General features: G+C 73.0%; 150 protein-coding genes, 1 tRNA gene and 2 pseudogenes (2 of these 153 cut by a window edge). 91 read left to right on the top strand and 62 right to left on the bottom strand.

Annotated elements, in window-relative coordinates:
- The 3 genes from P696_RS45740 to P696_RS45735 all read right to left on the bottom strand — a co-directional run.
- Positions 1–563 carry the 5' portion of a LysR family transcriptional regulator gene (locus P696_RS45740; protein ID WP_084337564.1) on the bottom strand. The gene continues 298 nt to the left of window position 1, outside the view, so the window shows 563 of its 861 coding nt (coding positions 1–563); its start codon is at positions 561–563; its stop codon lies off the left edge, out of view.
- A 66-nt stretch (positions 564–629) separates the two neighbouring features.
- On the bottom strand, positions 630–1,802 hold the full coding sequence (locus tag P696_RS0115525) for a hypothetical protein (RefSeq protein ID WP_026413063.1): 1,173 nt from the start codon (positions 1,800–1,802) through the stop codon (positions 630–632).
- A gap of 116 nt (positions 1,803–1,918) precedes the next feature.
- Positions 1,919–2,419 (bottom strand): Crp/Fnr family transcriptional regulator, encoded by a 501-nt coding sequence (locus tag P696_RS45735; protein WP_064744035.1) that lies wholly within the window; start codon positions 2,417–2,419, stop codon positions 1,919–1,921.
- Positions 2,420–2,671: 252 nt separating this feature from the next.
- Between P696_RS45735 and P696_RS0115515 the strand changes: the two genes are divergently transcribed.
- On the top strand, positions 2,672–3,355 hold the full coding sequence (locus tag P696_RS0115515; RefSeq protein ID WP_026413062.1) for a response regulator: 684 nt from the start codon (positions 2,672–2,674) through the stop codon (positions 3,353–3,355).
- Between the two features lie 91 nt (positions 3,356–3,446).
- On the opposite strand, the gene P696_RS0115510 is transcribed toward P696_RS0115515, so the two are convergent.
- Complete coding sequence (locus tag P696_RS0115510) at positions 3,447–4,016, bottom strand: DoxX family membrane protein (protein ID WP_051467663.1); 570 nt, start codon at positions 4,014–4,016, stop codon at positions 3,447–3,449.
- 218 nt (positions 4,017–4,234) lie between these two features.
- Here P696_RS0115510 and P696_RS56940 point away from each other — a divergent pair, with 218 nt between their 5' ends.
- Positions 4,235–4,822 (top strand): Rv1733c family protein, encoded by a 588-nt coding sequence (locus P696_RS56940; RefSeq protein WP_026413060.1) that lies wholly within the window; start codon positions 4,235–4,237, stop codon positions 4,820–4,822.
- Between the two features lie 74 nt (positions 4,823–4,896).
- Positions 4,897–5,358 (top strand): pyridoxamine 5'-phosphate oxidase family protein, encoded by a 462-nt coding sequence (locus P696_RS56935; protein WP_170026466.1) that lies wholly within the window; start codon positions 4,897–4,899, stop codon positions 5,356–5,358.
- A gap of 64 nt (positions 5,359–5,422) precedes the next feature.
- Here the strand turns inward: P696_RS56935 and P696_RS59055 are convergent.
- Positions 5,423–5,590 (bottom strand): annotated as a pseudogene (locus P696_RS59055) (hypothetical protein); the annotation flags it as partial.
- 125 nt (positions 5,591–5,715) lie between these two features.
- Between P696_RS59055 and P696_RS0115495 the strand changes: the two are divergent.
- From P696_RS0115495 to P696_RS0115475, 5 genes are all read left to right on the top strand, one after another.
- Positions 5,716–6,582: a universal stress protein gene (locus P696_RS0115495; protein ID WP_026413059.1), complete on the top strand. Its 867-nt coding sequence runs from the start codon at positions 5,716–5,718 to the stop codon at positions 6,580–6,582.
- 112 nt (positions 6,583–6,694) lie between these two features.
- Positions 6,695–8,413, top strand: a complete 1,719-nt coding sequence (locus tag P696_RS0115490; protein WP_026413058.1) for a GAF domain-containing sensor histidine kinase — start codon at positions 6,695–6,697, stop codon at positions 8,411–8,413.
- 116 nt (positions 8,414–8,529) lie between these two features.
- Positions 8,530–11,187, top strand: coding sequence for a bifunctional acetate--CoA ligase family protein/GNAT family N-acetyltransferase (locus tag P696_RS0115485; RefSeq protein WP_026413057.1), 2,658 nt, complete (start codon positions 8,530–8,532; stop codon positions 11,185–11,187).
- Positions 11,188–11,318: 131 nt separating this feature from the next.
- Positions 11,319–12,038, top strand: a complete 720-nt coding sequence (locus tag P696_RS0115480) for an alpha/beta fold hydrolase (protein WP_026413056.1) — start codon at positions 11,319–11,321, stop codon at positions 12,036–12,038.
- Positions 12,039–12,051: 13 nt separating this feature from the next.
- Positions 12,052–12,984, top strand: coding sequence for an LLM class flavin-dependent oxidoreductase (locus P696_RS0115475; RefSeq protein WP_026413055.1), 933 nt, complete (start codon positions 12,052–12,054; stop codon positions 12,982–12,984).
- A gap of 50 nt (positions 12,985–13,034) precedes the next feature.
- Here the strand turns inward: P696_RS0115475 and P696_RS0115470 are convergent, their stop codons facing one another.
- Positions 13,035–14,099 (bottom strand): polyprenyl synthetase family protein, encoded by a 1,065-nt coding sequence (locus P696_RS0115470; RefSeq protein WP_026413054.1) that lies wholly within the window; start codon positions 14,097–14,099, stop codon positions 13,035–13,037.
- Positions 14,100–14,284: 185 nt separating this feature from the next.
- Between P696_RS0115470 and P696_RS45725 the strand changes: the two genes are divergently transcribed.
- Entirely contained in the window at positions 14,285–15,583 is a 1,299-nt protein-coding gene (locus P696_RS45725; RefSeq protein ID WP_245627672.1) for a MalY/PatB family protein, read from the top strand.
- A 99-nt stretch (positions 15,584–15,682) separates the two neighbouring features.
- Positions 15,683–17,098 (top strand): glutamate decarboxylase, encoded by a 1,416-nt coding sequence (gene gad, locus P696_RS0115460; protein WP_026413053.1) that lies wholly within the window; start codon positions 15,683–15,685, stop codon positions 17,096–17,098.
- A gap of 68 nt (positions 17,099–17,166) precedes the next feature.
- On the opposite strand, the gene P696_RS0115455 is transcribed toward gad, so the two are convergent.
- The 4 genes from P696_RS0115455 to P696_RS45720 form a co-directional block, all read right to left on the bottom strand.
- Positions 17,167–18,288, bottom strand: coding sequence for a glycoside hydrolase family 5 protein (locus P696_RS0115455; RefSeq protein ID WP_084337558.1), 1,122 nt, complete (start codon positions 18,286–18,288; stop codon positions 17,167–17,169).
- A 119-nt stretch (positions 18,289–18,407) separates the two neighbouring features.
- On the bottom strand, positions 18,408–19,661 hold the full coding sequence (locus tag P696_RS0115450) for a glycosyltransferase (protein ID WP_026413051.1): 1,254 nt from the start codon (positions 19,659–19,661) through the stop codon (positions 18,408–18,410).
- Between the two features lie 137 nt (positions 19,662–19,798).
- A complete protein-coding gene (locus P696_RS0115445; RefSeq protein ID WP_026413050.1) occupies positions 19,799–20,653 on the bottom strand; it encodes a hypothetical protein in 855 nt (284 codons plus the stop codon).
- A gap of 73 nt (positions 20,654–20,726) precedes the next feature.
- Entirely contained in the window at positions 20,727–21,560 is an 834-nt protein-coding gene (locus P696_RS45720) for an MBL fold metallo-hydrolase (protein ID WP_064744034.1), read from the bottom strand.
- Between the two features lie 220 nt (positions 21,561–21,780).
- On the opposite strand from P696_RS45720, the gene P696_RS0115435 reads away from it, so the two are divergent.
- Positions 21,781–22,641 carry a LysR family transcriptional regulator gene (locus tag P696_RS0115435; protein ID WP_026413049.1) on the top strand — a complete coding sequence of 287 codons (861 nt, stop codon included), beginning with the start codon at positions 21,781–21,783 and terminating at the stop codon, positions 22,639–22,641.
- Here the strand turns inward: P696_RS0115435 and P696_RS0115430 are convergent.
- The 9 genes from P696_RS0115430 to P696_RS45715 all read right to left on the bottom strand — a co-directional run bounded on the left by P696_RS0115430 (position 22,624) and on the right by P696_RS45715 (position 33,700).
- Positions 22,624–23,859, bottom strand: a complete 1,236-nt coding sequence (locus P696_RS0115430; RefSeq protein ID WP_026413048.1) for an MFS transporter — start codon at positions 23,857–23,859, stop codon at positions 22,624–22,626. The two genes, P696_RS0115435 and P696_RS0115430, sit on opposite strands and share 18 nt — an antisense overlap.
- 336 nt (positions 23,860–24,195) lie before the next feature.
- On the bottom strand, positions 24,196–24,906 hold the full coding sequence (locus P696_RS0115425; RefSeq protein ID WP_026413047.1) for an alpha/beta fold hydrolase: 711 nt from the start codon (positions 24,904–24,906) through the stop codon (positions 24,196–24,198).
- Complete coding sequence (locus P696_RS0115420) at positions 24,903–25,640, bottom strand: alpha/beta fold hydrolase (RefSeq protein WP_026413046.1); 738 nt, start codon at positions 25,638–25,640, stop codon at positions 24,903–24,905. Before P696_RS0115420 ends, P696_RS0115425 begins: the two co-directional genes overlap by 4 nt.
- A 25-nt stretch (positions 25,641–25,665) precedes the next feature.
- Entirely contained in the window at positions 25,666–26,622 is a 957-nt protein-coding gene (locus P696_RS0115415) for an alpha/beta hydrolase (protein WP_026413045.1), read from the bottom strand.
- 111 nt (positions 26,623–26,733) lie between these two features.
- Positions 26,734–27,708 carry an alpha/beta hydrolase gene (locus P696_RS0115410; RefSeq protein WP_026413044.1) on the bottom strand — a complete coding sequence of 325 codons (975 nt, stop codon included), beginning with the start codon at positions 27,706–27,708 and terminating at the stop codon, positions 26,734–26,736.
- 77 nt (positions 27,709–27,785) lie between these two features.
- A complete protein-coding gene (locus P696_RS0115405; RefSeq protein WP_051467656.1) occupies positions 27,786–30,524 on the bottom strand; it encodes a helix-turn-helix transcriptional regulator in 2,739 nt (912 codons plus the stop codon).
- Positions 30,525–30,719: 195 nt separating this feature from the next.
- Complete coding sequence (locus tag P696_RS0115400) at positions 30,720–31,718, bottom strand: GlxA family transcriptional regulator (RefSeq protein ID WP_026413042.1); 999 nt, start codon at positions 31,716–31,718, stop codon at positions 30,720–30,722.
- A gap of 72 nt (positions 31,719–31,790) precedes the next feature.
- Positions 31,791–31,884: transfer RNA gene (locus P696_RS0115395), tRNA-Sec, on the bottom strand.
- A gap of 19 nt (positions 31,885–31,903) precedes the next feature.
- The gene (locus tag P696_RS45715; protein WP_051467654.1) at positions 31,904–33,700 is read right to left on the bottom strand and encodes an AMP-dependent synthetase/ligase; all 1,797 of its coding nucleotides are present in this window, start codon (positions 33,698–33,700) and stop codon (positions 31,904–31,906) included.
- Positions 33,701–33,912: 212 nt separating this feature from the next.
- Here P696_RS45715 and P696_RS0115385 point away from each other — a divergent pair, with 212 nt between their 5' ends.
- Together P696_RS0115385 and P696_RS0115380 are read left to right on the top strand one after the other, a co-directional pair.
- Positions 33,913–35,415 (top strand): peptide MFS transporter, encoded by a 1,503-nt coding sequence (locus P696_RS0115385; RefSeq protein WP_084337554.1) that lies wholly within the window; start codon positions 33,913–33,915, stop codon positions 35,413–35,415.
- 149 nt (positions 35,416–35,564) lie between these two features.
- Complete coding sequence (locus P696_RS0115380; protein WP_026413040.1) at positions 35,565–35,837, top strand: GlsB/YeaQ/YmgE family stress response membrane protein; 273 nt, start codon at positions 35,565–35,567, stop codon at positions 35,835–35,837.
- A 75-nt stretch (positions 35,838–35,912) separates the two neighbouring features.
- Here the strand turns inward: P696_RS0115380 and P696_RS45710 are convergent, their stop codons facing one another.
- The gene (locus tag P696_RS45710; protein ID WP_051467652.1) at positions 35,913–37,823 is read right to left on the bottom strand and encodes a propionyl-CoA synthetase; all 1,911 of its coding nucleotides are present in this window, start codon (positions 37,821–37,823) and stop codon (positions 35,913–35,915) included.
- Positions 37,824–38,052: 229 nt separating this feature from the next.
- Positions 38,053–39,534, bottom strand: coding sequence for an MFS transporter (locus P696_RS45705; RefSeq protein ID WP_051467649.1), 1,482 nt, complete (start codon positions 39,532–39,534; stop codon positions 38,053–38,055).
- A 140-nt stretch (positions 39,535–39,674) separates the two neighbouring features.
- Here P696_RS45705 and P696_RS45700 point away from each other — a divergent pair, with 140 nt between their 5' ends.
- From P696_RS45700 to P696_RS0115345, 5 genes are all read left to right on the top strand, one after another.
- Positions 39,675–40,268, top strand: coding sequence for a MarR family winged helix-turn-helix transcriptional regulator (locus P696_RS45700; protein WP_084337552.1), 594 nt, complete (start codon positions 39,675–39,677; stop codon positions 40,266–40,268).
- An 87-nt stretch (positions 40,269–40,355) separates the two neighbouring features.
- Positions 40,356–41,795: an L-seryl-tRNA(Sec) selenium transferase gene (gene selA, locus P696_RS45695; RefSeq protein WP_064744032.1), complete on the top strand. Its 1,440-nt coding sequence runs from the start codon at positions 40,356–40,358 to the stop codon at positions 41,793–41,795.
- Positions 41,795–43,564 carry a selenocysteine-specific translation elongation factor gene (gene selB, locus P696_RS0115355; RefSeq protein WP_026413039.1) on the top strand — a complete coding sequence of 590 codons (1,770 nt, stop codon included), beginning with the start codon at positions 41,795–41,797 and terminating at the stop codon, positions 43,562–43,564. The genes selA and selB overlap by 1 nt, the downstream gene beginning before the upstream one ends.
- A 103-nt stretch (positions 43,565–43,667) precedes the next feature.
- Positions 43,668–43,955, top strand: a complete 288-nt coding sequence (locus tag P696_RS0115350; RefSeq protein WP_026413038.1) for an ArsR/SmtB family transcription factor — start codon at positions 43,668–43,670, stop codon at positions 43,953–43,955.
- Complete coding sequence (locus P696_RS0115345; protein WP_026413037.1) at positions 43,952–44,338, top strand: VOC family protein; 387 nt, start codon at positions 43,952–43,954, stop codon at positions 44,336–44,338. The genes P696_RS0115350 and P696_RS0115345 overlap by 4 nt, the downstream gene beginning before the upstream one ends.
- Here P696_RS0115345 and P696_RS45690 read toward each other — a convergent pair.
- The gene (locus P696_RS45690) at positions 44,335–45,447 is read right to left on the bottom strand and encodes an LAGLIDADG family homing endonuclease (RefSeq protein WP_211245758.1); all 1,113 of its coding nucleotides are present in this window, start codon (positions 45,445–45,447) and stop codon (positions 44,335–44,337) included. The genes P696_RS0115345 and P696_RS45690 overlap by 4 nt on opposite strands.
- 192 nt (positions 45,448–45,639) lie before the next feature.
- Between P696_RS45690 and P696_RS0115335 the strand changes: the two genes are divergently transcribed.
- Both P696_RS0115335 and P696_RS45685 read left to right on the top strand, forming a co-directional pair.
- A complete protein-coding gene (locus tag P696_RS0115335) occupies positions 45,640–46,833 on the top strand; it encodes an RtcB family protein (RefSeq protein WP_026413036.1) in 1,194 nt (397 codons plus the stop codon).
- Positions 46,834–46,840: 7 nt separating this feature from the next.
- Positions 46,841–47,644 carry a hypothetical protein gene (locus P696_RS45685; RefSeq protein WP_157429721.1) on the top strand — a complete coding sequence of 268 codons (804 nt, stop codon included), beginning with the start codon at positions 46,841–46,843 and terminating at the stop codon, positions 47,642–47,644.
- Positions 47,645–47,677: 33 nt separating this feature from the next.
- Here the strand turns inward: P696_RS45685 and P696_RS0115325 are convergent, their stop codons facing one another.
- Complete coding sequence (locus P696_RS0115325) at positions 47,678–48,490, bottom strand: MerR family transcriptional regulator (protein WP_026413035.1); 813 nt, start codon at positions 48,488–48,490, stop codon at positions 47,678–47,680.
- A 75-nt stretch (positions 48,491–48,565) separates the two neighbouring features.
- The gene (locus P696_RS0115320; RefSeq protein WP_026413034.1) at positions 48,566–49,387 is read right to left on the bottom strand and encodes an alpha/beta hydrolase; all 822 of its coding nucleotides are present in this window, start codon (positions 49,385–49,387) and stop codon (positions 48,566–48,568) included.
- A 145-nt stretch (positions 49,388–49,532) separates the two neighbouring features.
- Between P696_RS0115320 and moaA the strand changes: the two genes are divergently transcribed.
- The 3 genes from moaA to P696_RS59050 all read left to right on the top strand — a co-directional run bounded on the left by moaA (position 49,533) and on the right by P696_RS59050 (position 51,772).
- The gene (gene moaA / locus P696_RS0115315) at positions 49,533–50,522 is read left to right on the top strand and encodes a GTP 3',8-cyclase MoaA (protein WP_026413033.1); all 990 of its coding nucleotides are present in this window, start codon (positions 49,533–49,535) and stop codon (positions 50,520–50,522) included.
- Between the two features lie 82 nt (positions 50,523–50,604).
- Entirely contained in the window at positions 50,605–50,913 is a 309-nt protein-coding gene (locus P696_RS0115310) for a DUF3467 domain-containing protein (protein ID WP_026413032.1), read from the top strand.
- Positions 50,903–51,772 (top strand): NTP transferase domain-containing protein, encoded by an 870-nt coding sequence (locus P696_RS59050; protein ID WP_034485010.1) that lies wholly within the window; start codon positions 50,903–50,905, stop codon positions 51,770–51,772. Before P696_RS0115310 ends, P696_RS59050 begins: the two co-directional genes overlap by 11 nt.
- A gap of 96 nt (positions 51,773–51,868) precedes the next feature.
- Here P696_RS59050 and P696_RS0115300 read toward each other — a convergent pair whose 3' ends face one another.
- Positions 51,869–52,108, bottom strand: a complete 240-nt coding sequence (locus tag P696_RS0115300; protein WP_026413031.1) for a hypothetical protein — start codon at positions 52,106–52,108, stop codon at positions 51,869–51,871.
- Positions 52,109–52,252: 144 nt separating this feature from the next.
- Here P696_RS0115300 and P696_RS45675 point away from each other — a divergent pair, with 144 nt between their 5' ends.
- Positions 52,253–53,683 (top strand): MFS transporter, encoded by a 1,431-nt coding sequence (locus tag P696_RS45675; RefSeq protein WP_051467645.1) that lies wholly within the window; start codon positions 52,253–52,255, stop codon positions 53,681–53,683.
- A 98-nt stretch (positions 53,684–53,781) separates the two neighbouring features.
- Entirely contained in the window at positions 53,782–56,250 is a 2,469-nt protein-coding gene (locus P696_RS0115290; RefSeq protein ID WP_084337548.1) for an FdhF/YdeP family oxidoreductase, read from the top strand.
- 60 nt (positions 56,251–56,310) lie between these two features.
- Here P696_RS0115290 and P696_RS45670 read toward each other — a convergent pair whose 3' ends face one another.
- Positions 56,311–57,708, bottom strand: a complete 1,398-nt coding sequence (locus tag P696_RS45670) for an FAD-dependent oxidoreductase (RefSeq protein ID WP_051467643.1) — start codon at positions 57,706–57,708, stop codon at positions 56,311–56,313.
- Positions 57,698–58,504 (bottom strand): tryptophan 2,3-dioxygenase, encoded by an 807-nt coding sequence (locus P696_RS0115280; protein WP_026413029.1) that lies wholly within the window; start codon positions 58,502–58,504, stop codon positions 57,698–57,700. The genes P696_RS45670 and P696_RS0115280 overlap by 11 nt, the downstream gene beginning before the upstream one ends.
- A gap of 315 nt (positions 58,505–58,819) precedes the next feature.
- Here P696_RS0115280 and P696_RS0115275 point away from each other — a divergent pair, with 315 nt between their 5' ends.
- The 3 genes from P696_RS0115275 to P696_RS0115265 all read left to right on the top strand — a co-directional run bounded on the left by P696_RS0115275 (position 58,820) and on the right by P696_RS0115265 (position 61,340).
- The gene (locus P696_RS0115275) at positions 58,820–59,428 is read left to right on the top strand and encodes an RNA polymerase sigma factor (RefSeq protein WP_245627671.1); all 609 of its coding nucleotides are present in this window, start codon (positions 58,820–58,822) and stop codon (positions 59,426–59,428) included.
- Positions 59,421–60,398, top strand: a complete 978-nt coding sequence (locus P696_RS0115270; protein WP_026413027.1) for a CU044_5270 family protein — start codon at positions 59,421–59,423, stop codon at positions 60,396–60,398. The genes P696_RS0115275 and P696_RS0115270 overlap by 8 nt, the downstream gene beginning before the upstream one ends.
- Before the next feature lie 108 nt (positions 60,399–60,506).
- A complete protein-coding gene (locus P696_RS0115265; protein WP_026413026.1) occupies positions 60,507–61,340 on the top strand; it encodes a phosphoribosylaminoimidazolesuccinocarboxamide synthase in 834 nt (277 codons plus the stop codon).
- 42 nt (positions 61,341–61,382) lie between these two features.
- On the opposite strand, the gene P696_RS59305 is transcribed toward P696_RS0115265, so the two are convergent.
- Entirely contained in the window at positions 61,383–62,006 is a 624-nt protein-coding gene (locus tag P696_RS59305; protein ID WP_425394151.1) for a MarR family winged helix-turn-helix transcriptional regulator, read from the bottom strand.
- An 89-nt stretch (positions 62,007–62,095) separates the two neighbouring features.
- Between P696_RS59305 and icmF the strand changes: the two genes are divergently transcribed.
- Genes icmF through P696_RS0115245 form a run of 3 tightly spaced genes read left to right on the top strand, consistent with a single transcriptional unit; the run spans position 62,096 to position 68,378 of the window.
- Positions 62,096–65,308: a fused isobutyryl-CoA mutase/GTPase IcmF gene (gene icmF / locus P696_RS0115255; RefSeq protein ID WP_034485007.1), complete on the top strand. Its 3,213-nt coding sequence runs from the start codon at positions 62,096–62,098 to the stop codon at positions 65,306–65,308.
- Between the two features lie 13 nt (positions 65,309–65,321).
- Entirely contained in the window at positions 65,322–66,053 is a 732-nt protein-coding gene (locus tag P696_RS0115250) for a helical backbone metal receptor (protein ID WP_026413024.1), read from the top strand.
- 27 nt (positions 66,054–66,080) lie between these two features.
- The gene (locus P696_RS0115245; RefSeq protein WP_026413023.1) at positions 66,081–68,378 is read left to right on the top strand and encodes a TerD family protein; all 2,298 of its coding nucleotides are present in this window, start codon (positions 66,081–66,083) and stop codon (positions 68,376–68,378) included.
- A 148-nt stretch (positions 68,379–68,526) separates the two neighbouring features.
- On the opposite strand, the gene P696_RS0115240 is transcribed toward P696_RS0115245, so the two are convergent.
- Positions 68,527–69,678 carry an acyl-CoA dehydrogenase family protein gene (locus P696_RS0115240; RefSeq protein WP_026413022.1) on the bottom strand — a complete coding sequence of 384 codons (1,152 nt, stop codon included), beginning with the start codon at positions 69,676–69,678 and terminating at the stop codon, positions 68,527–68,529.
- A 222-nt stretch (positions 69,679–69,900) separates the two neighbouring features.
- On the opposite strand from P696_RS0115240, the gene P696_RS0115235 reads away from it, so the two are divergent.
- On the top strand, positions 69,901–71,004 hold the full coding sequence (locus tag P696_RS0115235) for a calcium:cation antiporter (protein ID WP_026413021.1): 1,104 nt from the start codon (positions 69,901–69,903) through the stop codon (positions 71,002–71,004).
- Positions 71,005–71,423: 419 nt separating this feature from the next.
- Here P696_RS0115235 and P696_RS0115230 read toward each other — a convergent pair whose 3' ends face one another.
- The 3 genes from P696_RS0115230 to P696_RS0115220 all read right to left on the bottom strand — a co-directional run bounded on the left by P696_RS0115230 (position 71,424) and on the right by P696_RS0115220 (position 74,872).
- Entirely contained in the window at positions 71,424–71,756 is a 333-nt protein-coding gene (locus tag P696_RS0115230) for a DUF3099 domain-containing protein (protein WP_026413020.1), read from the bottom strand.
- A gap of 237 nt (positions 71,757–71,993) precedes the next feature.
- Positions 71,994–73,376 carry a metallopeptidase TldD-related protein gene (locus tag P696_RS0115225; protein WP_026413019.1) on the bottom strand — a complete coding sequence of 461 codons (1,383 nt, stop codon included), beginning with the start codon at positions 73,374–73,376 and terminating at the stop codon, positions 71,994–71,996.
- Positions 73,373–74,872 carry a TldD/PmbA family protein gene (locus P696_RS0115220; protein ID WP_026413018.1) on the bottom strand — a complete coding sequence of 500 codons (1,500 nt, stop codon included), beginning with the start codon at positions 74,870–74,872 and terminating at the stop codon, positions 73,373–73,375. The genes P696_RS0115225 and P696_RS0115220 overlap by 4 nt, the downstream gene beginning before the upstream one ends.
- Positions 74,873–75,116: 244 nt before the next feature.
- On the opposite strand from P696_RS0115220, the gene fabG reads away from it, so the two are divergent.
- Positions 75,117–75,821: a 3-oxoacyl-[acyl-carrier-protein] reductase gene (gene fabG / locus P696_RS0115215; RefSeq protein ID WP_026413017.1), complete on the top strand. Its 705-nt coding sequence runs from the start codon at positions 75,117–75,119 to the stop codon at positions 75,819–75,821.
- Between the two features lie 5 nt (positions 75,822–75,826).
- Entirely contained in the window at positions 75,827–76,615 is a 789-nt protein-coding gene (fabI, locus tag P696_RS0115210; protein WP_026413016.1) for an enoyl-ACP reductase FabI, read from the top strand.
- 100 nt (positions 76,616–76,715) lie between these two features.
- Here fabI and P696_RS0115205 read toward each other — a convergent pair whose 3' ends face one another.
- The 3 genes from P696_RS0115205 to P696_RS0115195 all read right to left on the bottom strand — a co-directional run bounded on the left by P696_RS0115205 (position 76,716) and on the right by P696_RS0115195 (position 80,586).
- Positions 76,716–77,417 (bottom strand): hypothetical protein, encoded by a 702-nt coding sequence (locus tag P696_RS0115205; RefSeq protein ID WP_026413015.1) that lies wholly within the window; start codon positions 77,415–77,417, stop codon positions 76,716–76,718.
- 209 nt (positions 77,418–77,626) lie between these two features.
- Positions 77,627–79,423 carry a helix-hairpin-helix domain-containing protein gene (locus P696_RS45660; RefSeq protein ID WP_084337542.1) on the bottom strand — a complete coding sequence of 599 codons (1,797 nt, stop codon included), beginning with the start codon at positions 79,421–79,423 and terminating at the stop codon, positions 77,627–77,629.
- 212 nt (positions 79,424–79,635) lie between these two features.
- Positions 79,636–80,586: an aldo/keto reductase gene (locus P696_RS0115195; protein ID WP_026413014.1), complete on the bottom strand. Its 951-nt coding sequence runs from the start codon at positions 80,584–80,586 to the stop codon at positions 79,636–79,638.
- 244 nt (positions 80,587–80,830) lie between these two features.
- On the opposite strand from P696_RS0115195, the gene P696_RS0115190 reads away from it, so the two are divergent.
- Both P696_RS0115190 and P696_RS45655 read left to right on the top strand, forming a co-directional pair.
- Positions 80,831–81,649, top strand: a complete 819-nt coding sequence (locus P696_RS0115190; protein ID WP_026413013.1) for an undecaprenyl-diphosphate phosphatase — start codon at positions 80,831–80,833, stop codon at positions 81,647–81,649.
- A 159-nt stretch (positions 81,650–81,808) separates the two neighbouring features.
- Complete coding sequence (locus tag P696_RS45655) at positions 81,809–82,393, top strand: hypothetical protein (RefSeq protein ID WP_034485138.1); 585 nt, start codon at positions 81,809–81,811, stop codon at positions 82,391–82,393.
- 78 nt (positions 82,394–82,471) lie between these two features.
- Here P696_RS45655 and P696_RS55925 read toward each other — a convergent pair whose 3' ends face one another.
- From P696_RS55925 to corA, 4 genes are all read right to left on the bottom strand, one after another.
- Positions 82,472–82,837: a hypothetical protein gene (locus P696_RS55925; RefSeq protein ID WP_026413012.1), complete on the bottom strand. Its 366-nt coding sequence runs from the start codon at positions 82,835–82,837 to the stop codon at positions 82,472–82,474.
- Between the two features lie 680 nt (positions 82,838–83,517).
- Entirely contained in the window at positions 83,518–83,826 is a 309-nt protein-coding gene (locus P696_RS0115170; protein WP_157429720.1) for a hypothetical protein, read from the bottom strand.
- A 62-nt stretch (positions 83,827–83,888) separates the two neighbouring features.
- Positions 83,889–84,191 carry a hypothetical protein gene (locus P696_RS45650; RefSeq protein ID WP_034485005.1) on the bottom strand — a complete coding sequence of 101 codons (303 nt, stop codon included), beginning with the start codon at positions 84,189–84,191 and terminating at the stop codon, positions 83,889–83,891.
- Positions 84,192–84,315: 124 nt separating this feature from the next.
- Positions 84,316–85,287 carry a magnesium/cobalt transporter CorA gene (corA, locus tag P696_RS0115160; RefSeq protein ID WP_026413010.1) on the bottom strand — a complete coding sequence of 324 codons (972 nt, stop codon included), beginning with the start codon at positions 85,285–85,287 and terminating at the stop codon, positions 84,316–84,318.
- 75 nt (positions 85,288–85,362) lie between these two features.
- Here corA and P696_RS0115155 point away from each other — a divergent pair, with 75 nt between their 5' ends.
- The 9 genes from P696_RS0115155 (at position 85,363) to P696_RS0115115 (ending at position 94,632) form a co-directional block, all read left to right on the top strand.
- Entirely contained in the window at positions 85,363–86,058 is a 696-nt protein-coding gene (locus tag P696_RS0115155; RefSeq protein WP_026413009.1) for a histidine phosphatase family protein, read from the top strand.
- Positions 86,059–86,069: 11 nt separating this feature from the next.
- Positions 86,070–86,621, top strand: a complete 552-nt coding sequence (locus P696_RS0115150; protein ID WP_026413008.1) for a DUF3090 domain-containing protein — start codon at positions 86,070–86,072, stop codon at positions 86,619–86,621.
- Positions 86,622–86,688: 67 nt separating this feature from the next.
- Entirely contained in the window at positions 86,689–87,483 is a 795-nt protein-coding gene (locus P696_RS0115145) for an SCO1664 family protein (protein ID WP_026413007.1), read from the top strand.
- A gap of 33 nt (positions 87,484–87,516) precedes the next feature.
- The gene (locus P696_RS0115140) at positions 87,517–88,278 is read left to right on the top strand and encodes an NRDE family protein (RefSeq protein ID WP_026413006.1); all 762 of its coding nucleotides are present in this window, start codon (positions 87,517–87,519) and stop codon (positions 88,276–88,278) included.
- 217 nt (positions 88,279–88,495) lie between these two features.
- Positions 88,496–90,265, top strand: coding sequence for an ABC transporter substrate-binding protein (locus P696_RS0115135; protein WP_026413005.1), 1,770 nt, complete (start codon positions 88,496–88,498; stop codon positions 90,263–90,265).
- Between the two features lie 136 nt (positions 90,266–90,401).
- The gene (locus P696_RS45645) at positions 90,402–91,643 is read left to right on the top strand and encodes an ABC transporter ATP-binding protein (RefSeq protein WP_245627670.1); all 1,242 of its coding nucleotides are present in this window, start codon (positions 90,402–90,404) and stop codon (positions 91,641–91,643) included.
- Entirely contained in the window at positions 91,640–92,722 is a 1,083-nt protein-coding gene (locus P696_RS0115125; RefSeq protein WP_026413004.1) for an ABC transporter ATP-binding protein, read from the top strand. The genes P696_RS45645 and P696_RS0115125 overlap by 4 nt, the downstream gene beginning before the upstream one ends.
- The gene (locus tag P696_RS0115120) at positions 92,719–93,684 is read left to right on the top strand and encodes an ABC transporter permease (RefSeq protein WP_034485004.1); all 966 of its coding nucleotides are present in this window, start codon (positions 92,719–92,721) and stop codon (positions 93,682–93,684) included. Before P696_RS0115125 ends, P696_RS0115120 begins: the two co-directional genes overlap by 4 nt.
- A gap of 3 nt (positions 93,685–93,687) precedes the next feature.
- Positions 93,688–94,632: an ABC transporter permease gene (locus P696_RS0115115; protein WP_026413002.1), complete on the top strand. Its 945-nt coding sequence runs from the start codon at positions 93,688–93,690 to the stop codon at positions 94,630–94,632.
- Between the two features lie 37 nt (positions 94,633–94,669).
- Here the strand turns inward: P696_RS0115115 and P696_RS45640 are convergent, their stop codons facing one another.
- Entirely contained in the window at positions 94,670–95,617 is a 948-nt protein-coding gene (locus P696_RS45640) for an alpha/beta hydrolase (protein ID WP_157429719.1), read from the bottom strand.
- Positions 95,618–95,727: 110 nt separating this feature from the next.
- Here P696_RS45640 and mshC point away from each other — a divergent pair, with 110 nt between their 5' ends.
- A complete protein-coding gene (mshC, locus tag P696_RS0115105) occupies positions 95,728–96,969 on the top strand; it encodes a cysteine--1-D-myo-inosityl 2-amino-2-deoxy-alpha-D-glucopyranoside ligase (protein WP_026413001.1) in 1,242 nt (413 codons plus the stop codon).
- A 71-nt stretch (positions 96,970–97,040) separates the two neighbouring features.
- Here the strand turns inward: mshC and P696_RS45635 are convergent, their stop codons facing one another.
- From P696_RS45635 to P696_RS0115090, 3 genes are all read right to left on the bottom strand, one after another.
- Positions 97,041–97,874 (bottom strand): oxygenase MpaB family protein, encoded by an 834-nt coding sequence (locus P696_RS45635; RefSeq protein WP_064744030.1) that lies wholly within the window; start codon positions 97,872–97,874, stop codon positions 97,041–97,043.
- A 272-nt stretch (positions 97,875–98,146) separates the two neighbouring features.
- Positions 98,147–98,989: a PAC2 family protein gene (locus P696_RS0115095; protein ID WP_026413000.1), complete on the bottom strand. Its 843-nt coding sequence runs from the start codon at positions 98,987–98,989 to the stop codon at positions 98,147–98,149.
- Positions 98,990–99,170: 181 nt separating this feature from the next.
- Positions 99,171–99,629, bottom strand: a complete 459-nt coding sequence (locus tag P696_RS0115090) for a universal stress protein (protein WP_026412999.1) — start codon at positions 99,627–99,629, stop codon at positions 99,171–99,173.
- Positions 99,630–99,842: 213 nt separating this feature from the next.
- Here P696_RS0115090 and metH point away from each other — a divergent pair, with 213 nt between their 5' ends.
- The 8 genes from metH to P696_RS0115050 all read left to right on the top strand — a co-directional run bounded on the left by metH (position 99,843) and on the right by P696_RS0115050 (position 111,600).
- Positions 99,843–103,325, top strand: coding sequence for a methionine synthase (gene metH / locus P696_RS0115085; RefSeq protein WP_034485001.1), 3,483 nt, complete (start codon positions 99,843–99,845; stop codon positions 103,323–103,325).
- Between the two features lie 141 nt (positions 103,326–103,466).
- Complete coding sequence (locus P696_RS0115080) at positions 103,467–104,132, top strand: HAD family hydrolase (protein ID WP_026412997.1); 666 nt, start codon at positions 103,467–103,469, stop codon at positions 104,130–104,132.
- A gap of 295 nt (positions 104,133–104,427) precedes the next feature.
- Positions 104,428–104,859, top strand: a complete 432-nt coding sequence (locus P696_RS0115075) for a hypothetical protein (RefSeq protein ID WP_026412996.1) — start codon at positions 104,428–104,430, stop codon at positions 104,857–104,859.
- A gap of 506 nt (positions 104,860–105,365) precedes the next feature.
- On the top strand, positions 105,366–106,361 hold the full coding sequence (locus tag P696_RS0115070; RefSeq protein ID WP_026412995.1) for an ABC transporter permease: 996 nt from the start codon (positions 105,366–105,368) through the stop codon (positions 106,359–106,361).
- A gap of 39 nt (positions 106,362–106,400) precedes the next feature.
- Positions 106,401–108,170: an ABC transporter substrate-binding protein gene (locus P696_RS0115065; protein ID WP_026412994.1), complete on the top strand. Its 1,770-nt coding sequence runs from the start codon at positions 106,401–106,403 to the stop codon at positions 108,168–108,170.
- Positions 108,171–108,273: 103 nt separating this feature from the next.
- Positions 108,274–109,287, top strand: a complete 1,014-nt coding sequence (locus tag P696_RS0115060) for an ABC transporter permease (protein ID WP_026412993.1) — start codon at positions 108,274–108,276, stop codon at positions 109,285–109,287.
- Positions 109,287–110,378: an ABC transporter ATP-binding protein gene (locus tag P696_RS0115055; RefSeq protein ID WP_026412992.1), complete on the top strand. Its 1,092-nt coding sequence runs from the start codon at positions 109,287–109,289 to the stop codon at positions 110,376–110,378. Before P696_RS0115060 ends, P696_RS0115055 begins: the two co-directional genes overlap by 1 nt.
- Before the next feature lie 109 nt (positions 110,379–110,487).
- Complete coding sequence (locus tag P696_RS0115050; RefSeq protein WP_026412991.1) at positions 110,488–111,600, top strand: ABC transporter ATP-binding protein; 1,113 nt, start codon at positions 110,488–110,490, stop codon at positions 111,598–111,600.
- A gap of 156 nt (positions 111,601–111,756) precedes the next feature.
- Here the strand turns inward: P696_RS0115050 and P696_RS0115045 are convergent, their stop codons facing one another.
- From P696_RS0115045 to P696_RS45630, 5 genes are all read right to left on the bottom strand, one after another.
- The gene (locus P696_RS0115045; RefSeq protein WP_245627669.1) at positions 111,757–114,264 is read right to left on the bottom strand and encodes an ABC transporter permease; all 2,508 of its coding nucleotides are present in this window, start codon (positions 114,262–114,264) and stop codon (positions 111,757–111,759) included.
- Entirely contained in the window at positions 114,261–115,055 is a 795-nt protein-coding gene (locus P696_RS0115040; RefSeq protein ID WP_026412989.1) for an ABC transporter ATP-binding protein, read from the bottom strand. The genes P696_RS0115045 and P696_RS0115040 overlap by 4 nt, the downstream gene beginning before the upstream one ends.
- A 373-nt stretch (positions 115,056–115,428) precedes the next feature.
- Positions 115,429–116,109 (bottom strand): response regulator, encoded by a 681-nt coding sequence (locus tag P696_RS0115035; RefSeq protein ID WP_034484997.1) that lies wholly within the window; start codon positions 116,107–116,109, stop codon positions 115,429–115,431.
- 55 nt (positions 116,110–116,164) lie between these two features.
- A complete protein-coding gene (locus P696_RS0115030; protein ID WP_026412987.1) occupies positions 116,165–117,382 on the bottom strand; it encodes a sensor histidine kinase in 1,218 nt (405 codons plus the stop codon).
- A gap of 214 nt (positions 117,383–117,596) precedes the next feature.
- Positions 117,597–118,595 carry a RecB family exonuclease gene (locus P696_RS45630; RefSeq protein ID WP_084337587.1) on the bottom strand — a complete coding sequence of 333 codons (999 nt, stop codon included), beginning with the start codon at positions 118,593–118,595 and terminating at the stop codon, positions 117,597–117,599.
- Between the two features lie 88 nt (positions 118,596–118,683).
- Here P696_RS45630 and P696_RS0115020 point away from each other — a divergent pair, with 88 nt between their 5' ends.
- The 10 genes from P696_RS0115020 to P696_RS45615 all read left to right on the top strand — a co-directional run bounded on the left by P696_RS0115020 (position 118,684) and on the right by P696_RS45615 (position 131,175).
- Positions 118,684–120,078: a site-2 protease family protein gene (locus P696_RS0115020; RefSeq protein WP_342669017.1), complete on the top strand. Its 1,395-nt coding sequence runs from the start codon at positions 118,684–118,686 to the stop codon at positions 120,076–120,078.
- 88 nt (positions 120,079–120,166) lie between these two features.
- A complete protein-coding gene (locus tag P696_RS0115015) occupies positions 120,167–121,153 on the top strand; it encodes a tRNA (adenine-N1)-methyltransferase (protein WP_157429718.1) in 987 nt (328 codons plus the stop codon).
- Between the two features lie 282 nt (positions 121,154–121,435).
- A complete protein-coding gene (gene arc / locus P696_RS0115010) occupies positions 121,436–123,199 on the top strand; it encodes a proteasome ATPase (RefSeq protein ID WP_026412984.1) in 1,764 nt (587 codons plus the stop codon).
- A 199-nt stretch (positions 123,200–123,398) separates the two neighbouring features.
- The gene (gene dop, locus P696_RS0115005; RefSeq protein WP_084337538.1) at positions 123,399–124,916 is read left to right on the top strand and encodes a depupylase/deamidase Dop; all 1,518 of its coding nucleotides are present in this window, start codon (positions 123,399–123,401) and stop codon (positions 124,914–124,916) included.
- A 264-nt stretch (positions 124,917–125,180) separates the two neighbouring features.
- Entirely contained in the window at positions 125,181–125,390 is a 210-nt protein-coding gene (locus P696_RS0115000; protein WP_026412982.1) for a ubiquitin-like protein Pup, read from the top strand.
- A 133-nt stretch (positions 125,391–125,523) separates the two neighbouring features.
- Positions 125,524–126,696 carry an endonuclease VII domain-containing protein gene (locus P696_RS57435; RefSeq protein ID WP_211245757.1) on the top strand — a complete coding sequence of 391 codons (1,173 nt, stop codon included), beginning with the start codon at positions 125,524–125,526 and terminating at the stop codon, positions 126,694–126,696.
- Between the two features lie 231 nt (positions 126,697–126,927).
- Entirely contained in the window at positions 126,928–127,776 is an 849-nt protein-coding gene (prcB, locus tag P696_RS0114990) for a proteasome subunit beta (protein WP_026412981.1), read from the top strand.
- Positions 127,777–127,797: 21 nt separating this feature from the next.
- Positions 127,798–128,529 carry a proteasome subunit alpha gene (gene prcA / locus P696_RS0114985; RefSeq protein ID WP_026412980.1) on the top strand — a complete coding sequence of 244 codons (732 nt, stop codon included), beginning with the start codon at positions 127,798–127,800 and terminating at the stop codon, positions 128,527–128,529.
- Positions 128,530–128,714: 185 nt separating this feature from the next.
- Entirely contained in the window at positions 128,715–130,073 is a 1,359-nt protein-coding gene (gene pafA / locus P696_RS0114980) for a Pup--protein ligase (protein ID WP_026412979.1), read from the top strand.
- Between the two features lie 295 nt (positions 130,074–130,368).
- Complete coding sequence (locus tag P696_RS45615; protein WP_211245756.1) at positions 130,369–131,175, top strand: FKBP-type peptidyl-prolyl cis-trans isomerase; 807 nt, start codon at positions 130,369–130,371, stop codon at positions 131,173–131,175.
- A 36-nt stretch (positions 131,176–131,211) separates the two neighbouring features.
- Here the strand turns inward: P696_RS45615 and P696_RS0114970 are convergent, their stop codons facing one another.
- Positions 131,212–132,291 carry a DUF3866 family protein gene (locus tag P696_RS0114970; protein WP_026412978.1) on the bottom strand — a complete coding sequence of 360 codons (1,080 nt, stop codon included), beginning with the start codon at positions 132,289–132,291 and terminating at the stop codon, positions 131,212–131,214.
- Between the two features lie 149 nt (positions 132,292–132,440).
- On the opposite strand from P696_RS0114970, the gene P696_RS45610 reads away from it, so the two are divergent.
- The 6 genes from P696_RS45610 (at position 132,441) to P696_RS0114940 (ending at position 139,089) form a co-directional block, all read left to right on the top strand.
- Complete coding sequence (locus tag P696_RS45610) at positions 132,441–133,505, top strand: helix-turn-helix transcriptional regulator (protein WP_084337534.1); 1,065 nt, start codon at positions 132,441–132,443, stop codon at positions 133,503–133,505.
- Complete coding sequence (locus tag P696_RS0114960; RefSeq protein WP_084337532.1) at positions 133,502–134,584, top strand: helix-turn-helix transcriptional regulator; 1,083 nt, start codon at positions 133,502–133,504, stop codon at positions 134,582–134,584. The genes P696_RS45610 and P696_RS0114960 overlap by 4 nt, the downstream gene beginning before the upstream one ends.
- 22 nt (positions 134,585–134,606) lie before the next feature.
- Entirely contained in the window at positions 134,607–134,828 is a 222-nt protein-coding gene (locus P696_RS0114955; RefSeq protein WP_034484989.1) for a hypothetical protein, read from the top strand.
- 25 nt (positions 134,829–134,853) lie between these two features.
- Positions 134,854–135,216: a Sec-independent protein translocase subunit TatA gene (tatA, locus tag P696_RS0114950; protein WP_026412975.1), complete on the top strand. Its 363-nt coding sequence runs from the start codon at positions 134,854–134,856 to the stop codon at positions 135,214–135,216.
- A 68-nt stretch (positions 135,217–135,284) separates the two neighbouring features.
- Positions 135,285–136,160, top strand: coding sequence for a twin-arginine translocase subunit TatC (gene tatC, locus P696_RS0114945; protein WP_026412974.1), 876 nt, complete (start codon positions 135,285–135,287; stop codon positions 136,158–136,160).
- 163 nt (positions 136,161–136,323) lie between these two features.
- Entirely contained in the window at positions 136,324–139,089 is a 2,766-nt protein-coding gene (locus P696_RS0114940; protein ID WP_026412973.1) for a DEAD/DEAH box helicase, read from the top strand.
- A gap of 82 nt (positions 139,090–139,171) precedes the next feature.
- On the opposite strand, the gene P696_RS45605 is transcribed toward P696_RS0114940, so the two are convergent.
- Positions 139,172–139,888, bottom strand: coding sequence for a Crp/Fnr family transcriptional regulator (locus P696_RS45605; RefSeq protein ID WP_034484986.1), 717 nt, complete (start codon positions 139,886–139,888; stop codon positions 139,172–139,174).
- Positions 139,889–140,360: 472 nt separating this feature from the next.
- Here P696_RS45605 and P696_RS45600 point away from each other — a divergent pair, with 472 nt between their 5' ends.
- Positions 140,361–141,716 carry an aminotransferase-like domain-containing protein gene (locus P696_RS45600; protein ID WP_051467635.1) on the top strand — a complete coding sequence of 452 codons (1,356 nt, stop codon included), beginning with the start codon at positions 140,361–140,363 and terminating at the stop codon, positions 141,714–141,716.
- Here the strand turns inward: P696_RS45600 and P696_RS45595 are convergent.
- Both P696_RS45595 and P696_RS0114920 read right to left on the bottom strand, forming a co-directional pair.
- Positions 141,646–142,815, bottom strand: coding sequence for a sensor histidine kinase (locus P696_RS45595; RefSeq protein WP_051467633.1), 1,170 nt, complete (start codon positions 142,813–142,815; stop codon positions 141,646–141,648). The two genes, P696_RS45600 and P696_RS45595, sit on opposite strands and share 71 nt — an antisense overlap.
- 80 nt (positions 142,816–142,895) lie before the next feature.
- Complete coding sequence (locus tag P696_RS0114920) at positions 142,896–143,549, bottom strand: response regulator transcription factor (protein ID WP_026412972.1); 654 nt, start codon at positions 143,547–143,549, stop codon at positions 142,896–142,898.
- Between the two features lie 190 nt (positions 143,550–143,739).
- Between P696_RS0114920 and P696_RS0114915 the strand changes: the two genes are divergently transcribed.
- The 12 genes from P696_RS0114915 (at position 143,740) to P696_RS45570 (ending at position 208,992) form a co-directional block, all read left to right on the top strand.
- Positions 143,740–144,234, top strand: coding sequence for a hypothetical protein (locus P696_RS0114915; RefSeq protein WP_051467631.1), 495 nt, complete (start codon positions 143,740–143,742; stop codon positions 144,232–144,234).
- Positions 144,231–145,526, top strand: a complete 1,296-nt coding sequence (locus tag P696_RS0114910; protein WP_245627668.1) for a peptidoglycan-binding protein — start codon at positions 144,231–144,233, stop codon at positions 145,524–145,526. The genes P696_RS0114915 and P696_RS0114910 overlap by 4 nt, the downstream gene beginning before the upstream one ends.
- Positions 145,523–146,278: an ABC transporter ATP-binding protein gene (locus P696_RS45590; RefSeq protein ID WP_051467630.1), complete on the top strand. Its 756-nt coding sequence runs from the start codon at positions 145,523–145,525 to the stop codon at positions 146,276–146,278. Before P696_RS0114910 ends, P696_RS45590 begins: the two co-directional genes overlap by 4 nt.
- Before the next feature lie 68 nt (positions 146,279–146,346).
- A complete protein-coding gene (locus tag P696_RS0114900; protein ID WP_051467720.1) occupies positions 146,347–147,513 on the top strand; it encodes an ABC transporter permease in 1,167 nt (388 codons plus the stop codon).
- A gap of 361 nt (positions 147,514–147,874) precedes the next feature.
- Positions 147,875–149,101, top strand: a complete 1,227-nt coding sequence (locus P696_RS0114895; RefSeq protein ID WP_026412968.1) for a cytochrome P450 — start codon at positions 147,875–147,877, stop codon at positions 149,099–149,101.
- 246 nt (positions 149,102–149,347) lie between these two features.
- Positions 149,348–151,363 (top strand): ABC transporter ATP-binding protein, encoded by a 2,016-nt coding sequence (locus P696_RS0114890; RefSeq protein WP_034485106.1) that lies wholly within the window; start codon positions 149,348–149,350, stop codon positions 151,361–151,363.
- 63 nt (positions 151,364–151,426) lie between these two features.
- Complete coding sequence (locus P696_RS45585) at positions 151,427–168,523, top strand: non-ribosomal peptide synthetase (protein ID WP_084337528.1); 17,097 nt, start codon at positions 151,427–151,429, stop codon at positions 168,521–168,523.
- Between the two features lie 5 nt (positions 168,524–168,528).
- Positions 168,529–185,703 (top strand): non-ribosomal peptide synthetase, encoded by a 17,175-nt coding sequence (locus P696_RS45580; RefSeq protein WP_245627681.1) that lies wholly within the window; start codon positions 168,529–168,531, stop codon positions 185,701–185,703.
- Positions 185,694–196,793, top strand: a complete 11,100-nt coding sequence (locus tag P696_RS0114880) for a non-ribosomal peptide synthetase (RefSeq protein WP_034484982.1) — start codon at positions 185,694–185,696, stop codon at positions 196,791–196,793. Before P696_RS45580 ends, P696_RS0114880 begins: the two co-directional genes overlap by 10 nt.
- Positions 196,790–207,430 (top strand): non-ribosomal peptide synthetase, encoded by a 10,641-nt coding sequence (locus tag P696_RS45575; protein ID WP_034484980.1) that lies wholly within the window; start codon positions 196,790–196,792, stop codon positions 207,428–207,430. Before P696_RS0114880 ends, P696_RS45575 begins: the two co-directional genes overlap by 4 nt.
- A gap of 61 nt (positions 207,431–207,491) precedes the next feature.
- Complete coding sequence (locus P696_RS0114870) at positions 207,492–207,716, top strand: MbtH family protein (protein ID WP_026412965.1); 225 nt, start codon at positions 207,492–207,494, stop codon at positions 207,714–207,716.
- 304 nt (positions 207,717–208,020) lie between these two features.
- A complete protein-coding gene (locus P696_RS45570) occupies positions 208,021–208,992 on the top strand; it encodes a ParB/RepB/Spo0J family partition protein (RefSeq protein WP_034484979.1) in 972 nt (323 codons plus the stop codon).
- 116 nt (positions 208,993–209,108) lie between these two features.
- Here P696_RS45570 and P696_RS45565 read toward each other — a convergent pair whose 3' ends face one another.
- A complete protein-coding gene (locus tag P696_RS45565; RefSeq protein WP_245627667.1) occupies positions 209,109–210,431 on the bottom strand; it encodes a cation:proton antiporter in 1,323 nt (440 codons plus the stop codon).
- Positions 210,432–210,678: 247 nt separating this feature from the next.
- Positions 210,679–213,633 (bottom strand): helix-turn-helix transcriptional regulator, encoded by a 2,955-nt coding sequence (locus tag P696_RS0114855; RefSeq protein WP_026412964.1) that lies wholly within the window; start codon positions 213,631–213,633, stop codon positions 210,679–210,681.
- Positions 213,634–214,239: 606 nt separating this feature from the next.
- On the opposite strand from P696_RS0114855, the gene P696_RS0114850 reads away from it, so the two are divergent.
- The 4 genes from P696_RS0114850 to P696_RS0114835 all read left to right on the top strand — a co-directional run bounded on the left by P696_RS0114850 (position 214,240) and on the right by P696_RS0114835 (position 221,197).
- Complete coding sequence (locus tag P696_RS0114850) at positions 214,240–217,131, top strand: ATP-binding protein (RefSeq protein WP_026412963.1); 2,892 nt, start codon at positions 214,240–214,242, stop codon at positions 217,129–217,131.
- A 242-nt stretch (positions 217,132–217,373) separates the two neighbouring features.
- A complete protein-coding gene (locus P696_RS0114845; RefSeq protein ID WP_026412962.1) occupies positions 217,374–218,867 on the top strand; it encodes a tryptophan 7-halogenase in 1,494 nt (497 codons plus the stop codon).
- A 151-nt stretch (positions 218,868–219,018) separates the two neighbouring features.
- Complete coding sequence (hppD, locus tag P696_RS0114840) at positions 219,019–220,116, top strand: 4-hydroxyphenylpyruvate dioxygenase (protein ID WP_026412961.1); 1,098 nt, start codon at positions 219,019–219,021, stop codon at positions 220,114–220,116.
- The gene (locus tag P696_RS0114835; RefSeq protein ID WP_026412960.1) at positions 220,103–221,197 is read left to right on the top strand and encodes an alpha-hydroxy acid oxidase; all 1,095 of its coding nucleotides are present in this window, start codon (positions 220,103–220,105) and stop codon (positions 221,195–221,197) included. The genes hppD and P696_RS0114835 overlap by 14 nt, the downstream gene beginning before the upstream one ends.
- Positions 221,198–221,297: 100 nt before the next feature.
- On the opposite strand, the gene aroF is transcribed toward P696_RS0114835, so the two are convergent.
- The 6 genes and pseudogenes from aroF to P696_RS0114810 form a co-directional block, all read right to left on the bottom strand.
- Positions 221,298–222,338, bottom strand: a complete 1,041-nt coding sequence (gene aroF / locus P696_RS0114830; protein WP_026412959.1) for a 3-deoxy-7-phosphoheptulonate synthase — start codon at positions 222,336–222,338, stop codon at positions 221,298–221,300.
- The gene (locus P696_RS45560; protein ID WP_281174941.1) at positions 222,338–223,207 is read right to left on the bottom strand and encodes a prephenate dehydrogenase; all 870 of its coding nucleotides are present in this window, start codon (positions 223,205–223,207) and stop codon (positions 222,338–222,340) included. Before P696_RS45560 ends, aroF begins: the two co-directional genes overlap by 1 nt.
- 36 nt (positions 223,208–223,243) lie before the next feature.
- Positions 223,244–223,600 (bottom strand): annotated as a pseudogene (gene aroH / locus P696_RS58110) (chorismate mutase); the annotation flags it as partial.
- Positions 223,601–223,758: 158 nt separating this feature from the next.
- Positions 223,759–224,175, bottom strand: a complete 417-nt coding sequence (locus tag P696_RS0114820) for a hypothetical protein (RefSeq protein ID WP_051467621.1) — start codon at positions 224,173–224,175, stop codon at positions 223,759–223,761.
- A 98-nt stretch (positions 224,176–224,273) separates the two neighbouring features.
- Positions 224,274–224,687 (bottom strand): nuclear transport factor 2 family protein, encoded by a 414-nt coding sequence (locus P696_RS0114815; RefSeq protein ID WP_026412957.1) that lies wholly within the window; start codon positions 224,685–224,687, stop codon positions 224,274–224,276.
- A gap of 97 nt (positions 224,688–224,784) precedes the next feature.
- Positions 224,785–225,186 (bottom strand): VOC family protein, encoded by a 402-nt coding sequence (locus tag P696_RS0114810; protein ID WP_026412956.1) that lies wholly within the window; start codon positions 225,184–225,186, stop codon positions 224,785–224,787.
- Between the two features lie 58 nt (positions 225,187–225,244).
- Between P696_RS0114810 and P696_RS0114805 the strand changes: the two genes are divergently transcribed.
- Positions 225,245–225,718, top strand: coding sequence for a MarR family winged helix-turn-helix transcriptional regulator (locus P696_RS0114805; RefSeq protein WP_034484976.1), 474 nt, complete (start codon positions 225,245–225,247; stop codon positions 225,716–225,718).
- Between the two features lie 69 nt (positions 225,719–225,787).
- On the opposite strand, the gene P696_RS0114800 is transcribed toward P696_RS0114805, so the two are convergent.
- A complete protein-coding gene (locus P696_RS0114800) occupies positions 225,788–226,588 on the bottom strand; it encodes a class II aldolase/adducin family protein (RefSeq protein WP_084337516.1) in 801 nt (266 codons plus the stop codon).
- 114 nt (positions 226,589–226,702) lie between these two features.
- Here P696_RS0114800 and P696_RS0114795 point away from each other — a divergent pair, with 114 nt between their 5' ends.
- Positions 226,703–227,830 carry an RsbRD N-terminal domain-containing protein gene (locus tag P696_RS0114795; RefSeq protein WP_026412953.1) on the top strand — a complete coding sequence of 376 codons (1,128 nt, stop codon included), beginning with the start codon at positions 226,703–226,705 and terminating at the stop codon, positions 227,828–227,830.
- Between the two features lie 10 nt (positions 227,831–227,840).
- Here the strand turns inward: P696_RS0114795 and P696_RS0114790 are convergent, their stop codons facing one another.
- A complete protein-coding gene (locus P696_RS0114790) occupies positions 227,841–228,977 on the bottom strand; it encodes an endonuclease/exonuclease/phosphatase family protein (RefSeq protein ID WP_245627666.1) in 1,137 nt (378 codons plus the stop codon).
- A gap of 87 nt (positions 228,978–229,064) precedes the next feature.
- Here P696_RS0114790 and P696_RS0114785 point away from each other — a divergent pair, with 87 nt between their 5' ends.
- Together P696_RS0114785 and P696_RS0114780 are read left to right on the top strand one after the other, a co-directional pair.
- Entirely contained in the window at positions 229,065–230,306 is a 1,242-nt protein-coding gene (locus P696_RS0114785) for a sensor histidine kinase (RefSeq protein WP_281174938.1), read from the top strand.
- Positions 230,307–230,439: 133 nt separating this feature from the next.
- Positions 230,440–230,686: the beginning of an LLM class flavin-dependent oxidoreductase gene (locus P696_RS0114780; protein WP_026412950.1), read on the top strand. 626 nt of this gene lie beyond the right edge of the window; 247 of the gene's 873 nt are visible here — the first part of the coding sequence; it begins with the start codon at positions 230,440–230,442; its stop codon lies off the right edge, out of view.

The raw sequence follows: 230,686 nt of genomic DNA, 5'->3' as shown, positions 1-230,686 counted from the left end.
TGCTGGTCGTGCAACTCCTCCCAGTCGATCCGGTCGTTCGCGGCCAGCCCGTGGCCCTCGGCCATCAGCATGCCGAGCGGTTCGCGGTGGACGATCCGCGTCTCCAGCCCGGTGATCTGCTCGACGGGCATCGTCAGCACGCCGAGGTCCAGATCCCCGTGTCGCAGGCGCGGCAGTTGCCGGTCCGTGGCCACATCCTCGAAGGCCACCTCGGCGCCCAGCGCGCGGGCCGCCGCCCTCACCCGGACGGGCAGCGAGGCGGGAACTCCGGCCGGGAGCCCGACGGTGTGGACCCGCACGGCCGAGTCCGCCCGCTCCACCGCGCGCCGGGCGCGTTCCACGTCCGCCAACGCCGCCCGGGCCTCGGGCAGCAGCGCCTCCCCGGACGCGGTCAACGTCATGCCGGTCGCCGATCGCTCGAACAGCCGCGTCCCCAGGTCCTCCTCCAGCGCCCGGATCTGCTGGCTCAACGACGGGGACCGCAGGCCCAGCGCCTCGGCGGCGTGCGTGAGGTTGCCCTCCTCCGCCACCGCACAGAAATACCTGAGCTGCCGAAACTCCACACGGACAGGATAGGAAGGCCCGCCGTCCGTCGGGCCGTCTTGGTCGTGGTCGCGGGTTGGTCCGGGTCAGGGGCGGTGGCGGTTGCGGCGGGTGCCGACGATCTGGCGGAGCAGGGCGAAGAAGACGATCGCGCCGAGGACGACGATGCCCATCGTGATCGAGCGCTCCTGGAACGTCCTGGCCTTGATGATCACTGTGCCGGAGCCGATGAGGAAACCGAGCAGGGTGACGAACAGGCCGAGGACCTCGACCATCTTCAGCAGGCCCTCGGAGACCAGCTCCTGGGCGACCGCGACCCGCTGCGCGAGCTGCCGGGAGGCGTCCTCGACGCGCTCCTCCATGGCCGAGGTCGCCTCCCCGATCCGCTCGTCGACGCGCGCGGCCAGCTCCGTGCTCAGGACGTCCCGGACGCCCTCGGCCTGGCGGCGCATGTCGCGCGCGTCCACGATCGCGCGGCGTTCCTGCGCGTACTGCTCGTGCACCAGCATGTTGCCGACGCCGAACAGGTCGATCGCGAGGTCGATCTCGACGAGCGCCTCGTCGAAGCGTCCGAGCCGCCGCAGGGCGGACGCCCGCCGGTAGTGCACGTTCGGGTTGCCCTCCCCGCGCGCCATCATCGTCTCCGAGAGGCCGAGCAGCATCTCGGCGGAGCCGTCGAGATGGTCGGCGAACCAGATGGCCGTCAGGGCGAGGTTGCGGCTCTTGTCGTCGGCGTCCGGCGCCTCGACGGCCCGCCGGTAGAGGTCGAGCCCGTTCGGCGCCCGGGAGCCGAGCCCGGCGAAGGCGGCGAGGCCGAGGACGAGGGCGTCGTCGTGGAACTCGCCGAGCCACTGGTCGCAGCGCGTCCGCAGTTCCCCGAAGCGGTAGTCGAAGCGCAGCCGCTGCCCGTGGACGTAGGCCAGGACGAGCCTCCGCGTCCGCGTCCCGGCGAGGCCGCGGGCGATGCTCCACTCGCGGTCGTCCGGGTAGCGCTGCTCGGCGAGCCGGGCGAGCCAGGCCAGGTCGGTGGACGCCCGCCGGATCTGCGGCAGGTCGAAGCCCTCGTCCTCGGCGATCCGCGCGAGATCGGCGATCCAGGAGAGCGAGTCGCCGGACGTCCGCGGCTTCAGGTACTCGACCAGCGCCACGGCGCGTCCGGCGGGCGGGACGGCGGCCAGCAGCTCCCCGACCGGCGGCCCGGCGGGCGGAGCCTCCTCGGCCGGAGGGGGACCCGGCCTGGGCACCGGACTCTGCTCCATGCTTCTCCTCGCTCACCGGACGGACCGTCCGGGCAAGTCTCGACCGCCGGGGCGCCGGACGTCCAGAACTCGCGAGGATCAGTGATCTTGGGTCGCAGGTTCGGCCGCGTCGCGGGTCAGACGTCCGGCCACAGGGTCTCGCCGGGACGGACCTGCCCCGGGTGGGTGTACACGTCCAGGAGCCGCAGCCGGGTGGCCTGGAGCCGGTCGAGCATCACCTCGGCGAACCGGCGGGTCAGCTCGTGTCCCAGTTCGGGATCGGCCGCGCACAGCGTCCGGACGAGCCTGCCGTCGAACTCCACCGCGCGCACCGGCTCGAGGGCGCGGGCTCCGAACCGCCACTGGAAGGGCGGGAACAGCCAGGACCAGCCCAGCACCGTGTCGCGCCCGAACGTCTCGATGACGACCAGTCCGCGACCCGGGATGTGCACGTCCAGCCCGACCCGGCCGGTCTCGATCAGCCAGAACCGGTCGGCGTGCCCGCCCTCGTCGAAGAAGCGGTGCCGTTCGGGCAACTCCACCTCCTTGGCCGCCGTCGACAGCCGCTGGAGATGCGGTGTCCGCAGATCCCGCAGGAAGGAATGGCGTGCCAGCGAGGACGCCAGGACGGAGGTCATATAGCCCACTCCTCGATCAGTGTCCTTAGAACCATTCGCCATACACCGAGTCTCCGCCGGGGCGCGGCGGCTCCGGCAGGGCCGAGAGTCGGCGACCGATGGGACCTTCGGCCCGAACACGGCGCAAGCGCGACGCGCCAGGTTGGGCTGAGGCAGGGGCGGCGTGCTGGTGATCGGGCCCGCGCGCTCCTCCTCGCGGGGGGCTGCGGCTAACGTGGTTCATGTCGACCTGGTCGATCCCGAGGAGCGTCTATGGGCGGTGGGGAACAGGACCCGCGCACGATCCGGGTCTTCCTCGTGGACGATCACGAGGTGGTCCGCAGGGGAGTGGCAGCGCTGCTGTCGGCCGAGCCCGACCTGGAGATCGTCGGCGAGGCCGGTACCGCCGCCAGTGCCATCGCCCGCATCCCGGCCGTCCGGCCGGACGTGGCCGTCCTGGACATGAGGCTGCCGGACGGCGACGGCGTCACGGTCTGCCGCGAGGTCCGTTCCCGGCTGCCCGAGCTGGCCTGCCTGATGCTGACCTCCTTCAACGACGATCAGGCGCTCATGGACGCGGTGATGGCCGGGGCCGCCGGATACGTGCTCAAGCAGATCCACGGCTCGGACCTGGTCGGCGCCGTGCGCACGGTCGCCGCCGGGCAGTCGCTGCTCGACCCGCAGAGCACCGCGCGCATGCTCGCCCGCATCCGCGACCGCCAGGAGCGCCGCGACCCCCTGGAGGGCCTCACCGCGCAGGAGCGGCAGATCCTCGACCTGATCGGCGAGGGCCTGACCAACCGGGAGATCGGCGAGCGGATGCACCTGGCGGAGAAGACCGTCAAGAACTACGTCTCGAACCTGTTCGGCAAGCTCGGCATGAGCAGGCGCACCCAGGCCGCCGCCTACTCCGCCCGCCTCAAGGCGTCCGACACCGACCCCCGCGACGATCTCTGACGCTCCCGAGGCCAGTGGCCGATGGCCAGAACGGCGGGACGTTCCGTCTGGAACGTCCCGCCGTGAGGCTGATCTCGTCGTTCGTGGTGGGTCACTTGAGCACGGGCAGCTTCCGGACGAGGGCCGTGTTGCCCCACCAGCGGCCGAGGCCGACCGCGTCGCCCGCCGCCACGAGGGCCAGCCCGATCAGGACGAGCGCGTAGATCAGGTGGTCGTCCATGAACACGTTGTTGGCGGGCGGCAGGGTCACCGACCACATCATGACCAGCAGCAGGGTTCCGGCGGCCGCCGCGAGCCGCATGCAGACGCCCAGCATCAGCGCGGTCCCGATCCCGGCGAGCCCGAGCATGAACAGCCAGTCGGCCCAGGCCGCGCCGGCGATGTCGTGGTAGAAGCCCGCGAACGGGCCCTTGGCGCCGAACGCCAGGAACCCCTTGGTCGGGCTTCCGCCGTGGATCCAGGCCTGCGCGTTCTTGGTGTCGTGGCCGAGGCCGAACGTCTTGTCCAGGAACGCCCAGACGAACACCCAGCCCAGCGAGAGCCGGGCGAGCGCCCACACGTACCGGGCGGCGCTCGACTCGACCACCGGCCGGAGGGCCAGGTCGGGCATGTGGACGCGGTGGGGGGTGGTGGGGGTGTGGCGCTGTTCGGAGACCGTCATCGCGCTCTCGCTTCCTCGTGCCGTCGTTGTCCGTCGCCCTTATTCACTCCCGGGAGCCGTTCGCGCAGAAGGCGCTTTCGGTCCCTGATCCGGGGGACGTTCGGCCCCTGATCCGTGCCGCCCGGACGTGCCTAAGGTCCGTGCGCCGAGGGGCCCTTCGGCCCTGGGCCGGTCCCTTGCCCGCTGCCTAGCGTGGGTGCAGGACGACCGAGGAGCCGATGATGAACCGTTCGCACCACCCCGGGGCGCCGTCGCGACTCGACGGCCTCCGCCGCCGGTGGGGTTTCGACGCCAACCCGCTGCGTCGCGACGTGGACCGCCGCCAATGGCGCACCGGGTTCGCCCTCGTGGTCCTCTTCCTCCTCATCGCGCCGGTCGGCGCCCTTCGCGTCGGCGCGGCGTCCTACGACAGAGGCGTGCGGACCGAGCACGCCGAGGCGGCGACACGGCGTCCGGTGTCGGGGGTCGTGACGGGCGTGACCGAACACAAGCGCGGCTTCCGCGTGGACGTCACGGGCACCGGCCCCGGCGGACACCAGGTCACCGGCTCCTACACGACGGCCCGCGCCACCGCCGTCGGCGACCGGGTGAAGCTCTGGGCGACCCCGTCCCGGCTCACCGACGTCCCACCACGCCGCCACGCCAGGACGGTGAGCGACACCGTCGTCGCCGTGGGCACCGCCCCCGTCGCCGTGGCCGCGCCCCTGGTCCTGGTCTATTTCCTGGTGCGCCGCCGCTGCGATCGCGTGCGCTTCCGTCTCTGGGACGCCGCCTGGACCGGGCTCGACCGCCACCCCACCCGCTGAAACCCGCCGGAGCGGCGCGTTCGATGCGACGGCGTTCCGATTCCCCTTTCCCCCTCATGAGACAGGACCTTCTGATGACCGGACCGGACTCTCCCGACGTCCTCGACCGAACCGCCTGCCTGCGGCTGCTGGAGACCGTCGCGGTCGGACGCGTCGCCTGGGCCGGCGACGGCGGACGCACCGTCGTGCTGCCGGTGAACTTCGTCCTGGACGGCGACACCGTCGTGTTCCGCTCGTCCCCCGGCGACAAGCTGGAGGCGGCGAGAGCGGGCCGCGAACTCGCCTTCGAGGCCGACGACGCCGAACCCGCGCTGCGGACGGGCTGGAGCGTCCTGGTCCACGGGCCCGCCCAGGTCGTCGACGACCCCGCCGAAGCCGACCGGCTGGCACGGCGGTGCCCCACCGCGTGGTTCGACCTCCCGGGCGCGTCCTTCGTCCGGATCGTCCCGCGCGAGATCACCGGCCGCCGCCTTCCCCTCCACCTCGGCGAGGCCTCCGTCGTCCACCAGGGGCCCTGGAGCTCGCCGGACGCCTGATCGCACGAGGCCGGAGCCGGACCCTCGCGCGGGGGCCGCGTTCATCCGTCCTTCGGGATCGCCCTGCCACGCCGGAGGCGGCGGGCAGGCGCCTGTACCGGTACATCAGCAGCGCCTTCGCGATCTCGGGGAACCGCAGGTCGAGGAAGGGCAGGACGAACCGCTCGTCCCAGAAGACGTGGCCTCGGTAGGCCTCCCCGTGCAGGCCGCGGGCGGGCACGCCGACGTCCAAGATCCCTTGGTTCATGGGTTTTCCTCGCCTGGTCGTCCCACCTGGTCGTTCGTCGCCGCCTCTTCGAGGATTCCCCTTCGGCGCTGGGTATCTAGGGGGTGCAGTCTCGGGGGAGGGGGCCGGGGATGGGTGGACTGGACAGGGCTCAGCGGTCGCGCGTGCTGCTCGGCTACGACGCCTCGGAGGACAACGAGCCCGCCCTGCGGTGGGCGATCGAGGAGGCCCGCCTGCGCGGGCTGGAACTGGTCCTCTGCCACTGCTGGCACTGGCCCTACCCCGCCGGATACGTGGACGGCGGCGTCGAGACGATCATCAGGCACGCGGGCGAGATGCTCCTGGACCACGGCGCGGAGCAGGCGCGGCGGCTGGGGGCGTCGGGGACCGTCCTCCAACTGTTGAGGGCCGAACCCGTGGCGGACGCGCTGGTGGTGGAGTCCGACGAGGCGGAACTGGTCGTGATCGGCTCGCACGAGCGGCATCACCTGCCGGTCGGGTCCACCGCCGTGCAGTTGCCCGCCCGGGCGCGCCGTCCCGTGGTCGCCGTCCGCGGGGACGGCCCTCGCCACGGCCTGGTGGTCGCCGGGGTGGACGGGTCCGAGGGCGGCGACGCGGCGCTGGGCTTCGCGGTGGAGGAGGCGGTGCTGCGCGGGTGGAGCCTGCGGGTCGTGTACGGCGTCTGGGAACCGGGCGCGGTCGACGAGGCCGAGCTGCCGCTGTTCGGCGACAAGGACCGTCTCGTCCACGTCCGCATGGTGATGCTGGAACGGGCCGTGGCTCCGTGGCGTGAGCGCTACCCGCAGGTGGACGTGCGGCTCTCGGCGGTTCCGGACCGGCCCCGCGAGGCCCTGCTGGAGGCCTCGGGCGACGCCGATCTGCTGGTGGTCGGAGACCGGGGCAACGGGGGCCTGGACCCCCTGCTCCTGGGGGCGACGAGCTCGGCGATGCTCCAGCACGCGCCCTGCACGGTCGCGATCGTGCCGTCCCCCCGCTGAGCCCGGTCCGTGCGGCGGAGCCGCCGTTCCCATCGGCCGTTGACGTCCTGACCGGCGGATATCCGGCGGGCTCGCCCCTGGGGGCCGGTGCGCGGTCGGTGATACTGGAAGCGTGACCGACGAGCCCGGCCCGGGCGGGGACAAGGCACGGCTGATCCTTCCTCAGCTGCGGCTGGACGATCTCCTGGCCGAGGTCCAGACGCGCCTGGAGGCGGCGCGGGCCACCCGCGACCGGGTGCACGCGCTGCTGGAGGCCGTGGTCTCGATCGGCGGCGAGCTGGACCTGGAGACGGTGCTGAGGCGCATCACCGAGGCCGCCGCCGCGCTCGTCGACGCCCGCTACGGAGCGCTCGGCGTGATCGGCGACGAGGAGGACCGGCTCGTCCGGTTCGTCACCGTGGGCATCACCGAGGACGAGATCGCGCGGATCGGCCACTGGCCGCACGGGCACGGCATCCTGGGACTGCTCGTCAAGGATCCCCGGCCGCTGCGGCTGGCGGATCTGACCGAGCACGCCGAGTCGTTCGGCTTCCCGGCGGGGCATCCGCCGATGCGCACGTTCCTGGGCGTCCCGATCCGGGTGAGGGACGAGGTTTTCGGCAACCTTTACCTGACGGAGAAGGTCGGCGGCGGCGTCTTCGAGGAGGAGGACGAGGTCGTCCTCACCGCCCTGGCGACGGCGGCGGGCGTCGCGATCGAGAACGCCCGCCTGTACCAGGAGACCAGGCGGCGCGAACGGTGGCTGGAGGCGTCCGCGGAGATCTCCACGACCCTGCTCTCCGGGACCGATCCGCACCAGGTCACCTCGCTGGTGGCCGAACGGGCGCGGCAGGTCGCCGACGCCTCCCTCGCGATGGTGGCGCTGATCGACGAGGCGGGCCGGGAGTTCACGGTGGAGGCCGCCGACGGCGACGACGCGGACCGGGTCCGCGGGGCGCGGCTCCCCCGGGGGCGCTCGGTCGCCGGGAGGGTGTTCGAGGAGGGTGCGGCGTTGCGCCTGGCCGACGGGTCCGCGGTGGTCCGGGAGGTCGGAGCGCCGCTCGACCTGGAGGTCGGCCCGCTGCTGGTGGTCCCGCTCGGCGTCGGCTCCCACGCGCGCGGCGTCCTCACGGTCGTCGACGCGCCCGGCGAGCCGGCCTTCACCGACGGGACGCGGCGGCTGCTGGAGGCGTTCGCCGGGCAGGCCGCGGTCGCGCTGGAGCTGGCCGACCGCCGCCGCGACGCCGAGCGCCTGACCCTGCTGGAGGACCGCGACCGGATCGCCCGGGACCTGCACGACACCGTCATCCAGCGGCTGTTCGCCACGGCGATGTCGCTGATGGCCACGATCAAGATCGCCCAGCGGCGGGAGGTCGCCGTGCGGGTCCAGCGCGCCGTGGACGATCTGGACGACACGATCCGCCAGATCCGCTCGTCGATCTTCGCGCTGCAGGCGACCGGGGGCGAGGACTCCCTGCGTGGCCGGGTCCACGCCCTCGTCGACGACGCCGTCGAGCACCTGGGGTTCTCGCCCTCGGTCCGGCTCGACGGCCCCCTCGACACCGCCGTCGACGAGGAGACCGGTGGCCACCTGCTCGCGGTCGTGCGCGAGGCGCTGTCGAACGTGGCGCGGCACGCGCGGGCCGGTGAGGTGGCCCTCGCCGTCGACGTCGGCGACGACCTGACGCTCCGCGTCGAGGACGACGGCGTGGGCGTCCCCGAGGACGGCCGCCGCAGCGGCCTGCGCAACATGAGCGCACGCGCCGAGGCGTGCGGCGGCTCCCTCACCGTCCGGCCGCGGCCGGACGGCGGCACGGCCCTGATCTGGCGTGTTCCGCTCAAGGGCGGCTGAACGTCCTCCGCGGCGCGGCGGCGGGGTGCGGACGCCGCCACGAAGGGCCGAAGGTCCCCTGACGAAGTGACCTTCGGGGGCTGACCCGCGGACGCCCCGGGCCGGAGGCTGGACGTATGAGAGCGAAGACGTCCGGCGGCCGGGTGTACGCGTTGCTCACCGACGGTTCCCAGATCGAGATCAGGCGGCTCGGCGAGACCGACCGCGAGGCGGTCCGCGCGCTGCACCGCGGACTCGGCGACGAGAGCCTCTACCGGCGCTTCTTCGGGGTGAACCGGGCCATGGCGGGGGAGATCGGCGACCGGATCTGCCGTCCGGGCGGCTCCGGGCACGCGGCGCTCGGGGCGTTCCTGCGCGGCGAGCTCGTCGGCGTCGCGGAGTACGAGCCGTCCGACCTTCCCGACGAGGCGGAGATCGCGATGGCCGTCGCCGACCGGATGCACCACCGCGGCGTGGGCACCCTGCTGCTGGAGCACCTCGGTTCGCTGGCCCGGGAGAACGGGGTCGTGGCGTTCCGCGCCGACACCCTCGAGGAGAACGGCGCGATGCTGCGGGTCTTCGCCGACGCCGGGATGCCCGTCAGGCGCCGCGCCTCGGCGGGCGTCGTCGAGATCACGATGCCGCTGGTGCCCGACGAGCACTACCTGGACGTGGTGGCCGAGCGCGAACGCGGCGCGGACGTGGCCAGCCTGATGCCGCTGTTCAGGCCCCGGGCGGTCGCGGTCATCGGCGTGAGCCGGCGGCCCGGGACGGTCGGGGCGGCACTGCTGCGCGGCATCAGGGCCGGCGGCTTCACCGGACCGCTGCACGCGGTCAACCCGCACGCGGACGGGACGCACCTGTACGGGGTGCCGTGCGTGGGCGCCCTCTCCGACCTGCCCGAACCGGTCGACCTGGCCGTCGTGGCCGTCCCCGCGGACGCGGTGACCGGCGTGGCGGCCGAATGCGGGGCGGCCGGGGTCCGGGCCATCGTCGCGATCACCTCCGGACTGAGCGGACCGCAGGGGAGTGAACTGCTGGCGATCTGCCGCGAGCACGGTATGCGGCTGGTCGGCCCCAACTGCCTGGGCGTGGCCGACACGGGCGGCGCGCTGGACGCGACCTTCGCGGCCCGCCGTCCCGCCGGAGGGACGGCCGGGGTCGCGGTGCAGTCGGGCGGCGTCGGGATCGCCCTGATCGACCACCTCTCCCGCCTGCGCATCGGCGTGTCGTCCTTCGCGTCCCTGGGGGACAAGTACGACGTCAGCGCCAACGACATGCTCATGTGGTGGGAGTCGGACCAGACGACGCGCCTGGGCCTGCTGCACGTGGAGTCCTTCGGCAACCCCCGCAAGTTCGCCCGCACGGCGCGCCGGGTCGCCGCGCGGATGCCGTTGCTGACCGTCCTCGCGGGCCGGTCGGCGCCCGGGACCAGGGCTGCGGCGTCGCACACGGCCGCCGCCGCCACACCGGAGGCCACCCGCCGCGCGCTGTTCGAGCAGGCGGGCATCGTGGCGACCGACGACCTGGGCGAACTCGTGGACGCCGCCGCGATGCTGGCGACCCAGACGCCACCGGCCGGACCCCGCGTCGCGGTGGTGTCCAACGCCGGAGGCGCGGGCGTCCTCGCCGCCGACGCCTGCACCGACGTCGGCCTGACGGTCCCCGACCTCGAGCCGGCGACCCGGCGCGCGCTAGCCGAGACGCTTCCGGCGGAAGCCGCGGTGACCGATCCCGTGGACACCACCGCGGCCGTCGCCCCCGAGGACTTCCAGAAGGCGATCGACCTGGTCGCCGCGGACCCGTCGGTGGACGCCGTCATCGCCGTCGTGGCGCCGACCGCCCTGGCCGACCTGACGCGCGCCCTCGCCGGTTCCGCCAAGCCGGTCGCCGCCGTCGTCCTCGGCCAGCCCGAGAGCGTGCTCGTCTCGGACCGGGGCGTGCCCGTCTACGCCTACCCCGAGAACGCCGCCCGCGCGCTGGCGCACGCCTGGTCCTACACGCGACGCCGCGACCGGGATCCCGGCCTGCCGCCCGAACTGCCGGGCCTGCGCACCGGGGACGCGGCGGCCCTCATCGGCGGCTTCCTGAAGGACACGCCGGACGGCGGCTGGCTGCCACCCGTCCCGACGTTCGAACTCCTGGAGTCCTACGGGCTGCCCGTCGTTCCGTGGCGGGTGGTCCGCACCGAGCGGGAGGCGGTCGCCGCGGCGTCCGAGCTCGGCGGCTCCGTACTCGGCGGCTCCGTCGTCCTCAAGGCGGACGTCGAGGGCGTCGTGCACAAGACCGCGGCCGGTGCGCTGCGGCTCGACCTGCGAGGGGCCGACGCCGTCCGCGACGCCTACCGGGGGCTGGCCGCCCGCTTCGGGGACCGGCTCCGCGGGGTGATCGTGCAGCCGATGGCGGAGGAGGGCGTCGAGGTGCTGTGCGGCGCCGTCCAGGACGACGTCTTCGGCCCCGTCGTGATCTTCGGGGCCGGGGGCGTCGACACCGAGGCCCTGGCCGACCGCGCGGCCCGACTGGCGCCCCTCACCGAGGGGGAGGCGGCCGACCTGGCCGCCGGGACGCGCGTCTCGGCCGTCCTGGCGGGGCACGCCGCCCGGCCCGCCGGAGACCTTCCGGCGCTGCGCGACGCCCTGCTCCGGCTCTCCCGCCTCGTGGCCGACCACCCGGAGATCGCCGAACTCGACCTCAACCCCGTGATCGTCCGTCCGGACGGGGTCGTGGCCGTCGACGCGCGCGTCCGCCTCGCGCCGAACCGCGTCTGGGACCCCTACCTGCGCCGCCTCCGCTGACCCCGCCGGGGGCCCCATTTACATACATGCCGTCTGTATGTACGCTCCTGAACGATCTTTCCGAAGGCCACACCACCGGCAAGCCCGTGCTCGCCGGTGGTGAGGCCGTTCGCCACGAACGAGGGCATGCGATGACGACGTACGTACTGGTTCACGGAGCCTGGCACGGCGGCTGGTGCTGGAACCGCGTGGCCGCGCGACTGCGGGAGGCCGGGCACGAGGTCCACACCCCGACACTGACCGGCCTCGGTGAGCGCGCCCACCTGGCGGGGCCCGGGATCGGTCTACGCACGCACGTGGACGACCTCCTCGGCCTGCTGAAGTACGAGGACCTCCGGGACGTCGTGCTCGTCGGGCACAGCTACGCCGGTCTCGTCGTGCGCGAGGCCGCCGACCGCGCGCCGGAACGCGTCTCCCGCCTCACCCTGGTCGACGCCTGGGTGGGCCGGGACGGGGAGTCGCTGGACGACCTGGCCCCCGCCTTCTTCCGCGACTGGGTCGACTCGGTCACCGTCGACGGCCTGGTCCCGGTCGCCCCCGCGGCCAGCATCGGCGTGACGGAGCCGGACCAGGTCGCGTGGCTGGAGTCCAGGATGACGCCCCACCCACGGCGAACGTTCTCCGAGCCGACCCGGCTGTCCGGGGCCGTCGACGCGATCCCGTGCCACGCGGTGCTCTGCACGCCCGGCGGCCCGATGCCGTTCGTCCGGTTCGCCGAGGAGCACGGCTGGGCGGGCACGACCCTGGACGTCGGCCACGACGCCATGGTCACCGCGCCGGACGCCCTGGCGGACATCCTGCTGCGGGACGCGTCCGGATCCCGTCCCGCCCCCGTGAGCGAGACCCCGTGAGGAGAGGTGCGACATGGCCGAGGTGAAGATCGGATACCTTTTGCCGACCCGCGACCGGGCCGCGGGCGGCGACGACGACCTGGCCCCGCTGATCGAGCGCGCCCGGCAGGCCGAGGCCCTCGGGCTCGACTCCGTCTGGGCCGGGGACAGTCCCCTCACGCGGCCACGCGCCGACCCGCTCCTCCTGCTGGCCGCCGTCGCCGTGGCCGCGCCGCGGCTCACGCTCGGCACCGCGATGATGCTGCCCACGCTCCGGCATCCGATCCTGGTGGCGCACCAGCTCGCCACGCTGGACCGGCTCGCGGGCGGACGGCTGGTCGTCGGGATGGGCGCGGGCTTCCCGACTCCCGCGACCGAGGCGCAGTTCGCCGCGGTCGGCGTCCCCTTCCGGACCCGCTTCAGCCGCCTCGAGGAGTCGATCGAGGTGATGCGGCGGCTGTGGAGCGGGAAGGACGTGTCGTTCACCGGCCGCCACTTCGACTTCCGCGACGTCACCCTCGTGCCCGCTCCGGCCCGTCCGGGAGGGCCGCCGATCTGGCTGGCGGGAGGCGGCGGGCCCTCCCTTCAGCGGGTGGCCCGCCTGGGGGACGGCTGGCTGCCCTATCCGCCCGACGTCGCCGACTACGCCCGCGAGCGGGCCGACGTCCACCGGCTGGCGTCCCGTCCGGTCACCGCGGCCCTGTACGCGACCCTCTGCCTGGACGACGATCCGCGGCACGCGCGCGAACTCCTGCGCACGAGCATCGAGCGCTACTACAACGCCCCGCTGGAGGTGGTGGAGAAGATCCAGGCCATGTGCGCCGGTCCTCCGGCGGACGCCGCCGCCTGGCTGAACCGGTACATCGCGGCAGGAGCCCGGCACCTCGTCATCCGCCTGGCGGCCGACGACCACCAGGCGGCCCTGGACCGGTTCGCCGCCCGCGTCCTGCCGCTGCTCGACGTGTGAGAGAGAGCGACCAGGGATCGCCCGGGACACCTGTCGAGAAGGGCGGACGGTCAGCGGTCGCGGGCGGCGAGAAGTGAGGCCAGGGCGCGGAGTTCGGACTGGTGCTCGGCCGGGATCGCGGCGTGGTCGAGGGCGGTGAAGGCGGCGGTCAGGCGGCGGCGCGCCTCCAGCTCGGCCCAGGCGCGGCCGCCCGCCTGCTCGACGAGCTGGGCGGCCCGGGCCACCTCGCCCTCGCTCAGCTCGGCGGGCGCCGAGAAGAGCTCGGCCAGCTCACCGGCGGCGGTGTTCTTCGAGTGCAGGGCCGCGACCACCGGGAGGCTCTTCTTGCGGGACGACAGGTCGGACCCGGCGGGCTTCCCGGTGACGGCCGGGTCGCCCCAGATGCCGAGCAGGTCGTCCTTCAGCTGGAAGGCGATGCCGAGGTGGCGCCCGAAGGCCGCCAGGGACGACGCCGCCTGCGGGTCGGCCCCGCCCGCCAGCGCGCCCAGGCGGCAGGACGCCTCCAGCAGCGCGGCGGTCTTGCCGTCCGACATCCTCAGGCACTCGTCCAGCGTCACCCGGGCGCGCCGCTCGAACCGCAGGTCCAGGGACTGCCCGGCGCACAGGCGGACCACGGCGTCCGACAGGACGGCACGGGCGTCCCGCGCGAACGGGGCCGGGACGGCACCGGCCGCGGGACCGGGCAGGTGGCCCAGCGCCGTCGCCAGTAGCAGGTCCCCGGCGACGATCGCCTGACCCGTCCCGAACACCGTCCAGGCCGCCGGACGGTGCCGCCGCGTCATGTCCCGGTCCATGACGTCGTCGTGCAGCAGCGAGAAGTCGTGGACCATCTCGACCGCGACCCCCGCCGCCGTCACCGCCGCCTCCGACGGCTCCGTCCCGAGGGCGGACGCGGCGGCCAGCACCAGCGCCGGGCGGATCGCCTTGCCCCCGCCGTCGGCGGCGCGCCCGTCGACGTCCCACCATCCCGCGTGGTACCCGATCACCCGGCGGACCGGCGACGGCAGCAGGTCCACCGCTCCCCGGTACCCGGGTTCGACCAGCGCCCGGGACCGCTCCAGCAACGGCCGGGCGGACGGCGCGTGGGGGAGAGGACTCGAAACGCTGGCGGACATGCGGACTCCTCACGGACGGACGTCGCCCCGCAGTCTCGCCGAACGCCGCGCGCGCCCCGTCCGCTTTTGCCCCTCGCGCGGGAACGTTTTGCCAGTGATCTTTTCCGTCGTCCGATCGGCCCGCGCCGTCCCGGGCCGGACGCCCCGAGGGGTGAAATGGTGGCAATTGCGAACCCTGTCCCTTCGTGGAAAGGCCCGCCATGCCGCCCGTCCCGCCGCCGCCCCCGCGCACCCCGGCCGCGTCCGAGCACACCCCGGCACCCTCCGGGCACACCTCGGCCGCGACACCTCACACCCCGGCGGCGTCCCCGCTGACGGCCTACTCGCTCGACGAGCTCAGGACCCGCCACAGCATCAAGTGGCGCGAGTTCCCGCCGGACGTCCTGCCGATGCACATCGCCGAGACCGACACCCCGCCCGCCGCGCCCGTCGCCGAAGCGCTGGCCCGCGCGGTCGCCCGGGGCGACACCGGCTACGCCACCACCGGACGCCTGCCCGAGACCTTCGCCGACTTCGCGGCCCGCCGCTTCGGCTGGCGGCCGGACCCGGCCTCCATGCGGCTCGTGCCGGACGTGATGGTCGGGATCGCGGAGGTCCTGCGGGTCGTCACCGAGCCCGGCGACCGCGTCCTGTTCCACTCGCCGGGGTACCCGCCGTACTACTCCTGGCTGCCCCGGATCGGACGCCGCGTCGTCACGAGCCCGCTGGCCGCCGGCGACCACGGACACCGCCTCGACCTCGACCGGCTGGAACGCGACTTCGCCTCGGGCGTCCGCGCCTTCCTGCTGTGCAACCCCCACAACCCGACGGGCGTCGCGTTCCCGGAGGAGGACCTCACGGCGGTCGCCGACCTCGCCACCCGCCACGGCGTCCAGGTGATCAGCGACGAGATCCACGCGCCGCTCGTCCACGCCGGGGCCCGGCACGTCCCCTTCCCCTCGCTCGACAGCCCCGCCGCCGCGAGCTCGGTCGCGCTCCACTCGGCGTCCAAGGCGTGGAACCTGGCCGGGCTGAAGGCCGCCCTGGTCGTCCCCGGCCCGGACGCCCGGGCGGTCGGCGCCGCGATCCACGACGAGGTGGAGGTGGGCGCCGGGCTCCTCGGGGTCCTGGCCGCCGAGGCCGCCTTCGCCCACGCCGAGCCCTGGCTGGACGGGCTGCTCCCCGCCCTCGACGGCAACCGGCGCCTGCTCGCCGCGCTCCTCGACGAGCACCTGCCCGCCGCCCGGCACCACCTGCCCCAGGCGGGCTACCTCACCTGGATCGACTGCCGCCCCCTGCGCCTGCCGGGGGACCCCGCCCGGCTCTTCCTCGACCACGGCAGGGTCGGCCTCACGCCGGGCCCGAGATTCGCCCCCGAGGGCGACCCCGACCAGGTCGGGCGGGGCTTCGTCCGCTTCAACTTCGCCACGCGTCCCGACCTGCTCACCGAGGCCGTCCGGCGCATGGCGGCCACCGTCCGCGACCTCGCGCCCCGGACGTCCTGAGCGCCGCAGTTCACCGAACCGCGAACCTCTCCGGGCTTTAGCGATACCGCATCGCCGGAACGTCCTCCCTGGAGGGCTTCTTCGAGCCGGGAGGACGGCGTGGCGCTGCACAGGAGTGCGAAGGGCACGACCGAGGTCAAAGCGGGCACAGGCGTCTGGCGGGACGCGCCGACCCCCTGGGACGACCTGTTCGCCGAGCCGTCGTCCGACGGCGTGCTGTCCCGGGGGCGGATGCCCGAGCGGATCACCGACCCGCGCGCCGTCTTCGAGATGGTCCGCGCCGAGCTGCAGCTGGACGGCAACGCGTCCCAGAACCTGGCGACGTTCTGCACCACCTGGTCGGAGGACGAGGTCCGCCGCCTGATGGACGACTGCGTCGCCAAGAACATGATCGACAAGGACGAGTACCCGCAGACCGCCGAGATCGAGGCCCGCTGCGTCCGGATCCTGGCCGACCTGTGGAACTCGCCCGCCGAGGCGACCACGATCGGCTGCTCCACCACCGGGTCCAGCGAGGCGGCGATGCTCGGCGGCCTGGCGATGAAGTGGCGCTGGCGGCAGCGCCGCGAGCGCGAGGGGAAGCCCGCCGACCGGCCGAACCTGGTGTGCGGGCCGATCCAGGTCTGCTGGGAGAAGTTCGCCCGCTACTTCGACGTCGAGCTCCGCAAGGTCCCCCTGGAGAAGGACGCGACCGGCCTGCGCCCGCACCAGCTCGCCGACCACGTCGACGAGAACACCATCGGGGTCGTCGCCATCCTCGGCGTCACCTTCACCTGCGACTACGAGCCCGTCGCCGAGATCTCCGCCGAGCTCGACCGCATCCAGGACGCGACCGGCCTGGACGTCCCCGTCCACGTCGACGCCGCCAGCGGCGGCTTCGTCGCCCCGTTCCTGCATCCCGGCCTGGAGTGGGACTTCCGGGTGGGCCGCGTCGTGTCGATCAACGCGTCCGGCCACAAGTACGGCCTCGCGCCGCTCGGCGTGGGCTGGGTGGTCTGGCGCGACGCCGAGCACCTGCCCGACGACCTCGTCTTCTCCGTGGACTACCTGGGTGGCAGCATGCCGACCTTCGCCCTGAACTTCTCCCGCCCCGGCGGCGAGGTCGTCGCCCAGTACTACCTGTTCCAGCGCCTGGGCCGCGAGGGCTACCGCCGCGTCCAGGAGGCCTGCGCCGCCACCGCCCGCTGGCTCGGCGAGCAGATCTCCGCCCTCGGCCCCTTCGACCTCCTCTACGACGGCCGCGGCGCCCTCCCCGCCGTCTCCTACACACTCAAACCCGACCACACCGGCTTCACCCTGTACGACCTGACCGAGCAACTGCGCGTCCGAGGCTGGCAGGTCCCGTCCTACCCCCTCCCCGCCGACCGCGACGACACCGTCGTCCAGCGCGTCCTGGTCCGCCACGGCATCGGCCGCGACGAGGCCTCCCTGCTGATCGAGGACATGAAACGCTGCCTGCAACGCCTCTCCACCGGCCCCACCGGAGCCCCCACCCACCCGTCCTTCCACCACTGACCCGCAGCGGGCCGCTCGGACACCTCCTCGGGACGGACGGCTCCGGCTGGGGGGTTGGGAGTGCGGGGTCAGGGGATGAGGGTGGTCCAGGGCTTCCAGGAGTTGGTGGGGGTCAGCATGGAGAAGGTGCCGTCGTCGGAGTACTCCCACCAGGAGTAGCTCAGGCCCTTGGACTTGTAGAGCGCGACCTTGTCCTTGATGAACTGGTCGTGGCCGGTGGCGCTCGCGCCGATGCCGAACTCGCCGATCCAGATCGGCAGCTTGACCTGCTTGGCCATGTCGATGTGGACCTGGAGGTGCTTGGCGAGGTTGGCCTTGTTGGCGGCCTTGTATCCGGTCCTGCCGTCCGAGGCGTTGGGGGAGACGCCGATGCCGTGTCCGTCGAAGCCCTGCCCGGCGTTGCCGGTGTAGTAGTCGTGCACCGACCACATGAGGTTGGTGCGCTTGGCGGGCTTGAACGAGGTCCACGCGCTGACCGGGACCTTGGCGTCGCCGTAGGTCGGCTCGATGGCGATGCTGGTCCTGGCGTCCCTGGCCCGGATCGCGTTGACGATCTTGGTGTAGTCGGCCAGGACGGTCCTGTGGTTCACCGGCCACCGGTAGGGCTCGTTCACCGGGTCGTACGCCGCGAGGGCGGGGTTGGAGCCGTAACGGGTCGCTAGCTGCTGGAGGAAGCGCAGCCCGTTGGCCGCCACCGCGCCCATGCCGTCGGCCTTGCGCGCCCAGGACGGGACGCGTCCCTGCCCCTCCGGCTGGCCGTACAGGTGGACGCAGTCGAGCACGACGTACAGCCCAGCGGCCTTGGCCCGCGAGAGCGCGGTGGAGAGGGTCGTGAACGCCGTCTCGTTCCAGGCGCCCTTGCGTGGCTCGAAGTCATCCCAGAACAGGACGAGCCGCACGCCGGTGAAGCCCTTGGCCTTGATGGAGGTGTACGTCGCCTGGCCCCACGTGGAGGTGTTCCCGGCGTCCCAGACCGGCTGGACGTTCGGCCCGTTGAAACGCAGGGCCTTGCCGTCCGCGCGGACGAACGCGCTGCTCGCGGTGGAGTGCAGCTTGCCGAGGCTCGCGGCGGCCGTTCCCTCGCCGGACGCGGCGCCCGACAGGGCGCCCTTGTGTCCCGGGGAGGAGCCGCAGCCCGCGGCGGCGATGGAGAGGGTGACGGTGGTGAGCACCCAGGGGAGTCGTCGCATGGATCCGTGTCCGTTCAAGCGATCTTGGTGCTGGCGCAGAAGATCATTCGGACTCGGCGCGCGGCGCGCGGCGGGACCGGCGGCATCGTTACCCGACCGTTGCCCGTTCCGGAGCGCCCTCAGCGGTCGTGTCCGGCGAGGCGCCGGTAACAGGCGAGGAGGCGCATGCAGCCGTTCTCGGTGGTGAACTCCGCGGCGTCGGCGCGGGCCGCGGCGGTCACGTCCTCCTTGTCGGCGAGCGCCCTGCCCAGGGCGTCGACGAGCCCGACGCGGTCGCCGGGCGGGAAGAGGTAGGCGTTGCGTCCGTCCGCCAGGACGTTGGTGATGCCCCCGCTGGAGGGGACGACCACCGGCGTCCCCGAGGCCATCGCCTCCACGACGGCCCGTCCGAGCGTCTCGAACGGGGACGCCGTGCAGAACGCGTCGCAGGACGCGAAGAGCGCGCTGCGGTCGGCGCCCCGGACGAAACCGACCATGTGGATCCGGGGGGACGCGGCGGAGAGTCGCGCGATCTGCGCGGTGACGTCGGCGGGACCCTCACCCGCGACGAAGAGCGAGAGGTCCTCGCCGCCGGGGGCCGCGTTCAGCCTGAGGAAGGCGTCGATGATGAGGTCGACGCGCTTCTCGCGGGCGAGTCGTCCCAGGTAGAGGACGCGCTGGCCGCGCCCGTCGTAGTAGGGCGCCAGCCTGGTGAGGACGGCCGGGTCGGCGCGGTCCGGGCTGAAGGCGTCGAGGTCGACCCCCACGAAGGGGACCTGCTCGATCGGGATGTCGGTGAAGTCCCGCAGGGTGGCCGCCGCGTGCGGGGTCGCGCAGATGGCGGCGTCGAAGTTCCGGTACAGGACGCGCATGACGGGCCGGAGAACCGGCACCCGCAGGTAGCGCAGAAGCGGATAACTCAGGGCGAAGTTGTAGTAGTCGCTCTGGTACTGGGCCACATAGGGGACGCCGTGCCGCCGCGCGTGCTCGCGGCCCGGCATCCCCCACGAGGCGAACATGAAGCAGCGTTCGGGGTTGGTGACGACCACCAGGTCCGGCGCGATCCTCCCCAGCGCCGCGTCGATCTGCCCGAGCGCCGAACGCCGTGGGACGAGCATCATCGGATAGGGCGGCCACCGCTTGGCGGCATAGGTGAGCACCTCCAGGCCGCCCGTGCCCTCCCCGGTCGAAGGGGCGTCGCCGACGGTCTCCGCCAGTCCGTCGCGCGTTTCGGGGGCCTCGGGGACGAGCAGGGACAGGCGCACGTCCTTCCGTCCGGCGAACCAGTGGGCCCGCTCCACGTTCCCCAGCGAGACGCCGCTGACCTCCGGGGGGAAGCTGGCGGTGATCCAGACGACGTTCAGCGGGTCGGTTCCCCCGGCGCGCGTGCTCAACGGACGGCCTCCTGATCGGGCTCCCGGCTCCCGACTCGGCATCGGGCCGTTCACGAAGTCCCTGATCAGAGTGGTTCCCGCCCGGACTCGAAAGCATGAGCACCACCCACCGAAAGCCCGCGCCGCGCCCTGGCGCGTCAGTCGGACGGATGGAGGCTCAGCCAGAGGTCGGCGCGTTCGACATGCAGATCGCGGCCCAGCCGCCGGTACGCCTCGCGCATCAACTCCACGCTCGCGCGACTGTGGGACGAAAGCGACTTCAGAACGCACAACGCCGACCCCGGATATCCCTCGTCGAGGAACGCGCGCGCCCACGGCAGGTATTCGTCCTGATCCCACGGCTTGTCGACGGGCACGGAGGAGGGGGCGAACGCCGACGCCTCCGCGAGGACGCCGATACCGTCCCCGGACGGCTCGTACCGCCACCCCGGCGGCACCTCCGGCCGAAGGTCCCGCTTCGAACGCGCCCCCGGCGTGATCTCCGTCGACTCCAGGTCAGGGCGGAGACCGAGGGCGTCGCACACCTCCGCCCAGAGCGGCTCCTCGGCCGGGGAGGGACGTTCCCGCGCCCCTGCGACCGTCCCGACGAGCAGGTTCTCCAGGGCCTGCTTGGTGGTGTCGCCGAGCCACCACGCCCGGTCGTCCACGGGTGCGAAGGACACGCAGGGGTGATCGTCGGCGTCGAGTTCGGGAGCGAGGACGGCCCATCCGTAGTGCAGCGCGTCCCCGCCGTTCCAGCAGAAGGGGAGGATCTCGAGCGGCTGGAAGTGGTACGCCAGCTCCCCGCAGAACTGTTCGGGGACGTCACCGCTCCCCGGCATGCCGAGCAGGGCCGGTTCGAGATCGCCGCAGAACAGCGAGCCGCCGTGGTCCATCCACGAGGCGTAACGCCACACGTCCGGATCGCCGGGATCCAGACCGTCCATGACGAACTCGGCCAGGGCGGTGAAGGTGGCGGGAATGCGGAAGGACCGATGCCAAGGGTGCGACATGGCCGGGAGCCTAGTGCTCGGCCCCGGGTCACGATCTCGACTCGGCGGGCCGTCCTCAGCGTCCCGCCCGAACTCAGCTGAAGCGCCAGTGCGACAGGTTCTTCGTCAGTGGCTTGCCGGCGTCGGCGTCGGCGCCGTCCGAGGCCCGCGGGTCGTGCGCGGTCAGGGTGTGGGAGTCGAGGGTGAACCGCTGGCCGTCGGCGGGGAAGGCCACGTTGGGACGGGTCGGGGCCGGGACGTCGTCGCTGATGTGGGTGGACAGGATGTGCAGGTCGGGATGGCGTCCGGCGAGCGCCTCGACCTCCCGCAGGCTCATGTGCCCGGCCTTGGCCTCGGTGGGGAAGGTGGTGTCGGCGATCAGGGTCGAGCTGGTCGAGGCCAGTTCCTCGACGGCCGGGCAGTAGGCGGTGTCGCCGGTGCAGCCCAGGGTGGTGCCCCGGTCGTCGGTGACGCGGTAGCCCAGGGTGGGGACGGTGTGCTGCACCGGCCGCGCCTTGACCTGGTAGTGGCGTCCGCCCGCGAGGCCCTCCCACTCACCGCCGTTGTCGCCGATCTCGACGAAGGACGGACGGGTCCTGGGCCGGATGTGCTCCCAGCTCCCCGGATAGGCCAGCTCGAACAGCCGCTGGACGCGCTCCTCGAACCCGAGGGGGCCGATCAACACCAGATCCGTCCCGCGCTGCCGGAGCAGTCCCTGTTCCAGGAACAGGAAGACGATGTCGAAGAAGTGGTCGGCGTGGAAGTGGGTGATGAGGCAGACGTCGACGGCCTCCGGCTTCAGCCCGTAGCGGCGCATCGCCTTCATCGACCCGTTGGGCGTGTCGATCAGGATCGCCTCATCGACCAGCGCCGACGAACTCAGCCGGTCACTGACGATCGACCCCGTACCGATGAACTGCAGCTCCATGGATGGTCCCTCCCCTTATGCCCTCCGCCGCCCCGTGACCCCCTGTCCCCATTTCACTACATAACGTATATAGATCATGACCCTGAGTGGTGAAGCGGGGGTGGCGGAAAGCCCGGAGGAGCCGCCCCGAGGGTCCTGCGTCCAGAGGCCCGGCTCGGCCGGGCCTCTGGAGGAGCCCCTGAGATGATCAGGGGAAGGGCGTTCGACGGGTGGGGGCGGGATGGAACTGCGGCAGATGGAGGTCGTCGTCGCGGTGGCCGAGGAGGGCGGGTTCACGGCCGCCGCGCGGCGGTTGAACGTCGTGCAGTCCGCGGTGTCCGGGACCGTCCGGGCCCTGGAGAAGGAGCTCGGCGTCCGGCTCTTCGAGCGGACGACGCACCGGGTCACCCTGACGAGCGCCGGTGCGGCGTTCGTGCCCGCCGCACGCCATGCGCTGCGGGCGGTGGAGTCGGCGCGGGCGGCGGCGGACGAGGCGCGGGGACACCTGCGAGGCGTGCTGACGGTCGGGACGATGCAGGGCGTCTGGCTCGGTCTCGGCCGGGCGCTGGCGGAGCTGCGCGCCGAGCATCCCGGGTTGACCGTCCGGTTGCGTCAGGCCGCGGTCGCCGACATCCGGACGGCCCTGCGCGATGGTTCGGTGGACGTCGCGGTCGTGGCGTTCGACCGCCAGCAGCGGCGCGGCCTGGAGGTCCGCTCGCTCGCGCGCGAGGAGATGATCCTGGCCGCCGCGCCCGGCCGCGTCTTCGAACGGGACGACACGGTCACGTTCGCGGAGGCGGCCGGGATGCCCTTCGTGGACTTCGCGCCCGGCTGGGCGATCCGGGCGGCGGTGGACCGGTCGTTCCGCGCGGCCGCGGTCGAGCGCGCCCCGGTGTTCGAGGTGAACGACATCGTGGCCGCCGCCGAGCTCGTCCAGCATGACCTGGGTGTCTGCGTGATGCCGGAGTCGATCGCCGCCCGGTTCCCCGGACTGGCGCTGCGCCGGTTCGCCGGCCGTGCGCCCCGCTGGGACGTCGCGGTGGTGCGTCCCGGCGGGGATCCGGCTCCGGCGGTGGCGGCGCTGCTACGCCACCTCACGTGAGGCCGTCCGGCGCTCGGTCGTCCAGTAGAGCAGCGCGAGCAGCGGCAGGGCCGCGCCGAACGCGGCGACGGCGGTCCATCCGGCCGCGCGGTAGACGACCGAGCCGAGCTGCGAGCCGAGAGCGCCACCCGCGAAGAAGATCGCGATGAAGGCGCTGTTCAGCCGGGCCCGGGCGGCGGCGTCGAGCTGGTAGACGACGTGCTGGCCGACGATGAGGGTGGTCTGCACGGCCACGTCGAGCAGGACGGCGGCGAGGGCGAGCAGGACGATGTGGTGTGAGCCGAGCCCGGCGAGCAGCGAGGCGAGCGCCCCGGCCGCCAGCGCCGCCCCGGTCACCGGACGGCCCAGACCGCGGTCGGCCCAGTGGCCCGCCAGCGGCGCGATGGCCGCGCCCGCCGCGCCGACCAGCGCGAACAGGCCGACTCCGGTGGAGCCGTAGTGGAATTGGGGTCCGGTCAGCAGGAACGAGACGGTCGTCCAGAACGCGCTGAACGCGCCGAACATCGCCGCCTGGTACAGGCCGCGCCGCAGCACCGCCGGGTGCGTGCGCACCAGCCGCACGGTGGAGCGGAGCACGTGGTGGTAGGGGAGCGAGGTCGTCGGCGCGTGCGCGGGCAGCGCCAGCCGCAGGGCGACGGCCAGCAGCGCGGTCAGGACGGCCGAACCGGCGTAGACCGTCCGCCATCCGGCGGCGTCGGCGACCAGGGCGCTGATCGTCCGGGAGAGCAGGATGCCGGTGAGCAGCCCGGCCATCACCCGTCCGACGATCCGTCCGCGGGCGTGGTCGGGGGCCAGGCTCGCGGCGAACGGCACCAGGATCTGGGCGACGACCGAGGTCGCGCCGCTGACCAGGGAGGCGAGCAACAGCACCGGGAACCCGGTCGCCATGCCCGCGACCGCCATGACCGCGCTGGTCACGGCCAGCAGCAGCGTCACCAGCCCGCGCTTCTCGAACCGGTCGCCGAGCGGCACCAGGAACAGCATGCCGATGACGTAGCCGACCTGGGTGACCGTCACGAGCGCGCCCGCCGTGGCGGTGCCCACATGGAAGACGCCGGCCAGGGTGGAGAGCAGCGGCTGGGCGTAGTAGAGGTTCGCGACCGTGGCGCCGGTGGCGAAGGCCAGCAGCGCCACCAGCCATCCCGGCACGCCGCCACGGGCGTCGCTCGACGTGTCCGCGCCCGGAGTCGGGGTCGCGGGACTGGACTGGATTGTCATGGCCACCTTCTGCGGAACTCGGATCGGTTCGTGCGGCGGACGTGCCGCACGTCCCATGAGAGCGCCCGCAGCCCCGGATCGCTTCCCTCCTGACGGCGATGATCGGCGACGACAGTCATCTCTGATCGCGATGACCAAGCCGACGGCGGGGCGCTCCGAGGCAGGCGGTTTTTTTCCGCTTGTCCGGCGGCGGCCCCGGAGGGTTGGAGCGCTTCCGGGGCCGCCCTCACCGGTTCGGTGCGTTCGGGACGCGGGCCGGCGGACTCGGCCGACCGTCCGTCCACGACGGACGCAGCGGGACGGTCGGCCGAGGCCGGCCGGCGACAGGAGGCCGCTTCAGCCGAGCATGGCCGCGGTGATCGCGCGGGCGACCGCCTCCGGGTGCGACAGCGCGACCGCGTGGGAGGCCCCTGCCAACTCCACGGTCTCGGCACCCACCCGGGTGGCGGCGGCCCGCTGCGCGCCGGGGTCGATCGCGTGGTCGGCCCCGGCCACGACGAACCGGGACGGCAGCCGCTTCCAGCCGGGCTCGACGGCGAGCGGCTCGGCGAGCGCGCGCTCGGCGACCGGACGCTGCGAGGCGGCCATCAGCGCGGCCGTGTCGGACGGCAGGTCGGCGCAGAACACCGAGGAGAACCGGGCCTCGTCGATGGTGAACTCGGTCGCGGTGCCCGAACCGTCCGGGTACGCGCCCGGAACCAGCGCCGAAGCCAGTTCGGGCGCCGGGAAGCCCTCCACCGACGACAGCGCGCTCATCCCGGTGTCCAGCCCGAACGCGGCGACGAAGACCAGGCCCTCGACGTTGGTCGCCGTGGACGAGGCGTGCGTGATGACCGGGCCGCCGTAGGAGTGGCCGACGAGCACCACCGGGCCGTCGATCCGCCGGACGACCGAGGCGACGTAGACGCCGTCGTGGGCGAGCCCGCGCAGCGGGTTGGCGACGGCCAGGACCCGGGTGCCCGCGTCGCGCAGCCGTTCGGCGACGGGCCGCCAGCTGGAGGCGTCGGCGAACGCGCCGTGGACGAGGACGGCGGTGAGCCCGGTCATGCGGATTCCTCCGTGGTGGTGGCGCGGATGGCGTCCCGGATCAGCGCGGCGACCTCCTTGGGCCGCGACAGCATCACCAGGTGCGAGGAGTCGAGCTCCACGGTCTCGATGCCGGCGCGCCGGTAGCCGAACCGCTCGACGTCGGGGTTGATGGTCTGGTCGGCCGCCGCGACCACGCCGAAGGCGGGCCTGGTCTTCCAGGCGGCCGCCGGGGCGGGCTCGCCGAACGCGGCGGCGGCCAGCGGACGCTGGGTCACCGCGAGCACCCGGGCGAGGTCCTCGTCGATGTCGGCGGCGAACACGGCGTGGAACCGCTCGGGGTCCACGTAGACGTCGACGCCGGTCTCGTCGCCGTTCCCGGTCGGGTAGGGCCTCTGCACCAGCGCGGACGCCAGCGCCGAGTCGGGGAAGCCGCCCTGCAGCTCGCCCAGGCTCTCGCCCTCCTCCAGCGCGTACCCGGCCAGGTAGACCAGGGCCGTGACGTTCTCCTCGACGCCCGCGACGGTGATGACCGCGCCGCCGTAGGAGTGCCCGACCAGGACGACCGGTCCCTCGATCCCGCGGACGAGCGACGCGACGTACGCGGCGTCGCCGGTCAGGCTGCGGTTGGGCACGGCGGGCACGACGACGGGAATGCCGTCCGCCTGGAGCTCGGGGATGAGCCGCGCGAAGCTGGAGCCGTCCGCGAACGCCCCGTGGACCAGGACGACGGTGGGCTGCGGGGACCCGTTCATGGGGAACCTCCGGTGGAAGAAGGGATCAGGCGTGCAGGGCGTCGTGCAGGAACTCGCCGGCCTGCCGGGTGGCGGCCTTGGCGGCGTGGGTGTCGCGCAGGGCGTTGAGCATCACGAAGTCGTGGATGATGCCCTGGTAGCGGACGGCCGTGACCGGCACCCCGGCTTCGCGGAGCCGGGCGGCGTACGCCTCGCCCTCGTCGCGCAGGACGTCGGCCTCGGCGACGATGACCAGCGCGGGCGGCAGCCCGGCGAGGTCGTCGAGGGAGGCGCGCAGCGGCGACGCGGTGATCTCGGCGCGCTCGGCCGGGTCGGTCGTGTACTGGTCCCAGAACCAGCGCATGCCCTCGCGGCTCAGGAAGTAGCCCTTCTCGAACCGCTCGTAGGAGCCGGTGTCGAAGGCCGCGTTCGTGACCGGGTAGAACAGCACCTGCGCGGCCAGGGACGGGCCGCCGTTCCGCTTGGCCAGCAGCGTCGTCGCCGCGGCCATGTTGCCGCCGACCGAGTCCCCGGCGACGGCGACGCGGGAGGCGTCGAGGCCGTGCTCGGCGCCGCTCGCCACGATCCACTCCAGCGCGGTGTAGATCTCCTCGATCGCCGTCGGGTACCTGACCTCGGGGGAGAGGCTGTACTCGACGAAGACCGTCGCGGCGTTCGCGCGGACGGTGAGCTCGCGGACGAGCCGGTCGTGCGTGTGGGCGTTGCCGAACACCCAGCCCGCGCCGTGGACGTACAGGATGACCGGGAGGGTCCCCGTGCTGCCCGCCGGACGCAGGACGCGCACCCGGACCTCCCCGGTGGGGCCGCCCGGGATGGCGAGGTCGACGACGTCGGCGTCCGGGACGGGCACGTCGCCGTCCTGGACGCTGTCGACGGTCGTGCGTCCCACGACGGGCCCCAGGTCGTAGAGGAAGGGCGGGTTGGCGGTGGCATCGACGAACTCCTGCGCGGCGGGTTCGAGAACAGGTCGTGATTCGCTCATGGGTCCAGCTTCCCGGCCTGCCGTCCATGGGACATCAGTCGGTCGACTGCCCTACCGGGATTCAGTCATCTCGGTCATCGCCACAACGCCCCGGGCCGCCGAAGCGGCTGCTCAGAAGGAGAGGGCGTCCTTGAGGAAGGCGCCGCCCTGGCGGAGCGCGGCGCGGGTGGACGGGCTGTCGCGCAGAGCCGTGAGCGAGGCGAAGTCGTGGACGGTGCCGAGGTAGCGGACGGCGGTGACGGCGACGCCCGCGCTCCGCAGGTTGCGGGCGTACTGCTCGCCGTCGTCGCGGGCGACGTCCGCCTCGGCCGAGATGATCATCGTGTCGGGCAGTCCGGCGAGCTCCTCGCCGGTGGCGCGGAGCGGCGCGGCGAAGGACTCGGCGAGCTGCCGCTCGTCGTCGCTGTACTGCCGCCAGTACCACCGGACCGCCTCGCCCGGCAGGAGCGGGTCGCCGCTGAACTCCCGGTGGGACGCGCCGGAGCAGCTCGGGTCGGTGAGCGGGTAGTACAGCAGCTGGCCGCGCAGCCGCGGACCGCCACGCTGCTTGGTGACCAGGGCGAGCGCGGCGGCGATCGTGGCGCCCGCGCAGTCCCCGGCGACCGCGACCCGGTGCGGGTCGAGGCCGAGGCCCGCGGCCTCGCCCAGCGCCCAGAGCAGCAGCGCGTAGCACTCCTCCAGCGCGATCGGGTACCGCGCCTCCGGAGTGCGGGTGTACTCGGGGACGACGAACGCCGCGCCCGAGTCGAGCGCGAGCCCGCCGATGATCTGGCCGTGGGTGTGGAGGTCGCCCAGCATCCACCGGCCGCCGTGGACGTACAGCACGGTCGGCAGCGGCCCGGACGCCCGCTCGGGGCGGACGATCCAGAACCCGGTGAGCCCGGACGGCCCGACGGGCGCGACCTTGAACTCGGCGCGCACCCCCGGCGGGAGGGTGTGGTGCCCCTGCGCCTCGGCCAGGGCCTGGCGGCCGTCCTGGGGGCCGAGCTGATGAAGGTACGGCGGGGCGGCGGCGGCGTCCACGAGCCGCTGGACCAGGGGGTCGAGCACCACCGGCTCGTGCCCGTCAGCGTCCCGAGCGTCCACGTCGCCCACCTCCGTCAGGGGACAGCGTAGCGACCATACCCGCTGGTGGGGCCGGTCGGGACGGGGGCCGGAGGGCGTCACGCACCGTCGAGGACGTCCCGCAGCTGGTGCCGCCTGCTCACCCCGAGCTTGGGGAAGACGCGGTACAGGTGGGAGCCGACGGTGCGCGGCGACAGGCGCAGCCGCTCGCCGATCTCCCGGTTCCCCAGGCCCTGCGCGGCCAGCCGGACGATCCGCTGCTCCTGCGCCGTCAGGGCGTCGAGACCCGCCGGCTCCCCGGCGGACGCCGGGACGGCCTCGGAGGACGCCGGGACGACCCCGGCGGCGCGCAGCTCGGCCAGGGCGATCAGCGTCCACGGCTCCGCGCCGAGCATGGCGAAGGTGTCGCGGGCCGCGGCCAGCAGCGGCCGGGCCTCCGAGGGACGGCGGCGGCGCCGCAGCCACTGCGCGTAGTCGAGGCGGGCCCGGGCCCGCGACAGCGGCCACTGTTCCCCGGCCGGGTTGACCACGGCGAGCCGGTAGTGCCGCTCGGCCGCCGCCGAGTCGTCCAGCAGGGCGGCCGCGTGGTGCAGCAGCAGCGTCATGCGGGTCGTCGGCCGCGGCCCCGCCGCCTCACGGGCCGCGGCGAGCGGGCCCGCCACCTCCTCGGCGCGTCCGGTGTGGCGGGCGGCCGAGGCCAGTTCCACGATCGAACGCATCGACAGGACGTGGTGCAGCGGTTCACGGCCGTCGGCGTCCCAGAGCGCGCGGAACCGCCGGTACGCCTCCTCGTGGTCTCCGGCCGCCGCGGCCCGCGTCCCCGCCGCGTGCAGCAGGAGCGCGTGCGTGGCGCGGTTGTCCTCGGGGCAGAACGACGGCCACTCCGGCGACGGGGCGGGCCGTCCGCGCAGCGCGTCCAGCGTGACGCCGAGCGCGGTGACCTCCCCGTCCAGCCTGGTCAGGCCGTGGACGGCGGCCAGCCGTCCGGCCTCGGCCAGCACCTCGTCCGCCCGGTCCCAGCGCCCGGTGTCGATCAGGGCCGACGCCAGCGGCGCCAGGCACGGCGCCAGCGGGCCGTGGTGCCCGGGCGCCGCGCACCGGAGGCGTTCGAGATGGTCGACGCACTGCTCCGGCTCGTCGGCGAACCAGGCGACCACCCCCCGCGCGGCGAGCCACATCGGCTCGTCCCGCACGTGCCGCTCGGGCCCCCGCCGCTGGACGACCCCGGCCGCGGACGCCGGATCCGCGATGACCGCGACCAGCTCCTCCACCGCCTGACCGATCCCGCCGCCCCCGTCGGTCCGGTCGAGCCCGTCGGTCACGGCGGCGAAGCCGGTCGCGTCGGTCGCGTCGGTCGCCTTGAGCCGGACGGTCCCGTCCGGCCGTGGGGGCTCGGCGGGTTCGGGCCGGACGCCCACGTGGTACCCGGCCATGGCCGCGACGACGCGGAGGGCGAGTCCGGCCGTGCCCGCCGGGTCCGGCAGGCGGTTCAGGGCGGCGAGCGCGACCCGCCGGGCCTCCTGCTGCCGTCCCGTCAGAGACGAGGCCATCGCTTCGCAGGCCGCCGCCACGCCCAGCGGTTCCGGGTCGGTGGTGCCGCGGGTGACCTGCGCGCACAGCTCGTGCACCCAGGCCCGTTCACCGGCCATGGCGGCCGCGACCAGCGTTTTCACCCGGCGGCGGGCGCGGTCCCGGGCGGCGGGGGACAGGTCGGCGGCCGAGTCCAGCGCCCGCGCCGCCGCGACCATGTCCGCCGATTCGGCGGCGGTCGCCTCCAGCATGCGCGCGACGTCCTCGTCGTAGCCGACGACGGCCGCCGCGAGGTGCCGGGCCCGGCGGGCCGGTTCGTCGATGACCGCGGCGAGGTCGCGGTGGGCGCGGCGGCGCGCCTCGGCAGGGGCCCGCCGGTAGCAGACCGCGCCGACCAGCGGGTGGGTGAAAACCACCCGCTGGTCGATGAGCGTGACGAGACCGGCGTCCTCGGCCGCCCGCCAGTCCGCCAGGTGCGGTGCCGTCCCGGCCGCGGCCATGATCGTGGGGAGGTCGGCGGCGTCCGGATCGGCCGCCGCGAGCAGCAGCAGCCGCGCCGGGCCGTCGGGCAGCGCGCGCAGCCGCGCGTCGAGGTCCAGCCCGCCGGTCCGGCCCGCCGGAACCCCGGCCGCCAGGTCGATGAGCGCCAGGGGGTTGCCGTCCGCCCGCCGCAGGATCCACGTCCGGTCGCGTCCCGCGGGGGGTCGTGGCTGGGCGTCGAGCAGCCGGGCGGCGTCGGCGTCGCCGAGCCCGGCGACCGTCATGACCGGGGCCTGGGGGCCGAGCCGGTCGGCGCTGCCGGGCCCGCCGGCGGCGAGGGTCCGCACCCCCGCGTGGGCGCCGCGCCGGACGACGAAGCTCAGCACGTGCAGGGAGTGCCGGTCGACCAGGTGGAGGTCGTCGATGACCAGCAGCCCGGGACGCGCCGCGAAGCGCGACGCGAGCAGCCGCAGGACGGCCGTCCCGACCGCCGTGGGAGGGACCGGAGCGGCGTCCGCGCCGAGGTCCAGCACGGGACCGAGCTCAGCCCGCTGCCGCTGGTCGAGATCGTCCAGAAGGGGATGCAGCGCCTGGTTCAGGCACCCGTAGGGGACGCCGTCGCCCTGCCCCTCCAACACCGTCATCCCCTGGTCACGAGCGTGCCGGGCGGCCTGCCCGAGCAGTTCGCTCTTGCCCACTCCCACTTCGCCCGTGACCAGCAGCGCGGGCGGCTCCCCGTCCTCGACCACGCGCAGAACGCGGTCGAGTTCGGCCTGTCGGCCGAGGAGCACGGGCGTTTCGAGTAGGCCGAAGGGGCTCCTGGACATCACATCGGCCTCCTGTGTACTTGACGCAGCACACAGTCTTCCCCGCCGGACGCTCCCAGCGCCCCCCTCAACAGGCCAAGAAACCCCTGCTGTCAGACATCCCAGACGCTCTCGGACAAGTCTGCTCACTATCAGACAAGCCAGGCTCGGTGTCGGACGCGCCCGGACGCTCACCGGACATGCCCCCGCGCGTCGTCAGACGCGTTCGGGCCGTCCGCGTCCGTTGCCGGTCGACTGGAAGCGCTGCTGGTACTTCTTCGGCGAGATGCCCAGGCGGGACACGAAGGCGCGGCGCATGCCCTCCGCGCTGCCGAACCCGGCGATCTCGGCGCTCTCGGTGACCGTGTGCCCCGCGTCCAGGAGCTCGGTGGCCCGCTCGAAGCGCATCTCGGCGATGAACTCGGTCGGGGACCGTTCCAGCTCGAGGCGGAACAGCCGGGTCAGGTGCCGGGGGCTGACGCGCGCCTGGGCGGCGAGCCCGGCGACCGTGTGGTGCCGCGCCGGGTCGGCCCGGATCAGGTCGGCGACGTCCCGGACGAGGGGGCTGCGCGGCACCGGTCCGCGCAGCGACGCCGAGAACTGCGACTGGCCGCCCGCCCGCTGCATGTACACCAGGATGGACTGCGCGACCCGCCGGGCCACGTCCGCCCCGTGGTCCTCCTCCACCAGGGCCAGCGCGAGGTCCATGCCCGCCGCCACTCCGGCCGAGGAGTAGGTGCGGCCGTCCCGGACGAAGATCGAGTCCGGCTCGACGGTGACCGCGGGGTGGCGGCGCGCGAGGTCCGCGGCGAACTTCCAGTGGGTCGTCGCCCGCTTCCCGTCGAGCAGGCCCAACTCGGCGAGGACGAACGCGCCGCTGCAGACCGAGGCCAGCCTGCGGGTGTGCCGGGCCAGGTGCGCCGCGGCCTCCTTCACCTGCGGGGTGACGAACGCGCCGGGCGGCAGTTCGCTGCCCGGGACCATCACCGTGTCGAAGTCGCGCGCGTCGCCCGCCGCGCCCGACACCCCGACCCGCACGCCGATCGAGGTCATGACGTCGCGTCCGTCGGCGGACAGCAGGACGATCTCGTAGCCGTCCGCGAGGGACTGGTTCGCCTCGACGAACACCTCCGCCGGACCCGCGAAATCGAGCATCTTGACCCCGTCGAAGACGAGGAGGGCGACCTTGCGCCGTGCGGGTGAGAGGCGGTTCATGGGCAGAGATTAGGGACCTGACCAGCCGACATCCAAACGGCCGGTCTCCGCCCGACGCGGCGCGGACAGGGATCGGAGGCGGGCGGGGATCGAACCCGCCGTCCCGAGGTCCTCGGGACCACCTGCTTTGAAGGCAGGGGAGGCCACCAGGCGCTCATCCGCCTCCGGGCGGGAGCTTAGCGGGGTTATGGGGTGTAAAGGGAGGCGAGCGCGTCGGCGTACTTGGCGTGGACGACGCGCCGCCGGAGCTTCAGGGTGGGCGTGAGCTCCTCGGACTCGGCCGTCCACTCGGCGGGCAGCAGCCGCCACCTCTTGACCTGCTGGACGCGGGCCAGCCGGGTGTTGGCGTCGTCCACGGCGTGCCCGATCTCCTCCAGCACCAGGGGATGTTCGGCGAGCGCGGCCGTGTCGGTGGTGTCGATGCCGTGGGCGGCGGCCCAGACGGGCGCGACCTCGCCGTCCAGGGTGATGAGGGCCACCAGGTGGGGGCGGCGGTCGCCGAACGCCAGGGCCTGCCCGACCAGGGGGTGCTCCTTCAGCAGGTTCTCGACGAGGGACGGCGCGACGTTCTCGCCGCCCGCCGTGATGATGATCTCCTTCTTCCGGTCGACGACGCGCAGGAAGCCGTCCGCGTCGAGGGCGCCGATGTCGCCGGTGCGCAGGAAGCCGTCGGGGGTGAACGCGTCCGCGGTGGCGTCCGGGCGGCCGAGGTAGCCGGGGGTGACGGTCGCGCCGCGGACGAGGATCTCGCCGTCGTCGTCCAGCCGGAGCTCGACACCGGGGAAGGGGCGGCCGACGGTGCCGAGCTTGAAGTGGTCGTCGAGGTTGGCGGTGACCGCGCCGGTGGTCTCGGTCATCCCGTACGCGTCGAAGATCTTCAGGCCGAGTCCGGCGAAGAACCGGGCCACCTCCACGGGCAGGGGTGCGGCGGCGCTGGACGCCTGGACGACCCGGTCCAGCCCGAGCAGCCCGCGCATGGGGGACAGGACGGCCGCGTCGGCGCGCGTGAACGCCGCCTCGATCCCGGGGGTGAGGACGTTGCCGTGCTCCTGCGCGGTCACATAGGCGCGTCCGGCGTCGAGGGCCGCCTCGACCGCGCGCCGCCTGCCCTCGTCCGGCTCGCCCGCGAGGACGGCCTGGATCCCCGCCATGATCTTCTCCCAGACGCGCGGGACGCCGAAGAAGCCGTGCGGCCGGACGTCCCGCAGGACGGCCGTGAGCTGCGCCGGATCCGGGCAGAAGTGGACGTGCGCGGCGCGCCGGATCGGCAGGTAGTAGCTGAGCACCCGGTCGGCGACGTGCGCGAACGGCAGGTAGGAGATCGCCGCGTTGTGCTCGGGCAGGATCGAGACGGCGTCCACCATCGCGGTCTCGGCGAGCGCCATGGCGTGCGTGATCGGCACGCCCTTCGGCTCGCCCGTGGTGCCCGAGGTGTAGAGCAGGGTCAGGGTGTCGGACGGCGCGACCGCGCGCCAGCGGGCCTCGACGCCCGCGGCGTCCGCGGCGAGGTGGGCGCGGCCGAGGTCCAGGAGGGCGTCCCAGGTCAGGAAGCGGTCGCCCGGCGGGCAGGCGGCGGCGTCCACGACGATGACGCGGCGCAGGTCCGGCAGCCGGTCGAGGACGGGCAGCCAGCGGTCCAGCTGGTCGCGTCCGTCCAGGACGGCGAGGCGGGCGCGGCAGTCGGCGGCGATGAACCCGATCTGGTCGGCGGCGAGGGTGGCGTAGACCGTGGTGGGGACGCCGCCCGCGTGGACCGCGCCGAGGTCGGCCAGGACGTGCTCGGACCGGTTCGGCATCATCAGCGCGACCACGTCGCCGGAGGCCAGGCCGAGCGCGGCGAACCCGGCGGCGGCCACCAGCGCGTCGTCCCGGAGCTGCGACCACGTGCGGGTCCGCCACGCGCCGTCCACCCGGTCGGAGTAGGCGGGCCGGCCGCCGTGCCGCCCGGCGGTGCCGGCCAGCTCCGTGCAGATCGTGCTCATCGCGCCCTCCGAGGATGTCAGTAAGCACTTATAGGCGGCCCATCGCACCACGCGCACCACGCCCCCGGCAAGATCGGATTGGGCACGTTCGTCCCCGGAGTACTCTTTTGTCCGGTCTTTCATTCCGCGACCACACGGGTACGTTCCGCGAGGAGCGCCGGTGGGGGGCTGTCGTGCCGGTCGCGGCGACTGTGGGGGGACAACGAAACCGCATGGCGACAACGACGTCGGAACCCGCTCCCGGGGGGCGCACGTTCTTCGGCCACCCGTGGGGGCTGGCCACGCTGTTCTTCACCGAGATGTGGGAACGGTTCAGCTTCTACGGGCTGCGCGCGATCCTGGTCCTGTTCCTGATCGCGCCGCCGTCCGACTCGGGACTCGGCATGGCCGAGGGCACGGCCAAGGCCCTGCTCGGCGTCTACATGGCGATGGTCTACTTCGTCGCGCTGCCCGGCGGCTGGGTCGCCGACCGCGTCCTCGGCGCCCGCAAGGCCGTCCTGGTCGGCGGATTCGTGATCATGACGGGCCACATCTCGATGGCCATCCCCGCCGGATCCGGCTTCGTCTACCTCGGCCTCGCGCTCATCATCCTCGGCACCGGCCTGCTCAAGCCGAACATCTCCACGATGGTCGGCAAGCTCTACATCGGTGAGGACAGCGCCCGCCGCGACTCGGCCTTCTCGCTGTTCTACATGGGCATCAACATCGGCTCGCTCGCGCCGTTCGTGGTCGGCTACCTCGGCCAGAACGTCAACTGGCACCTCGGGTTCGGCGCCGCCGCGGTCGGCATGGCGCTCGGCCTCGTCCAGTACGTCCTCGGGAGCAAGCACCTGCGGGGCGTCGGCGACGAGCCCGGCCACCGGCTCTCCCCGGAGGAGCGCTCCCGGTTCGTCCGGGTCTTCGCCGTGGTGGCCGCCGTCGTCGTCGCGATCATCCTGATCGCGATCGCCACCGGCACCCTCACCGTGGACGCCGTGACCGTCGCGCTCACGATCCTGGCGATCGTCGTCCCGGTCGTCTACTTCGGCTACATGTTCCGCAGCCACGAGGTCAGCGCGGACGAGCGGACCAAGCTGCGCGCCTACGTGTGGCTGTTCCTCGCCGCCGCCCTGTTCTGGATGATCTTCGACCAGGCGGCCGGGCCGCTGAACATCTTCGCCAACGACAACGTGAACCTGACCGTGTTCGGCTGGCACATGCCCGCGTCCTGGACGCAGAACATCAACCCGATCCTGGTGATCGCCTTCTCGGCGTTCTTCGCCTGGCTCTGGCTGCGCCTCGGCAACCGCGCGTCCACCGGCATGAAGTTCGGGGTCGCGCTGGTCCTGAGCGGCCTGTCGTTCGTCGTCATGTCCCTGGCCTCGCAGGCCACCCACGGCGGGACGGTCAAGGTGTCGCTGCTCTGGCTGGTCGCGGTCTACCTGCTGCAGACCCTCGGCGAGCTGTGCCTGTCGCCGGTCGGCCTGTCGGTCACCACCCGGCTCGCCCCGGCCGCGTTCGCCAGCCAGATGATGGGCGTCTGGTTCCTCGCCACCGCCGCGGGCGACGCCGTCGGCGGCCAGGTCGCCCGGCTCCAGGACGCCTGGGGGAACGTGACCTACTTCCTGGTGCTCGGCCTGTTCTCGGTCGCCGCGGGCGTGGTGCTGTTCCTGTTCGTCCGGTCGCTGCGGCGGCTGATGGGCGAGGGACGCGAACTGGCCGTCACCCGGCACTGACGCCGGAGCCAGGGGCGTCGGCGACCGCCGCCGCCCCCGTCCGCTCCGTGACGAGATGATCACAGTCCGTGTCAATGATCCTTCGCGGGGTATCTGACCTGGGACGGTTCCGTGACCGAGCGGGGCCCCTCTCCACCGGAGGAGCGGACATGACCATCGGCGGATTCTTCACCGCGATCATCTTCGGAGCGATCATCGGTGCGCTGGGCCGCCTCATCGTGCCCGGCAAACAGGACATGGCGATCTGGCTCACCGTGGTCGTCGGTATCATCGCCGCCTTCCTCGGGACCGGCGTCGCCCACCTGTTCGGCCTGAGGACCCACGGCTGGAACTTCTGGGAGACCCTCTTCCAGATCGTGTTCGCCGTCATCGGCGTCTACCTGGTGGCGACCTTCTGGCCCAAGAAGACGACCCAGCACTGAACGGACCCAGCACTGACCGGACGCGGCACTGACCCGACGCAGCCTGACCGGCAGCAGTTGTCAGCGGAACCGCGCTCAGGCGCCCGCGCCGGGAGCGGCCCCGGGGCCCGTGCCGCGCAGGACGGGCCGGAGCTCCTCCAGCACCGCGGGGTCCTCGATCGTCGACGGCACCGGGACGTCCCGGCCGTCGGCGATCCCGCGCATGGCAGCCCGCAGGATCTTCCCCGACCGGGTCTTCGGCAGCGCGGGCACCACGGTGACCTCCTTCAGCGCCGCCACCGGCCCGATCCGCTCCCGGACCATCGCGACCAGCTCCGCGCACACCGTCTCCGGCGCGGCGTCCACCCCGCTCTTCAACACCACCAGCCCGCGCGGCACCTGGCCCTTCAGCGCGTCCCGGACGCCGATCACCGCGCACTCGGCCACGGCCGGGTGCGCCGCGACGACCTCCTCCATCACGCCCGTGGACAGCCGGTGCCCGGCCACGTTGACCACGTCGTCGGTGCGGCCCATGACCCACACGTAGCCGTCCTGGTCGACCCGGCCGCCGTCCCCGCTCAGGTAGTGGCCGGGGAACCGGGTCAGGTACGACTCGACGAACCGCGCGTCGTCCTGCCACAGCGTCGGCAGCGTGCCCGGCGGCAGCGGCAGCCGGACGACGATGTCGCCCTCCTCGTCCGGCCCGGCGGGCGAGCCGTCCGGACGCAGCACCCGCACGTCGTAGCCGGGGACGGGCACCGACGGCGAGCCCGGCTTGACCGGCAGCGGCTCGAGCCCGCGCGGGTTGCACACCATCGGCCAGCCCGTCTCGGTCTGCCACCAGTGGTCCACGACGGGACGGCCGAGCATCCGCGCGGCCCAGTGGTAGGTGTCGGGGTCGAGGCGCTCGCCCGCCAGGAACAGGGTGTCCAGCGCCGCCAGGTCGTGCTGGGCGAGCAGCCGCCCGTCCGGGTCCTCCTTCTTGATCGCCCGGATCGCGGTCGGCGCCGTGAACAGCGCCTTCACCCGGTGCTGCGCCGCCACCCGCCAGAACGCCCCCGCGTCCGGCGTCCCGACCGGCTTGCCCTCGTACAGGACGGTCGTGCAGCCGGTCAGCAGCGGCGCGTACACGATGTAGGAGTGCCCGACGACCCAGCCGACGTCGGACGCCGCCCAGAACACGTCGCCCGGCCCCACCCCGAACAGGTTCTCCATCGACCAGCGCAGCGCGACCGCGTGCCCGCCGTTGTCCCGGACGACCCCCTTCGGACGGCCCGTCGTCCCGGAGGTGTAGAGGATGTAGAGCGGGTCGGTCGCGGCGACCGGCACGCATCCGACCGGAGTGGCCGCGGCGACCGCCTCGTCCCAGTCGACGTCGCGCGGACGCGCCAGGTCGGCGTGCAGCTGCGGACGCTGCCGGATCACGCACCGCTCGACCTTGTGGGACGCCAGCTCCAGCGCCTCGTCCAGCAGCGGCTTGTAGGCGACCAGCCGCGCCCCCTCGATCCCGCAGGACGCCGACACCACGGCCTTCGGACGGGCGTGGTCGATGCGCGCGGCCAGCTCCGGCGCGGCGAAACCGCCGAACACCACCGAGTGGACCGCTCCGATGCGCGCGCACGCGAGCATCGCGACGACCGCCTCGGGGATCATCGGCAGGTAGACGACCACGCGGTCGCCGCGGTCCACGCCCTGCGCGCGCAGCGCGCCCGCGAACCGCGCGACCTGGTCGGTCAGCTCCCGGTAGGTGAACGTCCGGACGGTCCCGGTGACGGGGGAGTCGTAGATCAGGGCGGGCTGGTCGCCGCGACCCTCCTCGACATGCCGGTCCAGGGCGTTGTCGCATGTGTTCAGCTCACCGCCGGTGAACCACCGGTAGAACGGCGGGGCGCCGTCGTCCAGCACCCGGTCGGGCGGCACCAGCCAGCGGATGTCGCGCGCGGCCAGCCCCCAGAAGCGCGTGGGGTCGGAGATGCTGCGTTCGAACGCAGCGGCGTAAGCGCCCATGTCGTCCTCCGTCGGCTCCCCGGCCCCAAAGCGTGTTTCGGGGCGCCTCCCTATAAGGGACGGCCCGGACGCCTCTCGTCAAGGGCCCCGTACCGTCCGGCCAGGGTGATCAGTCGCCCGCGCCCGCCGCGCCGCGCTTCCGGTGCCCCGGGAACACCATGGGGACACCCTGGGAACGCGCTGGGCCGCGCCCGAAGCGGACGCGGCCCAGGACGGTCGATCAGAGAGGTCAGCCGTTCGCGTCGACGACCACCGACGGAGCCTGCGCCTCCACCGGGTCGTGGTGCGCGCCGTGCCGCAGCCCGTGGAACAGCGCCACCAGCGCCGCCAGGCCCGCGCCCGCCGCCACGATCCAGAAGCACAGCACGTAGGCGTGCAGCGTCGGGACCGGCGTGTGCGGGATGACGCGGCTGGTCAGCACCGACGCCGTGACCGCGCCCGCGATGCTGCCGCCCGCCGTCCGGACCAGCGAGTTGATCCCGGACGCGATGCCGCTCTGGCTCATCGGGACGTGCTGGACGGCCAGCGTCCCGAGCGCCGCGTACGCCACGCCGAACCCGATGCCCTGGATCGCGCTGAACGCCAGCACGTCGTACACGTGCCCGTTCGACACCGCCAGCCACACGTAGCTGAGGCCCGCGAACACCGACCCGATCGCCAGGGTGAACGCCGGGCCGAGGCGCGCGGCGATCCGTCCGGCCAGGGCGGAGAAGACCAGCATCGTGACCGTGCTCGGCAGCATGTACAGGCCGACGTCCAGCACCGACCCGCTCAGCCCGTAGCCGATCTTGTCCTTCGGCGACTGGACGAAGTTGGAGATCAGCGTGAACGCCGCGAACATCGAGAAGCCGAGCAGGACCGACGCCAGGTTCGCGGTGAGCGACTTCGGCCCGACCAGCAGGTTCAGCCGCACCAGCGGCTCCTTGACGCGCAGCTCGACGACCGCCCACACCGCGCACAGCACGACCGCCGCGGCGAACAGCCCGAGCACCCGCCCGGACGTCCAGCCCCACGCGTTGCCCTCGCTGATGCCGAGCAGCAGGCTGACCAGGAACCCGGCCAGCAGCGCCGCGCCGACCAGGTCGGGCCGTCCGCCGTGCCGGGCGCCCAGGTCCTTGGCGCTGACCGCGACCAGGACCATCCCGGCGGCGGCGAGCCCGGCGGCGATCCAGAACACCGGCCGGTAGCTCTCGGTGCGGTCCGCGATGAGCCCGGTGACGATCATGCCCGCGGTGCCGCCGACGCCCATGGTCGCGCTGACCAGGCCGATCGCGGTCGTCACCTTCTCCCGGGGGAAGGTGTCGCGGATCATGCCGATGGCGAGCGGGATCATCGCCGAGGACACGCCCTGCAGCGCCCGCCCGGCGACCAGCACGCCGAGCGAGGAGGACAGCGCGCACACCACCGACCCGGCGGTGAGCAGCGCCATCGCCAGAAGGATCATCGTCTTCTTGCCGTACATGTCGCCGAACCGGGACAGCAGCGGCGTGGCGACCGCCCCGGCCAGCAGGGACGCGGTGAACACCCAGGTCACCGTGGTGACCGAGGCGTCGAAGTGCTGCATCAGCCGGGGCAGCAGCGGGATGACGAGGGTCTGCTGCACCGACACCACCATCCCGGCGATGGCGAGTGCGAACAGCACGAGCCCGGTGTGGGCGGCGGGAGCGGAACGCTCGGCGGTGCCGTGCGGCGCCGCGGTGGCGCGGGTCATGGAGGTCGTGGCCTTCCGGTGTTCGGGGGCGCCTGGGAGCACGCCGGGGGGCGGTCCGGGAACGCGCCGGGGGGAGTGGTTCGTTCAACGGGGCGATTATACTTACTTAAGTTAAGCAACTAGGTTGTAAGGTGAGTCACATGACGCCCCCGCAGCGCCCCGACCAAGCCGTTCCCGCCGCCCCGGCGGCCTCGTCCCCCGACGAGATCATGGAGATCGAACGGGCGCTCACCCGTGTCGCGCACCTGCTCACCCGCGCCCGCCAGCACGACCGCGTCGTCGCCGCGTCCGGCATCGCGGTCGACCGCGCCGCCGTCCCGCTCCTGCGCCTGCTCGCCGACAACGACGGCCCCATGCGTCCCAGCGAGATCGCCGCCCGCCTGGTCGTCGAGGCCCCCCACGTCACCCGCCAGGTCCAGCGCCTCGAACGCGCGGGCTACGTCGACCGCGTCCCCGACCCCGACGACCGCCGCGCCCAGCGCGTCCGGCTCAGCGACACCGGCCGCGACGCCGTCGACTGCATCCGCGCCGTCGGCCGCACCTGGATGAACGACGCCCTCACCGGCTGGTCCCCGGACGAACTCCGCGAACTCGCCCGGCTCGTCCACCGGATGGTCGACGACTTCGTCGCCCACTCCGAGGCCACCGGCTCCCGCTGCGCCGACCCCACCCCCGCACAGCCCAACCCCACGCGGCCCGCCACCCCCGCCCCTGCCACGGCCGAGGCGCGCTGACATCCCGAATCGCGGCGATGTCATTCGTCTCACAGTGTGGGCGTGACCGGCTTCCTAGACCGGTCCACCCTCCCTAGGGTGAGGTCGGTGGACCCCCGGCCGCACACCACCACCCCCGCCCACGGCCCGCGCGCCGCCACGGCGACCACCGGCGACCCCCGCCGCGCCGTCCCGCGCACGGACGCCGTCCTCGCCGACCCCGCCCTGCGCGACGCCAGGCGGCGACTCGGCCGCCGCCTGGTCAAGGCGGCCGTCACCGACGCCCAGCACCGCGTCCGCACCGGAGAACTCGCCGCGAAAGACCTGGTCACAGCCGTTCTCGCGGCCCTCCCCGACCACGCCACGACCCTGCGGCCCGTCCTCAACGCCACCGGCGTCCTCCTGCACACCAACCTCGGCCGCGCCCCCCTGTCGGACGCCGCCCGCGACGCCCTCACCGCCGCCGCCGGATGCGCCGACGTCGAGTACGACCTCGCCACCGGACGCCGGGGACCGCGCGGCGCGGGAGCCCTCGCCGCCCTCCGCGACGCCTGCCCGCCCGGCGCCGACGTCCAGATCGTGAACAACAACGCGGCGGCCCTCACCCTCGCCGCCACAGCCCTCGCCGCGGGCCGCGAGATCATCGTCAGCCGCGGCGAACTCGTCGAGATCGGCGACGGCTTCCGCCTCCCCGACCTGCTCACCGCCACCGGCGCACGGATCCGCGAGGTCGGCACCACCAACCGCACCACCACCGCCGACTACGCCGCCGCCGTCGGCCCGGGCACCGGTTTCGTGCTCAAGGTCCACCCGTCCAACTTCAGGATCGAGGGTTTCACCTATGCCCCGCCGGTCAACGAACTGGCCGCGCTCGGCGTCCCCCTGATCGTGGACATCGGCTCCGGCCTGCTCGCCCCGCACCCCGCCCTTCCCGACGAACCCGACGCCCGCACCGCCCTCCGGGACGGCGCGCACCTGGTCACCGCGTCCGCCGACAAACTCCTCGGCGGCCCCCAGGCCGGTCTCCTGCTCGGAGACCCCGGCCTGCTGACCAGGCTGCGCCGCCATCCCCTCTACCGGGCCCTGCGGGTCGACAAACTCACCCTCGCCGCCCTCGAGGCGACCCTGCGCGGCCCCGTCCCGCCCGTCCGCGCCATGCTCGACGCCGACACCGGCGACCTGCGCCGCCGCGCCGAGACCCTCGCCGCCGCCCTCACCGCGGGACTCCCCGCCCCCGACGTGCGCGTCACCGCCACGACCGCCGTCGTCGGGGGAGGCGGCGCCCCGGGCGTCCCGCTGCCCAGCCACGCCGTCTCCCTTCCCGCCGCCGCCGAACCCGCCCTCCGCGCCGCCCGCGTCATCGGACGCCTCGACCACGACCGCCTCCTCCTCGACCTCCGATCCCTCCACCCCGACGACGACGAAGAACTCCTCACCACCGTGCTCACCACCCTCACCGACCCCACCGCCGATCCCGACGCCAACGCCAACGCTGACGCGCCCGCCGGACCGCCTGCCGTCCCGAACGCCGCCACGGAAGGGAACTGATGCAGGTCGTCGCCACCGCCGGGCACGTCGACCACGGCAAGTCCACCCTCGTCCGCGCCCTCACCGGCATGGAACCCGACCGTCTCGCCGAGGAACGCCGCCGCGGCCTCACCCTCGACCTCGGGTTCGCCTGGACCGACCTGCCGTCCGGCACCCGCCTCGCCTTCGTGGACGTCCCCGGCCACGAACGCTTCGTCACCACGATGCTCGCCGGTGTCGGGCCCGTCCCCGCCGTCCTGCTCACCGTCGCCGCCGACGAGGGCTGGATGCCGCAGACCGAGGAGCACCTCGACGCCCTCGACGCCCTCGGCGTCCGCCACGCCGTCCTCGCCGTCACCCGCGCCGACCTCGCCGACCCCCGCCACGCCCTCCGCCAGGCCCGCACCCGCCTCGCCACCACCGGCCTCGCCGGATCCGAGTCCGTCACCGTCAGCGCCACCACCGGCGAGGGCCTCCCCGAACTCGTCGCCGCCCTCGACCGCCTCGCCGCACGGCTCCCCGTCCCCGACGCCGACGCCCCCGTCCGGCTCTGGATCGACCGCGCCTTCACCGTCCCCGGCAGCGGCACCGTCGTCACCGGAACCCTCCCCGCCGGAACCGTCCGCACCGGCGACGAACTCCTCCTCATGCCCGCCGGACGACGCGTCCGCGTCCGCGCCGTCGAGACCACCAAGGAACGCGTCGACACCGCCACCGGCGTCGCCCGCGTGGCCCTCAACCTCCGCGGCGTCGCCCGCGACGACGTCGCCCGCGGCATGGCCCTCGTCACCCCCGGGGCCTGGACCGCCGCCACCACCCTCGACGTCCGCACCCACTTCGGCGAGGCGTCCGGACGCCTCGCCCGGCAGATGACCCTCCACATCGGATCGGCCGCCGTCCCCGTCCGCCTCCGCCCCCTCGGCCCCGACACCGCACGCCTCACCCTCAACCACCGTCTCGCCCTCCACATCGGCGACACCGCCCTGCTCCGCGACCCCGGACGCCGCGCCGTCGCCGGCGTCAGTGTCCTCGACGTCCGGCCGCCGACCCTCGTCCGCCGCGGCGCGGGCACCGCACGCGCCCGCGAACTCGCCACCTGGCCCGACCGCCCCGACGGAGCCCACGTCCTGCGCCGTCACGGCGTCCTGCGCCGCGCCGACCTCACCGTCATGGGCTGCCGCCCGCCGTCCGGCGCCGTCGCCCTCGACGGCGACTGGCTCGCCGACCCCGCCCACTGGGAGGCCCTCCACCGCCGCCTCGCCGACGAGGTCGCCCGCCACGCCGCCGACCGGCCGCTCGCCCCCGGCCTGCCCGTCGAGACCGCCCGCCTCCGCCTGTCCCTCCCCGCCCGCGATCTCATCACCGCCCTCGTCCGGCCACCGCTCCGCCTCGACGCCGGACGCGTCCACGGCCCGGGCCTCCCACAGCCCGTCGTCGCCGCCGTCGACCGCCTCCGCGCCGACCTCGCCGCCACCCCCTTCCGCGCCCCCACCGCCGACCGGCTCGGAGAGATCGGCCTGACCCCGCCGATCCTCGCCGTCGCCGAACGCGCCGGAGCCGTCCTCCGCCTCCCCGGCGACGTCGTCCTGCTCCCCGGCGGCGACCGCGCCGCCCTGCGCGTCCTGCACGAACTCCCGCAGCCCTTCACCGTCGGCCAGGCCCGCGAGGCGCTCGACGCGCCACGCCGCGTCACCATCGCGTTGCTCGAACACCTGCATCGCCAGGGCCGCACCGAACGCCTCCCCGACGGCCACCGCGTCCCCGCCGACACGGACGCCACCGGCTCCTGACCAGGAGAAACATCAGGCGAAACATTGGGCGCGGACCGACGGCGCGCGACCTCGACCCCACCCCGCCTCATCAGGCAAGCCACCACTTGCCTAACATGGAGTAGTGGAGGACGAGCTCTTCAAGGCCCTCGCCGACCCGACACGACGGCTGATCCTGGACGAACTGACCGAACGCAACGGGCAGTCGCTGTTCGAGATCTGCACCCGCCTGATCACCAGGCACGGGCTCGCCCTGTCGCGGCAGGCGATCAGCCAGCACCTCGCCGTCCTCGAGGCCGCGGACCTCGTCCGCGCCCGCCGCGACGGCCGCTACAAGTTCCACGACCTCAACACCGACCCGCTCGAGCACATCGTCCGCCGATGGCTCGACCGCCCGGAGGACACGCCATGAGGATCAACATCACCAGCGTCTTCGTCGACGACCAGGCCAAGGCCCTCGCCTTCTACACCGACGTCCTCGGCTTCGTGAAGAAGCACGACGTCCCCGTCGGCGGAGCCCGCTGGCTCACCGTCGTCTCACCCGAACAGCCCGAAGGCACCGAACTCCTCCTCGAACCCGACGGCCACCCCGCCGTGAAGCCCTACAAGAGCGCCCTCGTCGCCGACGGCATCCCCGCCACCTCCTTCGCGGTCGACGACGTCCAGGCCGAGCACCGCCGCCTCACAGGCCTCGGCGTCCGCTTCACCCAGGACCCCCTCAGGATGGGCCCCGTCACCACCGCCGTCCTCGACGACACCTGCGGCAACCTCATCCAGCTCGCCCAGGTCGACTAGCCAGGAGCTCCGACCGGCCGTCCCTCGGATCCAACAGACGGGGAAGGGACTCCGTCCGCGTCTGAGCACTCGTTGAGGCTTCTGGACGAGGCATCGTTCCCGTGAGTCCGAGCGGTGCCCTTCCGCAGCCGAACCCGCCGCATGTTCACACTTCTCTCAGTGCGTCCGAGCTTCTCGGCCGCCTCCGCGATCGACATCGCCATCACCACCTCGTCCTCCTGTGGGGTCCACCGGCGGGGGCTGGATCGCTGCCTCATTCCGGCGGGACGCACCCACGCGGCGACCTCGATCGCCTTGACGTACTTGCGTTCGAGCGCGAGGCACCCGTCGTAGTACAGCCAACGAGCGAAATCGACGGCCGGCTCGCAGGTGAGGAGCAGGTTGTAGATGCTGTCGCGCTTGTTCGGCTTGACCGTCCTGTGGGCGCCGGTCACCTCGAGAACCTTCTCGCACACATATGCGCTGAGGCCCGGGCTCGCCGTCGTGAAGCTGACGAACGGATAGCCGTTGCCCGTGAACCCCACCGACCCGTCGGCGTCGATGAGCGCACGCACATAGTCCGGCTCACTGAACGGGACCTCGGGCGGCTTGATGATCGCCGACTTCTTGCCGGCGGGCAGCCCCAGGCTCTCCAGCGCGCTGCGCGCCTCCAGGTCGAAGAGATGCCAGGTGGCCGAATGGTGGGGCTCGCGGGAGGAGAAGTTCGTCGACCGCGTTCTGAAGGTGATCGTGGAGCGGTAGGGGACGAGTTGCTGGAAGCGCTCAAGGATCGGGAGATCGCGCCGTGAGAGTTCGACGGAGACGCGTCCTCGGCCTCGCGACATGGTGGAGAGGTTTCCGTCCGTCTGAAGGAATCCGAACAGATAGGCCATCTCTGGGAGCTCGAGATCGAAGGTGCGACGAGCGCGGTCCAGATCGATCTCCCTCGACGGCCGCCCGAGGCGGGCCGGGGGGCGTGAGGCTTTCGGGGTCACCCTCGCCCATCGCTTGTAGTGGCGGTCGCACATGCCCCGAGCCTTGGCCGGCCTGGTGCAGTGGTGATCGGAGCATTCCGGGGGTGTCATCGCCCTCCTTTCGAAGTGCATCTGTCGAACCTCAGTTCGACCCATGGATTGATTGTTACGCGACGCGGAGCGTCGCCGAGCCGAAATTGGGGTAACGGGAGGCAAGTATTCAGTTGCTCTGAGTGACGAGGGTCTGGCTCGGTCGGTGGCAACCAAAAATGAGTTGAACCGGAATGTGGTGATCTGGCGTCATAGTCCCCGGTTCGTTTCACTATCAAGGTCGGAGAGGGGCACGCGGTGCCGTATCAGGAGTTGAAGGGTGAGCGCGTTCCGATCCGGATGTGGGCGGACCCGTCCACCGTCGAGGATCAGGCGCTCGAGCAGCTGCGGAACGTTTCGGGGCTGCCGTGGGTGGAAGGCCTGGCCGTCATGCCGGACGTTCATTACGGCAAGGGGGCCACCGTCGGTTCGGTCATCGCGATGCGGGACGCGGTGTCGCCGGCCGCCGTCGGTGTGGACATCGGCTGCGGGATGACGGCGGTGAAGTCGACCCTGACGGTTGAGGACATGCCGGATGACCTGGCGGGAATTCGGCGTCGCATCGAAGCGACCATCCCGGTCGGCCGTGCGGCCCACAAGGAGCCGGTGGATCCGTCCGGTGTTCCAGGGCTGAAGGAACGTGGATGGTACGAGTTCTGGAAGGACTTCGAAAGCCTGCATCCGGCCGTGCAGAGCCGTTTCGGCAAGGCTCGTGTCCAAATTGCCTCACTTGGGTCGGGGAATCACTTTTGGGAATTGTGTGCGGATGATGATGGTTCGATCTGGATAGTTCTGCATTCCGGTTCTCGGAATATTGGGAAGGAGCTTGCGGAGCGGCATGTCGAGGTGGCTCGGCGGCTTCCGCATAACCAGGATCTGCCGGATTCCGACCTTGCGGTGTTTCTGGCTGGGACGGATCAGATGGAGGCGTACCGGCACGACCTGTTCTGGGCGCAGGAGTACGCGCGGCGTAACAGGGCGGTCATGATGGCGCTCGCGCAGAACGTCCTGACGCGGCGGTTCGGGGAGAAGCGCTGCAAGTGGGGCGAGGTCATCTCGTGCCACCACAACTACGTGGCGGAGGAGACCTACGGCGGCGTGGACGTGCTGGTCACCCGGAAGGGCGCGATCCGCGCCGGGAAGGGCGACCTGGGGATCATCCCCGGGTCGATGGCGACCGGGACGTACATCGTGCGCGGTCTCGGCAACGAGCTCGCCTTCAACTCGGCGTCGCACGGCGCGGGGCGGCGGATGAGCCGGAACAAGGCCCGCAAGACCTTCACGGTCCAGGACCTGGAGGAGCAGACCAGGGGGGTCGAGTGCCGGAAGGACGGGGGCGTCCTCGACGAGATCCCGGGCGCGTACAAGGACCTGGAGTCGGTGATGGAGGCGCAGACGGACCTCGTCGAGGTCGTCGCGCACCTGCGTCAGCTGATCTGCGTGAAGGGTTGATGTGGGGATGTCGGTGAGGACGGCCCGCCGCAGGCAGCGGCCCGCGACCGCGCGGTCGGCCGAGGACGGTATGAAGCTGCACCGCCGCGCGGTGCGCCTGGCGGGTCGTCCTCACACGGTCGTGTCGCTGCGTCCGGGGACGGCGGTGCGGTTCAGCGCGAACCTGTTCCACGACACGTGGCATGTGCTGTCGGACCGGCATGGGGCGCGGGTGCTGGGACGGCTGCTGTGGGGGCTGTCGTACCAGTCGCGGCCGGGGACGCTGGTGGTGATCGATCGCGAGTTCATCACCACCACGCCGTTCGACGGTGATCCGGCCGACCGGATCGTCCTGGTGCCGGGGTGGGACACGCCGTTCACCGCCCGGCACGCGCGTGCGCTGAAGGCGCGCCTTCCGTTCCCGTCCGCGCCGGACGGCACGGTCCGTTGGCACACGCACGGCCTGGACGCGGCACTGGACGATTCCAGGGCGTGGTTCACGCGGAACGAGGATCGGGACGATCCGATGCGCGGCCGTGTCGAGAACCTGAACGGCCTGGTCGTGTTGCGCCTTCAGTCGCCGAACGAGATGCGGGAGTGGGCCGTCCTGTCCGGTGGGCTCGACCCGCACCTTCACGGCATGGACTACTCCTACCTGGGATCGGGTGCGCACTATGCGTCCGGTGAGGTTCAGGTGTTCCGCGACTTTCGCCGGGATGTGTCGGTCGCCCGGCGTGCGCGCGCGGAGGTGCTGGCCGGGCTGGACGAGCCGGTCGAGCCCGAGTTCCTGCGGCCCTTGGTCTGGGACCGGGCCGAGGCGCTGAAGCGCTGAAGCGCTGAAGCGCTGACCGGCTCGTCCGAGCGGTCAGGCCGAGGCGATGGGCTCCTGGAGTTCGGTCAGCCAGTCGCCGCGGCTTCCGGGGCATTCCAGGGAGATCTCCCTGGGGTAGCCGGTGGAGCGGTGGCCGTTCGCCTCGATCCAGCGTCCGAGGGCCTGGACGGTCGGCAGCATCTCTTCGGGGGAGCCGCGGTGCAGGACGGTGGCGGCCTGCTCGATGGGCGGCAGTTCCACGACCCGGAGGCGGCCGTCGTCCGTGAGCGGCGCGGTGACCTCGATGCCGGCGTGGATGAGCACGCCGCCGTCGGGCGCGTCCTCGTAGTAGGCGACGCCGGGTCCGGACGGGGCGATGCCCGCCTTCTCCAGGAGCTGGAACAGTTCCTCGTAGAGCGGCTGGATGACCGGTGTGATGGCGTCGAAGCCCGACGTCACGCCCGACACCTCCGCGACCCGCAGCTTCGGCAGGCTCTTGACCACGATGTCCTCGGTGGGCATCTGGCCCTCCCTTTCGATCGACCGGAGTCTCGCCTCGACCTGGACGAGCCGGGCCGCCGCGGCCGTCATGGCGGCCTCGAGTTCGGCGCGCCGCAGCCGGAGCATGGCCCGCAGTTCCTCGGTGGTGACCTGGTCGTCGAGGATCTGCCGCACCTGCTGGAGCGTGAACCCGAGCTCCTTGAGCGCGATGAGGCGGTTGAGCCGGGCCAGCTGTCCGGCCTGGTAGTGCCGGTACCCGCTGCCCGGGTCCACCCGCGCGGGACGGAGCAGTCCGAGCGCGTCGTAGTGGCGCAGCATCCTGACCGAAACGCGGCCGTGCCGGGCGAAATCTCCGATGGTGAACATGGTGTCTCCGAGTCCAGCGGCTGACACGGTGTGAGGGTCAAGAACGCTCCTCACCCGGTACGGGCGGGGTGGCGGTCAGCGAGGGGGCGGGGGTGCGAGCCAGGCGTCGATGGCGGTGGTGACGTCGGCGAGGACCTCGTCGCGGTTGGTCTCGTTGAAGATCTCGTGGCGGGCTCCCGGGTAGAGCCGGGAGGTGAGGTCGGCGCCGCGGACGGCGTCGATGCCGACGCGGGTGCCGGAGACCGGGACGAGCGGGTCGTCCTCGCCGTGGAGCCAGAGGACGGGCAGGTCGCCGAGGGTGCCGTGGGCGTTCACGGTCTCGATGGAGGCGAGGAGGCCCCGGACGGTCGCGGGCTTGAACGGGCCGTGCCAGACGAGGGGGTCGGCGGCGTAGGCCCGGCCGACCCCGGGGTCGCGGGAGAGTGTGGAGACGTCGATGGGGACGTCGGGGATCTCGTCGAGGTCGCGCAGGGCGGCGAGGGAGTCCCAGCGGCCGAGGACGGGCCCGGAGAGGACGAGCGCGGTGAGCCGGTCGCCGTGGAGCTGGGCGTAGCGGGTGGCGATGAGGCCGCCCAAGGAGTGGCCGATCATGACGACGGGGACGCCGGGCAGGTCCTCGCGGGCGGATTCGACGACGGTGTGGAGGTCGGCGACCAGGTCGTCCACGTCGCGGACGAGGACGCGGTCGCCCGCGGAGAGGCCGTGTCCGGCGTGGTCGGGGCCGCAGACGACGGCGCCGTGCTCGTGGAGGGCGGCGGCGACGTGGTCGTAGCGTCCGAGGTGCTCGCCGTAGCCGTGGACGAGGACGGCGGCGTAGCGGGGGGTGTCGTGAGGCCAGATGTGGGCCGTGACGGCGCCGTGCGTTCCGGCGAACTCCCACTGGCGGGCGGCGGGCATGGAACCTCCGGGTGGTGGACGTCCGGGGGAGGCCGGATGCGGGGGCCGATGATCGCGCGGATACCGTCTCCCGCGGTGCGCGAGATCGTCAAACGGCGCAATAGGCTGGACCGTCCAGACGTTCGAACGGCAGGAAGGGGCGCCCGTGCTGGTCGACAGCTTCGGTCGGACCGCGACGGACCTGCGGGTCTCCCTCACCGACCGGTGCAATCTGCGCTGTTCGTACTGCATGCCGGCGGAGGGTCTGGAATGGCTGCCGAAACCGGAGCTGCTGACCGACGACGAGGTGGTCCGGCTCGTCCGGATCGGGGTGGAGCGGCTCGGGATCGCCGAGGTCAGGTTCACCGGCGGTGAGCCGCTGCTGCGCCGGGGCCTGCCCGATCTGGTGCGCCGGACGGTGGAGATGTCGCCGCGTCCGCGGGTGTCGCTGACGACGAACGCGATCGGCCTGGCCCGGCTGGCGGGGCCGCTCGCGGACGCCGGGCTCGACCGGGTGAACGTGTCGCTCGACACCCTCGACCGCGAGACGTTCAAGAGGCTCGCGCACAGGGACCGGCTGCCGGACGTCCTGGCGGGGCTCGCCGCCGCGCGTGACGCGGGTCTGCTGCCGGTGAAGGTGAACGCGGTGCTGATGCGGGGGGTGAACGACCACGAGGCCGTCCCGCTGCTGCGCTGGTGCCTCGAGCAGGGTTACCGCCTGCGGTTCATCGAGCAGATGCCGCTGGACGCCCAGCGCGGCTGGAACCGCGACGACATGATCACGGCGGACGAGATCCTCGCCCGGCTCGGTGAGGCGTTCACGCTGACCCCGGAGGACGCCGTCGGGCGCGGCAGCGCCCCCGCGGAGTCGTTCCTGGTGGACGGCGGCCCGGACACGGTGGGCGTGATCGGGTCGGTGACGCGGCCGTTCTGCGGGGCGTGCGACCGGGTCAGGCTGACGGCGGACGGCCAGATCCGCAACTGCCTGTTCGCGACCGAGGAGTCCAACCTGCGGGACGCCCTGCGCGAGGGCGCCTCCGACGACGTCCTGGCCGAGCGGTGGCGGGCCGCCGTGGCGCGCAAGCGCGCGGGCCACGGCATCGACGACCCGTCGTTCCTGCAGCCGGCCCGTCCGATGTCCGCGATCGGCGGCTGACCGCCGGTGGTCTTGCGGGGCTGATCGTTTGGCCGCCGGGAGGCGTCGTGGGCGGGTGTGGGGGGCGTGCGACGATGGCGGGGTGACGGACGAGCCGCTGGACACCCGTGTCGAGATCACCGTCCCGCCCGACGAGGAGGTCGGCGCGTTCGCCGGGTTCGCCTCGGTCTGGCGGGCCCAGGACAGTTTCGTCCTGGACTTCGCCACGGAGGTGCGTCCGCCCGAGGTCGCCGAGGACCGGGCGACCGGCGAGCGGTACGTGCACGTTCCCGCCCGCGTGGTCGCGCGCGTCCGGATCCCGCCGGGGCAGGTGTGGGAGCTGATGCGGGCGCTGGAGAAGAACCTCAGCGCCTATGAGCGCGAGCGCGGCTCGGGCACGCATGACGAGTGACGCCGCGCCGCCGGCGTTCGACGCGATCCTGCTGGCGGGCGGCCTGGCGCGCCGGTTGGGCGGGGCCGACAAGCCCGCGATGAAGGTCGGCGGGACGCCGCTGCTGGTGTTGACGGCACGCGCGGTCGAGGCCGCCGGACGCGTCGTGGTGGTCGGCCCCCAGCATCCGGATCTGCCGCACGCGACGTACGTCCGCGAAGACCCGCCGGGTTCCGGACCCGTTCCGGCGCTGCGTGCCGGGTTCGCCGAAGTCCGCGCCCCGTGGACGGCGCTGCTGGCCGCCGACCTGCCGTTTCTCCGTCCGGAACACGTCACCGGGCTCCTCGGCGCGGCGCGGCGCGCCGACGCGGACGGAGCGGTGTTCGTGGACGACGAGGGCCGCTCCCAGTGGCTCACCGGGGTGTGGCGGACGGCGGCTCTCCGGCGGGCGCTCGACCGCTACGAGGGTCAGCGGCTGCGCGGAGTGCTGCGGGCGCTGCGTCCGCTCGCGGTCTCGGTCAGGGACGCGGGGGACCGGCCGCCGTGGTTCGACTGCGACACCCCGGAGGCGCTGGCCGAGGCCGGCCGGGCCGCGTCCGGCCCGTACGATCGGAGCCGGGATCCGGTGAAGGAGGAAATGACGGTGCTGGAGGAGTGGATCGAGGCGGTGTGCCTGGAGCTCGGCGTCGAGCGCGCCGACATGGACCGTGACCTGGTCCTGGATCTGGCGCGGGACGTGGCGCACGGCGTGGCCCGTCCCGCGGCGCCGCTGACGGCCTACCTGCTCGGCCTGGCGGTCGGACGGGGCATGTCCGCGAGGGACGCCGCCGCCCGCGTCACCGAGATGGCCCTGGCCCGCAAGAACGACGCGGACGCCTAGCCGGGCGCGGCCGGCCGTTCGAAAGCGGCCGGCCGTTCGCGGTGGCCGGGCCGTTCGCGCTGGCCGGGTCGTTCGCGGCGGACGGCCCGGTCGCGGCTAGCCGTCGGACGGGGTGAGCTCGCTCATCGGGACGACGTCCTTGAGGAAGTCGCGGCGGCTCAGGAACTCCGAGAGCGATGCGCGGTGGGCGTCGCAGGCCAGCCACACCTTGCGCCGCTCCGGCGTGTGGATCTTCGGGTTGTTCCAGCGCAGGGCCCAGACGGCGGGGGCGCGGCAGCCCTTGGCCGAGCACTGGGGGGGCTCGTTCGCCGGGTCGCCGGGACGGGATTCGGTCACGGTCCAAGCGTAGTGAACCGGCGGAGCCGCCCGGCCTGCCGGGCCGCCGTCCGGCTAAAGCGGCGGGCAAGGGCGGGACCGGGAACGGTCGCGGGGCCCGCGCGTGGCGTTTGCCCGGTTCGTCACGGGTGAAGGACTCGTCGTGTGACGACCGAGACGGCGGGGCCCCAGCCGTGCGCCCATCCGTGGCGGGCGTTGTCGGTCTGCCTGGTCGCGGCCTTCATGACGCTCCTGGACGTCAGCATCGTCAACGTGGCGCTGCCGTCGATCAAGACCGCGCTGCACGCCTCCGAGGGCGGGCTGCAGTGGATCCTGTCCGGGTACGCGCTCACGTTCGGCCTGGTCCTGGTGGCGGCGGGACGGATCGGGGACGCGCGTTCCCGGCGCGCGACGTTCATGGCCGGGCTGGCGCTGTTCGTCGTGGCCAGCGCGGCGTGCGGGCTCGCTCCGACGATGCTCTGGCTGGTGGTCGCCCGGTTCTTCCAGGGCATCGCGGGCGGGGTGCTGAACCCGCAGGTCGCGGGGCTGATCCAGCAGCTGTTCCAGGGCGCGGACCGGGGCCGGGCGTTCGGCGCGCTCGGCGCGGTCATCGGGATCGCGACGGCGGTCGGGCCGGTGCTGGGCGGCATCCTGATCCAGATCGCCGGGACCGAGACCGGCTGGCGCTGGATCTTCCTGATCAACATCCCGATCGGGCTGGTCGCGCTGGTGCTGGCGCGGCTGCTGCTGCCCGAGCCCATCTACGGCGAGAGCAAGGGCCTGGACCCGGTGGGCGTGTTCCTGCTGGGCGCCGCGGTCATCGCGATCATGCTGCCGTTCCTGCAGGAGCGGACCTGGCACGGGCACGGCAAGTGGCTGCTGCTGGTCGCCGGGCTCGTCCTGCTCGGCGTGTTCGTGGCGTGGGAGCGGTACACCGACGCGCCCATGGTGGACCTCGGGCTGTTCCGGCTGCGCTCGTACACGCTCGGCTCCGGGATCGCGCTGCTGTACTTCGCCGGGTTCACCTCGATCTTCTTCATCTTCACCCTCTACCTGCAGAACGGCCTGGGCTACAGCGCGTTCGACGCGGGCATCGCGATCACCCCGTTCGCGCTCGGGTCCGGGGCCGCGTCGGCGGTCGGGGGCCGCATGGTCGGACGGCTCGGACGTCCGCTGGTCTGCGGCGGCCTGGGGGTGGTCGCCGCCGGACTGGTGCTGACGTGGATCGCGGTGGAGGTGCATCCGGGCGCGGGCGCGGCCTGGTGGACGGCGGTCCCGCTGCTGTTCGCGGGCCTGGGGAGCGGCCTGGTGATCTCGCCGAACCAGACCATCACGCTGTCGGAGGTGCCGTTCCAGCAGGGCGGCAGTGCGGCGGGTGTGCTCCAGACCGGGCAGCGGGTCGGGACGGCGGTCGGCATCGCCTGCGTCGGCGCGGTGTTCTTCGCGACGGTCGCGGGCAGCGGCGGGGACTGGGCGGCGGCGTTCCGCAACGGCCTGCTGGTCGTGCTCGGGTTCGTCCTCGCGGCGTTCGCGCTGAGCCTGCTCGACCTGTTCGGCCACGCCGCGAAGCCGATCCTCCGGCAGCACGTGGGCTGACCTCCCGGCCCCGCGCCCGGTGGTTTACCGAACGTGGACCGGGGACGGGGACTAGCCGGAACACCACGCGGCAAGGGGATCCGAGAAGGGGGCAGTTCATGGCGGACGACCAGGACGCGAACAAGGGCCAGGACGCGACCAGCAGCTGGGCCGGGACGAGCCGAAACCCGGCCGCCACCGGTGGCTGGGCCACGGCCGGGAGCCGGGACGCGATCAGGAGCCAGGGCGCTCCGGGCGAGCCCGCGCGCGGGCTCGGCCCGGGGACAGGGGGACCGCCGTCCCGCGTGCCGTACAACCATCCGACGGCGGGCTGGGGCGCGGCCAAGCGGGTCGGCGAGGCCGTCGCGGAGACGCGCGAGGTCGCCGAGCTGCCGCGTGCCCTGCTGAAGATGAACCACGAGGACGGCGGGTTCGACTGCCCCGGCTGCGCCTGGCCGGACTCTCGCGACGGCCTGAAGCTCGACATCTGCGAAAACGGCATCAAGCACGTCGCGTGGGAGATGACGCACAAGCGCGCGGACCGCGCGTTCTTCGCCGCGCACACCGTGTCCGAGCTGGCGACCTGGAGCGACTTCGCGCTGGAGGACGCCGGGCGGCTGACCGAGCCGATGGTGTACGACGAGGCGTCCGACCGGTACGTCCCGATCTCGTGGGAGCAGGCGTTCCAGCTGGTCGGACGCACCCTCCGCGGCCTGGACGACCCGGACCGCGCCGCGTTCTACACCTCCGGGCGGCTCAGCAACGAGGGGTCGTTCCTGTACCAGCTGTGGGTGCGCGAGTTCGGCACCAACAACCTGCCGGACTGCTCGAACCTGTGCCACGAGGCGAGCGGGAAGGCGTTGCACGCGTCCCTCGGCACGCCGAAGGGCACCGTCGACCTGAACGACTGGGACATGGCCGACGCCATCCTCCTGCTGGGCAACAACGCCGCGTCCAACGCGCCGCGCATGCTGACCGCGCTCGCCAAGGCCCACCGGCGGGGCGCGGCGATCGTGCACGTCAACCCGCTGGTGGAGGGTGCGGCACGGCGGACGATCGTGCCGCACGAGTTCGTGTCGATGGGCCTGAACAAGTCCACGCCGACGGGCACGATGGACGTCCAGGTGCGGATCGGCGGCGACATGGCGCTGCTGCGCGGCGTCGCCAAGGCCGTCCTGGAGAAGGCGGAGACCGACCCGCACGCCGTCGACCGGGACTTCCTGGACCGGCACACGACGGGGTTCGAGGTGTACGCGAAGATCGTCAGGGAGTCCGCGTGGGCGGACCTGGAGCGCGTCTCGGGCGTCCGGGAGGCGCGGATCCGCGAGCTGGCCGCGGTGTACCTGCGGTCCAAGCGGACGATCGTCGCCTGGTGCCTCGGCATCACCCAGCACGACCACGCCGTCGACACCATCCGCGAGATCGTCAACGTGCTGATGCTGCGCGGCAACATCGGCACCGAGGGCGCGGGCGTCTGCCCCGTGCGCGGGCACAGCAACGTCCAGGGCAACCGCACCTGCGGCATCGACCACCGGCCGCCGCCGTTCCTGACCGACCGGATGGACGAGCTCTACGCCTTCACCCCGCCGCGCAGGCCGGGCCTGGACGTCGTCCGGACCGTCCAGGCGATGCACGAGGGGAAGGTGAAGGTGTTCGTGTCGCTCGCCGGGAACTTCGCGCTCGCCTGCCCCGACACCGCCTACACCTTCGAGGCGCTGCGCCGCTGCGACCTGACCGTCCACGTCTCGACCAAGCTGAACCGCAGCGACCTCGTCCACGGGAGGAAGGCGCTGATCCTGCCGACGCTGACGCGCAGCGAGAAGGACCGGCAGGCCGGTGGCGTGCAGTGCGTCACGGTCGAGGACTCCATGAGCATGGTGCACCGGTCGACGGGGATGAAGCGGCCCGCGTCGGGGCGCCTGCGGTCGGAGATCGCGATCCTCGCCGGGATGGCGCGGGCGACGCTGCCCGACAGCACGACCCCGTACGAGGAGTACGCCGAGGACTACGACCGCATCCGGGACGCCATGTCACGCTGCCTCGAAGGGTTCGAGGAGTTCAACCGGCGCGTCCGGCAGCCGCTCGGGTTCCGGTTGCGGCAGGCCGCGCGGGAGCGGGTGTTCGCGACGCCGTCCGGCGGCGCCGAGTTCTCCCTGGCCGCGCTCGGCGACGTCACCCCCGGCGTGGGACGGCTCATGCTCAGCACCGTCCGGTCGCACGACCAGTGGAACACCTCGATCTACTCCGACGACGACCGGTACCGGGGCGTCCGCAACCTGCGCACGCTCGTCTTCATGAACCGCGCCGACATGGACGAGCGTGGCCTGAAGGAACTCGACCTCGTCGACATCACGTCGATCGCCAAGGACGGCTCGAAACGCTCGGTCCACGGCTACCGCGCGATCGCCTACGACATCCCGCGCGGCTGCGCGACCGGGTACATGCCGGAGCTGAACGTGCTGTGCCCGATCGGCGACTTCAGCCCGCAGAGCGACCAGCCGCTGATGAAGCAGATCACCGTCGAGATCGTCCGCAGCCGGGCGGCCGAGCGGGCGGCGTCGGGCGAGCGCCTCTCCGCCCCCGCCTGACCCGCCCCCGCCTGACCCGCCCCCGCCTGACCCGCTCCGGCCGTCCGGTCGCTGCGTGGCCTACCGGCGGGCGCGGGCGCGCAGCGACCGGACGGCGCGGAGCGCCCCCGCGGCGAGCAGCGTCCCCGCGGTCGCCGCGCCCGCGACGGCCAGGTTCTGCCGCCTGATCCGGGACGGGATCTCCGCGTACGGCAGGGTCGAGAACGACACCAGCTCGTACCGCGACACGTACCGTCCGGCGAGCCGCCGCTCCAGCGCGTGGACGGCCGCCTGCCTGGCCCGGTACACCGGGGAGGCGACCCTGTCGCGCATCTCCACGAAGTTGTCCAGCGCCATCTCGGCGATCGCGTCGGTGTTGGCCTTGCGGCGCTCCTGGTAGCGCGTCAGGGCGGCGGCCCAGTCGCCGTTCGTCTCGTCCAGGCAGCGGTCGATCTCGATGCAGTCCTCGAACGCGCAGTTCGCGCCCTGCCCGAAGAACGGCACGATCGCGTGCGCGGCGTCGCCGAGCAGCGCCACCGACGCGCCCTCGCCGGTCCGCACCCACGGCCACGCCCGGACGGTCACCAGCGACCCGACCGGGTTGTGCGCGAAGTCGCCCGCGAGGTCCGGCATCAGGGGGGCGACGTCCGGGTAGTGCCGCCGGAAGTGCGCGGTCACCGCCTCGGGCGTGCCGAGCGCCTCGAAGTCGTCCTTCGGCCAGAACAGCGTGCAGGTGAACGAGCGGTCCAGGTTCGGCAGCGCGATCATCATGGACGTGCCGCGCGGCCAGATGTGCAGGGCGTCCGGGTCGAGCGCGAAGTCGCCGTCGCGCGGCGGGATCGTCAGCTCCTTGTAGCCGTGCTCCAGGAAGTCGGTGTCGACGTCGAACGCGCCGCCCGGCCGCACGCCGCGCCGGACCGCGCTGTACGCGCCGTCCCCGGCCAGGACGATGTCGGCGGGCTCGGTGAGGGTGCCGCCCGGGCCGTCCAGGGTGAGCTTGCCGGACGCGGTGTCCACGGCCGTCACCTTGTGCCCGAACCGGAGCGTCACGCCGGGCGTGGCCTCGGCGGTGTCGAGCAGCGCGGCGTTCAGCTCGGAGCGGCTGATCGAGTTGATCGCGCGCGTGCCGTCCGCGCTGTAGGACTGGAAGTTGGTCGTGCCGCCGCTCGGGTGGACCATGCGGCCGTGCATCGGCAGCGCCCGCGCCAGCGCGTGCTCGCGCAACCCGACCTCCTCGAGCGCGGCCAGGCCGCGCGCGGAGATCGCCAGGTTGATGGACCGGCCGCGTTCGGCCCCGGCGATCCGCGGGTCCGGGCGCCGCTCGTACACCGTCACGGGGACGCCGCGCCGTCCCAGCAGGGTCGCCAGCAGCGCGCCCGCCAGGCCCGCGCCGACGACGGCGACGCGCCGCGCCTCGGACTGCCGCGACTGGTCGTGTTGTGTCCGGTGCTGCGGGGCGCGGGACGGCTCAGCGGCCATGGACGACGGTCTCCTCGATCTGCGACCGGACCTCCCACAGGTCCGGGAAGGCCGGGGTGAACAGGGTGGAGCGCAGGTAGTCCGCCCCGGCGGAACCGCCGGTGCCGATCTTGGCGCCGATGGTCCGCTCGACCATCTTGACGTGCCGGTACCGCCACTCCTGGATGCCCTCGTCGATGTCGACCAGCGCCTCGCACACCTCGCCGGCGGGGGCGCGGTCGTCGGCGTACACCTTCAGCAGGGCCTCCTGGACGCCCGTGTCGGCCCGCCACGGCTCCGACGGGTCGCGCTCCAGCACCGCGTCCGGGATCGCGAAGCCCTGGACCGACAGGTACCGCATCAGGGAGTCCATCAGCGAGCGGCGCGCGACGGCGGCCCTCAGGCCCTCGTCGTCGCGCAGGTCCGACGCCGGGAACCGGCGGCGGCCGAGGACGGCCTCGATCTGCCGGAACTGCTCGGACTGGAACCCGCTGGACGTGCCGAGAGAGTCCCGGAACGAGGCGAACTGGCGCGGCGTCATGGTCTCCAGCACGTCCAGCTGGCCGACCACGGTCTTGAGGATCTTGACGATCCGGCGGGCGGTGCTCAGCGTGCCCGCGCTGTCGCCGTCCTCCAGCCGCCGCTGCAGCAGGTCCGCCTCGTGCAGGATCTGCTTGAACCACAGCTCGTACACCTGGTGGATGATCACGAACAGCAGCTCGTCGTGCGCGGCGGTCCGCGGTTCCTGGCAGTCCAGCAGCCTGTCCAGCCGCAGGTAGCCGCCATAGGTGAGGGCTTCAGGGGCCGGTTCGCCCATCGCCTCGTCCTCCTTCGTCCCCGCTCCGTGCCCGCGCCTCCCGGCACCTCGGTGTGCCGGGGGACGACGCCGCGTAACGGCATCAACGGGTGGATACACCGCAGACTCTATGAAGGCGGGCGGACGGCATGTCAGGGGAGGAGCTCAACCCTTTTCTCTCCCAGCTATACCCATCTCGTTATGCCACGAACCCGGACTGCCGCACATGCCGTTCATGTCCGCCGAAAAAACCGGGAAAGCGATCGCCTCGACCGGTGAAACATGGGTGTCCGATCACCGACCCACCGCGGAGACGCCCATGACGGATCTGATCGCGTGACCGCCGACCTGGCCTCACGCGCAGGCACCGACCAGGCCGGGGACCCGGCCGAGCGACTCACGGACGCCCAGCTGGCCGCGGCCTTCCGGCGCGACCCCGAGCGGTTCACCGCCGTGTACGACCGGTACTTCCGCGACATCTACCTGTACGCGGCGGGACGCCTCGACGTCCAGGCCGGGGAGGACATCGCCGCCGAGACGTTCTGCGCGGCGTTCGCGTCCCGGGAGAGGTTCGACCCCGAGCGCGGCGCGCTGCGGCCCTGGCTGTTCGGCATCGCGACCAACTTCATCGCCCGGCACCGGCGCCGCGAGGCCCGCCACTACAAGGCGCTCGCCCGCGGCGGGGCCGACCCGGTGGAGGGCAGCCACGAGAACGGCGTGCTCACCGCCGTCGCCGCCCGGCGTATGCGGCCCGAGCTCGCCCGGGCCCTGACGTCCCTCAACCAGGGCGAACGCGACGTCCTGCTGCTGGTCGCGCTGGCCCAGCTCAGCCACGACGAGATCGCCGAGGCGCTCGGCGTCTCCTACGGGACGGTCGGATCCCGGCTCAGCCGTGCCCGCGCCAAGCTCCACAAGACCCTCGCCAAGGAGGACTTCCATGGATGACGACCTGCGCGTCCTCGCCGACACCCTCGCCAAGCCCGAGCCCGACATGGAAGCGGTGGACCGCCGCCGCCACCAGCTCCAGAACGCCATGCGCGGCGGCTCCGGGCCCGCCCGAGCCCGACGCCGCGTCCACTGGGCCCTCGGCGGCACCGGCCTCACCGCCGGAGTGGCTGCCGCCGCCGTCACGGTCGCCCTCGCGACCGGCTCGCTCGGCTCGTCCGGCGGACGGCCGAACCCGTCCGCCCACGGAGGAGGGGCGTCCCAGGCGGCGACCCCGATGAGCGCCCGCCAGGTGTTCCTCGCCGCCGCCGACAGCGCGTCCCAGGCCCCCGAGCGCGTCGGCAAGTACTGGCACCTCACCATGATCTCCCGCGACGCGAAGGGCGCCGTGCTCAGGAACGACTCCTACGACCAGTGGTTCCGGCACGACGGACGCCACTACACCAGCGGCCTGAAGACCGACTGGAAGCCGTGGTTCGGGGTCAAGCAGGAGCCCGGCTTCCGCATCGGCGGGCCCGTGCTGACGTTCGGGCAGCTCCGCGCGCTGCCGTCCGACCCCAAGGCGCTGGTCGCCCGGCTGGCCCGGTACGTCGGGGACGCGCACATCCGGACGAGCGCTGGCGAGCTGGACGCCCGGGGCCGGCGTGTCGAGGTGCTCAACGACCTGTTCGTGCTGTCGACCCAGAGCCCCGTCACCCAGAAGGTCCGCGCGGCGGCCTTCCGCGCCCTGGCGGACGCCCCCGAGGTGAAGAGCCGCGGCCGGACCGCGGGCGGGGTGCGGCTGAACATGCCGCTGCTCTTCGACCCCAAGGGGATGGACGTGGTGCTCGACCCGGCCACCGGCAGGCTGCGCGGCTCCGGCACCTACGTCGACTGGCAGGGCGTCGAGGTCTTCATGGCGCCCGGGCAGACGGTCTCGATCATCGCCGAGTGGACCGACACGCTGCCCGAGAAGAGCGGGCCGAAGTGATCTCGGGGACGCCCCGGACACCGTCGTCCGGGGCGTCTCGGTACACTCCTGGTCGGCCGACTCCTGGGCGGCCGACCTGGGGAAACGAGAGCTGAGGCAACGATCCGCATGGAACTGATCCACTCGGGCAAGGTCCGCGACGTCTACGCCGACGGGGACGACCTGGTCCTGGTCGCCACCGACCGGGTGAGCGTGTACGACGTGGTGCTGCCGACCGAGGTCCCCGACAAGGGGAAGATCCTCACCCAGCTCTCGCTGTGGTGGTTCGAGCGGCTCGCGGACGTCGTGCCGAACCACGTGATCTCCGCCACCGACGTGCCCGCCGAGTTCGCCGGACGGGCCCTGCGCGTCCAGCGGCTGACCATGCTGCCCGTCGAGTGGATCGCGCGCGGCTACCTCACCGGCCTCGGCCTGAAGCAGTACCAGAAGGACGGCGCGGTCTCCGGCGTGAAACTGCCGGAGGGCCTGGTCGAGTCGGACCGGCTGCCCGAGCCGATCTTCACCCCGACGACCAAGGCCACCGAGGGCCACGACGAGTTCATCACCTACGACGAGATGGTCGCCGAGATCGGCGCGGACACCGCCGCCGAGCTCCGCGAGACCACCCTGGAGGTGTACCGGCGCGGCGCGGCGCTAGCCCTCGACCGGGGGATCATCATCGCCGACACCAAGTTGGAGTTCGGCCGCGCCGCCGACGGGACGCTCGTCCTCGGCGACGAGGTCCTGACGCCCGACTCGTCCCGGTTCTGGCCTGCGGACACGTACCAGCCGGGCCGCACCCAGGACTCCCTGGACAAGCAGTTCGTCCGCGACTGGTCGTCCACGCTGGACTGGGACCGCACGCCGCCCGGCCCGGAGATCCCCGCCGAGGTCGTCGACGCCACCCGCGCCCGCTACGTCGAGGTGTACGAGCGCCTCACCGGCGACCGCTGGAACGGCTGACCACACCGCCCGAGATGACCGTTCCCCGGATCGGGGGGACGGTCATCTCGCGTTCTCGGGGCTCGCGTTCTCAGGGCTCAGGACGCCGTTCAGCGGCACCTCGGGAAGCCGACCGTCCAGGGACTCGTCCACCGGGCCGTCGTCCACCAGGTCGTCGTCCGGCGGAAGGTCGCCCGCCGAGGCGCGGACGGCCCGGAGCGCCCCGGTGATCGCCGACGCCTGCGCCGGGGAGAGGCCCGGCAGCCCGAAGTCGGCCTCGTGCAGGGCGGCGGTGGCGGCCTCGGCCAGCGCGCGCCCGTCGGCGGTGATCGTCGCGAGCACGACCCGGCGGTCGGCGGGGGAGGGGCCGCGGCCGACCAGGCCGCGCCGCTCGAGCCGTCCGATCACGTTGGTGACGGACGCGGCGTGGACCATGAGCCGCTCGCCCATCTTGCCCATGGGGAGGGTGCCGGTGCGGGTGAAGGCGAGCAGCCGCAGCGCCTCGTAGGCGGCGAAGGTCAGCCCGAACGGCTTCAGCACCGCTTCGATCCGGCTCAGCAGCAGCTGCTGGGCGCGCATCACCGAGGTCACGGCCGCCATCTGGTCGGCGTGGCCGGGCCACCGGGCGCTCCACTGGCGGTGCGCCTCGGCGATCGGGTCGAGGGAGTGGGGGTTCTGGCCGGTCACGGGCATACCGTACGGCACCTGCCGCCCTTGACTGATGTGCTCACGGTTATTACTTTAACTTCTAAATATTGGATGTCCAAGGAGTTGTGATGTCGGGATCGCTGCACGTGCCGGTGCACCCGGTGCGGTTCGTCACGGCGGCCGCCCTGTTCGACGGGCACGACGCGGCCATCAACATCATGCGGCGCATCCTGCAGGCGCAGGGCGCCGAGGTCGTGCACCTCGGGCACGACCGGTCGGTCCGCGAGGTCGTCGACGCCGTGCTGGAGGAGGACGCCCAGGGCGTGGCGATCAGCTCCTATCAGGGCGGCCACGTCGAGTACTTCGAGTACCTGGCGCGCAGCCTCAAGGAGGCCGGGGCCGAGAACGTCCGGGTCTTCGGCGGCGGCGGGGGAGTGATCGTCCCCGGCGAGATCGACCGGCTCGCCGACGCCGGGGTGCGGATCTTCTCCCCCGAGGACGGCCAGCGCCTCGGCCTGCCCGGCATGATCAACGAGCTGGTCCGGGACGCCGACGTCGACCTCGCCGAGGAGCCGTCCCGGGTGGAGGAGGTGCTGTCCGGCGACCGCCGCGCCCTCGCCCGCGCCCTCACCTGCCTCCAGGCCGGACGCTACGACGGCCTCGACGCGCTCCGCGAGGCCGCGGCCTCCCGGCACGTCCCGGTCCTCGGCATCACCGGCACCGGCGGATCCGGCAAGTCCTCGCTCACCGACGAGCTCGTCCGGCGCCTGCGCGCCGACCAGCAGGACAAGCTGCGCGTCGCGGTGATCGCCGTCGACCCGACCCGGCGGCGCGGCGGCGGCGCCCTGCTCGGCGACCGCATCCGGATGAACTCCCTGGACGGCGACCGCGTGTTCTTCCGGTCGCTGGCCACCCGCGGCGCCCGCGAGCTGCCCGAGAACGCCGCCGACATGATCACCGCGGTGAAGGCCGCCGGGTACGACCTGATCATCCTCGAGACGCCCGGCATCGGGCAGGGCGACGCCGCGGTCGTCCCGCTGGTGGACGTCTCGCTGTACGTGATGACGCCCGAGTTCGGCGCCGCGTCCCAGCTCGAGAAGATCGACATGCTGGACTTCGCGGACGTCGTGGCGATCAACAAGTTCGAGCGGCGCGGCGCGGCCGACGCCCTGCGCGACGTGTCCCGGCAGCTCGTCCGCAACCGCGAGGCGTTCGGGTCCCGGCCCGAGGACATGCCGGTGTTCGGCACCAGCGCCGCCACCTTCAACGACGACGGCGTCACCGCCCTCTACCAGCACCTCTCCGGACGGCTCGCCGAGCACGGCCTGCACCTGGAGGAGGGCGCGCTGCCCACGGTGACCACCAAGGTCTCCACCGGCGCCGCGCAGATCATCCCATCGAGCCGCGTCCGCTACCTGTCGGACATCTCCGACACCGTCCGCGGCTACCACGCCGAGACCGAGAAGCAGGTCGCGGCCGTCCGGCGCGCGCAGCGGTTCGAACTCGTCCGGGACGAGCTGACGGGCACCGCCGAGATCGACGAGAAGCTGGCCGAGGCGCGCGGCGCCGTCGCGCCCGAGGCCGCCGAGCTGGTCGCGCAGTGGCCCGCGACGGTCGAGGCGTACTCCGGCGACGAGCAGGTCGTCCGCGTCCGGGACAAGGAGATCCACACGCGGCTGACCCGCGAGTCGCTGTCGGGGAACCGCATCCCGCGCGTCGCGCTGCCCCGCTACGAGGACCACGGCGAGCTGCTGCGCTTCCTGCGCCGCGAGAACCTGCCCGGCCGGTTCCCCTTCACCGGCGGGGTGTTCCCGTTCAAGCGCGACAACGAGGACCCGGCCCGCATGTTCGCGGGCGAGGGCGACCCGTTCCGCACCAACCGCCGGTTCAAGCTGCTCAGCGAGGGCCAGCCCGCGACCCGGCTGTCCACCGCGTTCGACTCGGTCACGCTCTACGGACGCGACCCCGACGAGCGTCCCGACGTGTACGGCAAGGTCGGCACGTCCGGCGTGTCCATCGCGACGCTGGACGACATGAAGGCGCTCTACGACGGCTTCGACCTGTCCTCGCCGACCACCTCGGTGTCGATGACGATCAACGGCCCGGCCCCGACGATCCTGGCGTTCTTCCTGAACACCGCGATCGACCAGGGCGTGGACGCCTTCCGCGCCGAGCACGGCCGCGAGCCGTCGCGGGACGAGGCCGCCGCGATCCGCGCCCAGGTCCTGTCGACCGTCCGCGGGACCGTCCAGGCCGACATCCTCAAGGAGGACCAGGGCCAGAACACCTGCATCTTCTCCACCGAGTTCAGCCTGCGGATGATGGGCGACATCCAGGAGTGGTTCATCGACCACGGCGTCCGCAACTTCTACTCGGTGTCGATCTCCGGCTACCACATCGCCGAGGCCGGGGCGAACCCCATCAGCCAGGTGGCGTTCACGCTCGCGAACGGGTTCACCTACGTCGAGTCCTACCTCGCGCGCGGCATGGACATCGACGACTTCGCGCCGAACCTGTCGTTCTTCTTCTCCAACGGCATGGACCCCGAGTACAACGTCATCGGACGCGTCGCCCGCCGCATCTGGGCCGTCGCGATGCGCGAGCGCTACGGGGCCAACGAGCGCAGCCAGAAGCTGAAGTACCACGTCCAGACGTCCGGGCGGTCCCTGCACGCGCAGGAGATGAACTTCAACGACATCCGGACGACCCTGCAGGCGCTCATCGCGATCTACGACAACTGCAACAGCCTGCACACCAACGCCTACGACGAGGCCGTCACCACCCCGACCGCCGAGTCGGTCCGCCGGGCCCTGGCGATCCAGCTGATCATCAACAAGGAGTGGGGCCTGGCGATGAACGAGAACCCCCTCCAGGGGTCGTTCGTCATCGACGAGCTGACCGACCTGGTGGAGGAGGCCGTCCTCGCCGAGTTCGACCGGATCAGCGAGCGCGGCGGCGTCCTCGGCGCGATGGAGACCGGCTACCAGCGCGGCCGCATCCAGGACGAGTCGATGCTGTACGAGCAGCGCAAGCACGACGGGTCGCTGCCGATCGTCGGCGTCAACACCTTCCGCAACCCCTACGGGGAGCAGGAGGGCGGCAAGTCCCTCGAGCTGGCCCGCGCGACCGAGGACGAGAAGCGCTCGCAGCTCGACCGCGTCCGCGGCTTCCAGGGCGACCACCGGGGCGACTCGGAGGCGGCGCTGACCGCGCTGAAGGACGCCGCCCGGTCCGGCGAGAACGTCTTCGCGGTCCTGATGGACGCGGCGCGCGTGTGCAGCCTCCAGCAGATCACCGACGCGTTCTTCGAGGTCGGCGGCCAGTACCGCCGCAACGTCTGAGGCGAGGGGCGCGATGAGGGTCGTGTCGCTGGTGCCGTCGCTGACCGAGTCGGTCGCGGCGACGGCGCCGGGCGTCCTGGTCGGGGCGACCGACTGGTGCAGCCACCCGGCGGACCTCGAGGTCACGCGGGTGCGCGGCACCAAGAACCCCGACCTGGAGGCCGTCCGCGCCCTGGAGCCGGACGTGGTGCTCGCCAACGCCGAGGAGAACCGCGCGCCCGACCTGGAGCTGCTCCGCGCGGCCGGGCTGCGCGTCTGGGTGACCGACATCCGCACCGTGGACGACGCGTTCACCCAGCTCCGCGCCATGCTCGCCGAGGGCTGCGGGCTGCCCGTCCCGGCCTGGCTGGACGAGGCGGAGGCCGCCTGGGCCTCCGTCGAACCGGCGTCGCCGCGGATCCGCGCCGTCATCCCGATCTGGCGGCGCCCGTGGATGGTCGTCGGCCGTGACACCTTCACCGGCGACGTCCTGCGCCGCCTCGGCGTGGAGAACATCCACGCCGACCACCCCGACCGGTACCCCAAGATCCCGGTCGAGGAGCTGAACGCGGCGCGCCCGGACCTGGTCGTCCTGCCGGACGAGCCGTACGCGTTCACCGCCGAGGACGGCCCGGAGGCGTTCCCCGGCGTCCCGTGCGCGCTCGTCGGCGGACGCCACCTCACCTGGTACGGACCGTCCCTCGCCGAGGCCCCGGCGGTCCTGCGCCGCGCGCTGGACGACCGGCTCGAAAACCGAATGGCCTAGACGATCCCGGTTTGCCACGATGGCCCGATGAAGACCGACCTGGAGGCCCTCGTCGTCCGCCACACCCGGCGCGTCCCGCTGCCGGACGGCCCCGCCGGAAACGGGGCGGCGGAAGCAGGAGCGGCGGAAGCAGGGGCGGTCATGGCGCGCCGGTTCGACGCCGCGCTGATGGACACCGGGTACAAGCTGTCCGGCGACCTGCTCGCCGCGCTCTCCCGCCTGGACGACCAGGCCGTCGTGACCCTCGCCGTGCGGACGCTCGCGACCGTCCGGGAGATGGTCGGCGACCACGTCCGGCACAACGCCTACTTCATCGACTTCCCGCGCAACGTCCCGGACACCTTCGAGTTCTGGATGGACTGCGTCCGTGCGACGTTCTCCGAGCCCGCCGACCAGGAGAAGGCCGCGATCAGGCTCAGCGAGGGCACCCTCGACCTGCTCACCCTCGCCACCTACGGGAGCTACCAGCACACCTACGAGCAGATGCTGGCCCGGCACGACGAGCTGATCGCGTCCGCGCGTGACCGGGTGACCGTCCTGCACCTCGGCGGCGACCTGAAGACCGAGGTCACCGGCCTGTACCTCGCGCTCGCCGGGAGCGTCACCCCGCTGAACGAGGACGACGCCCGTGACCTCGCCCTCCTCGCCGGGCACTGCGTGGACGGCCCGCAGCCCGGGGAGATCCCGGTGCGGGAGATCCGCGCCCTGGTGAACCGCGCGCGCGTGGACGCGGGCGGCGAGCCGCTCCTCGACACCGTCACCGACGTGCTGCGCCTCGCCTGCGCGCTCGGGGACGGCGACGTCACCCTCCAGGAGCCGACCCGCTTCCCGCCGTTCCCGCGCCGGATCCGCCGCGTCCTGCTCGGCGGACTCGACCGGGTCGTCGCGCAGAACCCGGCCAAGCTCGCCGACACCGGCGTCCACGCCGAGCGCTGGAAGCGCCTCGGCGAGCGGCTGCACCCGCACGAGTACCCGCGCTGGCCGCACGCCGCCGACGTGTTCGCCGTCGCGCGCGGCGACAAGCCCGCGCCGACCCCGGACGCGCGCATCGAGGCGCTGTTCGGGGCGGGCGACGTCAGCGGCGCGGTCGAACTGCTCGCGACCATGCCCGGACGCTTGTTCCGCGGCCTGGACCGGCTGCTGCGCCTGCCCCTGGTCCCGTTCGAGCAGGAAGCCGTCCTGGCCGCCGCCGAGCGCACCACGAAGGACGTGTCCGGGCGCGTGCTGCTGGGCGTCCGCGAGCACCTGGCCAACCGCGCCAAGCCCGCGACCCCGGACGCCCCGGACGCCCCGGACGTTCCGAGCGACGGGAAGGCGAAGCGAAAGCGGAAGAAGGCCGGGAAGACCCGGCGCCACCGCGTGTTCGTGAACCGCCGAGGCCGCGCCTGGACGACCCCCGAGACCCGGACGCCGATCCCCGAGCCGGTCCGCGAGCGCCTCATCGCCCTCCTCGACGCGGAGATCGCGCGCCGCCTGCCCGCCGGGGGCCGCCTGCTCGTCGACCCGGACATGCTCGACGTGGCGCTCCCGCTCAGCGGCCGGGCCGCCGCCGCGGGCCTCGGCGTCCTGCCGCGCGGCTCGCGCTCGCGCGTCGAGGGCGAGGTGCTGCGCTTCTTCGTCTACTGGCGGCAGCGCGGGGTGATGACCGACTACGACCTCTCCGCGCTCATGCTGTCCCGCGGCTTCGACTCCCCGACCTGGATCTCGTTCACCAACCTCAAGGACGGCGCGGGCGTGCACTCCGGCGACGTCACCAACGCCCCGGAGGGCGCGAGCGAGTTCATCGACATCCGGCTCGGATGGTTCACGCGTACCTACGTGCTGCCGCAGGTGCACATCTACGGGGGTGAGGGGTTCGACCAGGTCGAGGAGTCGTTCTTCGGGTACATGACCCGCGACCCCGAGCAGGAGGGCCGTCCGTACGAGCCGCGCACCGTCCGCATGAAGTCCGACCTGCGCGGCCCCGGCCGGGTGGCGCTGCCGCTGGTCTTCGAGCGGAGCGAGGACGGCGCCTGGACGGCCCGCTGGCTGCACCTCTACCTGGCGGGCAGCCCGAACTACAACCAGACCGAGAGCAACCACGTGACCGTCTCGGCCCTGCTGCGGGCCTTCGTGGACCGCGAGTACCTCACGGTCGGGCACCTGGTGGACCTGATGGCGGCCCGCGGCGTCGAGGTCGTCCGCTGGGGCGCCTCGTCCGCGCCCGCAGGGGACCGGGCGCCCGCCGGGGACGTCACCTACCTGGGCCTCGAACGTCCCGACGGCCTGCCGGAGGGGACGCGGGTGATCACGCCGGAAAACCTGCGTGACCTCATCCCCGCCTGAGTGTTAGCGTGATCGCGGTGAGGCCATGAGGGGGCTTCCTTCTCACTTCTTATGCCCTAGTCCTCTCGCTCTCCTCACCACCTGCCTTCAGGAACCGGGCGCGTCCCTTGCCGGACGCGCCCGGTTCGTTTTCCGCCGTCCCCGCGGGTCAGACCTTCATGTCCTTGGCGATGATGGTCTTGAGGACCTCGCTGGTGCCGCCGTAGATGCGCGCGACGCGCGCGTCCGCGTACAGGCGGGCGATCGGGTACTCCAGGATGTAGCCGTAGCCGCCGTGCAGCTGCAGGCACTTGTCCACCACGCGGGCCTGCGCCTCGGTGCAGAACAGCTTGGCGACGGCCGCGTCGGCGGGCGTGAGCTCCCCGGCGTCCAGGGCCTCGATGCAGCGGTCGACCAGCGAGCGGGCAGCCTCCACGTCGGTCTGGCACTCGGCCAGCACGAACTTGGTGTTCTGGAAGGACGACACGGTCTTGCCGAACACCTGGCGCTGCTGGACGTAGTCCTTGGCGAAGTCCACGGCGGCGGCGGCCGAGGCGTAGGAGGTGAGCGCGATCCCGAGGCGCTCCTCGGCCAGGTTGTGGGTCAGGTACTCAAAACCCCGGCCCTCCTCGCCGAGCAGGTCCTCCACCGGGACGCGGACGTCCACGAAGGACAGCTCGGCGGTGTCGGACGAGCGCAGCCCGATCTTCTCCAGCTTGCGGCCGACCGAGTAGCCCTCGCTCTTGGTGTCCACGACCAGGATGGACAGGCCCGAGCGGCGGTTCTCCGCGCTGGCGGGAGAGGTGCGCGCGACGACCAGCATCCGGTCGGCCAGGACGCCGCCGGTGATGAAGGTCTTGGCGCCGTTCAGGACGTAGTGGTCGCCGTCCCGCTTCGCCGTGGTGGCGATGCCCGCGAGGTCCGAGCCGGTGCCGGGCTCGGTCATCGCGATCGCGAACATCGCGTCGCCGGCGACGAACGCGGGCAGCCAGCGCTTCCTCTGCTCCTCGTTCGCGTACTTCATCAGGTACGGCAGGCAGAGGTTGACGTGGACGCTGTAGCCGCCGAAGCCCACCCCGGCGCGTGCGCACTCCTCGGCGATGACCGCCTGGTACTTGAAGCTGGTCTCGCCCGCGCCGCCGAACTCCTCGGGGACCTGGATGCCGAACACGCCCAGCTCGCCGAGCTGGTTGTAGAAGTCGCGCGGCGGGTGCCCGGCGTTCTCCCAGTCCTCGTAGCGCGGCGCGACCTCGGCGTCGATGAAGGCCCGGATGGTCTCGCGGAACGCCTCGTGGTCCTCGTTGTACAGCGTACGGCGCACGGCCGGCCCCTCTCTCGGCGGAGTTTCCCGGCGTGATCCCGGATCACCCGGGCCACGCCGAACAGGATTATGGAACAGGATTCTAGTTAGGTCCGCACCCGGTCCGGCCACCCGGGCCCGCCCCCGGCCGCAGGCCGGAAATTTACTGGACGAAAGCCGTAAACAGCCTTCCCACCTGCGCGGACTCCGATGCGCGCCCACCGCAGCGGGCACTATCGGTACATGATCGCTGTCGCTGGGCGGAAGATCACCTGGACCGGGGTGATGCCGTGGCTCGGACTCGTGGCCCTGATCGCGACCTGGGGCCGGGTGCTGTCGACGCCCGTCGCGGCGGTGGTGGGCCTGCTGCTGGCCGGGGCGGTGCTCGCCGCCGTGCACCACGCGGAGGTGGTCGCGCACCGGGTGGGCGAGCCGTTCGGCTCCCTGGTGCTCGCCGTCGCGGTGACCGTGATCGAGGTCGCGCTGATCGTCAGCATGATGGCCTCCGGCGGCGGGGGCAAGGCCGCCACCCTGGCCCGGGACACCGTGTTCGCCGCCGTGATGATCACCATGACCGGGATCGTCGGGATCTCGCTCCTGGTCGGCGTCCTGCGCAGGCACACGGTGATGTTCAACGCCGAGGGCGCCGGCGGGGCGCTCGCCAGCGTCGCGACCCTGGCCACCCTCAGCCTGGTGCTGCCGACGTTCACCACCAGCCGCCCCCGCCACGAGTTCAGCCCGGCCCAGCTGGCCTTCGCCGCGGTCGCCTCGGTGGCGCTGTACGGCCTGTTCGTGCTCACCCAGACCGTCCGGCACCGGGACTACTTCCTGCCGGTGGACCGCGGCAGCGGCGACGTCATCGACGAGCAGGCGCACGCCGAGCGGCCGTCCGGGCGGGCCACGAGGGTGAGCCTGGGACTCCTGATGGTCGCCCTGGTCGGCGTGGTCGGGCTGGCGAAGGTCGAGTCCCCGACGATCGAGTCGGGGGTGGCCTCGGCGGGCTTCCCGCAGGCCGTGGTCGGGGTGGTGATCGCCCTGCTGGTGCTGCTGCCGGAGACCATCGCGGCCGTCCGCGCGGCCTCCCGGGACCGGCTCCAGATCAGCCTGAACCTCGCGCTCGGCTCGGCGCTGGCGAGCATCGGGCTCACCATCCCGGCGATCGCGATCGCGTCGGTCTGGCTGCCCGGGCCGCTGATCCTCGGCCTGGAGCCGGTGCACCTGGTCCTGCTGGCGATCGCGGTCGTGGTGTCCGTGCTGACCGTCGTCCCAGGACGCGCGACGCTGCTCCAGGCCGGGTTGCACCTGGCGGTCTTCGCGAGCTTCCTCTTCCTTGCCGTCAGCCCCTGAGGGCCCGGCGGGGCCACCGGAGCGGACGGGGGAGAGGCGGGCGGAGCCGGACGACCCGGGCGCGGCGGAAGTTCGAACCGACGGGGTTTCGGTCCCTGTCCTCATGCGGTCAGGGCTGAGCCTTGCGTCCAGGTCGGCGGCCGGATACCGGCGCCCGCCCCGACCCTGGTGAGGCCCCGGAGGGCACCGGGCGCCCCGAAGTCGATCAAAGCGCGCACCACGGTGAGGGCATGGGGAAGCCCGGGAGAACCTTCGGGAAAGTAAAAGCGACGCCGGGTGGATACGGGGGCAATCCACCCGGCGTCGCATCATCGGTGTTCCGACGGGGGCCCGGAACACCGGCAAGGGCGCCCCGACGGGGGACCAGAGCGCCGGTACAAATCGTACACCGAAACCCCCCGGCCCGAGTCAAGAGAATGTCACGACCGGATTTCTGGTCGCTGTCCGGAAACTTCGTTCCGGTCGGGACGCTCAGGGGTGTCGAACCGTGCCCGGGACACCGGCTCGCGCCCGCCGTTCGCGACCACGACGCTGATGTACGGCAGGAAGAGCGCGCCGACCACGAACAGGCCGACGACCCACAGGGGCGCGCCCGCGATGCCGCTGAAGACCGCGCCCAGGAAGCAGCCCGTGCGGATGCCCATCGACAGCAGGTACCGCTTCTGGCGGCGGCTGATGTCCTCCGACAGCGGACGGGGCGCGTTGGTGACCGTGTAGACGACCTGCGGTCCGCGCTGGTGCTTGACCTTCACGATTTAACGGTAGACCCCTCCCGGGTGAAGGGCGACACCAGGTCAGGCCAAAACACCTCGCCGTTCCCGAATGAATCCTGAAGGAAACCTCTAAATTGTGGAAAATCGGCGGAGCGGACGCCCGCAAGTTCGCCCGGGGAAGCCGTCCAGGACGCCCTGAGCCGCCCTGAGCCGCCCGGAGACGGCTCGGCGGGCGGTCCCCGCACCAAGGGGACCGCCCGCCGGAAGGCCGCAGGGTCAGGACGCCTCGGAGACCGTGGACATGTTGAAGTCCGGCACCCGGACGGGCGGCATCGCCGTCCGCTGGAAGTAGTCCGACCACTCGCGGGCGAGCGTCGGGACCGTCCCGCCGACCTCGCCGAGCCGGCCGAGCAGGTCCACCGGGCTCTCGTTGAACCGGAAGTTGTTCACCGCGCCGACGACCTCGCCGTCCTCGACCAGGTAGACGCCGTCCCGGGTGAGGCCGGTGAGCAGCAGCGACTGCGGCTCCACCTCGCGGATGTACCAGAGGCAGGTGAGCAGCAGGCCGCGCCCGGTCCGGGCGACCATCTCGTCGAGCGAGGCGTCCGCGCCGTCCGGGCCGGTCATCAGCAGGTTGTCCACCGGCGGCGTGATCGGCAGCCCGGTGATCTCCGCCGACCGGCGGGTCTGGGTCAGCGCGGCCAGCGTCCCGTCGTGGATCCAGTCGGTCGGCCCGAGTGGCAGCCCGTTGTCGAACACCGACTCGGTGCGGCCCGAGGCGTGCGCCACCACGAACGGCGCGGCCTCGACCCCGGCGGCGGCCGGGTCGCTGAACAGCCGGACCGGCAGGTTCGCCAGCTTCTCCCCGACCCGGGTGCCGCCGCCCGGCGCGCTGAACACGGTCGCGCCGTCCGCCGCGTCCCGGGCGCCGGTCGACCAGTACAGGTAGATCATCAGGTCGGCGACCGCGGACGGCGGCAGCACCGTCTCGTAGCGTCCGGCGGGAAGGTCGATCCGGCGCTCGCCCCAGCCCAGCCGCCGGTTCAGGCCGGCGGCCATCGCCGGGACGTCCACGTCGGCGAAGTCGCGCGTGCTGACCCCGCTCCACGCCGAGCCGCCCGCGCCCTTGGCGTTCAGCTCCAGGATCCCGGCGGGCTGGTCGTGCCGGGCGCGCAGCCCCGCCGACGACCCGACGAAGGTGGAGGTGACCACGTGGTTGGCGAACCCGTACAGCCGCCGGTCGCCCGCCGCGGCCTCGGCGAACGCCGCGCCGAGCGCGGGCGCCACGTCCCGGTACACCCCGATGCCGGTGTCGGCGGGCGCCGCCGACCAGTCGCCGAACTCCCCGGCGAGCAGCGCGGCGGCGTCGTCGGCGGGCTGGTTGGACGCGGCGTCCGCCTCGGCGGCCCGCACCACGTCCTCGATCTCGTCCGGGCCGACCGCGGCCCGTGACACCACGCCCGCCGCGACGCCGTCGCCGGAGCGGCGCAGCGCGATCACGGTCAGCTGGCCGGAGCTCGTCACGCCGTTGGTGGTCAGGGTGTTGCCCGCCCACCGCAGGTTCGCGGTGCTCGACTCGTCGGCGATGACGATGCAGTCGTCGCCGCGGGACAGCGCGAGCGCGCGTTCCACGGCCTCCTGCGGGGAGAGTGCGCTCACTGGCCCGCCTCCTTGACCGTGTTGAGGATGTTGACGCCGCGGAACACCGCGGACGGGCAGCCGTGGCTGACCGGCGCGACCTGCCCGGGCTGGCCCTTGCCGCAGTTGAACGCCCCGCCCAGCACGTAGGTGGCCGGGCCGCCGACCGCCTCCATCGAGTTCCAGAAGTCGGTGGTGCTGGCCTGGTAGGCGACGTCGCGGACCTGCCCGGCGAGCCGCCCGTTCCGGATCCGGTAGAACCGCTGCCCGGTGAACTGGAAGTTGTACCGCTGCATGTCGATCGACCAGGACTTGTCGCCGACGACGTAGATCCCGTCCTCGACCCCGGCGATCAGGCCGCCGGTGTCCGGGCCGTCCGGGTCGGCGTGGAGCGACACGTTCGCCATCCGCTGGATCGGCGTGCTGTGCGCCGAGTCGGCGAACGCGCACCCGTTGGACCGCCCGGCCCCGGTGAGCCGCGCGATGCGCCGGTCGAGCTGGTAGCCGGTGAACCGGCCGCCGGTGACGATGTCGAACTCCTGGCCCTCCACGCCCTCGTCGTCGTACCCGATCGTGGCGAGGCCGTGCTCGGTGGTGCGGTCGCCGGTCACGTTCATGACCTTCGACCCGTACTGGAGCGTCCCGAGCTTGTCCGGCGTGGCGAACGAGGTGCCCGCGTAGGCCGCCTCGTAGCCGAGCGCCCGGTCCAGCTCGGTCGCGTGCCCGACCGACTCGTGGATCGTCAGCCACAGGTTGGACGGGTCGACCACCAGGTCGTACCGGCCCGCCTCGACCGACGGCGCGGCCAGCTTCTCGGCCAGCAGCTCGGGGATGCGGCCGAGCTCGCCGTCCCAGTCGTGGACGTCGCCGACCAGGTACTCCCAGCCGCGCCCGGCCGGCGGCGCGAGGGTGCGCATCGTGTCGAACGCGCCCTCGGTGATGCCGGTCGCCTCGACCACCGGATGCAGGCGCACCCGCTGCTGCGTCGTGGTCGTCCCGTTCAGGTCGGCGTAGAACTTGTTCTCGCGCACCTGCAGCAGCGCGGCGTCCACGTGGTCGACGCGCGGGTCGCCGAGCAGCCGCCGGCTCCAGTCGGCCAGCAGCCCGACCTTGTCCGGCGTGGACACCGTGAACGGGTCCATCTCGTAGGACGACACCCAGGTCACGTCCCCGTGGGACGGTTCGGGCGCCAGCTCGATCGGCTCGCGGTTGACCGGCGCGGCGACGCGCGCGACCTCGACCGCCCGCTCGGCCAGCGCGGCCGCGCCCCCGGTGGTCAGGTCGATTCCGGCGGCGAAGCCCCAGGTTCCCCCGGCGACGACCCGGACCGACAGCCCGAGGTCGCTGTCGTCGGAGGCGGTCTCCAGGACGGCGTCGCGCAGCCGGAGGCTCTGGGTGCGGATGCGTTCCACCCGGACGTCGGCGTGCTCGGCCCCGAGCTCGCGCGCCCGGCTCAGCGCCGCGTCGGCGAGCGCCCGCAGCGGCAGTGCGGTGAAGGCGGGATCAATGTCATGCACCCTGCTGAACCTACCTTCCCGGCCCCGTCCGATCCCGTGGATACCGGCCGGTGTCGGGGTGTCGCGCCCGGACGTCCAGGCCAGAGGTCCGGGCGGAGCCGAGAACAGGCGTCCGGAACGGGCGCCCGAACCGGCGTCCGGAACAAAGGCGACCTCAGGATCTTGTCGGGAAGGAACATCTCTGCCCCGGGGCCCCGGTCGATACGCTCGACCCCGATGTGATGTGGACAACGGAAGGCATGAGATGAGTCGCTCTGTCCTGGTGACGGGCGGGAACCGGGGCATCGGCCTGGCGATCGCGCGCGAGCTGGCCGCCGCCGGTGACAAGGTCGCCGTCACCTACCGCTCCGGCGAGCCCCCCGAGGGGCTGTTCGGGGTGCGCTGCGACGTGACCAGCTCCGAGGACGTGGACGCCGCGTTCGCGAAGGTGGAGGCGGAGCAGGGCCCGGTCGAGGTGGTGGTCGCCAACGCGGGGATCACCAAGGACACGCTCCTGGCCATCATGAGCGAGGACGCGTTCACCTCCGTCCTCGACACCAACCTCACCGGATCGTTCCGGGTGGCCAAGCGGGCGGTGAAGGGCATGATGCGGGCCCGCAAGGGACGCATCATCCTGGTGTCCTCGGTCGTCGGGCTGCTCGGCTCGGCGGGGCAGGCCAACTACGCCGCGTCCAAGGCGGGCATGGTCGGGTTCGCCCGGTCGCTGGCCCGCGAGCTGGGCTCGCGGGGGATCACCGTGAACGTCGTCGCGCCCGGTTTCGTCGACACCGACATGACCGCCGCGCTGACCGAGGACCAGCAGAAGACGATCAAGAGCGTGATCCCGCTCGGCCGCACCGCCCGGCCGGAGGAGATCGCCAAGACCGTCGGGTTCCTGGCATCCGACGACGCCGCCTACATCACCGGCGCGGTCATCCCGGTGGACGGCGGCCTGGGAATGGGGCACTGAGCGCGATGGGCATCCTCGAGGGCAAGAACATCCTGGTCACCGGCGTCCTGACGGACGCCTCGATCGGGTTCCACGTCGCGCGGGTCGCGCAGCAGGAGGGCGCGCGCGTCGCGCTGACCGCCTACCCGCGGCCGACGCTGACCGCCCGCACCGCCAAGCGGCTGCCGTCCGGCCCGGACGACGTCCCCCCGGTCATCGAGCTGGACGTCACCAACACCGAGCAGCTGGACGCGCTCGCCGGGAACCTCGCCGACGCGGGCTTCGACCGCCTGGACGGCGTCGTCCACTCGATCGGGTTCGCGCCGCAGACCGCGCTCGGCGGCAACTTCCTCGACACCCCGTGGGAGGACGTCGCGGTCGCCGTGCACTCCTCGGCGTACTCGCTGAAGTCGCTCACCATGGCCTGCCTGCCGCTGATGAAGGACGGCGGGTCGGTCGTCGGCCTCGACTTCGACGCGACCAAGGCGTGGCCGGTGTACGACTGGATGGGCGTGGCGAAGGCGGGCCTGGAGTCCACCTGCCGCTACCTGGCCAAGTACCTCGGCCCGCAGAACGTCCGGGTGAACCTGGTCGCGGCGGGACCGCTCGGCACGATGGCGGCCAAGAGCATCCCCGGCTTCCAGGCCATGACCGACCTGTGGCCGCACACCGCGCCGCTCGGCTGGGACATCAAGGACAGCGAGCCCACCGCCAAGGCGATCGTGGCGCTGCTGTCGGACTGGTTCCCGGCCACCACGGGCGAGATCCTGCACGTGGACGGCGGCCTCCACGCCGTCGGCGCCCCGCCCGCCTAGCCCCTCCACGGCGAACGGCGGCGGCCCGGTCCCTCCGACCGGGCCGCCGCCGTTTCTCGTGCCGCCGTCTCCCGTGTTCGCGGACGGTTCGTGCCGGTGGTCAGCGCCGGGTCGGGCGGCGGCGCATCTGGCGGGCGATGTGGCTGAGGTTCAGCGCGGCGGCGGCGCCGATGACCGCGGCGGACCCGGCCACCCAGATCATCTGGCCGCCCTTGGTCGGCTCGGACGCGGCGACCGGCGACACCAGGCGCGTCTGCGGGACGGGCGCACCACCGGGCTGGACGCCGTCCGGCCCGGCGACCTGCGGCGCGGGCAGCAGGCCGGTCAGGTTCGACTGCCGCCCGTTCGGCGCGGCGGCCGGGAACGGCTGAGGGGCCTGGTCGCTCATGAGGGACGGCCCGTTGCCGGTCGGCACGTTCACCCTCGGCCCGCCACCGTCACCGCCGCCGCCGTTGCCCTGGGGCGCCTTGTCGCGTTCGCCGTTCCCGCCGCCGCTGTTGTCGCCCTTGCCGTCCCCGCCGGGGCTCTTGACGGTCTTGGCGGGCGGCTTGGACCTGGTCGGCGTGGGGGACGGCGTGTTGTGGTGGTCGATCCGGTCGCGCAGGTCGTCGAGCTGGCACTTCCAGTTCTCGAGCGTGCTCTTCGGGTCGGTGCCCTTCTTGCACGTCCTGGCGGCGGTCGCGGTCGTGGTCGCCGTCCCGGCGTACGCGGCCGGGGACCCGAGCACGGTCACGACCAAGGCGGTGGCGGAGACCGCCGTGGCCGCGGACCCGATCCTCCGGAGGCGTCGCTGCTGGGGCATGTCACTCCTTCGCTGTTGACGCCCCGTCCAAGAGACTCGGCCGGGGTGTCGCACCGGGGTTCGCGCCTTCGTGATCGAATCGTGCCGCACCGAGCCCCTCCGGTAAACACCGACGCGAGGGTTTCCCCCGTCCCGGTAAAGCCGTTGGCACCAGCGGTGCCGTGGGACCGGCGCCGTCATCGGCACCGTCGGCGCGGGGATCCCGGGCGTCAGCCGAGGACGAGGCGGGCCAGGCGCGTGCGGCGCTCGGGCGCGCCGGTCTCCCGGACGGCCCGGGCGAGGCCGGGTCCGGCCGCCTGCACCACCGACAGGTGGCGCCGGGCGAGGCCGAACGCGGTCGCGACGGCGGGCCGGGACAGCGCGGACCCGGCGACCACGACGACGACCGCGTCCCTGCGGGTGCCGCGCGCGAGCGTCAGCGGCAGCGCCCAGCCGTGCCGCAGCCGCGCCGCCGACGCGGGCGGCACCACGGCCGTCCCGGCCGCGAACGCGATGCTCAGGCCCTCCGGCCCGGCCGCCTCGACCGTGCCGGTCTCGCCGACGGCGGCCTGGGGGAGCGGCGCGGCGACCACGACCCGGTCGCCGACGTCGAACCCGGCGAACCGGCCGGGGCCCGGGTTCAGCTTCGCCTTGAGCGCGGCGTTCAGCGCGCCCGCCGCCGCGTCGCCCGCCGGGGCGAGCGCCACCACCTGCACCTCGGCCGCCGGGATGTCCAGGACGCGGGGGATCGAGTCGGTGACGAGCTGTACCGCGCGGTGCACCGCCTCCTCCTCGCCCATCGCCGGGACGATCACGACCTCCTTGTTCGGCGCGGCCACCTGGGCGAGCCCGCCGCCCCGGACCGTCGCCGTCAGCTCGTCCAGCGGCCCGCCCGGGCCCTCCGGCTCGAGCTCCACCACCGGGACGGTCTCGGACGCCTCGAGGTCATCGAGGACGCGTCCGGGTCCGGCGGGCGGGGCCGCGCCGGGCTCCCCGCAGAGCACCAGGTGCGCGCCGTCCGGGCACGCCTCGACCAGCACCGCGCACAGCTCGACGTCCAGGCCCGAGGCGTCCGGCAGGACGAGCAGGTCCAGCTCGAACGGGCGCTGCTCGCCGCGCCGGTAGAGCACCGAGCCGGGGGCCGTGCCGGGCTCGTCCGCCGGGTCGAGGAGCCGGTGCAGGCCGACGGCGGCGCCGTCCGGCAGGCCCGGGTGCGCGGCGGCCAGGTCGGCGGCGGCGCGGTCGGTCGGCGTGACCAGCGCGGCCCGCACGCCCCGCCCGGCGGCGGCCGTGACGAGCGCGACCGCCGATCCGGCCAGGTCGTTCGCGGTGCCGCGCCAGACCGTCACGCCGGTGCGCAGTGCGGCGGTGAACGCCAGCGAGCGGTCCTCGGGCAGGCCCGAGCGCAGCTCCTTGACCACCGCGTCGTCCAGCAGCGGCGCGGCGGTCGCGTTGAGCCGCTGGAACCCCTCGGCCGCCGCCTCCTCGGTCAGCGCCCACCGGGCCAGCCCGAGCGACTCCTCGGGCTCGGGCAGGTCGGCGTCCTCGTCGAACGCCTCCTCGTCGAACTCCGGCTCCTCGGTGAGGCCGAGCACCTCGCCCTCGTCGAGCGCGTCCTCCACGGCCCGCCGGGGGTCGGTGACGCGCTCCTTCTCCAGCGACGTCAGGACGTCCGGCAGCGGCGTGACGGTGTGCCCGCGCACGGCCGCCTCCGCCAGCAGCGCCGCGGCGAGCGCGCGCCCGCGGCGCGGGTCGTCCGGACGGGCGGCGTCGCCGAGGACCTTCCGGGCGAAGTGGTCGGCCTGCCGGGGCCGGACGCCCGGGACCCGCAGCAGCCGCCACGGGTCGTCCCGGAGCCGGTCCGCGGCGCCCGCGCCGAGGCGGGCGGCTGCGCGGGGCGCGAGCGAGGCCGGGACCCCGGCCTCCTCGAACAGCGCGGTCAGCGCCGCGATCTCGCCCGCCGCGTCTGCGGCTGCGTCGGAGGTGGAGGCGGCGGTCTCGGAGTTGCCGGCGGAGGTCTCGGTCACGGTCTTCCCGGATGGCTGGTCAGAGTCTGGTCAGGGCGCGGCCCGCGAGCGGTGGACGACGCGGGCAGGGCCGCTCCCGAGCGTGCCACGCCCGGCCCGTCCACGCGAACCGAGCCACGCGGACACCCCGACCCCGTTCGGGTCCCCGGGGCCGCCACGCCCCGGCGCGGAGGGGCGGAGGGGGGCGGTGCGAGTTGGCCGGTGCGCGGCGGTCAGTGCGCGGCGGTCATGTCGGAGACGTCGTCGAGCGCGCGGCGGATCTCGTCCGGCAGCGTCAGCGCCTCGCTCGCCAGCGCCTGCCCGAGCTGCCCGGCGGTCCGCGCCCCGACGATCGGCGCGGCGACGCCCGGACGGTCCCGGACCCAGCTCAGCGCTACCGCGAGCGGCGTCGTGTTGAGCCCCTCGGCGGCGGTCACGACCGACTCCACGATCCGGGCGCACTCCTCGTCCAGGAACGGCTGGACGAACTCGGCGAAGTGCGCGGTCGCGGCGCGCGACCCGGTGGGGATGCCGGTGCGGTACTTGCCGGTCAGCACGCCCCGGCCGAGCGGCGACCACGGCAGCAGCGCGGCGTCGGCGTCCCGGACGGCGGGCAGCAGCTCGCGCTCGGGGTCGCGGCTCAGCAGCGAGTACTCGGCCTGGACGGCCACGACCGGCGCGCGGCCCGGCCAGGCCCGCTGCCACGCCGCGGCCTTGGCGGCCTGCCATCCGGTGAAGTTGGCGACGCCGACGTAGCGGGCCCGGCCGGACGCGACCGCCTCGTCCAGCGCGCCCAGGGTCTCCTCGAGCGGCGTCGCCGGGTCGTAGACGTGCAGCTGCCACAGGTCCACGTAGTCGACGCCGAGCCGGTCCAGGGACGCGTCGAGCGCCGCCAGCAGGTGCCGCCGGGAGCCGTCGTAGCGTCCGTCCGGCCTGATCGCGGCCTTGGTCGACACGACCAGCTCGTCGCGGCCGACGGTCTCGCGCATGAGGTGGCCGAGGATCCGCTCGGCGTCACCGTCGCTGTAGACGTCGGCGGTGTCGACGAGGGTGCCCCCGGCGTCGGCGAACGCGATCAGCTGCGCCGCCGCCTCGTCGGGCTCGGTGTCCTGCCCCCAGGTCATGGTGCCCAGCCCGAGCCGGGAGACGACGAGGCCGCTCCGCCCGACGTGACGCTCCTTCATGGAGGGTGAGGGTATCCGCTCCGGCGCCGCGCCAGCCGTCCCGCCCGCCCGGACCGGCCGGGCGGGACGCCGGGTGCGCGGGCGGGCGTTCGCGGGGGCGGCCGGGGCGGTCGGGGCGACCGCTACCCTTCGGTGGGGCCCGATCATCGGGCCCGGGGCCCGGTGACGGACGCGGCCCGACCCGCCTCCGTCCCGCCCGGCCGACCTGCCGTCCCGCGCTCGTCCCGAGGGGAAACCACCGACCGTGAACGTCGTCGAAGCGACCGTGCTCGGCATCGTCCAGGGCCTGACGGAGTTCCTGCCGATCTCCAGCTCCGGCCACCTGCTGATCGTCCCCAAGCTGCTCGGCTGGGGGGACCCGGGCGCGGCGTTCACCGCCGTGATCCAGCTCGGCACCATGCTCGCGGTCATCATCTACTTCTGGCGCGACCTGGTGAACATCATCACCACCTGGACCAAGAGCCTCTGGACGCCCGACCTGCGGCCGACCATGGACGCAAGGATGGGCTGGTACATCGGCCTCGGCACCATCCCGATCTCGGTGATCGGCCTGATCGGCAAGGACTTCATCGAGAAGGGCGCGCGGAACCTGTGGCTGAACGCGTCCTCGCTGATCATCATGGGCCTGCTGCTGATGGTCGCCGAGTGGGCGGGGGCCCGCAAGCGCGAGGTCGCCGACCTCAACCTGCGGGACGGCCTGGTCATCGGCGCCTTCCAGTGCCTGTCGCTGATCCCGGGCTCGTCCCGGTCGGGCTCGACCATGACCGGCGCGCTGTTCCTCGGCTACACCCGTGAGGCCGCGGCCCGGTACTCGTTCCTGCTGTCGGTCCCGGCGGTGGTGCTGTCCGGCCTGTTCGAGCTGCGCAAGGCGTTCGACGGCGGACTCTCCTGGGGGCCGACGATCATCGCGACCGTGGTGTCGTTCGTGGTCGGCTACGCCTGCATCGCCTGGCTGCTGAAGTACCTGGCCAAGCACTCGATGATGATCTTCGTGTACTACCGGGTGGCGCTGGGCGGGGCCCTGATCGGCCTGCTCGCCGCCGGGGCGATCTCCGCCACCTGACCCGCCCGATCCGCGGCCCGGACCCGTCCCCGGCCGCCCTCTCAGTCGCACCTCCGCCGAACCCCTGACGAAACCCCCCGAGGAACCGCCGCTCACCGACGGATTTTTCCGTCCTGAAGTGCGGCTTTTCGGGGGGTTTCGGGGCTAGAGTGCCCGGTCATGGCGAGCATGCGGTTCTCCCCGGCCGACGACTCCGGACGGCTCGAGGCCGGAGCGGCCGACGACCCCGGCTACCTGGCGTCCATGCGTCCGCCGGCGACGGCCCTCGGGCAGCTCCGGCTGATGGTGTCGGCCCTGCTCACGGCCCCGGTGCTGATCCTGGCGATCAGTCCGATGATCGTGCGGACCGGCCCCGGACGGCTCGGCGACCTCGCGCCCCTGCTGCTCCTGCCGGTGCTCGCCGGGGCCATCGCGGCGGCGGTGCTGGGGCCCCGCGCGCCTCGCCCGCTGGCCCCTGACCAGGACGGTGAGGGGACGGCCCGTAAGGCGATCATGCAGTTCCGCCAGGCGATCTTGTTCCGCTACGCCCTGGCCGAGGGGACGATCCTGGCCGGTCTGCCGCTGGCGATGATCGGCCGCGGCGTCTGGGTCTTCGTCTTCGCGTTCCTCGTCGGCTACCCGATCCTGGTGTGGCTGACGCTCCCCACCCGGACCCGCGTCGAGGCCGTCCGCCGCCGCCTGGAGTCCGCCGGACAGCCGTCCCATCTCTGGTCGGAGCTGCTGCGCCCGCTGAACGGCCGGTGAACATCGGCGGAAACATGACCCTGCCCTTCCCCGGGGTGACCCGGGGAAGGGCAGGGCCTGCTGAGCGGCTGACCGCTATCAGTGACCGTGGTGGTGATGGTGACCGTGGTGGTGATGGTGACCGTGGTGGTGACCATGGTGGTGACCATAGTCGTCGCCGTAGTCGTCGTCGCCGTAGCCGTTGTCGTTGTCGTTGTCGTACCACCACCAGTGGTGGTGGTGGTGCCGGTGGTGGCAGTAGTAGTAGCGGTGGTGGTGGTGCCAGTACCAGCGGCACCAGTAGTCGCTCTGGGTCGACGGGCCGTTCGGCTGCGCGACCTGGGTCGCCGCCGGAGCCGTGCCGCCCGCGGGCGCCGGTGAGCCGGCCGCGAAGGCCGGTCCGCCCATCAGGCCGGCGACCAGCGCGCCGCTGGCGGCTGTGGTGACTATGAGCTTGGAGAGCATGTCGCTCCTCTCCTGGAATGGTTGGACGGGAGCATTCCTACCAAGCGTCATCGTCTGATCACAATGGGTGGCTATGTGGTGACGTTCGCGCAGGTCGGCCCGGGAAAGGGCCGCTCAGTCCGAGGACGGCGGTGGGGTAGGGGGTGTGGCCGGAGGCGCCGGCGGAGAGGCTGGCGCGGAGGTCACCGGGGACTGGCCGCCGGTCCCGGCGGCCTGGTCGATCCTGGGAGTGTGCTTGGGCGAGCCATCCCGCCACGAAAGTGAATCCCGGGGTGAACTCCGTGGTGATGAGCGCCTGGAGGGGTGCCGCCGCCAACGACGGCGCGGGCGGCTTCAACGCCACCCGACGACGAACCCCGCGACCAGACTCGCTCCGTCGGCCGCAGCCACCTCGGTCTCGATCGGTGCCGCGACGCCTGTCTCCTGGGGGGGCCACTGCACCCGTGGTTCTCCCGGCGGCCACCCTTGCCTGGCCGGTAACCCTCAGCACTTTCCGGATATTTTGAAGCCGGGCGCGGGGCAGACCCGGCGCCAGCTCTGGAGTCCGCCGGACAGCCGTCCTGTCTCTGGTCGGAGCTGCTGCGCCGGCTGAACGGCCGCTGAACATCAGCGAAACATGGCCCTGCCCTTCCCTGGGGTGACCCGGGGAAGGGCAGGGCCTGCTGAGCGGCTGACAGCTATCAGTGACCGTGGCCGTGGTGGTGCCCATGGTGATGACCGTGGTGGCCGTGGCACCAGTAGTAGTGGTGGTGGTGGTACCAGTACCACCTGCAGTACATGGCCTGCTGTGTCGACGCACCGCCCTGCGTCGCGGACTGGCTCGCTGGAGCCGTGCCGCCCGCGGGCGCCGGCGAGCCGGCCGCGAAGGCCGGTCCGCCCATCAGGCCGGCGACCAGCGCGCCGCTGGCGGCTGTGGTGACTATGAGCTTGGAGAGCATGTCGCTCCTCTCCTGGAATGGTTGGACGGGAGCATTCCTACCAAGCGTCATCGTCTGATCACAATTAGTGGCTATGTGGAACGTCTGTGCAGGTCGGCCCGGGGAACGATCGCTCAGTCCGAGGACGGCGGTGGGGTAGGGGGTGTGGCCGGAGGCGCCGGCGGAGAGGCTGGCGCGGGAGTCGCCGGGGACTGGCCGCCGGTCCCGGCGGCCTGGTCGATCCTGGGAGTGTGCCTGGCGAGCCATCCCGCCAGGAAAGTGAAGCCCGTGGTGATGGCCGCCGTGACGAGCGCCTGGAGGGGCACCGCCATCGACGAGAGCGCGGGCAGCTTCAACACCAGCCACCCGACGACGAACCCCGCCACCAGACTCGTTCCGCTGGCCGCGGTCACCTTGGTCTCGATCGGTGTCGCCATTCCTGTCTCCTTGGGGGGACCCGCTGCACCCATGGTCCCCCTGGAGGCCGCCCTTGCCTAGCCGGTAATCTCCAGAAATTCCCGGAAATTATGGAGTCGCAGGTGGAGCGGCCCCCGCACCGGCTCAGAGCCAGCGGTTGCGGCGCAGGATGCGGAACAGCACGACGCAGATGACGGCCATCACGCCCAGGACGATCGGATAGCCGTAGTGGGTGTGCAGCTCCCACATGTGGTCGAAGTTCATCCCGTAGACGCCCGCGATGGCCGTCGGGACGGCGATGATCGCGGCCCACGCCGAGATCTTGCGCATGTCGTCGTTCTGCCGCTGGCCGAGCAGCGCCAGGTGCGCGCTGAGGACGCTGTTGAGGAGCTCGTTGTGCGCGTCCACCTGGGTGTCGACGCGCAGCAGGTGGTCCAGGACGTCGCGGAAGTACTCGCGGACGCCGTGGCACTCGGTCACCCGCCCGCGTGCGATCTCCTCCATGACCGGGACGAGCGGGTCCTCGGCGCTGCGGAACTCCAGCACCTCGCGCTTGAGGGAGTAGATCCGCTCGGTCACGTCCGGGGCGTGCGGGTCGAACACGGCGCGTTCCAGCTCGATGATCTGGCGCTCGACCTCGTGCGCGACGATCCCGTAGCGGTCCACGACCTCGTCGCACACCGCGTACAGGACGGCCGTGGGCCCGTGGTGCAGCATCTCGCGGTCCGACTCCAGCCGCTCGCGCACCCGCCGGAGCGGGTTGCCCGCGCCGTGCCGGACGGTCACCGCGAAGTCGCGGCCGAGGAACAGCATGATCTCGCCGACCTCGATGTCGGCGGTCGCCTCGGTGAAGGCGAGCGTCTTCAGGACCAGGAACAGGGTGTCGTCGTAGCGCTCCAGCTTGGGCCGCTGGTGCGCCGAGACCGCGTCCTCGGCGGCGAGCGGGTGCAGCCTGAGCTCGTCCCGGACCAGCTCGAACTCCTCGGCGCTGGGTTCGAACAGGCCGATCCAGAGAAAGCAGTCGCCCCGCTCGCGGGCGGCGTCGAACGCGTCGCTGATGTCACCGTCGATGTCCGTGCGGACACCGTCGGCGTAGATGGCCTTGTCCACAATCATGCCGGGCATTGTTGCGCGAACGGTGAAGAACATGCGTGCTTCGCCGAAACGGACGCCTCTCGTAGAGTGCTCGCTGTGACCACCCTCCTTCTCGTGCGCCATGGCCGCACCGCGCTGACCGGACCGGTGCTGGCCGGCTGGACGCCCGGCCTCGGACTGGACGACCACGGCCGCGCGCAGGCCGACGACCTGGCCGGACGCCTCGCCGGGACGCCGCTGGCCGCCGTGGTGTCCAGCCCCCTCGACCGCTGCCTGCAGACCGCCGAGGCCGTCGCCGCGCGCACCGGCACCGAGAAGATCGAGGTGGACGACCGGTTCGGCGAGGTCCGGTACGGCGACTGGACGGGCCGTCCGCTGAAGGAACTCGCCGAGGAACCGCTGTGGCGGGTCGTCCAGGCGCACCCGAGCGCCGCGGTGTTCCCCGGCGAGGCGGGAGAGGGCCTCGCCGACGCCCAGCACCGCGCGGTCGCCGCCGTCCGGGACTGGAACGCCCGGATCGCCGCCGAGCACGGCCCGGACGCCGTCTACCTGGTGTGCAGCCACGGCGACATCATCAAGGCGCTCGTCGCCGACGCGCTCGGCCTGCACCTGGACCAGTTCCAGCGGATCCAGGCCGACCCGGCGTCGCTCACCGCGATCCGCTACACCGAGCTGCGCCCCTTCCTGGTCCGGCTGAACGACACCGGCGGGGAGGTCGCCTCGCTGCTGCCGAAGCCCGCCGGCGACGCGCCAGGCCGGGACGGTGACGCGCCCGTCGGCGGCGGCGCGTAGGGTCTGGTGTCATGCCGGTCATCTCCTACGAACTGCCCGACCGCTTCGTCGCCGGGACGGTCGGCGAGCCCGGCGGGCGCGCCTTCTTCCTGCAGGCCCGTGAGGGCCGCCGCCTCACCAGCGTCGGGCTGGAGAAGTTCCAGGTCAGCCTGCTCGCCGAGCGGCTGTCGGAACTGCTCGACGAGGTGCTGCGGCGCAGTGGCGGCACCGCGCACGTCCCTGCCGTGACCCCCGACGCCCTGCACGACGACGAGCCGCTGGACGAGCCGGTGGAGGAGGAGTTCCGGGTCGGCACCATGGCCCTGGCCTGGGACCCCGAGGACGAGCGGGTCGTCATCGAGGCGCAGGAGGCCACCGGCGACGAGGACGAGGACGCCGAGGTCGGCGAGCCGGACCCGGCCATCGCGGTGCTGCGGGTGCGGATCAGCGCCGCGCAGGCCCGCGCGTTCGCCGAGCGCGCCCTGAAGGTCGTCGCCGCGGGCCGCCCGCCGTGCCCGCTGTGCGGCCTGCCGCTGTCGGCCGAGGGTCACGTCTGCCCCCGGCAGAACGGCTACCTGGGGTGACGCGCCCCGCGCGGATCCGGGCCGCGCGCTGCTGGATCATGGCCGCCCGGCCCGGGAGAATGGACGTATGACGCAGGCTTCACGCGGACGCACGCCCGCCGACGACGACCGCGGCGGGGCCGCCGACGGCGGCGGGGGCGTGTCACCCCGGGACACCGAGGCGGCCGAGCGGCTGCTGACCGAGGGCGCGCTCACCGTCGAGGGACGCCTCGTCCAGGCGTCCAACGCGACCCTGTACTGCTCGGTCGAGCGGGCCGGGGTGCGGGCCGCGTGCGTCTACAAGCCGGTCGCGGGGGAGCGCCCGCTCTGGGACTTCCCGGACGGCACGCTCGCCGAGCGCGAGGTCGCCGCCTACGAGGTGTCGCAGGCGATGGGCTGGCACACCGTCCCGCCGACCGTGCACCGCGACGGCCCGTACGGCGTCGGCATGGTCCAGCTGTGGGTCGAGCCCGACCCCGACACCGACACCGTGGCCCTGTCCCGGTCGGACGCCGACCCGATCCGCCGGATGGCGGTGTTCGACGCGGTCGTCAACAACGCCGACCGCAAGATCGGCCACCTGCTCCCGCCCGGCGACGGCCACGTCTACGGCTGCGACCACGGAGTGTGCTTCTCGGTCGACTACAAGCTGCGCACGGTGCTGTGGCAGTGGCGGGGCAAGCCGCTGACCGCCGAGGCGCTGGACGCGCTCGGCCGCGTCGAGACGTCGCTGCGGTCCGGGCGGCTCGGCGACCGGCTCGGCGCGCTGCTGACCACCGACGAGGTGGACGCGACGCGCCGCCGGGTCGAGCTGATGCTCAAGCACCGCATCCACCCCTACCCGCCGGAGGACTGGCCCGCCGTTCCCTGGCCCCCGCTTTAACCCCATATGGCGCCGAATGCTGCAATGGGCGCCATGTGTACGGCGATCGTCAGCGTGGACCCCGCCTCCCCGGTCCCGGTGCTCCTCGTGGGCGTCCGGGACGAGTTCCTCGACCGGGCCTGGGAGCCGCCCGGACACCACTGGCCCGAGTACCCCCGCCTCCTCGGCGGACGCGACCGCAGGGCCGGCGGCACCTGGCTCGCCGTCGACCCCGGCGCCCGCCGCGCGGCGACCGTCCTGAACGGCCGCGGCCCGCTCGCCCCCGAGGGCCGCCGCCGCTCCCGCGGCGACCTGTCGCTGCGCGTCGCCGCGAACGGCGACCCCGGCGACCTGGACCTGCCCGCCTACGACCCGTTCTTCCTGCTCGGCGTCCAGCCGGACGGCGCGCGCATGTGGAGCTGGGACGGCGCCGAGCACACCGAACGCGACCTCGGCCCCGGCCTGCACATCGTCGTCAACAACGGCCTGAACGGCGAGGGCCACCGCGAGGGCGTCGTCGAGGACGCCTTCATGCACGCCCGCCTCGCCCACCTGCGCCCGCTGCTGGCCGCCGCGCCCCGCCCGGAGCCGCGTCCCGGCGGGGACGCCCGCGACTGGGCGCCCTGGCTGGCCGAGCTCGAGGGCGGCGGCCTCGACCGCACCGACCAGCGCACGCTGCTCCCGCTGCACGAGTTCGAACCCGGCCGCGTCTGGGGTACCACCTCGATCAGCCTGGTCGGGCTCGCCCCGGACCTGGTCCGCTACGACTTCTCCGCCCGCCCCGGCGACCCGTCCGCCTGGACGACCATCCTCTGACCCCGCCCTTCCCTTCCCCCCCCAGCCCCTTCCCCGCGCCCCGCGGATTCCCGCGGGCGGGTCGGCGGCGCGCGGCACCTTTTCGGGGGTCGCGCGCGCGACGAGATGACTGTGGGTGCTAACTTCGCTACCTAGCGCGATCTTCGTCGGGCGCACCCGGTGCCGCCGACCGTGCGGGGACGCGCCCAGGTCATCACGCAGAGCGGGGGAAGTGCAGATGGCAGCACGACGACGGGGGACGGTGATCGCCGCGGGGCTCGGGGCGGCCGCTCTCGGACTGGCCGCGTGCGGCGGCGGAGGCGGTGGAGGAGGCGGCGGGGCCGCCGGAGGGACGCTGAAGGTCGTCGGGTCGTCCGACCCGGACCACATCGACACCTCGAGCGTCTACACCACCTGGGGCAACCTGCTGGCCCGCCAGTTCTCGCGGACCCTGTTCAACGTCAAGGCCGCCGACAACTTCGACGACGCGATCAAGGTCGTCCCGGACGCCGCCAGCGAGATCCCGTCCACCGGCAACGGCGGGCTCAGCAAGGACGGCAGGACCTACACGATCAAGCTGCGCGACGGCATGCAGTGGGGCACCAACCCCGTCCGGCCGGTCGTCGCGGGCGACTTCGTCCGCGGCATCAAGCGCATCTGCAACCCCGCCAAGCCGTCCGGCGGCACGGCGTACTACACCGAGACCATCCAGGGCTTCAGCAAGTACTGCGACGGCTTCTCCAAGGTCAGCGCGACCAGCGCCGCCGCGATCGCGGCCTACCAGAACGGCCACCAGATCCCCGGCCTCCAGGCCAAGGACGACAAGACGCTGGTCATCAAGCTGGTCAACCCGGCCAGCGACTTCACCAACATCCTCGGCCTGACGTTCTCGGCGGCGGCCCCGGCGGAGTACGACAAGCTCATCCCGGACAGCCCGGAGTTCCGCACGCACACGATCTCCGACGGCCCGTACAGGATCACCTCCTACCAGCCGAACAAGCAGATCACGCTGGCGAAGAACACCGCCTGGAAGGCCGACTCGGACCCGATCCGGGAGCAGAACCCCGACGGCATCCAGATCACGATGGGGCAGGACTCGCCCGAGACCGTCCAGCAGCAGATGGAGTCCGGCGCGGCCGACCTGTCCTGGGACCAGACCGTTCCGACCGGGCAGATACCGAGCCTGAAGTCCAAGCCCGGCTTCAAGATCATGGACGGGTCGTCCAGCAACCCCTACATCGTCTTCAACACCCTCAGCCCGAACAACGGCGGCGCGCTCGGCAAGACCGCGGTGCGGCAGGCGATCAACTACGCCGTCGACAAGGCCGCGACGGTCCAGATCTACGGCGGCCCGGACGTCAGCAGCGTGCTGAACCAGGTCATCCCGCCGCGCAGCGTCGGCTACAAGCAGTTCAACCTGTACCCGACGCCGGACGACTCCGGCGACCCGAACAAGTGCAGGTCGATGCTGAGCGGCGCCGGGTACCCGGGCGGGCTCACGCTGAAGTTCCCCTACCGGGTCTCCGGCAACCACCCGAAGATCGCCCAGTCCGTCCAGGCGAACCTGGCCAAGTGCGGCATCAAGGCCCAGCTCACGCCGGACACCAACGGCACGTTCTACAGCAAGACGCTGGTCACCCCGGCGGACGCCAAGGCCGGCAAGTGGGACATCGCCGGGCCCGGCTGGGTGCCGGACTGGTACGGCAACAACGGCCGCACCAACATCGTCCCGCTGTTCGACGGACGGCACTACGGCCCGAACTCCACCAACTACGGCGGCTACAACAACCCGGCCGTGAACAAGCTGATCGACCAGGCGCTCGAGGCCAAGAGCGTGGACACGGCCTCCAACGCGTGGGCGCAGGCCGACCGGCAGATCATGCAGGACGCCGCGGTCGTCCCGCTGATGAACCAGAAGTACCCGATCTTCCACTCGTCCCGGGTGAAGAACGCCAAGTACCTGCCGCAGTTCCAGGGCTACGACTACAGCCTCATCAAGCTCCAGTGACCGCCGTCCCGGCCGGGACCGCGCCGCGCGGGGCCCGGCCGGGACGCGGGCTCGGCGGCCCGCCCGGACGGCGAGGGCCGCCCGGGCGCGGCGGGTCCGGTCCGGTCGGGCGCGGCACGGGCGCGAAGGGGCGTCGATGAGTCTTCTCGAGGTGACCGACCTCCAGGTCTCCTTCCACACCGCCGACGGCGAGGTCCACGCCGTGCGCGGGATGTCGTTCTCGGTGGACCGCGGCAGCACCCTCGGCATCGTCGGGGAGTCGGGGTCCGGCAAGAGCGTGTCGACCCAGACGCTGATGCGGCTGACCCCCGGCGCGAAGGTGTCCGGCACCGCGCTGTTCGAGGGCCAGGACCTGCTCACCGTCAGCGACGACCGGATGCGCGAGCTGCGCGGCGCCGAGATCGCGATGATCTTCCAGGACCCGCTGTCCAGCCTCCACCCGCTCTACAAGGTCGGCTGGCAGATCGAGGAGATGATCCGCGCGCACGACCGGAAGATCTCCAGGGACCAGGCCCGCAAGCGCGCCGTGGAGATGCTCGGCCTGGTCGGCATCCCGAAACCGGACAGGCGGGTGGACGACTACCCGCACCAGTTCTCCGGCGGCATGCGGCAGCGCGTGATGATCGCGATGGCGCTCGCGCTGAACCCCAAGCTGATCATCGCCGACGAGCCGACCACCGCGCTCGACGCGACCGTCCAGGCGCAGATCCTGGACCTGATGCGGCGGCTCCAGGCCGAGTTCGACACCGCGCTCATCATGATCACCCACGACCTCGGGGTGATCGCCGACATGGCCGACGACGTGCTGGTCATGTACGGCGGCAAGCCCGCCGAGCGGGCCGAGCGCCGCACCCTGTACTACCGGGCCCACCACCCGTACACGATGGGCCTGCTGCGGTCGGTGCCGACGGCGGCGGGCGGCGGCGACCGGCTGCGGCCGATCCCCGGCCAGCCGCCGAGCCTGATCAACCTGCCGACCGGCTGCGTCTTCCACCCCCGCTGCGAGTTCGTGATGGACCGCTGCCGCGTCGACGAGCCCACCCTCGACCCGGCCGGGCCGCCGCCGGGCGCGGACGGCCACGATCCCTCCCACGCGTCGGCCTGCTGGCTCCCGCACGACGCCGTCGGCCTCGGCGAGGAGGCCCAGGCCCGCCGTCTCGCCGCCGCCGAGGCCGGACGCAAGGGCAAGGGCGCCAAGCCCCCCGAGCCGCCCGATTCCGCCGGCAAGCCGGACACCGGCCGCCCGGACACCGGTCCGCAAGCCCAGGGCCCGGACACGGGCAAGGGGCCCGAAGGCCCGGACACGGGGGCGGGAACGCAGGAGCCGAAGCCGAAGCCGAAGGGGCCGGGCGGAGCGCCGGACGGGGGGACAGGGTGACACGGACCGGCGGGAACGACGTGCTCGTGTCGGCGGAGGGCGTGTTCAAGCACTTCCCGATCCGGCAGGGCATCGTCTTCAAGAAGGAGATCGCGCGCGTCCACGCGGTGGACGGCGTGGACCTGACCGTCCGGCGGGGGGAGACCCTCGGCATCGTCGGCGAGTCCGGCTGCGGCAAGTCGACGCTCGCGCGCTGCCTGGCGGCGCTGCACCCGGTCACCCGGGGCCGGATCACGTTCGAGGGGACCGACGTCACCCGGATGTCGAGCGCGGGCCTGAAGGCGTTCCGCCGCGACGTCCAGATGATCTTCCAGGACCCGTACGGGTCGCTGAACCCGCGCCGCCGCGTCGGCTCGATCATCGGCGACCCGTTCGCGATCCACGGCCTCGCGGACGGCGCCGAGCGCAAGAGCCGCGTCCAGGAGCTGATGGAGCTCGTCGGGCTGAACCCCGAGCACTACAACCGGTTCCCCGCCGAGTTCTCCGGCGGGCAGCGGCAGCGCATCGGGATCGCCCGCGCGCTCGCCCTCAAGCCCAAGCTGATCATCTGCGACGAGCCGGTGTCGGCGCTGGACGTGTCGATCCAGGCGCAGGTCATCAACCTGCTGAAGGACCTGCAGAACGAGCTGGGCCTGACCTACGTGTTCATCGCGCACGACCTGTCGGTCGTCCGGTACGTGTCGGACCGGGTCGCGGTCATGTACCTCGGCCGGGTCGTGGAGAACGCCGCCGAGGCCGAGCTGTACGGCGGCCCGCGGCACCCGTACGCGGCGGCGCTGCTGTCGGCGGCGTCGATCGCCGACCCGGACGAGGCCGAGCGCGCCGAGCGGATCGTGCTGACCGGGGACGTGCCGTCCCCGATCGACCCGCCGTCCGGCTGCCGGTTCCATCCGCGCTGCCCGAAGGCGCAGGACCGCTGCGTCACCGACGACCCGGAGCTGGTCGTCCGCGAGGGCGACCCGGCCGACCACCTGACCGCCTGCCACTTCCCGGTGGAGCGCGGCGAGCACCTGGCGCGCGAGCACGCCGGGATCGCCCAGGTCTCCACCGAACCGGACCTGCCGGAGGCGACCCCGTGAGCAGCCTGTCCGAACTCGAACCCGAGATCGTCCCGACGGACGTGGCGGAGCGGCGGGTCCGGGGCCGCTCACCGCTGCAACTGGCGTGGGCCCGCTTCCGCGACGACAAGGTCGCGCTGACGTTCCTGGTGATCCTGGTGCTGATCGTGGTGTTCGCGGTGCTGGCGCCGCTGTGGGCGTCCTGGACGGACCACCCGTACTCGGCGACGTTCCCCAAGACCGGCCTGGACGTCAACGGCCAGCCGGTCGGGCCGTCCAAGGACTTCTGGCTCGGCGCCGACCAGCTCGGCCGGGACGTGCTGGTCCGCGCGGCCTACGGGGCGCGGATCTCGCTGCTGGTCGGCATCGCCGCCGCTGCGGTCGCCTCGATCGTCGGCGTCCTGGTCGGGACGCTCGCCGGGTACGTCGGTGGCTGGACCGACGGGTTCCTGGCCCGGGTCATGGACATCACCCTCGCGCTGCCGTACCTGCTGATCGCGATCACGCTGGCGGTGACGTTCCAGGTGCAGTCGGTCGCGGGGAGCCTGACGATGACGATCGCGGTGATCGCGTTCTTCTCGTTCGCCGCGACGGGCCGGATCATCCGCGGCCAGGTCATGTCGATCAAGCAGAAGGAGTTCATCGAGGCGGCCCGGTCCCTGGGCGCGGGCCGCGGGCGGATCATGATCGTGGACGTCCTGCCGAACCTGGTCGCGCAGATCACGGTGCTGGCCTCGCTGCTGATCCCGACCTCGATCGTGTTCGAGTCGACGCTGTCGTTCCTCGGCGTCGGGGTCCGGCCGCCGATGCCGAGCTGGGGCGCGATGCTCGGCGAGGGCAGCGAGGTGTTCCAGACCGCCTGGTGGCTGCTGGTCGTCCCGGCCGTCCTGCTGCTGCTGACCACGTTGTCGTTCAACCTGCTCGGCGACGCGATCCGGGACGCGATGGACCCGCGCGCGGACCGGCAGTCCGGGGGGAAGTGACCCATGCTCCGTTACGTCATCCGCCGCCTGCTGTACGCGGTCCTGGTGCTGTGGCTGGTGTCGACGCTGGTGTTCGTCTTCCTGCACCTGTCGCCGACGTCGGTCGAGCGGACGATCGGCGGGCCCCGCGCGTCCACCGAGACCCTGGAGCAGATCCGCCGGAACCTCGGCCTCGACAAGCCGGTGCTCGTGCAGTACTTCTCCTGGCTCGGGCACCTGCTGAAGGGCGACCTCGGCCAGTCGTACCTGAACGGCACGTCGGTCGCGTCCATCATCGCCAACCGGCTGCCGACGACGCTGTGGCTGGTCGCGGGCGCCGGGGTGATCTGGTTCATCGGCGGCGTCGCGTCCGGCGTGTACTCGGCGACGCACCCGCGGTCGGGCGCCGACCGGATCATCACGGGGACCGTGCTGATCGGGCTGTCACTGCCGTCGTTCGTGATGGCGCTGGTGCTGCTGTACGTCTTCTCCACCAAGCTGGGGGAGCTGGGCGTGCACTACTTCGAGGCGGGCCCGCCGCTGCAGGAGCACTTCTTCCAGCGGATGATCCTGCCGTGGATCGGCCTGGCGTTCCTGATGGTCGCCACCTACACGCGGCTGACGCGCGGGTCGATGCTGGACGTGCTGGGCGAGGACTACATCCGGACCGCGCGGTCGAAGGGCATCTCGGAGCGCCGCGTGATCTACCGGCACGGCCTGCGGTCGGCGCTGACGCCGGTCGTGACGCAGTTCGGCATCGACATCGGCGCGCTGATCGGCTCGACGATCGTGATCGAGCGTGTGTTCGGCCTGCAGGGCGTCGGGCAGCTGGTGTACCAGTCGATCAACCTCGGCGACACCCCGGTGATCATCGGGGTGACGCTGATGGTGACGCTGTTCGTGGTCGTCGCGAACCTGATCGTGGACATCGGCTACTCGTTCCTGGACCCGCGCGTCCGGCTCGCCTGACCCCTGACCCCTGGGCCCGGGGCCGGACGGCGCGGGTTCAGCGGCCGGTCCCGGCGTTCGCCGCCCAGCCCTGCCGGAGGAAGTCGAACCCGGCGGGCAGGGCGCGGGTGACGAAGTCCCAGTCGTGCTCGCCGGGCAGCACCTGCAGCGTCGCCGGGACACGGGCGGCGTCCAGGAGCCGCTTGAACTGCTGGGAACTGCCCTCGACCACGGGGTTCCCGTCGTCCTGCCCGACGGCCATGAAGATCCGGACCTGCTTGGCGGCGTCCAGATGCCGGTCGGGGCTGTTGGCGGCCTCGACGTCCTCGCGTCCGCCGAACATGTGGTCCGGGTCGTCCACGCCGTAGTACCCGGCGAGCGACACGATCTGCCCGAACAGGTCGGGGTGCCGCAGCCCGAGGTTCAGCGCGCCGAACCCGCCCATGGAGAACCCGGCGATCGCGCGGTGCCGGGCGTCGCGCGGGCGGTCGCCCTCCACGGCGGGGATGACGGCCTTCAGCAGCCGCGTCTCGACCCGGTCGGACCCGTCGGCGGCGTCGGCCCACTCGGTGTCGTCGTGGCGGTCGCCGTTGCCGTCCGGGACGGCCAGGACGAACGGCTGGCCGCCCTTGGCGAGGTACTTCTTCAGCTCGTCGACCAGGCCGTCGTCCACCAGCGTCGCGGGGTCGCCGGGCACGCCGTGCAGGAAGTACACCACCGGCAGCCGGGAGGAGTCCGGGACGTTCGGCCGGTACACCACGAGATCACGCGCGGTCCTCTCGCCGGGCAGCCGCACCTTGGAGGTGGAGGCGCCGACGTGCGCGGGCAGGGCGGGCGGCGGCTCGGCGGACCCGGCGTCGTGCCCGCCGGTGGCCAGGCCGTGCCGGACGCGGCCGACGCCGACCACGATCGTGGCGGTGAGCAGCAGCGCGGCCAGGACGGCGAGGCCGCCGTGCGCCGCGCGGGGCAGCCCGCGACGCTCAGACGACTTGCGATGGCGTGCCATGGACTCGGTCGGACTCCGTTCCACCCGTTCGGGGGGTTGCGGGGACAAGGGGGGACGGTCGGGGTGATCTCGGTGTCAAGCTATCGGGAGCGCACGGATAAGGTTCAATCATGCGATCGTGGCCCGCTCCAGAAGTCCCCAGTCTCCCCGAACTCGGCCTGGCCGGCGCGGCCGGACCGCTGCGGCTGCATGACACCGGCACCGGGGAGACGCGGCCCACCGATCCCGGGCCGACCGCGCGGATGTACGTGTGCGGGATCACCCCCTACGACGCCACGCACCTGGGCCACGCCAACACCTATCTCGCGTTCGACCTGGTGAACCGCGTGTGGCGGGACCAGGGCCGCCGGGTCCACTACGTGCAGAATGCCACCGACGTCGACGATCCGCTGCTGGAACGCGCGGAGCGGGACGGCCTGAGCTGGCGCGAACTGGCCGACCGGGAGATCGAACTCTTCCGCGAGGACATGACCGCCCTGCGGGTCCTGCCGCCGGACCAGTACGTCGGCGCGGTCGAGGCGATCCCGCTCGTGGTGAAGATGATCGAGGAGCTGCGGGCCCGCGACGCGGTGTACGAGGTCGACGGCGACCTGTACTTCCCCATCGCCTCCGACCCGTCCTTCGGCGAGGTCAGCCGCCTGGACCGGGACCAGATGCTGTCCCTGTTCGCCGAGCGCGGCGGCGACCCGGACCGTCCGGGCAAGCGCGACCCGCTGGACGCGCTGGTCTGGCTGGCGCAGCGTCCGGGCGAGCCGGGCTGGGACTCGCCGTTCGGCAAGGGCCGCCCCGGCTGGCACATCGAGTGCTCGGCGATCTCCATCGAGCACCTCGGCATGGCCTTCGACGTCGAGGGCGGCGGCTCGGACCTGGCGTTCCCGCACCACGAGATGGGCGCGGCGCACGCGCAGGTCGCGACGGCCGAGCGCCCGCACGCCCGCGCCTACGTGCACGCGGGCATGGTCGGCCTGGACGGCGAGAAGATGTCCAAGTCGCGCGGGAACCTGGTGTTCGTGTCGAAGCTGCGGCGCGGCGGCGCCGACCCGATGGCGATCCGGCTGGCGCTGCTCGCGCACCACTACCGCTCCGACTGGGAGTGGAAGGACGACCGGCTCCACGCCGCGGACACGCGGCTGACGCGCTGGCGCGCCGCGGTGGCCGCGCCCGCCGGGCCGTCCGCCGTGGGCGTGCTGGAGACCGTCCGGGAGCGGCTGGGCGACGACCTGGACGCGCCGGGCGCGCTCGCCGCCATCGACGCCTGGGCCGACGCGGCCCTCACCGGCACGGGCGACGACACCGAGGCCCCCGCCCAGATCCGCGCCATCGCCGACGCGCTCCTGGGCGTCGCGCTGTAGGACGTTCACGAACAAGCCCCGCCCGCCCCGGACGGGGCTTTTCCCATGCCGTCCGCGTCATGCCGTGTGTGTCACGCGGTGCGTGCCTGCTTCGCCTGCGCGGCTTTCCGGGCCTTGCGGGCGAGGCGTTGGCGGGAGCGCCAGAGGATGAGGGGGACGCCGGCGCGGCGGAGCCGTCCGGGGACGAGCCGGTAGGAGAACGCGCCGGTCCGCAGCAGGATCCACAGGCAGCGGTCGCGGCGGGGCCCCCAGGGCAGGCCGTACTGGACGCGGACGGGTTCGGGCAGCAGCCCGGTGGTGACGAACCGGTTGAACCACAGGGCGGGCCCGAGCCAGCGGAGTTTGCGCGACCACAGGACGGTCCGCATGACCTCGCGTCCGGTGTCGGTGACCTCGAGCGAGGCGACCGCCGTGGCGAAGTAGCGGCGGAACTCCTCGCGGTCGGCGGGCTGCGCCTCCGGCGGGCAGCCGAGCACCTCGGCGACGTACCGGGCCTGGTCGACGTAGGCCGCGCCGAGGTCGCCGCTGGGGGAGCGGAGGATCTCCTCGTACACGTACAGGGCGGCGTCGGTGAGGGTGGCGTTCACCCACACCTGCAGGTCGGGGTCGTTGCCGGAGTAGCCGGGCCCGGTGATCCGGTCGTGCAGGCGGCGCAGGCCGTGGCCGAGCCGGGCGGCCTCCTCGCTGGTGCCGAACGCGACGACGGTGAGGAAGTCCAGCGTGCCGAACAGCCGGTCGAGGGGGCGTTCCCGCAGGTCGCTGTGGTCGGCCACGCCCTGCGCGATCTTGGGGTGGGCGACCTGGAGGAGCAGCGCGCGGCCCGCGGCGAGCATCACGGCGGGTTCGGCGGCGAGCAGCCGCAGCGCGTCCCGGTCGCGGACGGCGGCGGGGGCCGGGGAGGTCACGGGGGACTCCTTGCACCGGAGGCGGATTCGGCCGTCCGGGGAGGGAGCGCGGGGACCGGACGTCCGGTAAGTGAATGCTTGCGCACGTCGGTCCCGTCCCGCAAGCCCCCACCGCGGGTACGCGGGTCATCGCCGGGCGTTCACGTGCGCTCCGCCAGGAGGGCGGCTCTCGGCAGGGAGAAACCGGAAGCCCCTGCCGACCGGTGGTCGGCAGGGGCCTCGGTGTGCTTTCCGCGAGCGTCGTCCTGCTCGGCGCGAGCGCCGCGCGGGGGTCAGCCCGCGTCGCGCCTCCGCAGGTACCGCTCGAACTCGCGGGCGATCGCGTCGCCGCTCGCCTCGGGCAGCTCGGTCGCGTCCTTCTGCTCCTCGAGCGTCCGGACGTACTCGGCGACCTCGGAGTCCTCCTCGGCGAGCTCGTTCACCCCGTTCTCCCAGGCGCGCGCCTCCTCGGGCAGCTCACCCAGCGGGACGGCGACGTCCAGCAGGTCCTCGACGCGGCGGAGCAGCGCGAGCGTCGCCTTCGGGGACGGCGGCTGCGCCACGTAGTGCGGCACCGCCGCCCACAGCGACACCGTCGGCAGCTCGGCCTTGGCGCAGGCGTCCTGGAGCACGCCGAGGATGCCGGTCGGACCCTCGTAGCGCGCGGGCTCCAGATCGAGGTCGGTGACCATCGCCGTGTCGTTCGCGGCGCCGGTCACCGGGACGGGACGGGTGTGCGGGGCGTCGGCCAGCAACGCGCCGAGCAGCACCACCTCCTGCGCCCCCAGCTCGTGGATCTTGTCGACGATCTCGCGGCAGAACGACCGCCACCGCATGTTCGGCTCGATGCCGTGGATCAGCACGACGTCGCGTCCGGACGGGAGGCGGGCCCGGGAGATCCGGGTGGTGGGCCAGGTGATGCCGCGGGTCTCACCGTCGATCATCTCCACCATCGGGCGGGTGACCTGGAAGTCGTAGTAGTCGTCGGGGTCGAGTTCGGCGATCGGCGTCGCGTCCCAGACGCTCTCCAGATGGGTGATCACCCCGCTGGCCGCCTCCCCGGCGTCGTTCCAGCCTTCAAAGGCGGCCACGACGACCGGATCGACGAGGTCCGGAACGCCTTCAAGCTCGATCACGCGCTGCCTCCTTCCGACGCCCTGTACAGCGTCACCGGGGGACCGTCCATTCCCGGGGTTCGGGGGCCCCGCTCATGATCGGTGGCTGTCAGCCTACGTCCTGTCCCAGAACTACCCCACCCCTCGCCGCCCCAGACCTCGCCGGGGGTCGTCCGGCGGGCCCGGCCGTGTCACGATCGGGTCACTTCCCGTCGGTGGTGTGCACGATCAGCACGTCCACGGGGGAGCGGTGCGACAGGTTCGCCGGGACCGAGCCGAGGATCCGCCCGGCGAGGCTGTTGAGGCCGCGGTTGCCGACGACGACCAGGTCGGCCTTGCGGTCGCGGGCGACCCGGGAGATCACGTCGACCGCGTCGCCCTCCAGCGCGACCTGGTCGATGTCGGTGGCCCCCTGGGCGACGGCGCGCTCGCGGGCGGCCCGTAGCGCGTCGTCGGCGGGGGTGGAGCCCTGCACCTTGTAGGCCAGGTCGCCGAGTTGGTCGGCGGCCGACAGCCGCTCCCGCTCGGGCATGGGGGTGTAGGCGGTCGCGAGCAGCAGCGTCGCGCCGGTGGCGGCGGCGAGCGCGGCGGCGCGGTCGACCGCGCGGAACGAGGTGTCCGACCCGTCGGTCCCGACGAGGATGGTCCGGTAGGCGCTCACGGCCGCTCCCTGCTGTCGTCGCCGGGGCGCGTGCCACCCGCGGCGGTCGTATCGTGCCGGTCGGTCTGTGCTGCTCGGTCCCGGGCGGGCGCGCGGGGCGTCCGGGCGCGTTACCCGTTGGTAGACACTGGCCGAACGTTAGCGTTCCGATCGCCCATCCGTCACGGGGACGGACGACGGGCACCGGTGTCCGGCCCGATAGGGTTGGTCCCCATGAGCACTCCCACCGCCGCTTCGCTCCGCCAGGCCCTGAAAGAACGCGTCGTCGTGGCCGACGGGGGCATGGGGACGATGCTGCAGGACGCCGGCCCCACGCTGGACGACTTCCAGGGGCACGAGGGCTGTAACGAGATCCTGAACGTGACCCGCCCCGACATCGTCCGGTCGGTGCACCGCGCCTACTTCGAGGCGGGCGTCGACTGCGTCGAGACCAACACCTTCGGCGCCAACCTCGGCAACCTCGGCGAGTACGACATCACCGACCGGATCTTCGAGCTGGCCGAGGCGGGCGCCCGCCTGGCCCGCGAGGTCGCCGACGAGTTCAGCACCCCGGACCGTCCGCGCTGGGTGATCGGCTCGGTCGGCCCCGGCACCAAGCTGCCGACCCTCGGGCACGTGCCGTTCGCCGAGCTGCGCGACGCCTACCAGCTGAACGCCGAGGGGCTCATCCGGGGCGGCGCGCACGCCATCCTCGTCGAGACCTGCCAGGACCTGCTGCAGGCGAAGGCCGCGCTGATCGGCGCCCGCCGCGCCATCGACGCCGCCGGCGAGGACACCGTCCTGATCGGCCAGGTCACGATCGAGCAGAACGGCGCGATGCTCATGGGCTCGGAGATCGGCGCGGCGCTCACCGCGCTCGAGCCGATGGGCCTGGACCTGATCGGCCTGAACTGCGCCACCGGCCCCGCCGAGATGAGCGAGCACCTGCGCTACCTGGCCCGCCACGCGCGGATCGGGCTGAGCTGCATGCCGAACGCGGGCCTGCCCGAGCTGACCTCCGACGGCGCCCGCTACCCGCTGACCCCGGGCGAGCTGGCCGACGCGCATGACACCTTCACCCGCGAGTTCGGGCTGTCGCTGGTCGGCGGCTGCTGCGGCACCACCCCCGAGCACCTGGCGAGGGTCGTCGAGCGGGTCCGCGGGCGCGAGGTCGCCGCGCGCCGCCCCCGGCACGAGGCGGGCGCGGCGTCGCTGTACCAGCACGTCCCGTTCCGGCAGGACACCTCCTACCTGGCGATCGGCGAGCGCACCAACGCCAACGGCTCCAAGGCGTTCCGCGAGGCGATGCTGGACCGCCGCTGGGACGACTGCGTGAAGATCGCCCGCGACCAGGCCCGGGACGGCGCGCACATGCTCGACCTGTGCGTCGACTACGTCGGCCGGGACGGCGTCGCGGACATGAAGGAGCTGGCGTTCCGGTTCGCCACCGCCTCCACCCTGCCGATCGTGCTCGACTCGACCGAGGTCGACGTGATCATCGCCGGGCTGGAGATGATCGGCGGCCGCGCCGTGATCAACTCGGTGAACTTCGAGGACGGCGACGGCCCCGACTCCCGCATGGCGCGGCTGATGCCCGCCGTCAAGGAGCACGGCGCGGGCGTCGTCGCCCTCACCATCGACGAGCAGGGCCAGGCCCGCACGGCCGACAAGAAGGTCGAGATCGCCGCCCGGCTGATCGAGTACCTGACCTCGCGGTGGGGGATGGACGTCGGCGACATCATCATCGACGCCCTGACCTTCACGATCGGCACCGGGCAGGAGGAGTCCCGCCGGGACGCGGTCGAGACGATCGACGCGATCCGCGAGCTGAAGCGCCGCTACCCGGACGTGCAGACCACCCTCGGCCTGTCGAACGTGTCGTTCGGCCTGAACCCGGCCGCCCGCATCGTGCTGAACTCGGTCTTCCTGAACGAGTGCGCGGACGCCGGGCTCGACTCGGCGATCGTGCACGCCTCCAAGATCCTGCCGATGAACCGGATCCCGGAGGAGCAGCGCAAGGTCGCGCTCGACATGGTCTACGACCGGCGCGGCGACGGCTACGACCCGCTGCACCGGTTCATGGAGCTGTTCGAGGGCGTCGACACGGCCGCGATGAAGGCCGACCGCGCCGCCGAGCTGATCGCGCTGCCGCTGTGGGAGCGGCTCAAGCGCCGGATCGTCGACGGCGAGCTGGACGGCCTGAACGCCGACCTGGACGAGGCGCTCACCCAGCGGCCCGCCCTGGAGATCGTCAACGACGTCCTGCTGGACGGCATGAAGACCGTCGGCGAGCTGTTCGGCTCCGGCCAGATGCAGCTGCCGTTCGTCCTGCAGTCGGCCGAGGTCATGAAGACCGCGGTCGCCTACCTCGAGCCGCACATGGAGAAGCTCGAGGGCGACGGCGGCAAGGGCCGCATCGTCCTCGCGACGGTCAAGGGCGACGTCCACGACATCGGCAAGAACCTCGTGGACATCATCCTGTCCAACAACGGCTACGAGGTCGTGAACATCGGCATCAAGCAGCCGATGTCGGCGATCCTCGACGCCGCGCGCGAGAACCGCGCCGACGTGATCGGCATGTCCGGCCTGCTGGTGAAGTCCACGGTGATCATGAAGGAGAACCTGGAGGAGCTGAACAGCCGGGGCCTGGCCGAGAACTGGCCCGTGCTGCTCGGCGGCGCGGCCCTCACCCGCGCCTACGTCGAACAGGACCTCGCCGACCTGTTCGACGGCCAGGTCCGCTACGCTCGCGACGCGTTCGAGGGGCTGCGGCTCATGGACGCGTTCATGGCGGTCAAGCGCGGCGTGGACGGCGCGACCCTGCCGCCGCTGCGCGAGCGCCGGGTGCGCAAGGGCGGCGCGACGCTCAAGGTCACCGAGCCGCAGGACATGCCCGCCCGCTCCGACGTCGCCGCCGACAACGTCCTGCCGAAGGCGCCGTTCCTCGGAGACCGCATCGTCAAGGGCATCGCGCTGGCCGACTACGCGGCGTTCCTGGACGAGCGCGCCACCTTCATGGGCCAGTGGGGCCTGAAGCCCGCGCGCGGCGGGGACGGGCCGTCCTACGAGGAGCTCGTCGAGACCGAGGGCCGTCCGCGGCTGCGGATGTGGCTCGACCGGATCCAGACCGAGGGCCTGATCGAGGCCGCCGTCGTGTACGGCTACTACCCGGCCGTGTCCGAGGGCGACGACCTGGTCATCCTCGGCGAGGACGGCTCGGACCTGGAGCGGTTCACCTTCCCGCGCCAGCGCCGCGACCGGCACCTGTGCCTGGCCGACTTCTTCCGCTCCCGCGAGTCGGGGGAGACCGACGTGGCCGCGTTCCAGCTGGTCACGGTCGGTTCGAAGGTCGCCGAGGCGACCGGGGAGCTGTTCGCCAAGAACGCCTACCGCGACTACCTGGAGCTGCACGGCCTGTCGGTGCAGCTCACCGAGGCGCTGATGGAGTACTGGCACACCCGGATCCGCGCGGAGCTGGGCTTCGGCGGGGACGACTCGGCCGACGTCGAGGACTTCTTCAAGCTCGGCTACCGGGGCGCCCGCTACTCCTTCGGCTACGCCGCCTGCCCGGACCTGGAGGACCGCACCAAGCTGGTGCGGCTGCTCGAGCCGGAGCGGATCGGGGTGTCGCTGTCGGAGGAGCTCCAGCTCGCCCCCGAGCAGTCGGCGGACGCGCTGGTCGTCCACCACCCCGAGGCGAAGTACTTCAACACCTGATCCCGCCGCGTTTCCCGGGCCCCGAACCCGGGTCCGGAGTCAGTCCCCGAACCCGGCCGCGCGGCGCCCCGCGTCGCCGGTTCGGCGGGACGCGCCGTCTGACCTAACCTGGACGATCGAGGCCAAAGGAGGTCAGGCGGCGTGACACGGGGCGTACAGGACGATCCGCAGGCGGTGCTGTTCGACATGGACGGCACCCTGATCGACTCCGAGCGGTTGTGGTTCGAGGTCGAGACCGAGGTGATGGAGTCCCTCGGCGGCGTCTGGACGCACGCCGACCAGGAGCACCTGGTCGGGGGGAACCTGGCGGTCGCGTCCGCCTACATGGTGGAGCGGTCGGGGACCGGCGTCCCGGCCGGGGAGATCGGGCGGCGCCTGCTGGACGGCATGGTCGAGCGGATGCGCACGGCCGTCCCGTTGCTTCCCGGCGCGAAGGAGCTGCTCACCGAGGTCCGCGCGGCGGGGCTGCCGACCGCGCTGGTCACCTCCAGCCACCGCGTGCTGCTCGAGCCCGCACTGGACGGCCTCGGCCGCGACCACTTCGACCTGACCCTGGCCGGGGACGAGGTGTCCCGGACCAAGCCGCACCCCGAGCCGTACCTGACGGCCTGCGCGCGGCTCGGCGTCGACCCGGCGCGCTGCGCGGTGCTGGAGGACTCGCCGAGCGGGCTGGCGGCGGCCGAGGCTGCGGGCTGCCGGACGGTCGCGGTGCCGGGCGTGGTCGCGCTCGGCGCGGCCCCGGGCCGGACGGTCGTGACGTCCCTCGCCGACGTGGACGTGCCCTTCCTGCGCGCCCTGTTCGCCTGACACGCGCCTTTCGCCCGAACTTGTCCCTCCGTTCGTCCGGGAGCCTTCGAACGGCTGAGCGACGCTCTCAGCCCCTCGCTCTCGTGTCGTCAGCCGGGGCCGTCAAGCAGGCCGTCCTGCCCAGGTCGGCCACGCCGTGGCGTGGCCCGGGGGAACCCTGACGGGACCCGGAGGCGGGTCACGCGAAAGGAGGAGGCGTGATCATCGGCAAACCGTTCGAGCGGAGGAGACTCATCCCGCGCCTCGCGTGTGAGTATGGGAGCCGAGAACAGCACGACCGAGCCTGGGGGCCGTCATGAGCGACGCAGCAATCTTCGCGATCAGCCTGGGGGTGACGCTCGTCGGCCTGGTCGCCAGCTGGGGGGTGTACCGGCGGCGCGGGGCGGCGTCCGGCGCGCGGGGAGCGGCTCTGTCGCTGATCCCGCTGGCCGCGTCGATGACCGGGGTGACCTCGTTCTTCGCCGATCTGGTCTTCAGTCCGATGAAGTGGGCGGGCGTGGCGGTCGCCGGCCTCGCCATCGTCCTGTACCTGGCGTCCGGAGCGGCCCTGAGCCGCCGCTCGGTCACCGAGGGTGACGGCGGGAAGGCCGCGCGGAAGGCGCCGAAGACCAAGCAGGCGGGCGCGGGCAAGGCCCCGAAGGGGGCCGTCGGGGGCGCCGCGCCGACCGCGGCCGACCCCGACCTCGCCGAGATCGAGGACATCCTCCGCAATCGCGGGATCAAGTAGCCGGACCGCGCGGGGCGGGCCCGGCCCGCTCCGGACGCCCCCGGGCGCCCGCCCCCGCGCGATGATCCGGCGCGGACGCCGGATGTGACGGGCGTTGTCGGTGTGACCGGCGTGTTCACGGCGGAACGTGGCCCCTCGGAGGCCGCGGTCCGCCGTTTTCACGTTCCAAGGGCCCAGACCGCGGACGATTCATCTCAGAACGGACTCGGTCCGATAAAGCTTGCCGGTCGGAGCCGTGTTCCGCTTGCTTCCCCCCGTGCCGAGAATCGTACGATCTGGGCACTTTCGTCCGATGTGTTGTCCATCTCACGTGTGCCCTAGATGACGACGAGATCACAAGTCAGATACGGGTACTGGCATCGGCGGCTTCACGGATGGACAGTCGTGCCCGAAGCACTAGTTTTCCCTCCAGCAAACGCGGTGTAACGGGCACGAACAGTGGACGATCTCCGCTGCCACGCGGCACACGCCGCGGGCGTGTGGCCCATTAGTAGGAGGTACGGAGCGTGACCGCACCGATCGAGGCGACCGGGGCGCAACAGGAGGCCCAGCCGGAGAGCGTCCTGGCCGGCGTCGAAGGCAAGGCGATCCAGGGTCGTTCTCTCGGGCAGATCGCCTGGATGCGGCTCAAGCGCGACAAGGTTGCACTGGCGGGCGGTGTCATCATCGTCTTCCTCATCCTGCTCGCCGTCGTCGGGCCGTACCTGGTGGCGGACCCCCTGGCCTACCACCAGAACCTGGTCGACCCGACGTACAACCGCCCCAAGGGCGGCATCTGGCACTCGGGCATCAGCGCCGACCACTGGCTCGGCGTCGAGCCGGGCAGCGGACGCGACATGCTCTCCCGAACCGTGCACGGGGCACGGATCTCGCTGCTCGTGGCGTTCCTGGCCACCGTCCTCTCGGTGGTCATCGGGACGATCATGGGCATCACCGCCGGTTTCTTCGGCGGCTGGGTCGACACCCTCATCAGCCGGACGATGGACGTCTTCCTCGCCTTCCCGCTGCTGCTGTTCGCGATCGCCCTGGTCGGCGTCGTCGGCACCGGCTCGGCGTTCGGCATGGAGGGCAACAACCTGCGCATCGGGGTGCTGATCTTCGTGATCGGCTTCTTCAACTGGCCGTACATCGGCCGCATCATCCGCGGGCAGACGCTGTCGCTGCGCGAGCGGGAGTTCGTGGACGCGGCGCGCAGCATGGGCGCCAAGCCGGGCTACATCCTGTTCAAGGAGCTGCTGCCGAACCTGGTCGCGCCGATCCTGGTCTACTCGACCCTGCTGATCCCGACCAACATCCTGTTCGAGGCGGCGCTGTCGTTCCTCGGCGTCGGCATCAACCCGCCGACCCCGTCCTGGGGCGCGACGCTGTCGCTGGCGGTGCCGATCTACTCCGCGGACCCATGGTTCATGGTCGTGCCCGGCATGGCCATCTTCATCACCGTCCTGGCCTTCAACCTTCTTGGTGACGGGCTCCGGGACGCTCTCGACCCCCGGGCTAAGTGACACCGGGTTTTACCCTCAAGTGAAGGGGTGCGCCTGCACATGAAGAAGATCAGACCACTCGCGGCAGTCGCTGTCGGCCTGGTCGCCACCTCCGGTCTCGCAGCCTGTGGCGGCGGCGACTCGGGCGGCGGCACTAAGGGCGCCGGGTACAACGCGGCCGTCGACAAGGTCATCAACGCGTCGGACACGAAGGGCGGCGAACTCCGCCTCGCGATTTCCGACGACTTCGACTCGCCGGACCCGGGCAACACCTACTACGCCTGGTCGCAGAACTTCGTCCGCCTGTACGGCCGTGGCCTGCTGACGTTCAAGCCGTCGGCCGGACCGGACAGCAACCAGGTCATCCCCGACCTGGCCGAGGGCCCGGGGCAGACGCCGGACAACGGCAAGACCTGGACCTACAAGCTGCGTTCGGGGGTGAAGTACGACGACGGCACGCCGGTGACGTCCAAGGACGTCAAGTACGCGGTCGAGCGCTCGAACTTCTCCGACGAGCTCCAGCTGGGCCCGAAGTACTTCAAGGCCTACCTCCAGGACAACAGCACGCCCTACAAGGGTCCGTACAAGGACAAGAGCCCCGAGGGCCTGAAGTCCATCGAGACCCCGGACGACAACACCATCACGTTCAAGCTGGCGAAGCCGTTCGCGGAGTTCGACTACCTGGTCGCGATGGCGCAGTCGATCCCGGTGCCGCAGGCCCGGGACACGGGCCTCAAGTACGAGCAGAAGATGGCCTCGTCCGGCCCGTACAAGGTCGACTCGTACGAGCGCGGCAAGTCGATGATCCTGTCCCGCAACCCCAACTGGGACAAGAGCACCGACCCGATCCGCAAGGCGCTGCCGGACAAGATCACCCTGCAGCTCAAGCAGTCCGGTGACGACATCGACAACCGCCTCCTGGCCGGTTCGCTCGACGTCGACGCCGCGGGTGTGGGCGTCCAGGCCGGTACGCAGGGCAAGCTGCTGACCGACCAGACCAAGAAGGCCAACACCGACAACCCGCTGCAGGGCTACCTGCGGTTCGCGTCGCTGAACCTTCACGTCAAGCCGCTGGACAACGTCCACTGCCGCCGCGCCGTGCAGTACGCCACCGACAAGGTCGCCATGCAGTCCGCCTACGGCGGCCCGCTGGCCGGCGGTGACGTCGCCACGACCATCCTGCCCCCGGGCATCGTCGGGTACCAGAAGTTCGACAAGTACCCGCAGACCTACAAGCAGGGTGGCGGTCTCGACGACAAGACCCTGCAGGCCGCCAAGTCGGAGCTGCAGCAGTGCGGCCAGCCGAACGGCTTCAAGACCAAGATCGCCGGACGGTCCGACCGTCCCAAGGAGATCGCCATGGCCCAGGCCATGCAGCAGGGTCTGAAGCAGGTCGGCATCCAGACCGACATCGTGCAGTACCCGGCCGGTGACTACTTCAACAAGTACGTCGGCGCCCCCGAGTTCGTGCACAAGAACGGCGTCGGCATCATGCTGATGGCGTGGTCCGCCGACTGGCCCACCGGCTACGGCTTCCTCTCGCAGATCCTCGACGGCCGGGCCATCAAGCCCTCCGGCGGCAACAACCTGCCCGAGGAGGACAACCCGGCGATCAACAAGGCCTTCGACGACGCGATCGGGAACACCGACAAGGACGCCCGCGCGAAGATCTACGGCCAGATCGACCAGATGGCGATGGACGACGCGGTCGACATCCCGATCATCTACGCCAAGGCTCTGCTCTACCGTCCGTCGAACCTCGCCAACGTCGGCATCAGCCAGGGCTACGGCGGCATGTACGACTACCTGAACCTGGGTGTCAAGAAGTAGTAGCGGCCCCGCTACTCGAAGTTCCTGAAGGCAGGTGAAGGCGACGCCCGCCGACCGGGGTTGACCCACCGGTCAACCCGGTCGGCGGGCGGTGCCGCGCATTGTGTTCGCATATCTCATCAGACGCGTCATCGGGGCCGTCCTCATGCTGGTGATCGTCAGCATGGTGGTGTTCGGCATCTTCTTCGGCATCCCGAAGATCGCCGGTCAGAGCAACGACCAGCTCGCCGCCTCCTTCGTCGGCAAGGCCCCCACCGCGGAGGCGATCGCACAGACCAAGCACCGGCTCAACCTGGACAAGCCGATCTGGGTGCAGTACGGCAAGTGGGTCAAGGGCGTTGTCATCGGGCAGGACTTCAACAACGGTCCGTCCGTGGAGCACTGCTCCTCGCCCTGCTTCGGCTACTCGTTCAAGAACAACCAGGCCGTCCTCCCGCAGCTTGAGGACCGCGCGCCGGCGACCCTGTCGCTCGCCGCGGGCGCCGCGGTGATCTGGTTGATCTCGGGCGTCTCGGTCGGTGTCCTGTCGGCGCTCAAGCGAGGCAGCGTGTGGGACCGCGCGGCGATGATCGTCGCGCTCGGCGGCGTGTCGCTGCCGATCTACTTCACCGGCCTGCTCGCCCTGGCGATCTTCTCCTACAAGCTCGACCTGCTACCGGGCGGCGGCAGTTACGTGCCGTTCTCGCAGAATCCCGGGACATGGTTCCAGTCGCTGATCCTCCCGTGGATCACGCTGGCGTTCCTCTACGCGGCCACCTACGCGCGGCTCACCCGCGCCGGCATGCTGGAGACGCTCGGTGAGGACTACATCCGCACCGCGCGCGCCAAGGGCCTGCCGGAGCGGACGGTCATCACCAAGCACGCGCTGCGGTCGACCCTGACCCCCATCCTCACGATCTTCGGCATGGACCTCGGCCTGCTGCTCGGCGGCGCGGTGCTGACCGAGCACACCTTCGGCATCGCCGGGCTCGGGCAGCTGTCCATCGACGGCATCACCGGCAACGACCTGCCCGTGGTGCTCGGCGTGACCCTGGTCGCCGCGCTGTTCATCGTGGTGGCGAACCTGATCGTGGACCTGCTGTACGCGGTCATCGACCCGAGAGTGAGGCTGGGCTGATGAGTGACGCCAAGCGTCCCGCGGAGACCCTGAACGGAGGGCCGGCGGAGGTCGCGGCGGGTTCCGCGCCGTCCTCGGCCTTCCTGGAGCTGCGCGACCTCAAGATCCACTTCCCGACCGACGACGGCCTGGTCAAGTCCGTCGACGGGCTGTCGTTCAAGCTGGAGCGCGGCAAGACCCTCGGCATCGTGGGCGAGTCGGGTTCCGGCAAGTCGGTGACCAGCCTCGGCATCCTCGGCCTGCACAACCGCCGCAACGCCAAGGTCTCGGGCGAGATCTGGCTGGACGGCACCGAGCTGGTGTCGGCGTCGGAGGAGCAGGTCCGGAAGCTGCGCGGCCGGAACATGGCGATGATCTTCCAGGATCCGCTGTCGGCGATGCACCCCTTCTACACCGTCGGCGCGCAGATCATCGAGGCGTACCGGGTACACCACGACGTGTCGAAGAAGGTCGCACGCAAGCACGCGATCGACATGCTCGGCCGCGTCGGCATCCCGAAGCCGGACCAGCGGGTGGACGACTACCCGCACCAGTTCTCCGGCGGCATGCGGCAGCGCGCGATGATCGCGATGGCGCTGTCCTGCGACCCGGAACTGCTGATCGCCGACGAGCCGACCACCGCGCTCGACGTGACGGTGCAGGCGCAGATCCTGGACCTGATCCGGGACCTGCAGCAGGAGTTCAACTCCGCGATCATCATGATCACCCACGACCTGGGTGTGACCGCGGAGCTGAGCGACGACGTGCTGGTCATGTACGGCGGCCGGTGCATCGAGCGGGGCACCGCGAACGAGGTGTTCCACGAGCCGGAGCACCCCTACACCTGGGGTCTGCTCGGGTCGATGCCGCGTCTGGACCGGGGCCGCAGCGAGCGGCTCCAGCCGATCCCGGGATCTCCGCCCAGCCTGATCAACCTGCCGTCGGGGTGCGCGTTCAACCCGCGCTGCCCCTACGCGGACCAGACCGGCGGGCTCAGCACCACCGAGCGGCCGGACCTGCGGGAGACCGCTCCGGGACACATGGTGGCCTGCCACCTGGGGGCGGACCGGCGGCGGGAGATCTTCACCGACGAGATCCGGCCGAAGCTGTGACCGCGCGCGTGGCGCACGCCGGAGCCGGACCGGCCCGGCGTGCCCTGCCCGTCGAGACCGGCGCACACCCGGGGGACCCGCTCCCCCCTAGCAAGATCGCGGAGACATCGTGAGCACATCGCAGAGCCCAGCGGGCGCCGGGGACGCCGCGACCGAGCCGGACGTCGCCGTCAAGGCCGTCCGGACGGGCGAGCCCCTGCTCGAAGTGACCGACCTGCGCAAGCACTTCCCGGTGACCGCCGGGCTGCTGCGCCGGCAGGTCGCCACCGTCAAGGCGGTCGACGGGGTGAGCTTCTCGGTCCGCAAGGGCGAGACGCTCGGCCTGGTGGGGGAGTCCGGTTGTGGCAAGACCACCACCGGCCGGATGATCATGAAGTTGCTGGACTCCACCTCGGGGAAGATCACCTTCGAGGGCCACGACATCACCAAGTACTCCCAGGGCAAGATGCGCCCGCTCCGGCGGGACATCCAGATGATCTTCCAGGACCCGTACTCGTCGCTGAACCCGCGCAAGACGGTCGGCGCGATCGTCGGGGCCCCGTTCCGGCTGCAGAACATCGAGACCGAGAACGGCGTCAAGAAGGCCGTGCAGGACCTGCTGGAGCTGGTCGGGCTCAACCCCGAGCACTACAACCGGTACCCGCACGAGTTCTCCGGCGGCCAGCGGCAGCGCATCGGCATCGCCCGGACGCTGGCGCTCAAGCCGAAGCTGATCGTCGCGGACGAGCCGGTGTCGGCGCTGGACGTGTCGGTGCAGGCGCAGGTCGTGAACCTGCTGGAGGACCTCCAGGACGAGCTCGACCTCACCTACGTGGTGATCGCGCACGACCTGTCGGTCGTCCGGCACATCTCCGACCGGGTCGCGGTCATGTACCTCGGCAAGCTGGTCGAGATCGCCGACCGGGACGACCTGTACGAGCGTCCCATGCACCCCTACACCAACGCGCTGCTGTCGGCCGTGCCGATCCCCGACCCCGCCCAGCGCGAGGGACGGGAGCGGATCCGGCTGCAGGGCGACGTGCCGAGCCCCCTCGACCCGCCGCCCGCCTGCCGCTTCCACACCCGCTGCTGGAAGGCGCAGGACATCTGCAAGCAGGTCGAGCCGCCGCTGGTCGAGCTGTCGCCCGGCCACATGACGGCGTGCCACTTCCCGGAGAACACCACGGTGTCGGAGACCGACGTGGTCGCCAAGGCCGCCGTGGTCTCCCCGGAGGTCGACTGACGGTCCGCGGGACGGGACGACCGGGAGCTCGTCCCGTCCCGCACCGCCCGCGGACACGGCAGGCGCCACCCGCGCACAAAGCGACCGGCCCGTACGGATCCCCTCCGTACGGGCCGGTCGCTTTCGTCGTGCTCTCTTGTTCCCCTGCCGCCAGGGTCAGTCGGTGGAGATCGCCTTCAGGACGTCCATCCGGCCGGCGCGCCACGCGGGCCACAGCGCCGCCAGGACGCCGATCACCACCGCGACGACCAGGTACGTCACCAGCGTCCCGACCGGGATCGACAGGACGCTCAGGCCCTGCTTGCGCAGCGCGTGCTGGAACGCGGCCCCGAACGCCACCCCGATGCCGATGCCGAGCACCGCGCCGAACACCGCGATCACCACGGACTCGGCGCGGATCATCCGGCGCAGCTGCCTGCGGCTGATCCCGATCGCCCGCAGCAGCCCGATCTCCCGGGTCCGCTCGATCACCGACAGCGCCAGCGTGTTGATCACACCCACGGCCGCGATGATCACCGACATGACCAGCAGGATCGTCAGGAACGTCACGAACCCGTCGACCTGCTTGCGCGCGTCGGCCTTCAGGCCCGCCTGGTCCTGCACCTTCACGTCCGGACGCGCCGACAACGTCCTCAGCAGCGCGTCCTTGGTCGCCGAACCCGCCTTGTCCGCGGTCACGATGATCACCTCGACGGACGGATCCGCCGTGTGCGCCAGGTACGCGCCCTGCGAGATCACGCGCCCGCCCAGGAACCGGTTCTTCGCGTACACACCGCCGACCCGCAGCGTCTCGGTCTTCCCGTCCGGGAACAGCACCGGCACGGCCGATCCCACCGACAGCGAGTTCTTCTTCGCGGTGTCCTCGTCGACCAGCATCCCGTCACGGCCGAACGTCCCCGACCCCGACACGACCTTCGCGCGGGTGCCGCTCAGCAGCTCCGCCGTGTCACCGGCCACGTACCGCACGCGCTTCCCGGAGACCTTCGCGTTCCCCGAGTACATCGCGCCCGCGCTCCTGACGCCGCCGGTCGCCTTCACCTTCGCGACCAGGTCCGTCGACAGGCCGCCCGCACCGGTCGGCTCGATCACGTAGTCCGCGCCGAACTGCTTGTCGACCTGCGCCTCCACCGACGACCGCATCGACGACCCGAGCACGTTCACCGCCGTGATCAACGCCAGGCCGATCATCAGCGCGGACGCCGTCGCCGCCGTCCTGCGCGGGTTCCGCAGCGCGTTCTGCCGCGCCAGCCGGCCCGGCGTCCGCAGCAGCCGCGCGAACGGCCACCCCAGCACCCGCACCACCGGCTTGCTGATCACCGGCGCGAGCAGCGCCACACCGAGGAACACCGCGACCGCGCCCACGCCGACCAGCACCGCCGGGTTCGACGCGTGCCCGAACAGGCCGAGGCCCATCAGCCCCGCGCCCGCCAGCGTCAGCAACGACCCGAACGCCAGCCGGATCCGCATCGACCGCTGCGGCAGCGCCACGTCGTCGCGCATCGCCGCGACCGGCGGCACCTTCGCCGCGCGCCGCGCCGGGAAGTACGCCGACACGACCGTCACCACGATCCCGACCACGTACGACCAGATCACCGGCGTCGCCGTGAACGTCAGCCCGCCGCCCCCGCCGGTCGTGGACTGCAGCAGCTCCGCCAGCCCGACACCGGCCGCCAGGCCCAGCGTCGACCCCACGAACCCGACCGCGACGGCCTCACCGATCACCGCCCGCGTCACCTGCGTCCGGGCCGCGCCGATCGCCCGCAGCAGCGCCAGCTCACGCGTCCGCTGCGCCACCAGCATCGAGAAGGTGTTGAAGATGATGAACGCGCCCACGAAGATCGAGATCAGCGCGAACACCAGCAGGAACGTCCGGAAGAACCCCAGGAACGACGCCACCTGGGACTTGTTCTCGTCCCGCAGCTTCGTGCCCGTCACGGCCTCGGTGCCGGACGGCAGGACCTTCGCGACCCGGTCCCGCAGCGTCGCCTCGTCCGGGCCGGTCGAACCCGTCCGGATGTCGGTGAAGTACCCCGGCTTCAGCAGCAGCCTCTGCGCGGTCGGGGTGTCGAACGCGATGAGCGTCGCGCCCATCATGTCGCCGATGTCGGCGGTCCCGACCAGCGTCGCCCGCTGCGGCCCCGACTTCACCACCACCGTCACCTGGTCGCCCAGGCCGAACCCGGCCTTCTTCGCCGACGCCTTGTCGAGCACGACCTCGCCCGCGGCGGCCGGGGCGCGCCCCGACACCAGCCGCGCGATCCCGTCGCCCGTCCAGTTCGTGCCGAGCTGCGGCGGGCCGTTCTGACCCGTCCCGACGATCTTCCCGTCCTTGCCGACCAGCGCCGCGTACCCGTTGACGGTCCCCACCGGGTCCTTCACGCCCGGCACCGACCGCACCTTCGCCAGCACCGACTGCTGCAGCGGCGGGCGCGCGTCCTGCCCGTCGCCCGAGTCGACCACCTTCACGGCCCGGACGTCCACCGCGACGTTCTTCCCGATCCGGTTGAACAGATCGTCGAACTTCTTGTTCATCGTGTCGGTGAACACCAGCGTCCCCGCCACGAACGCCACGCCGAGGATCACCGCGACGGCCGTCAGCACCAGCCTGATCTTGTGCGCGGAGAGGTTGCGCAGGGTCACCCGCGCCATCGGAACCGAACTCATCGCGCGCCGACCCCCGGCAGCTCGAAGCCCTTCATCCGCTCCAGCACCCGCTCGGCCGTCGGCTGCTGCATCGTGTCCACGATCTGACCGTCGGTCAGGAACAGCACCTGGTCGGAGTAGGCCGCCGCGGACGGGTCATGGGTGACCATCACGATCGTCTGCCCCATCTCCCGCACCGAGTCCCGCAGGAACGACAGCACCTCCGCGCCGGACCGCGAGTCCAGGTTCCCGGTCGGCTCGTCCGCGAAGATGATCTCCGGGCGGGACGCCAGCGCCCGCGCGCACGCCACCCGCTGCTGCTGGCCGCCCGACAGCTCCGACGGACGGTGCTTCAGCCGCGGCCGCAACCCCACCGTGTCGATCACCCGGTCCAGCCACGCCGGATCCGGGCGGCGCCCCGCGATGTCCATCGGCAGCGTGATGTTCTCCAGCGCCGTCAACGTCGGCACCAGGTTGAACGCCTGGAAGATGAACCCGATCTTGTCGCGGCGCAGCCGCGTCAGCTGCTTGTCCCGCAGCCGGGTCAGCTCGGTGTCCCCGATGAACACCTCGCCCTCGCTCACCGCGTCCAGCCCCGCCATGCAGTGCATCAGCGTCGACTTGCCCGACCCCGAGGGGCCCATGACGGCGGTGAAACGGCCACGCGGGATCCCGACCGTCACCCCGTCCAGCGCGATCACGCGAGCGTCGCCCGAGCCGTACACCTTGGAGATCCGGTGCGCCCGCGCGGCGAAGTCACCCGCCCCGGGCGCGGCCACCGCGTCGCTTGTCGAGCGGGCGGAATCAGTCACGTGAACTCCTCCTGAGTCATGCGGCGGCGCCGTCGAGGGCGCCGACCGGGGGAACGGACCGGGAGAAATGGTGACCCGGCCCACTCGAAAACAGTAGGAGTTACCGCGCTTCAGAGGATGACCCGACGGAACGGACTTTCGACTCCACCCAAGGCAGGAGGCGTCCTCCCACTCTCGTCCGTGGGGAGTAGACCACCCGGAGCAGGACCCCGGGGAAACCGATCAGGGACGCCTCAGGGTCACGTCCCCAGGACGAAACGGACGCCCCGGCCGCCGCCGCCCGGACGGCCACCCTCACACCCCGGTGGCACCGCCACCTGACCCCGGAGTGCCACACCAGGCCCTCCGCAACGCCACCACCGACCCAGACCGGCTACTGCTGGCCCGGACGGCTCATACCCGTCTCGTACGCGTACACCACGGCCTGCACCCGGTCCCGCAACCCCAGCTTCGCCAGGACGTTCCCCACGTGCGTCTTCACCGTCGTCTCACTCACCACCAGATCGGCGGCGATCTCCGCGTTCGACTGCCCGCGCGCCACATGCGACAGCACCTCGCGCTCCCGCTCGGTCAGCGTGTCCAGCCCCGGCGGGGGAGAGGCGTCCCGCACCGCCGGCAACCGCGTCGCGAACCGGTCCAGCAGCCGCCGCGTCACACTCGGCGCCACGATCGCGTCACCCGCCGCCACGATCCGGATCGCCTGCACCAGATCCTCCGGCGGCGAGTCCTTCAGCAGGAACCCGCTCGCCCCCGCCCGCACCGCCTCGATCACGTACTCGTCCAGATCGAACGTCGTCAGGATCAGCACCCGCGGATCATGCGACGCCGCGCCGTCCCGGATGATCCGCCGCGTCGCCTCGATCCCGTCGACACCCGGCATCCGGATGTCCATCAGCACCACGTCCGGCAGCAGCGACCGCGTCAGCTCCACCGCCGCCGCGCCGTCCCCCGCCTCACCGACCACCGCCAGGTCGGGCTCGGCCTCAAGGATCAGCCGGAACCCCGTCCGCAGCAACGGCTGGTCGTCCACCAGCAGCACCCGCACCGTGCTCACGCCGCCACCGTCCCGTCCATCCACACGCTCCACGATCCCGCCACCCTACGCGCCGTCACGCCGACAACGGGAACCGGGCCCGCACCCCGAAACCCCCGCCGACCCGCGGCCCGATCCGCAGCTCGCCCCCGTACAACGCCACCCGCTCGTACATCCCCACCAGCCCGTGCCCCGGCTTGTCCCCACTGTCGGCCACGATCGTCGCCGTACCGCGCCCGTCGTCCTCGATCTCCACCGTCAGATCCTCCGCCGTGTACCGCAACCGCACCCACGCCCGCGCCTGCGGACCCGCGTGCTTCAACGTGTTCGTCAACGCCTCCTGGATCAGCCGGAACGCCGCCACGTCCACCCCCGGCGACGGCGTCCGCGCCTCACCCTCGATCCACAGCTGCACCGACAGGCCCGTCTCCCGCACATGGTCCAGCAGCTCACCGAGATCACCCAGGCCCGGCTGCGGCGCCAGCTCACCCCGCGCCAGCTCGTCCCGGTCCGTCCGCAGCACCCCCACGATCCGCCGCATCTCGCTCAGCGCCGTCCGCCCGACCTCCTCGATCGTGGACATCGCCTCCCGCGCGCCCCCCGGATCCCGGTCGATGATCCGCCGCGCCGCCCCCGCCTGCACCGTCATCACGCTCACATGGTGCGCCACCACGTCATGCAGCTCCCGCGCGATCCTCGACCGCTCCTCGATCCGCGCCGCCCGCGCGTCCGACCCCCGCGCCCGCTCCAGCCGCGCCGCCCGGTCCTCCAGCTCCGTGAAGTACGCCCGCCGCATCCGCAGATTCCGGCCGAGCACCCACACCCCGACCACCAGCGCGTTGTCCGTCAGGAACTCCAGCAGCGACAGGTGCATCGGGAACGACATCAGCAGCCCGTTGAACGCGACCAGCGCCACCACACCGCCCAGCGCGCTGTGCGCCAGCGCCCGGTGCGCCGCCACGCTGTACACCGCGACCATGAACGACACCGAATCCGGGACGGACGGCAGGTACTGCCATGCCGACAGCAGGAACTCCCCGGCCAGGACGATCCACAGCGTCGTCAACGGGAACCGCTGCCGCAACACCAGCGCCGACGTCATCGCCGCCACCACCACCGCCTGCCGCGCGTCCGGCGCGGCGAACAACTGGGCATCCGGGGAGGAACGATCCCCCAGGAACAGCTCCGGCAGCCCCACCGCCAGCAGCGCGAGCGCCAGCACGGCGTCGGCCGCCTGCGGCCGCGCCGCCAACCAGGCACGGAAGGTGCGAAGACCACGGATGCGGGGTGACACGCCTCAACCCTAGGAGGTCACGCCAGGTCCCTTGCCCTCCTGAGCGGCGATCCGCACTCCTCCCCAAGAAGGAGGAACGCCACGCCCGCGCACTCCGCGAGGCTCAGACACCGCGTCCGCGGAGCTCAGAGCCCAAGAACGCAGCCCCCGGCGGCGCGGCGGGACCGCGCCAACCAGGGGCTGGGAACGCCCGGTCCGGGCCCACGCCCCGGACTCAGAGGTCGTCGAGGCCCGGCGACGGCTCCGGCACCACCGCGTCCCGCCGCTTCACCGGCCCCGTCGGCAACGGCGGCGGCGTCCCCCCGAACTCCGGACACCGCTGCTGATGATCACACCAGTCGCACAACCGCGACGGACGAGGACGCCACTCACCCGACTCCGTCGCCCGCCGGATCGCCAGCCACAGCGCCTCCACCTTCCGCTCCGTCGCCCGCAGATCCGCCTCGTCCGGGGCGTACCGCAGAACCTCCCCGTTCTTCAGGTACATCAACTGCAGCAACCGCGGCACCTCACCCCGCAGCCGCCACAGCACCAGCGCGTAGAACTTCATCTGGAACAACGCCCGCGCCTCGAACTCCGCCCGCGGCGCCGACCCCGTCTTGTAGTCCACGATCCGGATCTCACCCGTCGGCGCCACGTCCAGCCGGTCGATGTACCCCCGGAGCCGCAACCCCGACCCGAGCACCGTCTCCACGAACAGCTCCCGCTCGGCCGGCTCGAGCCGCCGCGGATCCTCCAGCGAGAAGTACGACTCCACCATCCGCCGCGCCTCCGCCAGCCAGCCCTCCCGCTCCGCGACGCCCTCCGCGTCCGCCTCGAACAGGCCCAGCAGCTCCGGCTTCTCCTCGCACAGCCGCTCCCACTCCGGCCCCAGCAGCTCCAGCGCCGCCGCCGGCGTGCGGCCCGCCGTCGGCAGGTCGTACAGCCGCTCCAGCACCGCGTGCACCAGCGTCCCCCGCACCGCCGCCGGACTCGGCTTCTCCGGGATCTTGTCGATCACCCGGAACCGGTACAGCAGCGGGCACGTCATGAAATCGCCCGCCCGCGACGGCGACAGCGACCCCGTCACCTCGGGATCGACCGCCCCCGCCGGCCCGTCCGCGGCCCCCGCACGCGCCCCCTCCGGCGCCCCGGCCCGCGCCGCCTCCGGCACCGCCCCGTCAGCCGTCCCCGCCGCGCTCGTCGTCCCGCTCTCGGCCCCGGTCGTCGTCATGCCCAGCAAGCGTAGGCGACCCCGCCGACGAAATCCCGCACCGACCGGGGGAGCGGAACCCCCGCCCCGGGGCCGTAGCATCGACAACGTGACTGACAGCGCACCCGTGACCGACGGCGACACCGGCCCCACCGGCTCCGGATCCTCCGGAGACCCCGACGGCCGCCCCGCCGCCGCCCCGGCCGACGCCCCGGCCCCCAAGGCCGACGGCCCGGCGGGCCCCGAGGCGGGCCGCTCCGGCGGCACCCCGCCCGGCGGCCCCGGTGACGCGCCGTCCCACGGCCCCGCAGACCCCGGAAGCCGGTCCAGCGGCTCCGCCGGCGCGTCCGGCCCCTCGGAACCGCCCTCCGGCGACGACCCCCGAGACCAGCCGCCCACGCCCCGCCCGCCCGGCATCCCCATGGGACGCCCCTTCGGCGTCCCCGTCTACGTCTCGCCCAGCTGGTTCCCCATCGCGCTGCTCGTCACCATCATGTTCGAAGGCCAGGTCAACGACGCCCTCGGACGCCCCGCCAGCTACCTCGTCGCGTTCACCTACGCCCTCCTGCTCTACGGCTCGGTGTTCGTCCACGAACTCAGCCACGCCGTCACCGCCCGGGCCCTCGGACTCCCCGTCCGCTCCGTCACCCTCAACATCCTCGGCGGCGAGACCGCCATCGGACGCGAGGCCCCCACCCCCGGCCGCGAGTTCCTCATCGCCTTCGCCGGCCCCCTGGTCAACTTCGTCCTCGCCGCCCTCGGCCTCGCCGCCCACTACCTGCTCCCGCTCCCGCCCGTCGCCGGACTCCTCGTCGACGCCCTCACCATCGCCAACCTCCTCGTCGGCGCCTTCAACCTCCTGCCCGGCCTCCCCCTGGACGGCGGACGCCTCGTCCGCGCCGCCGTCTGGAAGATCACAGGACACGCCCGCAGCGGAGCCGTCGCCGCCGCCTGGATCGGCCGCGCCGTCGCCGCCGCCTGCCTGCTCACCGGCGTCTGGCTCGCCACCCTGCCCGGACGCGGCTTCGGCTGGCTCGCCCTGCTCTGGTCCGCCATGGTCGCCTCCACCATCTGGATCGGCGCCACCCACGCCCTGCGCGCCGAACGCGTCCGCGACCGCATCCCCCTGCTGTCCGCGCGCCGCCTCGCCCGCCGCGCCACCCTCGTCACCACCGACACCCCCCTCGCCGAGGCCGTCCGCCGCGCCCACGAGGCCCAGGCCGGCGCCCTGGTCGTCACCGACCACGACGGCCGCCCCCTCGGCCTGGTCAGCGAGAAGGCCGTCAACGCCACCCCCGAACAGCGCCGCCCCTGGGTCACCGTCGGCGACCTCTCCCGCGGCCTCGAACCCGACCTGTCCCTCTCCGCCGACCTCGTCGGCGAGGCCCTGATCAACGCCCTCCGCCGCGCCCCCGCCACCGAGTACCTGCTCCTCGAACCCGACGGCGGCGTCTACGGCGTCCTCTCCATCGCCGACGTCGACCGCGCCTTCGCCGGAATCTGACCCACCCCGCAAGCGCCCCCGGCCGCGCTCCCCGGAACCCCACCCGGACGCTCCGAGCGGTCCCGCAGGCCCGCTAGCCTTGACACCCATGAGCGAACCCACGCCGCCGACCTCCGGCGACACCAGCACCACCCCCGCGCAGGCCCCGGCCACCGGCCGGATCCCGCACGGCCCCTTCCGCCCCGGCGACCAGGTTCAGCTCACCGACCCCAAGGGCCGCATCAACACCATCACCCTCCAGCCCGGGAAGCAGTACCACTCCCACAAGGGCAGCATCGAACACGACACGATCATCGGCAGCCACGAAGGCACCGTCTTCCGCTCCAGCGGCGGCGTCGAATACCTCGCCTTCCGCCCCCTGCTGTCCGACTTCGCCGTCCGCATGCCCCGCGGCGCCGCCGTCGTCTACCCCAAGGACGCCGCCCAGATCGTCGCCCAGGCCGACATCTTCCCCGGCGCCCGCGTCATCGAGGCCGGCGCCGGATCCGGCGCCCTCTCCTGCTTCCTCCTCCGCGCCGTCGGCGAACACGGCCTCCTCTCCTCCTACGAACGACGCCCCGACTTCGCCGACATCGCCCGCGCCAACGTCGAGAAGTTCTTCGGCGGCCCCCACCCGTCCTGGAAGCTCACCGTCGGCTCCCTCGAGGACTCCCTCACCGAGACCGAGGTCGACCGCGTCGTCCTCGACATGCTCGCCCCCTGGGAGACCGTCGACGCCGTCGCCAAGGCCCTCGTCCCCGGCGGCCTCGTCTGCGCCTACATCGCCACCACCACCCAGATGTCCCGCATCGTCGAGGAACTCCGCGGCCACGGCGCCTTCGCCGAGCCCTACGCCTTCGAGACCATGCTCCGCTCCTGGCACGTCGAGGGCCTCGCCGTCCGCCCCGACCACCGCATGATCGGCCACACCGGCTTCCTCGTCACCGCCCGCCGCCTCGCCGACGGCGTCACCCCGCCCCTGCGCCGCCGCCGCCCCGCCAAGGGCGCCCAGCCCGACACCGCCACCGCCCCGGCCACCGACGGCGCCCCCGCCGCGGACACCGCCCCCGCCACGCCCGGCGACGGCGAGTCCTAGATCACAATCCGATCACCGGCGGCCCGCCCGGCACCCACCCCCCACCCGACACGCCCACCCCCACCGCCACACCCGCCGAACTCGGCAAACACGCTCCCAAGCACCCTCCAAGCCGCCCCCGCCGCCGCGCACCCTCGCCGCCACCGCCCCGCCCCGCCCCCGGCACGCCCCCACCCGGAAGACGCCGGCACGACACGAACACCGAATGGGCAGGTTACGGAAGCCCTCCAGATAGGTAGGGTCTCAGTAGGTCGTCGGCTCTTCGTGAGGAGGTGACGGGGCGTGGCCGCTCGTGACGAAGCTGGGGCGCGCAAGGCGCAGCACGAAAAGGAGGTACGAGACCTCCAGACGCAGGTGTCCTTCCTTGAGGAGGAGATCTCCGTGCTGCGCCGCAAGCTCGCGGAATCCCCGCGCCAAGTACGGGTACTGGAAGAACGTCTCCACGAGGCACAGGCCAACCTGGCCGCCGTGACAGGCCAGAACGAACGACTCGTGGCGACCCTCAAGGAGGCCCGCGAACAGATCGTGGCCCTCAAGGAGGAGGTCGACCGGCTGGCACAACCACCATCCGGATTCGGCGTCTTCCTCGAAGCCCGCGACGACGGAACCGTCGACATCTTCACCGGCGGACGCAAACTGCGCGTCAACGTCAGCCCCGCGGTGGAAGTCGACGAACTCCAACGCGGCCAGGAAGTGATGCTCAACGAGGCCCTCAACGTCGTCGAGGCCCTCGAATTCGAAGAGCAGGGCGAAGTCGTCATGCTCAAGGAACTCTTCGACGACGGAGAACGCGCCCTCGTCATCGCGCACGCCGACGAGGAACGCGTCATCAAACTCGCCGAACCCCTCCGCGGCGTCCCGCTCCGCCCGGGCGACTCCCTCATGCTCGAAACCCGCAGCGGATACGCCTACGAGAAGATCCACAAGGCCGAGGTCGAAGAACTCGTCCTCGAAGAGGTCCCCGACATCTCCTACGAGGAGATCGGCGGACTCGGACCCCAGATCGAACAGATCCGCGACGCGGTCGAACTGCCCTACCTGCACGCCGACCTCTTCCGCGAACACCACCTCCGGCCCCCCAAGGGCGTCCTGCTCTACGGCCCCCCCGGATGCGGCAAGACCCTCATCGCCAAGGCCGTCGCGAACTCCCTCGCCAAACAGGTCGCCGACAAGACCGGCCAGGAGGGGAAGAGCTTCTTCCTCAACATCAAGGGCCCCGAACTCCTCAACAAATACGTCGGCGAGACCGAACGCCACATCCGGCTCGTCTTCCAACGAGCCCGCGAGAAGGCCTCCGCCGGAACCCCCGTCATCGTCTTCTTCGACGAGATGGACTCCATCTTCCGCACCCGCGGATCCGGCGTCTCCTCCGACGTCGAGAACACCATCGTCCCCCAGCTCCTCAGCGAGATCGACGGCGTCGAGGGCCTGGAGAACGTCATCGTCATCGGCGCCTCCAACCGCGAGGACATGATCGACCCCGCGATCCTGCGGCCCGGCCGCCTCGACGTCAAAATCAAGATCGAACGCCCCGACGCCGAAGCCGCCAAGGACATCTTCTCCAAGTACATCCTCCCCGGCCTCCCGCTCCACCCCGACGACCGCGCCGAACACGGCGACAGCCCCGCCGCCACCGTCGAGGCCATGATCCAGCGCGTCGTCGAACGGATGTACACCGAAAGCGAGGAGAACCGCTTCCTCGAGGTCACCTACGCCAACGGCGACAAGGAAGTCCTCTACTTCAAGGACTTCAACTCCGGCGCCATGATCCAGAACATCGTCGACCGGGCCAAGAAAATGGCCATCAAGCAATTCCTCGACACCGGCCAGAAGGGCCTCCGCGTCGCCCACCTCCTCGCCGCCTGCGTCGACGAGTTCAGCGAGAACGAGGACCTGCCCAACACCACCAACCCCGACGACTGGGCCCGCATCTCCGGAAAGAAGGGCGAACGGATCGTCTACATCCGCACCCTCGTCTCCGGAAAACAGGGCGCCGAGGCCGGACGCTCCATCGACACCGTCGCCAACACCGGCCAGTACCTGTAACACCCGCACGCACGACCCACACCGACGGCGCGGACCCCACCCGGGGCCCGCGCCGTCGGCGCGTCCACCCCCAGCACGCCCACGACACGCCCACAGCCCACCCGCCGCCCCCGGCCCGGCGTGTCCGAAACCCACCACACCGCAACACCGGACCCCGGCCCCATGGCTCCACCCCGCCCACCCCGATAGGCTCGACGATATGAGTGTTCGGCGGGTGATGGGCATCGAGACCGAGTACGGCATCTCCGTACCCGGCCAACCAGGGGCCAACGCGATGGTGACCTCCAGCCAGGTCGTCAACGCCTACCTCGCGGCATCGGCGGCACGAGCCAGAAGAGCACGCTGGGACTTCGAGGAGGAGAACCCCCTCCGCGACGCCCGCGGCTTCGACCTCGCCCGCGAGGTCGCCGACCCCACCCAGCTCACCGACGAGGACCTCGGCCTCGCCAACGTCATCCTCACCAACGGCGCCCGGCTCTACGTCGACCACGCCCACCCCGAGTACTCCGCACCCGAGACCACCAACCCCCTCGACGCCGTCATCTGGGACAAGGCCGGAGAACGCGTCATGGCCGACGCCGCGCACCGCGCCGGCCTCGTCCCCGGCACCCACCCCATCCAGCTCTACAAGAACAACACCGACAACAAGGGCGCCTCCTACGGCTGCCACGAGAACTACCTCATGAAACGGGAGACCCCCTTCGCCGACATCGTCCGGCACCTCACCCCCTTCTTCGTCTCCCGCCAGGTCGTCACCGGCGCCGGCCGCGTCGGCATCGGCGTCGACGGCCGCGGCGACGGCTTCCAGATCAGCCAGCGCGCCGACTTCTTCGAGGTCGAGGTCGGCCTCGAGACCACCCTCAAACGCCCCATCATCAACACCCGCGACGAACCCCACGCCGACCCCGAGAAGTACCGGCGCCTCCACGTCATCATCGGCGACGCCAACATGAGCGAGATCTCCACCTACCTCAAGCTCGGCACCACCGCCCTCGTCCTCGCCATGATCGAGGACGGCTTCCTCACCGTCGACCTCTCCGTCGACATGCCCGTCGCGGCGCTCCGCGCCATCTCCCACGACCCCACCTGCAAACACCTCCTCACCCTCCGCGACGGCCGCAAGATGACCGCCGTCCAGCTCCAGATGGAGTACCTCGAACAGTCCCGCAAGTACGTCGAGGACCGCTTCGGCGCCGACGTCGACGACATGACCAAGGACGTCCTCGACCGCTGGGAATCGGTCCTGCACCGCCTCGGCGACGACCCCATGCAGCTGTCCCGCGAACTCGACTGGGTCGCCAAACTCGAACTCCTCGAGGGCTACCGCAACCGCGACGGCCTCGACTGGTCCCACCCCCGCCTCCAGCTCGTCGACCTCCAGTACACCGACATCCGTCCCGGCAAGGGCCTCTACAACCGCCTCGCCTCCCGCGGACGCATGGAGCACCTCGTCACCGAGGACCAGATCCGGCGCGCCGTCGACGAGCCCCCCGAGGACACCCGCGCCTACTTCCGCGGCCGCTGCCTCCGCCAGTACGCCGACTCCGTCGCCGCCGCCTCCTGGGACTCGGTCATCTTCGACGTCCCCGGCCGCGAGTCCCTCCAGCGCGTCCCCACCCTGGAACCGCTCCGCGGCACCAGGCAGCACGTGGGCGGCCTGCTGGACCGCTGCCGCACCGCCGCCGACCTCGTCGCGACCCTCACCGGACACCGCTGACCGAACCGCACGAAAGGCCCTCCCGGGACGATGTCCGGGAGGGCCTTTTCGTCTGCGCCGGAACCCCACGTGCACGATGTCACGGAACGCCTCCGGCCGACGCGGATTCGTGACCGGTATGCCCGTTTCAGTGGTTGCCGGACGGGCGATAACCCCACCAGGCCCCCCGCGCCGGCCGCCCGGTCTGACCTGGGCGTCGGTGCCCGCTCGCCGCCAGTGATCGGGGATAGGGTTGGGGGAACCGGCAGAGTGGAGGTACGGGACATGGCCACGAAGGACACCGGCGGTCAGAAGCAGACCACCCACCGCACCGAAGAGGTCGAGGAGACCCAGGCGGCCCCTGAGAGCGACGTCCAGGACCGGCAGGAAAAGCTTTCCGACGATGTCGACGCAATTCTGGACGAAATCGACGAAGTACTCGAAGAGAATGCAGAGGAATTTGTCCGTGGATTCATCCAGAAGGGCGGACAATGATGGGCAAATCGGACATCATAAATCACCGGTGATTCGAACGGTGTAACGGATGTCGTCGAACGCGTGTACTGTCGGTCTCGGAATTCCGCGGGATTAGGTACGCGCCTTCGAGTCCGGGGGCGCCCGGGGGTGGGTGGGTGTGGTGACCAATTTCAAGGAATGCCGCGACTGTGGGCGGATGAGGCCCGTCACGGAGTTCTGGAAGCGCAAGGCCTCGCCGGACGGACTCGCCCTCTACTGCAAGGAGTGCTTCGGGCTCCGGAACGCGGGCTGCTATCGCGGCAGGCGGGCGGTTCAGGGCGCTCAGGTGAAGCCCTACCGTAAGCGCCGCTCAGTTCCCGAGGGTACGAAGTACTGCCCTCGCTGCGAAGAGGTCAAGCCGGTCGAGGAGTTTCCTCGTAACCGAACCAAAAAGTCCGGATTCGGCACCTACTGCAATCCCTGTCACGGCCGGGTCGTCACGGAGAACCGCGATCGGAAGCACGGCAGCGCGCGGAACTATCTGCTCAAGCTGCGATACGGCATCACCGAGCAGGAGGCCGACGCGATCCTCGCCGCGCAGGGCGGTATCTGTGTGATCTGCCTGTGCGAGCCCGCGTCGCATGTGGACCACGACCATGGCGCGGGGCGGGTTCGGGGCATGTTGTGCTTCAAGTGCAACAACGCCTTGGGGCAGTTCGAGGACGAGGTCTGGCGCTTGGCGGAGGCCGCCGACTACCTGGAGGGACGCGGTTCCCACGCGCGCAGGTTGTGGCTCGAGTTCGACGCCACGACGATCACCGGGCGGTCGCGTCGGCATCTGGAGATGATGCGCGGGGTGCGCCGCGCGTCCGTGCTGGGGTCGGCTCGGCACTACAAGCTGCGGGAGAAGTACGGCCTGACCGAGGCGGAGGCGGACTCGCTGGTCGCCCTCCAGAAGGGGCTGTGCGCGATCTGTAGTGATCGGGAGCCTGAGCACATCGATCACTGTCACGACTCTGGAGCGGTTCGGGGTGCGCTGTGTCTCGGGTGCAACACCGGGATGGGGCTGCTCGGGGACGATCCGGGTGTGATTCGGCGGGCGGCGGCTTATCTGGAGGGCTCGCTGGTCGCGGAGGTTGCGGCTGCCGGGGGAGGGGTGCGGTGGTCGTTCACGCTTCCGGATGTGGATCCGGCCGGGGTCGGGGCGGACGGCTGGGGGCGGGTTCGGGACGAGGACGTGCGGCTCCGGAAGGCCCTGCGGGACGTGGAGTGGGAGGCGGAGTGGTGTTTCGGTGGGCCGTTCGCTGATCCGTTCGCGTTGGCGGTGGCGGGTCGGGCCGGTTGAGGCCGGGGCCGGGCCAGGGCGAGGTGGCCGGATGGTCCGTGTGGGCCGTCCGGCCGTGGTGTGTGTGGGCAGGCGGTGCGCGTCGGCGTGTGGGTTCGCCGTGGGCGGAGCGGGTGGGGGTGTTCGCGGTATGCGGTGGGCGCGCCGTGAACAGTAGGGTCTAGGTGTCCGCGCCGGTGAGGTCGTGTTCGCGGGGCTGGAGCCGGTGTCGTGCTGGAGGGAAGGAGTCGCGTGGCGTCGCAGGATGCGGTTGGCGGGCGTCTGCCCGGGTTGTTCGGGAGTCCGGACACCTCGTCGTTCACGGAGTTCCTGGGGGCGTACTCGCCGGACGCGCTGCCGGGGCGGCGGGTGCTGCCGCAGGTGGCCGCCGGGGCGGAGGAGATCCCGCACGGGACGACGATCGTGGCGGTGACGTTCCCCGGTGGTGTGGTGATGGCGGGGGACCGGCGGGCGACCGCCGGGCATGTGATCGCGCAGCGGGACATCGAGAAGGTGTTCCGGGCGGACGAGTTCTCGGCGATCGCGATCGCCGGGACGGCGGGGATCGGCCTGGAGCTGACCCGGTTGTTCCAGGTGGAGCTGGAGCACTACGAGAAGCGTGAGGGGCGGACGCTCTCGATCGAGGGCAAGGCGAACCGGCTCGCGGCGATGGTGCGCGGGAACCTGGGCATGGCGATGCAGGGGCTCGCGGTGGTGCCGATGTTCGCGGGGTACGACGAGGTGGAGGACCGGGGGCGGATCTTCTCCTACGATCCGGCGGGCGGCCGGTACGAGGAGCGGGAGTTCCACACGATCGGTTCGGGGTCGCCGTTCGCGCGGGGTTCGATGAAGAAGTTGTTCCGCGCGGATCTGTCGGCGGAGGACGCGGCGCTGGTGTGCGTGCAGGCGTTGTACGACGCCGCGGACGACGATTCGGCGACGGGTGGTCCGGATCTGACGCGGGGGATCTTCCCGGTGGTGGCGTCGGTGACGGCGGACGGGTACCGGAGGCTGGGCGAGGACGAGGTGGGGGCGCTCGCGCGCAGCGTCGTGGAGGGTCGTTACGAGGCGCCGGGCGGTCCGACCGCCCCGCTGCGATAGAAGGGATGCAGGCCGGTGTCCATGCCGTTCTACGTGTCGCCCGAACAGCAGATGAAGGACAAGGCGGACTATGCGCGCAAGGGGATCGCGCGTGGTCGCAGTGTGGTGGTCCTTCAGTATGAGGACGGGATTCTGTTCGTGGCGGACAATCCGTCGCGGGCGTTGCACAAGATCAGTGAGATTTACGACCGGATCGCGTTCGCGGCGGTGGGGAAGTACAACGAGTTCGAGAATCTGCGGCTGGGTGGTGTGCGGTACGCGGATGTGAACGGGTACCAGTACGACCGCCGGGATGTGACGGCGCGCGGGTTGGCGAACGTGTACGCGCAGTCGCTGGGGACGATCTTCACGGAGACCAACAAGCCGTACGAGGTGGAGCTCGTGGTGGCGGAGGTCGGTGAGTCGGCGGATCTGGACCAGATCTACCGGTTGACGTTCGATGGTTCGGTGGCGGACGAGCACGGCTTCCTGGCGATGGGTGGTCAGGCGGACGCGGTGTCGCAGGCGCTGAAGGAGCGGTTCCGGGAGGGCTTGCCGCTGGCGGAGGCGTTGCGGGTGGCGGTGCGTTCGCTGGAGGCCCAGGACAGCGAGCGGCGGCTTGAGGCGCGTTCGCTGGAGGTGGCGGTGCTGGACCGGAACCGGGAGCATCGTCTGTTCCGGCGGCTGGCCGAGGCGCGGGTGTCGGCGCTGTTGTCGGAGGAGCCGGGTGCGGCGGCCGCGGAGGATGAGGACGAGGGTTCGTCGGAGTCCTGACGCGGTGCGTCGTTGGGTGTGAGGAGGGCCCGTCGCGGGTTGTCGCGGCGGGCTCTTTCCTTGCCCATGAATTGATCTACATTGTAAGGGTGCGGGTCGGGTGAACGACGGTGTCACGTCCGGTCCGGGGAATCAAGGGGTGGTGGAGGCTGCCAAGTCGGCGTTCGGACGCATAGGCTCGCTGTGTGGACAGGCGCATCTTCGGGCTTGAGAACGAGTACGGCGTCACCTGCACCTTCCGCGGTCAGCGGCGGTTGTCACCGGACGAGGTGGCTCGCTATCTGTTCCGCAGGGTCGTGTCGTGGGGCCGCAGCAGCAACGTGTTCCTCCGTAACGGCGCGCGGCTCTATCTGGACGTGGGCAGTCACCCCGAGTACGCCACGCCGGAGTGCGACAGCGTCGTCGACCTGGTGACGCATGACAAGGCCGGTGAGCGGATCCTCGAGGAGCTTCTCGTGGACGCCGAGCGGCGGCTTCGTGAGGAGGGCATCGCCGGCGACATCTACCTGTTCAAGAACAACACCGACTCGGCCGGGAACTCCTATGGCTGCCACGAGAACTATCTGGTGGGGCGGCACGGGGAGTTCGGGCGGCTGGCGGACGTCCTGATCCCGTACCTGGTGACGCGGCAGATCATCTGTGGTGCGGGGAAGGTGCTGCAGACGCCGCGTGGTGCGGTGTACTGCGTGTCGCAGCGGGCGGAGCACATCTGGGAGGGTGTGTCGTCGGCGACGACGCGGTCGCGTCCGATCATCAACACGCGGGACGAGCCGCACGCGGACGCCGAGCGGTTCCGCCGTCTGCACGTGATCGTCGGGGACTCGAACATGTCCGAGTCGACGATGCTGCTGAAGGTGGGCGCGACGGACCTGGTGCTGCGGATGGTCGAGGCCGGCGTGGTGATGCGGGATCTGACGCTGGAGAATCCGATCCGGGCGATCCGTGAGGTCAGTCATGACATGACGGGCCGGCGGAAGGTGCGGCTGGCGAACGGCCGGGAGGCGAGTTCGCTGGAGATCCAGAAGGAGTACTTCGGGAAGGCGAAGGACTTCGTGGACCGGCGTGGCGGCGATCCGGTGGCCAAGCGGGTGCTGGACCTGTGGGAGCGGACGCTGCGTGCGGTGGAGACGGGCGATCTGGACCTGGTCGGCCGGGAGATCGACTGGGTGACGAAGTACAAGCTGATCGAGCGGTACCGGCGGAAGTACGATCTGCCGTTGAGTTCGCCGCGGGTGGCGCAGCTGGATCTGGCGTACCACGACGTGCACCGGGAGCGTGGCCTGTACTACCTGCTGGAGAAGCGGGGGTCGGTGGCGCGGGTGGCGCGCGATGTGGAGATCTTCGAGGCGAAGTCGGTGCCGCCGCAGACGACGCGGGCGCGGTTGCGCGGGGAGTTCATCCGGCGGGCGCAGGAGAAGCGGCGTGACTTCACGGTGGACTGGGTGCATCTGAAGTTGAACGACCAGGCGCAGCGGACGGTGCTGTGCAAGGATCCGTTCCGTTCGGTGGACGAGCGTGTGGACAAGTTGATCGCCGGTATGTGACGGCGGTCGCGGGCGGCTCGTGGGTTCGGCTGGGAGGCCGGCCCGCGGGCCGTTCGGTTTTCCGGGGTGGATGGCGTGTGGGGTGAGCTGGCGCTTGCCGGGAGGTGACCGGCCGGTAGGGTGAGCGGCCAGTCTGGATGTCGTGACGCCCCCGTGAAGGACCTCCTGTATGCGTCGTCGTGTTTCCGCCGTGTCCGCGGCCGTGGTGTTGGCCGTTCCGTTGTTCCTGGCCGCCGGGTGTGGCGGGTCGGACGTGCAGGTGTCGGTGAAGGGGTCGGCGGGGCAGCGTCCTGAGGTGAAGATTCCGAAGGGGACGCCGAAGGACGGGTTCGCGACGAGGACCCTCGCCAAGGGGAGGGGGCAGGGGGCGCGCAAGGGCGATCTGGTGGTCGCGGACTATGTGGGCTACCGGTGGAGCAAGGACGGCAGCAAGCTGCTGGCGTCGAGTTACCTGACGGGGCAGCCGGAGGCGTTCCCGACGTGGGACATCGTGCCGGGGCTGGCGAAGGCGTTCGAGGGGGCGCGTCCGGGGTCGCGGGTCGTCGCGAAGATCCCGCCGAAGCAGGGGTACGGGGACGCGGGGGACCAGGGCAGGCAGATCGGCCCGGACGACACGCTGGTGTACGTGCTGGACGTCCGTGGGGTGTTCGGGCCGTCGGCGATGGCGCGGGGGAAGAGCCAGCCGGTGAACGACGCGTCGTTGCCGCAGGTGGGGGACGGGGGCGCGGGGCAGGCGCCGTCGATCACGGTGCCGAAGCGGCCCGCGCCGAAGTCGCTGCAGGTGCGGACGCTGGTGCAGGGGGACGGCCCGGTGGTCGGCAAGGGCCAGTTGCTGGCGTTGCAGTACAAGGGTGTGTTCTGGCGGAACGGCAAGGAGTTCGACTCGTCCTGGACGGGGAGGCATCCGCACGCGGTGACGATCGGGACCGGCCAGGTGATCAAGGGCTGGGACCAGGCGCTGGTGGGGCGGAAGGTGGGGAGCCGGTTGCTGCTGGTCGTCCCGCCGGACCTGGCGTACAAGCCGCTGGGCGGGCTGCCGCAGGCGGGGATCCGCGCGGACGACAGCCTGGTGTTCGTGGTCGACGTCCTCGGGGCGTTCTGAGGGGCGCGGGCGCGGGACGCCCCGAGGACGGGCGGTCTAGAGGAGTGCGGCGGTGTGGCGTCCGGCTGCGGCGGCGGTGAGGAAGTAGGCGAGGTCCTCGTCGAGTTTGCGGCCCATGGTGGACATGCGGACGCCCCAGTCCTGCTCGGCGGCGGCGCAGACGTCGCGGAGGTCGGTGACGGCGACGGGGATCAGGTCGTGCCGGTCGCCGAGGGAGGCGGCCTGGGCGGCGACGCGTTCGCCGAAGGGGCCGCCGAGTTCGGGGACGGGGATGTCGGCGCGGGCGAGGGCGACGCGTCCGTAGGCGGTGAGGCTGTGGTGGGAGACGCCCTGGTGGCGTTCGCGGGCGTCGCCCTCGCTGACGCGGAGTGAGCCGACGGGGCGTCCGGACAGGATGGACGCGGCGTTGACGGCTTCTCCGGCGGAGACGCCGGAGAAGCCCCAGCGGGTGCCGGTGCCGAGGTTGCCGGGGCCCTGGGCGAGGATGACGACGTCGGCGTCGAGGACGAGGCGGGCGGCGAGGAGCCCGGTGTGGACGGTGACGGCCTCCAGGTCGCCGCCGAACGCCTGCCCGACGGTGACGGTCGCGGCGAGCGCGCCGGCGTCCCTGAGTTTGGCGATGGACATGGAGAACCAGGCGGGGAGCGCGCCGCCGTCCGGCATGACGTAGACGACGCGGGTTCCGGGCCGGTCGGCGAGGAGGCCGGCGAGGATCGGGGGGAGCGCGGAGTGCAGGTCGGCGACGATCACCGGCATGCCGGTGAGGGAGTCGGCGTCCTCCAGGAGGGCGTGGTGGGGGGAGTCCTGCTCGTCGACGCCGAGGACGGTGGCCTGCAGGGGGGTGTAGCGGGCCTTGACGAGGTGGCCGGGGCCGGTCGGGTCGGGCGGGAGGCGGTCGGGGATCGCGGTGACCATCGCGTAGCCTCCGGTCCCCAGACCCATCGCCAAGGCCGTAGTGTTGAGCAGGACGGTGTCGCCCGGTTCGGGTCTGCCCACGAGCGCGGGGTAGGCCAGGGCGCGGCAGTCTCCGTCGCCCCCGACCGTGACGTCCAACTCGACCGCTCCGGGCCATTCGCGCCGGATGCCTCGTACTGTGCCTTCGCGCCATCGGATCACACCGGAGACGGTAGCGTCCTCCTGGGGGCGGCGACGAGACGGCGCGCTCGGGCGCCGGCTCAGGCGCGACGGGACGCGCGGGCGGCCGGACGGCCGGTGCGCGCGCCCCCATGCACGAGGGATTCGGACGCGGAAGAGGTGGTGGCGAAGTGTCGCGGCGCAAGACCGAGCGCCTGCTCAATCTGGTGGTCTGCCTGCTGGCCACGCGGCGCTACCTGACGGCCGAGCAGATCCGCAGGGCCGTTCCGGGGTATCCGGACGGCGACGAGGCGTTCAAGCGGATGTTCGAGCGCGACAAGGAGGAGCTGCGCGAGCTCGGCGTGCCCCTCGAGGTCGGCAGCGACGCGTCCGGCGGGGGCGGTGAGGAGATCGGTTACCGGATCCCGCCGCAGGCGTACGAGCTTCCGGAGATCCACCTGTCGCCGGACGAGGCGGCGGTGCTGGGCCTGGCGGCGCGGGTGTGGCAGCGGGCGAGCATGGCGGACGCGGCGTCCGGCGCCCTGTTGAAGCTGCGCGCGGCCGGGGTCGAGACCGACGTGCCGACCGCGGTCGGTGTGGAGCCGCGCGTCGACACCGCGGATCCGGCGTTCGCGCCGCTGTGGGAGGCGGTGCGTGACGGGCGTCCGGTGACGTTCGAGTACCAGGGTGTGGGCCGTACGCACGGCGCGCGGCGGCACTTGGAGCCGTGGGGCGTGGTGAGCCGGCGGGGCCGCTGGTATGTGGTCGGGCACGACCGTGACCGGGGCGAGCCGCGGGTGTTCCGGCTGAGCCGGATCGCCGGTCAGGTGCGTCCGGATGGTCCGGCGGGCAGTGTGACCGTGCCGCAGGACGCGGACGTGCGGGCGATCGCGTTCGACCGTGACGCCCAGACGGCGGAGCCGCGTCCGGCGACGGTGCGGCTGCGTGCCGGGGCGGCGCAGGGGCCGCGCCGGTGGGCGCGGCACGTGCGGCCGGTCGGTGACGGCGCGTGGGACGAGGCGGAGCTGACGTTCCGCGACCTGGACCGGTTCGCGCCGTACCTGGCGCGGTTCGCGGCCGATGTGGTGGTGCTGGATCCGCCGGATCTGCGGGACGCGGTGATCGGGCACCTGAAGGCCGTCCTGGCGGCGAACGAGACGGCCGACGCGGCCGCCGATGCGTCGGTGGACGCGGGGACGGCCGTGAAGGCCGCCGTGGGCGTGGACGGCGACGCGGCGCGGGCGGGGGAGCGATGAGCGGCATCGAGACGGGCGCGGCGCCTCAGGACGGCGCGTCCCGCAACAGCGTGGTCCAGGGCGACGTGGCGCGAGCCGACGTGGCGAAGGGCGACGCCGGGAAGGGCGACGCGGGGAAGCGGCCCGGCGCGACGTCCACGGGGCGGCTGGCGCGGCTGCTGGCGCTCGTCCCGTACGTGGTGAACCGGGACGCGGTGGCGCTGGACGAGGCGGCCGCCGCGTTCGGGGTGACCGAGAAGCAGCTGATCGACGACCTGAACATGCTGTGGTGCGTGGAGCTGCGCGCGCCGGATCCGTACTGCCCGATCGACCTGTCCTACGAGGGCGGGGAGATCACGGTGACCGAGGCCGAGTCGATCGCGCGGCCGCTGCGGCTGAAGGCGGACGAGGCGGCGGCGCTGCTGGTGGCGCTGCGGATGCTGGCGGGCCTGCCGGAGCTGCACGACCGGGACGCGCTGTCCCGGCTGATCGCGAAGCTGGAGGACGCGGCGGGCGCGGCGGCGCAGGCCGCCGGGAAGGTCGCGGTGGAGGTGGAGACGCGCGGTGACACGCTCGCGCGGCTGCGTTCCGCGATCGACGGGCGGCGTCGCGTCCACCTGACGTACTACGTGCCGACCCGTGACGAGAACACCGAGCGGGACGTGGACCCGATGCGGCTGCTGGTGGTGGAGGGCACCACCTACCTGGAGGGCTGGTGCCGTCGCGCCGAGGCCGTCCGGTTGTTCCGGCTCGACCGGGTCACCGATCTGGCCGTGCTGGACGTCGCGGCGGACGTGCCGGACGACGCGGAGCCGATCGACGTGGACGCCGGCCTGTTCCGTCCGTCTCCGCAGGACGAGGTGGTCACGATGGAGCTGACGCCGCGCGGCCGGTGGGTCGCCGACTCCTATCCGTGCGAGTCGGTCACCGAGCTGGGGGAGGGGCGGCTGCGGATCGTGCTGCGGACCCCCGACACCCGGTGGGTGCGGGCGCTCGCGATGCGGCTGGGCGACCAGGGACGGATCGTGTCGCCGCCGTCACTCGCCGGAGCCGTCCGGGGCGAGGCCGCGCGTGCCCTCGCCCTGTACGACCTGGCGTGAGGGGTCGGCTACCGTGGGTGGGATGACATGGACGGTGATCGCGGTCACGCTGGGGTTCGCCGGGCTGGCGGTGCTGGCCTGGTGTTCCTTCCGCCTGTGGCTGGGCGTTCGCCGTCTGGCACGTGAACTCGAGCGGACGCGCCGGAGGCTCGAACCGAAACACTCGGCGCTGCGTGCCGAGGTGGACGACCTGCGGGACGCCCGCGCCCCTGCGGACTCCGGCGAGGGCGTACGATCGTCGTGAGTACCACCTGCTGAGAAGGACTGACATGGCTGGACTGGGCACCACCGAGATCCTCATTCTGCTGCTGATCGTCGTGCTGATCTTCGGCTCGGCGAAGCTGCCGCAGTTGGCGCGGTCCCTTGGCAAATCCGCGCGCATCCTGAAGGCCGAGACCAAGGGTCTGGTCGACGACGACGAGGAGCCGAAGCCCGCCGCCGACAAGCCCCAGGCCGCCGCGACCGCCGCACCGGCCGACGACGCGCGTGACCGCGCGGCGCGGCTGCGTGAGGAGGCGGCCCGGCTGGAGCGCGAGGCGGCCGCGTCCGAGCGGCGTCCCGGCGCGCTGCCGTCCGGTGAGCCGATCGAGGGCGTGCCGGTCGAGCGCGGCCAGTACCGCGCCAACGGCTGACCGTTCCCGCCCCCACGGCTTCCGCCCGGACCGGCCGCGCGCCGCTCCCCGACCCCTGATTGCCCACCATGAAGCTCAAGAGGCAGCCCGTCGACCCCGAGGGTCGGATGCCGCTCATGGCGCATCTGCGTGAGCTGCGCAACCGGTTGATCAAGGCGATCCTCGGCCTGGCCGTCGGCACCGGCATCGGCTGGCTGTTCTTCACCCCGATCTGGAACTTCGTCACCGAGCCGTTCACCCGGATCGACCCCAAGCACTGCATCAACCACAAGTGCGACCTGGTCGTCCACGGGATCTTCGACGGGTTCTTCATCCACATGAAGGTCGCGCTGCTGGCGGGCGCGGTGATCTCCTCCCCGATCTGGCTGTACCAGCTGTGGGCGTTCGTCGCCCCCGGCCTGTACAAGCGGGAGAAGCGGTGGACGTACGCGTTCATCACGGCGGCGGTGCCGCTGTTCGTGGCGGGCGCGGCCCTGGCGTACGTCACGATGGACAAGGGCCTGAAGATCCTCATCGGGCTCGCGCCGGGCAGTTCCACGGTGCTGGTCGGCGTGGAGTCCTACCTCGGCTACGCGCAGGCGATGCTGCTGATCTTCGGGCTGGCGTTCGAGCTTCCGCTGTTCGTGATCATCCTGAACATGGCCGGGGTGCTGCCGCACAGCGCGATCCGCCGGTTCCGGCGCATGATGATCTTCGGGATCTTCGTGTTCGCGGCGGTCGCCACGCCCAGCCAGGACCCGTTCACGATGCTGGCTCTCGCGATCCCCACGGTGGTGCTGTTCGAGGTCGCCGAGCTGCTGGCGTACTTCAACGACCGGCGGCGGGCGAACGCCCCCGACCCGTACGCGGGCCTGGCCGACGACGAGGCCGCGCCGCTCGACCTCGACCGGATCGACGCCGAGCTGGAGAGCGGCGGCCGGGGCGGGCGCGGCGATCTCCAGTAGGTGATCTCCGGCGGGAGATCGCCGGTGGGTGGTCTCCTGTGCGGGCGGCGGTCTCCGGAAAAACCGGAGGCGGGCCGCCCGTCCGGTGTAGGAAGATCGTCCGAGTGAAGATGTTGGGCCCCGAATTGGGAATCCGGGCGGGCGAAACCGTAGGCTCGGAGACATGAGCACCCCCGACACGCAGTCGGTCGAGCAGTCCCCGGCGGAGCGGTACCGGGCCTACCGGGCCCGCACCGAGGGGAACGGGCCCGCCCTGCTGGACTTCCGGACGCTGTACGACTTCGAGTTGGACGCGTTCCAGATCGAGGCGTGCCGGGCGCTGGAGGCCGGCAGCGGCGTCCTGGTCGCCGCCCCCACCGGCTCCGGCAAGACCCTGGTCGGGGAGTTCGCCGTGCACCTGGCGCTGCTCGGCGGCGGCAAGTGCTTCTACACCACCCCGATCAAGGCGCTGTCGAACCAGAAGTACGCCGATCTCGTCCGCCGCTACGGGCCGGAGAAGGTCGGGCTGCTCACCGGCGACAACAGCGTCAACGGCGAGGCCCCGATCGTGGTGATGACGACCGAGGTGCTGCGGAACATGCTGTACGCGGGGTCGCAGACCCTCGCGGGGCTGGCGTTCGTGGTGATGGACGAGGTGCACTACCTCGCCGACCGGTTCCGCGGCGCGGTCTGGGAAGAAGTGATCATCCACGTGCCGGAGTCGGTGCGGCTGGTGGCGCTGTCGGCGACGGTGTCCAACGCCGAGGAGTTCGGCGAGTGGCTGCAGGAGGTCCGCGGCGACACCGCCGTGATCGTCGACGAGCTCCGGCCCGTCCCGCTGTTCCAGCACATGATGGTCGGCACCCGCCTGTACGACCTGTTCGTGGAGCAGGGCAAGGGCGAGGGGCGCCGCGCGAAGCTGAACCCGCAGCTCACCCGGATGGCCGTGGAGGAGGTGCGGCGCGCCAAGGTGAACCAGGGGCGGCGCACCGGGCGGCGTCGCGCGCCGCGTCCGCAGCGGTTCCGGCCGCCGCTGCGCCCGGACGTCGTGGAGCGGCTCGACCGGGCGGGGCTGCTGCCCGCGATCACGTTCATCTTCTCCCGCAACGGCTGCGACGCGGCCGTCCTGCAGTGCCTGCACGCGGGGCTGCGGCTGACCTCGAAGGAGGAGGCGGAGGAGATCCGCGCGCACGTGGAGCTGCGCACCGACGACCTCGACCCCTCCGACCTGCACGTCCTCGGCTACCACGACTTCCTGGCGGCGTTGGAGCGGGGCATCGCCGCGCACCACGCGGGGATGCTCCCGAGGTTCAAGGAGATCGTCGAGGAGCTGTTCACCCGCGGGCTGATCAAGGCGGTGTTCGCGACCGAGACGCTCGCGCTCGGCATCAACATGCCCGCCCGCACCGTGGTGATCGAGAAGCTCGACAAGTGGAACGGCGAGGCGCACGTCGACCTGACCCCGGGCGAGTACACGCAGCTCACCGGGCGTGCCGGACGCCGCGGCATCGACGTGGAGGGCCACGCGGTGGTGGTCTGGGGGCCGAACGTGGAGCCAGCGTCGCTCGCCGGGCTCGCCGGGGCCCGCACCTACCCGCTGAACTCCAGCTTCCGGCCGTCCTACAACATGGCGGTGAACCTGGTCGGCGCGGTCGGGTTCGAACGCGCCCGCAACCTGCTGGAGCAGTCGTTCGCGCAGTTCCAGGCCGACCGGGCCGTGGTCGGGCTGGCCAAGCAGGTCCGCAAGAACGAGGAGGCGCTCGCCGGGTACGCCAAGGCCGCCGAGTGCCACCTGGGCGACTTCATGGAGTACGCGGCGCTGCGCCGCCGCCTGTCGGACCGGGAGGCGGAGCTGTCGCGGGAACGGTCGGCGTCGCGGCGCGCCGAGGCCGCCCGGTCGCTGGAGCACCTGCGTCCCGGTGACGTGATCCTGGTGCCGTCGGGGCGGCGTTCGGGCCTGGCGGTCGTGCTCGACCCGGGCCTCGGGCGGCGTTCGGACGGGGCCGCGCCGCTGGTGCTGACCGCGGGGGCGTCGGTGCAGCGGCTGTCGATCCACGACTTCCCGCGGCCGGTGGAGCCCGTCGACCGGATCCGGGTGCCGAAGTCGTTCAGCCCGCGCAACCCGCAGATGCGCCGCGACCTGGCGTCCACGCTGCGGAACAAGGTGTCGGGCGACACCCGTGACCGGCGGCGCGTCCGGGACACCCCGACGGGGGACGACGGGGAGATCGGGCGGCTGCGCGCCGAGCTGCGCGCGCACCCCGTGCACGGCTGCGACCAGCGGGAGGACCACGCCCGCTGGGCCGAGCGGTTCTTCCGGCTCGAGCGGGAGACCGAGCAGCTGCGCCGCCGTGTCGAGGGACGCTCGCAGGTGATCGCCCGCACGTTCGACCGGGTCTGCGGTGTCCTGCAGCAGCTCGGGTACCTCGACGGCGAGGACGTCACCGACGAGGGCCGCCGTCTCGGCCGCATCTACAACGAGCTGGACCTGCTGACGGCCGAGTCGCTGCGCGAGGGCCTGTGGGAGAAGCTCGACCACGCCGAGCTCGCCGCGTGCGTGTCGGCGCTGGTGTACGAGTCGCGGCAGCCGGACGACGCGACCGCGCCCCGCACGCCCGCGGGCGCCGTGCAGGAGGCCCTCGCCGGGATGATCCGGCTGTGGGGGCAGCTGGACGCGGTGGAGAAGGACAACCAGGTGTCGTTCCTGCGCGAGCCCGACCTGGGGTTCGCGTGGACGGCGTACCGGTGGGCGAAGGGCGACGACCTGGACGAGGTGCTGTTCGACGGTGACATGACCGCCGGTGACTTCGTCCGCGCGGTCAAGCAGCTGCTCGACCTGCTCGGGCAGGTCGCGGACGCGGCGGAGCCGAACAGCCACATCCGCAAGACCGCGCGGCGCGCGATGGACGCGATGCGCCGTGGTGTCGTCGCGTACACGTCCGTGACCTGACCTGGCGGTCGTGGCGGTGCTGCCGGCCGTGTGACGCGTTCGGTGCGCGGGTCACACGGCCTCGTCCATGGCGTGCGGGCGGTCACTCGGTGTCGTCGGCGGGGCGGTGGGCGAACTCCAGGAGTCCGGGCACGTCGACGACGGTGATGCGGCGCCAGCCGGTCCGGACCAGGCCCTCCTGGCGCAGCCGGTTGAGGCCGCGCGCGACCGTCTCGCGCGACGCGTCCATCCACGAGCCGAGCTCCTGCTGGGACAGGGGAGGGGCGATGTCGACGCCGCCGTCCGGCGCGGGCGGCGCGTGCCGGGCCGACAGCTCCGCCAGGTGCGCCAGCAGCAGCGCCAGCCGCTGGTCGCCGCGCACCGCCACGTGCGCGCGGGCCCGCTGGTCCGCGTCGTCCAGGCGTCGTACGAACGTGCCGCTGACCAGCCGCCACACCCGCGGGTGGGCGTCCAGGAAGGCGGTGAAGCGGGCCGCCGGGACCACGCGTGCCCGCACGGTCGACAGCGCCGTCACCGTCGCCGACCGGTGCCGCGCGCCCAGCACGGCGCTCTCGCACACCAGGTCGCCCGGCCCGCGGACGGCGAGCACCACGGCGTGCCCGTCCTCGGTGGCCGAGGCGACCTTCACCCAGCCCGACTCGATCACGATGATGTGGTCCGACTCGTCGCCCTGCAGGCACAGCGGCGTCCGGGCGGGGAACGACCGGGGTCGTGCCACCGCCCGCAGCGCGTCCCGCTCTGCGGCCGTCAGCGCGCCCCAGAAATCATCGGGACGCACCGGGATTTTCCTGTCGATCAACGGGGGTCCGTTCTCCGAGCCTCCCCGGGGAAGGGGGCTCGCGGTGTCGGGACGGAAAGACCGGCGCCCGCGGCGTTGGGGGGAGTGGGGCGACGAGGCCCGAGCCGCGGGCGCCGGCCGCTTCTACCGGTCGCCGCGGCGCCGCCGGTGAACCGTCGTGTCGCGCCGGGGCGCGCTCCTGCGGCTCCTGCCCTGCAACCTCCCACGACGACTCGGTGACCTTCGGAGGACGCCCCCCGGGCGCCCGCTCTCCCTCAGCAGACACCCCGCCCGTCCTCGATGCTGCCCTTTCCGCCCCATTCCGTCTGCGTCTTCTGACTCACAGGGTCAGCTTCTTCGGCCGTGCCGGTTCGGTCGTGCCGGTTCGGTAGGGGGCGTGCCCGGGGCGGGCGGTGACTTGGACAGGTGGGGACGGTTAGCGTCGCCGTGGCGTTGGGGCCTGAACCGGAGGTGCGCGGTGGGTGGGGTTGCGGTGGGTGTCGGGGAACGGACGCGGTGGACGGTGGCGGCCGAGGCGTTGCACGGGTCGCTCTCGGATCCGGTGCTCGACACCATGAACTTCCTGAACGAGGTCACCTCCAGGTATCCCGAGGCGATCTCGCTCGCGCCCGGGCGGCCCTACGAGGAGTTGTTCGAACCCGAGGTGATCCACGAGTACCTGGACGCCTTCATGGGGCACCTGCGGGACCAGGGGTGGACGGAACGCGAGGTCAGGACCTCGCTGTTCCAGTACGGGCGGACCAAGGGGCAGATCCACCGGCTGCTCGTCGAGATGCTGGCCCACGACGAGGGGATCGAGGTCGACGCCGAGGGGGTCGTGGTCACGGTCGGCGCGCAGGAGGGGATGTTCCTGGTCCTGCGGGCCCTGTTCGCCGAGCCCGACGACGTGCTGCTGGTCAGTTCGCCGTGCTACATCGGGATCACCGGGGCGGCGCGGCTGCTGGACGTCCGCGTCGTGCCGGTGCCCGAGGGGCCGGACGGGGTGGACCCGGAGACCCTGCGGGCGGTGGCGCGGCGGGAGGTGGCCCAGGGACGGCGTCCCCGGGCCTTCTACGTGGTGCCGGACTTCGCCAACCCCTCGGGCGCGAGCATGCCGGTGGACGCGCGGCGGCGGCTGCTGGACGTCGCGGCCGAGGCGGAACTGGTCGTCATCGAGGACAACCCTTACGGGTTCTTCAGCCGTGACGGTGTCGCGCGGCCCACGCTGAAGTCCCTCGACCGGGACGGCTCGGTCGTCTACCTCGGATCGTTCGCCAAGACCTGCTTCCCCGGCGCGCGCCTCGGGTACGTGCTCGCCGACCAGGTCGTCGCCGGGGCCGAGGGGCCGCGGGGCCTGCTGGCGGACGAACTCGCCAAGATCAAGAGCATGGTCACGGTGAACACCCCGTCGCTGAGCCAGGCCGTCATCGGGGGGATGCTCATCCGGCACGGCCGCCGGCTGCGGGACGCCAACGCCCGTGGCATCGCCTTCTACCGGCGCAACCTCCAGACCGTCCTGAACGAGCTGGAACGACACTTCCCGCCTGGCTGCGGAGTGACCTGGAACCGTCCGGAAGGCGGGTTCTTCACCGTGCTGACCGTCCCCTTCGTCGCGGACAACGCGGCGCTGGAACGGTCGGCGGGGGAGTTCGGCGTGCTGTGGACGCCCATGGACGCCTTCTTCGTGGGCGGCGACGGCAGCCGGCAGCTGCGCCTGTCGTCCAGCTACCTGGAACCGGAGCTGATCGCGGACGGGATCGCCCGGCTGAAGGCGTTCGTCACGGCCGAGACCGCGCGGACGCCGCGCGCGGCGACGCCGGGAGCCGGGCGGTCGGCAGCCGCAGGGTGACGGTGAGGCCGCCCTCGTCGCGGGGGCGCGCCCGGGCCGTCCCGTCGTGCGCCTCCAGGACCGCGCGGACGATGGACAGCCCGAGCCCCGCGCCGCGCTCGCCGCCGCGCCGGGGACCGCGGAGGCGCTCGAACGGCTTGAAGATCGTCTCGGCGTTCTCGGGCGAGACCACGGGGCCGGTGTTGTCCACCGCGACGAACGTCGAGCCGTCCAGCACGCCGCAGCGCACCCACACGTGGCCGTCGGGCACGTTGTAGCGGATCGCGTTCTCGACCAGGTTCACGATCGACCGCTCCAGCAGCACCGGGTCCCCCACGGCGGGGCCGGACGCGAGGTCGGCGTGCAGGGTCACGTCCTCGCGCGTGGCGACCGGATGCAGCTGGCCGATCGCGTCCGCCGCGAGGTCCCGGACGTCCAGGGGCACCGGGCTGCGCAGCTCCCGCTCGGATCGCGCGAGGGTGAGCAGGCCGTCGATGAGCCGTTCGTGCCGGGTGTTGGCGGCCAGCAGCCGGTCGCACAGCAGCCGGGTCTCGGAGGTGGTCCCCGGACGGGCGAGCACGACCTCGATCGCGGTCCGGCTGAGGGCGAGCGGGGTGCGCAGCTCGTGGGACGCGTTGGCGATGAACCGCCGCTGCGAGTCGAACGCCCGGTGCAGGCGGTCCAGCATCTGGTCGAAGGTGTCGGCGAGCTCCTTCACCTCGTCGCGCGGACCGTCCAGGCCGATCCGCTCGTGCAGGGTGGTCTCCGACAGGCGCCGTGCGGTCGTGGTGACGGTGTGCAGGGGGCGGAGCATCCGCCCGGCCAGGTAGTAGCCCATGACGAAGGCGAGCGCGCCGAGCAGGAGGGTGGCCACGATCGACACCTGGAGCAGGCCGTGCAGGATCTCCCGGCGGCGCTCGGTCAGCTCGTGCTCGATGTCGGGGCCGCCGAAGAAGTACGGCTGGTTGGCGGGACGCTGCCGTCCGGGCAGGCTCGTGTGGAACTTGGCGTTGACCGCCCACACCGTGAACAGGTAGGTGACCGCGACCAGCAGGACCGCCGTGCCGAAGAACAGCGACCCGTAGACGAGGCTGAGCCGCGTCCGCAGGCTGAGCCGCATCGGCTTCACCGCCGGCCGCTTCAGGGACGATGGCCTCAGCGTGGGCCGTCTCGGGGCGGGTCGTTTCGGGGCGGGCCGCTTCACAGCCGGTATCCCGCGCCGGTGACGGTGTGGATGACCTGCGGGTCGCCGAGTTTCTTGCGGAGCGTGGCGACGATGACGCGGACGACGTTGCTGAACGGGTCGATCCGGTCGTCCCACGCGCGGGCCAGCAGGTCCTCCACGCTGACCACCCCGCCCTCGGCGCGCAGCAGCTCCTCCAGCACCAGGAACTCCTTGTTGGTGAGCGCGACGGGCCGTCCGTCGCGGGTCACGGTGCGGTCCTTCGGGTCCAGCCGGACGCCGCCGCGTTCGAGGACGGGCGGCAGCGGCGGCGCGGAGCGGCGGCCGAGCGCGCGGACCCGCGCCACCAGCTCCCCGAACGCGAACGGCTTGGTGAGGTAGTCGTCGGCACCCAGGGACAGTCCCTCGATGACGTCGTCGACCTCGTCGGCCGCGGTCAGCATGAGGATGCGCGCGGTGCTCGGGCCCCGCACCAGCTCGCGGCACACGTCGTCGCCGTGCACGCCGGGCAGGTCCCGGTCGAGGACGATGACGTCGTAGTCGTTGTAGCTGGTGCGGTAGAGGGCGTCCTCGCCGTCGTAGGAGACGTCCACGGCGATGGCCTGGTCGCGCAGCCCCTCGGCGGTGGCGTCCGCGAGCATCTCCTCGTCCTCGACGATCAGTATGCGCATGTCGTCCTTCCGCTGGTCGTTCGGCCAGGGACATGATCGCGTGCGGGGCATTAATCGGGGATAAAGCGCACTGGGGCGGATTATCGCAGGTCAGGAGTTCTTAAACCCAGCTTAAACAGGTCGTCGCTCTAATGGGGTTCGCCGCGGGCAGGGCGTCCTCGGCGGGAAGGCGATGATGAGAAACCGAGTGATGTTCCTGTCCGTTCTGGTGCCGCTCGTGCTGGGAATGTCGGCCTGCGGCGGCGACAAGAAGGACGACGGCGTGGCCAGCGGCGGCGGCCAGCCGAGCAACGCGGGCAACGCCTCGTCGGCGGCCCCCGCCAACCCCCAGGACGCGCAGGTCAAGTTCGCGCAGTGCATGCGGCAGAACGGCATCAACATGCCCGACCCGCAGCCCGGCCAGCCCGCCCGGATCACCGACACCGGGGTGGACAAGAGCAAGCTCCAGGCGGCGACGCAGAAGTGCCAGCCGATCATGCAGCAGGGCGGCGGGCCGATCAATCCGAACGACCCGAAGGTGCAGGACGCGATGCTGAAGTTCACCAAGTGCATGCGCGAGCACGGCGTGAACATCCCCGACCCGGGCCCCGGCGGGCAGATGCAGATCCCGAGCGGCGCGTCCCGCGACAAGCTGCAGGCCGCGCAGCAGCAGTGCAACCACTTCCTGCCCGGGGGTGGGAATTGAACCCGCTGACAGGTCCACCGGGGCAGGCCGGGCCGGCCGAACCCGGCGGACGACCGGGAACCGACGGCCTCAGCGCCCCGGACCCGCAGGACGGGCGGACCGCCACCGGCGGCCTCTTCGCGGCGGACGGCCAGGGCGAGACGAACGGGGACCGGCCGGGGGAGTCCGCGCTCGCGGCGTCGCCGCCGCCCACGTCCCCGGCTCCCCGGGCCGTCATCGCCTCCCACCGGCGGCGACGCCGCCAGGTGATCGTGGCCGGGCTCGCGGTCGTCGCGGTCGTGGGCGCCTCGACGGCGTACGTCCTCACCCGGGACGACGGCGGGGCGCCCGCGCCCAAGTCCTCGCTCCCGACCGCCACCGCGGCGATCACCAAGGGCGACGTCGCCGACACCGAGTCGGTGGACGGGAAGCTGACCTACTCCGACAGCCGGGCGCTCGTGTCCGGCTCGTCCGGCACGGTCACCAAGACGCCCGCCGAGGGCTCCACGATCAGGCAGGGCAAGACGCTGTACCGGATCGACAACAAGCGGGTCGTCCTGATGTACGGGTCCCTGCCGCTCTACCGGACCCTCAGCGCGGGCGTGGACGACGGCCCGGACGTCAGGGAGCTGGAGCAGAACCTCAGGGACCTCGGCTACGGCGACGACATGACCGTCGACAAGGACTTCACGTCCGCGACGACCGCCGCCGTGGAGGACTGGCAGCACGACATGGGGCTGCCCGAGACCGGCAGCGTGGACGCGAGCCAGGTGGTGTTCGAGCCGGGCCCGGTCCGGATCAGCGAGATCAAGAGCCCCGCCGGGCAGCCGACCGGCAGGGGACGGCCGATCCTGACGGTCAGCGACACCCGCTCGGTCGTCCACGTGGACCTGGACGCCTCCAAGCAGAGCCTCGCCCGCAAGGGCGCGGCGGTCAGCGTCGCGCTGCCCAACGGACGCCGCGCCGCCGGCCACATCACCCGTGTCGGGACGGTGGCCAAGGCCGGCAAGGACCAGAGCAACAAGGACAGCTCGACGATCGACGTCGACATCACCCTGGACCGCGGCGGCACCGGCAACCTCGACCAGGCGCCCGTCACCGTCGACATGGAGTCGGCGCGGGTGCGCGGCGTGCTGTCGGTGCCGATCGAGGCGCTGCTCGGCCTGCGCGAGGGCGGCTTCGGCGTCGAGGTGGTGGAGGGGACGGCCAGCCGCGTCGTCCCGGTGCAGCTCGGCCAGTTCGGCTCCGGCCGGGTGCAGATCACCGGGGCGGGGCTGCGCGAGGGCATGAAGGTCGGGGTGCCCACGTCATGACACCGGAGAACGCGCCGCGCGAGGACGCGGAGGACTCGGCGATCATCGAACTCGGCGGCGTCACCAAGGTCTACCCCGGCGACGTGCAGGCGCTGCGCGGGGTGGACCTGCTCGTCGAGCGCGGCGAGCTGGCCGCCATCGTCGGCCCGTCCGGGTCGGGCAAGAGCACGATGCTGCACGTCGTCGGCACGCTGGACCGGCCGTCGGGCGGAACCGTCAGTATCGCCGGATACGACGTCGCCGAGCTGTCGGACCGGGAGCTGTCGGCGCTGCGGGCCCGCCACATCGGGTTCGTGTTCCAGGGGTTCCACCTCGCCGTCGGGGTGAGCGCCCTCGACAACGTCGCCGACGGGCTGCTGTACCGGGGCGTCCCGCTGCGCACGCGGCGCGAGCTGGCGCGGGCCGCGCTGGAGCGGGTCGGGCTCGGGCACCGCGTCGGGCACCGTCCGCACCAGATGTCCGGCGGCGAGCAGCAGCGCGTCGCGGTCGCGCGGGCGGTGGTCGGGGAGCCGGAGCTGCTCCTCGCCGACGAGCCGACCGGCAACCTCGACACGCGGTCCGGCGCGGAGGTCCTGGAGGTGCTGCGCGACCTGCACCGGGCGGGCACCACGATCGTGGTGATCACCCACGACATGGAGATCGCCGAGTGGGCCGCGCGCCGCGTCCGGGTCCGCGACGGCCTGATCGTGTCGGACGACGGTCCCGGCACCGGCCGCCAGGCGCTCGCCGAGCTGCGCGGAGCCGCGCGGTGAACGGGCGGACGGGCCGGGACGGGCGGACGGGCCAGGGCGGGCGGCGGCCCCGGCTGGTCCCGGCCCGGATGAGCGGCCGGGACGTGGTGCGTGTCGGGATGACGGGCCTGCGTGCCCGTCCGACCCGGGTGTTCCTGTCGGCGCTGGGGATCGCGATCGGCATCGCGACGATGGTCGCGGTCATCGGGATCTCGGCGTCGAGCAAGGAGCAGCTGCTGCACCAGCTCGACACGCTCGGCACCAACATGCTGACCGCCCAGCCCGGCCGGACCCTGTTCGGCGAGGACGCCAAGCTGCCGACGAGCTCGGTGGAGATGACCCGGCGGATCGGGCCGGTCACCGAGGCCTCGGCGACCGGGCGCACCGACGCGTCGGTGCGCCGCACCAACTACATCGACAAGGCGAACACCAGCGGCATCGCGGTGCAGGCGACCGGGGCGGACCTGCTGCACACCCTGGACGGCTCGATGCGGACCGGGGTGTGGCTCGACTCGGCCACCCAGCGGTATCCGGCCGTGGTGCTCGGCGCGGAGAGCGCCCGGCGGCTCGGCGTGCAGAAGGTCGGACGTCAGGTGTGGATCGGCGACCGCTGGTTCACCGTGGTGGGCGTGCTGAACCCGCTGCCCCTCGCGCCCGAGGTGGACCGCTCGGCGCTGGTGGGCTGGGACGCCGCGGCCCGCTACCTGGGCTTCGACGGGCACCCGACCACGATCTACGAGCGGTCGGCCGACACGGCGGTGCGGGACGTCCGGTCCGTGCTGCCGCGCACCATCAACCCGCGCAACCCCGAGCAGGTGGAGGTGAGCCGTCCGTCGGACGCGCTGGCGGCCAAGGCGGCGGCGGCCGGGGCGTTCACCAACCTGCTGCTCGGCCTCGGCGCGGTCGCGCTGCTGGTCGGCGGCGTCGGGGTGGCGAACACGATGGTGATCTCGGTGCTGGAGCGCCGCCGCGAGATCGGCCTGCGGCGTTCGCTCGGCGCGACCCGCGGCCAGGTCCGCACCCAGTTCCTCGCCGAGTCGCTGCTGCTGTCGGCGCTCGGCGGCGTGGTGGGCGCGGTGCTGGGCGCGGCGGCGACCTTCGCGTTCGCCTCGTACCGGGGCTGGCCGCCGGTCGTGCCGTCCTGGGCACTGTTCGGCGGGATCGGCGCGACGCTCGTCATCGGCACCATCGCCGGGATCTACCCGGCGGCGCGGGCGGCGCGGGTGTCCCCGACGGTCGCCCTCACCACCGCCTGACCCGGCTACTACCGCCTGACCCGGCCACCACCGCCTGATCTGATTTCGCGCGCTTCCCGGCGTCTCGACCCCCGTGGCACTCACCGCCTGCGGACCGGCACAAAAACCGGCCCGCGGGCGGTGAGTGTGTGCGGGGGTTTTTGTGTCCAGGGGTGTTTCGGTCCAAGGGCGTGTCCAACCATTCATCCTGAACGGTTGGACCGTCCTGTCCCGGCCGTCCAAGTGGAAAATCCCGCGCGTGCCGTTCGGTGAGTGCGGTGTCAAAGGCGGCGTCGTGGACTTCGCGGCGAAAACGGCGGCACGATCGCCGGGAGTCGCCGCCGAACAGCGGCGGACAACTCCGGTGAGAAGTGGAGGGGCCATGGCGCCGACCGGGATCGCGGTTCCGAATCTGGCCGATCCGGCGACCTATGCCGAGCACGATATGACGGCGGTGTGGCGGAGGCTGCGCGCGGACGACCCGGTGCACCGCCACCCCGCGACCGCCGCCGGGCCGGGCTTCTGGGTGCTGACCCGCCACGAGGACGTCGCGGCCGTCCTCAAGGACGACGAGCGCTTCACCTCCGAGCAGGGCAACGTCCTGGCGACGATGCTCGCGGGCGGCGACACCGGCGCCGGGCGGATGCTCGCGGTCTCCGACGGCGACTTCCACACGGGCCTGCGCCGGCTGCTGCTGCAGGCGTTCGCGCCGCGCGCCCTCACCGGCGTGGTGGAACGGGTCCGCCGCACCACGCGGCGGCTGCTGCTGGAGGCGGTGGAACGCGGCGAGTGCGACTTCGCCCGGGACGTCGCCTCGGTGATCCCGCTGGAGACCATCTGCGACCTGCTGGCGGTGCCGCCGGCCGACCGGCCCGCGGTGCTGCGCCTCACCAAGTCGGCCCTGGCCTCGGACTACGCCGACCCCGAGGCCGGTGAGGACTGGGCCGCCCGCAACGAGATCATGGTCTACTTCAGCGACCTGGTCGAGGAGCGGCGGCGCGCCCCCGGCGACGATCCGATCAGCCTGATGGCCGCCGGCGAGGTGAACGGGCGGCGCCTGGACGACGTCGACATCGTCCTGAACTGCTACAGCCTGATCATGGGCGGGGACGAGACCGGGCGGCTGGCGATGACCGGCGCGGCCCGCGAGCTCGCCCGCCGCCCCGACCAGTGGGCCGCGCTCAGCGGCGGCGCGGTGACGGCGCAGACGGCCGCCGAGGAGGTCCTGCGCTGGACCACCCCGACCATGCACTTCGGCCGGACGGCCCTGACCGACGTCGAGCTGCGCGGCCGGACGATCAACGCCGGGGACCTGGTCACGCTGTGGCTGGTGTCGGCCGACCAGGACGAGTCGGTGTTCCCCGGCGCCGACCGGTTCGACCTGGCGCGCACTCCGAACCGGCACCTCGCGCTCGGCTACGGACGGCATTTTTGCCTCGGCGCCCACCTCGGCCGTGTCGAGATCATCGCGATGCTGGAAGGGCTGCGGGAATGCGTCGGATCGCTCCGGCAGACGGGCCCGGAACAGTACATCCATTCCAACTTCCTCACCGGTATGCACAGTCTTCCGCTCGCCCTTTCCCCGCATCCGTCCGGCGTCCGGAAATGACCTTCCCGCGGCTGTTGGTCAGCGCCCGCCGCGACCTACTCTCCAACCGGCGGAAACCGGCGGCGGAAGCGGCCCGGCCCGCGGCGGAGGCGGCGAAGGCGGCCAGGCCCGCGGCGGAGCCGGCGAAGGCGGCGCGGACGGCGGACGCGTTCGCGGCGGAGGCGTCCCCGGCGACCCGCCGTCCCCCAGTCAACCGATCACGAACGGGAGGCCGCAGTGGCCCAGCTCGGACCCCCAGGCGCGGTGATGTTCCGTGGATTCGGCGATGAGGAGCTCACCAAGCAGCGCATCCGCCGCGGGACCGTCCGCCGGATCCTGCCCTACGCCCGCCCCTACCGGTGGAGCATTCTCGCCCTGCTGGTGCTGACCGTCCTCGACGCCGCCGCGGCGGCCGCGGGGCCCTTCCTCCTCAAGGTGATCATCGACAAGGGGGTGCTGCCCCGGAACACCGGGCTGGTCGTCGCGGTGGCCTCCGCCGTGGCGGGCCTGGCGGTGTTCGAGGCGCTGGTCGTGCTCGTCCAGCGCTGGTTCTCGGCCCGGGTCGGGGAGGGGCTGATCTACGACCTGCGGGTGAAGGTGTTCGCCCACGTGCAGCGCCAGCCGCTCGCCTTCTTCACCCGCGCGCAGACCGGGTCCCTGGTCAGCCGCCTCAACAGCGACGTCATCGAGGCCCAGCAGGCCGTCACCTCGATCCTGTCGCAGGTGCTGTCGAGCGTGCTGTCGGTGGTCCTGGTGCTGGGCGCGATGTTCTACCTCTCCTGGCAGGTCACCCTCGCCTCGCTGGTGCTGCTGCCGCTGTTCGTCGTGCTCACCCGCGTGGTCGGGCGCAGGCTGCAGCGCCTGACCCGCGAGTCGATGCAGCTGAACGCCGAGATGGGCTCGATGATGAACGAGCGCTTCAACGTCGCGGGCGCGATGCTGGTCAAGCTCTACGGCCGTCCGGCCGAGGAGACCCGGATGTTCGCGGCGCGCTCGGGGCGGGTGCGCGACATCAACATCGTCGCGGGCGTCTACGGGCGGGTGCTGTTCGTCGCGCTCACCCTGCTCGCCGCGCTCGGCACCGCGCTCACCTACGGCCTCGGCGGCGCGCTGGTCGTCCACGGGGCGTTCCAGATCGGCTCGATGGTCGCCCTCGCCACCCTGCTGACCCGGCTGTACGGGCCGATCACGAGCCTGGCCAACGTCCAGGTGAGCGTGATGACGGCGCTGGTCAGCTTCGACCGGGTCTTCGAGGTGCTGGACCTGGAGCCGGTCGTGGCCGAACGGCCGGACGCCGTCACGCTGGAGGTGTCCCGCGACCCGGCCCCCGACATCGAGTTCGAGGGCGTGTCGTTCCGCTACCCGGCCCCGAACGAGGTGTCGCTGGCGTCCCTGGAGTCGATCGCGCTGCCCGCGGGCGAACGCGTCGGGCCGTCCGCGCAGGTGCTGGACGAGGTCACCTTCCGCGCCCCCGCCGGAGGGCTCACCGCCCTGGTCGGCCCCACCGGCGCGGGCAAGACCACGGTCACCCACCTGGTGTCCCGGCTGTACGACCCGACCTCGGGGACGGTCCGGATCGGCGGACGCGACCTGCGGGAGGCGACGCTCGACTCGCTGCGCGACACCGTCGGCGTCGTCACGCAGGACGCGCACATGTTCCACGACACCATCCGCGCCAACCTCCTGTACGCCCGGCCGGACGCCACCGACGAGGAGCTCGCCGAGGCGTGCCGGGCCGCGCAGATCTGGGACCTGATCGAGTCCTTCCCGCACGGCCTGGACACCGTGGTCGGCGACCGCGGCTACCGGCTGTCGGGCGGGGAGAAGCAGCGCGTCTCGCTCGCCCGGCTGCTGCTGAAGGCGCCCCCGATCGTCGTCCTGGACGAGGCGACCGCGCATCTGGACTCCGAGTCGGAGGCGGCCGTGCAGCGCGCGCTCGCCGCCGCCCTGCGCGGCCGGACGTCGCTGGTCATCGCGCACCGCCTGTCGACCGTCCGGGAGGCCGACCAGATCCTGGTGGTGGACGGCGGGCGCATCGCCGAGCGCGGCACGCACGAGGAGCTGATCGAGCGCGGCGGCCTGTACGCCGAGCTGTACCGCACCCAGTACGCGGGGCAGGCCAACGGCCGGGCCACCGCGCCGCCCGAACGGCCGATGGCGCCGCGTGACCGCGAGCCCGGCCCCGGCGACCTCGGTCCCGGCAACGCCGGTCACGGCTTCGGCGGTCCCGGTCACGCCGGTCACGCCCCCGGCGAGAAGTTCTTCATCCGGCGGCAGGTCTGAGCCGTCGCGGGCCGTCGCCCGCGCCCCAGGCCCGCCCCAGTCGGTTCATGGACGGAGTGGAAGATGTCTGATCCGTTGTCGCCTGCGCAGACGCGGTTCTGGTTCCTCGACCGGCTGGACGCGGGCGGCGGGCACCACGGCGTCCGGGTGGCGCTGCGGTTGCGCGGCGACCTGGACGCCGCGGCCCTGAGCGCGGCTATGGGCGACCTGGCCCGCCGCCACGAGGTCCTGCGGACGCTGTTCCCCGAGGACGACGGCGTTCCGGGGACGCGCGTGCCGCCGGACCTCCCGCCGGCGCCGGATGTCCGGGACATTGTCCCGGAGGAGCTGGACGGGCGGGTGGCCGAGGCGGCCGGACGGGGGTTCGACCTCACCTCCGAGCCGCCGCTGCGCGCCGAACTGCTGCGGGTGGGGCCGCGTGAGCACGTGCTGGTCCTGGTCGTCCACCGGATCGCCGCGGACGAGGCGTCGGCGTCCGTGCTGGCCCGCGACCTGGCCACGGCCTACGCCGCGCGGCGTGACGGCCGGGATCCGGGGTGGGGGCCTTCGCGGTTCGGCGAGCACGCGGCGCGGCGGCTCGCCGAACGGGCCGGATCGGCGGACGCCGACCTCGCCTTCTGGACGACGGCGCTGGCCGGGCTGCCGGACGGGCTCGTCCTGCCCGCCGACCGGCCCCGTCCCGCGGTCGCGTCCCGTGCCGCCGGGCGGGTCGCTTTCGCGGCGCCTCCGGGCGTCGAGGGCGCCGAGGCGAGGGCCGCGCTCGCGGTCCTGCTGTCGCGGCTCGGCGCGGGCGACGACATCCCGGTCGGGGTGGCCGTGGACGGCCGTGACGCGACCGGCGCCGCGCTGGTCGGGCCGTTCACCGACTGGACGGTCAGCCGGATCGGCGTCCCCGGCGGCGGGACGTTCGGCGAGCTCGCCGTACGGGTCCGCGACGCGGAGCGGGCCGCCCTGCCGCACCGGGGCACGCCGTTCGCCGGGCTCGTCGAGCTGCTGGCCCCGGCCCGGTCGCGCGCCCGGCACCCCCTGTTCCAGGTCGGCCTGGACGTCGGCGGGCCCGGCCGTCCCCGGTGGGAACTCGCCGGCCTGGACATCGCCGAGATCCCCGCCGGACCGGAGCACACCGACCTCGACCTGCGGTTCCGGCTCGCGGGACACGACAGCGAGCTGACCTACGCCACCGACCTGTTCGACCACGGCACGGCCCGTTCCCTCGCCGGACGGCTGGCCCGGCTCCTGGAACGCTTCACCGCCGACCCGTCCCTGCGCCTCGGCGGCCCGGACCTGCTCGAACGCGCGGAGCACCAGCGCGTGACCGTGGACTGGAACGCGACCGGACGGCCCCGGGCGGACCGGGACACCCCGCCCAGGACGCTCCCGGAGATGTTCGGACGCCAGGCCGCCCGCACCCCGGACGCGACGGCGGTCGGGGCCGCCGACGGACTCTGGACCTACGCCGAGCTCGACGCCGCCGCCAACCGCGTCGCCCGGCTGCTGATCGCGCGGGGCGTCGGGCCGGAGCAGGTCGTCGCCGTCGCCATGCCCCGGTCGGTGTGGATGGTGGCCGCCGTCCTCGGCGTGCTGAAGGCCGGCGCCGCCTACCTGCCGATCGACCCCGCCCATCCGGCGGCGCGCGTCGCCCGCACCCTCGAGGACGCGCGGCCCGCGCTGGTCCTCGGTGTCTCCGGCTCCGGCATCGACGTTCCGCGCGTCGATCTGGACGATCCCGCGAGCGGTCTGGAGACCTTCCCGTCCACCCCGCCGGACGACACCGACCGGGTCGTCCCGCTCGCCCCGGACCATCCCGCGTACGTCCTCTACACCTCCGGGTCGACGGGCAGGCCCAAGGGCGTGGTCGTGTCCCACCGGTCGGTGGTGGACTACCTGCGGTTCAGCATCCGCGCCTACCCTGCGGCGGACGGCGCCGCGATCGTGCCGAGCCCGCTGGCGTTCGACCTCACCGTGACGGGCCTCTACACGCCGCTGATGACCGGGGGGCGGATCGAGCTGACCGGCCTCGACGCGCCCGCGCCCGCGGCCCTGGAACGGCTGCGCGCCGAGCCCGCCACGTTCATGAAGGTCACCCCGAGCCACCTGTCGGTGCTGACCGACCTGCCGGACGAGCTGTCCCCGACGCGCGACCTGGTCGTCGGCGGCGAGGCGCTGTTCGGCGAGGCCCTCCGGGAATGGCGGGCCCGGCATCCGGACGCCCGGGTGGTCAACGCCTACGGGCCGACCGAGCTGACCGTCAACTGCGCCCAGCACGTCATCGAACCCGGCGAGGACGTCGGTCCCGGCCCGGTCCCGATCGGCCGTCCGATGGACGACACCCAGGTCTACGTCCTGGACCGCTTCCTGCGTCCCGTCCCGCCCGGCGCGACCGGCGAGCTGTACGTCGCGGGCACCGGCCTGGCCCGCGGCTACCTGCGCGCGCCCGGCCTCACCGCCGAGCGGTTCGTCGCGTGCCCGTTCACCCCGGGCCGCATGTACCGGACGGGCGACCTGGCCCGCTGGACGGCCGATGGCGAGCTGGTCTTCGCCGGACGCGCGGACGACCAGGTGAAGGTCCGCGGCTTCCGGATCGAGCCGCGCGAGGTCGAGGCGGCGCTCACCGCGCATCCCGGCGTCCGCCGGGCCGCCGTCGTCGCCCGTGAGGACCGTCCCGGCGACCGGCGGCTGGTCGCCTACGCGGTTCCCGCCGCCTCCGGGGACGTCGTGGGACTCGACGCGGCGGGGCTGCGGGACTTCGTCGCCGGACGGCTGCCGGAGCACATGGTGCCGTCCGCCGTCGTCCTGGTGGACGACCTGCCGCTCACCGTCAACGGCAAGCTCGACGTGTCCGCGCTTCCCGCCCCGGTTCCCGACCGGGGCGACGCTTCGTCGTCCCGGGCGCCGCGCACCGCCGCCGAGGAGATCGTGTGCGGGCTCGTCGCCGACGTGCTCGGCCTGGAGCGGGTCGGCCCCGACGACGGCTTCTTCGACCTGGGCGGCGACTCGCTGCAGGCGATGCGGCTGGCGGCCCGGCTCGGAGCCGCGCTGCCCACCGCCCTCACCGTCGCCGACGTCTTCGCCGCCCGCACCCCCGCCGGGCTCGCCGCCCTCGCCTCCGCCGAGACCGCGGGGGAACGTGTCCCGCTGCGGGCGGCGGACCGTCCCGAACGGGTGCCGCTGTCGTACGCGCAGGCGCGCATGTGGTTCCTCAACCGGCTGGAGGACGCGGGGGCCGTGTACAACGTGCCCCTGGCCGTGCGCCTGCGCGGACACCTGGACCCGACCGCGCTCGAAGCGGCCCTGGGCGACCTCGAGGACCGGCACGAGACCCTCCGCACCGTCTTCCCCGACGACGAGGGCGTGCCCTGGCAGCGGGTGCTCACCGGCGCGCGTCCACGCCTCGTCCGGCACGACCTGCCCGGCGAGGACCCCGCCGGGCGGATCGCCGAGATCTGCGGGCGGGGGTTCGACCTGTCCGCCGCCCCGCCCTGGCGCGCGGAACTGCTGCGGCTCGGCCCGGACGAGCACCTGCTGGTGATCGTCGTGCATCACATCGCCGCCGACGCCTGGTCGACGGGGGTGCTGGTCCACGACCTGTCGGCGGCCTACGCGGCACGGCTGGACGGAGCGGCGCCCGCGTGGGAGCCGCTGCCGGTCCAGTACGCCGACCACGCGCTCTGGCAGCGGGACCGGCTGGGCGACGAGAACGACCCGGACGGCGCGCTGCGCGGGCGGCTCGAGCACTGGCGGGCCGCCCTGTCCGGACTGCCCGAGGAGATCGCGCTGCCCGCCGACCGGCCCCGGTCGTCCGCCACCGGGTCCCCGGCCGGACGGGTCGCCCTCACCGTGGACGCCGCGACCCGCGACCGCCTGGCCCTGGTCGCGCGGCGTGGCCGGTCGACGCTGTTCATGGTCGTCCAGGCGGCGCTGGCGGCGCTCCTGTCACGGCTCGGCGCGGGCGCCGACGTGCCGCTCGGGACGGTCGTCGCCGGACGGGACGACCCCGCGCTCGACGGCCTGGTCGGCTCGTTCGTCAACACGCTGGTGCTGCGCGCCGACCTGAGCGGCGACCCGTCCTTCTCCGACCTGCTGAGCCGGGTCCGGGACACCGACCTGGCCGCCTTCGCGCACCAGGACGTCCCGTTCGAACGGCTCGTGGACGAGCTGGCCCCGGCCCGGTCGATCGGCCGGCACCCGCTCTTCCAGGTGATGTTCGCCTACCAGAACGCCCCCGAAGGGGTCTGGGACCTGCCCGGCCTGTGCGCGGAGCCGGTCCGGCTCGGCGCGGTCCAGGGCTCGAAGTTCGATCTGCTCTTCAACGTCGGCGACACCCCCGACGGCCTCGACGGGTTCCTCGAGTACGCCACCGACCGCTTCGACCCGTCCACCGCCCAAACCCTGGTGGCGCGCCTGCTGCGCGTCCTGGAGCAGGTGGCCGACGACCCCTCGGTGAAGGTCGCGGACCTCGCCGTCCTCACCGGACCCGAACGTGCGCAGGTGGTGCGCGAATGGAACGACACGGCGGTTCCGGTGCCGGATGTGTCGTTGGTGGAGTTGTTCGAGGAGCGTGTGGCCGGGGCGCCGGACGCGGTCGCGGTGGTGTCGGGTGAGACGCGCTGGACGTATGCGGAGCTCGACGCCGAGGCCGATCGCGTCGCGCACGCCTTGGCCGAGTGCGGTGTCCGGCCGGGGGCGTCGGTGGCGCTGCTGTTGCCGCGTTCGGCGTGGATGGTCGCGGCGATCGTGGGTGTGGTGAAGGCGGGCGCGGCGTACGTGCCGGTGGACGTCGACTCCCCGGCGGACCGCGTGGCCTACGTCCTGGCCGACGCGCGTCCGGCGGCCGTGGTGGGCACCGAGCGGACACTCGCCGGGCTCCCGGCGGACGCACCCGCCCGCGTCTCCCTGGACACCGGACTCGCCGACGCCGAGGTCCCCCCGACCGGCATTCGGACGCCCGGCGCGGCTCCCGCGTATGTGATTTACACGTCGGGGTCGACGGGGCGTCCGAAGGGTGTGGTGGTGCCGCAGTCAAATGTGGTCGCGTTGGTGTGTGCGGCTGCTGGGCAGTTTGGTTTCGGTGCTGGTGATGTGTGGTCGTTGTTCCATTCGTATGCGTTCGACTTTTCGGTGTGGGAGTTGTGGGGCCCGCTGCTGACGGGTGGGCGTGTCGTGGTGGTGGATTTCGAGACGAGTCGTTCGCCGGAACGGTTCGCTTCGTTGCTGGTGGATGAGCAGGTGACGGTGCTGAGCCAGACGCCGTCGGCGTTCTACCAGCTGATGCCGGTGGCGTCGGACGGCTTGGCATTGAGGTATGTGGTGTTCGGCGGCGAAGCCCTGGAACCGGGCCGCCTGGCTCCCTGGTACGCGCGTTTCGACGACGACGCTCCCTCACTGGTGAACATGTATGGAATCACCGAGACGACGGTTCACGTCACCGAGTTCGGATTGGATGAGGAATCGGCTGCTGCGGGGGTGGGAAGTGTGATTGGGCGTCCGCTTCCGAATACGCAGGTGTTTCTGCTGGACGAGTTCTTGCAGCCGGTTCCGCCGGGTGTGACGGGGGAGATGTTCGTTGCGGGGCGTGGGCTGGCTCAGGGGTATTTGGGGCGGGCCGGGCTGACTGCCGGACGGTTCGTGGCGTGTCCGTTCGGTGTTTCCGGGGAGCGGATGTATCGGACCGGTGACCTGGCGCATTGGACCGTCGGCGGGGAGCTGGTGTTCGACGGGCGGGCCGACGACCAGGTGAAGATCCGGGGGTTCCGGATCGAACCCGGCGAGATCGAGGCGACGCTGGCCGAGCACGAGCAGGTCGGACAGGTCGCGGTGGTGGCGCGGGACGGACGCCTGGTCGCCTACGTCGTGCCCAGTCGCGACGGCCTGGACGAGCGGCAACTGCGGCACTTCGCCGCCGGGCGGCTGCCCGAGCACATGGTCCCGGCGGCCGTTGTCGCGCTGCCGGAGATCCCGATGACGGCGAACGGGAAGCTCGACCGCGCCGCGCTGCCTGCCCCCGACTACGCCGGGCGCGCCACCACCGGCCGAGGACCGCGGACGCCCCTGGAAGAGATCGTGTGCGGCGTGTTCGCCGAGGTCCTCGGCCTGGACCAGGTCGGCGTGGACGACGGGTTCTTCGAACTCGGCGGGGACTCCCTGCTCGCCATGCGCCTGATCACCCGGCTGCGGGACGTGGTCGGCGCCGACATCGGCGTCCGCGCGCTGTTCGCCGCGCCGACCCCCGGCGCGGTGGCGGCGCTCGCGGAGGACCCGGGCTCCGGCACGCGCGCGGAGCCGCTCGCGGCCCGGCCGCGGCCCGAGACCGTCCCGCTGTCGTCCGCGCAACGGCGTATGTGGTTCCTCAACCGGCTCGCGGACCAGGAGGCGGCCTACAACGTCCGGCTGCCGCTGCGGCTGACGGGCGACCTGGACGTGGCGGCGCTGGAGGCCGCGCTCGCCGACGTCGCCGAACGGCACGAGGTGTTGCGCACCGTCTTCCCCGACCGGGACGGCGTCCCGCACCAGAGGGTCCTGCCGCCCCAGGAGGGACGGCCCGTCCTCGGCGTCCACGAGGTCGCCGCCGACCAGGTCGACGCGCGCGTCGCGGAGCTGACCGGCCGGGGGTTCGACGTGTCCGCCGCACCGCCGTGGAAGGCGGACCTGCTGCGGATCGCCCCGGACGCGCACGTGCTCGTCCTGGTCGTCCACCACATCGCGGCCGACGCCTGGTCGGTGGACGTCCTGGCCCGCGACCTGGCCACCGCCTACGCGGCGCGCCGCCAGGGCGAGGCGCCCGGCTGGGCGCCGCTGCCCGTCCAGGTCGCCGACCACGCGCTGTGGCGGCGCGCCACCCTCGGGGACGAGGACGACCCGGACAGCGCGCTCGGCGCGCAGCTCGGGCACTGGCGCACGGCGCTGGCCGGGCTGCCCGCCGAACTCGCCCTGCCCTACGACCGGCCGCGCCCGGCCGTCCCGGCGCGGCGGGGCGGACAGGTCGCGTTCGACATCGACGCCGCCACGCACGCCGCGCTGCTGGACGTCGCCCGGCGGCACCGCGCCACGCCGTTCATGGTCCTGCAGGCGGCGCTGGCGGTGCTGCTGTCCCGGCTCGGCGCGGGCGAGGACGTCCCCGTCGGCACGATCGTCACCGGCCGGGACGACTCCCGCCTGGACGACCTGGTCGGCTTCTTCAGCAACACCCTCGTGCTCCGCGCCGACCTGGGCGGGGACCCGACGTTCGGCGAGCTGCTGGAGCGCGTCCGCGAGACCGACCTCGCGGCCTACGCCCACCAGGACGTCCCGTTCGAACGGCTCGTGGAGGAGCTGGCCCCGGCCCGCTCGCTGGCCCGGCACCCGCTGTTCCAGGTGTCGCTCGGCCTGCGCGACGGCCGCGAGACCCGCTGGGAACTGGCCGGGCTCGGCGTCGAGCGGCTTCCCGTCGACACCGAGATCGTCAAGTTCGACCTGTCCTTCGGCTTCGCGGCCGTCGACCGCGACGGGACCCACGGGCTCCGGGGCACGCTGCTGTTCGCCGCCGACCTGTTCGACCGGGGGACCGCGCGGCGGATCGCCGACCGGTTCGTCCGTGCCCTGCGGCAGGTCACGGCCGACCCGGAGCGTCCGGTCGGCGACGTCGACGTGCTGACCCGCGCGGAACGGCGGCTCATCGTCGCCCGAGGAGAGGACCCCGGCCCCGCGCCCGCCGGGGCGACGGCCCGCGACCTGATCGAGGCGCGGGCGGCCGGAGCGCCCGCGGCGGTGGCCGTGGAGGCGGGCGACCTCCGCTGGACCCACGGCGAGCTGGACGCCGCCGCGAACCGGATCGCCGCCCGCCTCGCCGAGGCCGGTGTCGGCCGCGGGGACCGCGTGGGCGTCACGGCGGAACGCTCGGCCGAGCTGGTCGCGGCGCTGCTCGCCGTCTGGAAGGCCGGTGCCGCCTACGTTCCGGTGGATCCGTCCTGGCCCGCGCCGCGCCGCGCGATGGTGCTCGAGGGGACCGGGGCCGCGATCGTGCTGGCGGGCCCGGGCCTGGAAGAGCAGGCCCCCGAAGGGGCGCGCGTCCTGGTCCTGGGGGAGTGGGTTCGGGCGGGCGAGGCGCGTCCCGTGCGGGTCCCGCTCGCTCCGGACGACCTGGCGTACGTCATGTACACGTCCGGGTCGACCGGTGTCCCGAAGGGCGTCGCGGTGACCCACGAAGGGCTCGCGGCGCTCGTCGCGGACCCGTGGTGGGGCCTGGGCGAGTCCTCCCGGATCCTCGCGCACGCGCCGTACGGGTTCGACGCGTCCGTGCTGGAGCTGTGGGTGCCGCTGGCCGCGGGCGGGCAGATCGTGCTCGCGCCGCCCGGCGACCTGGACGCGCACGCGCTGCCCGCGCTGGTCACCGGCGCCGGACTCACCCACGTGCACGTCACGGCGGGCATGTTCCGGGTGCTCGCCGACGAGGCCCCGGGCTGCTTCGCCGCCCTCGACGAGGTGCTGACCGGCGGCGACGTCGTCCCGACGGCCTCGGTCGCCGCGGTCCGGGCCGCCTGCCCGGACACCCTCGTCCGGCACCTGTACGGCCCGACCGAGATCACCCTGTGCGCGACCGGCCACGTCGTGACCACCGCCGACGCCGCGCCGCTGCCGATCGGCCGCCCGCTGAACGGAACGCGGGTGTTCGTCCTCGACTCCCGGCTCCGTCCGGTGCCGCCCGGCGTCGTCGGCGAGCTGTACGTCGCGGGCAGCGGCCTCGCGCGCGGCTACCTCGGCCGCGCCGCGCTGACCGCCGAACGCTTCGTGGCGTGCCCCTTCGCCGCCGGGCGCATGTACCGGACGGGCGACCTGGCCCGCTGGACGCCGGACGGCGCGCTGGTCTTCGCCGGACGCGGCGACGAGCAGGTGAAGATCCGCGGGTTCCGGATCGAGCCGGGGGAGGTCGAGGCCGTCCTCGCCGCGCACGACGCCGTCGCCGGGGTCGCCGTGATCGCCCGCGAGGACCGTCCGGGGGACAAACGCCTGGTCGCCTACGTGGTGGCGGCCGGTGGGGACGGCGACGGCGGACCGGCCGTCGATGCCGTCGCCCTGCGCCGGTTCGTCGCCGGGCGGCTGCCGGAGTACATGGTCCCGGCCGCGGTCGTCGCCGTCCCGGAACTGCCGGTGACGCCGAACGGCAAGCTCGACCGCGCCGCCCTGCCCGCCCCCGGCCACGCCGCGACGGCGGGCCGCGAACCGCGCACCGCCGTGGAGGAGATCGCCTGCGGCCTGTTCGCCGAGGTCCTCGGCCTCGACCGGGTGGGCGTGGACGACGGGTTCTTCGACCTCGGCGGCGACTCCCTGCTGGCGATGCGGCTGGTCGCGCGCGTGCGCGCGGCCCTCGGCGCCGACCTGAGCGTCACCGACGTGTTCGAGGACCCGACCCCCGCCGGACTCGTCGCCCTGACGGGCCTGGGCGGGCCCGGCGCGTCCGGCCCCGCCCTCGCGCCCCGTCCGCGCCGCGAGCCGACGCCGCCGTCCTACGCCCAGGCCCGCATGTGGTTCCTCAACCGGCTGGAGGACGCGGGCGGCCTCTACAACGTGCCGGTAGCCGTCCGGCTTCGGGGTGAACTGGACGTCTCGGCGCTCGAAGCGGCGATCCGGGATGTGGCCGACCGGCACGAGGTCCTCCGCACCGTCCTCCCCGATCACGACGGCGAACCGTGCCAGCGGGTCCTGACCGGGCCGGAGGCGTACCCGGCGCTCGTCGTGCGCGAGGTCGGCGAACATGACCTGGGCGACGCGCTCCGGGAGGCGGCCGGGCGCGGCTTCGACCTCGGCCTCGAGCCGCCCTGGCGGGTGGGACTGTGGCGGCTCGCCCCCGCCGAGGACACCACCGCGGTCGAGCACGTGCTGATGGTGGTCGTGCACCACGTCGCGGCCGACGGCTGGTCGATGGGCGTCCTCGCCCGTGACCTGTCCGCCGCGTACGCGGCACGGCGCGGGGGCGCGGCGCCGGACTGGGCGCCGCTGCCCGTCCAGTACGCCGACTACGCGCTGTGGCAGCGCGAGGTCGTGGGCGACGAGGACGACCCCGGCAGCCTCGTCGCCACGCAGCTCGCCCACTGGCGCACCACGCTCGCCGGAGCCCCCGACCTCCTCGAACCGCCCGCCGACCGTCCCCGCCCGGCGGTCGCGACCCACCAGGGCGGCCACGTCGCGTTCGACCTCGCCCCGGACACCCTCGAAGCGCTCAACGGTCTGGCCCGGCGCAACCGGACGACCCTGTTCATGGTCGTCCAGGCCGCGCTCGCGGCGCTGCTGTCGGGACTGGGCGCGGGCGACGACATCCCCGTCGGCACCGCCGTCGCCGGACGCGGCGAACCCGCGCTGGACGGGCTCGTCGGGTTCTTCGCCAACACGCTGGTGCTGCGCACCGACGTGAGCGGCGACCCGACCTTCGGCGAGCTGCTGGAGCGCGTCCGCGAGACCGACCTCGCCGCGTACGCCCACCAGGACGTCCCCTTCGAACGGCTCGTCCAGGAGCTGGCCCCGAGCCGGTCGCTGGCCCACCATCCCCTGTTCCAGGTGTCGCTGGGCGTCCAGGACCTCCCCGCGGCCGACTGGGACCTCGCGGGCACGACCGCCGTCGAGATCCCCGTGGACACCGGCGCGGTGAAGTTCGACCTGACCTTCACCCTGTCCGGGACGCGCGGCACGGTCGCCTACGCCGCCGACCTGTTCGACGCGTCCACCGCGAGGCTGCTGGCCGACCGGCTGGTGCGCGTCCTGGAGCAGGTCTCGGACGACCCGGCGGCCCGCGTCGGCGCGCTCGACATGCTCACCGCCGACGAGCGGCGGCGCGTGGTCACCGACTGGAACCGGACGGGCCGCCCGATACCCGTTCCCGCAGTGCCCGAACTCCTCGAACGGTGGGAGCGCGAGACGCCGTCCGCGACCGCCGTCACCGCCGACGCCGTCCACTGGACCCACGCCGGGCTCGCCGCCGAGGCCGGACGGATCGCGACGCTGCTGGCCGAGCACGGCGTGCGACGCGGCGACCGGGTCGGCGTCGCCCTGGAACGCTCGGCCGAACTGGTCGCGGCGCTGCTGGGAGTGTGGCGGGCGGGCGCGGCCTACGTCCCGATCGACGCCGGTCAACCGGCCGAACGCGTCGCCCACCTGCTCGCCGACGCGTCCCCGTCCGTCGTTCTCGGCACGGCGGCGACTCTGAGCGCGCTCCCGGACGTCCACGCCGGTCGGCTGATCGACGTCGCGGCCTCCCCGGGCGGCCCCGTCCGCCCACCGGTGCCGGTCACGGGCGACGACCTGGCGTATGTCATGTTCACGTCGGGGTCGACCGGCGTCCCGAAGGGCGTCGCGGTCACGCACGCGGCCGTGGCGTCGCTGGTGTCGGACCCGTGGTGGGGGATGGACGGGTCCGCGAGCGTCCTGATGCACGCGCCGTTCGCGTTCGACGCCTCGCTGTTCGAGCTGTGGGTGCCGCTCGCGCACGGCGGGCGGGTCGTGGTCGCACCGCCCGGCGAGGTGGACGCGGCCGTCCTGCGCGACGTGGCGGAACGGCACGGGATGACGCACGTCCATGTCACGGCGGGCATGTTCCGGGTCCTGGCCGATGAGGACCCGGAGTGTCTCGCCTCGCTGAGCGAGGTGCTGACCGGTGGTGACGTTGTGCCGCCGTCGGCGGTGGCGCGTGTCCGTGAGGCGTGTCCTGAGCTGGTCGTGCGGCATTTGTACGGGCCGACGGAGATCACGTTGTGCGCGACGGGTCACACGGTCGGCTCGGGTGGTGTGGGTGTGTTGCCGATCGGTGGTCCGTTGGCGAACACGCGGGTGTTCGTCCTGGATCGTTTCCTGCGTCCGGTGGCTCCGGGTGTTGTGGGCGAGCTGTATGTGGCCGGTGCAGGGCTGGCACGTGGATATCTCGGACGTGCTGCGCTGACGGCGGAGCGGTTCGTGGCGTGCCCGTTCGGCGGTGGCCGGATGTATCGGACCGGGGACTTGGTTCGGTGGACGGGCGATGGCGAGTTGGTGTTCGCGGGTCGTGCGGACGAGCAGGTGAAGATCCGTGGTTTCCGGGTGGAGCCGGGTGAGGTCGAAGCCGTGCTGGCCGGTCATGAGGCGGTCGGGCAGGTCGCGGTCATCGCTCGTGAGGACCGTCCGGGGGAGAAGCGGCTGGTCGCCTACGTGGTCGCCGATGCCGCGCCGGAGGAGTTGCGGAGGTTCGTGGCTGAGCGGCTGCCGGAGTACATGGTCCCCTCGGCCGTGATTGCGCTCGACGTCCTACCGGTCACGGTGAACGGCAAGCTCGACCGGGCCGCACTTCCCGCGCCCGATCTGGCCGCCCCGGGTTCGGCGCGTGAGCCGCGCACGGCGGTCGAGGAGATCGTCTGCGGGCTGTTCGCCGAGGTCCTGGGCGTGGAACGGGTCGGCCCCGACGACGGGTTCTTCGACCTGGGCGGCGACTCCCTGCTCGCGATGCGCCTCGTGGCCCGGATCCGCGCCGTCCTGGACGCCGAGATCACGATCCGCGAGCTGTTCGGCTCGCCGAGCCCGGCGGGCGTGGCCGCCCTGACCCGGCGGGACGCCGCCCGGCGTCCGGTCCTGGCGGCCAGGCAGCGCCCCGAACGCGTCCCCCTGTCGTCCGCCCAGCTGCGGATGTGGTTCCTCAACCGGCTCGAGGACGCCGACGGCACCTACAACGTCCCATTGGCGCTGCGCGCGCGGGGTGACCTGGACGTCTCCGCGTTGGAGGCGGCGCTGAACGACGTCGCCGACCGGCACGAGACCCTCCGGACGATCCTCCCCGACGTCGAGGGAAACCCGTACCAGCACGTGCTGGAAGGGCCCGCCGCCCGACTGCGCCTCACGATCCACGAGACCGCGGAGGCGGCCGTCGCGGAACGCGTCGCCGACCTGGCCGAGCAGGGCTTCGATCTCGCCACCGAGACGCCGTGGCGGGCGGAACTGCTGCGGATCGCGCCGCGCGACCACGTCCTGGTGGTCGTCGTGCACCACATCGCGGCCGACGGCTGGTCGATGGACGTGCTCGCCCGGGACCTGTCCGCCGCCTACGCGTCCCGCCGCCGCGACGAGGCCCCGCGCTGGACGCCGCTGCCCGTCCAGTACGCCGACTACGCGTTGTGGCAGCGCGAGACGATCGGCGACGAGGACGACGCCGGCAGCCTCCTCCGCACCCAGCTCGACCACTGGCGCGCGGCGCTCGCGGACCTTCCGGCCGAGCTGCCCCTGCCCTACGACCGTCCGCGTCCGGCGGTCGCGAGCCATCGCGGCGGACGCGTCCCCTTCGAGATCGGGCCCGAGACCCACGCCCGCCTGGTCGAGGTGGCACGGCGGGGGAGGGCGACGCTGTTCATGGTCGTCCAGTCGGCGCTGGCGGTGCTGCTGTCGCGGCTCGGCGCGGGCGACGACGTGCCGCTCGGGACGGCGGTGTCCGGACGCGGGGACGCCGCCCTCGACGGCCTCGCCGGATTCTTCGTCAACACCCTGGTGCTGCGGACCGACCTGAGCGGCGACCCCGCCTTCACCGACCTGCTGGAACGGGTCCGCGAGGCCGACCTCGCCGCCTACGTCGGGCAGGACGTCCCCTTCGAGCGCCTGGTGGACGAGCTGGCCCCCGAGCGGTCCCTCGCCCGGCACCCGCTCTTCCAGGTCTCCCTGGGCGTCCAGGATCTGGCGCCCGAACCGTGGACGCTCGCGGACGCGCGCGTGGAGCGGCTGGACGTCGGCACGAACGCGGTGAAGTTCGACCTGTCGTTCAGCCTCACCGCAGCACGCGACGACGACGGCGCGGCCGGGGGGATGCGCGGGTACGTCGCGTACTCGGCCGACCTGTTCGAGCCGGAGACCGTCCGCCTGCTGGCCGACCGGTTCGTCCGCGTGGTGGAGGCGTTCGCCGCCGACCCCGGGCTGCGGCCCAGCGGCGTGCCCGTGCTCACCGCGCGTGAACGCGTCCAGGTGGTCGAGGAGTGGAACGACACCGGACGCCCCGTCGCGTCGCCCCCCGTCCCCGCGCTCGTGGAGCACTGGGCCGTCCGGAACCCGGCGGCGACGGCGGTCGTGGCCGGACGGGCCCGCCGGACCCGAGGTGACCTGGACGCGGCGTCCCGCCGGATCGCCGCGCGGCTGACCGCGTCCGGGGTGCGCCGCGGCGACCGCGTGGGCGTGGAGATGGAGCGGTCGGCCGACCTGGTCGCCGTGCTGCTCGGCGTCTGGCGGGCCGGTGCCGCCTACGTCCCCCTCGACCCCTCCTGGCCCGAGGCGCGGCGCGGGTCCGTGCTCGACCAGACCCGGGTCGCCGCCGTCGTCACGTCCGAGGCCGCCGGGGAGTGGCTGGAATCCGAAACGCCCGAGACCGCTCCGGTCGACGTGGCGCTCTCGGGCGACGACCCGGCCTATGTGATGTTCACGTCCGGGTCGACGGGCGAGCCCAAGGGCGTGACGGTCACGCACGCCGGACTGGCCGCGCTCGTCTCGGACCCCTGGTGGGGACTGGACGAGTCGGCGCGGGTCCTGATGCACGCGCCGTTCGCCTTCGACGCGTCGGTGTTCGAACTGTGGGTGCCGCTGGCCCGCGGCGGACGGGTCGTGGTCGCGCCCCCCGGCGTCGAACTCGACGGGGCCGTCCTGCGCGACCTGGCCGCCGAGCACCGCCTGACGGCCCTGCACGTCACGGCCGGGGCGTTCCGGGTCCTCGCGGACGAGGACCCCGGATCCTTCGCGGGCGTGCCGAACCTGCTGACCGGCGGCGACGTGGTCCCCCCGGCGGCGGTGGCGCGGGTGCGGGAGGCGAACCCGGAGGCGGAGATCCGGCACCTGTACGGGCCGACCGAGATCACCCTGTGCGCGACCGGCCACCTGCTCGCACCTGGCGCGGACGCGGGAGGGGCGCTGCCCATCGGCCGTCCGCTCGCCGACACCCGCGTCTTCGTCCTGGACGAGTTCCTCCGGCCCGTCCCGCCCGGTGCGGTCGGTGAGCTGTACGTGGCGGGCGCGGGTCTGGCGCGCGGTTACCAGAGCCGTCCGGGCCTGACGGGCGAACGGTTCGTGGCGTGCCCGTTCGGCGGCGGCCGGATGTACCGGACGGGTGACCTGGCCCGGTGGACGGGCGGCGGCGAGTTGGTGTTCGCGGGTCGTGCGGACGAGCAGGTGAAGATCCGTGGTTTCCGTGTGGAGCCGGGTGAGGTCGAAGCCGTGCTGGCCGGTCATGAGGCGGTCGGGCAGGTCGCGGTCATCGCTCGTGAGGACCGTCCGGGTGAGAAGCGCCTGGTCGCGTATGTGGTTGCCGATGCCGCGCCGGAGGAGTTGCGGAGGTTCGCGGCTGATCGTCTGCCGGAGTACATGGTGCCGTCGGCCGTGGTGGCGCTGGACGCGCTTCCGGTCACGGTGAACGGCAAGCTCGACCGGGCGGCTCTCCCCGCTCCGGATTTCGCGGGGGCGGTCACCGGCAGGGAGCCGCGAACGGAGCTGGAAGCGGCTTTGTGTGATCTGTTCGCCGGGGTTCTGGGGTTGGAGCGGGTCGGGGTCGAGGACGGGTTCTTCGACCTGGGCGGCGACTCGATCATGTCGATGCAGCTGGTGGCGCGGGCACGGCGCGCGGGCGTGGTGATCAGCGCCCAGGACGTCTTCGAGTTCGTCTCCCCTGCGGGGATCGCGCGGGTCGCCCGGACCGAGAACACCACCCCGCACACCGCCGGGACCGGCGCGGACGGCACCGGAACCGTCCCGCTGACGCCGGTCATGCGATGGCTGGCCGAGGCGGGCGGACCGCGGGCCCTCGCCGGAGACCTGTGCCAGTGGACGGTCACGGACGTGCCGCCCGACCTGACACTCGACCGCCTCGAGGCCGCCCTCCAGGCCGTCCTCGACCATCACGACATGCTGCGGGCCCGGCTCGGCGAGGGAGTGATCGAGGTCGGCCCGGCGGGCTCGGTCGCGGCGGCCGACCTGGTGACCCGCGTCGACGCGTCCACGATGGACGAGGAGGCGCTGGGCAAGGCGGTCGAGACCCACGCGGGCGCCGCCGGCCTGGACGCGCGGCGCGGCCGGGTCCTGCGGCTGGTCTGGCTCGACCGCGGCCCGGCGGTGGCGGGACGGCTCCTGGTCGTCGTGCACCACCTGGTCGCCGACGGCGTGTCGTGGCGGGTCCTGCTCCCCGACCTGGCCGCCGCGTACGAAGCGCTGGCCGACGGCCGTCCGGTCGTGCTGGACCCGGTGACCCAGAGCTTCCGGGCCTGGGCGCGCTGGCTGGACGACCAGACCGCCGCGCGGCGATCCGAACGAGCAGCGTGGACGGCGCTCCTGGACGGCGGCCACGGCCTGCCGGGCGCCCGCGCGGTGGAAGCGGGCCGGGACCGGGAGTCCGCGATGCGCCGCGTCTCCCTCACCGTCCCCGCCGACGTCACCGCCGCGCTCCTCGGAGTGGTCCCCGGCCTGTTCCACGCGGGCGTGAACGAGGTGCTCCTCGCCGGGCTCACCGGAGCCCTGCACGCCTGGAGCGGTGGCGCCGACCGCGGCTTCCTCGTGGACGTCGAGGGGCACGGCCGGTCCGGGGGCGTGGGCGACCTGTCGCGGACGGTCGGCTGGTTCACCTGCGTCTACCCGGTGCGGCTCGCCGCGGGCGACATGCCGCTCGCCGACGTCCGGCGCGGCGGGACCGGGGCGGGCGCGCTGGTCAAACGCGTCAAGGAACAGATGCGCGCCATTCCCGGTGACGGTCTCGGTTATGGACTGCTGCGTTATTCCGATCCCGAGTCGCGGCCGGCGTTGTCCAAATATCCGGCGCCGCAGATCGCGTTCAACTATCTCGGCAGATTCGCCTATGCCACGGGCTCGGGCAGCGGAAACGCCGACCACTGGCAGCCTCGGGCGATGGGCGGGCGCGGCGACGCGGAGATGCCCGCGCTGCACGCCCTGGAGGTGTCGGCGGCGGTGCGGGACCTGTCCGACTGTTCAATTCTGACTCTGTCCCTGGGGTGGTTGCCGGAGATACTCGGTGAGTCCGAGATCGACGAGATCGGGCGGCTGTGGATGGACACGCTCGCCGGAATCGCCGCGCACGCGGAGGACCCCGGGTCCGGCGGCCACACCCCCTCCGACTTCCCCTTGCTCGCCCTGGACCAGGACCAGGTCGAAGAGCTGGAATCCGAATTCGCCGGCGACACAGACAGGGATTGGTGAACGCGATGAGCCCGCGCCGGGTACAGGACGTCTGGCCGTTGTCGCCCATGCAGGAGGGCCTGCTCTTCCACGCGTCGCTGGACGAGCGGGGCCCCGACGTCTACGTCGGCCAGCACATCCTGGAGTTGCGCGGCGCGGTGGACGCGGCGGTGCTGCGGGCCTCCTGGGAGGCGCTGCTGCGACGCCACGCCAACCTGCGGGCCTGCTTCCGCATGCCGTCCTCCGTCGGACGGCCCGTCCAGCTGGTTCCGCGCGAGGTGACCCTGCCCTGGCGTGAGGAGGACCTGTCCGACGTCCCGCCCGAGGACGCGGCCGCCGAGGTGGAGCGCCTCGCCGTCGAGGAACGGGACCGGCGCTTCGACCTCGCCACCCCGCCCCTCCTGCGGCTCATGCTCGTGCGGCTCGGCGACGGCACCCACCGCCTGGTCATGACGAACCATCACATCCTGCTGGACGGGTGGTCGCTGCCGGTGCTGCTGCGCGAGCTGCGCTCGGTTTACGAGGCGGGCGGCGATTCCTCGCACCTGCCCCCGGTGACCCCTTACCGCGACTACCTGGCCTGGCTGGCACGCCAGGACCACGACGCCGCACGCGCCGCCTGGCGGTCCGAACTCGCCGGGGCCGAGACCACCGTGATCGTGGAGGACGACCCGACCCGTCCGGCCACGGTGCCCGAGCAGATCTCGGTCACCGCGTCCGAGGAGGTCAGCGACGCCCTGCGGGACCTGGCACGACGGCGGAACCTCACCCTCAACACCGTCGTCCAGGGCGTGTGGGGCCTGGTGCTGGGCAAGCTCACCGGCCGCGACGACGTCGTGTTCGGCGCGACCGTCGCCAGCCGCCCGCTCGACCTGCCCGGTGTGGAGAGCATGCTCGGGCTGTTCCTCAACACCGTCCCCGTCCGCGTCCGGCTCGACCCGTCCGACACGTTCGAGACCATGCTGACCGGCCTGCAGCGGCGGCACTCGGCGCTGATGGAGCACCAGTTCCTCGGCCTCGGCGAGATTCAGCGCGCCGCCGGGAACGGCATCTCCTTCGACACCCTCCTCGCCTACGAGAACTACCCCCGCGACCCGGCCGGGGCCGTCACCGCCGCCGCCGACGCGGGCCTGACCATCCGGCCCGTCGGCGGGCGGGACGCCACCCACTACCCCCTGACCATCAACGTCCTGCCCCGGAAGCGGCTGGAACTGCTGCTCGGCTACCGTCCCGACTGCCTCGACCGCGACACCGTGGAGCGCCTGGCGCAGCGGTTGGTGCGCGTCCTTGAGCAGGTCGCCGCCGATCCGGCCGGCCGCGTCGGCGCGGTCGGGATCCTCGTCGGCGGCGAACGCGCCCAAGCCGTGGAGGAGTGGAACGACACGGCGGTTCCGGTGCCGGATGTGTCGTTGGTGGAGTTGTTCGAGGAGTGTGTGGCCGGGTCGCCGGACGCGGTCGCGGTGGTGTCGGGTGAGACGCGTTGGACGTACGCGGAGCTGGACGCCGAGGCCGATCGCGTCGCCGGGTCGTTGCGGGCTCACGGTGTCGGACCCGGTGCGCGGGTCGCGCTGCTGGTGCCGCGTTCGGCGTGGATGGTCGCGGCGATCGTGGGCGTGGTGAAGGCGGGCGCGGCGTACGTGCCGGTGGACGTCGATTCCCCCGCCGACCGGATCGCGTACGTGCTCGCCGATTCCGGGCCCGCCGCCGTCGTCGGGACGTCCGCGACGCTGGCCGAGCTGACCACGGACGCGCGTGTGCCCCGCATCGCGCTCGACGACCCCGCGCGTCCCGCAGTCCCGCTCGAGGCCGACCGGCTGGGAGACGTCTCCGGTGATCTCCCCGCGTATGTGATTTACACGTCGGGGTCGACGGGGCGTCCGAAGGGTGTGGTGGTGCCGCAGTCAAATGTGGTCGCGTTGGTGTGTGCGGCTGCTGGGCAGTTTGGTTTCGGTGCTGGTGATGTGTGGTCGTTGTTCCATTCGTATGCGTTCGACTTTTCGGTGTGGGAGTTGTGGGGCCCGCTGCTGACGGGTGGGCGTGTTGTGGTGGTGGATTTCGAGACGAGTCGTTCGCCGGAGCGGTTTGTCTCGTTGTTGGTGGATGAGCGGGTGACGGTGCTGAGTCAGACGCCGTCGGCGTTCTATCAGCTGATGCCGGTGGCGTCGGATGGTCTGGCGCTGAGGTATGTGGTGTTCGGCGGCGAAGCCTTGGAACTGGGACGACTCGGGGCGTGGTATGCGCGTTTCCCAGAGGACGCCCCGGCGCTGGTGAACATGTACGGCATCACCGAGACCACGGTTCACGTCACCGAGTTCGGGCTGGACGAGGAATCGGCTGCGGCGGGCGTGGGAAGTGTGATCGGCCGTCCGCTTCCGAACACGCGAGTGCTCGTGCTGGACGAGGCGCTGCAACCCGTGCCGCCGGGCGTGACGGGGGAGATGTACGTCGCGGGGAGCGGGCTGGCTGAGGGGTATCTCGGTCGGGCCGGGCTGACCGCTGGACGGTTCGTGGCGTGTCCGTTCGGTGAGCCGGGCGAGCGGATGTATCGGACGGGCGACCTGGCGCATTGGACCGTCGAGGGGCGGTTGGTGTTCGACGGGCGGGCCGACGACCAGGTGAAGATCCGGGGGTTCCGGATCGAGCCCGGCGAGGTCGAGGCCGTCCTGGCCCGGCACCCCTCGGTGGACCAGATCGCCGTCGTCGCCCGCGAGGACCGTCCCGGCGACCGGCAGCTCGTCGCCTACATCGTCCCCCGCGACGGCCTGGACGAGCGGCAGCTCCGCCATTTCGCCGCCGGGCGGCTGCCCGAGTACATGGTCCCGGCGGCCGTGGTCGCGTTGCCGGAGATCCCGATGACGGTGAACGGGAAGCTCGACCGGGCCGCGCTCCCCGCCCCCGACTACGCCGGGCTCGCCACCGGCCGGGCCCCGCGCACCGCGGTCGAGGAGATCGTGTGCGGCCTGTTCGCCGAGGTCCTCGGCCTGGAACGGGTCGGCGCCGACGACGGGTTCTTCGAACTCGGCGGGGACTCCCTGCTCGCCATGCGCCTGATCACCCGGCTCCGGGCCGTCCTGGACGCCGACATCGGCGTCCGGGAGCTGTTCGCGACCCCCACGCCCGAGGCCATCGCCGCGCTCGTCCGCGCCGGCGACCCCGGCCACCGCCACCCCCCGCTCGTCCCACGGGAGCGTCCCGAACGCGTCCCCCTGTCGTTCGCGCAGCGCCGCATGTGGTTCCTCGACCAGCTCGACGACACCGCAGCCGCCTACAACATCCCCCTCGCGCTCCGCCTGCGCGGCGACCTGGACGCGGCGGCGCTGGAGGCCGCGCTCGCCGACCTCGCCGAACGCCACGAGACCCTGCGGACCGTCTTCCCCGACCGGGACGGCGAACCCTTCCAGCGCGTCCTGCCCGACGTCCGGCCCACCCTCACCGCCCACGACGTGACCGAGGAGCAGGCCCCCGCCTGGGTCGCCGACCTCGCCTCACGCGGCTTCGACCTGGCGGCCACCCCGCCCTGGCGGACCGACCTGCTCAGGCTGGCCCCGGACGACCACATCCTGGTGATCGTCGTCCACCACATCGCCGCCGACGGCTGGTCGATGGGAACGCTCGCCGCCGACCTGTCCTCCGCCTACGCGGCGCGCCGCCGCGGTGAAGGACCGGGGTGGGCGGCGCTGCCCGTCCAGTACGCGGATTTCGCGCTGTGGCAGCGCGACCGCGACGTGGAGGGGCAGGTCGAACACTGGCGGTCGGTGCTGGCCGGTTCCCCGGAGGAGCTCGCGCTCCCCACCGACCGGCCCCGTCCGACCACGCCGAGCCACCGCAACGGCCGCGTCCCCTTCTCCGTGGACGCCGCGACCCACGCCAGGCTGCTCCAGGTCGCCCGCCGGGGCCGCGCGACGCTGTTCATGGTCGTCCACGCCGGGCTCGCCCTCCTGCTGTCCCGCACGGGCGGCGGCACCGACATCCCCCTCGGCACCGCCGTGGCCGGACGGGAGGACGCCGCGCTCGACCGGCTCGTCGGGTCCTTCGTGAACACGCTGGTGCTGCGGACCGACGTGGCGGGCGACCCCTCGTTCGCCGAACTGCTCGGCCGCGTGCGCGACGTGGACCTGGAGGCGTTCGCCCACCAGGCGGTGCCCTTCGAGCGGCTGGTGGAGGAACTGGCCCCGGCCCGCTCGCTGGGACGGCACCCGCTGTTCCAGGTCATGTTGACCTTCCAGAACGCCCCGGACGCCACCTGGAGCCTCGCCGGACTCGACACCGAGCGCTACTCCCCGGGGACCGGCGCGGTGCGGTTCGACCTGTCCGTCGGAGTGGGCGAACGCTACACCGCGGACGGCGAGCCCGGCGGACTCGACGGCTCCGTCGTGTACGCCGCGGACCTGTTCGACGAGGCCACGGTGCGCTCCCTGGCCGACCGGCTCGTCCGCGTCCTGGAACAGGTCGCCGCCGACCCGCGCGTCCGGACCAGCGCCGTCACGCTCCTCTCCGCCGACGAACGCTCCCGCGTCCTGACCGAGTGGAACGACACGGACGGCCCTGTTCGAGACCGGACGCTGCTCGGTCTGTTCGAGCGGCAGTTGGAGTCGTCGCCGGATGCGGTGGCGGTGGTGGCTGAGGATGCGTGCTGGTCGTATGCGGAGTTGGAGGGTGAGGCGAATCGTGTCGCCGGGTGGTTGAGGGCGGCGGGTGTCGGTCCGGGGCGGGTCGTGGCGGTGGCTGTGCCGCGTTCGGCTCGTCTGGTCGCTGCCCTGTTGGGTGTGGTGAAGGCGGGTGGCGCGTATCTGCCGATCGACACTGATCTGCCGCGTGAGCGCATCGCCCGCATGCTCGCCGACGCCGACCCGGCCGCCGTCATCGGAACGCGCGACCTGCCCTTCGACCCGGGCGCCCGGCCCGTGCTGCCGATCGACGACCCCGAGGCGCTTTCCGCCCACTCGGCCACGCCGCCCGCTGTTCGGATCTCGGGGGCGGACGCGGCGTATGTGATTTACACGTCGGGTTCGTCGGGGGTTCCGAAGGGTGTGGTGGTTCCGCATGAGGGGATCGTCAATCGGCTTGAGTGGATGCAGGGCGAGTTCGGGCTCTCGGTTGGTGATCGGGTTCTGCAGAAGACTCCGTTCGGTTTCGACGTGTCGGTGTGGGAGTTTTTCTGGCCGTTGATGGTTGGTGCGGGTGTGGTGATGGCCCGTCCGGGTGGTCATCGGGAGCCGGGGTATCTGGCGGATCTGGTCGAGCGTGAGCGGGTCACGACCGTCCACTTCGTCCCGTCGATGCTGCGGGCCTTCCTCGCGGATCTGACGGCCGGGCGGTGCGGGGGACTCCGCCGCGTGATGTGCAGTGGCGAGGCGCTTCCTGCCGAGGTGGTGGAGCGGTATCACTCGCTGTTGTCGGCTCCGCTGCACAACCTGTACGGGCCGACGGAAGCCAGCGTCGACGTCACCCACTGGCCGTGTCCTGCGGATCTGGACTCGGCGCTGGTGCCGATCGGGCGTCCGGTGTGGAACACGCGCATGTACGTGCTGGACGAGTTTCTGCAGCCGGTTCCGCCCGGTGTGCAGGGCGAGTTGTACATCGCCGGGGTGCAGCTCGCACGCGGTTATCTGAACCGTGCGGGGTTGACGGCTGAGCGGTTCGTGGCCAGTCCCTTTGGTGGGGGCGGCCGGATGTATCGGACCGGGGACCTGGCCCGGTGGACGCGTGACGGTGAGCTGCTGTTCGGCGGCCGGGTCGACGACCAGGTCAAGATCCGCGGCTTCCGCATCGAACTCGGCGAGATCGAGGCCGTCCTCACCGAGCACCCGCACGTCCGGGAGACCGTGGCGCTGGTCAGGGACGAACGCCTGGTGGCCTACGTCGTCCCCGACGGGGACCTGGACGTGCGCGAACTGCGGCGGTCGGCGGCGGAGCGGCTGCCGGAGTACATGCTCCCGGCGGCGATCGCGACCGTGCCGACGATCCCGCTGACCGTGAACGGCAAGCTCGACCGCGCGGCCCTCCCCGCGCCGGACTTCGCCGGACTCGCGTCCGACCGGGAGCCGCGCACGGCCGTCGAGGAGATCGTCTGCGGGCTGTTCGCGGAGCTGCTCGGCCTGGAGCAGGTCGGCCCGGACGACGGGTTCTTCGACCTCGGCGGCGACTCGCTGCTCGGCATGCGGCTGATCGCGCGACTCCGGGCCGTCCTGGACGCGGAGATCAGCGTCCGGGACCTGTTCGCGACCCCCACGCCCGCCGCGCTGGCCGCACACGCCGAAGACGCGGGCACCGCCCGGACGCCGCTGACGCCCCGGCCGAGGCCGGACCGGGTTCCGCTGTCGTTCGCGCAGCGCCGCATGTGGTTCCTCAACCAGATGGAGGACACCGGCGCGGTCTACAACATCCCCCTCGCCCTTCGGCTGCGCGGCGACCTGGACGTCGCGGCCCTGGACGCGGCGATCGGCGACGTCGCCGACCGCCACGAGACCCTCCGCACCGTCTTCCCCGACATCGACGGCGAGCCATGTCAGCGTGTCCTGGCGGACGCCCGTCCCGACCTGGTCGTCCGGGAGACGACCGAGGACGGGATCGGCGCCCTGACCGAGGCTCCCGCCGCGCGGGAGTTCGACCTCGCCCACCAGATCCCGTGGCGGGTGGAACTGCTGCGGACGGCTCCCGGCGAGCACGTCCTGGTGATCGTCGTCCATCACGTCGCGGGGGACGGCTGGTCGATGGGCGTCCTGGCGCGCGACCTGTCCACGGCGTACACCGCACGCTGCCGCGGTGAGGCACCCGGGTGGGCGGCGCTGCCCGTCCAGTACGCGGATTTCGCGTTGTGGCAGCGCGACCAGGATGTGGAGGGGCAGGTCGATCACTGGCGGTCGGTGCTGGCCGGGTCGCCCGAGGAGCTGGCGCTTGCCGCCGACCGGCCCCGTCCCGCCGTCGCCTCCCATCGCGGCGGGCACGTGGAGTTCGGCCTGGACGCGGACACCCATGACCGCCTGCTGGAGATCGCCGGACGATCGGGCGCGACGCTGTTCATGGTCCTCCAAGCGGGCCTCGCGGCGCTGCTGTCGCGGCTGGGCGCGGGTGACGACATTCCGCTTGGGACGCCGGTCGCCGGGCGTCCGGATCCCGCGCTCGACGATCTCGCCGGGTCCTTCGTGAACACGTTGGTGCTGCGGACCGATGTGGGTGGTGATCCGACCTTCGGTGAGCTGCTGGAGCGGGTCCGTGAGACCGACCTTGCCGCGTACGCCCACCAGGACGTTCCGTTCGAGCGGTTGGTGGAGGAGCTGGCCCCGGCGCGTTCCCTGGCCCGGCACCCGCTCTTCCAGGTGATGCTGACGTTCCAGAACGCCCCGCGCGCGGCCTGGGACCTGCCGGGTGTCCAGGTGCGTCCCGAAGGGTTGCGCGGACCCCGGCCCTCGCGGTTCGACCTGCACTTCACCTTCTCCGAACGCCGCCGCCACCAGGACGGCGAAACCGGACTGTGGGCCGGGCTCGACTACTCGGCCGACCTGTTCGACGAGGACACGGCACGGTCGCTCGCCGACCGCCTCGTCCGGCTCCTGACGCAGGCCGCCGCCCACCCGGACCGGCCTCTCAGCCAGGCGACGGTCCTCGAGGACGAAGAACGCCGCCTCGTGCTGTCCACCTGGAACGACACCGGCGTCCCCGTCGACTCGGCCACCCTCCCCGGTCTGTTCGAGCGGCAGCTGGAATCGTCGCCGGGTGCGGTGGCGGTGGTGGCTGAGGATGCGTGCTGGTCGTATGCGGAGCTGGAGGGCGAGGCCAATCGGGTTGCGTGGTGGCTGAGGGCGGCGGGCACTGGTTCGGGGCGGGTTGTGGCGGTGGCGGTGCCGCGTTCGGCTCGTCTGGTCGCTGCCCTGTTGGGTGTGGTGAAGGCGGGCGCCGCATATCTGCCGATCGATATCGACCTGCCGCGTGAGCGCATCGCCCGCATGCTCGCCGACGCCAGTCCCGTGGCGATCCTGGGCAGCGCCGAGACCTTGGCGGACCTGCCCGAGAACGCGCCGCCCTGCCCCCGGCTCGCCCTGGACGAGCCGGAGACCTACGCGAGCCTCCCGAACACTCCACCGGATGTGCGGATCTCCGGGGCGGACGCGGCGTATGTGATCTACACGTCCGGATCGTCGGGGGTTCCGAAGGGCGTGGTGGTCCCGCATGAGGGGATCGTCAACCGGCTTGAGTGGATGCAGGGCGAGTTCGGGCTCTCGGTTGATGATCGGGTTCTGCAGAAGACTCCGTTCGGTTTCGACGTTTCGGTGTGGGAGTTTTTCTGGCCGTTGATGGCTGGTGCGGGTGTGGTGATGGCCCGTCCGGGTGGTCATCGGGAGCCGGGGTATCTGGCGGATCTGATCGAGCGTGAGCGGGTCACGACCGTCCACTTCGTCCCGTCGATGCTGCGCGCGTTCCTCGCCGAGACGCCCGAGGGGCGCTGTGGCTCGTTGCGGCGGGTGCTGTGCAGTGGCGAGGCGTTGCCCTCCGAGGTTGTGGAGCGTTACCACGCCCTGCTGTCGGCTCCGCTGCACAACCTGTACGGGCCGACCGAGGCGAGCGTCGATGTCACCCACTGGCCCTGCCCGTCGGACTTCCTCTCAGGCTCGGTGCCGATCGGGCACCCGGTGTGGAACACGCGGCTCTACGTGCTGGACGGGTTCCTGCAGCCGGTTCCGCCAGGCGTCCAGGGCGAGCTTTACATCGCAGGGGTGCAGCTCGCGCGCGGCTACCTGAACCGGCCCGACCTGACAGCCGAACGGTTCGTGGCCTCCCCCTTCGACGAGGGCGCCCGGATGTACCGGACCGGGGACCTGGCCCGGTGGACGCGTGACGGTGAGCTGCTGTTCGGCGGCCGGGTCGACGACCAGGTCAAGATCCGCGGCTTCCGCATCGAACCGGGAGAGGTCGAAGCCGTCCTGACCGGGACGTCCGGAGTGGGCGACGTCGCCGTGCTCGTCAGGGACGAGCGCCTGATCGCCTACGTCGTCCCCGACGGGGACCTGGACGTGCGCGAACTGCGGCGGGCGGCGGCGGAGCGGCTGCCGGAGTACATGGTCCCGGCGGCGGTCGTGACCCTGGAGAAACTGCCGGTCACCGCGAACGGCAAGCTCGACCGTGCCGCGCTGCCCGTACCCGACTTCGCGGGGCTCACCTCCGACCGTGCGCCGCGCACCGCGACCGAGGAGATCCTCTGCGGGCTGTTCGCCGAGCTGCTCGGCCTGGAGCGGGTCGGCCCGGACGACGGGTTCTTCGACCTCGGTGGCGACTCGCTGCTCGGGATGCGGCTGATCGCGCGGATCCGCGCCGTCCTCGACGCGGAGGTCGGCGTCCGGGACCTGTTCGGGCATCCGAGCCCGGCAGGGATCGCCGAGGTGCTGAGGCCGGGCGAGGCCGTCCGGCCCGCGCTCGTCGCCGGGCGACGCCCCGAGGACGCGCCGCCGTCGTTCGCGCAGCGCCGCATGTGGTTCCTCAACCGGCTCGAGGACACCGGCGCGGTCTACAACATCCCCCTCGCCCTTCGGCTGCGCGGCGACCTGGACGTCGCGGCCCTGGACGCGGCGATCGGCGACGTCGCCGACCGCCACGAGACCCTCCGCACCGTCTTCCCCGACGTCGACGGCGAGCCGCGCCAACGGATCCTGGCGGGCGCGTCCGCCGGACGACCCGACCTCGTCGTCCAGCGCGTGACCGGCGAGAACGACCTCACCGAGCGGCTCACGGAGATCTCCGCCCGGACCTTCGACGTGACGGCCGACCTCCCCTGGCGGACCGGCCTGTTCCAGGTGTCCCCGGCCGACCACGTCCTCGCCGTGGTCGTGCACCACATCGCCGCCGACGGCTGGTCGGTCGGCCTCCTCATGCGCGACCTCGCCGCCGCGTACGCCGCCCGCGTCCGGGGCGAGGCCCCGCAGTGGGCGCCGCTGCCGGTGCAGTACGCCGACTACGCGCTCTGGCAGCGCGAGATGCTCGGCGGCGAGGACGACCCCGGCAGCGTCCTCGGCGGCCAGCTCGCCCACTGGCGGACCGCGCTGGACGGCCTGCCCGAAGAACTCACCCTGCCCGCCGACCGGACCCGTCCCGCCGTCGCCTCCCACCGCGGCGGGCTCGTGGAGTTCGACGTGGACGCCGGAACCCACGCGGCACTCGCGGAGGTCGCCAGGCACGGCGGGGCGACGCTGTTCATGGTCGTCCAGGCCGCGCTCGCGGCGCTGCTGTCGCGGCTGGGCGCGGGTGACGACATTCCGCTTGGGACGCCCGTCGCCGGGCGTCCGGATCCCGCGCTCGACGATCTCGCCGGATTCTTCGTGAACACGTTGGTGCTGCGGACCGATGTGGGTGGTGATCCGACCTTCGGTGAGCTGCTGGAGCGGGTCCGTGAGACCGACCTCGCCGCGTACGCCCACCAGGACGTTCCGTTCGAGCGGCTGGTGGAGGAGCTGGCTCCGGCGCGTTCCCTGGCCCGCCACCCGCTCTTCCAGGTGTCGCTCACCCTCCAGAACACCCCCGGCGCCGACCGCGCGTTCGCGGGACTCGACGCCGAGCCGGTCGCGCCGGGCGGCATCGCGGGGGCGAAGTTCGACCTGGCGTTCGTCCTCGCCGAGCGCGGCCCGCACGGCGAGGACGACTCGGGCGGCGGGCTGGACGCGGTCGTCGAGTACGCCGCCGACCTGTTCGACCGCGCGACGGTGCGGCGGCTGGCGGACCGGCTGACCCGCGTCCTGAAGCAGGTCGCGGGCGACCCCGGGGTCCGGCTCAGCGACCTCGACGTGCTGGACGACGCGGAACGCGACCAGGTCGTCCGGACCTGGAACGCCACGGACCGGCCCCTCCCGGCGGCCACCATGCCCGGCCTGCTCGAACGGTGGGTGCGGGACACCCCCGACGCGACGGCCGTCGTCGCCGGGACGCCCCACTGGACCCACGCCGAACTCCACGCCGAGGCCGGGCGGATCGCCGACCTCCTGATCGAGCGCGGCGTCCGGCGCGGAGACCGGGTGGGCGTCGCCCTCGAACGGTCGGCGGACCTGGTCGCGGTGCTGCTCGGCGTGTGGAAGGCGGGCGCGGCCTACGTCCCGATCGACCCCGCGCAGCCCGCCGAGCGTCTCGCGCACGTCCTCGCCGACGCCCGCCCGGCCGTCATCGTCGGCACCGGCGTCCTGCCCGGCGGCGACGGGACGCCCCGGGTCGACCACCGGGACCGGCCGGCGGCGACGGCCCACCGCCGCCCCGCGACGACCGGGGAGGACCTGGCCTACGTCATGTACACGTCGGGGTCGACCGGCGTCCCGAAGGGCGTCGCGGTCACGCACGCCGGGGTCGTCGCGCTCGCCGCCGACCCCTGGTGGGGCCCGGACGCCGCGCGATGCGTCCTCGCCCACGCCCCCTACGCCTTCGACGCCTCGGTGTACGAACTGTGGGTGCCGCTCGCGCACGGCGGGCGGGTCGTGGTCGCACCGCCCGGCGACCTGGACGGCGAGGCGCTCCGCGACCTCGTCACCCGGCACGGGCTCACGGCCGTCCACCTGACCGCGGGCATGTTCCGCGTCCTCGCCGAGGAGGCCGTCGACGCCCTGCGCCCCCTGAAGCAGGTGCTGACCGGCGGCGACGTCGTGCCGCCGTCGGCGGTGGCGCGCGTCCGTGAGGCGTGCCCCGACCTGGTCGTCCGGCATTTGTACGGGCCGACGGAGATCACGTTGTGCGCGACGGGTCACACGGTCGGTTCCGGTGACCCGGGCCTGTTGCCGATCGGTGGGCCGTTGGCGAACACGCGGGTGTTCGTGCTGGACCGGTTCCTGCGTCCGGTGGCTCCGGGTGTCGTGGGCGAGTTGTATGTGGCGGGTGCCGGTTTGGCGCGTGGCTACCTGAACCGTCCGGACATGACCGCGGAGCGGTTCGTGGCGTGCCCGTTCGGTGGCGGTCGGATGTATCGGACCGGAGACTTGGTTCGGTGGACGAACGACGGCGAGTTGGTGTTCGCGGGTCGTGCGGACGAGCAGGTGAAGATCCGCGGGTTCCGAGTCGAGCCGGGTGAGGTCGAAGCCGTGCTGGCCGGTCATGAGGCGGTCGGGCAGGTCGCGGTCATCGCCCGGGAGGACCGTCCGGGGGACAAACGGCTCGTCGCGTACGTGGTGGGCGACGCCGTCCCGGAGGAGTTGCGGAGGTTCGCCGCCGAGAGGCTGCCGGAGTACATGGTCCCCTCGGCGGTCGTCGCGCTCGACACGCTTCCGGTCACGGTGAACGGCAAGCTCGACCGGGCCGCCCTTCCCGCGCCCGACTCCGCGGAGGGCACCTCGGGACGGGCTCCGCGCACGGCCGTCGAGGAGATCGTCTGCGGGCTGTTCGCCGAGATCCTCGGCCTCGAACGGGTCGGGGTGGACGACGACTTCTTCGCCCTCGGCGGCGACTCGCTTCTGGCGCTCCGCCTCGTGGCCCGGATCCGCGGCGTCCTGGACGCGGAGGTCGGCATCCGGGACCTGTTCGCCGGGCCCACGCCCGCCGCCGTCGCCGAACACGCGCGGACGGCCACGGCCACGGCCACGGCCGTCGGACCCGCGCTCGCGCCACGACCCCGCCCGGAACGGGTGCCCCTGTCGTTCGCGCAACGCCGGATGTGGTTCCTCAACCGGCTCGAGGACGCCGACGCGACCTACAACGTCCCACTGGCGCTGCACGTGCGGGGCGACCTGGACGTCTCCGCGCTGGAGGCGGCGCTGAACGACGTCGCCGACCGGCACGAGACCCTCCGGACGATCTTCCCCGACGTGGACGGCGTCCCCCACCAGCGCATCCTGACCGGCGACGCGGGACGTCCCGTCCTCCAGATGCGCTCCACGACCTCCGAGCACCTGCGGGAGGCCGTCGCCGAGGTGACGGGCCGGGGCTTCGACGTGGCGGCCGAACCGCCCTGGCGCGTCGAACTGCTGCGGCTCGGTCCGCAGGAGCACGTCCTGGTGGTCGTGGTCCACCACATCGCGGCCGACGGCTGGTCGATGGGCGTCCTGGCACGCGACCTCTCGGCCGCCTACGCGTCCCGCCGCCGGGACGAGGCTCCGCGCTGGACGCCGCTGCCCGTCCAGTACGCCGACTACGCGTTGTGGCAGCGCGAGGTCCTCGGCGAGGAGGACGACCCGGACAGCGTGATCCGCGCGCAGGTCGACCACTGGCGGGCCGCGCTCGCGGGGTCGCCGGAGGAACTCGTCCTGCCCTACGACCGTCCGCGACCCGCCGTCGCCGGACGGGAAGGCGGTCGCGTCACCTTCGAGATCGGGCCCGAAACCCACGCCCGCCTGGTGGAGACGGCGCGGCACGGCCGCGCGACGCTGTTCATGGTCGTCCAGTCGGCGCTGGCGGTGCTGCTGTCGCGGCTCGGAGCGGGCGACGACATCCCCGTCGGCACGGCGGTCGCCGGTCGCGGCTCCGCCGCCCTGGACGGCCTCGCCGGATTCTTCGTCAACACCCTGGTGCTGCGCACCGACCTCAGCGGCGACCCCACCTTCACCGAACTCCTGGAACGCGTCCGCGAATCCGACCTCGCCGCCTACGCCCACCAGGACCTGCCGTTCGAACGCCTGGTGGACGAGGTGGCGCCCGCCCGGTCCCTGGCCCGGCACCCGCTCTTCCAGGTGTCCCTGGGCGTCCAGGACGCGGCCCCCGTGGAGTGGACGCTGAGCGGGACGGAGGTCGAACGCCTCCGGGTCGGGATCGACACGGTCAAGTTCGACCTGTCGTTCAGCCTCACCGCCGACCGGTCCGAGGACCGGGAGGCCGCCGGGATGCGCGGGGTGCTGCTGTTCGCCGCCGAACTGTTCGACCCCGGCACCGCGCGACTGCTCGCCGACCGCTTCACCACCGTCCTGGAGACCCTCGCCGCCGACCCGGGCGCCAGGCTCTCCGCCCTGGAGATCCTCACCGAGGACGAGCGGACCAGCGTGCTGGACGGCTGGAACGCCACCTCCCGGCCCCTGCCCGCCCCCTCGCCCGTGGACCTGTTCCACCGGCAGGCCGCGCGGACACCGGACGCCCCCGCGATCACGGCGGGCGAGACCCGCTGGACGTACCGGCGACTCGACGCCGCCGCCGACCATGTGGCGACCCTCCTGCGCGCGCGTGGCGTACGGCGTGGCGAACGTGTGGCGGTCGCCCTCGAACGCTCGGCCGAACTCGTCGCGGTGCTCCTGGGCGTGTGGAAGGCGGGCGCGGCCTACGTCCCGATCGACGCCGACCAGCCCGCCGAACGCATCGGTCAGGTGCTCGACGGAACCCGGGCGACCGTGCTGGTCGGCACGGCGAAATCCCTGGCCGGAATGCCGGAGGGGAGCGTCCCGCACCTCGTCCTGGGCGACCTGACCGCGCCTGCGGCCGAGACCGACGCGGTCCGCACTCCGGTCGGCCCGCACGACCTGGCCTATGTCATGCACACGTCGGGCTCGACGGGCGTCCCGAAGGGCGTGTCGGTCACGCACGAGGGCGTCGCCGCGTTGGTGTCGGACCCCTGGTGGGGAATGGGCGCGTCCGCCCGCGTGCTGGCGCACGCGCCCTTCGCGTTCGACGCCTCGGTGTTCGAGCTGTGGGTGCCGCTCGCGCACGGCGGACAGGTCGTCGTCGCGCCGCCCGGCGAGCTGGACGCCCAGGTCGTCCGCGGGCTGATCGACCGGCACGGACTCACCCACCTGCACGTCACGGCCGGAATGTTCCGGGTGCTGGCCGACGAGGACCCGGAGTGCTTCGCGTCGCTGCGCGAGATCCTCACCGGCGGCGACGTGGTGCCGCCCGCCTCGGTCGCTCGGGTGCGCGAGGCGTCTCCGGAGCTCGCGGTCCGGCACCTGTACGGGCCGACCGAGATCACGCTGTGCGCGACCGGGCACGTGCTCGCCTCCGGCGACCCGGCACGGCCCCTGCTGCCGATCGGCCGTCCGCTGGCGAACACGCAGGTCTTCGTGCTGGACCGGTTCCTGCGTCCGGTGCCGCCGGGTGTCGTCGGCGAGCTGTACGTGGCGGGCGCAGGGCTGGCGCGCGGCTACCTGAACCGTCCGGGGGTGACGGCGGAACGCTTCGTGGCGTCTCCGTACACCCCGGGCCGGATGTACCGGACCGGTGACCTGGCCCGGTGGACGGGCGATGGCGAGTTGGTGTTCGCGGGTCGTGCGGACGAGCAGGTGAAGATCCGTGGTTTCCGGGTGGAGCCGGGTGAGGTCGAAGCCGTGCTGGCCGGTCATGAGGCGGTTGGGCAGGTCGCGGTCATCGCTCGTGAGGACCGTCCGGGTGAGAAGCGCCTGGTCGCCTACGTGGTGAGCGACGCCGCCCCGGAGGAACTACGGAGGTTCGCCGCCGAACGGCTGCCGGAGTACATGGTCCCCTCCGCCGTCGTCGCGCTGGACGCGCTACCGGTCACGGTGAACGGCAAGCTCGACCGGGCCGCTCTCCCCGCTCCGGATTTCGCGGGGGCGGTCACCGGCAGGGAGCCGAAGACGGGCCTGGAGGAGACGCTGTGCGATCTGTTCGCCGGGGTCCTCGGGCTGGAGCGGGTCGGGGTCGAGGACGGGTTCTTCGACCTGGGCGGCGACTCGATCATGTCGATGCAGCTGGTGGCGCGGGCACGGCGCGCGGGTGTGGTGATCAGCGCCCAGGACGTCTTCGAGTTCACCTCCCCGGCGGAACTGGCCCGCATCGCCGGCACCGTCACCGCTGAGGACACGAACCCGGACGGAGGAGGAACGGGAAGCGTCCCCCTGACGCCGGTGATGCGGTGGCTGGACGAGGCGAAGGGCTCGCGGGCCCTCGCGGGCGGCCTGTGCCAGTGGACCCTGGCGAGCGTCCCGCCGGAGCTGGACCTCGACGCCCTCACTGAGGCCCTCCAGGCCGTGGTCGACCGTCACGACATGCTGCGGGCCCGCCTGGGCGACGGGACGATCGAGGTCGGGCCCGTGGGCACGGTCGCGGCGAAGGACCTCCTGACCCGCGTCGACGCGTCCGGGATGGACGAGCACGCGCTGCGCGAACTCGCCACCGGGCAGACCGCGGCCGCCGGCCTGGACGCCCGCGAGGGACGGGTGCTGCGGGCGTTCTGGCTGGACCGGGGGCCGGAGGCGGCCGGGCGGCTGCTGATGGTCGTGCACCACCTGGTCGCCGACGGCGTGTCGTGGCGGATCCTGCTGCCCGACCTCGCCCTCGCCTACACCGCCCGCGTCGGCGGCCGTCCGGTCGAGCTGGATCCGGTGGGGCAGACCTTCCGGGCCTGGGCGCGCAGGCTCGACGGCCAGACCGTCGCGCGGCGGGCGGAACTGGAGGAGTGGAAGGCGATCCTCACCGGCGGCCACGGCTTCCCCGGAGCCCGCGACGTGGAGCCGGGCCGCGACCGGGAGGCGGCGATGCGCCACACCTCCCTCACGGTTCCGGACGACGTGACCGGCACGCTGCTCGACACCGTCCCGGGCCTGTTCAACGCGGGCGTCAACGAGATCCTGCTGGCGGGCCTGCTCGCGGCGATCGGAACCTGGCGCGCCCGGCGCGACGACCCCGGGCGTGGCGGATTCCTCGTGGACGTCGAGGGACACGGCCGGGCCGGAGGCGGAGGCGACCTGTCCCGGACGGTCGGCTGGTTCACCTGCGTCTACCCCGTGCGGCTCGACGCGGGCGGCCTGGCGCTCGCCGACGTCGGACGCGGCGGGACCGAGGCCGGCGCGCTCGTCAAACGCGTCAAGGAACAGCTGCGAGCCGTCCCCGGGGACGGTCTCGGATACGGGCTGCTCCGTTTCACCGATGCGGAAACCCGGTCCGTCCTGGCCGAATACCAGGCGCCGCAGATCGCCTTCAATTACCTGGGGAGATTCGCCTCCGTTTCCACCGGCGAGAAAATCGGTGACCGATTCTGGCAACCCCTCGCCATGGGTGGACAGGGCGGCGCGGAGATGCCCGCGCTGCACGCGCTGGAGGTGTCCGCGGCGGTGCGGGATCTGTCCGACTGTTCAATTTTGACTCTGTCTTTGGGGTGGTTGCCGGAGATACTTGGCGAGTCCGAGATCAATGAGATCGGGCGGTTGTGGATGGACATGCTCGCCGGAATCGCCGCGCACGCGGAGGACCCCGGAGCGGGTGGCCACAGCCCTTCCGACTTCCCTCTGGCCGATATCAGCCAGGACGAGATCGAGGAATTCGAGGACATGGCAGTCGAGATGGAGCGGGGGCCGTGGTCGTGAACAGATCCGCATTGGCCGATGTGTGGCCACTGTCGCCGTTGCAGGAGGGGCTGCTCTTCCACGCCCAGTACGCCGGCGCCGACACCGACGTGTACGTCGGCCAGCACGTTCTGGAACTGCGCGGGCCGCTGGACCCGGACGCGCTGCGGCGGACCTGGGCCGCGTTGCTGGACCGGCACGCGGGACTGCGCGCCGGGTTCCGCCGCCGGGCCTCCGGCGCGCCCGTCCAGCTCGTCGCGCGGAACGTCCGGACGCCCTGGCGGACGGTCGACCTGTCCGGCAGGGACGAGGCGGAGGCGCTCGCCGAGCTCGAGACGATCGCAGGGGAGGAGCGCGCACGCCCCTTCGACCTCGCGGTCCCGCCCCTGCTGCGGCTGACCCTGGCCAGGCTCGCGGACGACCGGCACCGCCTGATCCTGACGAACCATCACATCCTGCTGGACGGGTGGTCGCTGCCGGTGCTGCTGCGCGAGCTGCGCTCGGTCTACGAGGCGGGCGGCGACCCCTCCCACCTGCCCCCGGTCACCCCTTACCGCGACTATCTGGCCTGGCTGGCACGCCAGGACCACGACGCCGCACGCGCCGCCTGGCAGAGCGAACTCGCCGGAGCCGAACCCACCCTCATCGCCCCCGCCGTCCCGGGCCGAGCGCCCGTCGTCCCCGAACGCGTGGCCGTCGTGCTGGACGAGGAGCGGACCACCGCGCTCCGCGAGGTCGCCCGGTCGCGCGGGCTCACCCTCAACACCGTGGTGCAGGGGGCCTGGGCCGTCGTGCTCGGCGCGGCGACCGGCCGCGACGACGTGGTGTTCGGCGCGACCGTCGCCGCCCGCCCGCCGGACCTGCCCGGCATGGAGACCATGCTCGGGCTGTTCCTCAACACCGTCCCCGTCCGCGTCCGGCTCGACCCGTCGGGCACCGTCGAGACCGTCCTGACCCGCCTCCAGGACCACCGGTCGCGGCTGCTCGACCACCAGCACCTCGGCCTCACCGACATCCAGCGCGCCGCCGGGAACGGGGCCGCCTTCGACACCCTCCTCGTCTACGAGAACTACCCCCTCGGCCCGGACGGCCCGGCGGACGCCGCCAAGCCCGACGCGGGGGCCGACGCCGACCGGCTCCGCCTCGCGCTGCTGGCCGACCACGGCAAGGAGGCGACCCACTACCCCCTCACGCTCGCGGTCGGCCCCGGGCGGCGCATGGGCCTGCGCCTGGATTACCGGCCCGACGCCATCGACCGCGCCACCGCGCAGTCCCTCCTCGACCGGCTCCACCGCGTCCTGGACCAGATGGCCGCGGACCCGACGGCGCGGCTCGCGGCGCTCGACGTGCTGGACGCCCCGGAACGGCGCCGGATCGTCGACGAGTGGAGCGCCGGGCCGCCCGCCACAGGTTCCGCTACCGCGCCCGCCACGACGGCCGAGCTGATCGAACACCACGCCCGCAGCGCGCCCGAGGCGCCCGCCGTCGCCGCCGACGACCGCTCCTGGACCCGCGCCGACCTGGACGAACGAGCCGGGCGCATCGCCGCCCACCTCACCGAGCGGGGCGTGCGACGGGGCGACCGCGTGGCCGTGGCCCTGGAACGTTCACCGGAACTGGTCGCCGCGCTGCTCGGCGTCTGGAAGGCGGGCGCGGCCTACGTCCCGATCGACCCGGACCATCCGTCCCGGCGCGTCGCCCACATCCTGGCCGAGACCCGTCCGACCGTGGTCGTGGGCTCCACGAGCTCGCTGGCCGGGCTCCCGGAGACGGACGTGCCGCGCCTCGCCCTGGACGACCACGACCTCGCCGAGCCCGCCTCCCGGCCGGACCGGCCCCGGACCTCGGTGTCCGGCGACGACCTGGCGTACGTGATGTTCACGTCGGGCTCGACGGGCGAGCCCAAGGGCGTGGCGGTCACGCACGCGGGCGTCGCCGCGCTGGTGTCGGACCCGTGGTGGGACGTGGACGAGTCGGCGCGCGTCCTCGCGCACGCGCCCTACGCCTTCGACGCCTCGGTGTTCGAACTGTGGGTGCCGCTGGCCAACGGCGGGCAGGTCGTGATCGCGCCGCCCGGCGAGGTGGACGGCCAGGTCGTCCGGGACGCGGCGGCTCGGCACGGACTGACCCACGTGCACGTCACGGCCGGGATGTTCCGGGTGCTCGCCGACGAGGATCCGGGATGCTTCGCCTCGCTGCGCGAGGTGCTGACCGGCGGTGACGCGGTTCCGCCCGGGGCCGTCGCACACGTGCGGGAAACCTGCCCCGGCCTCGCCGTCCGGCACCTGTACGGACCGACCGAGATCACCCTGTGCGCCACCGGGCACATGGCGACCGACGAGGACGACGCCGTCCTGCCCATCGGCCGACCGCTCACCGACACCTGGGCCTACGTGCTCGACGGCGCGCTCCGCCCGGTCCCGCCCGGCGTGCCGGGGGAGCTGTACATCGCCGGGACCGGTGTCGCGCGCGGCTATCTCGACGCCGCCGCCCCCACGGCCGAGCGGTTCGTGGCCTGCCCGTTCGGCGCTCCCGGCGAACGGATGTACCGGACCGGCGACCTGGTGCGGTGGACCGGGGACGGGCGGCTGGTGTTCGCCGGCCGCGCCGACGACCAGGTGAAGATCCGCGGCTTCCGGGTCGAGCCCGGCGAGGTCGAGGCCGTCCTCGCCGCGCACGACGCGGTGACGCAGGTCGCCGTGATCGTCCGTGAGGACCGTCCGGGCGACAAGCGCCTCGTCGCCTACCTGCCGTCCGGCGGGGACGGCCCGGACGGCCCGGACGGCCCGGACGCGGAGGAACTGCGGAGGTTCGCCGCCGAGCGGCTGCCCGCCCACCTGGTCCCCGCCGCGTTCGTCGTCCTCGGCGAGCTGCCGGTCACCGCGAACGGCAAGCTCGACCGGGCCGCCCTGCCCGCGCCCGACATCGCCGTGACGGCCTCGGCGCGGGACCCGCGCACGGCCGTCGAGGAGATCGTCTGCGGCCTGTTCGCCGAGGTCCTCGGCCTGGAGCGGGTCGGGCCGGACGACGGGTTCTTCGACCTCGGCGGCGACTCGCTGCAGGCGATGCGGCTGGTCGCGCGGGTCCGCGCCGTCCTGGACGCCGAGATCACCATCCGCGGGCTGTTCGCCGCGCCGACCCCGGCGGGCGTCGCCGGGCAGGCCCGGGAGAACGGCGCGGGCCGTCCCGCGCCGGCACCCCGGGAACGGCCCGAGCGGACGCCGCTGTCGTTCGCGCAGACCCGGATGTGGTTCCTCAACCGCCTCGAAGGGGCCGGGCCGCTCTACAACGTGCCGCTGGCGCTGCGGCTGCGCGGCGAGCTGGACGTCCCGGCGCTCGAGGCCGCGCTCGGCGACGTCGCCGACCGCCACGAGACCCTGCGGACGGTCTTCCCCGACGTGGACGGCGTCCCCTACCAGCGCGTCCTGACCGGCGACGCCGGACGGCCCAAGCTCATCGTGCTCCGGACGGCCGAGGAGGAGGTCGCCGCCCGGGTGGCCGACACCACCGGACGCGGCTTCGACGTGGCCGCCGAGCCGCCCTGGCGGGCCGAACTCCTGGAGATCTCGCCGGTCGAGCGGATGCTGGTGATGGTCGTCCACCACATCGCGGCCGACGGCTGGTCGATGGGCGCGCTCGCCCGCGACCTGTCCACCGCCTACGCGGCCCGCCGCGACGGCCGGGCCCCGGAGTGGGAGCCGCTGCCCGTCCAGTACGCCGACTACGCGCTCTGGCAGCGTGAGGTCTTCGGCGGCGAGGACGACCCGGACAGCCTCATCAGCGCGCAGCTCGACCACTGGCTCACCGCGCTGGCGGGCCTCCCGTCCGAGCTGGCGCTGCCCTACGACCGTCCGCGTCCCGCCGTCCCGAGCCACCGCGGCGGACGGGTGGCGTTCGAGATCGACGCGGCCGCCCACGCCCGGCTGCTGGACGTGGCGCGCCGCGGCCGGGCGACGCTGTTCATGGTCGTCCAGTCGGCGCTGGCGGTGCTGCTGTCGCGGCTCGGCGCGGGCGACGACATCCCCGTCGGGACGGCCGTGGCGGGCCGCGGCGACGCCGCCCTCGACCCGCTCGTCGGGTTCTTCATCAACACCCTCGTGCTGCGCGCCGACGTGGCGGGCGACCCGGCGTTCCTGGACCTGCTGGGCCGGGTCCGGGACGCCGACCTCGCCGCGTACGCCCACCAGGACCTGCCGTTCGAGCGGCTCGTGGAGCGGCTCGCCCCGGAGCGGTCCCTCGCCCGGCACCCGCTGTTCCAGATCTCGCTGGGCGTCCAGGACATGCCCGCGGTCGGGTGGGACTTCGCGGGCGTCGAGACCGAGCGCGCGCCCGGCGGGACCGGCGCCGTCAAGTTCGACCTGTCGTTCTCGCTGACCGCCCGGCGCGGCGGGACGGGCGGACTCGACGGCATGCTCGTGTACGCGGGCGACCTGTTCGACGAGGCGACCGCCCGGCGGCTGGTGGACCGGCTCGTCCGGGTGCTCGGCCAGGTCGCCGACGACCCCGCCGTCCGGGTGAGCGGCGTGGACGTGTTCGAGCCCGGGGAGCGCCGCCGCGTGCTGCGCGCCTGGAACGACACCGACCGCGCCCTGCCCGCCGCGTCCCCGGCAAGCCTGATCGCGGCGCACGCCCGCACCACCCCGCACGCCCCCGCCGTGACCTGCGGCGACATCGCCTGGAGCCACTCCGAGCTGGACGCCGCCGCGTCCCGGGTCGCCGCCCGCCTGGCCGCGGCCGGGGTGCGGCGCGGCGACCGGGTCGGCGTGCGGATGGAACGGTCGGCCGAGCTGGTCGCGGCGCTCCTCGGGATCTGGAAGGCTGGCGCGGCCTACGTGCCCGTCGACCCCGCCTGGCCCGCGGCGCGGCGCACGGCGGTGCTGGAACGGACCGGCGTCCGCACCGTGATCACCGAGGAGACGGCCGGGGCGTGGATCCGCTCCGAGCCGTCCGAAGCGTTCGCTGATGTCGAGGTGTCCGGGGACGACCTGGCCTATGTGATGTTCACGTCGGGCTCCACGGGCGAGCCCAAGGGCGTCGCGGTCACGCACGCCAACGTCGCCGCGCTGGTCTCCGACCCGTGGTGGCGCCTGGACGCCGGGGCGCGCGTTCTCGCGCACGCGCCGTTCGCGTTCGACGCGTCCGTCTTCGAGGTGTGGGCGCCGCTCGCGCAGGGCGCGGGGGTCGCGGTCGCGCCGCCCGGCGACCTGGGAGCCGCCGAGATACGCGACCTGATCGCCCGGCACGGCCTCACCCACGTGCACGTCACGGCCGGGATGTTCCGGGTGCTCGCCGACGAGGACCCGGGATGCTTCGCGTCGCTTCGCGAGGTGCTGACCGGCGGCGACGTGGTCCCACCCGGCGCGGTGGCGCGCGTTCGCGACGCGTGCCCGGGGGCGGACGTCCGGCACCTGTACGGGCCGACGGAGATCACCCTGTGCGCGACCGGCCATGTGGCGGCGCCGGAGGACGGCTCTGTCCTGCCCATCGGACGGCCTCTCGCCAACACCCGGGTGTACGTGCTGGACGAGTTCCTGCGTCCCGTCCCGCCCGGCGTGACGGGGGAGCTGTACATCGCCGGGACCGGCGTCGCGCGCGGCTACCTCGACGCACCGGCCCGCACGGCCGAGCGGTTCGTGGCCTGCCCGCACGCGCCGGGCCGGATGTACCGGACCGGGGACCTGGCCCGCTGGACGGGCGACGGCGTCCTGCTGTTCGCGGGACGCGAGGACGACCAGGTGAAGATCCGCGGCTTCCGGGTCGAGCCCGGCGAGGTCGAGGCCGTCCTGGCCGAGCACGACGCGGTCGCGCAGGTCGCGGTCGTCGCCCGCGAGGACCGTCCCGGAGACCGGCGGCTCGTCGCCTACCTCGTGCCCGCCGGGGACGGCGCCCTCCGCGACCACGCTCTTCGCGACCACGTGGCCGGACGGCTGCCCGAGCACATGGTCCCCGCGGCGTTCGTCGAGATCGACGCCATCCCGGTGACCGCCAACGGCAAACTCGACCGGGCGGCGCTGCCCGTCCCCGAGTTCGCCGACGCGGGAACCGCCCGCGCGCCGCGCACCGCCGTGGAGGAGATCCTCTGCGGCCTGTTCGCCGAGATCCTCGGCCTGGAGCAGGTCGGGGCCGACGCCGGGTTCTTCGACCTCGGCGGCGACTCGCTCCAGGCGATGCGCCTGGTCGCGCGGATCCACTCCGTCCTGGACGCCGAGCTGGGCGTCGCGGAGGTGTTCGAGGCCCCCACGCCCGCCGGGCTGGCGGCGCTGGTGCGCTCCGGGCAGGCCGGCGCCACCGACGTCCCGGCGCTGGCGCCGAGGGAGCGCCCCGACCGGACGCCGCTGTCGTTCGCGCAGGCGCGCATGTGGTTCCTCAACCGGCTCGAGGACGCCGGGGCCGCCTACAACGTGCCGCTCGCGCTGAGGCTCGACGGCGAGCTGGACGTGACCGCCCTGGAGACGGCGCTCGCCGACGTCGCGGACCGGCACGAGGTCCTGCGCACCGTCTACCCGGACGTGGACGGCGTCCCCTACCAGCACGTCCTCCATGGCGCGGCCGGACGTCCCGCGATCGAGACGGGCGAGGCGTCCGAGGACGAGATCGGCGCGCGGGTCGGCGCGTTCCTGTCGCGGGGGTTCGACGTCGCCGTCGAGACGCCGTGGCGCGTCCTGCTCCTGAGGGTGTCGCCGACCTCCCACGTCCTCGCCATGGTCGTGCACCACATCGCGGCCGACGGCTGGTCGATGGGCGCGCTGGCGCGCGACCTGTCCGCCGCCTACGCGGCGCGCCGCGAGGGCGGGGCCCCGGCGTGGGAACCGCTGCCGGTGCAGTACGCCGACTTCGCGCTGTGGCAGCGGGAGGCCCTCGGCGAGGAGGACGACCCCGCAAGCCTCATCAGCGCCAGGCTCGACCACTGGCGCGCCGCGCTGACCGGGCTGCCCGAGGAACTGCCGCTGCCCACCGACCGGCCCCGGCCCGCGGTGGCGAGCCATCGCGGCGGACGGTCCGGCTTCGGTGTCCCGGCCGAGACGCACACGCGCCTGGTGGAGATCGCCCGCGAGAACCGGACGACCCTGTTCATGGTCGTGCAGGCCGCGCTGGCGGCCCTGCTGAGCCGGATGGGCGCCGGGACCGACATCCCCATCGGGACCGCGGTCGCCGGACGGACCGACGCCGCCCTCGACCGGCTCGCCGGGTTCTTCGTCAACACGCTCGTCCTGCGCACCGACGTGGGCGGCGACCCGACCTTCGGCGAGCTGCTGGAACGCGTCCGCGAGACCGACCTGGCCGCCTACGCCCACCAGGACGTCCCGTTCGAGCGGCTCGTCGACGACCTCGCCCCCGCCCGCTCGCTCGCCCGGCACCCCCTCTTCCAGGTGTCGCTGGCCGTCCAGGACATGCCGCAGGGCTCGTGGAGCCTGCCCGGCCTGGAGGCCCGCCCGGGCCGTCCCGGCGGCGGCGAGGAACCGTCCGCGCGCGTGGACCTGTCGTTCACGCTGGCCGAACGGCGGCTCAAGGACGGCGGGACGGCGGGCATGCTCGGCACGGTCGACTACGCCGCCGAGCTGTTCGACCGCGAGACCGCCGACGCGCTCGGCGAACGGCTCGTCCGGGTGCTGACGCAGATCGCCGCCGACCCCGGCCTGCGCGTCGGCGACCTGGACCTGCTCGGCGCGGACGACCGCCGCCTGACGTCGGAGTGGAACGACACCGCCGAGACCGTGCCGGTCGCGACGCTGCCCGCGCTGTTCGAGGCCCGCGTCGCCGCGACACCGGACGCGCCCGCCGTCGCGGCCGGGGACGGCGAGCGGACCTACGCCGAGCTCGGCCGCGAGGCCGACCGGATCGCGCGCCTGCTGATCGGACGCGGCGTCGGCCCCGAGAAGATCGTCGCGCTCGCCGTGCCGCGCTCCCCGCTGATGGTCGCGGCCGTCCTCGGCATCGCCAAGGCCGGGGCCGCCTACCTGCCGATCGACCTCGCCTACCCGGCCGAACGCGTCGCCCACATGCTGCGGGACGCGGCCCCGGCCGCCGTCCTGGGCCTCACCGGGACGCTCGCCGCCCTGCCCGAGCGCGACGGCCCCGCGACGCGCCTGGCGCTGGACGACGAGGACGTCCGCGCGGAACTCGCGGCCCAGCCGTCCGGCCCGCCGGACGACGCCGACCGCTCCGCGCCGCTCCTTCCGTCCCACCCGGCCTACGTGATCTACACCTCCGGTTCGACGGGCACGCCCAAGGGCGTCGTCGTGTCGCACGCCGGGCTCGGCAACCTGGCCGCCGCGCATGCCGCGCGGCTCGGCGCGGGCCCGGACGCGCGCGTGCTCCAGTTCGCCTCGCTCAGCTTCGACGCCGCCGTCTGGGAGACGGTCATGGCGCTGCTCACCGGCGGCTGCCTGGTCGTCCCGGACGCCGACCGCCTGCCGCCGCAGGGTTCCCTCGCGGACCTGGCGGAACGGTTCGGGATCACCCACGCGACGCTGCCGCCGACCGTGGTGTCCGCGCTGCCGGACGGCGGCCTCGGGCCGATCGGGACGGTCGTGGTCGCGGGCGAGGCGTGCCCGCCCCACCTGGTCGAACGCTGGGCCCCGGGACGGCGGCTGGTCAACGCCTACGGACCGACCGAGACCACGGTGTGCGCCACCATGACCGCGCCGCTGTCGCCCGGAGCCGGGACCGTGCCCATCGGACGGCCGCTGCCGAACACCCGCCTGCACGTCCTGGACGACCGGCTCCGGCCCGTCCCGCCCGGGGTGACGGGCGAGCTGTACGTCGCCGGTGTCCCGCTCGCCCGCGGCTACCTGCGCAGGCCCGGCCTCACGGGTGAACGCTTCGTCGCCTGCCCGGACGGCCCGCCCGGTGAGCGCATGTACCGCACGGGCGACCTGGCCCGCCGCACCGCGGACGGTCAGCTCGTGTTCGCCGGACGGGCCGACGACCAGGTGAAGGTGCGCGGGTTCCGGATCGAGCTCGGCGAGGTCGAGACCGTCCTCGCCGCCCATCCGCAGGTCGCGCAGGTCGTCGTGGTGGTCCGGGAGGACCGTCCGGGCGAGCGGCGGCTGGTCGCCTACGCCGTCCCGGCCGCCAACGACGCCGACGCCGACGCCACCGAACCGGATGCTACGTCGGACGCCGTCCTGGATGCCGCGGGGCTGCGGGCCTACGCGGGCGAGCGGCTCCCCGCGCACATGGTCCCGGCGGTCGTGGTCCCCGTCCCGGCGATCCCCGTCACCGTGAACGGGAAGGTGGACCGGGCCGCGCTCCCCGATCCCGACCCCGCCGCGGGGACGTCCGGGCGCGCCCCGGAGACGGCCGCCGAGGAGCTGCTCTGCGCGCTGTTCGCCGAGGTCCTCCACGCCGAGGCGGTCGGCGCGGACGACGGGTTCTTCGACCTCGGCGGCGACTCGATCATGTCGATGCAGCTGGTGTCCCGGGCGCGGAAGGCGGGCCTGGCGATCAGCGCCCAGGACGTCTTCCGGAACCCGACCCCCGCCGGTCTCGCCCGCGCCGCCGAGGCCGCGGCCGAGGGCGAAGCCGCGGGCGGTCTCGACCCGGCGGACGACGACCCCGTCGGGGAGGCGCCGCTGACCCCGGTCATGCGGTGGCTCGCCGACCGGTCCGGGCCGGACGCCCTCACCGGGCGCCTGACCCAGTGGACCGCGCTGAGCGCCCCGGGCGACCTGGACACCGACCGGCTCGTCCAGACCGTCCAGGCCGTGCTGGACCACCACGCCGTGCTGCGCGCACGACTGACCGGAGACCCCGGCGACCCCGGCGATCTACGCCTGGACATCCCCGCGCCCGGCTCGGTGCAGGCCCGTGACCTGGTCGAACGCGTCGAGGTGGGTGAGGGGGACGGCGCGACCGGACCCGCCGCGCTCACCGAGCACGCCCGCCGTGCCGCCGCCACGCTGGACCCGCGCGCCGGACGCCTGGTGCGCGTGGTGTGGCTGGACTCCGGTCCGGGCCGTCCGGGGCAGGTGCTCTGGGTCGTCCACCACCTGGCCGTGGACGGGGTGTCCTGGCGGATCCTCGTGCCCGACATCGCCGCGGCCCACGCCGGGACGGAGCTCACCCCGCCCGGAACCTCCTACCGCGGCTGGACGCGGCTGCTCGCCGCCCACGCCGCCGACCCCGGCCGGGTGGCCGAACTGGACGCGTGGACGCGCCTGCTCGACGGATCCGACCTGCTGGCCGGGCTTCCCGCCGACACCGGCCGCGCCGCCGACCAGCGGCGGCTGACCTTCCCGGTGCCCTCGGACCTCTCCGGATCGCTGGTCGGCGACGTCCCGGCCGCCTTCCACGCCGGAGTGGAGGACGTGCTGCTCGCGGCGCTGGCGGCGGCGGTCACCGAGGGATGGACCCGGCGCGGCGCCGAGGGCGGCCTGCTCGTGGACGTCGAGGGACACGGCCGGGAGGAGTTCGCGGCCGGGCTCGACCTGTCCCGGACGGTCGGCTGGTTCACCGGCGTCCACCCGGTGCGGCTCGACGTGGGCAGGCCCGACCTCGCCCGGCTGCGCGCCGGAGGCGACGTCGCGGGCGAGGTCGTCAAGCGCGTGAAGGAGCAGCTGAGGGCCGTCCCCGGGGACGGACTCGGGTTCGGGCTGCTCCGCTACCTCAACCCCGACACCGGGCCGGTCCTCGCCGCCCTCCCCGTCCCGCGGCTGGGCTTCAACTACCTCGGCCGCTTCACCGCGGGCCCCGCCGCCCGAGGCCCCGCCCCGGGAGGCCCCGCCCCGGGGGGCCCGGCGCCGGGGGGACCGGCGCCGGGGGGACCCGCGCCCGCAAGCTCCGCGCCCGGCGAGAGGGCCTGGAGGCAGGGGGCGATGGGCGGCGATCCCGACCCCGGCATGCGCGCGCCGCATCCGCTGGAGGCGACCGCCGCCGTCCGGGACACGCCCGGCGGGCCGGAACTGACCCTGTCGCTCTCGTGGTCCGCCGAAGCGCTGACCGAGGACGACGTCCAAGGGCTCAAAAACGCATGGTTGGACATGCTCGCGGGTCTCGTCGCGCACACGGCGGCGGGCGCGGGCGGCCACACGCCCTCCGACTTCCCGCTGGCCGGGATCAGCCAGGAGGACCTCGGGGAGCTGGAAGCGAAGTGGGGCGAGAACCGATGAGCGGAACCGAGTTCACCGACGTGTGGCCCCTGTCCCCGATGCAGCAGGGGATGGCCTTCCACGCGCTGTTCGACGAGGACGGCCCGGACGTCTACGTCGTGCAGCACGTGCTCAACCTGAACGGCCCCCTGGACGCGGCGGCCCTGCGCGCGTCCTGGGCGACGCTCCTCGACCGGCACGCCGGGCTGCGCGCCGGGTTCGTCCAGCTCGCGTCCGGGAAGCTCGCGCAGGTGGTGGCCGCCGCTGTCGAGTTCCCGTGGCGGGAGGCCGACCTGAGCGGGCTGGCCGACGAGGAGGCCCGCGCGGCCTCGGCCGCGGTCGCCGCCGAGGAACGCGAGCGGAGGTTCGACCTCGCCGTCCCGCCCCTGCTGCGGCTCGCGCTGGTCCGGCTCGCCGACGACCGGCACCAGCTCGTGATCACCCACCACCACATCCTCATGGACGGCTGGTCCATGCCCGTCATGCTCCGCGAGCTGTCGGCCGCCTACGCGGCGGGCGGCGACGGGAGCGGGCTGCCGCCGGTCACGCCCTACCGCGACTACCTCGCCTGGCTGGCCCGCCAGGACGGGGACGCGGCGCGCGCGGCGTGGACCGCCGAGCTGGCGGGCGTCACCCGGCCCACCCTGGCCGGCGGGGACGACCCGGCCTCGGCGCCGGTCGTCCCGGAGCGCGTCGCCATCCACCTGGACGAGGACCTGACCGCCTCGCTGCGGGCCCTCTGCCGGGCGCGCGGCCTGACCCTCAACACCGTCATCCAGGGCGCGTGGGGCATGCTCGTCGCCGCGCTCACCGACCGCGACGACGTCGTGTTCGGCGCGACGGTGGCGGGCCGCCCGCCCGAACTGCCGGGCGTGGAGTCGATGCTCGGCCTGTTCATCAACACCGTCCCCGTCCGGGTGCGGCTCGACCCCGCCGAGACGTTCGAGGCGATGCTGGCCGGGCTCCAGGACCGGGGCACCGCGCTGCTGCCGCACCAGCACCTCGGCCTCACCGACATCCAGCGCGCCGCCGGGCCCGGAGCGTCCTTCGACACGCTCCTGGTCTACGAGAACTACCCGCGCGAGCCCGCCGGGCTTCCGCCGCGCGGCGGGCCCGGCGGCCAGGCGGGCGGCGTGAAGATCGCCCCGATGGGGGCGCTCGGCCGGGACGCCACGCACTATCCGCTCATGCTCGCGGTGGCCCCCACCCACAGCCTCGGCCTGCGCATCGACTACCGGCCCGACCGGTTCGACGCCGACGAGGTCCAGGCGATGCTGGACCGCCTGGAACGCGTCCTGCGCCAGTTCGCCGCCGACCCCAAGACCCGCGTCGGCGAGGTGGAGGTCCTCACCGCGGACGAGCGCGAGCGGGTCCTGGTCGGCTGGAACGACACCTCCCGCGACGTCGCGGGACGGACCGTCCCCGAGGTGTTCGAACGGCGGGTCGCGCGGACGCCCGAGGCCCCGGCCGTCGTCGCGGCCGACGCCGCGTGGAGCTACGCCGAACTCGACGCCGAGGCCAACCGGATCGCCCACCGGCTGATCGCGCTCGGCGCGGGCCCCGAGCACGTCGTCGCGGTCGCGCTGCCGCGGTCGGCGCGCGCCGTCGCCGCCCTGCTCGGAGCCTTCAAGGCGGGCGCGGCGGCCATGCCGGTCAATCCCGACCATCCGTCGGAGCGCGTCCGGACCATGCTCGCCGACGCCCGCCCCACCGTCCTGGTCACGGCGGGCGGCGCACCGGACGATCTCGGCGTCGTCCTCGCGCACCTGGACCTGGACGACCCCGCGACCGCCGCCGAGATCGCGGCGCTGCCCGGCACCGCGCCGGACGACGCCGGACGGGCCGCGCCGCTTCGTCCCGACCACCCCCTGTACGTGCTGTACACCTCGGGATCGACCGGCCTTCCCAAGGGCGTGGTGATGCCGGGCGGGGCCATGGTGAACCTGCTGGCGTGGCACGAGTCGGCCGTGAGACCCGCGGACGGCGCCCGCACGGCCCAGTTCACCAGCCTCGGGTTCGACGTGTCGGTGCAGGAGATCCTGTCCGCGCTGCTGTCGGGCGGGACGCTCGTCGTGCCGGGTGACGAGGACCGGATGGGCGGGGCGGAACTGGCGCGCTGGGCGGAACGCGAGGGCGTGTCGGAGCTGTTCGCGCCGAACCTGATCCTGGAGGCGGTCGCCGAGGCCGCCGGACGGGACGGGGTGCCGCTGGCGGACCTCGCGCACTTCGCCCAGGCCGGTGAGGCGCTGCGGCTGGGGACGGCGGTCCGCGCGTTCTTCGAGGACCGTCCGGGCGCGCGGCTCCACAACCACTACGGGCCGACCGAGACCCACGTCGCGACCGCGGCCACGCTGCCCGAGAACGTCGCCGACTGGCCCGCGAACGCGCCCATCGGACGGCCCGTATGGAACGTCCGCGCCTACGTCCTGGACGACTTCCTGCGGCCCGTCGCGCCCGGGGCGACCGGCGAGCTGTACCTGGCCGGGGCGCAGCTCGCCCGCGGCTACCTGCACCGCCCCGCGCTGACCGGCGAGCGCTTCGTCGCCTGCCCGTTCGGCGCGCCCGGCGAGCGGATGTACCGGACCGGGGACCTCGCGCGCTGGTCGGCGGACGGCGTCCTGGAGTTCGCCGGACGTGCGGACGACCAGGTGAAGATCCGCGGGTTCCGCGTCGAGCCGGGCGAGATCGCCGCGGCGCTGGAACACCACCCCGCCGTCGGACGCGTGGCCGTGGTCGCCCGCGAGGACCGCCCCGGCGACCGGCGGCTGGTCGCCTACGTCGTCCCCGCCAAGCCGGACGGCGTGGTCGACACCGCCGGGCTGCGCGACTTCGCGCGCGGCAGGCTCCCCGACTACATGGTCCCGGCGATGGTCGTCGTGCTGCCCGAGCTGCCCCTGAACGCCAACGGCAAGCTCGACCGCCCGGCCTTGCCCGCGCCCGACTTCTCAGGTCTCGCGGTGGGCCGGGACCCGCGGACGGCGGCCGAGGAGATCGTGTGCGGCCTGTTCGCCGAGGTCCTCGGCGTGGAACGGGTCGGGGCCGACGACGGGTTCTTCGACCTCGGCGGTGACTCGCTGCTGGCGATGCGGCTGGTCGCGCGGATCCGGGCCGTCCTGGACGCCCAGATCTCCGTCCGCGCCCTGTTCGGCGCGCCGACCCCGGCCGGGGTGGCCGCGCTGGTGGCGGCGGGCGGCTCGACCCGGGCGGCGCTGACCGTCCGGGAACGTCCGGAGCGGATCCCGCTGTCGTTCGCGCAGCGCCGCATGTGGTTCCTCAACCGGTTCGGCGACACGGGCGCCGTCTACAGCATCCCGCTGGCGCTCAAACTGACCGGCGCGCTGGACGCCTCCGCCCTCGAGGCGGCGCTCGGCGACCTCGCCGACCGGCACGAGACCCTCCGGACGCTCTTCCCCGACGTGGAGGGCGTGCCGTTCCAGCGCGTCCTGGACGGAGCGTCGTTCCGGAGCGTCCTGACCGGTGACGGGACGCGGCCCGTCCTGCCCGTCGAGGACGCCTCCGCGTCGAGCGTCCTCGCGCGCGTCGCCGAGATCGCCGGGCGGGGCTTCGACCTCGCCGCCGAGCCGCCGTGGCGCGCGACCCTCTTCCGGGTCGCCGAGGACGAGCACGTCCTGGTCATGGTCGTGCACCACATCGCCGCCGACGGCTGGTCGATGGGCGTGCTCGCGCGGGACCTGTCGACCGCCTACGCCGCGCGCCGCCACGGCGGGCCCCCGGCGTGGGAGCCGCTGCCGGTGCAGTACGCCGACTACGCGCTCTGGCAGCGCGAGGTCCTCGGCGAGGAGGACGACCCGGACAGCCTGATCAGCGCCCAGCTCGCCCACTGGCGCGCGGTCCTGGACGGCCTCCCGGAGGAGCTGACCCTGCCCGCCGACCGTCCGCGTCCCGCCGCCGCCACCTACGAGGGCGACCGGGTGCGCGCCGGGATCGACGCCGCGGTCCACGCCCGGCTCGTCGAGCTGGCGCGCCGGAGCCGGGCGACGCTGTTCATGGTCGTGCAGGCGGGACTCGCCGTCCTGCTCGACCGCATGGGCGCCGGAACCGACGTCCCCCTGGGCACCGCCGTCGCCGGACGCGGCGAGGACGCGCTCGACCGCATCGCCGGGTTCTTCGTCAACACCCTCGTGCTGCGCACCGACGTGAGCGGGGACCCCACCTTCGCCGAACTGGTCGCCCGCGTCCGCGAGACCGACCTCGCCGCCTACGCCCACCAGGACCTCCCCTTCGAACGCCTGGTGGACGACCTGGCCCCGGCGCGCTCGCTGTCCCGCCACCCGCTGTTCCAGGTCATGCTCGCCTTCCAGAACGCCCCCCGGGCCGACTGGGGCTTCGCGGGCCTCACCGTCCACCCGCTCCGCCCGGAGGGCGTCAAGGGGGCCAAGTTCGACCTGTCGTTCACCGCCACCGAACGCCGCGACGACGGCGGCGACCCCGCGGGCATGGAGGTGATCGTCGAGTACGCGGCCGACCTGTTCGACCCCGGGACCGCCCGCGGCCTCGCGGACCGCCTGGTGCGGCTGCTGGAGCGGGTCGCCGCCGACCCCGCCCTGCACGTCGCCGACCTGGACGTCGTCACCCCCGGCGAGCGCCGCCAGGTCCTGGCCGCGTGGAACGACACCCGGCGGGACGTCCCGCCGGAGACGCTCCCGGGCCGCTTCGAACAACAGGTGGCGCGGGACCCCGGGGCGACGGCCGTCATCGCGGGCGACACCCGCTGGAGCTACGCCGACCTGGACGCCGAGGCCAACCGGATCGCCCATCACCTGATCGCGCTCGGCGCCGGTCCCGAACGGCCCGTCGCGCTGCTGCTGCCGCGCTCGCCCGCCGCCGTCGCCGCCGCGCTGGGCGCGCTCAAGGCCGGCGCCCCGTACGTCCCGATCGACACCGCCTACCCGTCCGAGCGGATCGCGGCCACGCTCGCCGACTCCCGGCCCGTCGCCGTCCTCGGCACCACCGAGACCCTCGCGGCGGTCCTGGACCAGGCGTCCGGCGCCGTCCCCGTCGCGCTGGACGCGCCCGCGGTGCTCACCCGCCTGGAGGCCCTGCCCGCCACCGCCCCGACCGACGCCGACCGGGCGGCCCCGCTCACGCCCGACCATCCCGCCTACGTCATCTACACCTCCGGATCCACCGGGACGCCCAAGGGCGTCGTCGTCACGCACCGCAGCGTCACCGCGCTCGTGGTCGCGGCGGGCGCGGAGTACGGCCTCGGCCCGGACGACACCTGGTCGTTCTTCCACTCCTACGCCTTCGACTTCTCGGTGTGGGAGATCTGGGGCGCCCTGCTGCTCGGCGGGCGCTGCCTGATCGTCGACCACGAGACCAGCCGGTCGCCCGAACGGTTCGCCGCCCTGCTGGCGGCCCACGAGGTGACCGTGCTGAGCCAGACGCCCTCGGCGTTCTACCAGCTCATGCAGGCCGACGGCCTCGCAAAGGACGACGAGGCCGGGACGCGGCTCCGCTACGTGGTGTTCGGCGGCGAGGCGCTCGACCTCGCGCGCCTTCCCGCCTGGTACGAGCGGCACGCCGAGGACGCGCCGGCGCTGGTGAACATGTACGGCATTACCGAGACCACCGTCCACGTCACGCACGTCCGCCTGGACCGCGAGCGCGTGGCGAACGCGACCGGGAGCCTCGTCGGAGCCCCGCTGCCCAACACCAGGGTCTACGTCCTGGACGAGTACCTCTCGCCGGTGCCGCCCGGCGTGGTGGGGGAGATGTACGTCTCCGGCACCGGGCTGGCGCGCGGGTACCTGGGACGCGCCGGGCTGACGGCCGAACGGTTCGTCGCCTGCCCCTTCGGCGCGTCCGGGGAGCGGATGTACCGGACGGGCGACCTGGCCCGCTGGAACGGCGACGGCGACCTGGTCTTCGCCGGGCGGAGCGACGAGCAGGTCAAGATCCGCGGGTTCCGGGTCGAGCCGGGCGAGATCGCCGCCGCGCTCACCGGCCATCCCGCGGTGGCGCAGTCCGTCGTCGTCGTCCGCGAGGACCGTCCCGGCGACCGCCGTCTCGTCGCCTACGCGGTGCCCGCCGGAACCGGGACCGAGCCCGACCCCATCGAGGTGCGCCGGTACCTGGCGGAGCGCCTGCCCGAGCACATGGTGCCCTCGGCCGTGGTGACGCTGCCGGAGATCCCCGTCACCGTGAACGGCAAGCTCGACCGCCCGGCCTTGCCCGCGCCCGACTTCTCAGGTCTCGCGGTGGGCCGGGACCCGCGGACGGCGGCCGAGGAGATCGTGTGCGGCCTGTTCGCCGAGGTCCTCGGCGTGGAACGGGTCGGGGCCGACGACGGGTTCTTCGACCTCGGCGGTGACTCGCTGCTGGCGATGCGGCTGGTCGCCCGCGTCCGGTCCGTCCTGCGGGTGGAGATCTCGGTCCGGGACCTGTTCGGCGCGCCGACCCCCGCCGGGGTGGCCGCGCTGGTGGCGGCGGGCGGCTCGACCCGGGCGGCGCTGACCGTCCGGGAACGTCCGGAGCGGATCCCGCTGTCGTTCGCGCAGCGCCGCATGTGGTTCCTCAACCGGTTCGAGGACGCGGGCTCGGTCTACAACGTCCCGTTCGTGATCCGGCTGACCGGGCCGCTCGACACCGCGGCGCTCGCCGTGGCGGCGGGCGACGTGGCCGACCGGCACGAGAGCCTCCGCACGATCTTCCCCGACGTGGACGGCGTGCCGTACCAGCGGGTCCTCACCGGCGAGGCGGGCCGTCCCCGGGTGCGGGTCCAGGCGATCGCCGAGGACGATCTGCGCGCGCACGTCACGGCGGTCGTCCGGCGGGGCTTCGACGTCGGGACCGAGGCGCCGTGGCGCGTGGTGCTGCTGGAACTCGGCCCGGAGGACCACGTCCTGGTCGTGGTGGTGCACCACATCGCGGCCGACGGCTGGTCGATGGGCGTGCTGGCGCGGGACCTGTCGACGGCCTACGCCGCGCGGTGCCGGGACGAGGCGCCGGGCTGGGAGCCGCTGCCGGTGCAGTACGCCGACTACGCCCTGTGGGAGCGGGAGGTCCTCGGCGAGGAGGACGACCCGGACAGCCTGATCAGCGCCCAGCTCGCCCACTGGCGCGACGCGCTCGCCGGCCTGCCGGACGAGCTGGCCCTGCCCGCCGACCGTCCGCGTCCGAGCACCGCGGGCCAGCGCGGGGACCGGCTTTCCTTCAAGGTCGACGCCGAGACGCACGTCCTGCTGACCGAGGTCGCCAGGACGAACGGCGCGACCCTGTCCATGGTGCTCCAGGCGGCCCTCGCCCTGTTGCTGGCCCGCATGGGCGCGGGGACCGACATCCCCATCGGCTCGCCCGTCGCCGGACGCGGCGAACCGGCGCTGGAGGGGCTCGTCGGGCACTTCCTCAACACCCTCGTGCTGCGCACCGACGTGAGCGGGGACCCGACCTTCGCCGAGCTGGTCGCCCGCGTCCGCGAGACCGACCTGGCCGCCTTCGCCCACCAGGACCTCCCGTTCGAACGGCTGGTGGAGGACCTGGCCCCGGCCCGCTCGCTGGGACGGCACCCGCTGTTCCAGGTCATGCTGGCCTTCCAGAACGTCCCGCGGACCGAGTGGGACTTCGCCGGGCTCCAGGCGCGTCCGGTCGGGCCGGGGCGCGGGCAGGGCGTGAAGTTCGACCTGCTGTTCACCCTGGCCGAGCGGCGGAAGCCCGGCCCGGACGGAGCAACCGGCGCGGACGGCGCGTCCGGCGGGATCGACGGCATGCTCGAGTTCTCGACCGACCTGTTCGACCGGACCACCGCCGAGCGGCTTGCCGAGCGGTTCGGCGCGGTGCTCCGGCAGGTCGCGGCGGACGCCGGGACCCGCGTGGGCGAGGTCGAGGTCCTGACCGAGCAGGAGCGCGAGCGGGTCCTGACGGAATGGAACGACACCGCGCGCGACGTGCCGGACGCCACCCTGGTCGAGCTGGTGGAACGGCAGGCCGCCCGGACGCCGGACGCCCCCGCCGTGATCGCCGGTGACGTGCGGTGGAACCACGCCGAACTGGACCGGCAGGCGAACCGGATCGCCCATCGCCTCATCGCGCTGGGCGCCGGGCCGGAGCGGGTCGTCGCCCTGATGGTGCCCCGCTCGGCCGCGATGGTCGCCGCCGTGCTCGGGGCGCTGAAGGCGGGCGCGGCCTACCTGCCGATCGACGCCGGGCATCCGGCCGGGCGGATCTCGGCGATGCTGCGGGACGCCGCCCCGGTCGCGGTGGTGGGGACGGCGTCGTCGCTGGCCGCCCTGCCGCAGGACGCGCCCGGCGAGCGGCTCGTCCTGGACGACCCGGCCACCATGATCGCCCTGACGGAGGGCCCCGACCACGCGCCGCGCGACGCCGACAGGATCGCGCCGTTGCGGGCCCGGCACCCCGCCTACGTGCTCTTCACGTCCGGGTCCACCGGGACGCCCAAGGGCGCGGTGCTGACGCACGCCAACGTGGTGCCGCTGCTGGCGTGGGCGGCGGCCGAGTTCGGCGCGGAGCGGCTGCGGCACGTGCTGGCCGTGGTGTCGCTCAGCTTCGACCTGTCGGTGTTCGACCTGTTCACCACCCTGACGGCGGGCGGCTGCGTGGAGGTCGCCGAGGGCGCGCTCGCCCTTCCCACGGCACCACGGGACGCGGACCGCGGCGATCGGGTCGGCCTCGTCAACACCACCCCGTCGGCGTTCCTGACGATGATGGACGGCGGCGGGCTGGGCGACGGCCCCGACACGGCGCTGCTGGCCGGGGAGGCCCTGACCGCCGCGACCCTGACCGCCGTCCGGGCGCGGTTCCCCCGGACCCGGGTGGTCAACCTCTACGGGCTGACCGAGACCGCGGTGTTCTCCACCGCGGGCCCGGCGGACGACGACGCCCCGTCCCAGCCGATCGGACGGCCGATCTGGAACACCCGCGTGTACGTGCTGGACTCCCACCTGCGCCCGGTCCCGCCCGGTGTGGTCGGTGAGCTGTACATCGCGGGCGCGGCCCTGGCCCGCGGCTACCTCGGACGGCCCGGCCTGTCCGCTTCGCGGTTCGTCGCCTGCCCCCACGGCGCGCCGGGGGAGCGGATGTACCGCACCGGCGACCTCGGCCGGTGGGACGACCAGGGGCGGCTGCTGTTCGCCGGGCGCGTGGACCACCAGGTGAAGATCCGCGGCTTCCGGGTGGAGCCCGGCGAGGTGGAGACCGTGCTGGCCGGGCACGAGCGGGTCGGGCGGGTGGCCGTCCTGGCCCGCGAGGACCGGCCCGGGGACGTCCGCCTGGTCGCCTACGTCACCCCCGCCGAGGACGGCCGGGAACCGGACGCCGACGCGCTGCGGCGGCACGCCGCCGCGCGCCTCCCCGAGTACATGGTCCCCTCGGCGGTCGTCACGCTCCCCGAGCTGCCGGTGACGGTGAACGGCAAGCTCGACCGCGCCGCGCTGCCCGTCCCGGACCGGGAGGTCAGCAGCGGCGGACGGGCCCCCGCGACCCCGGCCGAACGCGTCCTGTGCGACCTGTTCGCCGAGGTGCTGGACGTCGAGCGGGTCGGGGCGGACGAGAGCTTCTTCGACCTCGGCGGGAACTCCCTGCTCGGCATGCGGCTGGTCGCGCGGATCCGCGCCGAGCTCGACCCGTCGGTCACCATCAGGGCGCTGTTCGCGGGCCCCACCCCGGCGGGTCTCGCCGCCGGACTCGGCGGCGAGAGCCAGGGCGGCGACCTCGACGTGCTGTTCCCGCTCCGGACCGGGGGCGACGCGGCCCCGCTGTTCTGCTTCCACCCCGCCTCCGGGCTCGGCTGGCGGTACGCGGGTCTCGCCGCCGTCCTGCCGCCGGACGTCCCGCTCTACGCGGTCCAGGCGCGCGGCCTGGACGGCGAGGCGCCCCTGCCGGGCACGATCGAGGAGATGGCGGCCTACTACGCGGACCGCATCCGGACCGTCCAGGCCCGGGGGCCGTACCGCCTCCTCGGCTGGTCGCTCGGCGGGCTCCTCGCCCAGGCCGTCGCCACGCGCCTCCAGGAGTCGGGTGAGCAGGTCTCGCTCCTTGCCGTCCTCGACGCCTACCCGTCCCCGGACCAGGCTTCACGCCCCGACCGGACCGACGCCGCCGCTTCCCCCGACGACACGACTCCCGGTGGGACGACGGGCGACGGGGCACCGGGAGGCGAAGCGCCGGACGGCGGCGCGGGGGGACGGACCCGGGTGCGCGCGGACCAGCTGTCGCCCGAGGCCCGCGCGCGGATGTTCGACAAGCTGCTCGACTCGGTGCTGGACTTCGCCGGGGAACGGGAGGGCGGCCGGGCCGCGCTCGACGAGACGGCCGTGGCGGCGATCCGGCGGATCGCCCTCAACAACGAGCGGCTCGCGATGGAGTTCGTCCCCCGGGTGTTCCGCGGCGACCTGACGCTGTTCGTCGCCACCCTCGACCGTCCCGCCGGGCTGCCCGCCGCGTCCGCGCCCGACGCGTGGCGCCCCTACGTGGACGGGGAGATCGTGGGTCATCCTGTCGAGGCGAGCCACGAGAACCTGACCGCGGCCGGGGCGCTCGCCGAGATCGGGCGGCTGCTGACGCCCCGGCTCGCGACCGCCCCCGCGTCCGACACCGTCACCGCGTCCGACACCGACACCGCGTCCGACACCGACACCGCCCCCGCCACCGCTCCCGCACCCGAAAAGCCGGGGGCATAGCGCCCTCACCGACGTTTTCGCCGCCCATCCGCATTACCGGACAGCGACCGGAAGGATTGACATGACAAACCCGTTCGAAAACGAAGACGGACGCTACTACGCGCTCATCAACGATGAGGGCCAGTATTCGCTGTGGCCGGTGTTCGCCGAGGTCCCGGAGGGGTGGCGGATCGTCCACGGCGAGGCCGGCCGGCAGGATTGCCTCGACTTCATCGAGCAGAACTGGACCGACATGCGTCCGCTCAGCCTGGTCGAGGAGATGCGGAAGTACGAAACGACCGCCTGAGTACACGACATACCGGCGAACATCCGGAGGCCGCGACGTTGACGCGTCGCGGCCTCCGCGCGTCAGCGGTGGGGTGGGGTGGCGTTCGATTCTTCTGGGGTCCCGCGATAATCGCGGAGTTGATCGGAAAGTTTCCTGAACGAAGTCCACGTTTCCGCAGGTGGACATGGATTCAATCGATCTGGCGCGGCGTAGGGGATGGGGTAGGGGAAACGTAGGGGTGTGGCCTGAATAGGGGTCCTGTTAGCGTCATTTTCGGGTCGAACGCCATTCTTTATGTCCCTCAGGGGGAGGAACGGACTTGATGCCAGACCTTGGACAGGGACGGGTCGCGGACCAGGTGATCCGCGTCCCGGTCAGCGCGCTGCTCGCCGCGGGGTCGCCACGGGACGCGGGCGAGGACGAGGAGCACGTCGAGACGCTCGCCGCGGCGGGGACGGGACTGCCGCCGATCATCGTGCACCGCCGGACCATGCGCGTCCTGGACGGACTGCACCGGCTCAAGGCCGCGCGCCTGCGCGGCGAGGACACCATCGAGGTGCGCTACTTCGACGGCGACGAGGCCGACGCCTTCGTGGTGGCGGTCAGGTCGAACATCGCGCACGGGCTGCCGCTGACCCTGGCCGACCGCAAGCGCGCCGCCGCCCGCATCATCGGCACGCACCCGCACTGGTCGGACCGCATGATCGCCACCGTGACCGGGCTCGCCCCCGGAACGCTCGCCGAGCTGCGCCGCCGGATCGCGGGGGAGAGCGGCGCCGAGGACGTCCGCGTCGGGCAGGACGGCCGGGTCCGCCCGATCAGCAGCGCCGCCGGCCGCCGCCGCGCGGGGGAGATGCTCACCGAGAACCCGGCGCTGTCGCTCCGCCAGGTCGCCCGCGTCGCCGGGATCTCCCCGGAGACCGTGCGGGACGTCCGCAACCGGCTGGCGCGCGGGGAGGACCCGGTGCCCGCCCCCCGCAGGCAGGGCGGTCCCGGCCCGAACCAGAACGACGTCCCGGCGCGCCCGGTGCCCCTCGCGCGTCCCGCCGCGCCGGACCCGCTCCTGATCGTCGACCGGCTCAGGTCGGACCCGGCGCTGCGGTTCAGCGAGGCGGGCCGGGACCTGCTGCGGCTGCTCGGCCTGCACATGCTCCGCGCCGAACAGTGGAACCGGATCGTGAACAGCGTGCCGCCGCACTGCGGCCCGATCGTCGCCGAGCTCGCCCGCGCCTGCTCGGACCGGTGGTCCGACCTGGCCGTCCGGGTCGAACGCCAGATGGCGGAGATCAGCTGACCGCGCTCCCGACGCCGAGTGCCCGCCCGGTGCGAACCGGGCGGGCACGGGAGGGGGGAGACGAACGGAACGCAGGGGGGCGCTTCGGGCGGGGGCGGCCTCAGCGTCCGGTCAGGTCAGTCCACCGCGGGTGAACGGGCGGTGCCGATGCCACCGGCGTCCTCGGTCGCGACACCGTTCGCCCCCACCCCGTCTGTCGCGACGCCGTCCGGTGCGGCGTCCGCGCCTCCGAGTTCCCGGGCGCGCAGCTGCTCCTCGGCGGTGTGCTCGACCCGCGCCATGGTCGCGCGCAGGACCGGCGGCGCCATCAGCGAGGTGACGATCGCCACCAGGATGACGATGGTGTACATCTCCGGGCTCAGGACGCCGAGCCGGAGCCCCACCATGGCGATGATGACCTCGATGACGCCCCGCGCGTTCATGCCCGCGCCGAGCGCGAGCCCCTCCCAGCGGTCCAGGCCGCTGAGCCGGGCGCCCAGGTAGGCCCCGGCGAACTTGCCCGCCACCGCGACGGCGAGGACGCCGAGGCCGGTCAGCAGCACGACCGGCCGGGCGAGCGCGCCGAGGTCCATGCGCAGCCCGGCGGTCGCGAAGAACAGCGGGGCGAGGACGGCCAGCACGATCGTCTGGAGCGGCCGGATCTTGTCCCGGTCGAGCGCCCCTGTCCCGGTGATGACCAGCCCGGCCACGAAGGCCCCGAACACCGCCTCCAGCTTCACCGCCTGGGTGGCGGCCGACGCCGCCAGCACCAGCAGCACGACCACGGTCACCGTCGGGCCGTCGCCCTCGGCGCGTCCGGCGGCGCGCAGCGTCCAGGCGACCGGCCCGCGCAGGGCCACGGCCGCGACGATCACGATCGGCGGCCACAGCAGCGAGATCGTGAGCTCCGAGGCCCGGATCCCGGTGGTCGCCATCGCCGAGACCACCGACAGCAGCAGCCAGCCGACGATGTCGTCCACCATCACCGCGCTCAGCGTGAGCTGCCCGACGTTGCGGTGGACGAGCCGCAGGTCCATCAGCGTCTTGGCGATGACGGGGATCGCGCTGACCGCCATCGCGATCCCGATGAACAGCGCGAACGTCGGGCGCTCGGCGGTGCCGGGGACCAGCGACCCCGGCAGCAGGAAACCGACGCCGACGCCGAGGCCAAGCGGGATCAGCAGGCCGCCCATGCTGATCCGCAGCGCGGTCGTGCCGCGCCTGCGCATGAGCGACAGGTCCATGTGCATGCCGGTGAGCGCCACCAGCAGCAGCACGCCGAGCTGGGCGGACGCGTCGAGGATGTGGAACCGCGCCGGATCCCGGGGCAGCAGCCACCCGCTCACGTCCGGCGCGAACCGCGCCAGCACCGACGGGCCGAGCAGCACTCCGGCGCACAGCTCTCCCACGATGGCGGGCATTCCGAAACGCATGCCCAGCCGGCCGAGCAGAAAGGCCATCAGGAGCAGGGATCCGACCTGAAGGAGAAAGACGAGAAGTTGAGAGGACGGAATCGGTGGCACAGGCGGAGCGGCGAGATCGGCAGCTAGCGGCATCGGTCCTCCGGCACAGCAAAGAAAGCCCATGGCGGTCATGACGAGAGAAGCTGCGGGGACGGGAATTCCTCAACCCGTTCTGGGCAACCCTACGCACCGGCCCGCCGCCGGGAAATCGTCCAATGTCGATTCCGTGCCGAGAAGAAGGGGGTCAGTTATCCTCCGGCGAAGCGGGCCGTAGCCGCGTCCGCAGTTCCGACCGGCGGCTGACGGCCAGCTTCCGGTACACCCGGGTCAGATGCTGCTCGACCGTGCTGACCGTGACGCGGAGGGCCTCGCCGATCTCACGGTTCGTCCGGCCCTCGACGGCCAGCTCGGCCACCTTCCGTTCCGCCTCCGTGAGCGCCCGCTCCTCGCCACCGCCGTCGGCGGCGGACCCGCTCGTCCAGGCGTCCTGCGGCGTGCGGTCACCGGTGCCCGGGGACGCGCCCGTCCCGGCCGGCGGGGTCGGAAGCCCGCACTGCCTCCTGACCCGCTCGGCCGCCTGCGCGGCGACTCGTGCGGGCTGGTGGCGGCCGACGGCGTCCAGCGCCTGGCCGAGCTCACCCAGCGCCAGCGCCAGCTCACACCGGTCGTCGCCCTGCTCCAGCACCCGGACGGCCTCGGCCAGCAGGCCGGGACGGTCGACGGGATCCGCGGCGGACGCCAGGACCCGCAGCCCCGCCCCCCTGGCCCGCGACGGCCCGGGACCGGCCAGGGCGAGCTGCCGCCGCGCGAGCGCGGCGGCCTCGTCCCGGTCGCCGAGCGCCAGCCGCGCCCACGCCGCCTCGACCCGCCACGGGACCAGTCCCGGCACGTCGCAGCCCCAGCGCGTCATGCGGTCCCCGCAGGCCAGGAAGTCGGCGAGGGCGGTCCGGGGACGGCCCGAGGCGAGGTGGTACCGGCCCCGGGCGTGCAGGTAGTGCAGCCCGGCGAGGGTCTCGAACATCGCCTCGGGGACCGCGACGCCCAGGTGGGTCGCGGCCTCCTCCAGGCGGCCCGCCGCCGTGGTGGCGAGCACGGTGACCGAGATCGGCACGCCGATGGCCACCCCCCAGCCGAGGGGGGACGTCCACGCCAGCGCCGCCCGGGCGTGCTGGTCGGCGGCCCGCAGGTCGCCGCCGCGCATCGCGGTCACGGCCTGGATCACCGTGAGGGCGGCGCGCTCGGCGGGTGCGCGCCAGCCGGGCTCCCGTTCGAGCAGCGCGTCGCACCAGTCGGCCGCCAGGGCCGGCCGCTCCGCGTAGACCAGCGCGGAGGCCGCCGCCACGACGTATTCGAACGACCACGTGGGCGGCTGGGCCCCGGCCAGCACCTCCTGTGCGACGGCGACCGGGTCGAAGGCGGCTCCGGTGGCCGTGCCGTCGGACAGGACGGCGGCCAGGGCCGCCGCCGCGCGCAACGGCCCGCTCGCCGCAGCCCCCGCGACCTCGAGATCCCCGGCGACCGGCCACCCGTCCGGACGCCCGTCGGGCCGTCCGTCCGCGCGTCCGTCCAAGCGCCCGTCCCCCAGCTGCCCCGGACGCCCGTTCGAGCGCGGTGCCGGACGCCCGTCGACGAGGCCGTTCGGGGGAGTCGCCGGGAGGCGGTTCGCGACTCCCGGGAAGGCGGTCGCCAGCAGCAACCGCGTGGCCGCCGCCTCCCGGACGAGCCGCCCGGGGGCGAAGCGGGCGGGACGGCTCCGGGCGAGGGCGCGGGCGGCGTCGTCCCGGCGTCCCGCCCAGGCCAGGTGGCGGGCCAGCGTGAGGACGCCGGGCTCGGCGAGCAGCCCGGACTGGAAGCCCGCGCCGAGCTCGGGCAGCAGGCGCGCGGCGACGGCCGGATCGGTGCGCCACTCGACGGCGGCGAGCAACTCGGCGATCCGGACGCCCTCGCGGGGGGTGACCACGCCCCAGCGGGCCAGCCGGAGGCAGGCGACGGCGAAGCGGGGGTCACCGGCGGCCACGGCCTGCTCGGCGGCCGTCAGCAGGATCTCCGCCGCCCACGGCCGCGGCGGCTCGTTGACCGCGACCAGGTGCCCGGCCACCTCCGACGCCGTCGCGCCGTCCTCGTGCAGCACCGACGCGGCGCTCCGGTGCAGCGCGGTCAGGTCGTCCGACGGCGCCGCGTCGAGGACGGCCGCGCGGATCGCCGGGGTCCGGAAGCCGTCCTCGGTGCACAGGCCCGCCCCGCGCAGGTGGTCGAAGGCGTCGGCCAGGTCCGCCGGATCCTCCCCCAGGACCCTGGCCACCAGGGCGGGCGTCCCGGGACAGGTCAGCACCGCCATGGCCTTCGCTACCCGTGACGCCGCGACGCCCGCGCGGCGCAGGACGTACACGACCGCCCGGGTGTACGCCGCGTCCGCCGTGAGATCGCCGGTGTTCCGCAGCGTGGCGTCGCCGTCCTTCAGCAGCGCGTCGACGAGGAGGGGGTTGCCGCCGCTGAGCTCGTCACAGCGGGCGGCCAGCCGCGCCGCCGCCTCCGCGCCGACCCGCTCGGCGAGCAGCCGCTCCTGACCGCGCCGGGACAGCGGGCGGAGCCGGAGGCGCCGGCAGTACGGGCGGCGGAGCAGTTCGGCCTGGAGGTGCGGCAGACCGGACCCGGCCGCCGTGGTCGCGGCGAGGACCAGCGTGATCCTCGAGGTCCGCAGCCGGTGGGCCAGATGCGCCAGCCAGTGGAGCGAGGCGCCGTCGGCGGCGTGGGCGTCGTCCACCAGCAGGACCAGGGGCCGGGTCTCGGCGTGGCCGAGGAGGACGGCGGCCAGCTCGCGCGCCATGGCGGTGCCGAACGGCGCGTCCGGCGCCTCCGCCGTCCCCGTCCCGCCCGCGGAGCCGGGGACGAAGGCGGTGCCGAGCAGGCCGTCCTCCAGGAGCCAGAGCGCCTCCTCGGACATGCCCGGGGGAGCGCCGACGCCCCGGACGAGCTGCCGCAGCACCGCGAGCGTGACGTTCTGCCCGGCCGCCGTCCCGGCGGCTTCCAGAACGAGCGCGCCCGTGGCGGCGGCGTGCTCGCCGAAGGCGCGGAGAAGGGTCGTCTTTCCCGTCGCGGCGGCCCCGTCGATGATCACGACCCGGCCCTGTCCGTCAAGGGCCCTCGCGAAGTCGTCGCGCAGTGCCGTCAGTTCGAATTCTCGCTCGACCATGGTCATGCACGCGTGCCTCCGCGCACCCGGAATTCCGCTCGGCGATCGTGGCTCCCGCTCTTCCCGCGCCTTGGTCCCGGCCGGCTTCCGCGCTCCAGGCGACCTGCCCCGCGAACGTGGGTCGCGAAGCGCGGCGGGTGCCTCCGGCATGCGTGTGACCTCCGCTTACTTGGGAGCGCGGGCCTGCTGGCCGACGTCTCGAAGTAGAGCACGCGGATCGTTAGATTCAGTTAAACGGGGCCGTCACGGCGTCGAAGGCGGGCGCCCGGGAGGGCCGGTAATACGTGTGACGGCGAACGCGACGCGGCGGAAATCCGCCGGTATTCGCGGACGCTTTCGGGGCGCGTCCGAAGGGCGGGAAGAGGCTCGCGCGAGGCGTCCGGCGCGGTTCTGGCTGGATGCGGTCAGCGATCGGGATCGGCCGGAGAACGCGCAGGTCAACTTTGTCGTGTTACCACCGGCTTCGGCATTCTGACGCACTGTCGATTGCTCTGTCCGGTTCCGGATGCGAGAGTCGTGGCCGGAGGGGCGCGCGGAGCCCGGCCGCGGCCGCGAGTCCGTGCCGGAGGGTCCGCCGGGGCAGGGGTGACGGCACGAGGAGCGGAACCGCGCATGGGGATGGTCGAACGTTCGGAGCGACTTCGCGCGCTGGAGGACATGCTCGACGCGGCCCGGGGGGGAACCGGGTCCGTCGTGCTGGTCGAGGGGGCGGCCGGCGTCGGCAAGACCGCCCTGCTGCACGCCCTCGCCGAGCGCGCCACGGCCTCGGGGGCGGTGTTCGCCGGCGCCTCGGCGTCGAGCCTGGAACGTAACATGCCGCTCGCCACGGTCGGCCAGATCTTCGAGGAACGGGTGCTGTCGGGGGACGAGCGGGCCCGCGCGGCACGGCTGCTGCGCGACGGCGCGCTCACCGCGATGGCGCACGACCCCGGGACGCCGTCCGGCGCGCCGGTGGCGCTGCCGCCGCTCGTCCTCGGCGGGCTGAGCGACATCCTGCTGGGGCTGGCCGACCGGACGCCCGTGGTGGTCGGGGTCGACGACGTCCAGCACTTCGACGAGCTGTCCCGGCAGGTGCTGCTGTACGTGGCCCGGCGCGTCCGCTCGGCGCGCATCCTGCTGGTGGCCACCGGGTGCCCGCGCACCGGGGACGACGCGTCCTCGTTCCACGCCGACCTGCCGCGCCTCCCGGGAGCCCACCGGATGCGCCTGGAACCGCTGTCCCGGCAGGGGACCGAGGCCGTGATCGAGGAGCGGCTCGGCCCGGCCGCCGCGCGGCGGCTGGCGGACGAGGCGCACCGGGCGACCGGAGGCAACCCGCTGCTGGTGCGCGCGCTGGTCGAGGACCAGCCGGGCAGGGCCGACGACTCCGAGTCGCCCGTCTTCGCCAGCGCCTTCCGGCAGGCCGTCCTGTACTGCGTCCACCACTCCGGCCTCGCCCGGTTCGCCGCCGGTCTCGCGGCCCTGGGCGACCGGGTCGGCGACGCCCCCCGCGCCGACGGCCCGTGCGACGCCGACGTCCGCTCGGCCGCCCTGTCGCCCGCCGCCCTGGTCGGGGAGCTGCTGAGGCTCGACGCCGAGTCCACCGGGGAGCACCGGGAGCGGCTCGCCGCGATCGGCCTGCTCGGCGCGTCCGGGTTGTGCCACGAGGCCGTCGAGACGGCCGTGCTGCGGAGCCTGCCCGCCGCCGAGCGGAGAGAGCTGCTGGGCCGGGCCGCGGACGTGCTCTACGGCCGGGGCGCGCCCGCGCCGGTCGTGGCGGACCGGCTGATGGCCGCCGACCGGCTGGACGGCCCGTGGGGCGTCCAGGTGCTGCGCGACGCCGCCGAGCAGGCCCAGGCCGAGGGCCGGTTCGCCCTGGCCGTCGACCAGCTGCGGCTGGCGCTGCGGGAGGCCTCGGGCGACGAGGCGCGGCACGCCGCCCGCTTCGCGCTGGCGGGCGCCGAGTGCCGCCTGGACCCGTCCATCGCGGCGCGGCACCTGCCCGCGCTCATCCGCGCCCTGCACGACCGGCCGGTGCCGGACGAGGAGGGCACCGCCTTCGTCGTCGGCCTGCTGCTCTGGCTCGGACGGTCCGGGGAGGCGCTGAACCTCGTCGCCGAGCCGGTCCCGGCCGAGGCGACGCCGTTCGCCCGGCCGCCCGGGCTGGACGGCCCGATCGCCGGACGGTACTGGTGGCTGCCCGACGCCTACCCGGGCCTGGTCGGCCGGAGCCCGTTCCCCACCACGGGCCGGGCCGACCCGCCGGGAGGCGGTGACCTGCGGGCCCTCTCGGTGGCGCGCCGCCTGCTCGCCGGGGACGCGCCCGGCCGTCCGGCGGACCCGGGACGGCGCGCCCGCCTGCTCGCCGAGGCGGAGGCCGTCCTGCAGGAGCCCGGCTCGCCGCCGCCGGTGCCGCTCGCCGTCCACGCGGTGCTCGTGGCGCTCCTGCACATCGACGAGCTCGAGCGCGTCGAGGGCTGGTGCGACGACCGGGACAAGGCCGCGCGGGCGCGCTCACCGCTCGGGGCCGCGCTGACGGCGGCGCTGCGCGCGAAGATCCACCTGCGCCGCGGCGAACTGGTCGAGGCGGAGCAGCGGGCCCGGGAGGCCCTCGACACCGCGCCGCCCGCGGCGTGGGGGGTGGCGGCCGGGATCCCGCTCGCCGCGCTGCTCGCGGCGCTGACCCGGCTCGGCGACCTCGCCGAGGCGCAGCGGGTGCTGAGCGTGCCGGTCCCGCCCGCCATGTGGGACACCCCCGCCGTCCTGCCCTACCTGCGGGCGCGGGGACGCTACCACCTCGCCGTGGGGGCCCCGCGGGCCGCGCTGGCGGAGTTCCACGCCTGCGGGGAACTGATGACGCTCTGGGAGATGGACCTGCCGAGCCTCGTGCCGTGGCGGACCGACGCCGCCGAGGCCCACCTGCGCCTCGGCGAGATCGGGGCCGCCCGCCGGGCCGCCGAGGAGCAGATGGCCCGGCTGGCGCACGGCGGCGCGCGCACGCGCGGCATCACCCTCCACGTGCTGGCCCTGGCGTCCGCGACGGAGGAGCGGCCGAGGCTCCTGACCGAGGCGATCCACCTCCTGGAACAGGCCGGGGACCGGCTGGAACGGGCCAGGGCGCTCTCCGCGCTGAGCGACGCCTACCGGGCCATGGGCCACGAGGGGACGGCCCGGGCGCTGTGGCGGCGCGCGGACCTGCTGTTCGCCGAGTGCGGCGCCGACGGCGTCCGCAGGACGCTCGCCGACTCGGTCACCGGCGACCACGTCCGGGCCGACGGCGCGCACGACGGCCCGTGGGAGGAGGCGCCGGCGCACGACCCGCTGGTCGAGCTGAGCGACGCCGAGCGGAGGGTCGCCGAGTACGCGGCCAACGGTTACACCAACCGGCAGATCGCCCGCAGGCTGCACGTCACCATGAGCACGGTGGAGCAGCACCTCACCCGCGTCTACCGCAAGCTCAGCATCACCCGCCGGACCGACCTTCCGCTCAGGCTGACCATGCCGAGCGAGGAATTCACCGCCTGATCGCTTCGAGTTCCCCTTCTCAAAGACGGTCCGTGCACCGTTCCACCCTCCCATGCCCGGTCTCGTCCAAGTGTCGGAAATGAGCATTTGGACCTGGGTCCGAGGGTGTCGTAAACCGAACAGCGATGGGCGGCCAAAAGGGCCGTGCCGTCCACCTGTTGGACGCCCCCGCCGCTGACGCATGATCCTGTCATGGCGTGCTGCTCTCGCCGTATTTCGACCCGAACGGGAAGGTGGCCAGAATGGCAGGAAATCGCGAGGAGTTCGACGTCGTGGTCGTCGGGGGCGGGCCTGGTGGGTCGACGCTCGCGGCGCTCGTGGCGATGCGGGGGCACAGCGTCCTGCTCCTGGAGAAGGAGACGTTCCCGCGCTACCAGATCGGCGAGTCCCTGCTGCCGTCCACCGTGCACGGCGTCTGCCGCCTTCTCGGGGTGACCGAACGGCTCGCCCAGGAGGGCTTCACCCACAAGTTGGGCGGCACCCTGCGCTGGGGCGCCAACCCCGAGCCGTGGACGTTCGCGTTCTCGGTCTCGAAGAAGACCGCGGGCGCCACGTCGCACGCCTACCAGGTGGAGCGGTCGAAGTTCGACAAGATCCTGCTCGACAACGCCCGGGACAAGGGCGTCGAGGTCCGGGAGCGCTGCAACGTCAACGACGTCCTGGAGGAGGACGACCGCATCCGCGGCGTCCGCTACACCGACGAGGACGGCGAACGTCACGAGGTCTCCGCGACCTGGGTGGTTGACGCCTCCGGCAACACCGGCAACCTGTACAAGCGGGTCGGCGGCACCCGCGAGTACTCCGAGTTCTTCCGCAGCCTCGCGCTGTTCGGCTACTTCGAGAACGGCAAGCGGCTGCCCCCGCCCAGCTCCGGCAACATCCTGTCGGCGGCCTTCAAGAGCGGCTGGTTCTGGTACATCCCGCTGAGCGACACGCTCACCAGCGTCGGCGCGGTGGTGCGCCGCGAGGACGCCGCCCGCATCCAGGGCGACCGGGAGAAGGCGCTGGCCGACCTGATCGACGAGTGCCCGATGGTCAAGGACATGCTCGCGGACGCCACCCGCGTCACCGAGGGCCAGTACGGCCAGCTGCGGGTGCGGAAGGACTACTCCTACCACAACACCGTTTTCTGGAAGCCGGGAATGGTGCTCGTGGGGGACGCGGCCTGCTTCGTGGACCCGGTCTTCTCCTCGGGAGTGCACCTCGCCACCTACAGCGCCCTGCTCGCCGCCCGCTCCATCAACAGCGTCCTCGAGGGACTGGTGGACGAGAAGGCCGCCTTCACCGAGTTCGAGGCCCGCTACCGCCGCGAGTACAGCGTCTTCTACGAATTCCTGATGTCGTTCTACGACATGCACGTGGACGAGTCGTCGTACTTCTGGTCGGCCAAGAAGGTCACCAAGAACACCCACACCGAACTGGAGTCGTTCGTCGAACTCGTCGGCGGGCTGTCCGCGTCGGAATTCGACCTCAACGACGCCGAGGCCGCGGCCGAGCGCTTCCGGTCCCGGTCCTCGGAATTCGCCGGCGCGGTGGACGACCTCGTCGAGGGCGGCGAGAAGAGCATGGTCCCGCTGTTCAAGTCCTCGGTCGTCCGCCAGGCCATGGAGCAGGGCGCCCAGGAGCAGACGCGCGCGCTGCTCGGCGACGACGCCGAGCAGGAGGCGCCCATGCTCCCCGGCGGCCTGATCGCCTCCCAGGACGGCCTGCTCTGGCACGTCCCGTCCGGCGCCTGAGCACACCCCCACGGCCGTCCCGCCACCCGGGCCGTCCCCGCCCGCTCCCACTCGTGCCATCCGTCCCCGCACCACACCGGACCCTGGGCCCGGCGGTCGCCGCCGGGCCCTTCCGTCCCTTCCGACCTCCCCTCCGAACCGGATCGGTGTCATGACTGAGAAGGCAGAAACCACCACCCATCCCGGCGTCGACGTCGAACTCGACCACGTCGAGATGTACGTCGAGGACCTGGACGCGGCAGCGTTCTCCTGGGTCGACGGCTACGGGTTCACCGTGGTCGGGACCGGCGGATCCGCCGAGCACCGCAGCCTCGCGCTGCGGCAGGGCGACATCAGCCTGGTCCTGACCATGGCCACCTCCGACCGGCACCCCGCCCACGGCTACGTGGCGGCCCACGGCGACGCCGTCGCCGACATCGCGCTGCGCACCGCCGACGTCGCGGGCGTCTACAAGGCGGCCGTCGCCGCCGGCGCCGCCGCGGTCCGCGAACCGGCCCGGCACGGGGGCGGCGCGCCCGCCGTCACCGCGACGATCGGGGGCTTCGGCGACGTCGTCCACACGCTGGTCGGACGCGCGGACGCGAGCGCGACCGGGCTGCCCGTCGGCTTCGTCCCCGTCCTGGAGCCCCGGCGGACCGCCTCCGGCGCGGGCCTGACGAAGATCGACCACATCGCCGTCTGCGTGGAGAACGGCCAGCTGGACCCGACGATCGACTACTACCGGCGGATCCTCGGCTTCGACTTCATCTTCGAGGAGAAGATCATCGTCGGCACGCAGGCGATGAACTCCAAGGTCTCCCAGAGCCGGTCCGGCAGCGTCACGCTGACCCTGCTGGAACCGGAGTCTGGCGCCCAGCCCGGCCAGATCGACGACTTCCTCAAGGGGCACCAGGGGCCGGGCGTCCAGCACCTCGCCTTCGCCACCGACGACGCGGTGCGGGCCGTGCACGCCCTGGAGTCCCGGGGCGTCTCCTTCCTCAGCACCCCCGGCGCGTACTACGACCTGCTGGGCGAGCGGGTCACGCCGAGGACGCACACCATCGACGACCTCCGCGCGGCGAACCTGCTGGCCGACGAGGACCACGAGGGGCAGCTCTTCCAGATCTTCACCACCTCCGCGCACCCGCGCCACACCGTCTTCTACGAGATCATCGAGCGGCAGGGGACGCGCACGTTCCGCGCCGCGAACATCAAGGCGCTGTACGAGGCCCTCGAAGTCGACCGGACGGACGAGAGTGGCCTCCTCTGAGCGGACGCCGGACCCGGCGGCGGAGCTGGAACGCGCCGCCGCCGGCGTCCTGCCCCGCGACGTGTGGGACTTCGCCGCGGGCGGCAGCGGCCGGGAACTCGCGCTGCGCGCCAACCGGGCTGCCCTGGACGAGGTCTTCCTCCAGCCGAGGGTGATGCGGGACGTGTCGGGGTGCTCGACCGGGACCACGCTCCTCGGCCGTCCGGCCCGCGTCCCGCTGGCCGTCGCGCCGTTCGCCTACCACCGGCTCTTCCACCCGGACGGCGAACTCGCGACGGCGCGCGCCGCCAAGGCCGCCGGGGTCCCGTTCGTCCTGGGCACCCTCAGCAGCGTGGCCGTGGAGGAGGTCACCGCGGCCGGCGGCGAGGTCTGGTTCCAGCTCTACTGGCTGCGCGACGAGCAGAGGTCGCTCGACCTGGTGAAACGTGCCGAGGACGCGGGCTGCCGCGCCGTGGTCCTCACCGCGGACGTCCCGTGGATGGGACGCCGCCACCGGGACGCGCGCAACGGGTTCACGCTTCCGGACCACGTGCGGGCGGCGCACCTCGAGGACACGGGCGCGGCGCACCAGCGTGTGCCCGGCGCGTCGGCGGTCGCCCTGCACAGCGCCCTGGCGCTCTCACCGGCCCTGACCTGGCGCACCCTGGAGACGCTGTGCGCGGCCACCGGCCTGCCGGTGGTCCTCAAGGGCGTCCTGGACCCCCGGGACGCGCGCCGCGCCGCCGACCTCGGAGCCGCCGCCGTCGTCGTCTCCAACCACGGCGGACGCCAGCTCGACGGCGCGGTCCCGGGCGCGGTGGTCCTGCCCCGCGTGGCGGAGGCCGTCGCGGGCCGCTGCGAGGTCCTGCTGGACGGGGCCGTGCGCACCGGCACCGACATGCTGAAGGCCCTGGCCCTCGGCGCGTCCGGCGCCCTGGTCGGCCGTCCGGTGATCTGGGGTCTGGCGGTGGACGGCGAGGACGGCGTCCGGCGCGTCCTCGACACCATGGCCGAGGAGTTCCGCGACGCGCTGGGACTCGCGGGCTGCGCGACGACCGGCCAGGCGCACGACCTGACGACCGTCCGCATGGGAACCGACTGACGCGCATGGCGACCGACTGAAACGCATGGCGACCGACTGACATCGCGACGTGGACAGGGGACGCGTCCCGGGCCGACCCGGGACGCGTCCCCTGTCCACCTCACACGCCGGTGGACGCGGGGGAGCGGACGAGCGCCCGCCCGACCAGCGGCGCCATGACTCCGGCGATGTCGGCGAGCTCGCCGATGTCGGCGCTGGTCAGCGCCTGCGGGCCGTCGCAGAGGGCGGTTTCGGGGTGGGGGTGGACGTCGATGATGACGCCGTCGGCTCCGACGGCGATGGCGGCGCGGGTGAGGGGGAGGACGAGGTCGCGGTGGCCGCCGGAGTGGGAGGGGTCGACGATCACCGGCAGGTGCCCGAGTCGCTGTGCGATGGGGACGGCGGAGATGTCGAGGGTGTTGCGGGTGGCCTTCTCGAAGGTGCGGATGCCGCGTTCGCACAGGACGATGTCGAGGTTGCCGCGTTGTGCGACGTATTCGGCGGCCATCAGCCACTCTTCGATGGTGCCGTTCATGCCGCGTTTGAGCATGACGGGCTTGCCCGCCTCGCCGGCGGCTTGGAGCAGGGCGAAGTTCTGGGCGTTGCGGGTGCCGATCTGGAGCATGTCGGCGTAGGAGGCGACGAGTTCGACGTCGGCGGCGTCGACGACTTCGGTGACGACGGGCATGCGGGTTTCGGCGCGGACATCGGCCAGGATCCGCAGTCCGGCCTCGCCGAGCCCTTGGAAGGCGTAGGGGGAGGTGCGGGGTTTGAACGCGCCTCCGCGTAGGAGGGTGGCGCCTGCGGCTTGGGCCATCTGGGCGGCGGCGAGGGTCTGTTCGGGGGTCTCGACGGCGCAGGGGCCGGCGATGAGGGTCATGGTCCCCGGACCGATCGGGACGCCGCCGACCCGCACGACCGACCGCTCCTGGTGGTTCTCACGGCTGATCAACTTGTACGGCGCCGAGATCCGGATCACGTCCGCGACTCCCGCCATGGACCGCAGGCTGAGCGCCTCGAACACCACCACGTCGCCGACGAGCCCGATCACGGTCCGGTTCACCCCCCGGCTGACGAACGCCGCGCCGCCCGCGGCCCGCACCCGGGTCGCGACCGCCTGGACCTCGTCCTCGCTGGCCTGGACGGCCATCACCACCACCATCAGCGCTCCTCACCCGCCAGGTCGCCGAGCGCCCCGGCCGCCATCATCCGGGCCCGGCCCTCTTGGCCGTGCCTCAGCAGATCGTGGATCTCCCGTTCGGCGCCCGGGGTCCCCTCCCGCGCGGACGCGCGAAGCGCCGCGGCCGTGCGGGTGAGGTCCGCGGCGACGTCCTCCAGGACGACGGCGACCGGCAGGGCGTTGCCCACCAGGATCTCCGTCCAGAGCCCGGGGGCGGCCGCCGCCTTGCGGGTCACGTCCGCCACCCCGCGCCCGGCCAGCCGCAGCGCCTCGTCCTCGGCCGGACGCAGCCGCGCGGCCATCGCCGCGGACACCACGTGCGGGGCGTGCGAGACCAGCGCCGTGGCCCGGTCGTGGTCCGCCCGCCCCAGCCGGACGGGTTCGGCGCCGCTGGCGCGCACCAGCGCGAGCACCGCCGTCAGCGCCTCGGGCGCGGTGCCGGTGTCCGGGCAGAGCACCCAGGGAAGCCCCGCGAACAGGTCGGCGCGCGCCGCCTGCGGCCCGGACTTCTCCCGGCCCGCCAGCGGATGCCCGGCGACGAACGTGCTCATGTCGCAGCCCAGCTCCGCCGCGTCGGCGGTCGGCCCCTCCTTCACGCTGCACACGTCGGTGTAGGCCCGGCCGAGGCGCCGCTTCTGCGCGTCCGCGAGGCTGGCCCCCAGTTCGCGCGGAGGAACCGCGAGGACGACGACGTCGGCGGGCTCGTCCGGCTCCCGCGCGATCAGGGCGTGCCCCGCGCCGCGCCGTTCCGCCGTCAGGGCCACGACGGGGTCCCGGTCGATGAGCGAGACCCACCACCCCTTCGCCGTCAGGGCGAGCCCGAGCGAGGTCCCCATCAGCCCGCTGCCCACGATGACCGCCGTGCCCTTGGCGCCGGGCCTCCCGTCCGCGAGGTCGGGCCGCAGCGCAGCCGCCCCGCCCAGGTACACGTGCGTCACCTCCGGCCGCGAGGCCGGAACCTGCACGTGCGCCAGCAGGCGGACGACCCGCGGCACCGCGTCCGGCACGTCGATCTCCGACGCGCACATCAGCGGGACCCGGTCGAGCCCCAGCTCCCGCGCCGCCGCCGCAGGAAAGCCCGCGTTCAGGTCGGGACTGGTCGTGAACAGGACGCTGATCAGTTGCGCGGGCTCCAGGCCGTTCCGCTCCATCACCTCGGCGACGAGTTCGCGGGTGACCGAACGGATGCTCTCGGCGGAGTTGCGCGGAGCCTGAACGGCACCACGAATGGCTCGGACCATCATGGTGAATCCCCCAAGCCTGAGCTGAGAAAAGGCGACACCGGTCGAGAATCGCCCTCAGGCTAACGAGCCGGGCCTGTCCACCGAACGGCCCGCGCCCCCTTTCGGCGCCGTCCTCGGACACCGCCCGGATCGACATGGACGGCGGCGATCGGGTTCGCTCAGCGCGTCAGTCCGTCGAGCGGTCCGGCGGGCTGCCAGGCGACGGGAAGCCGGACGTCGACGCCGTCCTGACGGGCCAGCGGGAGGAGCCTTTCCAAGGCGACGTCGACCCGGTCGGCGAAACGCGGCATCGGACGGAGGGGCCTGTCGAGACCGGTGAAGAAATCGTCCCAGTGCGTGAGGACGACCCGCCGCGCCCCGGTGGTCCGGACGACCTCGTCCCAGTACCGCTGGACGAGGTCGGGGGACTGCCCGCCCAGGGCCCCGATGCTCAGGTCAACGACGTCGGCGCTGTGCCCGGCGAGCATTCCGGGGCGGAAGTTGGCGCTCGCGTGCAGCAGTATCCGGCCGCGAGGATGGGTGACGAGAACCGAGTAGGCGTGAAAATGCGCGGTCAGCCCTTCCGGCGAGGACACACGAGCTTGCTTGTGCCTGAGATACGGGCGCAGGGACGGCCGCCCAAACGGGTTCCTCATACCACCAAGCTTCCCCCGCCCACCCCCACGCGGGGAAGCTAACCGAAGACCATGCGATGCCCGCGAGCTGTGTCCATGTACTCGCGAACCCGGTGGATCAGGCCGTTCCGAAGCTCGAAGACGAAGCAGTAGTCGTTGGCGTAGTGATTGCCGTTGGCCAGAGTCGCCGTCATGGTCTCCTCAACGATGACCCGCTCCCCGTCGGCGAAGAAACCATGGAAGGTGACCGAGACGTCCCGCACGAAGAAGCGCGGGAAATCCTCGGCGAGAAAACGCACGATCGCCTCCCTGCCGACCATGTGGCTGGGCGCCCCGAGCGCGACCGCAGTCGCGTTCCCGGCCGGCGCCAGCCATTCGGCGTCCTCGGTGAACACCGCGGCGATCCGATCGGCGTCATGACTGGCGAACGCCTTCCAGGCGCCCTGAACGATAACGCGGCTCTCTTCAGACACCCCGCGACCCTAATCCACCCCCAAAACCACACGCTGGCGGAATTCCGACATCACCCCCACCAGCCTTCCTGGGCGGGGCGCCGGATCGGGGGGACGGTCAGTAGCTCTGGAGTTCCAGGAGGTTGCCTTCGGGGTCGCGGAGGTGGGCTGTGCGGAGGTTCGGGCCCCAGTCGGGGCGGTCGGTGGGCGCGGCGGCGATCGTGGCGCCGAAGCCTTCGAGGGTCTTGGTGGCGGCGTCCACGTCGTCCACCTTGAAGACCAGCATCGAGCGGTCCTGTCCGGACGTCGCGGCCTGGCCGGACGTTCCCGTGACGGCGGCGATGGCGGCCCGTCCGAACAGGGAGAGCACCGCCTCGCCGTCGAGGTCCCAGTTCGCGTACGAGGCCGCAGGCAGGATCCTCACCGGCTCGACGCCGAGCAGCTCGCGGAGGGCGGCGGTGTAGAAGCGCGCGCAGGCGTCGAAGTCGTCCACCAGCAGCCGGGGGTAGAGGGCGTCCATGCCGTCTCTCCTATTCGTTGGGGCACACCAATGATTGGGCGGCCCCTACTATAGGGACATGGACCGAGCCGCGCGACGCACCCCGCCCCGGATGCTGGGCGTCACCACCTACGCCCTCGCCCGCGCCGGACGCCTCGGACGCGCCCGGATGGCCCGGATGATGGGCGAGCACGCCCTCGGCCTCTGGCACTTCGCCGTGTTGTCCGCACTGGACGACAGCACCGACCCGCCGTCCCAGCGGGACCTCGGGGCGCGCCTCGGCATCGACCCCAGCGACCTGGTGGACGTCGTCGGCGCGCTGGAGGAGCGCGGCCTGCTGCGGCGTGACCGCGACCCGTCCGACCGCCGCCGCTACGTCGTCGGCCTCACCCCCGAGGGCCGGACGGAGCTGGACGCCGTCGCCGGACGCGCGGCCGACCTGGACGCCGAACTGCTCGCGCCCCTCGCGCCGTCCGAACGCGTGGCCTTCGCCGCCATGCTGCGCCGCGTCCTCGACCACCAGGAGAACCTCGCGGCGCACGGCGACACCTGACAGAAGCAAAAGGGCCCGGTTCCGGTGGCGCGCCCACCGGAACCGGGCCCCTCAGGAGCGGGCCGTCCGTCAGTCGAACAGGTCCGGCTGCTCGCGGACGATCTGGTCGTGCAGCGGCTGGTAGTTGATCCAGGCGACCAGGTCGTTGCCGATCTGCTCGTGGGTCAGCTTCGCGTTCTCCTCGCTGATGGGGACGACCTGCCCGGCGGCCTTCGCGAGCAGCTGCACCTGGCACGACCGCTCCATGGTGATGAACCACCAGGCGGCGGCGTCCACCGAGTCGCCGACGGTCAGCAGGCCGTGATTGCGGAGGATGACGGCCTTGTGGGAGCCGAGGGCGGCGGCGATCCGCTTGCCCTCCTCGGTGTCGGTGACGACGCCGGTGTAGTCGTCGAACAGGCCGTGGTCCTCGTAGAACGCGCACACGTCCTGCGTGATCGGCTCGAGCCTCTGGCCGAGCGCCGAGATCGCGCGGCCGTGCGTGGAGTGGCTGTGCGCGGCGGCCACCACGTCCGGACGGGCCTGGTGGACCTGCGAGTGGATCGCGAACGCCGCCTCGTTCACCGGGTAGCGGCCCTCCACCACCTGGCCCTGGTGGTTCACCAGGATCAGGTCGCTGACCTTGACGTGCTTGAACGACATCCCGAACGGGTTGACCCAGAAGTGGTCGGTCAGCTCGGGGTCGCGGGCGGTGATGTGCCCGGCCACGCCCTCCTCGAAGCCGAGCTTGCCGAAGATCCGCAGCGCCGCGGCCAGCCGCTCCTTGCGGTGCCGCCGCTCCTCCTCGACGGTCGCGAAGGTCTCCGGCAGGCGGAAGATCAGGTCCTTCGCCGGGAGCATCTTCTCCAGGAACTCTTCTTCGGCGGCCATCGGCGTCTCCTCGGGGTCGGAATACCTCTACGAAAGCGCACCCTTACGGGATTCGCCTAGCCCGGCACGGCCCAATCCGGACGGGGGAGGTTGTCCGTCACGGACAATGGGACCGTGGACGACTCCGACCGCTACCTGCGGCTCCTGCTGGACGGCACCGCCGACCCCGGCCTCCTGGACGCCACGGTGCTCGCCGCGCGGGCCCGTTCGGCGCAGGTGGGCGAGCTGCCCGAGGCGGAGGTCCGGCGGCACGTCCGGGCGCTGATCGAGGGCGTGCTGACCAGCCTCGCCGGGGGAGGGGAGGCCGACCCGGCCGCGCTGGAGGCCGCCGGGCGGCTCGGCTCCGACCGGGCCCGGCAGGGCGTCCCGGTCGCCGCCCTCCTGGACGGCTTCCAGGCCGGACGCGAGTACCTGGTCCGCCGCCTCACCACGGAGGGACGCCGCCAGGGCGTCCCCGACGGCGTCCTGCTGGACGGCCTGACCGCGATCGACGGCGTGACGACCGCGCTCGTCCACCGGATGGTCCACGCGCACCGCACCGCCGAGCTGGAGATGGCGCAGACGACCCGCGAGGGCCAGGCCCAGCTGCTGCGGCGCCTGCTGCACGGCGAGCCCACGCCGCACCCGGCCCCGCTGGACGCCGCCACCGCCTACCACTGCGTCGTGTCGGACGTGAGCGACCCGTCCGTCGCGTCCCGGCTCGAGGGCGCGCTGACCGAGGCGGGCCCCGGCCTGTCCGCGCTGGTGGACGGCCGGATGGTCGCCCTCGTCGCGCGCCTCCCCGACCTGCCCGCGGACGTCCCGCTGATGGTGGCCGCGCCTCCGCGCCGTCCGGCCGACCTCGCGCCCCCGTACGCGCTGGCCCGCCGCGCCCTCACCGCCGGGACGCGCGCCGGGCTCACCGGCCTGCGGCACCTCGGCGACCTCGCCCTGCTGACCGCCGCCGACGGTGAACCCGACCTCGGACGCCTCCTCGCCGACACCCTCCTCGCCGCCCTCGTCCCAGGCGACCCCTTCCACCGCGAACTCGCCGAGACCGCCCTGGCCTACCTCGACCACGGAACCCGCATCGAGCCGACCGCCGCCGCCCTCCACGTCCACGGCAACACGGTCAAGTACCGGCTGCGCCGGCTACGCGACCTCACCGGCCGTCCTCTGGCCGCCGCGTCGGTCGCCGACACCGCCCACTGGTGGTGGGCCCTCCGCACCTGGCTGGACGCCGCAGGCCCGGCCGCCCGATAGGAGGCGGTGTTCACCAGCCGATCCGGGCGGCGACCGGCCGGTGGTCGCTGCCGGTCGCGGACAGCACGCGCGAGCTCACCGGTGTGACGCCGCGGACCAGGATCTGGTCGATCCGCACCACCGGGAACCGCGCGGGCCAGGTGAAGCCGAACCCGTCCCCGGCCGCGTCCTGCGCCGAGCGCAGCCGGGAGGTGAGACCCGCGAACGCGCGGTCGTCCAGGGAACCGTTCAGGTCGCCGAGCAGCACCACCCGCGTGTTCCGCTCGGTGGCGACGGCCTCGGCGAGCGCCCGCGCGTTCCTGTCCCGCGAGACCGTCCAGAACCCCGCCCTGGGATTCACCCGTGCGGACCCCAGATGGGCCACGTACACCGCCAGCGGCCCGTGCCCGGTGGCCACCGTGGTGCGCAGCGCCCGGTTGTAGCCCAGCTTGACCTCAGGCGACTTGGTGGCCCCCAGCGGCCCGTAGTCCATCGCGGTGTCGACCGGCCGGGTGTCCGACAGCGGAAGTCTGCTCCACAGCCCGACCGTCCCCTGCACCGTGTGATGGGGAAAGGTACGCACCAACTCCTTCTCGTACGTGCCCGTGGTCTCTGGGGTCAGCTCCTCCAGCGCCAGCACGTCCGCACCGGAGGCGGCCAGGACGCGGGCGGTGCGGACGGGGTCGGGGTTGCCCGCGCCGACGTTGTGGCTGACCACCGTCAGGTCGCCACCCGGACGGGACCTGTCGCCGAGCAGTCCGCCGAAGAGGGTCAGCCACACCGTGGCCGGGAGCAGCAGCGCGACCAGCGCGGAGGCGGAACGGCGCCAGAGCGCCCCGGCCAGCAGCACCGGCATGAACAGGCCGAACCACGGCAGGAAGGTCTCCACCAGGCTGCCGAGGTTTCCGACCTGGTTCGGGATCCCCGCGTGCAGCGCCATGAGCAGGGCGAGCAGCAGCGCCGACGCCGAGAGCACCAGGCCGCGCCTCCAGGACCACGGCCGCGCCCCACCGCCGATCGCCCGCCGGACGCCCGACCGCCGAACGCCCGCAGGCGGGGTGTCGGCACCGGTGCCGAAAACGATGTCCCGGTGGTCGGCGACGACGTCCGGTCCGGTCTCCGCCGTGCCCACCGGGGCCATCGATGGTTCGCGCGCACTGTTGGTCACTTCACCAGCCAAACCCACCTGCTGTTACGGGCATGTATGGGGTTTTCGATATGCCGACGATATGCACCGGCTCCTAGGATCGGTCAGGTGCGTGCGCCGACCGTCGAGGCCGATCCCCTTCCGCCAGAGGCCGTCCGCGACGGCCCGCGTCCGGAGGGCCGGAGGCCGGGCGCGGGGGAGGAGACCGTGGACAGAGCCCCTGGTTTGAGCGTCCGCCTCAAGCTCGCCCTCAGCTACGCCGGATTCCTCATGCTCGCGGGCACCCTGCTGCTCGCCGCCGTGTGGCTGTTCCTCCTGAAATACGTGCCCGACCGCGTGCTCATCGTCCCCGGCTCCACCGGCTCCACCGGCACCACGCACGGCGTCTTCCCCGTCCGGCCCAACCTCCTGCGCGTCTTCGCTCCGAGGGCGGCGGCGGTGATGGCGTTCCTGCTGGTGTTCGGCCTGGTGGGAGGCTGGTTCCTGGCGGGCCGGATGCTCGCGCCCCTGACGCGCATCACCGGCGCGACCCGCCTGGCCTCGACCGGATCGCTCTCCCACCGCGTCCGCCTTCCGGGCCGCAGGGACGAGTTCCGCGAACTCGCCGACGCCTTCGACACCATGCTCGCGCGGCTCGAGGCGCACGTCGGAGAACAGCGCAGGTTCGCGGCCAACGCCTCGCACGAGCTGCGCACCCCGCTCGCGATCTCCAAGACCCTCCTCGACGTCGCCCGCACCGATCCGGGCCACGACCCCGGTGCGCTCGTCGACCGCCTCCACGCCGTCAACGCGCGGGCCATCGACCTCACCGAGGCGCTGCTCCTGCTCAGCCGCGCCGAACAGCTGTCCTTCACCCGCGAGGACGTCGACCTGTCCCTCCTGGCAGAGGAGGTCGCCGAGACGCTCCTGCCGCTCGCGGAACGGCACGGCGTCACCCTCGAGACCCGCGGCGACGTGGGCCTCACGACCGGATCGCACGCGCTCCTCCTGCAGCTGACCACCAACCTCGTGCAGAACGCGATCGTCCACAATCTGCCCGGACGGGGCGTCGTGACGGTGAACACCGGCGTCCGTCCCGGCCGCGTGGTGCTCACGGTCGAGAACACCGGCGAGATGATCTCCCCGCAGCTGGCCTCGACCCTCACCGAACCCTTCCAGCGCGGCACCGAACGCGTGCGCGGCGACCACGCGGGCGTCGGCCTCGGCCTGGCGATCGTCAAGTCCATCACCCACGCGCACGACGGAACGCTCACCCTCACCCCCCGCTCCGGCGGCGGGGTCCGCGTCACAGTGGAACTGCCCGCGTCCCCACGGCCGGGGCCCGGGGCCACCTCACCAGGCCACCGGTGACGATTCGGTCCGGCGCGGATGATGGGATGGGGCGGCGCGTCCCGATCAGCGGACGGGCATCAGCGGACGACTGCGTGACGGCGACGCGACGACGGCGCGACGACCGTGCGAGGGCGACGAGGGGGAACGACGGGTGAAGGCACCGCGGCTCAGCACGGTGATGTGGCCGATCCAGTCCTGGAGGGAGACCGGCGAGCTGTTCCGGCGCGCGGAGGAGCTGGGCTTCGACACCGCCTGGATCTACGACCACACCGCCTGGCGCGGCCACACCCCCTGGTACGACGGGTACACCACGCTCGCCGCCGCCGCGGCCGTCACCTCGCGGATCCGGCTCGGCACCCTGGTGACCTCGCCGAACTTCCGGCACCCCGTCCCGACCG

This window comes from Actinomadura oligospora ATCC 43269 (assembly GCF_000518265.1).
Taxonomy (GTDB): domain Bacteria; phylum Actinomycetota; class Actinomycetes; order Streptosporangiales; family Streptosporangiaceae; genus Spirillospora; species Spirillospora oligospora.
This window is presented reverse-complemented; position numbering and strand designations above follow the sequence as displayed.

Excerpts from the sequence above, each read along its gene's own strand:
- P696_RS0114805 (WP_034484976.1), top strand. The coding sequence starts at position 225,245 with ATGGACCGAGCCGCGCGACGCACCCCGCCCCGGATGCTGGGCGTCACC.
- P696_RS0115195 (WP_026413014.1), bottom strand. The coding sequence starts at position 80,586 with ATGAAGGAGCGTCACGTCGGGCGGAGCGGCCTCGTCGTCTCCCGGCTC.
- P696_RS0115510 (WP_051467663.1), bottom strand. The coding sequence starts at position 4,016 with ATGACGGTCTCCGAACAGCGCCACACCCCCACCACCCCCCACCGCGTC.
- P696_RS0115385 (WP_084337554.1), top strand. The coding sequence starts at position 33,913 with ATGGCGACAACGACGTCGGAACCCGCTCCCGGGGGGCGCACGTTCTTC.
- P696_RS0115405 (WP_051467656.1), bottom strand. The coding sequence starts at position 30,524 with ATGTCCAGGAGCCCCTTCGGCCTACTCGAAACGCCCGTGCTCCTCGGC.
- P696_RS0115045 (WP_245627669.1), bottom strand. The coding sequence starts at position 114,264 with ATGAGTTCGGTTCCGATGGCGCGGGTGACCCTGCGCAACCTCTCCGCG.
- P696_RS0115205 (WP_026413015.1), bottom strand. The coding sequence starts at position 77,417 with ATGCCCCAGCAGCGACGCCTCCGGAGGATCGGGTCCGCGGCCACGGCG.
- P696_RS0115015 (WP_157429718.1), top strand. The coding sequence starts at position 120,167 with ATGAGCGAACCCACGCCGCCGACCTCCGGCGACACCAGCACCACCCCC.
- P696_RS45655 (WP_034485138.1), top strand. The coding sequence starts at position 81,809 with ATGGCGAGCATGCGGTTCTCCCCGGCCGACGACTCCGGACGGCTCGAG.
- P696_RS0115170 (WP_157429720.1), bottom strand. The coding sequence starts at position 83,826 with ATGACGCTTGGTAGGAATGCTCCCGTCCAACCATTCCAGGAGAGGAGC.
- P696_RS45585 (WP_084337528.1), top strand. The coding sequence starts at position 151,427 with ATGTCTGATCCGTTGTCGCCTGCGCAGACGCGGTTCTGGTTCCTCGAC.
- P696_RS45565 (WP_245627667.1), bottom strand. The coding sequence starts at position 210,431 with ATGGCCTTTCTGCTCGGCCGGCTGGGCATGCGTTTCGGAATGCCCGCC.
- P696_RS0115325 (WP_026413035.1), bottom strand. The coding sequence starts at position 48,490 with ATGTTCACCATCGGAGATTTCGCCCGGCACGGCCGCGTTTCGGTCAGG.
- P696_RS0115245 (WP_026413023.1), top strand. The coding sequence starts at position 66,081 with ATGAAGACCGACCTGGAGGCCCTCGTCGTCCGCCACACCCGGCGCGTC.
- P696_RS0115470 (WP_026413054.1), bottom strand. The coding sequence starts at position 14,099 with ATGTCCGCCAGCGTTTCGAGTCCTCTCCCCCACGCGCCGTCCGCCCGG.
- prcA (WP_026412980.1), top strand. The coding sequence starts at position 127,798 with ATGCCGTTCTACGTGTCGCCCGAACAGCAGATGAAGGACAAGGCGGAC.
- P696_RS0115485 (WP_026413057.1), top strand. The coding sequence starts at position 8,530 with ATGAGAGCGAAGACGTCCGGCGGCCGGGTGTACGCGTTGCTCACCGAC.
- dop (WP_084337538.1), top strand. The coding sequence starts at position 123,399 with ATGAGTGTTCGGCGGGTGATGGGCATCGAGACCGAGTACGGCATCTCC.
- P696_RS0115525 (WP_026413063.1), bottom strand. The coding sequence starts at position 1,802 with ATGGAGCAGAGTCCGGTGCCCAGGCCGGGTCCCCCTCCGGCCGAGGAG.
- P696_RS45720 (WP_064744034.1), bottom strand. The coding sequence starts at position 21,560 with ATGGAGCTGCAGTTCATCGGTACGGGGTCGATCGTCAGTGACCGGCTG.
- selB (WP_026413039.1), top strand. The coding sequence starts at position 41,795 with ATGCAGGTCGTCGCCACCGCCGGGCACGTCGACCACGGCAAGTCCACC.
- P696_RS0115435 (WP_026413049.1), top strand. The coding sequence starts at position 21,781 with ATGGAACTGCGGCAGATGGAGGTCGTCGTCGCGGTGGCCGAGGAGGGC.
- metH (WP_034485001.1), top strand. The coding sequence starts at position 99,843 with ATGAGCACTCCCACCGCCGCTTCGCTCCGCCAGGCCCTGAAAGAACGC.
- P696_RS45595 (WP_051467633.1), bottom strand. The coding sequence starts at position 142,815 with ATGCGGCTCAGCCTGCGGACGCGGCTCAGCCTCGTCTACGGGTCGCTG.
- hppD (WP_026412961.1), top strand. The coding sequence starts at position 219,019 with ATGACTGAGAAGGCAGAAACCACCACCCATCCCGGCGTCGACGTCGAA.
- P696_RS45575 (WP_034484980.1), top strand. The coding sequence starts at position 196,790 with ATGAGCGGAACCGAGTTCACCGACGTGTGGCCCCTGTCCCCGATGCAG.
- P696_RS0115320 (WP_026413034.1), bottom strand. The coding sequence starts at position 49,387 with ATGCCCGCCGCCCGCCAGTGGGAGTTCGCCGGAACGCACGGCGCCGTC.
- P696_RS0115140 (WP_026413006.1), top strand. The coding sequence starts at position 87,517 with ATGTGTACGGCGATCGTCAGCGTGGACCCCGCCTCCCCGGTCCCGGTG.
- P696_RS0115380 (WP_026413040.1), top strand. The coding sequence starts at position 35,565 with ATGACCATCGGCGGATTCTTCACCGCGATCATCTTCGGAGCGATCATC.
- P696_RS45645 (WP_245627670.1), top strand. The coding sequence starts at position 90,402 with ATGAGTCTTCTCGAGGTGACCGACCTCCAGGTCTCCTTCCACACCGCC.
- P696_RS45700 (WP_084337552.1), top strand. The coding sequence starts at position 39,675 with ATGACGCCCCCGCAGCGCCCCGACCAAGCCGTTCCCGCCGCCCCGGCG.
- P696_RS0115415 (WP_026413045.1), bottom strand. The coding sequence starts at position 26,622 with ATGAGCGAATCACGACCTGTTCTCGAACCCGCCGCGCAGGAGTTCGTC.
- P696_RS56940 (WP_026413060.1), top strand. The coding sequence starts at position 4,235 with ATGATGAACCGTTCGCACCACCCCGGGGCGCCGTCGCGACTCGACGGC.
- aroF (WP_026412959.1), bottom strand. The coding sequence starts at position 222,338 with ATGGTGGTGGTGATGGCCGTCCAGGCCAGCGAGGACGAGGTCCAGGCG.
- P696_RS0114870 (WP_026412965.1), top strand. The coding sequence starts at position 207,492 with ATGACAAACCCGTTCGAAAACGAAGACGGACGCTACTACGCGCTCATC.
- P696_RS0115430 (WP_026413048.1), bottom strand. The coding sequence starts at position 23,859 with ATGACAATCCAGTCCAGTCCCGCGACCCCGACTCCGGGCGCGGACACG.
- P696_RS0115000 (WP_026412982.1), top strand. The coding sequence starts at position 125,181 with ATGGCCACGAAGGACACCGGCGGTCAGAAGCAGACCACCCACCGCACC.
- P696_RS0115150 (WP_026413008.1), top strand. The coding sequence starts at position 86,070 with ATGCCGGTCATCTCCTACGAACTGCCCGACCGCTTCGTCGCCGGGACG.
- P696_RS0114920 (WP_026412972.1), bottom strand. The coding sequence starts at position 143,549 with ATGCGCATACTGATCGTCGAGGACGAGGAGATGCTCGCGGACGCCACC.
- P696_RS45580 (WP_245627681.1), top strand. The coding sequence starts at position 168,529 with ATGAGCCCGCGCCGGGTACAGGACGTCTGGCCGTTGTCGCCCATGCAG.
- P696_RS0115515 (WP_026413062.1), top strand. The coding sequence starts at position 2,672 with ATGGGCGGTGGGGAACAGGACCCGCGCACGATCCGGGTCTTCCTCGTG.
- fabI (WP_026413016.1), top strand. The coding sequence starts at position 75,827 with ATGGGCATCCTCGAGGGCAAGAACATCCTGGTCACCGGCGTCCTGACG.
- P696_RS45710 (WP_051467652.1), bottom strand. The coding sequence starts at position 37,823 with ATGGGCGCTTACGCCGCTGCGTTCGAACGCAGCATCTCCGACCCCACG.
- P696_RS0115280 (WP_026413029.1), bottom strand. The coding sequence starts at position 58,504 with ATGGGCGAACCGGCCCCTGAAGCCCTCACCTATGGCGGCTACCTGCGG.
- P696_RS45630 (WP_084337587.1), bottom strand. The coding sequence starts at position 118,595 with ATGACGACGACCGGGGCCGAGAGCGGGACGACGAGCGCGGCGGGGACG.
- P696_RS0114810 (WP_026412956.1), bottom strand. The coding sequence starts at position 225,186 with ATGGACGCCCTCTACCCCCGGCTGCTGGTGGACGACTTCGACGCCTGC.
- P696_RS0115445 (WP_026413050.1), bottom strand. The coding sequence starts at position 20,653 with ATGTCGCACCCTTGGCATCGGTCCTTCCGCATTCCCGCCACCTTCACC.
- P696_RS0115115 (WP_026413002.1), top strand. The coding sequence starts at position 93,688 with ATGCTCCGTTACGTCATCCGCCGCCTGCTGTACGCGGTCCTGGTGCTG.
- P696_RS45685 (WP_157429721.1), top strand. The coding sequence starts at position 46,841 with ATGTCGGTGAGGACGGCCCGCCGCAGGCAGCGGCCCGCGACCGCGCGG.
- P696_RS0114960 (WP_084337532.1), top strand. The coding sequence starts at position 133,502 with ATGAGCGGCATCGAGACGGGCGCGGCGCCTCAGGACGGCGCGTCCCGC.
- P696_RS0114845 (WP_026412962.1), top strand. The coding sequence starts at position 217,374 with ATGGCAGGAAATCGCGAGGAGTTCGACGTCGTGGTCGTCGGGGGCGGG.
- P696_RS0115065 (WP_026412994.1), top strand. The coding sequence starts at position 106,401 with ATGAAGAAGATCAGACCACTCGCGGCAGTCGCTGTCGGCCTGGTCGCC.
- P696_RS0114895 (WP_026412968.1), top strand. The coding sequence starts at position 147,875 with ATGGCGCCGACCGGGATCGCGGTTCCGAATCTGGCCGATCCGGCGACC.
- P696_RS0115290 (WP_084337548.1), top strand. The coding sequence starts at position 53,782 with ATGGCGGACGACCAGGACGCGAACAAGGGCCAGGACGCGACCAGCAGC.
- P696_RS0115345 (WP_026413037.1), top strand. The coding sequence starts at position 43,952 with ATGAGGATCAACATCACCAGCGTCTTCGTCGACGACCAGGCCAAGGCC.
- P696_RS45640 (WP_157429719.1), bottom strand. The coding sequence starts at position 95,617 with ATGGCACGCCATCGCAAGTCGTCTGAGCGTCGCGGGCTGCCCCGCGCG.
- P696_RS0114800 (WP_084337516.1), bottom strand. The coding sequence starts at position 226,588 with ATGGCCGCCGAAGAAGAGTTCCTGGAGAAGATGCTCCCGGCGAAGGAC.
- P696_RS0114855 (WP_026412964.1), bottom strand. The coding sequence starts at position 213,633 with ATGACCATGGTCGAGCGAGAATTCGAACTGACGGCACTGCGCGACGAC.
- P696_RS0114915 (WP_051467631.1), top strand. The coding sequence starts at position 143,740 with ATGTTCCTGTCCGTTCTGGTGCCGCTCGTGCTGGGAATGTCGGCCTGC.
- P696_RS0115270 (WP_026413027.1), top strand. The coding sequence starts at position 59,421 with ATGGATGACGACCTGCGCGTCCTCGCCGACACCCTCGCCAAGCCCGAG.
- P696_RS45715 (WP_051467654.1), bottom strand. The coding sequence starts at position 33,700 with ATGAGCACGATCTGCACGGAGCTGGCCGGCACCGCCGGGCGGCACGGC.
- P696_RS0115495 (WP_026413059.1), top strand. The coding sequence starts at position 5,716 with ATGGGTGGACTGGACAGGGCTCAGCGGTCGCGCGTGCTGCTCGGCTAC.
- corA (WP_026413010.1), bottom strand. The coding sequence starts at position 85,287 with ATGATTGTGGACAAGGCCATCTACGCCGACGGTGTCCGCACGGACATC.
- fabG (WP_026413017.1), top strand. The coding sequence starts at position 75,117 with ATGAGTCGCTCTGTCCTGGTGACGGGCGGGAACCGGGGCATCGGCCTG.
- P696_RS0115400 (WP_026413042.1), bottom strand. The coding sequence starts at position 31,718 with ATGAACCGCCTCTCACCCGCACGGCGCAAGGTCGCCCTCCTCGTCTTC.
- P696_RS45590 (WP_051467630.1), top strand. The coding sequence starts at position 145,523 with ATGACACCGGAGAACGCGCCGCGCGAGGACGCGGAGGACTCGGCGATC.
- P696_RS0114900 (WP_051467720.1), top strand. The coding sequence starts at position 146,347 with ATGAGCGGCCGGGACGTGGTGCGTGTCGGGATGACGGGCCTGCGTGCC.
- tatA (WP_026412975.1), top strand. The coding sequence starts at position 134,854 with ATGGCTGGACTGGGCACCACCGAGATCCTCATTCTGCTGCTGATCGTC.
- P696_RS0115475 (WP_026413055.1), top strand. The coding sequence starts at position 12,052 with ATGGCCGAGGTGAAGATCGGATACCTTTTGCCGACCCGCGACCGGGCC.
- P696_RS45705 (WP_051467649.1), bottom strand. The coding sequence starts at position 39,534 with ATGACCCGCGCCACCGCGGCGCCGCACGGCACCGCCGAGCGTTCCGCT.
- P696_RS0115235 (WP_026413021.1), top strand. The coding sequence starts at position 69,901 with ATGATCGCTGTCGCTGGGCGGAAGATCACCTGGACCGGGGTGATGCCG.
- P696_RS0115455 (WP_084337558.1), bottom strand. The coding sequence starts at position 18,288 with ATGCGACGACTCCCCTGGGTGCTCACCACCGTCACCCTCTCCATCGCC.
- P696_RS45650 (WP_034485005.1), bottom strand. The coding sequence starts at position 84,191 with ATGGCGACACCGATCGAGACCAAGGTGACCGCGGCCAGCGGAACGAGT.
- P696_RS55925 (WP_026413012.1), bottom strand. The coding sequence starts at position 82,837 with ATGCTCTCCAAGCTCATAGTCACCACAGCCGCCAGCGGCGCGCTGGTC.
- icmF (WP_034485007.1), top strand. The coding sequence starts at position 62,096 with ATGTCGGGATCGCTGCACGTGCCGGTGCACCCGGTGCGGTTCGTCACG.
- P696_RS45670 (WP_051467643.1), bottom strand. The coding sequence starts at position 57,708 with ATGGCCGCTGAGCCGTCCCGCGCCCCGCAGCACCGGACACAACACGAC.
- P696_RS0115250 (WP_026413024.1), top strand. The coding sequence starts at position 65,322 with ATGAGGGTCGTGTCGCTGGTGCCGTCGCTGACCGAGTCGGTCGCGGCG.
- P696_RS0115420 (WP_026413046.1), bottom strand. The coding sequence starts at position 25,640 with ATGAACGGGTCCCCGCAGCCCACCGTCGTCCTGGTCCACGGGGCGTTC.
- P696_RS45735 (WP_064744035.1), bottom strand. The coding sequence starts at position 2,419 with ATGACCTCCGTCCTGGCGTCCTCGCTGGCACGCCATTCCTTCCTGCGG.
- P696_RS0115425 (WP_026413047.1), bottom strand. The coding sequence starts at position 24,906 with ATGACCGGGCTCACCGCCGTCCTCGTCCACGGCGCGTTCGCCGACGCC.
- P696_RS0115480 (WP_026413056.1), top strand. The coding sequence starts at position 11,319 with ATGACGACGTACGTACTGGTTCACGGAGCCTGGCACGGCGGCTGGTGC.
- P696_RS0114850 (WP_026412963.1), top strand. The coding sequence starts at position 214,240 with ATGGGGATGGTCGAACGTTCGGAGCGACTTCGCGCGCTGGAGGACATG.
- tatC (WP_026412974.1), top strand. The coding sequence starts at position 135,285 with ATGAAGCTCAAGAGGCAGCCCGTCGACCCCGAGGGTCGGATGCCGCTC.
- mshC (WP_026413001.1), top strand. The coding sequence starts at position 95,728 with ATGCGATCGTGGCCCGCTCCAGAAGTCCCCAGTCTCCCCGAACTCGGC.
- P696_RS0115265 (WP_026413026.1), top strand. The coding sequence starts at position 60,507 with ATGGAACTGATCCACTCGGGCAAGGTCCGCGACGTCTACGCCGACGGG.
- P696_RS59050 (WP_034485010.1), top strand. The coding sequence starts at position 50,903 with ATGACGAGTGACGCCGCGCCGCCGGCGTTCGACGCGATCCTGCTGGCG.
- P696_RS0115135 (WP_026413005.1), top strand. The coding sequence starts at position 88,496 with ATGGCAGCACGACGACGGGGGACGGTGATCGCCGCGGGGCTCGGGGCG.
- P696_RS0114955 (WP_034484989.1), top strand. The coding sequence starts at position 134,607 with ATGACATGGACGGTGATCGCGGTCACGCTGGGGTTCGCCGGGCTGGCG.
- P696_RS0115145 (WP_026413007.1), top strand. The coding sequence starts at position 86,689 with ATGACGCAGGCTTCACGCGGACGCACGCCCGCCGACGACGACCGCGGC.
- P696_RS0114890 (WP_034485106.1), top strand. The coding sequence starts at position 149,348 with ATGTTCCGTGGATTCGGCGATGAGGAGCTCACCAAGCAGCGCATCCGC.
- P696_RS0115055 (WP_026412992.1), top strand. The coding sequence starts at position 109,287 with ATGAGTGACGCCAAGCGTCCCGCGGAGACCCTGAACGGAGGGCCGGCG.
- P696_RS45570 (WP_034484979.1), top strand. The coding sequence starts at position 208,021 with ATGCCAGACCTTGGACAGGGACGGGTCGCGGACCAGGTGATCCGCGTC.
- P696_RS56935 (WP_170026466.1), top strand. The coding sequence starts at position 4,897 with ATGACCGGACCGGACTCTCCCGACGTCCTCGACCGAACCGCCTGCCTG.
- P696_RS0114940 (WP_026412973.1), top strand. The coding sequence starts at position 136,324 with ATGAGCACCCCCGACACGCAGTCGGTCGAGCAGTCCCCGGCGGAGCGG.
- P696_RS45690 (WP_211245758.1), bottom strand. The coding sequence starts at position 45,447 with ATGGGTCGAACTGAGGTTCGACAGATGCACTTCGAAAGGAGGGCGATG.
- P696_RS0115075 (WP_026412996.1), top strand. The coding sequence starts at position 104,428 with ATGAGCGACGCAGCAATCTTCGCGATCAGCCTGGGGGTGACGCTCGTC.